Origin of the sequence: Chryseolinea sp. H1M3-3 (assembly GCF_029360725.1) — a bacterium.
Taxonomy (GTDB): Bacteria; Bacteroidota; Bacteroidia; order Cytophagales; family Cyclobacteriaceae; genus Chryseolinea.
Genome location: NZ_JARKMY010000009.1, coordinates 57,672 through 288,357, shown reverse-complemented (window position 1 = coordinate 288,357; position 230,686 = coordinate 57,672). Strand labels below are relative to the sequence as shown.

The following is a 230,686-nucleotide window of genomic DNA, read 5'->3' as shown; positions in this document are numbered from 1 at the left end:
TTACCAGAAACAAAGCACCACCTTTTTGAAGGTACCGTTTTATCGCATCTACTTCATCCGCATCATATTTCGACGATGGTAAATGAATGAACAACAAGTTACACGTTGCTAGGTCAGCGGACTTTATTTTTTCTTTTAAGTAACCCAGATCGGCGTTCACGGAAGAAGCTGTGCTGTTTAGTTCAGCGGTCATGTACTTAACTCTTTCGATTGAGTTTTGATCACCTTTCATAGTAGCTGGGTCGTTCCAAAATTTTTGGCCGTGGGCTATATCGATTAATATTCGATTCTTTGAAGCAGTAGTTTGCGCTAATAATTCATCTGCCGAAAATAATATACAGAACATCAGGAGACACGCACTGATATGTTGGTGAAGTTTTTTCATTTGTGAAGATTTTAGTAATCAATCCCAAAGAATTCAATGATGATGCCAATAAATACGGCAAGAACTACAGCAAAATTGCAAAGAGATAATTTTGTGATGTTCGCTTCCGCGAAATATTGCACGGGTATGAACGGTGTCTTATGAACTTTTGCAAAACTTGTCATCGGCATGCGTGCGGTTGCAGCGGGGCTGGTTCACGCAATCTCAGAATCAACGGAGAGATGTATTCGCTACTCCAATTTCATTCCTGTAATCAAAAAATAGTGTTGGGTGTTGTTACATGGAAACCTTGACAATCTGAATTTGAGGGTATCCTGCTGAAACGATGCTTCGACAAATCTGTGCGGACAAGTACCATCATCTACGATAGTATCTGCTAATATACCTCCCGGCGACACAGAGGTGAGAATCAAAGGAAAGTCATTTTGGTAATCAATAGCTATGCCGGTGGAAGAGCCTTTTTGTATTGACACATAACCACTCGAATAAGTGTAACCAAGGTCAAATGTATCGGGATTGTAAGGGTTTACTGTGTAAGCGAAATGATGGGACCGAAATTTATAGTATCCAACAAACGCTTTTCTATAGTCCTCCCCATCCTCTTCGTTATCACATCCGGAAATACAGATGCCTATGGCGATTACGCCTACCATAGTTGCTAAAATTATCGATTTCTTCATTTTAATATAAAATTAATGTACAACAGTTATCATCGAAGGCCTTACTTAAGCAGCAACATTCGTTACTACTTCACAAAGTATGGATTGCATAACCCGTATTCCAACTTGAATCCTTCTCTTGCTCCTAAGGCATCGCTAAAACAAAGTTGTATCTCATCCCTGGAAAAAGCGATAACATTGATCAAAAAATAAGGTGATTAATATCAGGACGCCAATGAAACAATTCTGTTGGTGGCTCCGCACAACTAAGAAGGGAAGGAGGAGATCGTTGTAATGGATTTACATACAAAATGAAATCTGCTTACAGCTTGCCATCCAACCAATGAATAATATTTAACAACAACTGAGCATTTTGTCTTGCGGTCGGTTGGTTCATTCCCATAGGGATTTTATGGGGACCTTGAAGCTGCGCTGTGAACATCGCTGCTTCTCCAAAAATCACTACCCGGCCTTTGCCATACTGAAGCATTGCCCCGTTGGCAAAGTGCCTCCCGGATAATTTTGGATTCTTGTCATTGAATTCCCACGCGACTGAACTTAACTCGATGACATACCGCTCATCCAGGCTTGAAATAACAACAGCTTCTGGAGGAGGGAGGAACGCAGATCCTGTAAACATTTGAATGCTATCTATTCTTTCGGTGATATCTCTTCCTTTTGTTATGACGTTGTCAGAGAGATTTTTTAAGGTTCTCGTAAACATTTCTGGTCCATCACTTCGTCTAAATGCAAAACCATTGATGAAGTTAAAACCAAACGCTTCAGCAAGATTCGCCGCAGCGCCGGCGCAAGGCATATGATCTGCAATAATAAACAAGCAACCGCCATCCTTTACCCATTGTTCTACCGCGATAACTTCTTCGTTTGTGAACGCCGGCCGCGTCGGCAGTTTCCACTCTCCAGTATCACCTAACGCATTGGCTATTACAAGAATCTTCGTTCCTCGAAGAAACGTTAACGTAAATTTTTCCTTGCCCGGTTTCAAAACATATCCATCATTGGCCAAAAGTTTTCCAAAAGAACTGTACCGCCCATCAAGGGTGTGGAAATTAAAATGCGATTCGTCCAACGTAACAACCGGGCCACCTGATTTCATATAAGCCGGCCTTTTGTTTTCATAGCTAAAACTCCTATCAGGAATTTGTTGTCCTTGTGCGATGGTCCATGTTATGTTAATGATGACAAACAAGATTGGTTTGAAAAGTTCCATGAGAAAACGTTATTTTAAATGTTATTCCAACTTCGATGCCATAAGCAAATTCTCGCTGAATTAATCTTAATAGCGTATTAGTTACGTGTCGTCGTGCGATAATGGAAATAATTGACCGCCATTGACCGGGACAAGCTATGAATGATTGACACAAATTATATTTATCAGACAACGCTGACCCACGCCGTTGTTGGTCTTGTGAGTAAGGATCGCGCGAGGCTGACCAACGACCGCACGCAAGTGGATAACAGATTTCGATGGTACTTAGGTTGCCGACATGACAAAAATTGAATTAAACAATAAACTGGCGTAGCGTCGAACTTTAAGCGGTACATTCCCAAGCCTGTCATCCAAATGCGTGCGGTTGTTGGTGGAGCTCACGCACTGGATTCCCGCAACACCAAGAACGGCGAGAGAAAATAATATTCATCAAACAGCGTGGATTTCATGCAACTGAATAAAATCAAATTCTCTTTTGCACCAGCCATTGATGACCAAAAGGATCGGTTACAACTCCCTGCCTATAGCCGTAATCATAACTCTGAACCGGATCCAAAAGTTTGCCGCCAGCAACGAGGGCACTATTAACGATAGCGTCAGGATCAGGAACAAAGATGCCTATTAAAGACGTCACTGCATTTACTGACTCTGGACTCAACTGGCTTTTTCCATTGACTTCCTCATGGATGTGAAATAAGGCGCCATTAATTGACATCTCGGCTACATGCACACTGTTATCAGGATTGCTCCATCTGCGTAGCTCCACAGCGCCAAATGCCTTTTGATAAAAGGCCATGGCAGCCAACACATTTTTGATTGCCAGGTGTGGTGCAAAAAAGGTATGGTGATTTTCGGTTACCTGACTCATTGGATATATCTAATTTATTTCATATAGAGCTTTTCATAGTACTCCTCCAACATCCGCTTTACGGCGAATGGCTTGTGCGTTGTAAGAACGCTTTGCTTCATCATTTCTATCCATTGTTTTTTATTCGAATAATATGTGGGCAGAACTTCGTTCAACAATACCTTATACAATGCTTTTTGATCGTGGGCATCCAATTTCTTTTCATTCTTGTTTTCATACCCATCACCGATCTGCCATCCATTAACGCCGTGGTCACATGCCTCAGGCCACCATCCATCAAGAATACTTAGATTCAATACACCATTCATGGCCGCCTTCATACCGGATGTACCACTTGCTTCTTGTGGTCTGCGGGGGTTATTGAGCCACACATCCGATCCTCGTACCAGCATAGAACCTATCGTCATATCATAGTTTTCAAGGAAGACTACAGATGTCGGATACTTTTTTGTAAGCGCTACGATGTTGGCGACAATTTGTTTTCCGCCATCGTCCAGCGGGTGAGCTTTTCCCGAAAAAACGATTTGAAGCTTACCACTTCTAAACAACCGGTCTACTTTTGAACGATCGCTAAAAATAAAATCACTTCGCTTATACGGTACAGCCCTGCGTGAGAATCCCAACAAAAGAGCGTCCTGTTTTAGTTTGACGCCAGTTCGCTCATGAATAAAACCAAGCAGTGCTTTCTTATTTTCCTGATGCAATTTCCAGATATCCCCGGAATCGTTTTTCGCGGCTTTGACGATTCTGTTATCTACCCAGGTAGGAAGGTGAATCGCATTGGTAATGCCGATGATTTCCGCTCGATCTTTTACGCCCTCCCACATTTTATTAGCGGTTACGGCATGGAGTTGCGCCACTGCATTTGCATTTCGCGAAAGGCGTAAAGCACCCACCGTCATGTTAAAAGGAGAGCCCCCCAGCTGTTTCAGTTGCTGTTTAGAGAAAACGCCATTGTCTGCCCCCATATAGAGAAGACGGTCGAGATAATGCGATTCGTTTCCCTGTACCACTGGTGTATGCGTTGTAAAAACAATTTGCTTGCGCGCAGCGGCAACAGCATCCTCGAAACGCTTGCCACCTTTAATTTTTTCTCGTACCAATTCAAAACCTGCGAAAAGGGCATGACCCTCGTTGAAATGATAAACGTCTACCGGTATTTTTAACGCGCGTAAAGCTTTTACCCCACCGATACCCAATACCATTTCCTGGGCGATACGTTCTTCCCCAAACCAACCATAAAGTTGTCCAGTGGTCCACGCATCTTCATTGCCCGGGACATCTGTGTCAAGAAGGTAGAGAGGGACGTTACCGAATTTATCGCAGAGCCACACTTTGCATTTCACCTCACGCTTGCGTATCATAACAGATACCATAACACCGGTATCTTTCAAAAAAGGATAATTGTAAATGGGATATGAATCAATTGCTTTTCCTTCGGGAGAAATTCGTTGATCTGTATAACCTTGTTTCCATTTAATACCCACACCTACGATAGGGAATTTGTGATCCTTTGCACCCTTTAGATAATCCCCGGCCAGGATACCCAAGCCTCCGGCATACATTTTAAAGTCGCTTTGTAAAGCATATTCCATACAGAAGTAGGCCACGCGGGGCAGAGAGGAAGATGGCATAGAAGAATTGGTTTATGACAATGAAATATCGGTCAATTAAATTGAAAAAGAAATATAGCTTACCATTATCTTCAAATGTCATATAATATTAACATAATCGAAAAATTACCTTGGGTGGTAATGCCACTAGGCCATAGTTTTGAAATGAACTTGAAGCAATACAATTTCACAGTAGTGACGCGTTGCAAGCTTAGGCTATACGTTGTCGTCAAGTAAAATTAGATTATGGCAAAGCAATTTTTTATGATATGTGATTCTCTAAAAAAAATGTATCATATGGAGAATTATGGAATATTGTAGCTTTGTTAAAATGTGAACCTTGAGTTTTTATAAAACCTATAAGCCGTCGTCTGTTGTTTGTTCATTTGTCCGTGAATTTGAGGTTTACCATGCCAATTGGAATATCGACACATTGCTACCCCAGCCATTCATAACTTGCCTCGCCAATACTACTCAGGGTCTATATTTCTATTTAAATGATATTGTAAAAGTTGTGCCTGCCGCGCAGCTAGAAATTCCGGCGCCGCCCATTGTGGTGACTGGCCCAAAGACCAAGCCGATCGGTTTGTTATTTGGGAGTGATCACCTGATGGTGAAAGCTACTTTTCAACCAACGGGTTTGTATCGTCTGCTTGGCATCGATATGCGAACGACCGCAAACAAGGGATTAGATGCCGTTACATTTTGGGGAGACGAGATAAAACATGTATCCGAAACGTTGCGATTAGTCAATGGTTATGATCAAATGAAAGAAACACTGTCAGCATTTCTTGAGACCAAAATCAGGTCTTCAGTTCGTGCAGAGGAGCCCATTGATCGTACAGCCATCAAAATGCTTGATCCTCAAATGCATCGATCACTTACTGAATGGGCAGATGACGCATGCCTAAGCCTTCGCCAGTTCGAACGAAATTTTACTATGCGGGTGGGTCTATCACCTAAACTATTCATTCGTATCGTGCGTTTTGAGAACGCAATGGCAATAAAGAATGCAGCGGCTGACAAGAGCTGGTCGCAGATTGCGCTGGAATGTGGTTACACCGACTCGTCTCACTTGCTCAGGGAGTTTAACGAGTTTGCGGAATTTCCACCCAGCAAATTCTACCTTCACCCTACCAGTGGCCATAGCGACTTTCCTACAGGATAAAATGTGTCGTTTTTTTACTAAGACAATTTGCAACTCCTGAATTAAGTTTGATCCATCATTCAAGATTCACGGGTTCTCCTGGAGAAACGATGATGGATGAAAAAAGATAATATCAAGTCTTCGCGTATGGAAAACAACAACATGCATTTAATTTCAAAAGACAATCCCGGTGTGTATCTACCCCCACCGTTAATTTATGTTTTATTTTTCTTTCTCTCTGTGTTATTACAAAGGAAATTACCTATACCATTTACATGGCATGACACGCTGCTGGCGGAAATTGTCGGGTGGGGGTTTATTGTACTCTATCTCATATTCTTTTTACCAGCCGTCCGGCAGTTTATACTTTCCAAAAACACCCTTGTTACCATCAGGCCGGCAAACGCGCTACAGAAGTCAGGAATATATTCGGTTTCTCGCAACCCGATGTACTTATCGCTTTTGTTTTTGTACAGCGGCATCGCCATGTTTAAGGGAAATCCTTGGACCATGATTGAAATACCATTGCTTATGGCCACTATTCAAGGATATGTGATAAAGAAAGAAGAGCAATATCTGCTTCGAAGGTTCAATGTGGAATTTGAGGAATACATGAAAAACGTAAGACGATGGATATAGCAAGGTCTGGCGGTATAATTTTTCGCACTTCTACCAGAGTCCTTGGTATCTCGAACCGGGCTCACTGTTTTCCGTGACAAAGGTTATTTACAGAGCAGCCTTTATTTAATTCTTATATTTTTTTCTGAGATTTCCATACCTGAAAAAGGTGAAGAACCTTTTTTTAATGAAGTCTTTGCCGCTTCTTTAGTGTCAATGCAGCTGTAAGCAAACTATTCCCCCCGTAACAAACAATCAGACAAGCTTAACGTCCGGAATAATTCATCTACCACAAACAACCTAAACCCAAACATAGGTAAACACGTAACAGCATTTTAATATAACTTTATGTCACTGCTTATCTATTGTTATGGAACCTACAAACGGTGTCGGCGACATGTTCCTGGAAAAACTTAAGAAGGAAGTTGATGACAACCTGACCAACGAACAGTATAGTGTTGAAGAGTTGGCCAAAAATATCGGAATGAGCCGATCACAGCTTCATCGCAAACTCAATAGTATTACTGGTCAATCCGTGAGTCAGTTTATCCGCGAATACAGGTTGCAACTTGGTATGGCTTTGCTAAAGGAGGGAGATCTTACTGCAGCTGAAGTGGCCGACCGCATTGGTTTCGGAAGTGCAACCTATTTTAACAAATGTTTTAATGAATACTATGGTTTTCCCCCAGGCGAAGTCAAAAATAAAAAGACAGAAATTCAGGATAAGCCAGTTCCAATCAATCCAATAATTTCTTCTCCATCAGGTTCGCGGCAGCATAGAAATTTTTCGGTGGCATTAATATTAAGCCTGATTGCTCTGCTGATCACAATTGCGGGGTGGCTGTACTTCAATTACTATGAGAACACAGTTCCGGTGACCAAGGATGACAAATCCATAGCAATACTGCCATTTAAAAATTTGAGTGAAGATCACCGCAATGAGTATTTCAGTGAAGGCGTTATCGAGGCCATCCGGACGGGCCTTTCGCAAGTTGGCGAACTTCGTGTTATTGCTAGAACATCTGTTGAGCAGTACCGCGAGAGCGCAAAATCAGCACGTGAAATTGCGAGTGAACTGGGTGTTGCTGCATTGCTGGAGGGAAGTATTCAGCGTGACAACAATAAAGTAAGAATTGAAGTACGTCTGGTCGATGGAGTGTCAGAACAACAAGTATGGGCTAAAAGTTACGATCGTGAACTAAAAGATGTATTTGCGATTCAAAGTGAGATTGCCCAGCAAGTAGCGAATGAGCTCAATGCCAAACTCTCTCCCGAGGAAAAGTCAAAACTTTCGAAGACCGATACTGATAATCCTAAAGCTTACGACCTCTATTTAAAGGCAATTTACGAATACAGGACTTATACAAATAAGGGAGCACATAATTCCATAGATCTGTTGACACAAGCCATTGCTCTTGATTCGAATTATGCCCGAGCCTATGCTTTTCTTGCCAATAGTTATATCGGATTAGCCGCCATATGGGGAGCTGAACTAAGTGCCTTAGATGCGCTGCAAAAAGGGAAACCTTTCATCGATAAGGCATTGGTATTAGATCCCAATCTCGACGAAGCGCACATGCTCATGGGCTTTTACAAATTATATAATGATTGGGATTTTGAAGGCGCAGAAGCGGAGTACAAACTTGCGATAGATTCAGATCATCCAGACGCGCTAGCTTTGTATATAGATTATCTGAACTTTGTTTTGCGCCACGACGAAGCGCTGTCATTCGCAGAACGCTTAAATGTTAAAGATCCGTACTACCCCAACAGCAGAATGATCTTGTCCTACATATACAATGGCCGCATGGACGAAGCACTTGAATTTTCTGAATCCAGATTGAAGTTATTTAACAACTACTACACGATGGATTCGCATGGTTTTCTGATGCTGAATATGAAGCGTTACAACGAAGCGATCGCGTATTTTAAAAAAGCCATTGCGTTAGAAGGAATCCGCTATCCCCGTATGCTGGGATGGATGGGAGCGGCGTATGCCAAATCTGGCAAGCGGCACGACGCCGTGAAAATTATAGATGAATTAAAGAGTCGTTTAGCAAAAAACGATAAGGCATCCATTGCTTTTTTTATAGCTGTCATCTATTCTGCATTAGATGAAAAACAATCAGCGCTGTTGTGGTTGAAGAATGCCTATGAGAGCCATGATATGGAAATGCCCTGGCTCATGACGGAACCTCAATTTTATAATCTGCACGATGAGCCAGAATTTCAGCAGCTCGCGAAGCAGATTGGATTTAAATCGCACACCGAATAGTTACACCTTGTTTACAGTAACGTTCGTGGTCGATAATACCCATGAGCGTCGGCTGTTTAAAGACCCCTCTTTCTGGATTTCGACCATGTCCCCGCAAGATATGCTATAGGGATGTACCAGCAATTAGATAAACTCACACCTATGGATACACTTTAGGCGTTTTGTGAGTCTCACAACATATTTTAAAGCTTGAAAAAAAAGTTTAAAGTCTTTGCAACATGTGTTGAAGCTGGATTTTTTTGAGCCCCGCCATCTTTACTGAAAATTTAAAAGTCCACCGTCGCCGTTTCGGAGTATTTGGAATTTATGTAACGCCAAACTCCACTGAAGGCGGCGAAATCATTTCAGTAAAAAACAAACAGACACCCGCTATGAAAAAAACCATTTTCCTTTTTTACGGCATTATTGCCTATGTCATTTTTTTTGCAACATTTTCCTATGCAGTAGGATTTGTTAGCTCGTTGCTCGTCCCCAAACACATTGATAGTGTTCCGCAGTCACCGTTGAGCTATGCCTTGCTGGTCAATGCAGGACTACTAACTTTGTTTGCGCTTCAACATAGTGTCATGGCGCGTCCGGCGTTCAAAAGGTGGTGGACAAATTTTGTCCCAGAGCCTATTGAAAGGAGCACCTATGTTTTATTATCAAGCTTGTGCCTGATCCTGCTCTTTCAGTATTGGCAGCCGATTGGCGGAGTGATATGGCAAGTTGAATCGCAGGCAGCACAAATCGTTCTCAAGTCGCTGTGCTTGCTGGGCTTTGGCATCGTCTTAGTAAGTACATTCCTCATCAATCATTTCGACCTCTTTGGCCTGCGGCAAGTATGGTTCTACTTCATTGGCAAAAAATATGAGTCGCTTCCTTTCAGGACACCATTTTTCTATAAATATGTCCGTCACCCCTTGTACCTGGGATTTATGATCGCATTCTGGTCAACGCCTACCATGACCGCCGCCCACTTATTTTTTGCTATCATGACAACACTGTACATGCTAACAGCGATTCAATTCGAAGAAAGGGATTTGATCACAACGTTTGGAACAAAATATCGGGATTATAAACGATCTGCGCCCATGCTGATTCCATTTACCAAAGCATCTAAAAATAAAACCCGGAGCCCACAACCTACCATCGACGGTAATTAGTCTGTCAACCAATGGTCCATGGCACACTGCTAGCTGTGGCTATGGACCATCATCTTGCCGGTCTCAACACATCGTTCGGCATTCAGCTTGGTACGATGGATATCTATTTCGCAATCTTTAAACTAAATGTAAATGAGGACCTCGTTGCTCATCCTGCTATTTTCATATCCACTCATCTGTTGCTTTAGCCAGGGATCAATTAAAGGAAAAATAACAGACGGGCAGCAAGATCTTTCTTCAGTGACTGTGCTTCTTCTGGATTCCGGCGCTGCGCTGGTGAAGGGGGTTACGACGGATAGTATAGGCGAATTTTTATTTGAAAACGTCGGCCAAGGTGTTTACGTTATTTCAGCCTCAATGATCGGATATGCAGATTTTATTTCGCCGCGTGTTTCAATATCGAACGACGCTCATGTTGCTATTCCCCAAATAGTTCTTAACGAAACATCTATCGAATTGAATGAAGTTATAATAAAGGCTGAAAAACCATTTTACGAACAGCGGATGGACAGACTCGTCATCAACGTCCAGGGTAGCATCACCTCAGCCGGTAACACAATTCTGGAGCTCCTTCAAAAATCTCCTGGTGTTGTGGTGAACAAGCAGAACAACAGCATATCAATGAACGGTAAATCAGGTGTACGCATTATGATCGACGGAAAACTCACGCAACTACCCACAGATGTTATTGTGCAGATGCTGGACGGAATGAATTCCTCGAATGTTGAAAAGATAGAGCTTATCACAACTCCTCCGGCAAAATATGATGCTGAAGGAAACGCCGGAATAATTCACATAGTTACAAAAGGAAACGCAGATTTCGGCACCAACGGAACAATAGGGATAACGTTGGGCGCGCACTGGGCGGAGACGCTGGGTGGAAATTTTAATCTCAACTCCAGAAATAAGAAGTTTGCCTACTCCTTAGATTATTCCGTTCTGAGAAATCACAACCTTCACATCATGAAAATGAACCGAAGATCGATTGACAAAGAATCTGTTCAAACTATCAATGGTAACAGCGACCGCGAAAATGTTACTCACCAACAAAACCTCACGGCCGGCTTCGAATGGAACATTAGTGATAAAACAATGCTAAACCTATTGTTAACAGGCTATCGGAGAGACTGGCGGTTAAAAGCTTTAGCAAATGAAATAAATAACGCTGCATGGGATTCCACTGTTATTGCCAAAACAAAGATCAATGAATCCAATATCTGGCAAAGTGTAACTGGGGCAATGGGCCTGCATACCAAACTCAATTCAAAAAATGAAATCAATTTTAACCTGGACTACCTATTTTATCACAATAGCAATCCGTCCGATTATAATTATGAATTGAGCTACTCTCAACGCAACGTCAAAGAAACATCGAAAATTGATTTAAAAAAAAACACGCCTATCCACTTTATTATCGGAAAGATGGATTACGTATATGCAATATCTCCTTACATCACCTTGGAGGCTGGCGTCAAAGCAGTAGTGTCAACACTTAGCAATGATATTTTGGTTAAACGAACGGCAAATGATACATGGGCAATCGATCCAGCGTTTACATCCAACTCAAATCTTCGGGAGTACATCAATGCAGCTTATGTTTCATCGAAATGGACGCCAGATGATCGGTGGCAGATTAGCACCGGCCTTCGGTATGAATACACGCATACATCGATTGGTACACCAACAGAAAAAAATCTTGTGGACAGAAAGTATGGTTATTTCTTTCCAAGCATTTCTTTGAAGAAAGATTTCGACCACGAACGGGATCTGCAATTCTCTTTTTCACGGAGAATTACACGACCCACCTATAATGACATGGCGCCTTTTGTATTCTTCTGGGGACCTAGCACCTTTTCAGGGGGAAACACAACGCTAAGGCCGGCGGTATCTAACGCTTTTAAAATCGGATACCACGTAAAGAATTGGTTGATTTCACTGCACTTTAATCATTCACTAAACGAGATCACTGTTTGGCAGCCTGAAATAGATAGCGAGACAAATGTTATATATCGGGCACAAAATCTAAAGTATTTAAAGACATTTGGAATAACCACTTTGTACAACATTGGGATAGCATCATATTGGGAGGTACAAAGCAATGTCACCGCACAATACCAAATTGCGCAGACCTCACAACATCAACATCACACCAGGTTGCACCAATATGGTATAAACTTTAACCTGATAAATATCGTGAAACTGCCACGAGACTTTACGATTGAAATTTCCGGAATGTATCAATCCAAAACGTTATCTGGAATAGCATGGTTTATGTCTGCCGGCTCCCTGAATGCTGGTATTCAAAAGCAATTTGGAAAAAAGGGAACGTTACGATTTTCAATTGACGACATCCTCAATACGAACAATTGGAGGATCAAGACAGATATGCCGGAGGAAAATTTGTATTCCTATTTTCACTACAATTTTAACAATCGGTTTGTAAGAGTCACCTTCACCCGGACGCTGGGAAACCATAAACCACGTGTAGTGAAATCAAAAACCGGATCCGATGAGGAAAGAGGACGTATAAGCAATTAGGGCCATCAAGTTTTCAGTGAAAAGGTTCGAATGGCATGGATTGCTTATTGCTTCTTATTCCCATACCTTTATTATATCGGTGAATTCCATTCCGACGATTTTCATTAACCTAAACTTGTATGAAATTTCACCTCCAAATATTATATGTTGCTTCCATTCTCCTGATCAGTTCCTGTCAGGAGAAAAGGGATCAAACCCAGTTGAGGAGTGAGCTGAAGTCGCTCAATCTGTTAAGTGGCGATATAGCGCTGTGCGGCGCTGAGCAAGCCAAGTTCGGTAAAGTGGACTTTGGCCAGTCATGCGCGCAAAAAGTGCAGGCAAACTTTAATCTAGCCACAGCGTTGCTTCATTCGTTTGAATACGCCGAAGCCGAAAAGGTTTTTGCGAAAGTCATCGATGAGGATCCCGAGTGCCTGATGGCATATTGGGGTGTAGCCATGAGCAACTTTCACCCTTTATGGGCTCCACCAACCAAAGATGAATTAGAGAAGGGGTCGAAGTCAATCTCGGTTGCGCGTTCATTAGGAGGTGGTGATAACCGCGAGTCCGAATATCTCGAAGCGGCTGCAACTTTATATGACGACTGGAGTAACGTTAGCCATGCCAGTCGCCTTCAAAAGTTTGAAAAAGCTGCCGAGAAGATTTATCAAAAGTATCCGGCAGATACGGAAGCCGCAATATTTTATGCATTAGCATTGCGCGCAGCATCGGATCCGACGGACAAAACATTTGTAAAACAACGCAAAGCTGGAGAAATATTGAATTCGATTTTCGCCAGTCAACCTGATCATCCAGGGATTGCACACTATCTCATTCATATTTACGATTACCCTGAACTTGCCGAAATGGGCTTGCCGGCAGCACGAAAGTATGCCTCAATTGCCTCGTCATCAGCCCATGCGTTGCATATGCCCTCTCATATTTTTACAAGGCTGGGTCTGTGGGAGGAGTCTGCGCAGTCCAACATCAACTCTATGACCGCAGCAAAATGTTACGCGGAGAATGCCGGCATGCAAGGTCATTGGGATGAAGAAATCCATGGACTGGACTACCTTGTTTATGCTTATCTGCAGGAAGGAAAGTATGATAAGGCAAAAGAACAATTGGATTACCTGCAGTCGATGCAGGTCGTTTTTCCTTTTAACAATAAGGTTGCGTATACCATGGCCGCAGCACCTACGCGTTATGCGCTGGAACGCAAAGACTGGCCGGCGGTATTAGCATTGGAATTAAAACCGCATGATTTTCCATGGAAGAATTATCCATGGGAGAGGTCACTGATTTTTTTTGGAAAACTTTTAGGTGCCGTCCATCTGCATCGGAATGAAGATGCAATTGCTGCTCTGGATAGTTTAAAAGCAAACCATGCCATGCTGGTTGAAAATAAAAAAACATACGAAGCAAACCAGGTACAAATCCAAATCAAAGCATCGGAAGCGTGGTTAGCATTTTCCCGGGGTGATCGTGATGAAGCCATTCGCCTGATGACAGAAGCAGCTGACATGGAAGATGCTACTGAGAAGCATCCCGTAACGCCAGGTGAAGTCGTTCCGGCCAGAGAACTTTTGGGAGATCTTTACATGGAGCTGAAAGATTATCGAAATGCGCTTGAAGCCTACGAGGCTGATTTAGAACGCCATGCTGGGCGCCTGAATGCGGTCAATGGGATCAAACAAGCCACTGCAAAGTTGAAGGGAGTCTGAAATTGATACCCACGCTCATTTCAATTTCTTAATGAATGTTTCACCGGCGAAGTATACGCACTGTATCCCACGCCGTTGTTGGTCTTGTGCGTAAGGCCGTGCGCGTCTGACCAACAACCGCACGCAAGCTGATAACAGGTTTCGACAGTATTCAGACGAATGTGATTGAAAATTAAATGGAAGAACAAATAGGCGTTGCGTCAAATTTTTGAACCGTACTACGTTAAAGTCTGTCATCCTAGTGTGTGCGGTTGTTGGTGGAGCTCACGCACCAGGCTCCGCACAACACCAACAACGGCGAAGACGAATGTGATTGAAAATTAAATGGAAGAACAAATAGGCATTGCGTCAAAATTTTTGAACCGTACTATGTTAAAGTCTGTCATCCTAGTGTGTGCGGTTGTTGGTGGAGCTCACGCACTAGGCTCCGCACAACACCAACAACGGCGAAGACGAATGTGATTGAAAATTAAATGGAAGAACAAATAGGTGTTGCGTCAAAATTTTTGAACCGTACTATGTTAAAGTCTGTCATCCGAGCGTGTGCGTTTGTTGGTGGAGCTCACGCACTGGCTCCGCACTACACCAACAACGGCGAAGACGAATGTGATTGAAAATTAAATGGAAGAACAAACAGGCGTTGCGTCAAATTTTTGAACCGTACTATATTAAAGTCTGTCATCCTAGTGTGTGCGGTTGTTGGTGGAGCTCATGCACCAGGCTCCGCACTACACCAACAACGGCGAAGACGAATGTGATTGAAAATTAATAGAAGAACAAACAGGCGTTGCGTCAAATTTTTGAACCGTACTACGTTAAAGTCTGTCATCCTAGTGTGTGCGGTTGTTGGTGGAGCTCACGCACCAGGCTCCGCACAACACCAACAACGGCGACGTTTTACTTACTTGCTGGCTTCCCCGACAACGTATACTTCACTGATCCATTGGCCTTGCGGGTAAGACTGTGAGCAGATCAACAACGGTGAAGTTTCAATAAACGCAAAGAAACCGGAACCAACGTAAAGTCACGGATTAAGAATAAGTCACCAATAATAAAAATCATCGTTTCGAATGCGACTAAGGTGAAATAAAAATAATACCGAGTCTTGTAAAGGGCGAAGGAATAGTCTGGTCATAAGATTCCTCAAGGTGGCGCTTAGTGCAGGGGTTGTTTTGTGGCTATCCATACTCGTGTTGTTTTGTCATGACAAAGGTGACACCTCAATTACGAATGATGCTTGAACAATTGTTACCAATCCCGGTATTGTCGTTGCAAAAACTTCATCGTGCATATTCAGTGGGGGAGACGCCATACTTTTTCCGGAAGCGTTTTGCAAAATATGATTGTTCATTAAACCCAACCGCATACCCGATCTGCGCAACGTTGTCAGCTTTTGCGCGGATCAATTTCGCAGCCCGTTGCAGGCGCAGGTCATGGATATATTCGCTTGGGGACGTGTTGATCAAAGCCTTAAGTTTACGAAACAGTTGTGCCCTGCTGAGATTCATTTCGGCAGCGAGCATTTCAACGCTAAAAAATGAATTGCCGATATTTGCTTCCACTATACTCCTAACTTTCGCAATAAATTTTTCATCTAGTGACGGCTCCTTTATGTCAGCAGTTGAGACCTGTTCATCTGCAAAATCTTGCTTTAACTTTATGGCCAGCCGTTTGCGTTGTTCGATGACATTATTTACCCTTACTTGAAGTTCCTCCATCAGGAAAGGCTTGGCCAGATATTCATCAGCACCGGTTTTTAATCCTTCCAGTTTTGATTGATCGTCCACCTTAGCAGTAAGCAGAACAACAGGTATATGACTCGTACGTTCATCTTTCCGGATTCGGCTTATAAGATCCAGACCGTTCATTCTTGGCATCATAACATCAGAAATGATTACATCAGGTATATGCTCCAGTGCCAAGGCAACGCCTTCTTCACCATCTACCGCTGATAAAATGGCAAACTGGTTTTCAAATCCCGATATAATGAAATTCCGCAGTTCGGTATTATCCTCCACGACCAGGATGGTGTTGTAGAGCTCAATTTCAGCAATCGTCGAGGGGACCGACGCTTCGGTTGGCTCAAACGCCTGTCGAACATCATGCTGTGAGTCTTTTTCTTCTATCGGGAATTCAACCGCATTCTCCATCGGAAAGAGAGGCAGCGTCACGACAATACAAGTACCTTTATTCACCTCACTTGTCAATTCAATTGTGCCCTCGTATAACTTAACCAATTCGTGAACCAATGATAGGCCCAATCCAGTCCCCGGATGATTTTCTTCTTCCGGCTTCAATTGATAAAATGGTGAGAATACGTTAGCGTGTTCTTCCGTTGGTATTCCTTTACCGGTGTCAGCTACCGTCATCACAACTTCATTCTCCTCGGCGAAGACATGCATTGAAAAAATCACCTGGCCTCCAGCCGGCGTAAACTTGAACGCATTGAAAAGGATATTGCTAACAATTTTCTCAATCTTATCTGCATCAAAGCCAACGGGTGTTTCGTACGTGGAAATATTTTTGATAAAATCGATCTGTTTATGCTCGGCAAGCGAATCAAATGATGAGATCAAAACATGAAGATATTTTGAAAGGTTACGATAATGGATGGAAAGCTCCATTTTGCCTGCTTCCAATTTGGAAAGATCGAGCAACTGATTCACCAAATCCAAAAGGCGGTGGGCATTCCGTTGTATCACGGTCAGTTTTTTCCGTTCAGATTCGGGCAAGCTGAAATTTCGGAGTTGTTCTTCTACGGGACTAAGAATCAATGTAAGGGGGGTACGAAATTCATGAGAAAGATTCGCAAAGAATTTCGATTTGAGTGCATCAGTTTCCTTTAATTTATTATTTAATGCCTGCTGGGCTTCCAGAAGCTGCCGGGATTTCGAGGATCGTAATTGCTGCAGCCGGTAAATTATTACGAGGGCAATTACGAGCAACATTGATCCTACGATCAGAACATTTTGCCACAGGCTTTGGATTCTTTTTTCCTGTTCAAGCAACTGAATTTTTTGCTCCTGCTTTTCCTTTTCGAAACGTGTTTCCAGTTCTACAATTTGTCTCGTCTTAGATCCATTGAGCAGGCTATCGCGTACATCATAATATGCCTGCATGTAATTTAAAGCGTCTGTTGTTTTACCTCCAGTTATTTTTAGGTCTGTAAGCGCAAGATAAACATGCCGGATTACACGTTTAAGGCCAAGGGTGCGTGCCAATACTAACGATTGATTTAAGTAACGTTCTGCTTCAGCATATTTCTTTAACCTAAGGAGCGCTCTGCCGACGTCTGCAAGTATTCCGGCTTCCGCTGAGCGATTCTGTGTTTCCTTCGCACTAGCCAAGGCGCGGTTAAAATAGCCGAGCGCTTTTTCCGGATCATTTCTTAAATAGACTTCACCCATATTCGATAGTGCCTGCGATACGTGAAAGGTTGTGATTGCATGCTCTGAAGTTACCTGCAAAGATTTATTATAATATATTAATGCACTGTCATATTGTGCGCGCGAATGCGCTATGACACCAGCAAGATTGAAGACCCTGGCCAGCAAGTCCCAATTTTTTTTTTGCGTAGCCAGCGCCTCGGCGTGTCGTATATAAGCGACAGCTTTCGCCAGTTCCTGCTGATCGCGATAACACATTGCTAAGGTTCTATAAGCTTCGCCGAGCACGTTGGTGAGTCCAGAACGTTCGGCAACAGCAACAGCATGCAACGCTTTTTCTATCGCCCGATCGCTGTCACCCAACGCCCAATAACAATGTGCCTGCCGGTTATAAGCTTGCGCGATACCCGACTCAAAGGATAACTGTTCCGCATACTTTAGTGCCTCCGTGGCATAGACAAGGGATTTATTGAAATCCTTCCATTGGTTCTGGTGACTCAATGCGTTCAGCAAATTAATATGGACGGTGTCAATTTCTGGATGATGTTCAAGTTGCTGCAGCAGGGTATCTTGGAGTTGGGCCTGCGCAAAAGCACTGGATAGGAACAGGTAACAAAGAAATACGAAACAGGTTTTAGTCATGCAACACGGTAAATCCATTAGTACGATATGTTTCGATAACAAGTTGTTTTTCCGGAGATTATGTTAACGTTTACTTTATGCTCATCAATTATTTAACCTTGAATAATTCGCAGGAGCCAAGGCCAAAGCACCTTTTCAAACCGCTTTCGAAAAATTCCAGTATGACCAACTTTGTGTTCGGTATACTGATCAACTTCAAGTTTAATAAGTCTCCAGGGTGCGTTCGGAAAGAATTGCACCATGAGCGGTGCAGTCTTGTCGTTAGCAATATAATCGTCGCTCGTATAAATCGCAGTGATCGGAATGGTGAAGTCATAGAACCGGTCTGATTTAATCTTGTTTTTTAGAAAATCCATGTAGTACGTTTTACTAAGGCACCAGGACCTCCATTCCAGGATTGCATTGCGTGGAAGATTTTCACCCCATCCGATTTTAGTCATCGTCCCATAGCCATAAACTTTAATGAGCAGAGGGCCTATGACATGCCACAGTAGCCACACTACCATTCTCATCGGATATGGGAAATATCCCCAATAGCCCACTGCAGCATTAATAGCAATTACTTTGCGTACATGATGCTTATTTTCAATTAATCCAACCAATTGGCCGCCGATACTGTGCCCCAGCCATATAATCCCCGAGTAACCTTGTTTGATCACGAGGTGATTGATAACCGCATTCATATCTTGCGTGCCCCATTCGTGCATGTAAATCGTGGAGGTTTTCATGTCGGCTGGCGCCGATTCCCCAATACCACGATAGTCATAGAGCAAGACCCGGTACCCCTGGGTTACAAGAAATTGCGCGAAGTTAATATAGAATTCCTTTCGTATTCCTGTTGCGGAACTAATGACGATTGTTCCCATCGGGTTTTTGTCAGGCTCACCAAACAATGCGCTTAGCGGATATCCGTCAGAGGCGTGGATAGTAATTTTTTTCATCTCAAGCCTTGTTTAAAAGCATCCATAGTCGGAAGGGAAAACTTCCATCCGTTAAAAAAAATCGCTAATTGATACTTGCGCAATGCATCACCTTCAGCTTTTGTCGAGGATTTGAACGTAAGAATTGGAAGAGACTACCTTTAATTTTGGCCGAATAATGTTGCAATAGCGGGTAAAATAGTTGCATAAGAAGGATGATGTCCCTGGAGCAATATTTTAAAACGCTAAATCTGTGACGTTTTCCTTTTGCAGGTCAGACTAAATGTTTGAAGTTCAGAAAAAGAGACCTAAGCAATGAAACCTCACATTCCGGTCTGTGGTGTCCCGGCGAACCTAAAAAACAACTAAACAATTTCTGACTTTCTTGTAAGTTTTCCGGCGCTGCGAAGACTAAAGCTTCGACTATTATGATATGGATCAACAGTTTATAGACATAGTCAATAATCAAAGTGGGCTTATCTACAAAGTGTGTAATCCAAATTGCCGGATCCCGAGGACAGGAAGGATTTCTTTCTAGGAATCGTCCTGCTGGTTCGAAAGTCCATTGGCTGAGAATCAATTCTCTTCTCATGCTTGACTAGCAAAAACTGTAATAGAAAGATTATATGCCATCCCTAACGGGATTTGTCTCGAATTTCTATTGATTTTCTAGCGATATATCATCCTGCCGGGACTTGTGTGGTGCATGTAGAATCAGCAGGGAAGTTTATTCACTATCTATTCTATCGCATCGCGCTTATCAATTTTCGCTGTAGCGTTTGATCAATTGAATGCATTTACGCGGCCGTTAGGCATTGAATATCGGTAGCACTCGATTGAAGATTTTATCGGAGTGCCGTAGGCATGATATAACATAGCAAAAGGCAATTGCTCCTATTTAATGGCAAATTATATATTGGTTCGAATGTCGGTTGATTTTCTAGCGATATATCGTCCATACCGGACTTGCGTGATGCATGAAGAAATCCAGCCGGGAAGTTTTATTCCATTATAACGTCAGCCCTATTCTACCTTAAATCAATGCTTTTTCCTTTTCTGGTTCCACCATCATTGAGTTAAATTCATCATCAATCAATTCTCTATTGACTGCAGCACCCGCCATCGACCCTGTAAATACTGCTGAAGCAACCGAACGCATTAACGTAGCATTATCTCCGCCGGCAAAGACTCCCGGAACCGAAGTTTTTTGCAGCATATCTACTTTTATAAGTCCGTGTTCCGTTAGCTCACAGCCTAGCGCTTTCGGTATGCCGCTATGTTGGATGAATGAAGGACGGGCATAAATGGCTTTGACGGAAATAGTCGATGTATCTTTAAATTGAATATTTTCGATCTGCCCATCATTATGACCGAAACTATGAATTTCGTTTTCATTAATTTCAACGTTCTTTCTGCTAATGATCTCGGATTGATCTTTTGTTAAAGTTGATTTTCCATTTGTAAAAACTGTTAAATTTTTAGTCCAATTGGAAATCAACTTGGCGAGTTCAAAAGCTGATTCTCCATTGGCAAGAATCCCTGTCTTTTCATTCCTGTATTCGTAACCGTGACAATAGGGACAATGGATCATGGATATTCCCCAACACTCCGCAGCGCCCTTGATCTCGGGAAGAATATCTTTAATACCAGTTGCAAGAATTATTTTCTTGCCTGTGAAAGTATCCCCTGACTGCGTTTTGACTTCAAATCCATTTGTCGTCTTTGTGCTGCTGATGGCAAGACCATCATAAAATGTTACCGTTTTATACGCTCCAACTTGCTGTTTGGCAAGTGAGGAAATTTCCTTTGGCGTTTTTCCATCCTGAGTGATGAAGTTGTGCGAGTGTGGCGTCTGGACGTTACAGGGTTTCCCACTATCAATAATTATTACTTTTCGTAATGCGCGACCCAGCGCCATGCCGGCTGATAATCCGGCGTAACTTCCGCCAATAATAATAACATCAAAGGTTTTTTCGTTGGTCATAACTTATGGGTTGAAATGTCGAACAGGTTGATCATTAAATGAAAACGTGAGCATCGTATCAACCGTGCACCTGTCTTTCTGAAGACGCTTCTAAACGTTTTCCTTAACCTTCTGGCAACATAAATTCGCGGTAAGAAGTTTTTTTAACCTATATTTTTTTGAAAAACACAGGGTTTACTGCTTCACCTTGCCTGTCACTCAGTTCGCAAGGAGCGAATAGGATTGGCCACTGCTGCAGTAATAGCCTGAAAACTAACGGTTAGCAAAGTAATTACAAGGGTCCCTACACTAACCATCGCAAACATCGTCCAGGAGATCGGCGCACGATACTCAAAATTTTGAAGCCAGTCATTCATGAATATAAATGAAATAGGAGTGGAGATGGCGCAGGCAATGATGACGAGCGCCACAAAATCTTTTGATAGCATTTTCCAAAGATTAAGTACCGATGCACCCAGGACTTTTCTGATACCGATTTCCTTTGTGCGCTGCTCTGCCACGTAAGAAGCCAAGCCAAATAAACCCAGGCATGAGATGAACACAGCAAGTACAGCAAAGGAGCCGGCGAGGCTGCCGATCTTTTGCTCATTGGAAAATTTTCTTTGATACTCAACATCTACAAAGCTGTATCCAAACGGTGCATCGGGATTATGTTTTTTGAATACCGGCTCAATCTTCGCCAGGGCTTCTCTCACCGGCATTGAAGAATTCAACCTCATGATAAATAAACCCTTCCATCCATCGGTGAAAAATATGGAAGGTTCATTCTTCCTGTAGGGAGATTGCGTTGCAATGTCTTCTACCACACCGACAATATTATAATTCTTATTCTGATATTGTATGACTTCCCCCAAAGGTTCCTGAAGGCCCATGATTTTTAACGCCGTTTCATTGATAATGACTGATGCAGAATCTCCAGCGGCGTTAGGGATAAAATCACGACCTTGGCTGATTTTCCAACCTAATGTCTTTCCAAACTCCGGTGTGACATCAACGTTTCTGAAATACACAGTTAACCCCGGATCTTTGCCCCGCCAGTCAATACCGTTGTTATTACTAAAGTGTGCCGGTGATTGAGAGGCTAGTGCCATATGTTCTACGGCGTTCGTTTGAAGTACCTCGTTTTGAATAGCTTCACGGTGTTTCTCCAGATCCGGGGTATTGAGCCACACAGTGATAAGTCCGTTACGTGAAAAACCAGGATTACGATTTTTAGCAAATTCGATCTGACGAAAAACGATCAGCGTTCCAATGATCAACGTAATGGATACTGTAAATTGAGTAACGACTAAAATCTTTCTTGGTAGAGAAGCAAACCTTCCTGCCTTGAAAGTACCTTTTAATACTTTGATAGGTTTGAATCCTGACAGGTAAAATGCAGGGTAGCTTCCGGAGATGATTCCGGTGAACAATGTAAAACTCAGTGCTAATAACCAGAACACAGGATGGTCTAACGGAAGGGATATTCTTTTATCCGCAAGCTGATTGAAAAATGAAAGCGAAAGTTGTGAGAGTATGATTGAAAATATAAAGGCTATCAATGCTACGACAATCGATTCACTAAGAAATTGACCAATGAGTTGGGCTCGCAGGGATCCTACCGTTTTTCTGATGCCCACTTCCTTGGATCGTTTTTCACTTCGCGCGGTAGAAAGGTTCATAAAATTAATACAGGCCAGGAACAATACGAATACACCAATAACGCCAATTAACCAAACAAGATCAATACGACCGCCGGCCGCTTTTGCGTTTTCAAACTCATCATACAGATGCAGCTTTTCCATTGGGTGTAGCATTACCTCTTCCTTAACGTCGGTTATAAAAGGGGTGGGCACATTCTTGATTTTTTCACTTGTCTCTTCCAAATTTGCCTTATCACCGAGTTGAACAAACAACTGACCGCAATGATTACTCCAACTCGTTTGGGAATTCCTCCAATTGTCTTTATGATCCCATGGCAGAAATATATTGGAACTGTAAAAGGTTGTATTGTGAGGCAAGTCTTCATAAACACCACCAATAATCATGTCTAACCTGTTATCTATGCGCAATGATTTGTTTAGCGGATCGCCATCACCAAATAGACTTTTTGCCAGGGATTGTGAAATCAACACCGTAGAAGGATCTTTTAGTACATGGCGGCTTCCCCGAATCATTGCTAGAGAAAACATCTCGGGAAAATCACGTTGCACCCACATACCCGAAGATGATACCGTCTTCTCACCAGTCGTAATCAAATGACCATCAATCCACGATGTTAGCGACACAGCCTTAAGATCCGCTCCGTACTTTGTTCGTAACGCATCCCCTAAAGGCATTGCAACAGTTCCTCCCGTGTACGTCTGGCCGCCAGTCGTTTGATTGACCATGACTTGAGCGAGTTGTCTATGGTTGTGAAAATAGGAATCAAATGAAAGTTCATCATAGACCCACAAACCAATCAGCATGGCGACGGTCATTCCGGCGGCAAGACCGCCGATGTTGATAATAGAGTAAGCTTGGTTTCGTACCAGTTTTCGCAAGGCGATTTTTATGTAACTCTTGATCATAGCGTTAGAGAAGGATATAAAAACCGGAACAATTCAACATGTATGCCATGGTCGAAAAAGCACTGAAATATGCCATTTAGCCGTATCGCTCCAGCGGCATGTGTTCGCCTTCGAATCACTCTGTGCGAATCCGGCCAAATTGAAAATTAAGTGTAAGAGAAATTTAGTGTAAGAGATGTCCTTTGAACGTGCCGCAAAAGTGCGTTAATCAAAACGCACAACAAGGAAACTTCCGTTGTCATGCCACGATATAAATCATTTACGAATGTCCTTGGTTGGCAGATTGCTGGTTCCCCGCAAATACTTTTTTCTGAACGCTAAAGTCATAAGCAATAGCCTTGCGTTATAACGGTAAGGCTAAATGTTGTAAGAGTCTGTACAGGCACAGGATCCAACGTCAGGGCGGGCTTTATTTGTGCTGTCCTTTTAATCTTTCGTATTCTCTTTCTGCTGCATCGCCAAATTTGAATACGCCGAGATAATTAAAAATCACACCGATACCCCAGCCTGCGGTCGGATAAATTGGCCAGGGATGGCTATGAATGCCGCCGGTAAAAAACCACACTACCCACAGTACGCCCATGGTGATGAGATAAACCGTCAAATGAATTTTAAAGTCGGCTCTTGCCTTTGCTTGCTGCCAGAGCTGAGGGTCTTTTTCTTCTTTCATAGTAGTAATGTATTTTTGTTTGAACGTTCTTGTATTTGAAACACGCAACAATAAAGGCAGTCCTGTTACGGCTGTCGATCATTTCAAACCAATATTACTCTGACCAATGTCTGGCAACAATGATTGATGACAGGAAATCAACTGAATTTTGTCAAACTGATTTATGAATTGTACAGATCAAATGGTAACTGTACATCTAATAGGTAGCTTAGGGAAGCAGTGTTCACGACAATCTTGTGCTATTCATTAACAGCAGGCTGCTCTTTTTCGACGTGTAACAATGTTAATCCGTTTGTAATGAGATTATGCAGGTGGGGTTTCTTTGCTCGTTTCGTCTCGAGATATTCGCGGATTTCGTGAGCGGATCGTTGATAGTCGCCTGAGCGTTCTAGTATTTCCAATATTTCCAGCGACAACAGCCAATCGTCTGGAAAATCATGAACAACGATTTTCCATAGTGACGGTAGCCGAGGAATCAGGTGCGTGTCTTGCCTTGTCTTTCGAACAATACGATATAAGTCATGAAGTTTCAAAACCTTCTCATCATAGTGGATCTTGTGCATCTTTTCGTGGGGCACAAAAGCGGTCGGTTGAAACGCCTCAACATCCGCTGGTCCGGCAAAAGCCGAAACAATATGTTGACCCACTGCCATGATATAGGAAGGGGCAACCAAAATTACATTGCCTCGGTGTTGAATAGTTGCATGCTCGAATTCTATCAGTATGATCTTACCAGCACGGCTTCTTAATATCTGGCGGACAATTCCTTCAACAACGATGTCATGCTCAAAATTTAGCAACGCTTGTTTATTTATTTCTATACCATTTCTTCGTAGTACCTCACCAATCATATCTTCCAATGGCATCGGGGATGTTGTAAGTTTTCCAACCGGTGAAGAAAATCCTGACGGAAAATATTCTTTGCCATACTTATTCAGTTGAACGTCGTTAACCGATAGGGCAGCGGGTCCCATGGTTTGAATAAAGATCGGAACACCGTCGGCTTCAATAACTTTTGCAACCGTTCCAGTTACCTGTAGACCCGAACTGTAGACTATGGTACCAATCTGTTCGGAAGCTATCGCTTTTTTAATTCCATCCAGCCAGCCCGTTGTCCAGGCCATGAGTTTCTTAAACTCGCTGAGTACGGTAGTAAGATGGGCAAAATCGGGAGTAACAAAAAGCTGCGGTTGTGGCTTGGTAATATCATAATTGCAGTGCATAGCCTCAAGCGTATAAGGAAGCTTCTTTACTTTTTCATTTAAACAACTCATACCTTCGCCTATCGACGAAAGCAGGCCCGCGCCATATAACTTAAACTTGTCCAACGTTCCGATCAAACCGTACTCAACGGTCCACCAATGCAGGTTACGGATCAGTGCCATTTCGGAAGGCGGCCCCATGTTGCTTTGTATCCTTTCGATCGCAAGTTCAGCCTCGTTGATCTCTGCCTGTTTGGTGTGAGGATCTTCCTTGATGATAGATAAATGACGAATGGCCTCGTAAAGCTCAACGTCCTTTACTGAAGAGAATGCTTTGCTTCCGGCTTCACCAATGTCCTTCAGGTATGCTGCAAATTCAGGAACGGCAATAATGGGAGCATGTCCGGCTGATTCATGGATGATGTCAGGTGCTGGTGTATATTCAATATGTTCCAGCGTACGTATATCCGCGGCAATGACCAGCACGTTGTACTTGGTGAACTCCATAAATGCACCAGGTGGTATAAATCCGTCTACAGCGACTGCTGCCCAGCCAATGCGTTGCAATATCCTGTTCATCCCATACATGGTCGGAATATTTTCAATTTCTACCCCGGCAAGTTTTAGACCCTCAACGTATGACTCATGGGCCACCTTTTGCAGGTGATGATAGTTTTGCCGCATGACATACCGCCATACCGCTTGATCTACAGGAGTGTATTCGTTGTACGGTTGATCTACGACGAATTGCAGCAAGTGCTTCGGAAGCCGTTTGGTTACTTCATTTAATTCCATAACTCTGTTTGATAACTAGCGCTCAATAACAGCAGCCACGCCTTTTTCACTTCACCACGGTCAAGCAGGAGTTGCGCATGATTGTGAATAGCATCAATTCGATTACCTCCGTTATTTCTCCAAAGGAGATTGTAGTCAAAGTTTTCGGCAAATGATTTTACCTCAGAAGGCATCGGAATTTTATCGATGCTGGCAAGCCGTCCGAGGTTATTGCCTGTCAGCACCGGGCTATTCCGAATGTGATCAGGAAGTTGGTCCACTCCTATACCAGCAACCGGCCTTGGCAATTCGAAAATATTATCGCCATTTATCCTGCAATAATAGTCGCCGCCCATACGGGCAACACTGTCAACTTTTCGCGGGTCAACTTTTCCTTTCTCATTATAAATAAATTCTTGCGTGTGTACCAGCAGAACTTCGCAGGTCACCAGGTTTCCTGAACCACCTTCCGTACCCAACGTTTTTATTTCCAGCACACGACATTCGAAAGAGGCCGGCGACTCTTTTACACGTGGTGGTTTTACACGTTCGGATTTTATTGGTGTAAGCCCTGATTTAACAAACTCATTGATTCCCTTAGGATACTCGGCACTTGCTAAAGAAATCTGTTCAACCATCGCGTAGTTGACGGTATTGATCACAACCTCTTTGATGTCCAGCATATTTTCAAGGGTATGCTTGGTTGTATTGTCGCGTTGACGACGTGATGGTGAAAAGACTAGTATTGGAGGACGTGAACTAAAGATATTGAAAAAACTAAACGGACTAAGATTAACATTTCCTTTTGCGTCAACGGTAGAGGCCAGCGCAATCGGCCTTGGCGCTATGGTACCGAGAAGCAGATCGTGAAAATCTTTGTGGTTTACAACGTTTGTTGGATCTATGATCATGGGTACGTTAAATCATTAGTTGGTGCGAGGCAGGGTCGCCTTGTTTTACTCTTATATTTCCGTCAATTTTTAACTTCAAAAGGAATCATGGTATCACTTTTCCCTCCACACTTCCGAAGCCTACACGTTTACCCTCCTTTACTGCAAACCCTTTCATGATCACAGTATCGCCATCTTCGAGAAACTTACGTGTGCTGCCATTTTTCAATGCAATTGGTTCCTGGCCATTGCGCGTTCGTTCAAGGAGACACCCAACACTGTCTGGCGTTGGGCCACTAATAGTACCCGATGCCATAATGTCGCCAATGTTTACGTTACACCCGTTTACCGTATGATGCGCCAACTGCTGGCAGATGTTCCAATACATGTGTTTGAAGTTTGTACGACTGATGCGTTCTGCTGAGCCGCCTTCAGGCTTTAGCTCTACCTCCAATTCAATATCATAGTTATGATTACCCTTTGACTGAAGGTAGGGCAATACCTGAACATCCTGCACCGGGCCTTGCGTCCTATACGGCGCCAGGGCTTCCATTGTAACAATCCAGGGTGACACCGACGACATGAAATTCTTGGATAAGAATGGTCCGAGGGGAACGTATTCCCAGCTTTGAATATCGCGTGCAGACCAGTCGTTAAACAGCAGAAAGCCAAAGATATAATCTTCAGCGTTATCAACGCTGACAGTTTCGCCCAGGTTGGAGTCTTTACCGATTACAAAAGCCAACTCCAGTTCGTAGTCCAGCGCCTGCGTCGGGCCAAACGTTGGCGTCGTGTCATCCTTATTCTTTTTAAACTGCCCTTGTGGCCGCTTAACCGGAGTACCTGACACAGCGATGGACGATGCTCGTCCATGATATGCCACTGGCAAATGTTTCCAGTTTGGTAACAATGCATTGTTGGGATCGCGGAGCATAGCGCCCAGGTTAGTCGCATGCTCCTTACTCGAGTAAAAATCCGTATAATTACCAACCTTCATTGGCAACATCATTGTTACCGAATCGCGCTTGTAGAGGACAAAAGGATGGAGATCTATATTATCCTGCAAATCGTGATGGTTAATGGAAAACAATTCTATCAGCCGATCACGTACGAGGCTGGTATAATCTTTTCCCATTGAAACAAAATAATTGAGGGAGTCTCTACGAAAGAGCAGGGGCGAGACCGGAATCGGATTGAAATAGCCGTGTTCGGCAAGTACGACAAGGTCAACCACATAATCGCCAATAGCGGTGCAGCACCTCGCCGGCACGGTGTCGGTTTTAAATACACCGAATGGAATATTATAGATACTAAAATCACTATCCTCTGATACGTCTACCCAGGAAGTGAGTGGGCTACTCTTCATGCTTACTCGTGTTATCACTGAAAGTAAATTTTATAATGTGCCTCTGATCTCTTGCTCGCGTTCAATAGCTTCAAACAGCGCTTTGAAATTTCCTTTGCCAAAGGACTTCGCCCCTTTACGCTGAATGATCTCGAAAAATAAAGTAGGCCGGTCTTCAACCGGCTTTGTAAAGATCTGAAGAAGGTATCCTTCCTCATCACGATCCACCAAAATATTCAAATCACGCAAGGGCTGTACGTCCTCGTCGATTTTACCTACACGCGCCAGCAAGGTATCATAATAATGATTAGGAATAGTCAGAAATTCGACACCCCTGCTTTTCATTTCGCTGACTGTATGTATAATATCATCAGTAGCAATGGCAATGTGCTGCACACCAGCCCCTTGGTAAAAATCCAAATATTCATCTATCTGCGAACGTTTCTTTCCAGCTGCTGGCTCATTAATAGGAAACTTAATAAACTCATTTTTGTTTGAGACAACTTTGGACATCAATGCAGTATATTCAGTAGAGATATCGTTGTCATCGAAGGTAATCAGTAATTTAAAACCCATGACATCTTCATAAAATTTCACCCACTTATTCATTTCGCCTAAGGCGACGTTGCCAACACAATGATCTATATATTTTAACCCGATGGACGTTGTCTTAAAACGGCTCGTCGTTTTGATATATCCAGGTAGAAATGGTCCTGTATAATTTTTACGTTCCACAAAAGTATGAATGGTGTCTCCATACGTCTTGATTGAGGAAGTGATGACTGTTCCAAAATTGTCTGTTAAGGTTTTTGGTTCAATAACAGAAACTGCTCCTCGTTTTATTGTTTCCGCATACGCCTTAGTGGCATCATCCACCCACAAGGCCAACACTTTCACGCCGTCTCCATGGCGGTAAACGTGTTCCGCAATTGGGCTGTTGTTATTAAGCGCAGTAGTAAGCACCAGCCGGATTTTTCCTTGTTGCAAAACGTAGGATGCATATTCACGCTGACCTGTCTCCGGCCCAGCATATGCAACCAGCTCAAATCCAAAAGCATGCTGATAATAGTGTGCGGATTGCTTCGCATTACCCACATAAAGTTCAATATGGTCGGTGCCATTCAGTGGCAGAAAATCTTCTGCAACATCTTTGTGCAAGTCGCTCAGTGTTGCCGGTGTATTTGTCGTCATATTTTACTCATTGTTTTCAGCAATTGATTTTCAAAATCGAACTTTCTTTTTAAAAGCCAGTCCCAGCATGTATCGAAATGTTTTTCAAAACGCTGTATTTTATTGAGAATCGTCCAACGGAGTCCCTGCTGGTTTGCTTTTAATGTTCTAACCAGGATTTGAAATACTTTCCATCATCAATCTTCATTGCGGCTTCCGTCACCATCAGCGGCTGAAAAGTGTCCACCATCACGGCAAGTTCGTCGGTTTTTGTCTTCCCGATGCTGCGCTCCATGGCGCCCGGATGGGGACCATGCGGAATTCCACCCGGATGTAAGGTCAGTTGCCCTTGCGCAATATCATTACGGCTCATAAAATCTCCATCGACATAATAAATCACTTCATCTGAATCAATATTGCTATGATTGTAAGGAGCTGGAATTGATCGTGGATGGTAGTCGTACAAACGCGGGCAAAATGAACAGACCACAAAGTTATGACCTTCAAAAGTCTGATGAACTGGCGGAGGCTGATGCAACCGTCCTGTGATCGGTTCAAAGTTATGAATTGAAAAACCCCAGGGATAATTGTATCCATCCCAGCCTACTACGTCGAATGGATGCGTGGCGTATGTGTAATGATAAAGGTTGTGTTGTTTCTTAATCTTGATCAGAAAATCTCCCCGCTCGTCATGCGTTTCAAGATCTACAGGCAGAATAATATCACGCTCGCAGTAAGGTGAATGCTCGAGCATTTGGCCAAATTCATTTCGATATCGCTTAGGCGTAACGATCGGGCTAAAGGACTCCACATAAAACAAACGATTATCCGTTGAATCGAAATGAATCTGATAAATCATACCTCGTGGAATGACCAAGTAATCACCGTACTTAAATTCTATCGTACCTAAAAGTGTTCTAAGTTTTCCAGATCCTTTGTGAATGAACAGAAGCTCGTCAGCACTGGCGTTTTTATAAAAGTACTCAACCATCGACTTGCGTGGTGCTGCTACACCAATGTGAACATCATGGTTCACGAGCAACGGTGTTCTGCTGTTAAGAAAGTCGTCGACAGGAGCTATGTCAAACCCAATCAACTTTCTCATGAACAGACTTTTCTGAAAAGCGATTTTAGGTGCTACATCAATAACTTCATTCACGGCTTTAACTTCAGTCGGCCGATGCGCATGATAGAGCAGTGATGCCATTCCATGAAATCCTTCCGTTCCAAAGAGTTGTTCATAGTAAAATCCACCATTTGGCTTTTCGAAAATGGTGTGACGCTTGGCAGGCCTTTTTCCTAAAGCATGATATACCGGCATGAATTATCGCTTTCGGTTAAAATCTATTATTATTAACAAAGATACGACTGCAATCGTTTTAATGACAGTAAAAAATGCGATTTAGCCCCTGTCATCGCCAACCTTTTAATCCGTTTTACTTAAAATATATGACCATTTCTGTCGGAGGGGGAAAAATTTGAGTAACATTTGGTATCCTTTGTCGTCTTTGGTTGATTGCTGCAAAAGTACCCCTTAAACCTGCCTCCAAGTTATGAAAGCCATTGTCTGTGAACGTTACGGCCCTCCGGATACAATGAGCTTACGGGATATCCATCAGCCGATGCCTCAACGCAAAGAAGTTTTGGTTAGGATTCATGCTGCAACTGTTACCACTGGTGATTGTGAAATACGGCGGTTCAATATTCCATTCTTATTTTGGATTCCATTGCGGCTAATCATGGGTATTACAAGACCGCGGCCCGGAATATTTGGACAAGAGTACGCCGGCAGGGTTGAAACTGTTGGAAGCGATGTCCAGGGTTTTAAAAAAGGTGATGCTGTATTTGGTCCTACAACGATGAGGCTAGGAGCATACGCGGAGTTCATCTGCCTGCCAGAATTTTACCTAACGCCATTTAACCCGGATCGTATGACCTTTGAGCAGGCCGCTACAATTCCTACCGGTGGTATTAACGGACTTCATTTGATACACAAGGCAAACATTCATCATGGAGACAAAGTCCTGATCAATGGCGCGGGTGGAAGTATCGGGACCTATGCGTTACAATTTGCCAAGTTGCTCGGTGCAGAGATAAGCTGTGTGGACAAGGGGCCAAAACTAGAGATGCTTCTTGCGCTCGGTGCAGATAAAGTCATCGATTATACAAAGGAAGATTTTACAAAAAACGGCGAGCAATATGATGTCATCGTTGACATTGCCGGCGAGAGTTCCTACTCCCGTTGCATTAAAATGCTAAAGAGAAAGGGTAGATATGTTCTTGGAAACCCAAGCGTGACTGGAATGTTTAGGGCGATATGGACTTCCTGGGTAACTGACAAGAAAGTATTCTTTCAGTTAGCCAAGTATACCCAGTCGAGCCGTATTTACATCAGAGACCAGATTGAAACCGGAACGATCGTTCCCTTCATTGACAAACGCTTTACGCTCGAGCAAGTTCCGGAAGCTCACCGCTACGTGGACACAGGTTTGAAAAGAGGAAATGTAACAATCATCGTGGTCCCTACACATAAAGTCTAATGAGAGCGATTGTTTATCAAAAATATGGGTTGACCAATGTTCTTCATCTAACCGAGCTTCCTCTCCCGGTTCCTAAGGCAAATGAAGTCCTGATTCGAATACATGCTGCATCGGTGAACTCATGGGACTGGGATCTGCTTCGTGGAAAGCCATTCATTGTGCGCCTTGCGGGCGGTGGTATTATCAAACCAAAGTTACCGGTGTTAGGCGCTGATGTCGCGGGGGTCGTGGAATCCGTAGGACAAAAAGTAAAACAATTTAAATGTGGAGATGCTGTATTTGGAGATCTCTCATCGGCGCGTTGGGGAGGCTTTGCTGAATTTGTTTCCGTTCCCGAAAACTTACTGACGCTCAAACCTCCTAATGTTTCCTTTGAACAAGCCGCCGCCTTGCCACAAGCGGGTGTTATGGCGTGGCAGGGCATTCATGATTTCAGGAAGTTACAAACTGGTCAAAAGGTTTTAATCAACGGTGCGGCTGGCGGTGTGGGTACCTACGCCGTCCAGCTAGCCAAAATGCTTGGTGCAGAAGTTACTGCGGTCGACCGTGGCGATAAACTTGAAATATTAAAATTGCTCGGCGCAGATCATGTCATCGACTACACAATGAAAGATTTCACCCAGACCGGTGATCAATATGACTTGGTGCTCGATGTAGTAGCTCGCCGCAGCCTTGCGGATTATAAACGTGCATTGCTACCTGGGGGAGTCTGCGTATTGATAGGTGGATCAACATCAACAATTTTACAATTCATGTTTTTTAGAACCCTGGCTTCCATGACTGACAGCCGGAAATTACGCATACTTATGCACCAACCAAATAAGGATTTAACGGTCCTGATGGATTTGCTTCGGGCCGGTAGAATAAAGTCAATTATTCATAAATGCTTCCCTTTGTCGCAAGTTCCTGAAGCTTTGCAGTGTATTGGAAATGGAGAGGCGATCGGAAAGATTATCGTCCAGGTGCCTTTGTAAGTAAAAAATAACACAAAATCTGCGCTTCAGAATAACCAATGCTCGACGAGCATAATTTTTAATGAAATTTGCTATTCTTGCCGGGACAGCGGTAACATGCTTTCTTGCAAAATCTTGCAAAAATACTGTAGATTATGGAAAGAATTTGTACTTGATTTTTCACTCAGTGTCCCATTATCAAAATCACAGCGGTTGACTATGCATTACCCAAGAAGAAGTTTTCTGCAAAAGTCAATAGCGGCCGGTACGGCAGGCATGCTATCATCTTTAAATTCTTTCTCAACTATGAACAACATGGAACTTGAAAACAGAATCGCAAAAAAGGAACAGCGCGAGAAATTATTTGCACTGTTGGGCGAAGTTCCATCGCGTCATTCGCCAAAACCCCCAAAACTTTTAAAGAAAGAGCAACATGATGGCTATACGCTGGAGTATCTTGAATTCGATTTTAACGGTCTCGAACGTGTTCCAGGCATCTTGCTTGTTCCGGCAAAAATTAAAGACAAAGCGCCATGCATGTTATATTGCCACGCACATTTCGGCACCTATGGCATTGGCAAAGATGAACTGCTCAATGGCCGCACAGTAATGCCGGCATATGCTCCCGTTTATGCTCAGAAAGGAATTCTGACACTTGCGATAGACAGCTGGTGTTTTGGTGAACGTAAAGCAAACACGGAGATGGATACGTTTAAAAAAATGCTGTGGGAAGGAAGAACACTTTTTGGTATGATGCTATACGATGAAATAAAAGCGTTGGACTACTTGTTAGCACGACCAGAGGCTGATTCTAAAAAGGTAGGGGTGTTCGGGCTTTCCATGGGTGCGACAAAGGCGTGGTGGCTCGCTGCTTTGGATACGCGAATTACGGTGTGTCTTGATTTATGTTGCATGACGGATTTTGAGGAGTTAATGAAAGCCAATAACCTGAAAGGACATGGAATCTATTACTATGTTCCTTCGCTGTTAAAATATTTCGACACGAAAACAATCAATGAATTAATTGTACCGCGACCGCACGTGAGTCTTAACGGGCGCTTTGATGATCTCACACCACCCAAAGGCGTTGAGAAAATTCGCGATTACCTCGTGCCGTTGTATCAGAAATTTGGAAAGGCTGAAGATTGCAGGATCGAACTGTTTGACTGTCCACACGAAGAATTGCCTGAAATGCGGGCGATCATTTTAAATTGGCTGGATAAGTATTTGGTGAATGGGTAAGGAACCCATGCCATAACGTTCTTGAATTGCTCACCCATGTTAAACGGATTCACCACAGCGCAACGTATTAAAGCTATGAATCGTCTCAATCATTTGATTTGATATATTCAAATCTGCAAATGCGATAACCTTCTCTAAGGGTTTTAAGAAAATAGCGGATAATAAATGAAGCCAATCCATCTTTTCCGTGTTGGACGGCATACAGTGGGACAGAGGTGCAACCCAGCATCGTATAACTGTTACCTAGAAAAATATCTTCCGGTTGCTCCACCAGGTCTTTGAAGCTTGCACCCAAGGAACGGATTTTCTCGTACAATTCTTTGCTATAGCGTTCAAAAAACGATTTGCGCATCAGGTCACAATACACAATTTGTCTTGGAAAAAGTTCTTGAAGTCCACTTACTAATTTCTGACGTTCCCCATGGGTTAAATACATTAACACACCTTCAATAATAATATGCGTAACCTCTTGTGAAGCATATGGCTGTAGTTTTTCTATCAAAGACTCTTTTGAAAACTCAATCGGTATTCGTGTTAGTGCATTCGGACATTTCAATGTTGGTAATTTGGCTTCTTTGTATTCAATAATTGATGGCTCATCCAATTCAATCCATTTTCCACCTTTAATGCGGTAAGCGCGCGTATCAAATCCGGCACCTATAATGACGACTCTGGAATCAGGGGCCTCACTAAATACGGAACGCAACTGATTATCGATGATGGCATGTCGGGCGGCGTTGCTCATATTTGGCCTTGACTGATCTTTAAATTCCTTCCAAACTTTTTGAGCATCGTCGTTCATAAAAATTTTCGCAAAAGAATCGCTGCATATGGGACTTGGGAGGGCTGCATCCCAGGCACGAACGCCCAGGGTATAATATGCGGTCTTAGAAATTGGATTCATCATTGGTCAACGGGTTCAGGAGATTAATACTGAAATAAAGATAGCCAATGAAATCGGACTTTCGACCAGGCCTCAGTGAGGTGAAAGAAAATATGGCTCAGACGTCACTGTAGCGCGCTGAAACCATTTGTAATTTCCAGTAAGCCAGGAGTAAATATTTTTTTAGGCATTCTTCTAACCAATTTACAGTTAATGTGTTTTAAAAAGTGACTAAATTATACTATGACGACAATTGAAATTGCGCGCCTACTGACTTTTTCGATTGGCTATATCATTATTTTCTTTTCTCTTCTTCCTCTGATCAAAAGCGACTACTGGGCCATCCGGGTTTTTGATTATCCACGGTCACAAAAATTCTGGCTCAATACAATTATCCTTGTGTTGTTTCTGTTTCTATCTGATTTCGGCCGAACGCATGATGTCTTTTTTATGATCGCCCTATTTTTGAATGAACTATACTTGCTTTCATTGATTTGGTCGTATACCCTCTTAGCATCCAATCAGATGAAGAAAAATCCACAAGGAGAAGTTCGGGCCACCATAAAAATATTGATTGCCAATGTTTTTCAAGACAACAAGAACGCTAGCTTATGCAATAACTTAATCACACAGTTTGCACCAGACATTGTCTTGCTGGTGGAAACTGATGAACGATGGGTTAAGGATGTTCAACCGTGTGTTGGCAAATACCCATACCGTGTCCTTCAACCTCAACCTAATACGTACGGAATGGTACTGTTTTCTAAACTTGAAATAATAAAGTATTCAGTGCGGTTTTTGGTAGAGGCTGATGTTCCTTCCATCACGGCCGACATTAAAACAAAAGATGGAAAAGTCTTTCGTTTATATTGTCTTCACCCGAAGCCACCCGTTCCTGGAGAATCAGAAAATTCAACTGAGCGTGATGCGGAGATACTCATCATTGGTAAAGAAGCAAAAAAATTAAGTCAACCGGTTATTGTCGCGGGTGACTTAAATGATGTAGCCTGGAGCTATACCACAAACCTTTTCCTTAAAGTGAGTGAGTTACTTGATCCACGCATAGGCCGCGGATTTTTCAGTACCTATAATGCAAAATATAAATTACTGCGATGGCCCCTTGACCATGTATTTTGTTCGTCGCATTTCTATTTGCATAATTTAAGACGTTTACCAACCATTGATTCTGATCACTTTCCGATTTTTATTGAAGTCTCATTGATGCCCTATGAAATAAAATCGAATGCCGAAGACAAAAAAGAAGCGGACCAAGAAGACCATGAATTGGCTGAGGAGAAAATTGACGCTGCCCTGTAAGATTTACTTCAGCTAAATTTGAAACCGCAAACGCCAGACGTATTTTAATTGCTGACAATAAAATGCTTGTTACAATTCCTTTTTAAAAAATTTTACATTTTTTACACGGCCGCTTGAAACTTTAAACCCGGTAATTTCCGACTTCTCATTTCTGGTGAATTCGATTTTACTCATGAACCATGCGTCTGTGGCAAATGAATCGTTCGCTACCGCTGTCATCTTTGCGGGTTCGTGGCGGATATGGTTTGCTATTAAAGTGTCACCGCTAAGTGCCAATGTGTAACTAGTCTGGAGTTCAGGACTGTAAAATGTCCCGGTAAACATCTTGAGATCTACGGATCTTACGTCAAAAGGCTTCATTCGCGGTGCAACTATGGTATGCCCTCCTTGATATAATGTGAACTGGTTTACAGTGTTATCAGATTCTTTGTTAAAGACAATTTTTAAATCCATTCCTTCAATTAGAAATTCAGTGTCAGAACTGGCCAGCAATGTGACTGGCAGCTGACCAGTAGCCTGAGCGATAAATTTACCGCCATCCAATTTAAAAGAGACAATCATTTCATTGTTGAGCTGATATTGTCCTTCATATAGTTTTAGTAATGCTTCGCTAACCTTCGACACAGAAGCTTGTGTCTTTTCTTCCTTCTTTATTGGTTCTTCTTTCAAATATCCCTTCAAATAAATATCTGCGATGTTGTTGGCCAGCTTAGCTGGGTTAAAAGAGGCAAGGTTACTCAAGACGACGATCGAATACTTTTGTTCAGGAAACCGCAGCAAATAGCTTCTGTAGCCTGCGTCACCACCTGAATGTGAAACGGTTTTAACGCCACGGTATTTTGAAATATCCTGACCGAAAGCGTAAGAGATAGTGTCACCTTTATTCAATATGCCACGGCCTTCCATTTGTTTCATCACCTTAGCATTGCCGACTTTCATTGTATAAAAATTATTCGACCATTTGGTCAAATCTTCAGCCGTCGTAAAAAGGCTGGTAGCTCCAGCGTTGGCGTAACTAAGTACACTCTTTTTTAAACCACCGGGTGACTCCTGAAACGAATACGCTCTTCCTTTTACAATTTTTTCATGATCATCATAGAACAATGTATTGTTCATTTGCAACGGTTTGAAAATATTTTCACTGCACCACTCCGAAAAGGTTTTTCCCGACACCCTGCTCACAATTTCACCCATCAGTGTATAACCAGTGTTACAGTATGAAAACTCGTCACCTGGTTTGAAGTTCAACTCCTCCTGATGACTTATTAGTCTTAAAACCTGATTTCGGGTAATAACGTCATCTAAACGCCAACCGGCCAGCGCGAGGAGGTTCCATTGATCACGAAGTCCGCTGGTATGATGAACGAGATGTCTAATAATGATCTTGTGACCAAAATCATGAAGTTCCGGAAGATATTTACGAATGTCGTCATCAAGCGAAATCTTACCCTGGTCTGCCAGCAATGCAATAGCAAAAGCTGTAAATTGTTTTGAAACCGAGGCTACGTGAAAAATAGTTTTTGGTGAACAGGCAATATCATACTCGGGATTTGCCGATCCATACCCTTTGCTGAAAAGGATTTTATCTTGCTTTGCCACCGCGATCGCGACTCCGCCATTTGCTGGTTGCAGCATTGCGGAAACAAGCTGGTCAATTTGCTTTTCAGGTGTCGCCTGGCCACACGCAACGCAAGTGATGAAAATGAGAGCAAGACCGACAAGGAAGGATTTTTTCATGGGTGCAGATTTAAATTCGGTAACATCTTTCGGATTAGTGGGGTAAACACAGATAACATTACAGTTATTTCAAAGATAAACTTTACAGAAGTTTTCAGAGGTTAATAAATATCCGAAGATTTCGTACCGTGTTGCCAATACCGAGCCAAACGGGAGGACCACAATTACAGGCTAATTGGAAATCATCATTGTTGGGAAGTGAACAAAACTATCCGATATCGAACGATACATGCTCAATATTTTCTTACGATACTCCATATTAGTACGGCAAGCGCCACGGCATTCGTGAGGGTTCTGATCATGTTGTATTTATTCCAGGGAATTTCAAATTCCTTCCTTTTGTTATTTAATTCCTGCAACGTTGCAGTGCTCATATCCCACTTATCCAGGGCTTCATTTAATGGAACATTGCCAAAAATCGTTACACCGAATACCCCCGCAACGTAGAGCATAGTCGCCGCCAGAAGCAGATAGAATGATAAGTCATATCCACCTGCTCTCGATGACATCCAGGTGCTTAAAGGCAACATTATCAGCGAACCCATGAAGCTCATAAAGAACCATGGATTTAGGATGGCCCGGTTGATACTTTGCATGGATCGTAAGTATTCCGCATCCGAGAGCTTGGCCAATCCAAGGTTTACAGAAATAGTATATGAATAGAAAGGCCGGCAATCAATGCCACCATGAACGTTGTAACGAACAATGAAATTTTAAATAGTAGCGCCATTTAGATCCGTTATTTTGCTTGCCAAAAGTACGGTGTCGCGCTGTTTAGAAATAGAAAAAAACCGACAAAAGCAAATGGATTTTATTTTTATCCGAGCCTTTAAAAACTCACCTGCATCACAAAGGAATTCCATGCAAATTGAGAAAAATAAGGCGTTGGCACTATAGAATTGACTTTGGCACTACACCTCGAAACCAAACTTTGGTTTTCTTTAGCCACCCTGCTTCTGAGTCAGGATTGTAAGATATCGTTGTGTTCCATGCATTCTCAGGTTTTATATCTTCCTGCATGGCATTGAACAAATCTTTGGCGATTTTTGGATCATAAATTATCGCCACACATTCGGTGTTCAGGTTTGCACTTCTTGGATCCAGATTAAAAGTACCAATAACGGCGATCTCATGATCAATTACAATCGACTTTGCATGCAGGCCGAAGATTGGTGTATAGTTTATTTTTTTTTGTAACGCTCCGGTCATTATCTTAAAGCGGCACGCCGCATCGGGTTTAAATTCATAAATATTAATACCAATATTTAGGAGTGTTTCCCTTTCCCTTCGATAACCACTGAAAGCTTCCAGATTATCTGTCGAGGATAAACTGTTCGTCAATATATTAACACGAACACCTCGCATCACTGCTTCGCGAAAAAGTTGTTGGCTTAATGCTGTGGTGATCAAATAAGGCGATTGAATGTCGATCGATGTCCTTGCTTTCTTTATAAGATTGATGAGTGAGTCGGTACAAACACCGCCACCTTGGAGTCCTTCATCGCCATTGTTTTTTCCCGGAAGGTCGGATACAAATGATATGTGATCCACCCAGACCAAGTCGCCTGATTCCACTATTTTTCGAAATGCAGCCGGCATCGCTTTTATCTTCTCACGTACCTGAGGCCAGAAGTTTTCCGAATTACAGGCGTATTGATGCAGGTAATCGTATTTTACTTCAGTGTTAAGATTGAAATCTTTCTCGTTGACAACCTGCGTAATTGGAACACTCAATTTGCTATCCCAGAATAGATTGAACGACTTTTGCACATCTCGTGATGTTTTTCCGATTAGCAAAACATCACGGTCTCTGAAATTATATTCGTGATCATAATCAAAATATTCATCTGCAATATTTCGCCCGCCGGTAATAACCACTTCGCCATCAACAATAAAGGTCTTATTATGCATGCGTTGATTAAATCCTGTAAAATTTGTCGTTAAGTTGTACAGCTTTTCCGAGAGGTTTTTCCCAATGTTAGCCGTGGGGTTATAGATTTTGATGGATAGGTTAGGGTGTGCGTCAAGAGCCAATAAATCGTCGGCATCAGCATCTACCATTACGTCATCAACGATGACACGTACATGAATGCCCCGGTCTGCCGCGCGGAGCAAATAGTCAGAAGCAATCAATCCAATGTTGTCCGCAGAAAATATGAAATATTGTATATCTAATGTTCTTTCAGCCGACTCGCACAACCATGCCCGCGAAATCATAGAAGCGTCACCTTCTTCCAATGTATAAACACCGGTCTTTGAAGACATCAATGTTGATAAGGATGCTAGTTGATGCGATAATGTTGAGGGAAGTTCAAGATGCATTTTAGCACAATAATCCTCTGAAATGGGAATGTATTTAGGCTGATCGGGAGAGCAACCAGAAACTATGAATATGATCCAAAGAATAGAAAAAGAAATCCCGATTACATTTCCGGAATATTTCGATAAAAAACTACGCATGTGCCAAATCTATTTTTCAATGGATTTAAGGTCTAAATATTCGCCAATTAAAATTGCTGCCGGGAAAAATATTTCTTCTTCAATAGCGGCATGGTCGTGAAGTTCTTCTTCAAATTTCAGAATCTCCGGATGATTCTCTTTTGCGCCCACTTGCTTTAAATCAGCCATGTAAGCTTTAATCATTTGATGCTCTGCATTCATATGTGTTAGTTGTGCTTTAAATTTCCGGATCAGGGGCAAAATGTCTTTGTGCTGTTCGTATGTATCCCCGCTAGCCAACAAAGGTAATAGCGACAAGGTAGGCAAAACGAAATCTTCCTCTTCGTCAAAATGATGTTGCAGAATTTCTTGAAGATTCCGTGCTACGATGCTGGTACTGTCGTCATACGAAGCGATCTCTTTAATCTGCGCGAGGAGATTGGTATGCTCTTTTTTGATAGCGGAGGGCACTTCCGGCTTTGATGGGAATTGGGTGATATAGTTCTCCTCCTTTTTCTGGCATTGGCTTATCCCGATAACAAACAGAAACGCGTATAAGAGGTGCTTCATTTCTTTTTAATTCAGAATGATAGTTATTCCTGTGGTACGGATATCCACGATCCTGTTAATTATGACGCGCCCCCGCCTAGTTCAATTCCTCAGGCTAGTCAGGTTTAGCACAACAACGGATTGGTAGTTGTATTGTAGTGCTAAAGAAATTATCCAGGCCTAGGCTATACGTTGTAATCTATTGGAAGCGATCTTTTCAGGGTTAGTGGCAGGCGTCAATTCTATTTCGCACATCAATCCTAAGAATCTTTCAACATCGTAGTACGCATTGTGCGCCGAAGGAGAGACCTTTGGCCAGATAAGATCAAATGCGTGATCTATCTGAGGCAACAGGTGCATTACGGTAGGAACACCCGCTTGCTTCAAAAGCGTTACGAAACGTAGACAAGCTTGTACAGGCGTGATCAAATCGTGTTCTCCCTGGATGAATAAAGTCGGCGGGCAGCCTGCATGCACATGGGTGACAGGAGAGAAGCGGAAATAGGGTTCAGGAAGTTCTTCCGGATGTCCTCCAAACATCGCTGCAAGCGTTCCTATCTCTGGAAAATCCTTGTCCATTCCCAATCGATGGGGGTCACCCAATATTTTCTGCACCCATTTGGGTATTGTGCCGGGTCCTTCCTTGTTTTTCTTACGCCTTACTGGTTTACGTGAAAGGAGGTGCTGGCCCGTATGATAATAAAGTGCTTTCAAATCAGGTGGCCCATACATTGCAATCACACTGTTTACACTCGTATCAATCTCTTCCAAATCACGCGGTGTGAATTCTTTATTTCGATGAGTATAAGCTGCAAGCAAAGCAATGTGGCCGCCGGCGGAACCTCCTCCAATTACAATCCGCGCGGGATTCACGCCATAGGCAGAGGCATTAGCTTTCATCCACGCAATAGCATGTTTCGCATCATGCACCATTCCCATCATATTGGTCTCCGGAAAAAGTCGATAAGCTACATCCATAATCACATGTCCTTGAGCAGCCAGGTGACGAAAGAATGTACGCGTGCCATAGTCCTTGTCGAGAAGATACCAGGCGCTGCCGTGAAGATAAACGAACGCCAAACCGGAACGACCGACAGTGTGGGAAGGCTCCCATACATCGCATAAAAGCTGACGCGTCGTACCTGGAATGGTATAAAATGGAATGTCTTTTTTTAAGAGTGGATCGACAACCACTGGAAGTCCAAAGCCCATTCTACTCATCAGAAAACTAGCCCGGCGCCCGCCATGGATGCGTGTTTCCCATCGGATACCAAAAGCTTGCGCGAAGCCTGTAACTACATCAGGAGATCGGGTAACTTTAATGATGTGAATGAAGAGCGTCAGCACACTGATACCACTCAATATACTGATCATCGGTGAACTGAAACTCACCCCGTATAAAAAACAGACCAATGCAGCAAACAATAAGATGGGGGATGGGGCGGTAACAAATACTTTCACAGCCCACCAAGCAGGCGTACTTGGTTGACGAATGCGAAAAAAGATTCGGAGACTCGCCAGTACTGTGATGACCGCCAACAACGTAATGAGAGGTTGCATGATGTGTTAAGAGTTTTTAATGCATATGGAATTTCACTATCAACAAAAACATCAGAGCATAGCGCGTGGGTTGTATGCCCGCCCTCACTGCCGGACATGACAAATTGTAAATCAAAGAGCTACCCTTTTGAGGCAGCTCTTCTTCTCTTCACCATTTACTGAAGCTCTCCCTTATCATTTGTTTTTATCCGCATGCGCTTGTCACCATTTTCCAGCATTAGCTTATACTGTTTCTTAGTTGACCAGCCTTTTTCATCATAATAACTTACTTTGTATACGTCCTTGGAGACGGACCAATTTGGAAATCTCTTTGCCACAGCTTCCATTACTTCTTTTGGTACAGCAACATTCTTATATCTTTCAGCCGTACGTAAAAGTTTCCCATCTTTGTTATAAGCCGCAAGAATTTTGCCTTCAGGAATATAAAAGGAGACTAAATAATTATCATACTCATCCTCGTAAAATTCAGCGCCTTTAATGTCATAAGCTGCAGCATACTGCTCGACCATATTTACAGGCTGGGCTGTTTCTTCCGGACTAATTGCATTGAGATACTTGTAGTTTGGAGCCGTTATTGTGATTTCGGGCAATACCTTTTGAGCGAAAGTCTGTAGTGTAGCAACCAAAACCGCTACGCTAACGAATGCGATTTTAAAAATAAAAGTTTTCATGTTATTTGAATTTTGGAGTTGTTATTTGATTTATGAAAGTAAAAGTGGTTAGCTCACGAGTAAAAAAAAATGACGTCCCTCAGTAAAAAACGACGATAGTTATCAGTTTTCAGAGCGACAATTTTCACTCTTTTAAAATAATAATCAGTTATGTCATTGCAAGATGAGGTTTAGCGGGAGCGATATAAACTGTAAAATTCAAGTGAGGGACACCAATTGGCTTGTAACATTCATCATGTGAATGGTGCAGACGCATGAAGAATGATTCCGATGTAAAGTTTTCTACTGTAACCTGTGTTAGAATCCAATTCTCATTATATTGAGCAGAAAGATATTTGGCATGAAGAAAACATACTTTCCATTGGCTTTGATAATTGTTGTAGTCGCGATGTTCGGATGTGATAAACTAAAAACAGCGCGTAAGACACTACCCCGAATTGCTATTGCCGGACTTGCTATTGAATCGAGTACCTTCTCTCCAGCACTTACTCATGAAGAAGCGTTTCATGCTAAGGTAGGTGACGATATTTTTTCTTCTTATGATTTTCTTGCAACTGACTCAATAGATTACAAACGGGCGAAATGGTTCCCCATTCTTATCGGCCGCGCATTACCGGGAGGTATTGTTACCCGTGAAGCTTATGAATCACTGATGAATAAAATGTTGGAAGGGCTAAAGAAAAATCTTCCTTACGACGGGTTGTTTTTTGACATTCATGGTGCGATGAGCGTTGTTGGGCTTGATGACCCGGAAGGCGACATGATCGTGCGGATACGCCAAGTAGTAGGTAAGGAAACTATCATCTCCACCTCCATGGATCTCCACGGAAATGTTTCATGGAGGTTAGCACAACACAGCGACCTTATCACTTGTTACCGCATGGCCCCTCATGAAGATGCGGTACAGTCGGACAAGCGTGCCGTGGATAATTTGTTGTCTCGCTTGGAAAGTGACAAAGGCAAACCTCCATACAAAGCGTATATTCCGGTACCCATCTTACTGCCCGGAGAAAAAACTAGTACCCGCGTAGATCCAGGAAAAAGTTTATATGCCAAGGTTGCCCCAGCAGCTGCGCAACCTGGTGTAATAGACGCAGCAATCTGGATTGGATATGCCTGGGCGGACGAACCGCGCAATCATGCGGTGGTAATGGTGACCGGCGATGACAAGGGTGCCGTAACGAATACCGCTGAAAAACTTGCCGAAAGTTTCTGGAATGTGCGAAATGACTTTGAATTTATTGCACCCGTTGCTCCGCTCAAAGAAAGTCTCGACATGGCTGTGGCCAGTAAGAAACATCCATTTATGATCAGCGATATGGGAGACAACCCCACGGCTGGAGGCGCGGGCGATGTTACGTATACATTGCAAGAGATATTGTCACGGCCCGAATTCAAGTCTGAAAAAGGTCCGTCGCTCATTTATGCATCTATCCCTGGCCCTGAGTTAGTTGAATCAGCGATTAAAGCAGGAGTGGGAGGAAAGGTCGATGAACATGCCGGGGCAGCAATTGACAATCGATACGCACCTCCTGTACGATTGGCAGGAGTTGTAAAATCAATCCAACATGGTGACGTTCATGCGGAAACGGAAGTAGTGGTTCAGATCGGTAGTGTACAGGTAATTGTAACGAAAAAGCGGAAGCCCTATCACAAAGAAATTGATTTTACCCGGTTGGGATTGAATCCGCGTAAAACAGATATCGTAGTCGTAAAACTTGGCTACCTGGTGCCTGAGTTGTATGACATGCGGGCGGACTGGGTTATGGCGCTGACACCAGGTGGCGTAGACCAGGATTTGCAACGCCTTCCCTTCAAACGTATTGTGCGACCAATGTTTCCTTTCGACAAAGAGATGGCGAACCCAGACCTGACGGCGAAGCTGGTACCTTCATCGGACGAATAGTTTTGGTAATTGACGGTGCTGTTTTAATTCATCGAATGGCTGATCAGTATTGGCGTTGATATTTGCAGATTCAACGTAAATGCACGTTCTGCATTTCTCACAAGCACCAATAGCAGTTTTTAAAATTTTACCAACGCTTTAACCTTGAGATATCGAATAAAACAAGTTGCAGGGACAAAATCAGACCCGTACACTGTATAAAAGTCTAGTGCATACTGCCTGCTAACTAAACCATTCAACGTATATGAAATCAAAATGCGTATGTATCTTTATCTTAATAACCTTACTATCAGGGCCAGCGACAGCTCAAAAATATTCGGAAGGAAAAATTGTGACTAACGATGGGGATACGGTTCACTGCAAGATAAAAATCGCGAAATGGGATATCAATCCCCGTAAGATTGTTACCATTCATAACGAGAAAACTAAAAGGTACTGGGCAACAGAAATCGCTTCGTTTGAAGCTGAAAACAGAACCTTCGTGAGTGCCAGAGTGAAGTTAGATGTTTCAAACCACCTTGATGGAACATTGGACTTGGAAGACTCTCAACCCAAGTTCGTCAATGACAGCATTTTTGCGGAGTTGATTATTCGGGGCACAAAGAATTTGTATCGATACAAATCGCCGGGTTTTAAGGAACATTTTCTAATTGCAGAAAATGATCAACCGCTTCAAGCCCTGATATATAAACGGTTTCATGTTTGGACAGTAGTTTCCGGAAAAATGTACAAGCAGGTCGTTTATAACGAAGAATATAAGAACCAACTCGAAACTTTTTTTTCCGACTGCCCAGCTTTTAAAGCAAAGATCGCGAGAACGGGGTACGAGATCGGACAATTGAGCAGCTTATTCGCACTTTATTATAATTGTTCGAAGTAATCTATCGGATGTAACAGATGTGTTTTAAAGCAAATGCAGAAAATATTTCATCAATCCACAGAATTATGTAGATACCTGCCTCCCCTTTGATGGCGAAATTTCCAAAGTGTCTCTTCATGGGAGAATTGATTTTCGGAAAATTATTCAAAGGTATCTTGGCAATCAGGTAAAAGCGTAGGCTAACGCTTACCTACAAGCGATTCTACCATAGGAACGTCAGGCTTTAATTGTGCGTCTACGATACCAAATGATCCAGCTTTGTAATTCCAGTTTGCATAAGCAATGCCGTTCTTTTCAAAAATAGCGACCATGTCATTGTACCAGGCCAGCTTATCTTTAACCGGACTCTTATTAATTACTCCAAATTCGCCGCAATACAACGGTAAGCCTAATGTTCTCGCAAGATGGATAGGCTTTTGCATCATATTTTCAAGGGTATCACGATTATAAATTCTTTGCTCTTCCTGCGTTTTACCACCCGCAACAATTTGGCCCGGATAATGAACCTCGCCTTGAAAATCTTTTAAATCTGTCCAGGATGCCTGGTAATGTGTCAGGTGAAATGGCTCGTAGAAATGAAAACTCAAGATAATATTTTTATCGCCTGCTGGAACCTTTAATTGGTCAAATGTATTTGCCGATTGCCAGCGGTTAGAGCCTATAACGAGTGTGCGTTCTGGTTCCCAAGCCCTGATGGAGTCTCTTACGCGACTGAGTAAACGGTTCCATTCTTCTGCGTCGTCTGCAACAGGTTCATTCATGAATTCATACGCTACCATAGCATTGGGCCATTCATCAACGGCACTTGAAAGATCTTTCCACAACGCAATTAATTTATCTTGTTCCAGGGGATCAGTCCATAATGGTTTTTCGTCTTCGTTAAAATGATGCGAACGCAAAATATGAAGGTCGAGCACTACACGAAGGCCGGCGTCACTACACCAGGTTAAACAATTTTTCAGGAGACTAAATGCATCGTCATTACGCTTTCCCGACTCGTCCCACAGTTGCTCTTCATCCACGGGCAACCGTATATGATCAAAGCCGGCTGAGTCTATAAATGCAATATCTTTCTGTGTAAAAAAAGCTGCTCGTTCTTCACCCCTTTTGTCGCTTTGAGACAGCCAGTGCGCAATGTTAGTTCCTCGTTGAATTTTGAAAGATTCGTCAGCATGGTTATCGTCCTCCAATTCTGTTGAATTTTTAGGACCACAAGACACCAGCGAAAGCATGAAAAGAATAAACAGTAGCTGGAATTTCATAATAGGATGTTTGAGATTCGACAATATACAGTCGTTAGCCAAAAAAAGAAATAGATATTATAAGTCGGTGTTTTTGGAAAGTGTCTTAAACAATTATCATTATAGACATTAGCTGTAATAACTATTTAAAGACGCGGCAAATAGGTCTATTAAATCCTTTCTATATACAGTAGTCTGCTGTGCGCTTTGCAGCTCAAGTCCATGATGTTCCTTCAACTTCGGAGATGAGGCTTTCGCCAAAATATTGAGCCGGCGTAAAATAACCTAGGCGTACAGGTGTAGAAATTATTTTACTCGCAATGAGCACGGAGGTTTTTGCGGTAAGAAGATAACCACTTATTGTTTTCAGCCTTGCTTCCTCGACGTTGCCCGAATTGTCGGATACGCGCCCCCATAAATAACTCTTTCCAGAATAGAGTTTCTGATCATCAGGACCAGCAGGTCTGGCATCCACTTTTTTTCGTAAATAGCTTTTGACCCAGGGCTTTCGCAAAAGCCAGGTAAACCACCTGCTCATTTTCGCAGCACGGATAGCGCTTTCTGGCTGGCCCGAATAAACTTCAATGTTTGGTATACCTGTACTTCTCCATGCAGTTGAAATATCGCCCCACGGGATACAGATCGCTTTCTTTTTGAAGTCTCCAAAGTCGATCTCCATTACCTTGTCGCCCAGGGCGACAGGAATAAGTTTACCGTGCTGCCGGATCATTCCGCCATCGCCCAATCCTTCGATCATCGTGCGTGCTGTGCCTCTGGAAATTCCACCTTTGGACATCGTAAAACCAAGTGTCAGATGAGTAGCCAAAGGCATCCGGGTCTTCAGGTGAACTGCAAGGCAATCGGAAGGCACAACATCAAAACCTGCACCAGGCATAACGAGTATGTTATGCGCTCGCGCCTGCGAATCGTATCCGGCGAGCAACTCAAATACTTTGTATTCACCGGTGATGTCGATGTAGTGCGTCCCTGTTTTCAAGCAGGCGTCGGCCATTTTTCTGGCTGTCATCTGAAAAGGGCCAGCACAATTAATTACCATTTTTCCTTTTCTCAAAAGATGCACTAAGGCCTCATCATCTTCAATATCAACATTCTCAAAAAGATAACCGGTAGCATCTGATTGTACCGTAAGTTTATTACTATTTCGGCCGGACAGCAATATGTTTAAACCTTTTGCCCTGCATTCGCCTACGATTAAGGTACCCGTGTACCCGTAGGAACCATAAATGATGATATCATACTGCCTCATGAAATAAATGTAAGGTGCGGGATGATGTAATGCAATCTGTTTGGTGAATAGATGATCTTATCACCCTGCCGCAGCGTATAGGTAAGCGATTGCTAAATGGAACTCGATAAAAATTAATGTAGAAGCGAAATCCGTTATCTAACTATAAAGTGCTTGAACTTATCATGTCGCCAGCTACCTGGCGACATGAAGGAAAATTGTGAAACAAAATTTATTACGATGTAACTATACGCAAATAACGCAGAGACGGCTGAATCAACCCGGCTAATGAAATTTACCTACGGTGCCTTTTGTGTTTTGGTACTGATATTCTTCACATTTGCCAACGTGACCGCATTATCCGCGCCATCCGCCTTGAGCTTTTCAATGACTTTTTTGGCCACATTATTTCCAAGTGTTAAGCCGGCATCATTGTCTGAACGAAAATGGATTCCTGCGTGAAAGCGTGATTCTGCTCCGTCGGCGGCAATCTTTTTAAACAACGCTTTTTCGGATGGGAAAAAGTAAGGAAATAGTTCGCCTATAACACCACTCATCATGGCATGTCCAGAGGGATACCCTGGGAACGGCGGACTTTGCATCAATGGTTTGTAAGTAGAATCATACTGATCTGGCCTTATTCCCCAATAAGCATACTTGGCGTCCCAACAGGCTGTAAAGGCGTCGTAGTATGCCACATTCGTCGCAGCATAAACTCTTGCAGCGCGTGGTGGATTCATGTGTAAATTATATTCGAAAATCTTTTTAGTTAGCAAATCTTCTCCTGTCGGTTGTGATGCATAGTGAAATGCATTCGCACGCGAATAGAATGTGTGTTTGAAATTCTTTAGCTCCTCCATTTCCTTAGCGAAATCAGGTGGCGGCCCCGGTCGAAATTGACTTGCACTATCGAGCACCACTGTTTTGTTAAACCCAGCGGTAGGTAACATTGGATCTTTACCATTCCATAGGCCCGGTTTCTGCGGAATTTTTCCATCAAATTTCTTTTTGGTAATGAAGTCTTTTGTTTGCGTGATTTCCATTGCGGCTATACGCTTACCAAGTTCAAACCCAGCGCGTGTATCGCTTGGAAAAGCCGTTCCGGCAGCAATCCGTGATGCCATCAACTGTTGGGCCATACGGTTGACCGAATCGGTCAGGGCGGGATAGAAGTGTGAAATCAGCGCGACCGCGACTCCCGCCGCGACGGAGTGCTCGCACGGATAGGAAGGGCTTTCGGGCCTTGCGCTATAAAGCTTTATGTTGCCGTGGGCAGCAAAGGGACGAGGGCGATTATACGCATACTTCGTATCCCACGCTGCAATGGTAGCATCGTAAATGGCTGTACCGATCAACATATTCGCCAACGCTCCGTTGCCAGTAATATCGGTCATCCATAATTTAAATACCATGTTGTACCACCAATACCCTGGAGCTCCTGCATTCCAGTGTACGACGCTTTGCATGCCGGCAGAATCCAGGGAGCGCTGTGCTAAAAGGACCTGCGCTATTTCATCTTTGTATGAAGGGGGTGGGGGCAACCGATACGTTTTACCGGGAGGGGTGAACCACGTTTTCCAACGGCCAGCACCAGGCTCTACTTGTGCCGATACATGAAGAGTGATCAATACCATGATCACAGGAATAAGTAAACTCTTTTTCATATACTTAGTATTTTTATACAAGCATACGGATGGAAGCAACACACACTAACGAGATGTCAACAAACAGCAAGGTCATGTCAACAAACAGCGGTTTTATGTCAACGCGTCATTGGTGCGGGATAGTCCAATCTGGTTATCTGAAATGATATGTGCTTTAATATTTTTTAATTGACATTTTCATGCGTTTCGTAGACCTCGATGCCAAGTCCGTATGGTGTATCATAAAACTGGGCATTATTTTAACGACATTTATGTACCAATAGCAGGATGAATATTCCCATCGACAGAGAGCGGTTTAAAGTTTACTTACGGATCGGAGCATTTTACTTAGGGCTGACGGTATTAGGAGATCTATTCCAAAGCCAGCCTTTTTTTGCAGTGATATTGAATAATAGTTGGCTGATCATTTATCTTATTGTCCTCAATTACATATTCTACGAACGTATCCTTCCCCTTATCAAGTTTACATGGAAAAAAATCCTGATTACCCCTTTGATAATATTTGTACTCCTGATGGCGTGGTCATTTGGATTTTATGGTTGGCGATCGTTGGGCGTCGCGTTCCACCTCTACACGCCTTTTAAGGATTATACATCGGTATCAAATGGAGTTGAGGCTTATGTTCCTATGAGCTTTTTTTCTGTTTTCTTTTTTGGGATTGGCATACACCGCCATGACTACCGGAAATTAAAATTGACTGCACAGCAACTGCGCATTGAAAAACAGGAAGCAGAATTAAATTATCTTAAATCGCAAACAAATCCCCATTTCTTATTCAATACGCTGAACAATATTTATTCGTTGGCCAGAGATAAGTCGGACCTTGCCCCGGAATCGATTTTGCGCCTTTCGAAAATATTAAGATTTATGTTGTATGAAGCTGGTGGAGAATACATCGCGATCGAACAGGAACTCAAAATTATGAATGACTACATCGCCTTGGAACAATTGCGTTATGATGAAACCTTACGGGTAAATTTCAACTATGACATTGAAGATATGAAACAAGCCATACCTCCCTTGTTGTTGATACCACTGGCAGAAAATGCTTTTAAGCATGGTGTTTCAGAAACAAGAAACAAACCCTTTGTTGATATTCATCTTTCCTTGAAGCACAGACAATTATTATTTGTTGTTAAAAATTCTGCCGAATCTTCTTCATCTGATCAGCGTGTGAAAGAGAACATCGGTTTGGCAAATCTTAGGCGTCAGCTTGAATTACTGTACACTGATTACAATTTATCGCTTCACCCTAGTGATGGCGTATTTACAGCTTCCTTAAAAATTAATCTGGCAAGCCATGTCTAGCATTACCTGTATTATCGTCGAAGATGAACCCTTGGCTGCAAAGGTCTTGACAGAATATATTGAGCAGGTTCCTTTCCTGGAATTGAAAGGAGCATTCAAAGATGCGCTGCTCGCAACGGATTACTTGCGAGACAATTCAGTGGACTTGATCTTCCTGGATATCCATCTACCGAAATTAAAAGGGATGGCTTTCCTGAAAACGCTTAGCCATCCACCCGCTGTTATCATTACCACCGCCTATCATCAATACGCTGTAGAAGGATTTAACCTGAATGTAACCGATTACCTATTAAAGCCATTTGAATTTGAACGGTTCCTGGTTGCCGTCAATAAAATTAAACCCGCATTGCTAAATCAGGCCGAGGACTCGACGACTAAGGTTGATGATGTGCGTGATTATCTTTTTCTGAACGTTCAGAAAAAGAAAGTAAGAATTTTATTTTCTGATATTCTTTACATCGAAAGTCAACGTGAGTATGTCAAGATCGTTACAATAAAAAAAGAATATCTGTCCAAGATCAGTACACATGAAATTGAGTCACTGTTACCTCTCAATCTCTTTAAGCGGATTCACCGGTCTTTTATTGTATCGATAAAAAAGATTGAATCGTATACCTCGGAAGAAGTAGAAGTCAATGGTGTCTGCATTCCTGTTGGCCGAGACTACCGACATGTTTTAGAGAAATTATAGTTTACGATTTTCATCCTGATATGTTCTAAAAAATATTTCCTGACTAATTTGTAGAACAAATACAGAAGCTTTCTATATTTCCTATGGAAATTGGAAGCTATGCTTGAAACACGTTTAGGAGATTTTGAGGAAGTAATCATGTTAATGATTGGTATCCTGGAAGCTGAAGATGCCTATTCATTTCGCATTGTACAGGAATTTAAATCACAAACCGGAAGGACCGTATCCATAGGTGCTGCTCACGCAACCCTGGATCGACTGGAAACAAAAGGCTTTTTACGTTCGGAGATCAGGGAAGGTTCTGCCACACGGGGCGGGCGCCGCAAAAGAATTTATGCAATTACAGCCCTGGGCAAACGAGTGCTGAAAGAATCTATGGAATTCAAGGTTACGCTGTGGAAACAGTACCCCGCTTTTGCCGGGAAATTTAACATGAGCTTTTAATGTGAAAAACACGGATTCACCTCCCAGACTGCCGCTTCGTATTCTCCGCATTTTCATCCGTACGGAACTGATGGATGAAGTGACCGGAGATTTGAAAGAATTGTATGACATGAGCCGCCTTACCCGGTCACGTTTTATTTGCCGGCTAATAATCTGGTACGAAGTCATTCACTATCTGCGACCGTTCGCTTTGCGAAAAACTAAATTCATTTTTGTAAATCCTTATTGTATGTATAAAAGCTATTTCAAAACGTCCCTCCGTGGCATGTTCAAAAACAAACTGCATACCTTCATTAACATTACGGGACTTTCAGTAGCTATGGCGACCGTTCTGATTATTGTAATGTGGGTTGGCAATGAGTTAGCTTACGAAAAGAATTTCAAAAATTATCAGCGTATTGGCCAAGTTCTCCAAAACGTTACAAATAATGGTTATGTGCAAACGTGGAATTCGATACCCTATCCGTTGGCTGATGAGGTCCGCAAGAATTATGGAAGCGACTTCGTTCATGTGGTACTTACCAGTGGAAAGTATCCGCACTTGCTCGCAAGTGAAACAAAGAAATTGAATAAATCCGGCCTCTATGCAGAGCCTGATTTTACGACAATGTTGACGCTAAGCATGCTTGCCGGTTCAGCCGATGCAATTAAAGATCCCTCGTCTGTTCTGCTATCGGCTTCTACTGCAAATGCCTACTTTGGTGAAGCTGATCCAATAGGACAGATCATGACCATTGATCGCGAGTTCACCGTAAAAGTTGCAGGAGTTTACGAAGACATTCCAACCAACTCCATTTTTTCGGATATGCATTTCATTGCTGCCTGGGATTTGCTCTTCAATGGTACGGGATGGATCAAGCACATGGAGGATCCATGGAGACCTAACGCATTTTCTCTTTACGTACAGTTGGCAGATCACGCAACGTTCGAGGAGGCATCAGCCAAGATCAAAGATGCTAAACTCAAAAAAGTAAGCGAAGCCCTTGCTAAAAAGAAGCCCGAATTGTTTATCCACCCGATGAGCCAATGGCATTTGTACGACAAATTTGAAAATGGAAAATTGGTGGGGGGCAGAATTCAGTATGTACGGCTTTTCGGAATTGTAGGTTCCTTCGTGTTGCTGATGGCTTGTATCAACTTTATGAACTTAAGCACTGCCCAATCGGAAAAACGTGCCAAGGAAGTTGGGATCCGCAAAGCGATTGGATCTATAAGAAGTCAGCTGGTAGCCCAATTTTTCAGTGAATCTATCCTCACAGCTTTTTTTTCTCTAGCCTTGGCGTTATTGCTGATGCAACTTATGATGCCCTTCTTCAACGCAGTGGCTGGTAAAAACATGTCGATGCAATGGAATAACGTTTTATGGTGGCTGATTGGCATAATTTTCACCATTGTCATTGGTCTCATCGCCGGCAGTTATCCTGCGCTTTATTTATCATCCATAAGTGCAGGCAAAGCGATTAAAGGGGTGCACAAAGGAGGGCATCATGCCATTCCGCGTAAAGTGTTGGTCACGGTGCAGTTTACCGTTTCGGTCGTGCTGATGGTTGGTACGGCAGTGGTGTTTCTGCAAATCAAGCATGCCAAGGATAGACCGGTTGGTTATTCTGCCAATGGTCTCATCGCGGTACCACCGATGTCACCTGATATCCACAAGCATTTTGACGTTGTAAAATCTGAATTGGTCAAGAGCGGTGCAATCGTGGCAATGGCGGAAGCTGTGTCGCCTACAACAGAACAGTGGTCGAGCAGTAGCCAGTTTGACTGGAAGGGTAAGGACCCGGATCTCTCTGTCGACTTTCCGACATACGGCGTTTCCCATGACTATGGGGAAACCATAGGGTGGGAAATTAAAGGGGGCCGGGATTTTTCACGAGACAGGTTGTCCGATTCTACAGCTTTAATTTTGAATGAGTCTGCCGTCGCATACATGGGTTTAAAAAACCCTATCGGGGAAACTATACGATGGGGTGGCCAGGCTTTTGAGGTTATCGGAGTGATCGGCGATATTGTTGTTAGGTCGCCTTACGAACCTGTAAGCCCTACCATTTATTTCCTGAGCACTTCCGAGGAGAATTTTCTCATCATGCGGATCAATCCTACATTCGCAACAACGGCAGCCTTAGATAAAATTGAGACAGTCTGTAAAAAATACAATGCAGATATCCCGTTCACCTACGAATTTACTGATGAAGCGTATGCCAGGAAATTCGGTAATGAAGAGCGCGTGGGTACACTGGCAACTATCTTTGCTACATTGGCGATTTTGATCAGCTGTCTGGGAATTTTTGGTCTATCATCCTTTATGGCCGAGCAGCGTACAAAAGAAATCGGTGTGCGCAAAGTACTGGGTGCATCACTGTTTGACCTATGGCGCCTGATGTCAAAGGATTTCGTCCTTCTCGTTTTAATATCATGCGTCATCGCAGTCCCCACAGCATATACGATACTCTCATCCTGGTTAGAAAATTTTCAATACCGACTAGGTATACCGTGGTGGACATTTCTTTTGGCAACATTTGGAACGTTGTTCATCACCATGCTTACAGTAAGCTGGCATACGATCAGTGTGGCGCGTGTTAACCCTGTGAAGAGTCTCCGGGCGGAGTAGGTTTATGTTGAGCCCTAACGCCAATCGATTGCTCGCACTGGTAACAGTTGTTAGATCTATGATTATTGACAACAGAGGCACAAAATTTTTAATGGATATTTATTTTTTATATTGGCGGTCTGTACCGTATACACCAAGTTGAAGATGAAAAATCAAGAACCAATTAACCGCCGCAGATTTATCCACAGCTCATGTGCAATAATGTCAGCTTCTCTTATAACACTTCCTGGTTTTAATTCCTCAGCAGCATCGAACAAGTATAAAATGGGTCTACAGCTGTTCACCGTGCGCGCAGCGATGGCCAGCGATCTCACTGGCACATTAAAACAGATTGCGTCGTTGGGATATGAAGATCTTGAAACTTATGGTTACAACGGTGACGAGAGGATGTACTACGGTTTAAAAGCATCCGCCTTCAAACAACTTCTTGACGATAACCACCTAACAACGTCCAGCGGTCACTACGATCTTTTTCGTTATTTGGATACACCAGCAGATGCATTGGAGCGATATGTGGATCAGTGTATCGAAGGTGCTCATGCTATCGGTCAACGATACATCACGTGGCCGTGGTTAATGCCCGAATCACGCACATTGGAAAAATTCAAATTGCTCACAAGCAAACTAAACAGCGTTGGTGAACAAGTCACGAAAGCAGGACTGGGATTTGCATATCACAATCATGATTTTGAATTCGCCGATCACGGCGGGCAGAATGGATACGATATTATTATGCAGGAAACAGATCCGGCACTTGTTAAATTACAAGTCGATCTTTACTGGGTAATGCATTCTTCAAAGCTCACCCCTGCGGAGTTGTTCAGCAAACAACCAGGACGCTTTGTTATGTGGCATATCAAAGATATGGATAAAGTGAGCAGGGATTACACAGAGCTGGGCAACGGTTCCATCGATTATACGGTAATCCTTCCCGAAGCTTCTCGTGCAGGGATGCAGTTGTATTTCCTGGAGCAAGGTGGAAACTTTGCCAAAGACCCGATTCAAAGTATTACCGATAGTGCGCATTTCTTCAAAAAGAATCTTGAGCGGTATTTGTAGGAAATGTCTTTAGCCCAAACCGTTAGGGGAAAGTTTATCGTCTAAACTTAACTTCGCGAGGCATAATAAAGGTGTAGGGGTGTTCTTTATTCAAGTTTTCATACATCGGAATAAAAAAATAAAATTCTTTATGGAATTTGGTCTTACGCTGCATCTTCCGTAAAAACATCACCAATGAAACACTTATCATTAAGCATTCCCCATGCATGCTCGGAAAATTGGAACAGCTTTACAGCGCGAGCTCAGGGTGGATTCTGCGCCTCCTGCAACAAAACGGTTATTGACTTTACCAATATGAACGATGAAGAAATATTTGGCTATTTTACCACCAATGCTACTCAAACCTGCGGGCGGTTCCGACCTCAACAACTAAAAGCATATCAACAACAGGTGCTGCCTAAAATTCGCCCGGGTCTTACCTTGCTTAAGGCCGGGGTGCTGAGCCTGTTGTTTGTTTTTGTCAGCAAGCAAGGATCTGCCAATCTTCCACCGGCAAAAACAAATACAGAGATACACTGTCAAGGCAAGCAATTCAATGAAAGCACACCAATAATTGCAGACGATTATACAATAAGAGGTGTGGTGACGGATCCATACGACAATCAACCGGTAGCAGGGGTTAACATTCTGTTGAAGGGAACCAACGTTGGAGCAACCACAGATATTAACGGTCAATTTGAGTTCCCTCAAAAGTTAAAAGAGGGAGACGTATTGATCTTTAGTTTTATCGGATACGATACACAAGAATATCGTGTGGTTAAGAGCGAGTCGAAGGTATTGGAAGTCAAGATAACACTTGAGTACGTTCACTTGATGGGTGAAGTAAATGTTGATAGCGCCTACACAGAAACTACTTCTGGCATTCTTCGATGGTGGAAAAAAGTTAAGAATCTCTTCTGATCATTTTATGGAGAAACAATTTAAGACTCCTTTACTGTTCTTAATTATCATCGCGTATTCATTCACGCTGAGTGCGCAAGTCCAGGATTTCAGTGAAGCAGATTTTAGCAAAGCCGACAGCATTGCAGCGTTGTATCCTCAGCATTCGCTTCAAGACCTCCCGCTGCTGGCCGACAAACTGACAAGAACACTTCCTACCGAGGTCGAAAAATTCAGGTCGATCTACTCCTGGATCTGCACGAATATTGACAATGACTATGGTCTATACGTAGAAAATAAGCGCGTCCGTGAAAAACTTAAAGATATTAAAGCGCTTGACGCATGGAATAGGAAGTTTGGGAAGCGGGTATTCCATACGTTAATGACGGATCGAAAGACCGTTTGTTCGGGATATGCCTACCTGGTTAAGGAATTAGCATTGCATGCCGGACTTAATTGTGAAGTCATCGATGGTTACGGAAGGACCGCACACGCTAATGTGCGGGGACAAGCTACCGCGAATCATACCTGGAATGCCATACAACTTGATGGCCACTGGTTTTTATGCGACGCAACATGGTCGAGCGGTTCGATTGATGCCACACTGAAGCGTTTTATTAAGAAGTACGACGACAGTTATTTTCTAGCAGATCCTTCCTTGTTTGTAAGAAGTCATTATCCGTTGGATTCATCGTGGCTGTTATTGGGTGAGAAACCCACAATACAAGCTTTCTTAAATGGGCCGCTTATTTACCGAGGCGCCTTTCGCTATAACATTAACCCACAATTTCCCGAAACATTCGACGTGGCTGGCAAAAAAGGGGAACCGATTTCATTTCGCTTTGCAAAGCAGGGTAATGATAAATTTGAAAATGTAACCTTACAGTTCATTCGCGCTGGTCAATCAAACGTGGTGGTTCCCACGGTATCCCATTCCGACGATGGCGTATACAACATCGATCATGTTTTCGCATCGAAGGGAACACACATCGTGCACCTGCTCCTGAATGATGAGTATATAGTTAGTTATTCGGTCAAGATTGAATAAGTAATTTTATCATGCGACCGGATTTCGTGTAATCCACTACCTCCCATACGATCTCCCCAACAGATGTACATCACATGTATCTGTTACACCTTTTAATCGTATGTTGACCGGCTCATTGGAGAACTCAGGATTCTTCAACATCTTAAAAATCTCCGATGACACAATGAAATTGTTGTTGAGCTCTTTCGTCGCTGCCTGTATCCTTGAAGCCACATTCACAGGATAGCCCATTACCACAAAATGATCCTTCGATCCAAGATGTAGGCTGCCGGTTGCAACTTTTCCAACATGTACACCAATCCCAATATCTATGCGTTGATGGAGGTTTTGTTCAAAAGATTCCGAGTTTAGTTTTTCGAGGGTCTTCAATATGGCCATGCCGGCGTTTACCGAATCATTCACTGCCCGGCTCACATCACTGTTAAAGCCAAAAGCAGCATAAAACCCATCACCGGAAGTTTCGATGATCTGACCATGATGCACCCGGATGATATTATGAAACGTTGAAAAAAGTTTTTTGACAAGGTGTATAACATCAAAAGCGTGGTGTTTCTCGGCAAGGGGTGTAAAATTACGGATGTCCAGGAAAAAAAGCGCCATCTCTTTTTCTGAATCTGCCTCTTGTATCCATAAATCCCATCGTGGAGCAGCGGAGGTAGCCGGCCGCACATTCTTCCGGCCGCGTTTACTAATATTTTTCCGTACGGAGCGAGACGTGTTATTGCTGAACAATGTAAGCTGTTGCATGGCTTTGTTGATTTTGATATGCTTCAAAGGAACAAACACTCGGTGACAACCCCCTGTCAGTAACAAAACGCAATGACCTGTTTTTTTTGTAAATTTTTGCTAAATCTCAAGGCTGTTCCAGGTTGGGCTTTCGTACCAAAATCCTCGTGAACAAACCCCGTTATGGATCGTTTTCCTTTAATAACCACTAAAATAAAAACACCATGGAAAAGCAAAGCAAAAACCAAAAAAGCAAATCCGTGAAGGCAGTTCCCGAGGGAATGCACACGGTTACTCCATTCCTGGTTGTGGATGGTGCCAATGAACTTATTCGGTTTATCGAGCAGTCATTTGATGGAAAAACAACAGCGATCATGAAAACACAAGACGGCAAGGTAATGCATGCCAGTATTCAGGTCGGTGATTCACAAATTATGGTCAGTGACGCTACCGAGAAATATCCCGCTGGAACCTGTAGACTATACTTGTATGTTGACAATGTTGACGACACATACAAGAAAGCCTTAAATGCCAATGGTACTTCGTTACGGGAGCCTGTTGACGAGTTTTACGGTGATCGTTCCTCCGGCGTCAAAGACAATTGGGGAAATGAATGGTGGATTGCAACTCACGTTGAAGATGTAGACGACGAAGAAATGGAAAAACGCGCAAGACAATTCAGAGAAGGTGTTACAGCTTAACAGCAATTCTCATAAATGAAAAGCCATCATTCCCGGTGGCTTTTTTAGTCACCTCGCTAAACTCAGTTATCATAATAGATTTATAACTCTTGGTCAGTTAGATCGAATGTCACCAGAGAACTGCCTCCTAAAACATGATCAAGTCGTTGATTGATTCAAAAATGATGATCATGTTTTTTGCTTTTTCTTTTTTGCTGAAGGAAACAATACGTTGTTCAATATAAGCCTGTATCCTGGTGAGTTCGGGTGTTGGTTGAGGTCCGTAGGTTCCCTCCAACGACCTGGAGTTCCTTCCGGGTCATGCCCGCTATAAAAAGTCCAGTGTCCCCGGCCCAATTCTCCATAGATGTATCTGACATTATTGAGCCGTCTGTTCTCCGCCAATACCAGTACAGCGGGTTTTACAACGTACTTGCTAAATGCTGTGGTTTGTCCGATAAACTCCCGGATGGCGTGCTCATGGTTCTGCGTTAGCAGGGACGGGATGATGTCCCACTTTGCGGAAAATTGGAAAAGGCTAAAAAAGTCGTTGCTGCGTTGCCAGTAATCTCCCCAGCCAGTATTGATATCAGAAAACCGCCGACTGTACCCGGGCTCCATTGTAAAATTCTCAAAGGCGAGTGTCTTCGAGAAGTCGAGTTTCGACTGGGCATCCGGATCCACCTCATCACCATCGTACATCGTCTCGCTGATATCTACGCCGTCTGCGGCCAATGCAATGTCAAACGTTTCGGCACCAGAGCACATTGCGAAAAGATAGCCACCGCCGGCGCAGAATCCTTTTATTTTTTTGGCTACGTCCAACTTCATCGCCGTTACATTAGCATACCCCAGTTTACTGGCAGTAATTTTTTGAAGGTCTGCTTCCAGCTGAGACTCCGGTCTAAGGTGCCGCCCTGCCTGGCCAGTAAAATCTTCATGATGCAAGTGAAGCCAGTCATATTTAACCAATTGTTCTCCAACAACTTCTTCGTCGTAAATAATGGTATAAGGTATCTCGGCATAATCCAGCACGGTAATAACTGCATCCGTTTCATCTTTCAGGAACTCGCCTTTGGGAGAATAAACAGCAATGCGCGGGGACTTTTCAAGCCGCACAACATTCATGTTTACTGCAGGAGATTCAATTTCTGTCAGGATAGCATTAACGGCTGCACTAGACAAAACTTCAAATGAAATACCCCGAACGACACACTCGGAGTGAATGTATTGCTCGTATGGAAAGAGAAAACTTCCGCCACGGTAATTCAACAGCCAATCTAGATAGCCACCCCGTTGCAGTGCGTCAAAAGCTAGGCCATACGATTTCAGATGATTCTTCTGAGCCTCGTCCATCGGAATAAGGATAGCGTTGGCAATACAAGCTTGGACCGAGGCCAGCAGAAAAACAGCAAGGAGAGACGCGCGGAACTTTTTCATACAGCACGGGGTAGGTCTTTACTAAAGATGCAAATCTTTTTAAGGAAATTCAACGAAAATGTGATGGGCGTTGCACGGTAACTGAATGAGGTAAGCCCGCATGACAGAAGGAAAAGTAACTACGGTGCGCCAAAAGAAAATGCGTAACGACGCGTGCGGATTCTCAGGTCCGTGCATCTCCTTCATTTCGAAATCCTCATCTCTGAACCCTTAAGCCTGGCTTATAATAATTTTTATAACCCAAAAGTCTCGCAGTCGGAGCAACCGTAAAGCGGATAGCGCGTTGCAAACCAATGGGTGGTCCAGCAATCCATGTATCCATGTCATTGCCGTATACCGACATCTGCAGCGTAAGCCTGAGCAAGCTGATATCTTTTCCCATCTCGTCAATTACAGGATACAGTTGCTTTAAATAGTAAGCGAACTTTGTCGGAAAACTTTTTCTACCATCCTGGTTTTCAACGATTACAATGTGATCGGATTCATTAAAGGGTTTATGCGCCGTTCCTTTTGGGATCAATACCGATTCACCAGCCCTGATCAACTTGTGTTCACCATTAATAAGAACGCTCAGCACGCCTTCCTTTACTGTGAATGTTTCATCAAACTCCGTATGAACATGTTCAGGCGGGCCAGGTGCATGGGGTTGAATCACCAGGCGTGAATCAAGCCATTCACCTTCCACTGATACAACTGTTTGATTAAAACCTTCCGCAACACTGTTTAATTGGTCCCCCGGTTTAAAATAACTTGCATAGTCAATTTTTTCCAAGGGGAATAAGTAATGATGAAGGACGATACTAATGGCCAGGTAGCCGGTAATGATAATGGCAGGGACGAGAAACATGGTTCTAGTTTTCATTTGTTTTGATTTTATGATGCAAAGAAATTATCGTGAGGTGAGTGTTGATTGGAAAAAATGAACATCGAAAAAAATTCTTTCAATGTTCTCAATGCTTTTTTGCATGACTAGTCTCTTGACTAAAAACTGATAAAAAATGAGCGCTGTTGGCAGACAACCTTTTAGAACGTAAATCCGTTTGCCACACGAAAGCTGGCCCGTATGGAAATAGCCTTCCAAAACATCTCACACCATTTACACCCATTTGTTGCTGCTGTTTGGGCTTCCCAAGGCCAAGAGGAAATACGCAGCGAAAGAATCGTGCCCGATGGTGGCAGTTGCTTGATTTTTAATTTTGGCGGTGCCGTTAGTATAACGCGTACAAATGGGGCTCTTGCTACTTGGAAAAATAATTTTTTCGCGGGCCCTGCAACTTCGTATTTGGATTTGAAGTACCACGGAAACTTCGAGCAGGTCGGTGTTATTTTCAAACCCTTTGGAGCATTTCACCTGATGAAGATTCCTATGTCTGAATTTATAGATTCCGAGTTTGAACTGGATGTTATTAACAAACAGAAATTTCAGAAAATCTCCGATGAAATGGCCAGCACCGAATGCCTTCATCGGCGATTAAGCATGTTATGCAATTGGCTAGAGGCCGCTTTTGCCCAAGCAAGTGAAGAATCGTGTATTCCAGCTGTTACCTCCTTATTACAACAACCAGATGAAATTTCAGTAAAAGAAATTGCAGGTCAAATAGGACGATCACAGCAACACATCGCCCGGTTATTCAATAAGCATGTGGGCGTCAGTCCTAAAAAGCTGCAGCGAATTTTTCGCTTTCAAAAAGTATTAAGATCATTAAGCAACCAGCCATGCGAGTTTCTTACGACGACAGCTTATCAATATAATTACTTTGACCAACCCCATTTTAACAATGAGATTCGATCGTTTTCAGGATTTACACCATCTCAGTTGACAAAACAAAATGTGCTAGGGAGCTTCAGGGTAATTCGGTGAGGACTATCGGATACGGAAGAGAAGGGAAATTTGCGAAGTGGCGATGCAGTTTTACCCAATAGCTTCAATTCTGCTAAAGCCTGCTTCAGCGCGTGTCTCGAAACTTGTTCAGCATTGAAGAAAGGCATTTGAGCTCATTCGAAGTTCGACATCCGATATTCCATGTTATTAGTCGAATCACAGAACAACGAACATCGAACATCGAAGCAGCGCAAAATTCTATGCATGTACGCCCTCGGCTAATTCTTCCAAAAGTTTTTTATTGAAGGCTTTCAGATCTTTTGGCGAGCGGCTTGTAACCAGACCATGATCTACAACGACCTCTTCATCTACCCAGTTGACACCCGCATTGATCAAATCTGTTTTAATGGCGGGGTAAGAAGTCATCTTTTTCCCTTCGATCATTTCCGTTTCAATCAATGTCTGAGGACCATGACAAATGGCTGCAACAGGTTTGCCATGCTCCAAAAAGTGTTTTACAAACGTAATTGCTTTCTGATTCGTCCTGAGTTTATCGGGATTGAGTACACCGCCCGGCAGCATTAATCCATCATAGCTTTCGGGATTTGCCTTATCGAGTGTAACATCTACCGGAACGGTAATACCCCAATTGTCCACATCCCATGCTTTCACCTCTTTTGACTGAGGAGACACTATCTCTACCTTTACCCCAGCCTTTTCCATTGCGTCTTTCGGGCTGGTCAATTCGGACTGCTCAAAGCCATTCTCTGTGAGAATAGCGACCTTCATGTTTTTTAAATCTGGCATAAATAGTTTGTTTAGTTTAAAGGTTAACAACTGGAAATGGGCAAGGTTAAAAGTATTTTTCAAATTAGATTATGTAGTTGCAAGGACAAGCTATCCAAGGTAAAATTTGACGCGATAAACGTAATTCCTGATTATTCAAACTTTATATTTAGGAAATTGACTACTGAAAGATTCCGTAGACGATATTCAAGCAGCGCATTATTCAACATTACATTCACATACAATGCGACCCAATGCCATACACAATACGATTGGCTGATGGTTCAAATATTAAACAATTAGCCAAGCTACCGTCCGGAAATAAATATTTTTATTAGGAAAAAAGCAGACCTGAATAAACCATGTTAATATGCATTCAAATGGGGACGAATATAAAAAAATGAAACAACCGCTACCTTGAAATGAGAAACGTAATTCTTTACTGATCATGAAAAACTTGATACCCCTAATCCTTGCCACATGGGTAACCCTATCGTCGTCAGCAATCGCTCAGAAACTGGCAGACCCCATTCTCTTGTGGCCGAACGGTGCGCCTGGTGCAACAGGCACCACAGACGAAGACAAACCAGCGATCATACCGTTTATTCCCGAGCCATCTAAACGCAACGGTGCGGCTATATTGGTCGTGCCTGGAGGAGGGTTCACCATCCGCGCCGTGGACCACGAAGGCGTTCTGGTAGCACAGTGGCTGAAAGATCATGGCATCACAGCATTTGTGCTGCGGTATAGGCTAAGACCACTTTATACGCGAACGGATTGGGTGAAAGACGGACAACGGGCAATGCAATACATACGCTCGAATGCGCGTGATTATAACATTTCTCCCGAGAGGGTAGGCGCGATTGGCTTTTCTGCTGGCGCTAATTTAATTGCTGACATGACATTGAATGCGATACCTGGTCAAGGTGGTACGACAGACCCCTTGGATCGCTTTTCAACAAGACCTGATTTCATGATCCTTGCATATGGAGCCCTGCAGATTCCTTCAAGTGTTGATTCAGCTACAGTTGCCAATTTACCGCCGACGTTCATGTATGGTACGGCCGAAGATAGGGGAGCAACAGCCGGTATGGTAGAATTGTATCACCGCATGTTCCGCGCCGGTGCACCTGTTGAAGCACACTTCTTCCGTAACGGCGTGCATGGATCAGGCTTTGCTATTGGTGATCCTGTTTTAGGAACATGGACAGCGCTACTGTACAACTGGATGGCTGCAGGCGGATACCTGACCGACAAACCGCAGATCGCCTTGTCAGGTGTAATTAAACTCGATGGCAAACCACTCATAAAAGGCATGGCCATTTTAACACCTGTCAATCGACCGGAAGCTCCACCCGTTGTAATCTACATGAACAATACCGGTACGGGTGAAATGGGAAGATTTACCATTCCTGCGAATCAAGGACCGGTGGAGGGGAAGTACCGCATCGAAGTGAGACAAGATGCTACGCGCTGGATAAGCAACTCACGACATCCATTCATGATTGAGATGATGGCCAAACAACGCGATGGCACCCTTACTGAACAAGACAAGCGCGCATGGGGAGAGTTCCTTCGAAAACGGGACCTATCGCCCAGCATTGATAATCAGCACGTATTCGCACGGCAACGTCCCAATGATAAAAGTGATTATGTCGTCGATATTAAAAAGGGAGAGGAGATGGTAATTGAGGTGTTTAGCAAGTAACAACTTCGGTTCCGTCATGCTGACTACAACTTTCAATTAACTAGTTCCCCAGGCTAGCTAACAACCGCGCAATAAAATTTTTCTCCTTAAGGAAATTTGTTTGTCCTATTGCCTCCGTCAAGAAAGTACGGGCTATTGCATCACGGCCTTCAAGATGGTGTAATTTTCCTAAAGTCAAATTGAATAAGTAATACCGGTTGAAAAATGAAAGACGCTGTAGTTCTTGCAGTGTTCTGAATGCGTCTTCCTTTCTGCCATCATAATAGAGCGCGACAGCGTAACTTAACCGGATAAATGGATTCGGATTGTTCTTCAGTAAGATAGCATACATTTGCGTGATGATTTTCCAATCTGTTGCTTCAAACGTAGGCGCCGTACTGTGGAGGTATGCAATATAGGCTTCGAGGTGATAACTCGATAATGTTTCACACTGTGATTCATTCAAATAATGATTTCCTAGTGAAATCAAGTTATGATTCCATAGCGTACGATCCTGGTTTTCCAATTCCACCAATTCACCATTCACGTCAAACCGAGATTTGAAACGGGCACTGTTAAATAACATTAGCGCATGAAGCGCAGCTGTTTCTTTGTTGCCCAGGCCGTTCTCCATCAATGCTCTGTTCAGCAGCAAAGCCTCCTCGCAAAGCTCTTCCCGTATCAGTTCGTTGCCCCACGATGACTTGTAACCTTCATTGAAAATGAGATAAATTATTTTGTGAACCGTTGGAAGTCGCCGCTTCAGTTCTGTCAACCGTGGTTCCTCCAACAATATTTTTTCATCTTTTATTTTCTGGCGTGCGCGGACGAGCAACTTATCCACACTGTCAAGCGTCATCGCCAGGCATTTGGCGATAGCTTCTACTTTCAGGTTTATCACATACTTCAACGTTGTAACGATCTGTATTTTAGGCGCAAGGTCCGGATGGGCAGCGGCAAACAGCAACGAGAGTGTGTGATCGTCAAGTACCGATTCAGTGAAACGAGACTCCACCGTCTGAATCGGCGTGCGCTCCGACAATCCTTCCATCCGACCTTTGCAGCGGAGCGTATTGAGTGCTTTGTTCCTGCACACTTTGAAAATCCACGCGGATGGGTGGAGTGGGATGCCGTTTTGTGCCCAATGAGAAAGTGCCACTGAAAACGAATCCTGTACAATATCTTCCGCGGTCGCCGGGTCAATGTCACGCGATGAGTAGAGCAAGGACGCAACAAGTTGCCCGAAACGTTCTTTGTACAATTTGTCAACGGCGCGCTGGAGGGTATCCATCGGAAACTTCAACTTTAGGAATTTTTGAAAAACTCATCTTGGTCTTGGAACAGAAATGGCCTGATTTCTATGATGGCAGCACCCGATGCAACTAGGGGATTGGTCTGAGCAATAGAAACAGCTTGCTCAAGGTTTTCCGCCAGGATGATATCAAAACCACTGATACCCTCTTTTGCTTCAATGAAAGGACCATCCGAAAGCACTTCATTTTTTGACACATACCGTCCTGTCACTGCCAAGGCCTCACCGGTAACATAGTTACCCGATTCAGCAAGGGAACGTAGCCATTCATGGGGAATTGGTACATTCGAAAGTCTTTCCTTATCGGTGAGTTTACCAATTTTTTTTAAGTCTTCACGAACAATGAACATAAATCGTTGCATAATGAAATCAAATTTAGTTTGATGAAATATTTATAAAATTATTAACATACCGAAATTCCATTTAAAGCCCGTCGTTGGAAAATCTGCCCATAGTGGTAAAACACCCTGGGTAAAAACGGTTAATGGAAGGTTGATGTGTTTAATGTCTAAGGCGCTGGCGGCAAAAAAACCATCGCTGTTACTATTGAAGTTGAAATAGAATAATTGAGGCTTTAGATTGAAGAAGATCTTTTCCCTGATGTGCACCGCAGTGAACTCCCCGTGTATATTAAAAAAATTTCCCGACAATGTTCCAGGATCACACCCGTTAATGTTCATAAACAAAAACCCCAGATTCCAGCCGTTAGATTTATACGTAACAGCAGCTTCAAACGTCAGGTTGCGTTGTGTACGAATAATCTTTTCACCTGAACCTAACGTTTCGTATTCGAAAAACAGGGAAGGATTCACGCCAAGATTAGCTTTCCATTTATTTCGGTCGAATACAGTAAACCTGAACCAGTTGTTGGTCATCCACGGTTTACCATTCATCCCCACCGCGACATCCGGTTCAAAGCTAAACGCTTGTTTTTTGACGGTTAAAAAACCAAAGACAATTGGACTATTAAACGAGAATGCAGGTACGGGTGCCAGTCCGACGTTGGACACCTGTAATTTAGCCGATACACGCACATTGGAAGTAGTATCGTGCAAAACATATCCATAACATGGAATGATGTTTGAAAGCGCGAAGACAAACAAAAAAAGAATTCTCATGCGGGTAAGACACGCTCATTTCAGAAATCCGGACATCGGTTCGAATTTATTTTTGCACAGACACTGTCGGCACATTATTATTAGTAAGCACAACCACCAAGATACTTTAGAAAGACGAGAGCGATAATGGGAATAATGGGGTGGGCTTAAACTAGAGGAATCCGGTAGAAGGGAAGCATCTCGTTTACTATCGGGTGGTGCTTTATTTAATGAATTTGCCCTTTTACTATTGATTGTTTATCGAATAACCTTTATCCTGCATCAATCTTTTTAGTGGGGAAGCTCCGTACGATGGATACTCGAGACATACCGTACAATAATCAGACGATCAACGATGAATCCGTTATCAGCTTGGAAAATATTGCTCAAGGCTATGGCGACAAACGGGTCTTAGCAGACATATCTTACAACTTTCAAAAAAATAAAATCACCGCTATTCTCGGCAAAAGCGGGAGCGGGAAAACAACATTGCTGCAAACCATCAACGGTATGGTGAAACCTAAGAGCGGCATTGTTAAACTGTTTGGGCAGCCGATCCGCTATGAATCCATTCATGCCACAAGACTGAAGATCGGCTATGTCGTACAGAACATTGGTCTGTTTCCACATCTTACAATACAAAAAAACATGAGTGTGTTAGCGCATATCGCCAAGGCGGAAACGAAGTCCATTGTGGCCCGAATAAATTACCTGATGGACTTAGTGCAACTTCCTTCCACATACTTAATGAAATATCCTCATCAGCTTTCGGGTGGAGAACAACAACGCGTAGGGCTGTGTCGCGCGATGTTTCTTAATCCCCCCGTGCTGCTGATGGATGAACCGTTTGCTTCGCTGGATGACGAAACCAAAGGTTCTATTTTTCAAGATATGTTAAAAAGTCAAAAAAATGAACCGCGTACCGTAGTGCTGATTACGCACAACAAGCAGGAAGCCTTAACACTTGCCGATTACTTCGTTTGGTTAAGGGAAGGAAAGATAGTCAGGCAGGGCGACAAGGAACAACTGAAGCAGTTACTTTCTGAAAACATCGATCTATGAGGCTTATATTCCTGTTATGCTGCATGCTCACTTTCCGGGTCTCGCTTGGTCAACAAACCATCCGGGTAGGAGCAAAGCATTTTAACGAAGGGTATATTTTAAGCGAAATGATCTCTCAAATACTCGAAGCGGGTGGCTATACCGTTGATCGAAAATTTAATCTGGGAGGAACAATGGTAAGCTTTGAAGCACTTCGCACCGGCGCGATTGACGTATATCCGGAGTACACTGGAACCATTGCTGCAGAAATACTCAAGTCCGAACGGTCTGCGCCTTGGGAAGTTCTCAGTGCGCAACTTCTCAATAAGTTCCAGTTGGAGATTTCTCCTCCTTATGGTTTTAATAATACGTATGCATTGGTAATGTCTGCTGAATTGTCGGAGCGATTAAACGTTGAAAACATTTCAGATCTTAAAAATCATCCCGGACTAAAAATCGGCGTAAGCTATGAATTTTTGGAACGAAATGACGGCTGGAAAAACCTTGCAGTTGCTTATGGGCTTCCTCAGCAGGCGATTGGCCTGGAACATGGTTTGGCCTATCAGGCAATAATTGAAAATAAGATCAACATCACGGATGCCTATGCGACCGACGGTGAAATCAATCATTACAAACTCGTGCTTCTGAAGGATGATAAAGAATTCTTTTCAGCGTACCAGGCCGTTTCGTTCTATTCAGCGAAACTTCCGGACCGTGCAAAAAAACTTTTGAATTCCTTGTCATCGAAAATCACCGAAGCAGAAATGCAGCAACTCAATGCGAAGGCTTTATTTGAAAAGAAGAGTCATTCGGAAATCGCTCGGAGTTTTCTAATTCTAAAAGGTATTCTAAATCAAGATAGCAAATCGCAGTCACGCGATAGCGCCCTCATTCTAAAAAAAACCGGAGAACATATTACTTTAACGCTCATTGCGCTGCTGGCTTCCATCAGCGTAGCGGTACCGTTGGGAATACTGCTATACAGGTTTCCAAGGTTATCAAAAGTAGCCTTGTATTTTGCGGGAATTCTCCAAACCATTCCTTCGATCGCGTTGCTTGCGTTGATGATTCCTCTGGTCGGAATCGGAAAACTCCCAGCCGTGATTGCACTGTTTTTCTATTCCTTACTTCCCATTTTACGCAATACAGTCGTCGGACTTCATACGGTAGATCCCGTATTAAAAAATGTAGCTTCTGGTATAGGACTTAATGCATGGCAAAAATTATGGCTAGTAGAGATACCGTTATCGAAACCCATGATTTTAACCGGTATCCGCACGGCTGCCGTCATCAATGTAGGCACGGCTACACTCGCTGCCTTTATTGGTGCCGGAGGATTAGGGGAATTCATCGTAACCGGGCTGGCGTTAAACAACATGAACATGATTTTAACCGGAGCAATTCCATCAGCAATTTTAGCAATCATTACTGAATTAGTATTCGAGTTCATTGAGTGGGTAGCCGTACCCCGTCATCTTCAGCGGCGTACCCTTTAATCGTTCATCTCGGCTTCACAAAAATTACATTCGTAAAATTGTGTTTTCCGTCCCAATACTGTTTGATAATTTGAAGCCCGCTTATTTCCGCAAGTTCCTCAAGCATGGGCTGATCGTACTTGAGGGAAACTTCCGTGTGGATATATTCCCAACGGGCGAAGTGTATGTTGCGGTTCAACGCGTCCACATAAACATCCTGTTCGCGCAGACTAACCAGGTAACTTTTAGCCTCTCCTGTTTCGGGATCATATGTAGCATAGTGATCAAACTGATCCAACATAAAATTCGCCCCCAGTTCCCGATTGAGTCTCGAAAGCAAATTCATATTGAACCGTTTTGTAATACCCGTTGCATCATCGTATGCGCGACGGATCACGCGCGGATCCTTTTTTAAGTCAACACCTAAGAAAAAGAGATCATCAACATGCATGGAAGCGCTAACGTGCTTGAGAAATTCCTTGGCACGTTTGAGCGTAAAGTTGCCGATGTTGGAACCGAGGAATAAAATCACTTTTCGTTGTTCCGAACTCAGGTTGAGCTTGCTGAGCGCATCGATGTATTCACCTTGCTGCGGATAATAACGCAACGCTGGCAGACTTTTCTGTAAACGTCGCTGCAACTGTTCCAATACGGACGATGATATATCAATCGGATGATAGGAGAAATCTGTCTTCTCGGCTACGAAATGCTTTAGTAAAATTTCAGTTTTCATACCGTCACCCGCCCCAAGTTCAACCAACTGAAATGGTCCATAACGATGAAAACGTTTTAAAATATCTCCCTTGTTCATCTGGAGAATTTCATATTCACATGCCGTGAGATAGTATTCAGGCATACGCATGATCTCCTGGAATATACGATCTCCATTTTCATCATAGAAAAGCCAACTTGGAAGTGACTTACGTTCACGGAGAAGACCTTTCTCCACGACGTGAATAATATCCGACGTTACCTCAATATTCATTGTTATGGTAGATTATTTTTTACAAAGGCGTATACCGGTAAATTGCCATTGCATGGGTGGCTGAAAAAAATTGCGATAGGTTTTTCGTGCATGTCCTGGAGGTGTAGCGATGGAAGCACCTCGCAGCACCATTTGGTTAACCATAAACTTCCCATTGTATTCGCCGAGTGCACCTTCCGGTTTTGAATAGCCTGGATAAGGTAGATAGGCGCTCGCGGTATGCTCCCAACGCTGCCCCCACTGGAAATGGTCGCAAGCAGCCTCCCATTCAAATTCAGTTGGCAGTCGCATCTTGCACCAGTCCGCGTAGGCCGCTGCTTCATAATAGCTGATGTGCGTTACCGGTTCATCCAACGGCAACTCCTGTAAGCCACTAAGCGAATACCGGTTCCATGCATTGTCTATAAAATGCCAGTACATAGGGCTATTGATGCCGGTCTCCTGCAGCCATGTCCACGCATCGCTGTGCCAGTACGTGGGATCCTGGTAACCGCCTGCGTCTATAAATTGTAGATATTCATAATTCGTTACAAGAGTCTGACGTATTTCAAACGCATTTAGATAAACCTGATGCTGACTGCCCTCATTGTCGAACGCAAATCCATCGCCGGCATGGCCGATGGTGTACATTCCATCTTCAATTTTCCTGAAATAATGATCCTTCTCAAGGGAGAAAACCTCTTTAAAATTTTTCTTGTATGGTGGAAAGAGTGGATTATGACCGAGGATGTATTTTATGTCCGTCAATAACAGTTCCTGATGCTGTTGTTCATGATGCAAAGCGATTTCAATCAGATCTAATACTTCATCGCTGGCTTTCGGTATCAGCGTGAGCATGTGTTCATCTACGTGCTGCCTATACGCAAGGATTTCATCGACTGTTGGCCTCGACATATTTCCACGTTGTGGTCTTAATACCCTATCGCCCAAACTATTGTAGTAGCTGTTGAAAAGAAAAGCGTAGCGCGGATGAAAACGTTGATAGTCCGGGGAATATTTTGCAAGGATCATTTCTTCCAGAAACCAGGTAGTGTGTGCCAGGTGCCATTTTGGTGGGCTGACATCTGCACTTGGCTGTACCACATAATCTTCGGTGTACAATGGCGTGCAAACCGAAATGGAATGCTGTCGCACTTTATTATATTGATCGATCCTCGAATAAATATCCACGGAAGAAGAGCGCGTGACGGGTGTCGGTGTAGCTAAATCATTCATAAAAGATTAACCAAAAATTATATAGGATAGTTTAACCAAAAACTCAGAACAATCGATATTGTTTTTTGATTGAGGGGTTAAAACCAATTCAATTTTTATCCTTTTTGCAGTAGTAATCTTTTTCTGTTATTATTATCGAAAATCCCCTTATCAATGGCCAAAGAGCTCTTTCAAACGTTGAAAGCCGTACCGGAATTTGCATCGGTCCCAGATCAGCAGATTCAATGGTTAGTCGACCATGGCACGACGCGAACGTATGCGGATGGAGAAAAAGTCTTTAGCCACGGTGATATGATCGACAGTTTTCAAATCGTGCTGGAAGGAGGCGTTACATTGTACATCAATCAGCCCAATGGCCGTCGGAACCTGGGAACCTACGAACCACTGGATATCTTAGGGCGCCTTCCGTACTCACGAATGAAATCGGCTGTGGCTGAGGGCATTTCGGAGGGGAAGTCAATTTTGTTTTCACTTCATCGAGACAACTTTCATGATCTTATCTGTCAATGTCACGATATCACCGAAGTGCTTGTCCATAACATGACTGATCGTGTGCGTAGTTTCACCAAACAACAGCTTCAAAATGATAAGATGATGGCGCTTGGCAAATTATCCGCAGGACTGGCGCATGAATTGAATAATCCGTCAGCCGCGGTAGTGCGAAGTGCGCAAGAATTAAAAAAACATTTGTCTAGTACTCCGGAAAATTTTAAACGCGTTATTAAAATCCAGGCTAATGATGAAACCGTTGACCAGGTTAATGACTGGGTCTTCTCAAAAATAAAGAGTCATGACGCGATACCACTTTCTTTAATACAGAAGACGGCGCTGGAAGATGAGTTAACAAGTTGGCTTGAAGCTGCCGGAATTTCAAATCCTTACGAGCTAACTGAAACGCTGACCGACTTTGCCGTTTCCGTTGATGATCTTGATCGTCTTAGAAGTTTGCTTCGGCCGCAAGACGTAGCACCAGTGATCGGTTGGATCAACCAGGTACTTACCACTGACAAATTAGTTTGTGACATTGAACATGCATCTAAACGCATCAACACGCTGGTAACATCCATAAAGGGCTATACGCACATGGATCAGTCTACGGAAAAGCAATTGGCCGATATCCATTCCGGCATCCGGAATACACTGACGATGCTTGGACATAAGCTGAAAAAAGACAGCGTTAAAGTCGTTGAGAACTTTCAGGTGGATTTACCGCGCGCTAGTATTTTCATCAGTGAAATGAATCAGGTCTGGACGAATCTCATTGACAACGCTATCGACGCCATGGAAGGAATTTCAAATCCGGTGCTGGAAATCAAAACATCAAAGGATCGCGAGTTTATAAATGTGTCCATCATTGATAATGGCCCGGGTATTCCAGCGGAAATCGAGGATAAAATATTCGATCCGTTTTTTACAACTAAACCGATGGGCAAAGGTACTGGATTGGGTCTCGAGGTTGTGCGCCAAATCATCAATCAGCATAATGGCAAAATTGAACTGCATTCAAAACCAGGCAGAACAGAATTTAGAATTTGTTTTCCGATTAAATAACTATGAATAAACCGATACTCTTAGCTGTGGATGACGACGCGCAAGTGCTGCGCGCCGTGTCTCGGGATTTGCGAAGTAAATATGGAAAAGAATTTCGCATCCTCAGCACTACATCGGCCACCGAAGCACTTGAATCGCTGAAAGATTTAAAGAATAAAAATGAAGTCGTCGCATTGTTCTTGTCTGATCAACGAATGCCAGAAATGCTGGGCGTAGATTTTTTGCAGCACGCAAAAGAACTTTATCCCGATGCACGTCGGATTTTACTTACAGCGTACTCAGATACCGATGCAGCTATCCGTGCGATCAACGATGTCCAGTTGGATTACTATCTTATGAAACCTTGGGATCCACCGGAAGAAAAATTATTTCCGGCGCTGGACGAACAATTGGAGGAATGGCAAAGTAATCACGTGCCACCGTTCCAGGGTATACGCATTGCCGGATATCAGTGGTCACCACGATCGCATCAAATAAAAGATTTCCTTTCCGGTAATTTAATTCCATATCAATGGCTTGATGTTGAAAGCAATGAAACAGGGCGCGAGTTGGTCGAGCTTAACAAAATTGACACGAAAGAATTGCCGGCAGTTTTTTTTGAAGATGGATCATTCCTGCTAAATCCAAACCTGCAGCTGGTAGGAGAGAAAACAGGCATGCGGTCGAAGGCATCGAAGACGTTGTACGACGTAACAATTATTGGCGCTGGACCTGCAGGATTAGCCGCTGCTGTATATGGTGGGTCGGAAGGTTTGAATACCTCAGTGGTCGAAAGACGTGCTCCCGGCGGACAAGCGGGCACCAGTTCACGAATTGAAAACTACCTGGGATTCCCTAATGGATTGAGCGGTGCTGAGCTTTCACGCCGCGCCATTTCGCAAGCCGTCCGTTTTGGTGTCGAGTTACTCACCCCACAGGAAGTGGTCGATATTTCTTTAAAAGATAAATATAAAATAATCACGCTTGTTGATGGTAGCGTAATCAATACGCGGAGTGTGATTATCACGACCGGTGTAGACTACCGTTCATTGGATGCAACGGACGTCGATAAATTTACCGGTGCTGGGATTTATTATGGTGCGTCGACCACCGAGGCGCATGCTTGTCGCGAGCGAGACGTTTACATCGTCGGTGGTGGAAATTCTGCGGGACAATCGGCAATGTACTTATCGAACTTCGCAAGGAATGTTTTCATTGTCATCCGCAAGAGGGATCTGTCGTCGACCATGTCACAATATCTCATTGATCAGATCAACAATACGCCCAACATTCATGTGCTGGGCGAAACGATCGTGGGGCAGGTATATGGCAATGAAAAATTAGAGGAGATCTGTTTGGAGAACATGGTCACAAAGTCACGGCGGCAGGAAAAAGCCTCTGCATTATTTATCTTCATAGGTGCCAAGCCAGTGACCGATTGGCTTAAATTGGACATTATAAAAGATGAAAAGGGATACATTGAGACCGGCCGCGATCTTTTCAAATACGAGTCGTTTAAGAAAGCATGGAAATTACAACGCGAACCCTATTTGCTGGAAACTTGTAGCCCAGGGATTTTTGCGGCCGGAGATGTGCGCGCAGGTGCAATGAATCGGGTGGCATCGGCCGTAGGGGAGGGTGCGATGGCTATTAAATTTGTGCATGAATATCTGGCCGAGAATTAACCGAATGTGGTGAAGCATCATTACAGAAATTATTGATGAGCACCTACCAATGGGAAGAATTTGTTGCCTTACATGATGAGTCCTGCAGTAGACAATTAAAGAACGCGTGTAAATTTGAACGTAAGAATTTAGTACGATAAGAAATGGAACCAACATGTGAACATCTCGAAAACTGGAAAGACATTAAGAAAGCCCGCATGCACGAGTGCGAAGAATGCGTAAAAACCGGATCGAGGTGGGTGCATCTGCGGACCTGTCAAACATGCGGCGTCACGTTGTGCTGTGATTCGTCGACCAGTCGTCATGCCTCCAAACATGCTGCCGCGTCCGGTCATCCTGTGGCCATCTCGGCGGAACCAGGTGAACGGTGGGCCTGGTGCTATGTTGATGAACAATTTATAGAATATTAAAAACCTGACCCTGTAAACAATGATTGTTTATGAACCTAATAAGAATTGGTTCCGGGATATAGGGAACCTGGCTAAGAGCTGGACCATGCAAAAAATTCTGCGCGGAGTTCTACTCATTGGTGTTGTCGCTACGGCTATTTGTATCATTATGTATCGTTACGGATTTATGCCGCATCTGCACTCCGGAATCTTTTCTTTGCTGGGGATTGTACTAAGCATTGTACTGGTCTTTCGCACCAACACCGCTTATGACCGTTGGTGGGAGGGCCGTAAGCAATGGGGAAGTTTAGTAAACAATACACGAACCCTAGCAACGTTGTTACATGCCTGTTTACCGGCAACCGATAAAGAGAATCGTTTCTATTTTGCCCGGCACATCTCTAATTTTGCCATTGCATTGAAAGAGCATCTACGCAAGGGCGTGAAAATGGACGAACTGGTACATCTGCAAGCGGAAGAAATTGAATCTTTAAATCGTAAGCAGCACAAGCCCAATTACATTGCTTTGCTGATATATAATAAAATACGCGTCGTCTATGGTGCCGGAGCATTAACAGATGCTGACCTAATCAACATCAAACCGCAATGTGAAGCTTTGATTGATATTCTGGGAGCTTGCGAGCGTATTAAGAAAACACCAATACCGTTCAGTTATTCTGTGTACATCAAGATATTCATTTCTTTATACGGATTAATTCTGCCATTTGGATTGTTCAGTGATTTTGGTTTTTACGCAATACCGCTGACCATGTTTATTTTCTTTGCCATGCTTGGCATCGAACTGATGGCCGAGGAAATCGAAGACCCTTTTGGTTTGGATTGCAACGATCTGCCTACCGGGGATATTGCGCTCACCATCAAGAAGAATGTCTTCGAAATATTGGAGCAGGAAGTGGTGAAGGAACCCGCAGCCGTTGAGATTTACACGAAGGTATTCTGAATCAGGTATTGGAGTTATCAGAATCAAAACAACGCAAGGTCATCATTATAAACTTTAGCATGCATCGCCGTTCACAATTTCTCCGTGTCCTCCTCGATGTAACGTCCATTAATTTTAAATTAGGATCTGACTAACAAGTAGCCCCATGATATTTAAACTTTCTGATCTTGAAGGTATAAAAGCAGGAAAAATTACACTTGCATTTCGAAAATGGAAGAAGCCTACAGTTCGCAAAGGGAGCCTGATACGGACTGAAATTGCAGTGGTCGAAATTTCTGATGTGTCCGAAATATCGTTGACCGGCATAACGGATAGAGATGCCGTTAGCGCAGGATTCGATAGCGCGGAAAGCCTGTTAAAATCACTTAACAAGGTAAATGAAGGAACGATTTATAAAATAAAAGTACACTACTATTCCGAAGACCCCCGCATTGCCTTGAGAGGGCAAACTACACTCACCGAAAACGACTTTCAACTACTGAAAAAGAAGTTGGAACGTCTGGACAGTCATGACAAAGCAGGTCCATGGACCCTGACCGTCTTGAAGACCATCCGCGACAACCCCAAATTAAGGGCCGCAGACTTGGCGGATAAATTAAATAGGAAAAAGGATGAATTAAAAATAAATATCCGGAAGCTAAAAAATCTCGGACTCACCACTAGCCATGAAGTTGGTTACACGATTTCCCCGCTTGGAGAGCATTTTCTTAACAGGCGCCATGGCTGAATTGTGGAAACGATAATGTAATTTTAGTAGTGCATCGAAACTACATTTCAATTATTTTTGCACCTTTTTCATTTTTGCCTGTTTGAACTGCATCACTTAACCAAACATCAAAAAAGTAAATCATGCAACAGGAATATATCCAGATCCGCGGCGCTCGCGAGAACAATCTCAGGGATGTTTCTCTTAAAATTCCAAAGCGAAAGATTACCATTTTTACAGGTGTATCCGGTTCGGGCAAATCCTCAATTGTTTTTGATACCATTGCGACGGAAGCTCAGCGACAGTTGTATGAGAACTTCAGCATGTTCGTCAGGAATTTTCTGCCGCGTTACGCGCCTCCACAAGCTGACGCAATCGAAAATTTAAGTATGCCTATCGTGGTAGACCAAAAAAGGCTGGGAGGTGGTTCAACATCCACGGTTGGGACTATTACTGATATTGCGCCGGTGTTGCGACTGCTGTATTCGCGTGTTGGAGACCCGCATGTTGGATATTCCAATGCTTTTTCGTTCAACGATCCACAAGGAATGTGTCCCGAATGCAACGGCCTTGGAAAAAAGATGGGTGTGATTGCTGACAACTTTCTGGATCTCAACAAGTCACTAAAAGAAGGTGCCATACAAGTACCCGTATTTGCTTCCTGGGAAAATGCGATGTATGCAAGCTCAGGGCTTTTTGACTTGAACAAAAAACTGCGCGACTATACAAGGGAAGAAATGGACCTGTTGCTGCACAGCGGACCTCGTAAGGTGAAGATGAATTTCGGTGGCGGAATCATCAACGTCACGTTTATGGGCATCGTTGAGAAGTTTACGAAAGCATACATAAAAAGAGACCTGAAAACACTTTCAGAACGCACACAAAAGAAAGTAGCTCCTTACATCGGAATGCAACCGTGTCCGTTATGCAAGGGAGCAAGGCTAAGTCAGGCAGCGCTGAATTGCAAGATCGAAGGACTAAACATTGCCGAACTTTCTGCGATGGAAATCACGGAACTGATTAATGTTCTGGAAAAAATAACAGCTCCCATAGCTGTACCGATGTTAGCTACATTGAAGGAGCGGCTGCAGCATCTTATCGATATTGGTCTTGATTACCTTAGCCTTGACCGGGAGACAAGTACGTTATCGGGTGGTGAATCACAACGCATCAAGATGGTGAAGCATCTCAGCAGCAGCCTTGTCGACGCCATGTATATTTTCGATGAACCCAGCGTTGGTCTACACCCGCGCGACGTGCATCGACTCAATGAGTTATTGCAGAAACTGCGCGACAAAGGTAATACGGTTATCGTCGTAGAGCATGATCCTGATGTGATCAAAGTTGCCGATCATGTCGTTGACGTAGGACCACGCGCCGGTAGCGGTGGTGGGAAGATTGTCTTCGAAGGCAGTTACAAAGAACTTCTAAAAGCTGATACACTTACGGGGAAACATATGAAACAGACTGCGCTGCTCAAAGATCGTTTCAGAAAATCTACCGGTGTTTTGTCAATCCGGCATGCGAAGGTTAATAATCTTCAAGACGTAAGTGTTGACATTCCTAAAGGTGTGTTCACGGTTGTGACAGGCGTGGCAGGTTCGGGAAAGAGCTCACTCATACATCAGGCGTTTTTAAAACAACATCCCGATGCAGTAGTGATAGACCAGTCGGCGGTGGGAACATCCTCGCGGTCGAATCCTGCAACCTATACTGGCATCATGGATGACATCAGGAAAGCCTTTGCTGCAGCCAACAAAGTTAGTGCTTCACTTTTTAGCTTTAATTCCGCAGGGGCGTGTGAAAAATGTCAGGGTGCCGGAGTAATGTATACTGATCTTGCTTTCCTCGATGGCATCAAAATGCCTTGCGATGTCTGCGAGGGCAAACGATTTAAGGAAGAGGTACTAGCCTATGGGTTGGACGGGAAGAATATCGCCGACGTCCTGGATTTAACCGTTCACGAAGCACTTGATTTTTTACAGCAAAAGGAAATACAAAAAAAGTTACATGCTATGCGTGATGTTGGACTCGATTACTTAACGCTTGGACAACCTTTGAGTACGTTGTCAGGCGGGGAGTGCCAACGCATCAAACTTGCCAGTGAATTGTATAAAAAAGGCAGTGTCTATGTACTGGATGAACCAACCACCGGCCTACACATGTCGGATATCAACCATTTGCTTTCAATTATCAATCGGTTGGTGGACGCCGGTAATACCGTCATTACCATTGAGCACAACATCAGCGTTATCAAAAATGCTGACTGGATCATTGATATGGGTCCGGAGGGTGGGCATAAAGGCGGCCGCGTGCTGTTTGAAGGAACTCCGAAAGATTTGAAGCAAGCAAAAGATTCCCTCACAAGTGCTTATTTGTGATCTGTACTGTAAGAGAATAGGCTTGAGATCGTTTGTCAGGCCAGATATTATGCCTGGAAACGCAAGTAATCTTTAATGCGATTAATACTTTACAAAATTAGGTGAGCGTAGGTGGAATGGAGTTTATGTGAACAGTTGACTTACTCTGACAAAAAAATGATAAGCAATAAAAAATGAATGTGATCATCGGCATGCTCACATTCATTAATTACATTATCTTCAAAATCAATTACTTGGCTTGGCTCCAGGGTGGGGTGATACCATTCATGCGCGCATAAGCTATCAATTGGCCGAGGTGTTCATTCGAGTGGCCAAGAGCGATCAGAACAGCCGTCATACTAGTAAATTCGCCTGGAAAGGGAAATTCTACTTTGTTTGAAAGAGACGCATCCTTGGTGTTTTTAATGGCACCAATAACCATTTCGTACGACCGTTTGAATTCAGCTTCAATCGCAGCTTTTGTTTTTAAATCTTTCTCGATGGTTTCCATTTTAACGCCCTCAGGTATTTTTCCGCCAAGCTTGGAGCCAAAGAAATAATTCGCTGAAATAATATGAGCGCAAACTTCAGCTATCGAACGCACTCCTGCTTGCGGCGCCCATGAATATTTGTCAGCGGGAATCGCTTGCGCAAGTTGCATTACCTGGCCTGATACATAAGTGAGCGATCCCGAAGTTTCTTTTTGAAACTGACCTTGACAAAAGCCCTGTAGCGAAACCAACAGGAAAGCAATAATTAACAATTTTTTCATAAGTGGTTGGGTTTATTTTAAATAGTTAGCATTGATCGAAAGTTAAAAAAAAAATCAGTGGACTTATCCTATTGAAAAAAATTCTACCGAAAAAGGTAGACACTAACTCTCTTCATTAATTTGCTGTGACGGATTGCAGCATAAGCAAGAGTTAGCAGCACAAGCCGACTAGAAATTCGAACGAATAGCTACTACACCAAAGACGGACGGTCAGTTAACAATTAGCAATTGTTCTTTTATCCACGAATACGCTTCCTCCTGGCTCGAGAAAACACCTAGATGCACGTTGTAATCCTGAAATTTTTGTTCGGCATCGCGCTTGAAATTTTCCATTGGATAATCTGCAAAGATGCTTTCTCCTAAAATAACTGCGTGGATTTTTACATGTGCTTTAGCAAATAGCAAGTCCTCCCATTCCTCTACCAACCAGGTTTCCATTTGTTCATCAAGTTCGCCAAGTTGTGTTGTATCGGCCAACCAGGCAAGGTTCTGAAAAGATTTTCTTAGCGCTTTGTATTCTTCCAACACTTTAAGCAATTTCAATTTGAATTGCTCACCTGGTGGCGCTTTCTTCCAATAGTGCCTTAGAACGGGTAATGAATCATCCAGTTCACATGAGAGAAACTCATTTTCAAATATGCTTATAACCATACGACAAATTTACAACATTGTCACCAGCGAGCCGGCTGCCGGCATACAAATTAGTGAAGAACAAATTAAGTGGCGTAAGCTGCTAACATGCAAACCAGCTTTGTTGTTATTTGCAAGTAAGAGAGGATGAAAGAGCCTGGGAGCGACAAATCAAAATTCATGCACAGATTTGCTTTTATCAACCAACCCACGGAAATTTTTATCGCAATTAGCTATTAAAGCATACCATTTAAATGTGTTACCGATGATTAAGAAGAAGAAGTTTAGATTGTTCATCTCAGGATTAGTTATACTGTGCCTTTCTTCACTTTGCCTGAGTGCGCAGAATCTCAGTGGTGCATGGAAACTGATGAACATCAATGGAAAACCTTTTGCGGAAGAGAGCATCAAAATTTACAGTGATGGGTATTTTATGGTTGGCGTATACACGGCAGAGGGTTCTTTTGTGAGAGCAGGCGGAGGTAGCTTCAAAACCAATGGCACAGAATATACTGAAGTGCCGGACTTCTATACCGACGATAGTACGCTGGTGCGCAAACCCTTGACTTATTCGTTCTCACTTAAAAAGGATGAACTCACCCTTTCGTCGGAAGGACAAAAAGAGACATGGAAGAAAGTGGACGATACATCCTCTCCAGTAAGTGGTGCCTGGCGTTTTGGTGCTCGTGTGAATGATGAAGGGGTAGCGGGCCAACGCCGCGGACAAGACTCACCACGCCAAACTATGAAAATTCTTTCCGGTAATTATTTTCAGTGGGCAGCCTTTAATTATGAAACAAAACAATTCTCCGGAACCGGTGGCGGCAGTTACAAGCTCCAAGGCAATCAGTATACAGAAACTATTCGCTTTTTTTCACGCGACAATTCCCGCGTAGGAATTTCACTTACGTTTGAATGTAGACTTGACGGAACGGACTGGTACCACAAGGGTAAAGGAACTACAGGAAATCCTGTAAGTGAGGTCTGGGAAAAAGTGAAGTAAAGTTAAATTTACGCTGCGGCCTATCGAGCTTCCGATATGTTGAACTCCACGCTTGATCGAAGTTTTACTAGCACCGAAAACATCTTACAAGTTGATCAACAACATCCACAAAGGAAGTCTCCGATTGTTGAGCCGTTCCCACTCTGACGTTGTGATGCGTCAACCCGCGCAACATTTCCGGGATCTGAGGCACGAACGTTCGACCATGCTGCACTTGTTGATTTGAAAGCTATTGATTTGATCATGCAGGCCTTCGCTGGCGGAGTCTTTGCAAATTAAGACCCTAACGCTCAATTCCGGCCGACAAAGTCGCCGTACCAAGATTCGATTTTATCCATTGAAGGGTAAGCTCCATCAACGATTACCACCTGATGTCTGAAAGTTACTGAGTCGCCTTTCTTTAGCTGAAAATTGAACTGCTCTTTTCCATCCGTGTAGACATTGCTGCCGAAGTGATTCACGCTGTATAATCCATAATCGCGCGCCATCCAATGCGGAGGATGGTTAAGATTATCCGGGTGATCAAAAATGCAGATAGAGATGCTGTCCGATTTGACCACGCCAGCAAGTTGCATCCACTTAGCACGCTTGCCCCACACGTCAGGGTAACCTTCCAGTCCGTTGCTATTGCGATAATGTCCGGAAACATTCCTTCTGTCTACAACAGCTATTTTATTAGGAGTATGGTTATCGTTTAAAATAATTGTCGAATCATCAGTCGGTATTTCGAGTTCACGTCTCACCCGCATGGCAAACATGCCTTCCTTGGAGTCCTCAAACAGCACGTCTACGTTTGGTGCCGAAAAGGTAGAAGCGTGCGTGATTATCCGCCGGTTTGCATCGCCGCTGAAAATGTATTGTGTTCGTTCATTGAGCAATAAATCGTTGGTGCTGCTTCGCCATTCCTTTTTTACTTCCAAGGTGCCGGTTTTTCCAGAAGCAATTCTCAGAAACTTCACATGATTGATTCTTCCATATCTCGGGTCATTATTTTTTCTCTCCACAGAACTATTCCAAAAATCAATGCCGTTGACATCACCATGATTAAACCACAATCCGTAATGATGCGGGTGGTCTACTCGCTCCCCAACATGAGGGACAAATGGATAGCCCCGGGTAATTCTTTCTTCGCTTGCTGTGTGTAGCGGAAATAGCACAGGTTTTCTCAACAGGGTATCTGCATATAGGTAAGAGGTGAAATATTTTCCATCTACAAAAACATCAAGTTTTTGCAGCGAATCATTTTCGATCAGCGAAACATATTCAGATGAATTTTTATCAACATTCTCCTTTTGCCTACAAGCTGATATCATCGACACCGTTAACAAAACAGAAAGGACAAATTTGATAACCCGTATAATCATAATCATTTTTTAGTGATGAATGCTTAAAATAGTGTACTGCATGAGACATTATAAAATTTAATCGGTAAGCAGACTGCAGCTTTAACGTAAAGTTCTGCTTCTTTCATTTCCATATCATTATAAAATACGAGCACGGCTCATTGCTGGCATTTCGAACGCCATGCATCAATTGAGAATTGATGAAGTAGAAATCTCCAGCCGTACCGTTATATTCGGTGTTATCAATAGTCATCTCTGTTTTACCCGATAAGACCATAACGATTTCTGTTTCTTCATGTGCGTGAGGTTCATGGCTCGGGCCTTTTGTGTTTAGCTCTGTCATATGCATTTCAAACCGGTCGCACATGGCTGTTGGCCTGTCAAAATAACGACGGACAACGCCACGCGAATTTGGCTTCAAGGTAAGGGAGTCCGCGTTCAACATCAACGATCCTCCGGCAGCCTCACCCCGTGCTATTTCCATTTGCTTTTTGGATTTATACCGCATGACATAGTAGGTAAGATTACTGTTGCCGGCATTTTCTACGGAATGCATTTGCTTGGGCATTAATAAAATTACACCACCGGCACCAAGTATCACGCTGCTGCCTTCAATAATAACCTTCATAGTTCCCTCTTTCACAATGATGCATTCTTCAATATCATCGTTCGCATGGGCGGTACTCGGCTTAGCGCCAGGAAATTGTGTAGTAGCATGCATTTCCAAATAGGCGAGATGCGTTGAAGTACCTTCCAATATTTTTCGGGATTCCCTGTCTTCACCAACCTGTACCGGGTGATCAGACCATTTATATACACCGGAGTTTACTGGTTTCAATTGCGCCATAGTTGTAAAAGTGAGAAAATATGAGACACAAAATACGGCAATTTTCATATGTAACGATGCTTGATAGAAAGTGCAGAAAACTTCATTAAGATTTTATAGGGAGCTTTTCTCAACAATATAATATTTTGGATACAGCTGGAAAATAACTTATTATTTGTGCGTCCACATTTGATCGAACCGCTTACGCTGGTAGAACGGGCGTTATGATGGTGAGGCTGCCATCGTCTGTATTCGAACAGTAATGTTCGAATGCGGGTGGTTAAAGAAATTGGCAGTCCGCAAAACAGCACGGCAGTCGTTCTTTATATGATGGCAATGTTATTGTGTATCGATTTTTAAAGCCGACAAGCCATGATGTTAAATTACATTAAGATTGCAAAACGCAATCTTGAGCGCCAAAAGTTATCAGCCTTCATCAATATAGTAGGCCTTTCTTTGGGATTAGCTTGTTTTAGTTTATTCCTGCTGTATGCAGTCAACGAATTTAACTATGACCAGTTCCACTTACAAGGACCAAATATCTACCGTGTATACGACTGGTGGAAATTTACAGATCGGGAAGGCGCTGAACCTTCTTCAGCAACGCCAATCGGACCTGCGATGAAAAATGACCTGGCAGATGTTAAAAATTTTGTCCGCATTCAAGGGGGCGGAGAAGTCCTTGTGCGGTCCGAAGGAAACATACAATCATCGAAACTTTTGTTTGCTGATCCTCAGATTCTGTCGGTTTTTTCATTCCCACTGATCGCTGGCGATACAACCCATGCCCTACAGGATCCGCATAACATTGTATTGACAAGGAGCAAGGCGATGCAGCTCTTTGGAAAAACGGACGTGGTCGGAAAACAAATTGAGATTAGAGAAGACGGGCAATACAAACCTTTCACGGTGACTGCGGTAACAGAAGACATTCCAGTAAACTCGACCATCACATTCGACATGCTGGGGAGCTTTGACCGTATACTGAATACGCCCATGGGACGGGCAAGCGCCGACAGCTGGACAATGACAATCGGAATCTCCGTATACGTGCTGCTACGTCCTGGCAGTAACCTGATGAACCAGCCCGCACAACTTGCCGCATTCCGAAAGAGGTATTTTCCCAATGAAGGTGCAGATTTAAAAAAAGAGGGATTGTGGAATGGTAGTGGTGATCTGCCTACGGGATACGGACTTCAACCACTGGAGGATGTACATACCAATGTTACGATTGACCGCGGAGCGTCAGATCCCAAACATATCTGGATGCTCATCAGTATAGCGGCCGGGGTGCTTGCAATTGCCTGCATTAACTTTATTATTTTATCAGTAGGGCGGTCAGCAGGAAGATCCAAGGAAGTTGGTGTTCGCAAAATTTCGGGAAGCCGTAGAAATCAACTGGTCTTTCAGTTTCTGACAGAGTCCATGGTTTTGACGTTTGTCTCAGCGCTATTAGCCGTTGTTATCGCACAAATGTTGCTGCCTGCGTTCAACGAATTGTCCGGACGAAACCTCATCTTTTCGTTTGGTAAGTACCCGGAATTAATAGCGTTCATGCTGATAACCATAATCGTTACCGGTTTACTTGCAGGAAGTTATCCCGCGCTTATTTTATCAAGACTAAAGCCTGACGAAGTATTGAAAAACAAGATCAGACTTGCCGGTTCAAATTTCTTCACGAGGTCATTGGTTACGTTTCAATTCATGCTTTCGGTGTTGCTCACTATCGCTACGGTGGTAATCCTGCAACAACTTTCATTTATGCGCACCAAAGATCTTGGATTTCAAAAAGATCAAGTAGTAATGGTGTCTGCGCAGACCACCGATACCTACAGACAGTTCCGGCAATCACTGGAATCTCATCATGCGATCGCCGGTGTTACAGGTTCTGTGATGGGTATGGGAGCGGACGAGGGGCAAATGGGAAGAGCTTATGATTTTGGCGGGAGAAAGGAAGTGGTGATAGAATATCCTGTTGATGCAAACTTTGTCGACGTGATGGGCATGACATTAATTGCTGGCCGCAATTTCAACTCTGAACTGACTTCCGATACTGTCACTTCGGTGATTGTGAATGAGTCTCTCGTAGCAAATGCATTGAACACGACACCCACGAAGGCACTGGGAATGCAAATCCAAAACGCGAGAAAAGATCAACCTCCTAAGACCATCATTGGCGTGGTAAAGGATTTTCATTATGAGGCTTTGACGCACAATGTACGGCCCCAGCTTTTCTTGCAGCCGGCGGACTTCAAACCATCCAGTTACTTTGTACATATGAAGCCAGGCTACCCGGAAGCGCTCCACCTGATACAATCAGCCTGGAAAAAAGTAGCGCCTGATTTGCCTTTCCGATACAGCTTTGTGGACGAGAAGTTTGATGCTTTCTACAAAACCGAGGAACGGTGGGCCAGCATCATCGGCTGGGCTGGTAACATTAGTATATTTCTGGCTTGCCTCGGTTTGCTCGGACTTGCTTCTTTAGCGGCCGTGAACCGGACGAAAGAGGTTGGCATCCGCAAAGTACTCGGCGCTTCGGTTGCGAGCATAGCCCGATTGTTGTGTCGCGATTTTGCTGCAATGGTGATGGTCGCCGTTGTTATAGCCTCTCCGTTGGCATGGTACGTCATGGATAAATGGCTTGCACAATTTTCCTACAAAATTGAACTGACAGGCTGGACGTTTGCGCTAACAGGACTGCTGGTTCTCACCATAGCGATTCTCACGGTAAGCTTTCAGGCCGTACGGGCTGCCCTGGCAAACCCAGTTAAATCCTTGCGAACTGAATAATCGTGATCTGACTTAATCTATTACAGCATTCAAATTAGAATTGGACACAACAAAAAAGGCGGCCTGTTTCCAGACCACCTTTCGAAACTAAATAATCAATATGTACTTTATTTTTTCAAGTCAAAGCGGTCAAGGTTCATCACCTTGTTCCATGCGGCCACAAAGTCACGCACAAACTTTTCTTGAGCGTCTGCGCATCCATAAACTTCAGCAACGGCTCTAAGTTCTGAATTAGACCCGAAGATGAGATCGACACGAGTACCGGTCCATTTCACTTCACCTGTCTTGCGATCACGGCCTTCGAACACGTTTTGAGAACCGGAAGTGGCACCCCACGTCGTTCCCAGATCAAGTAGGTTCACAAAGAAGTCGTTGGTGAGTGTCTCAGGTCGCTTTGTGAACACACCATGCTGTGCTTTATCAAAGTTGGTATTAAGAACACGCATACCACCAACAAGAACGGTCATTTCAGGTGCAGTTAACGTTAACAATTGTGCTTTGTCAATCAGCAATTCCTCTGCGGATGCTTTATGATGTGACTTCACGTAATTGCGGAAGCCATCTGCCGCCGGTTCCATCACCTCGAATGATTCCACATCAGTTTGTTCTTGCGACGCATCTGCACGTCCAGGGGTAAAAGGAACTTTAATATCATGGCCGGCATTCTTTGCTGCCTTCTCAATTCCCACACATCCACCCAACACAATCAGATCAGCCAGTGAAACCATTTTACCACCAGCCTGGGCGTTATTGAACTCTGTTTGAATTCCTTCTAGCTTGTTAAGCACCTCCGCCAACTCGTCTGGGTTATTTACTTCCCAATCCTTCTGCGGAGCGAGACGAATGCGAGCCCCATTGGCGCCGCCGCGTTTATCCGAGCCACGGAACGTCGAGGCTGACGCCCATGCGGTAGTTACCAACTGTGATACAGTCAAGCCAGAAGCAAGAATCAGAGTCTTCAGTGCAGCGATATCATTATTATCAATCAACGGATGTGTAACAGCCGGAATAGGGTCTTGCCAGATCAATTCTTCTGCGGGTACCTCAGGGCCAAGGTAGCGCGCAATTGGTCCCATATCCCGATGCGTCAGCTTGTACCATGCCCGTGCAAAAGCATCAGCAAATTCATCCGGATTCTCGAGGAAGCGTCTGGATATTTTCTCATAGACAGGATCAAATCTCAGGGCGAGGTCGGTGGTCAGCATCGTTGGCGCGTGCTTCTTAGATGGATCATGAGCGTCTGGCACTGTACCAGCCCCCATACCATGCTTCGGCTTCCATTGATTCGCGCCGGCCGGGCTCTTGGTCAATTCCCACTCGTATCCAAAGAGATTCCAAAAAAAGTTATTACTCCACTTAGTTGGTGTAGTAGTCCATGCACCTTCCAGTCCACTGGTAATTGTGTGAACGCCATTACCGGTGCCTAAGGTGTTTTTCCACCCAAGACTTTGTTCTTCTATACCGGCGGCTGCTGGCTCTGCAGCGACGTATTTGCTTGGATCGCCAGCTCCGTGAGTCTTACCAAAAGTATGTCCTCCGGCAATAAGCGCCACTGTTTCTTCATCATTCATCGCCATACGGCCAAACGTCTCACGGATATCGCGAGCCGCCGCCACTGGATCAGGTTTTCCGTTCGGTCCTTCCGGATTTACATATATGAGTCCCATCTGCACAGCTGCAAGCGGATTCTCCAGTTCGCGGTCGCCTGTGTAACGTTCATCTCCCAACCATTTGCTTTCAGAGCCCCAATAAACTTCTTCCTGTGGTTCCCATGTATCTACACGGCCGCCACCGAATCCAAAAGTTTTGAAGCCCATTGACTCAAGCGCACAATTCCCCGCAAGCACCATCAAGTCCGCCCAGGAAATTTTTTTGCCATATTTTTGTTTAATTGGCCAAAGCAGCAAACGTGCTTTGTCAAGGTTTGCATTGTCGGGCCAGCTATTCAGCGGAGCGAACCGCTGTTGCCCAGCGCCTGCGCCCCCACGACCATCGGAAACGCGGTAGGTACCTGCGCTGTGCCACGCCATTCGGATAAAGAAAGGCCCATAGTGACCGTAATCCGCTGGCCACCATTCTTGCGAAGTAGTCATCAACGCAAAAATATCTTGCTTAACAGCCTTTAAATCGAGCGACTTGAACTCTTTTGCATAGTCAAAGTCTTCGCCCATTGGATTAGAAAGGGAAGATTGTTGGCGAAGAATATTCAGCTTCAACTGGTTTGGCCACCAGTCACGGTTTCGCGTTCCACCACCGGCGGTTGTCTTTAGCGCGCCGCCATGAAACGGGCATTTTGCTTCGCTGTCATTAACCTTTAATGACTTTTGCTTAATAGGGGCACTGTTTTCCATTTTTAATTGATTGGTGATCTTATTGAATGAGTTTTTATAATCTGTGTACAACATTACGGCAGTTGTACTAATAAATCAAATTGATTATTTTTATAATCTTATAGCCATTCTCTATGACCATAACGCAGCTGGAATATATTGTTGCCTTAGACACCTGCCGGCATTTTGTGCTCGCATCCGAAAAATGCTTTGTCACTCAGCCTACCTTGAGCATGCAAATACAAAAGCTGGAAGAAGAGCTTGGTGTGAAAATTTTTGATCGCACAAAGCAACCTGTTATCCCTACCGAAATTGGCATTAGCATCATTGCGCAGGCGCGTACAATATTGCGTGAAGCCAACATGATCAAACAACTTATCAGTGACAAGAAAGATACCCTTACCGGTGAACTGCGCATTGGAATAATTCCCACACTAGCACCCTATCTGTTGCCTCCGCTCTATAAATACATGCGAGAGAAATACCCCCAGATAAATCTTATCATCCGGGAGGCCATCACCGAAGAAGTAATCCATGAACTCAAAAATAACCGGCTCGACTGCGGTATCGTGGTAACGCCATTAGAGGATGCTTCAATAAAGGAAGACATACTCTTTTATGAAGAACTTTTTGTTTATGTCTCGAAAAAGAATTCTTTGAGTGACAAAAAGTACATCCTGGCCAATGAAATTGATCCCAGCCAACTCTGGCTGTTGGAAGAAGGACACTGCTTTCGATCGCAGATATTAAACTTGTGCGAATTAAGAAAAAGCACTGATTTTCATTTCAAGTATGAAACTGGCAATATTGAAACGCTCAAACGCATGGTAGAAAAAAGCGATGGTATTACCATCTTACCAGAGTTGGCGGTTATGGAATTTAGCAAGCCGCAGTTGAAGCTCGTCAAACGATTAAAGGATCCAACTCCCGCACGGGAAGTTAGTCTTGTAACGCATCGTGATTATATTAAAAGCAGGCTCATTAAAACATTGAAGGAGGGAATTTTAAATATAGTTCCTGCCCAGATGCAAAAGCTGCACAATAAAAAGGTAGTGGAGATAAATTATTGACTGATAAGTTTACAACATTGGCAGGGTTATCATCTTTCACAATAGTCACCACGTTATAGGCTTCAGGCCATTTCCCATTGTGCAAAATGCGACACAGGTGTCGTAGCGATCGTACACCGGTATACTTCAAAAACACAATCGATCATGAAGTTACAATCTCATATATCCGCTAACAACGAATAGGTAACCTCAATGCTAAATACTGGCTATTCAGCGAATTGCCATTGCTAAAAATTACTATATTTCGAAATTATGCGATTTGCACCGTTGCTTTTATTGATCTTATTGTTGATCTCGTTTCATGCTATCAGTCAGAATAATCAAGGCCTCCGGTTTATTCAAAACAAAGGCCAATGGAATGAAGAAATTGATTTTCAAGCCCCATTACAAGGTGGACGCATAGGTGTTTCGGCAAATGGTTTTTCTATTCTACTGCTCGACATGGAGGAAATGGAGCAACGACATTTGACAAGTCATCATGCAGTTAATGAATCAAATGGACAACCGGATACCGAATCGATCAACGGACATTATTTCCAGATAAACCTTCTAGGATCGAATCAGCACGCAAAAGCAGTCGTGGAAACGCCGTTGGATGGACACTACAATTACTTCCTTGGCAATGACTCTTGCCGGTGGGCAACGAATGCGTTGGCTTTTGCATCAATTCTATACCAGGATGTTTATGATGGCATTGATTTTCGTGTATCGTCGGTCGGGAACAATCTGAAATACGATTTCATAGTAAAACCGGGAGCCGACCCAACACAAATTAAAATTGAATATTCCGGCGTAGACGGCATTGAAAAAACAGAGGACAATTTACAGATCGGAACCGCGATAGGATCACTCACGGAGCTAAAACCCTTTTCATATCAGGTCAATGGCTACCATAAACAAACCGTACCAAGCGAATACCTGCTTGACAATAACATTGTTTCTTTTTCTTTTCCAGCCGACTATGACGCGTGCCGTGAGTTGATCATTGACCCGCTGTTGATTTTTTCAACTTACTCCGGCTCAACAGCAGACAATTGGGGAAGTACCGCAACACCGGGTGAACATGGTACGCTTTATTCTGCCGGGGTAACACGTCAAGATCTTGGTGGCTCATTTCCTGCCACCGTTGGCGCATTTCAAACTGCCAATCATGGAAGTTTTGATATGGCTATTATTAAATATGATTCGGCAGGAACGAAATTTTTGTATGCAACGCATCTCGGCGGCGCTAATAACGACTCTCCGGAAAGTCTTGTAGTTGATAAAACTTCTGGTGATTTGGTAGTATTAGGTATTTCCAGTTCCCCAGATTTCCCTACAGGTTCAAATGCTTTCGACAATACATTTAATCTTGGCACCACTATATTTAATCGCGTACTCAACACCAACGACCAATGGGACATTGTGATCACAAGATTGTCTCCCAATGGAAATCAATTGGTGGGATCAACATTTCTTGGAGGATCAGGCAATGATGGCCTCAACTTGCCTAAACAATCCGGCGGTGCATTGGTGGTGAACTATGGTGATGAGATGCGTGGCGATGTGATTACCGACGAGAACGGCAATGTGTATATCAGCTCCGTGACGGGATCGAATGATGTACCAATCGTTAACGGCTTCGACGCAACCTTTAACGGTGGGACTACGGATGGGCTGGTGGCTAAACTGACGCCGGATCTATCATCCATGGTGTGGTCCAGCTACGTGGGGGGATCAGGTTTTGATGCTGCTTATTCTATAAAATTCGATAGGGATAAAAACATTGTTTTAGCCGGAGGAACTACCAGCGCTAACTTTCCGGCAACGTCTGGCGCTTATCAAACTGTCTTTAATGGTATCGTTGACGGTTGGATTGCCCGTCTGTCCGCCGATGGAACCACCCTCATGAATGCCACGTTTACAGGCACTACGTCGTTCGACCAGGTTTACTTTGTAGATCTCAATGCAAATGGAAATATATTTTGTTATGGTCAGACAGCTGGCCATATGCCCATAACATCCGGTGTTTACAGGAATATAAATAGTGGACAGTTCGTTCAAAAATTTTCTCCTGATCTGAGCACATTGGAATTCTCAACCGTTTTTGGTTCTAGCTCCGGAAGCGGACTGGTCATACCCAATATCTCACCAACGGCTTTTTTAGTGAACGACTGCGATAACATCTACATGGCGGGTTGGGGAGGCTTTGTCAATTCAAGTTCTGAAACAGGCTTCTGGCAGAGCACCACCAACGGTATGCCTATAACCAGCGATGCCTATCAGAAAACCACATCCGGTTCTGACTTCTATTTCATGGTCCTTAACGGAGACGCTACACAGCTTGTGTACTCCACTTACCTGGGTGGCAATTCCTCAAAAACACATGTGGACGGAGGAACATCGCGTTTTGATAAATACGGTATCGTGTATCATGCCGTGTGCTCCGGCTGCCAGTTTGGTAATACAACCGGCCAGGCATCATCTGATTTTCCAACCACTGCGCGTGCTAAATCGCGCTTAAACCGTAGTGCGAATTGTAACAACGCAGCATTCAAATTCGATTTGTCATCACTGCGGGCAAATTTTCAGACCAATTCTTTAGATCTAACGACACCAGGATTTAATAATGTTTGTTATCCTGATTCTATCGTATTCCAGAATCTCAGCACAGGAGGAAAAACTATTAGCTGGGATTTTGATGATGGCACCGTTCTCGTCCAACAGCACACCGACCTAAGATTGCCTATTCATCAATACAAACAAGCTGGCCAGTATCATGTGAAGCTTAAAATTACGGACCTGAGTACGTGTAGTCAGACCGATTCTATAACCAAAGTCATTAATTATTTTAAACCTAATATAACCGTGGGTGATGATGGAATGGTGTGTGAGGGTAGCAGTTTTCAACTCACAGCAGACGGTGGCGTTCACTACACCTGGACCAGTGAAGATGGAACATTCACGTCTTCTCAACAGTCTCCAACGGTTCAGCAGTCCAAGGCAACATCCTACTTTGTGACCGTGGTGGATGCCAATGGATGCTCGAAAAAAGATACGCTGTTCGTAGGCTTCACGCCAAATGTTCGCGCTTCTTTCCAAACCTATAATCCCGATCTTTCCATACCTGACTACAATAATGTCTGCTATCCTGACCCCATACGATTTAAAAACCTTAGCGCGAACGGTGTGTATTTTATCTGGGATTTTGGAGATGGAACAGTGCCTATTCAAATGAATGATTCAATTTCTATTATTCATGAATACCAACAGCCAGGTGTTTATCAGGTAAGGTTAAAAGCCATCAATCCCACCACTTGCAATCAGGAGGATATCGCTGTAAAAACGATCAACTACTTTAAGGATAAAATTCAGGTAGGCAACGATGGAGAAATCTGTGAAGGAGCTCAATTCCAATTAACGGCCACAGGAGGGAGAGTGTATTCATGGACCAGTGAAGATCATTCGTTTACTTCATCCAGTGCTTCTCCACTTGTGCAACCGCTCGTCTCCACACTGTATTTCGTTACCGTGACTGACGTGAACAATTGTATCAGGAAAGACACCGTTCAAGTAGCAGTGCTGGATAGTGTCGACTTAAAATGGGCACATCGTTTGGAAGGCAACTGTATCGATCGTCCTTCGCTGGCAGTTCAAAACCTGACAACCCTAGCAGATGACATAATGTTTCGCTTTGACTTTGGAGATGGAACAACGTCAAACGAAACCGAGGTCAAGCATGTGTATGAAAAAGATGGTTCGTATGCTTTGAGATTTATCGCGCAAAAAGAATTCTGCTTGTTTGAAGAGGTTGTACAACTTCCAGTCTATAAGCTATTAGTTCCTAATGTATTTACACCTGAGGGCTCGCCTGGCTATAACGATAATTTTGAGATCGGCTTCGGCACCGACATGATAGCGCCTGCCGATGCGGGATTACCCATACAACTAACTGTTGTCGACCGGTGGGGCAAGGAAGTCTTTGAATCGCAAGACTACAAAAATGATTGGAATGGGCATGACCTGGTAGGGGGCGTCTATTATGTACATATCAAGGTTGGAGATCTCGCGTCTTGTAAGAGCTGGTTGCATATAGTGAAATGATATGCTGTAGCAAACAAAACTTGGAGAATAACGAATTGCAAAAGTTAACGATAACTAATTTTGTGATACTAAGAGCAGTAGGATTTGCCTACAGAGAAGCAGGGGCGTAGAATTTTTTTTGTAGGTAAACACACATTTAAAGTCATAATTCCAATTTAATAAATAGTTGTCCAAATGCCCAGGCGAATTCTACTCTTCATTTTGTTTGGCTTTTCTGTCGGCCACATCATGGCACAACAAAGTTTGAGTGTAAATGCCAACACGCCAAGCTCAACTAATACGGGCGTCGATAAATTTTACTATGGTAACCGAAATGATCCGCCGCGCGCAATCGAGTTTAAGGAGAAAGCCGTTAGTGTCTCTTACTTCCTGACCAATATCAATCGATATTTTAATATACCGGCCGAATTCACTTTTATAGAAGTGGAATCGAATACCGATCACCTTGGTATGCGTCATCGCCTGTTGCAACTATTTTATAAAGGCATTTTAGTGGAAGGCATGGGCTACAGGGTTCATGAAAAGGATGGCTTTATCACCGCCGCTAACGGTAGAGCAGTACGCGATCTCATTCTGGATACACAAACTACTATCAGCGAAGAAACAGCATTCCAACTGGCCATCAACTATCTCCATACAAAAGATAGCGTTTTCAGGCACGGTAAAAAATTGATCGTCTCTAAAGGATTTACATTCGCACCCGAAAGTTTCTCCGTCGCCTTCCAATTCGATATCGATGTCTCGCTGATCGAACAATGGAGAATCTCTATTGATGCACGCAACGGGAGATTGATCAATAAGGTTAGTCTGGTAAACAGCTGCTTTAAAGACCCACTGCCACCGCTTCCCTACGGCACCGGAACTGGCCTGACAAGGTATTATGGAAATAAAACGATTCAAGTTGAGAAATATCAAAACGGTTCTTCGCGCCTGGTTGGTCGGACAAAAAGTGGAGGAGCCATTGAAACCTACGATTTTCATCATGCTAGTTATTTAGCGTGGGCTTTTGGCCTTAATGTTCCTGTGTATGACTTCTATTCCGCAAATAATATTTACAACAGCTCATATCAACAATCGGCAGTGTCGGTTCAATGGGCAGCCGAACATGCCTATGACTATTATTTAAAAAAGCATAACCGTAATAGCTTTGATAATAATGGCGCTGCAATTATATCTTATGTGCACGTCGATCAAAATTTTAATAACGCTTTTTGGTCGCGTAATAAATTACTTTTCGGAGACGGCAGCAACAACAATCCATTGGTTGAACTAGATATCGTGAGCCATGAACTTACTCATGGCGTAACGCAATTTGAAGCAGGCCTTCAGTACTATAACGAGTCAGGAGCACTCAACGAATCGTTTTCAGACATTTTTGCTAAAGCTGTTGAGTTCGAAACATTCGGTGATACTGCCACCTGGCAGTTGGGCAAATACTATCGCGATGGTGGGTTGCGGGATATGAGCAACCCCAATCGGCGTGATCAACCTGACACGTACGCTGGTGACATGTGGTATACGGGCTTTGAAGACAACGGCGGCGTGCATTACAACTCCGGTGTACAAAACTTTTGGTATTATCTTTTATGCGAAGGTGGCAGTGGCGTAAATGATCATCAGGTAAGTTACACAGTAAATGCGATCGGTATTGACGCCGCCACAAAAATCACTTATAGAAATTTAACGGAATATTTAAGTAATTCATCCGACTATCTTGATAGCCGCATTGGATCATTGTTGGCTACAGCCGATTTGTATGGTAAAAACTCCGCAGCTTATCAGCAAGTCGATAAGGCTTGGGATGCAGTGGGGGTGATAGATGAGCCGATTATTACCAGCCTGGAAGTATATGACATCACTGGCACGACCGTAAAGCTAAAAGGCAGCCTGCTGCCACGTGGCAATGTCGTTACATACCATTTTGAATATGGAACAACACCAGCCCTTGGAAGCTCATCCACGGAGTACAGTTATACCAATAACATCGAAGGTATGCTGACCGGATTGCAAAGCGAGACCAAATATTATCTAAAACTTGTGGCCACAAATGAGAACGGAAATACTTCTTATGCGTCCGGATTCACTACCATTTCGCTTGCGCCTTTGGTAAAGATAAAACAGACCGTTGACGTAACAACATCCACAGCAATTTTACATGGCGAAATAAATCCCAATAGTTTACAAACTTCATTTTACTTTGAGTATGGACCAACCGATGCGTTGGGTTTAGTAACGCCTACATACCCGCTTTCAAACGGCACGGAGTTTACGGACGTTTCGGCACCCGTGGCAAACCTTCTTCCGAAGCAAACTTATTACTATAGGTTGGTTGCCACTAACAGTTTTTCATCTTCCCACACCGAGTCGGTAAGTTTCTTTACGGCCGTAAAACCCGTAATCAGTTCTTTTACCCCTGTAACGGCACGCATAGACGCAGAAGTTACGATTACCGGACAGAACTTTAACGCAGTTTCGGAAAAGAATTTAATTTACTTCGGCGCCACCCGTGCCGTAGTATTATCTTCAAGTTCCACACAAATAAAAGTGAAAGTGCCGTCGGGCGCATCATTCGGTCCGATATCCCTGGTAGATGGTCAATCAGGCCTGGCCGCGGAATCAGGGCAGGAATTTGTACCAACGTTTGAAGGTGGATTTAAGAAAGGAAGTATGCATCTGAAGGTGGGCATCAACGACCCTGCCATTTGGAGACCTTTGGTGCACGATATGGATGGCGATAACAAACCAGATATCGTTACCATTCATTACCAGGGATTTTCGATTTTTCAAAATGTAAATCAGGGAGGTGATATCACAGAGGAATCCTTTATTAGAAATACATTTCCTGTCCCGGACTTTGAAACCAGTGCGGATTTTCAAGTAATTGATCTCGACGGCAATGGTCTCAAAGATGTAGTGGGGCGTTCTCCAAACGGGCTATGGATTTATCCGAATTTGTCTGTGCAAGGTTATATATTTTTCGGAACACCCGTGCATTTGTCCTTCAACAGTTATTTGAGTCAAATAACGTTCGGTGACTTCGATGTGGATGGCCGCATCGATTTTGCCGGTATCCATTCGCTGCCGGGTGGAAGTGGGCAGTTCACAATTTACAGGAATCAAAACCCAAAAGGAACATTAGCAGCCGATAACTTCCCACTTCAATACACGAAGGTTTTACCCTACTACATAGAATATCTAACAGCGGCTGATTTGAACAATGATGGCAAACCCGATTTAATGGTAGGTGTAAACTATAAAAAATTTGTGCCGATCCTAAAAAACAACAGCAATCCAGGAGCTTTTGAATTTGAGGAAGGTATTGTTCAGGATCCCAACAGGGGAGACCGATTTGTTCGATATTTTTCCCACGACGTAAACCAGGACGGCTGGCGGGACATTATAGCACACTCGCCATACCTGACTGAAGACATGACCATCATGGAAAACAAAGGGACTTCATCAACGATTTCGATGGAAACGCCAACTGTTGTCCTGGCCGATAAAGTCCAGTCGGCCGTTAAGCCTGCTGACATTAATGGAGATGGGAAAGTGGATTTTGCGGTCGGTTTTTATAATAGAGAACTTCTTTTTCTCGAAAACAAAATAGGAACGGGGCAGCACCTGTCAAATTCTTCTTTTGTCCCAAATGAAGTGTTCGGTCTGCCTGTACCAGGTACGGGAACTGCTGATATGAGAATGGCAGTTGGTGATTTAAATGGCGACGGCAGACCAGATATCGTTAATGCATATTCCTATAATTATGGCCCTCATGACGGATACCAAATGGAGATATGGCAGAACTCGTCAAATAATAATTGCGTCGACCCCTCGCTCATTACCGTTAGCGTATCAAACTCCACAGCAACGATAGTGCTTCCTCCTAATACAACGGTGGATCAATTCGAGATGGTGTATGGTTCTGCCAATGATACTCATCGGTGGACGGTTTCCTCGACCACGCTATACAACCTTTCGCCCGGCTGGTCTTACGAACTTAAGGTACGCGCCAAATGCTATCTTGGCTTTACCGGTTACCATTATATAAATTTTACAACGGATTGTGTAAATACAAATAATTTTTCGCTAACCGGTATCGGCGTTAATTCTATCACCATTGCGACATACGATTACAGTTCATACGAGATACAATATTCTCCAGCCGGAAAAGACCAATGGGAAACACAGCCTCGTTATGTAAACGTCATTTCAAATCTATTGCCAGGTACCACGTACGATATCAGGTACAGGGGCCATTGCAATACACCCGCTAATTTTAAGTATAAACAGTTCACAACCCTATGTCCTAAATTATCCACGCTCACCATCGCAGATATAAAGTACAACAGGGCCATGGCGAATTGGAAGAGCAACTATCAGGGAAATGCCATTCTTGAGTACAGCCCAGATAATGTTAACTGGACATTAATCGATGAATCAAGAACGATGGCCCAGCTTATCCCTGGGAAACAGTATTATGTGAGGGGAAAAATGGCATGTACAAATATCAATTCCGATTTTATCAACACTTCGTTCACGACGCCTTGTCCTACCGTTTCGTTAAAAGTTGAAAACGTTACACCTTTCAGCGCCAGGGTAAATTGGGTCGATGAATCACAAACCGGGAGCTACACGTTAACTTACTCGCTGACATCCGGCGGGCCAGTAAAGAAAGTGGAGACTAGTGCCACTTACTTTAATCTTGAGGGTTTAGCGCCAGGAACGCAGTATACCGTGTCCGTTGCGCCACAATGTTTGGCGACCAACGATTTTAAATCCATAACTTTCAGTACTGTTTGCTATGCGCCTTTTGATCTATTGGCGAGCGACATCACGCACACTTCAGTAGAATTATCGTGGCGTGATCATTTCGGTGGACTTCCGTATGCTGTCGATTATACAATCTCAGGTAATAATGTCTGGGAAACAAATAATACACCATTAACAAATATATCGCTTACTGACTTACGGCCTGGCACCCAATATGAGGTGAGGGTTCATATCACCTGTATAAGCGAAACAGCTCCATATGTTTCGATACGATTCGAAACCAGCCTTTATGAAGAAACGCGTCTTGCGCCAAATCCGACAGCGGATAAAATAACGATATACCCATCGAAAAATTTAATCGGAAATCATTTCATTATTCTCGACAACACCGGCAGGATAGTAACAGAAGGTGCCCTTCGAGATTACACCATCAACCTGTATAATTTTAACCCAGGTTTGTATACCCTGAAAATTGACGGAGAAACTCCGATGAAGATTGTGAAGCGGTAAAAGGGGACCAGGATTTTTGGTGGATTAAGAGATTGACAGGATTAAGAGATTTGAGGTACTATCTTTTGCAATTGAGCACCATGAGCAGCGATCTTTTCAGATGTGTGTTATTGCATGTTCGTACCTAGCGTTCAATCGGCATTCAGAGCAATTAACGCTGCGCATAGCCCCATCGGGGCGACATATCAATAGCGCGGGGTGGAGCCCGGCATATGGATTCGTGCAGTGTTAGCGCGCCACGGAAAACTCTAAATCGATCTTCTCATTCTCTGGCGCGCAACAGGTTCATTTCGATCGGGCGTAAATGTCTGAACTGTGATTTCTTGGATTAGAAGACTGTTAGAATTATGTTTTGCGATTGAGGCTCAATGATTTAAATCGATTCAGAGGGAATATTATATTTATTGCACCTCGTTCAATCGGCACACCATAAAATTAAGGCTGCGCATAGCCCCATCGGGGCGACATATCAATAGCGCCGGGTGAAGCCCGGCGTTAGGATTCGTGCAGTGGTAGCGCGCCACAGAAAAATCTAAATCGATCTTCTCATTCTCTGGCGCGCAACAGGTTCATTTCGATTGGGCGTAAATGTCTGAACTGTGATTTCTTGGATTAGAACACTGACAGGATTATGTTTTGCGATTGAGGCTCAATGATTTAAATCGATTCAGAGGGAATATTATATTTATTGCACCTCGTTCAATCGGCACACCATAAAATTAAGGCTGCGCATAGCCCCATCGGGGCGACATATCAATAGCGCCGGGTGAAGCCCGGCGTTAGGATTCGTGCAGTGGTAGCGCGCCACAGAAAAATCTAAATCGATCTTCTCATTCTCTGGCGCGCAACAGGTGCGTTTCAATCGGGCGTAAATGTCTCACCCAAAAATTTTAGGTTTAAAAGTTACGCCACGGCTAAACGTTAATCAAACGGGTTGATTACAATGTTGTTATCCACATTACACTCCGGTATATCACCGTCTGGAAAATCATAAAGCGTTATGATGAGATACGGATGGCTTGTGGTATTGCCCCCAACGATGCCACACGAGAAATTTGGGGTATCATATGATTGCCCTGGCGCCAATACTGGTCCGGAAAGGCTATAACCACCGGCGGCAACATCACTGCCACCATAGGCGTTATCTGCCGATGCATAATTTTGCATACCGATTTTTATCAGATTCGCATTTGCCGCACCTACGTTGGTTACTTTAAATGAAACGTTGTAACTAGAGGCACCACTGCTGTTGGCGATCGCAACATCACTGATCACCAATTCTGCTGAACCGCTGCAGATATTGAAGTTACCTGAACTAGTTGCAGTGCTGGTGCCGACTTTTACCGTTATGAGTCCGGTCGTTGCGCCTGACGGAACTGTCACCGTTAATTGATTGGAAGATGCTGCTGTAACGGTCGCTTCAACGCCATTGAATTTTACAATGTTATTAGATTTAGTCGATGAAAAATTCGTTCCGTTTATCGTGATTGAAATACCGGCAGCAGCAATGCCTGGAGAGTAATTGGTTATCGTAGGAGCAGGGACAGTAAAATTACTGGCCGACGTTGTTGTCTTGCTATGGATGGTGACAGTGATTTTTCCAGTAGTTGCATCTGCAGGGACTGTGATGGTAAGTTCCGTTGCCGTCGCTGCCGAGACTGTTGCTGACACACCGTTGATCTTTACGATATTATCTGCAAGCGTTGTGCTGAAATTTGTTCCTGTAATGGTCACGGTAGCTCCGTGCGTGCCAGAGGCGGGCGTAAAAGTCGTAATTGTAGTTGCCAGGACCGGGAAATCGGTTGAAGATGTAGCAGTTTTGCCGCCCAGCGTCACCGTGATTTTACCGCTTGTTGCCGTTTCCGGAACTGTCACCACCAATGCTGTTGAGGTCGCATTTGTCACCGTGGCTTCTGCACCATTGAACTTCACAATGTTTTCTGCTGGCGTCGTGCTAAAATTTGTACCGGATATCGTAACCGTGGTTCCCACCGTGCCAGATGCAGGGGAAAACGTGGCGACCGTGGTTTCTAAGATTGTAAAATCGGTGGCTGAAGTGATGACTTTACCACTCACGCCAATCGAAATTTTGCCTGTTGTTGCTGTTTCGGGAACTGTCACTACGAGTGTTGTCGCGGTGGCGTTTGTTACCACTGCCGCAACCCCATTGAACTTCACAACATTTTCAGAAAGTATAGTGCTAAAATTTGTCCCGGTAATGGTCACGGTAGTCCCGACCGTACCAGATGCAGGCGCAAATCCTGTAAGGTTTGTTTGCAAGACAGTAAAGTCTGTTGATGATGTTGCTGTCTGACCATTGACCTTGACAGTTATTTTTCCCGTTGTTGCCGTTGCAGGAACACTTACCACGAGCTGTGTTGCTGTCGCGGCTGATATTGTTGCTACGACACCATTGAATGCAACCTGATTGTTCGTAGCGGTGGTGCTGAAATTATTGCCCGAGATCGTTACACTCACACCAGGCAATGCGGAGGCTGGTGTAAAACTATTAATGACTGGTACGATCACTTCATTGTCGTCATCACAAGAAAATGTGATCACCGAAAAGCTTGCCACCAACAAAATAATTGATAGCGAACGGAAGGTATTAAAATGCTTCATAACGAAAATTAATGAGTTCAAAAAACGATAAAAATGACACTGCATGGAGTGCATTTTGGTGGCATATCATACATAGAAAGATGAAGTACATAAAACAGCAGTCAGGCTACCTAAAATGAAGTCATACCGCTAGTGAGGTGATCCATTGACGCCAAATGTCTGAACTAGAATTGTCTGGATTTGAAGATTGGTTGGATTATTTTTTTGATTGGTAAGTGCACCGCGTATCATTGGGAAATAGCAATTTACATTGCGCATAGCCCCCGTGGGCGACGTATTGGTAGCCCGGTGGCGCCATATCGATCTTCTCATTCGCTGGCGCACAACCGATGCGTTGCAGTCAGCGCATGTGCATTAAATTAGTTACGGATAAGTTCAAAATGACTTCATTAACACATCTAGTGGAAGATGATCGCCAACGAATTTTCCGTAGTGCGCTACTAGGATCTTTCCATATGGGTCGATCACGAACTCCGCCGGTATCCTATCGAGGTGACCATCCTGTCTCATTGGTTTTGCAAAGAGCTTATTCCCCGCCAATACTTTGCTGAGCAAGCCATTAAATAATCCATTAATTACTTTCAAGACTGAGCGCTCCACTCCATAAAGATGATATAATTTGTTTTGAGGATCGGCTATAAAGTGAAATGGATAGTTATTTTCCCCGAGGTAGGCTTTCATCATTTCTTCCCCAGATTCATAGACCATCAGAACAGTTATCCCCCGTGACTTGAAAAAGTTCGCGTGTTTCAAAAGCTCATGTGTCCTTAGGTTGCATACGGGGCAGCCAACGTTTCTTTCAAAGGTCAGATAAATTTTGTGGTTTCTGAGCTTTTGCAGGTCGGTTTGATTTCCAAAGACATCTTTAGTACTGAATGAAGGAGCAAATTGATTTACGTTTAATCTCATGACTGATATAGTTACAATGCTGGTTATAATACCAGTACGCTATCATCAATCACCCAACCTCCGTAAAACTTTTTTTCCTGGCCTGCTCCAGGCATTTGTATTTTTGATTGTCGAACGTGTGGGAATTCTTATATCCCATTTCCTCCATGAGTTGTTCGCGCGACGCACCGCTTAAAAATGTTTTCGTCAGGAAAATAACACAGTGCCGAGTAAGCCTTTCAAAAATGCGCTGCAACAAATTGCGTTCCGCCAGTTTTTCCTCTTTCTGTTCCCACTCGGTCAATGTCATGTCTTCCAACTCATACTTCAACTCAAACCTGGTTACTCGCCTGGTGTCGCGCAACCGTTTCAGCCAGATGTTATGTGCTATCGCGGTGATATACGTTCTTATGGAAGAAGTAAGTACGAAATCTTTTTTCGGAACTTTTTCTAATAAGACCATAATGGTTTCCTGGAACACGTCTTCAGCATCGGCAGGAGTTCCGTTATTTTGTTTTACAAACTTTTCGATACCAGCATAGTAAAAAGTATATAGCAGTTTGTAAGCCGCATTGTTACGGCTTTGAAGCGCGTTAAGCGTTCGGTCATCATCCATCATACGAAGTACAAATATCTGTTTATTCCTTTCAACATCAAGAAATCACCCGCAGGATTAGATTTATTTTTCCTTACGCGGGCTTCGATCACGCGTCCGCTCAACAACCCCACAACAATGAACTGAATCAAGTGAGCCCAAACCTACAAGCAAATCGTTGATCTCCGCGACAACAACGTGCTGGTTACGTATTTTCTCCAGCCATCTCCGACTGTTTTGTGCAGCCGATCTCATCTCCAATGGTAATCTTATGATAGGCGTGTTTGTCTAAGACCAGCAAATGGAAACATCTATTTTTGTAAAATCAATGCGTTTTGGAACCGCTGCCGCGCATGGGCCTGAATAAACAAGGCTAATTTTTATTTTTAATCAATGCCGCCTTCTAAATTACCGCCATTCTTATCCGCATCTTTTTTCCGATATTAGTCCACGGCGCTTTTTGCCGAATATATCACGATGTGCAGTTTGAAATAGATTGGAAGGAAAGGGTATTGACTTACATAAAAAGACTATCCAAAAATGATAACACAGTTTTCAAATTATTGGAATATACTTCTTCGGATCGGCTATCATTCAAAGATGGATTACGGACAGCAGATGCGGTTGTTTGCACTAAATGCCTTTCTTTTTATATCGATTGTACTAACACTCCTTTTCGTAATTACTTTTGCGTCATTAGGTTCCTATAGCGCCTTGCAAGGCTTATCCGTTATACCGGTCTTGGCACTCATTCTTTATCTTAACTCAAGAGGACGACTCAAACTTGCCGGCTTCCTGGTTATCTATGGTCTTCTAGGATTAATCTTGATACTTGCCCTTCTGGACAGGCGAACAGGAACGGAGTATGTGCTTATCGCGTTGGGCTGTTGCTCCGTTATGGTCTTTGACCGGCTTGTTTCCATTCTTACAGCTTTTATGTCTGCCTTTGCGTGCTACGCTTTCTATGTATGGTATGATGCCACCCATCCTTTTGTACCTGATCCGAATGTCCCTTATATCATCATTCAGAACTCACTCATGTTTCTGTCGGGATTCGGTGTGGTGGCGCAATCCCTTGCGTTTCGGGCATTGGTAAACAAATATGCAGACAGCCTGAGCGTTGCGAATCAGGAAATTAAGTCCGTAAATCAAGCGTTAAAAGCATCTAACGAGGAGCTGCTTACTTTTTCCGAGAACCTGGATTTGCTGGTGAAACAAAAAAGTGCTGAACTACAGGCTTATATGGATGCCATCAACGTTAATCTTTATTCTGCTACCACCGACTGGCAGGGTAACTTTATAAAGATGAATGCACCATTCGTTGAAGCTACAGGGTACGCTGTTGAGGAGTTAGCTGGTCAAAATTTTCTGATCCTGAATTCGGGCCATAGCCAAAGTGAAATCGACGCCTTTTTTGAAACAGTTCATTCTCATCGAACCTGGCGAGGTGAGGTGAAGTGGAAGATGAAGCATGGATCATTCCTATGGGTTGACATGGTGGTGATGCCGGTAAAAGCTCAAAATGAAGCGTCGCCTTACCTGTTAATTTTGGGTTTGTCTATTTCGGAACGGAAGGTGTTGGAAGAAAAAAATCGAAAAGCCGTTAGCGCATTGGAGTCAGTAGCCTTTCGTACATCGCATGAAATAAAAGGTCCGCTTGCCCGCATTATGGGACTCACGAATATATTAGACAGAGGTTTTTTCGATAATAGTGAGATGCCGTATATAACCAGACAATTGGCATATTCGTCCAGGGAGTTGGACATGGCCACTCACGCTTTGACGGTGTTTGTCAACCAATATCCTGGGTTTTCTGAGGACAAGAAGATTATTGATAACGGTCATCTCTGAAGAACGCTGGTACATATTGTCCTGTAAGACACAATCATCCACAAGGGCAACGCTAAATGTGATGTCATTGCGTAAATTGTACACCGAACAATGAACTATGAGAAGAGTAGAAAAAATATCGTCGGGCCGCTATGTTTGCAACCCCGGCATACTTGTAATTTTAATCGTTCTGTGCTCAAGCTTTATTTCCAGCTTTGCACAGACCAAACCTCGCATCATCATTACTGCAGATCCCGAACTAGATGATTCGAATTCACTGATCCGCTTTTTGCTTTATAGTACGGACTACAAGGTAGAGGGACTGATCTATGCCAGCAGCCAGTTTCATTGGACCGGTGATGGCAAGGGAACAAAGTTGTCGGTTCCAGGTCGTGAGTATACACGTTTCGGTTTAAATCTCTGCCCATGCGAATCGTACCGGTGGGCCAAAGATGAACGCTTCATTCACGAAGTCGTTGAGAACTATGAAAAGGTATATGAGAATCTGAAAGTTCACCATCCGAATTATCCGAGCCCCGGAGAGCTGAAATCCAAAATCCGGTTTGGGAACATCGAGTTTGACGGCGACTACTCCAAGGATACACCAGGATCGGATTTAATTAAGTCGCTGATGCTCGATGACAATAATGAACCCTTGTACATCACTGCCTGGGGTGGACAAAGCACCATTGCCCGTGCGCTCAAATCCATTCAGGATCAATATCAGAAAACACCACAGTGGTCATCCATCCGCAAAAAGATTTTGAACAAAGTGATTCTGCTTCCATCCGGAGACCAGGATGATACCTACGCGACATACATCAAACCAATTTGGCCGGAAATTGATTACCGGCAGATGGGCAAAGGTCCTAATTATAGTTATGGTGCGCAGTTACGAGCTACCCCCGAAAATGTCATCTACACAACCGCAGCGTGGATGACGGAACACGTTACCAGCCGGGGACCTCTTGGCGCGTATTATCGTGTTTGGGGCGATGGCAGGCAAATGGTGAAAGGAGATATTTTCGACTACTTTGGATTATCCGGTTATACGAATGAGGAATTGAAGAAGATGGGATACGTTGTGTGGATGCCTGTTCAGGAAAAAGGCTCGTGGTTAGGAGAGGGTGATAATCCTACTTTCATGAACATGCTCGACAATGGATTGCGCGCCTATGAAGATGGCGCATACGGTGGGTGGGGAGGAAAGCAAGTTACACCTGGTGTGGGTATGGGTTTCCCTGATCCATCGCAAAAGGAAACCGGCCCACCTTTTCCAAATTTCTGGCCCGCAGCCCAACGTGATTTCGCAGCCCGCATGAAATGGTCGGTCACACCACGCTATGAAGATGCCAACCATGAGCCTACTGTAAGCATTCAAGGACCGCTTAACATTACTGCGCGCGCAGGACAAAAGATCGGACTCAAAGGAGTTGTCTCCGATCCAGATGGCAATGCTGTGTCGGTGAAATGGTGGCAGTTTAAAGTAGGTACATATCCAGGTGATGTAACAATCACAAATTCTGCATCGCTTTCGGCTGAGGTTGTTGTCCCTGCGGATGCTAAAGTTGGGCAAACAATTCATTTGGTATTGGAAGGGACAGATGATGGCGTTTTGTCGCTGACACGATATCAGCGTATAATTCTAACTGTTGAGAAGTAGTAACATTTAATTCATTGGCGCGGCATGTCCGGGTTATGGCAAGTCGGGATGTTGCTATGCCGAGCGCGGTTATCTTGACGTGATCTTAACTAAGAATTCACTTATTTCTGGCACGCTAACATTGTACCCTTACAGCTACCACGCAACCAGTATTATTCTGTACTGAGCTTCATGCTCGAACGTAAGTCTTCTACTTCGTCCTTTACTTTTTTGTTAATATCAATTCTTGCCCCGGTGAATACAAAAATGACTGTTCCATATTCTCGTGCAAACGAATTTGTGACGGAATCAGCGGCAATCGCAGTTTTAAAAAATGGAGTTGTTTCCTTCAATTCATCTGCCCGTTCTGAACGTTCTTTTACGCGAATGAGATGCGTGTAAGGCGTGTCAAAATCAAACCAGTATAAATAATCGCCTCGGTTGAAACTGCGCGTATGCCTTTCGTTGTATAATAATTGATCGCTCCTGCCTGACCGTAATTATCACAAAGCACCAAAGTTTTTTGAGGGTCACCTATTCGTATATAGGCTTCGTCTACTTTTTTTGCAAGCTCTTTCCATCCTAGCATATCAGCGTAGTCCTGAGGAATTGCATGATCTTTTCCGTCTTCCCATCGAAGTAAACCGAGCCGTCGATATTGTTCTGCATCCTTGGCGATTTCGACAGGCCCTTTATTTGGGAATGCATACTTCCACATCGGAATAAAAAAAAGAACAGGCATGAAAACCAAAATCGGTAGTGCAATCTTCTGCCATCGCACGTTGAGTGCATTTGTCATTGCTGCCGATCCGAAAGCGATGTACAGCGGATAAAGGCCAATCGCGTAATAAGGTTTCGCCTTAAAATATACGAAAACAGTAAGCGTAAAAAAGAAAGACCAAAAGAAAAGCCGATACGGTCTGAATTTTTTGACCATTAATAAGGCAGCCAGCCCCGCGATGATGACGAACCATGAGCCGGTGAAGAATAGCAACTGAGTCTTCAAAAATCCTGATCGCTCCACGTGCACCAAATGTCTTCCCGCAAGTTCTTTCATATGATAAATAACCGGGAAATGATTTTGATATTGCCATATCAGATTAGGAAGAATCAACAGCAACGCCAGGGCTAGCGCAAGGTAAAACTCTTTCCGGGTCAGGATATTTCTATGTTCCGTCAGCAGAATAGCAGGTAAAAGGCCGATCACCAGAAATGCAATGTTATATTTGTTCAGGAATCCAATAGCAAAGACAATCGAACCAAAATAAAGCCATTTAGATTTCTCCGTCGAGATATATTTAATAATCGCAAAGTACAGGGCAGTCCAGCATAACACATCCAGTGAGTTAGGCTGATACAAGGTGTTTAGTCGCAACAGCGATGACAATAGTATACATGTAGCCCCTAAAATCTGCGCCCATATTGTTCCATCGAGCTCCTCAATGGTCTTCCACACAACGACTATCGTGAGTGCACCGAACAAAGCCGGAAAGAATTTGACCCAAATCACAGCATTGCCCAATAGCATTATCAGGTAAGAAATCCAGGAAGTTACAGGTGGAACTGAAAGATACCCCCAGGCTGGATGGTGCGCCTGGTCAAGGTGAAGATACTCATCCCGCTGCAGATCATATTCGGGACTTATCAAAAAAATCTGCAACAAGAACTTAATAAGAACAAAAGCGATTAAAGGCAGGATTCGTATTGCTTTCATCTAGAAATTGTATGGCTACAGTAATCTAATGTTAATTGGTCTTGAACTTAGAAAAGTTTCATATACAACCAGCTGAAAAAAATGACCAACAGCAGTATGAATGGATGATATATGATCACAAGAAATATCATACCGCTTTCTCCAGAACCATCAACATTTGCTATGGATGTATACGCAGATGTCAGTCCGCTGATAACCAAAATATAGGCTACCGAACAACCCAACGAATAAAGAAGATAAAGCCATTGGTGCCCTGCACTCCAAATAAAAATAGCGTTAGTGATAATGAAACAGATATAAAATAATCCAGCCATCGTCCACAATGGTTCTGCCTGTCGCGGACGTACAATGATTAGTACAAGAAGTGTAAGGGATAAAAACGTAGCGAGCTGGCCATAGGGTTTCTGAATAAATTCAATGAAAGTCATTTATATTAATTTTTTATAAATTAATGTCCAATCTCGCCGCTGAAACCTTGAAAATAGGAACATATACCTTATTCACAAAATAAGCGTCTGAAAGGAATTTGGATGATTAAGAGATGAGCATGATTGGCACATTGGCGCCTGGTTGCCTGCGATTGGGAAACCGAAGAACAGAATTTACATGCATTTACATTTCTTTTACAATTCATTTACAAGGAGAAGCAATGCAGTTGTGTAGGTTTGGGTAGGTGAATTTGGTGCTCTTAAATAACAAGAAATTACAAAACCAATAGTTAGCACGTTATCAAAAACAAAAATCAAATAATGATGAGTGATCTTAAAAGAACAATTATGAAGACTGTTTTCCTCGGTGTCTTTATAGTAGCAGGCATCGTCTCTTATGGACAAACCAAAGTCAATAGACTCGAGAAGTTAATAAGTACGTATGCCGAATACGGAAAATTTAATGGATCTGTTCTGGTCGCTGAAAAGGGTAAAGTAATTTACAAAAAAGGTTTTGGGTTAGCTGAAATGGAATGGAATATTCCTAACCAGCCTGACACTAAACATCGGCTAGGTTCTATCACGAAGCAATTTTCGTCCATGTTGATCATGCAATTGGTGGAACAAGGTAAATTGAAATTAGATGTACCCATCTCCACCTATCTTCCCGATTATCCTAAAAAAACAGGTGCTATAATTACTATACATCACCTGCTGACGCATACGTCCGGAATTCCGAACATGACTTCGTTTCCGGGTTTCCTTAAGAACGTCAGCATTAATGCATACACGCCAGAGCAGCTTGTAAATATGTCTGCCGACTCAACGCTGGAATTCAAACCAGGAGAGCGTTTTGCTTACAGCAATTCAGGCTATCTGCTATTGGGTTACATCATTGAAAAAGTAACAGGTAAATCTTATGAGCAGGTATTACGTGAAAATATTTTGACGCCGCTCAAGATGAATAATACCGGATATGATCATCATGAATTGCTGTTGAAAAACAGGGCTAGCGGCTATGAGAAAAATGGAAGGCAGTATGTCAATGCAAAGTTTCTTGACATGTCGGTCCCATATGCTGCCGGAGCAATGTATTCAACAGTCGAAGATCTGTATCTATGGGATCAGGCATTGTATACCAACCAATTGCTTCGGAAGGAAAATATGGAGCTATTGTTTGCCAAACATATTCCGTCGGGTGGGGGCCACTATGGTTATGGTTGGGGTATTGGTGAAATACCCTTAGGTAACACGGCAGCGAAAATTGAAACCGTCGGCCATGGAGGCGGCATAAATGGTTTTAACACTCAGATCACTCGAGTTTTATCGGACAAATCACTCATTGTATTATTGAATAACACCGGAGGAGCGCCTCTCAATGAAATGACGAATGCCATTGCTGCCATCCTTTATGATAAACCATACGACTTGCCGAAACGATCTGTTGCCTATTCGTTGGCAGACAAGATAGAGAAAGACGGAGTTCCAGTAGCGTTAGAATATTATAAAGGCGTCAAAGATGCCGCCGGATATTATCTCAATGAACACGAAATGAACAGAACAGGCTACGAATTTCTTCAGTCGGGGAAAATGAAAGAAGCCGCGGCAATTTTTAAACTCAATACAGAAGCATTTCCTAAATCATCGAATGTTTATGATAGTTATGCTGAAGCACTCATGGCCATGGGAAACAAAACGGAGGCCATTGAAAATTATAAGCAGTCTGTAAAGCTAAATCCAGGCAACGTAAATGGTGTAAAAATCTTAAAAGACAATGGCATCAACACAGATGATCTGATCAAAAAAGTACCTGTTGAATATTTGAAACTACTGGAAGGTGAATACATGAACGTTGACAACAAAGAATGGAAGATCAAGTTTGAGGTAACGGATGGGATATTGTATGGCAACGACAGGGGCTACAAATATAAAGTACTTCCGGTGGGAGGCGAGGGTGAATTTGTCAATCCCGATGATGGCGCATCATTGGTTTTCGATACCAAGGACAAGAAGGCAATAACGATGGTACTTTTTGGAAGGGTCAGGTTTAAGAAGGTTATGTGAGAGAAAAAGGAAATTTTCACATGGGCTAGGGAGGTCATTTTGAATAGGGTAGAAGCAAAAAATTTTTCTGTCTCTCCATTTAATTTTCACAGCAGGCACTTGTCGGGACATGTAACGATTTTATAAATCCTGCATCGGCCAACGAAAACGGTTGGGGCCAGGATTTAATTTTGTAAATTGTTGTATGTTGGAAATGAGGGGGCGTTTGGGACTAGGCTTTTTCTAAAATTATCCCTTACCGTATGTTGTATAAGAGTTTCCTTCCTGGACCGGCCTTACATGAGTTTGTAAGAAACTATACCCTGATCCATTTTCAATTCAATAATCATGAACCTATTCCGCGCAAACAACGATCCCCCAAGCCGGAAGAGAAATTAGTTTTCTATATACAAGGGGGAATCAAGTTATCCAACCTGAAAACCGGATGCACCGAAAAGCCGCCGGTAATTTCTATTTTCAGTCATCAACTCGACCCAAGAATTTTGCAGGTAACGCCCACGTTTTTTGCCTTCATCGTTTTCTTTCGACCCGGTGTTCTACACCGATTGATTCACTTGCCAGTATCAGAGATGTTCGATCAGTTTTGTGATGCCGAATTATTTTTCGGATCGGACATCAGCGTTGTGCGTGAACAACTTGCGGAAGCCGCTGGCCATGCTTCCATGATATCGATCGTGGAAAGATTTCTATTCTCAAAATGCAGAAGCATGAAGGAGAGGAATCCGGTAGATGATATTGCTAATTATTTGCTGGCGGATCCTACCGGTTTTTCATTGGATGCCTTAGCGGACCAGGCCTGCCTAAGTACAAAGCAATTCTACAGAAGGTTTAAGGAACGCATAGGCACAAGTCCCAAATTGTTTAGCAGACTATCGCGCTTCAATCATGCCTACCGATACAAGATTGTTTACCCGGATGTTCCGTGGTCATCCATTGCCCAACAATTCCAGTACACGGACTACCATCACCTCGAAAAGGAATTCAAAGAGTTTGCTGGTCAGACGCCAAAGGAATGGGTAGATACACACATGGCATCTCCGGAAAGAATTCTGAAGCTCCGGTAACAAGTTAGTAAAAAAGTCCATTTTTTACCCAATCTTCAATCTCCTCCGATAGAACTTTGATGACTGGAAAATGAAAGTCGAAGGCCATAAATAAGTGCCTTAACGTTCGTGTTTCAAACCATCATTAACCAATTATTTAATTTATGAAAACTGTACACATTATTATACTCATTGGTGTAAGCTTTACCAGAATGGCTTCCGCTCAAGATCCTAGAGAAGCGGAAATCAGGCGACTAGACAACTTGGAGCGGGTGTCAGTATTGAAAGGAGATTCAGCAGCACTGTTCGACAAAATTTGGTCGCCCACCATGATCATTAATACGCCTGCCAACGTGGTGGGAACGGTAGAAGGAACAAAAGCACACTTCAGGGCTGGCGGCCTTAACTATCTCTCCTTTGAACGGACCATAGAAAAAATTGTGATTCACGATAATGTAGCTGTCGTGATGGGTGGTGAAGTAATAAAACCTCAGGGTAAACAAGCCAATGCCGGCAAAACGGTTACCCGTAGGTTTACACATGTCTGGCTATTAAAGAATAATTCATGGAGCATTATAGGTCGGCAGGCAACCATTATAAAAGTCGAATGAATTTCACTTTAACGCAAATAAGGTAGCAAACATAATGCGCGTACAACCATCGCTAAGCGTATTGGTTTTAAGTCCTACAGTAGTCAAACGGTTGTAAGACATTTAGCGATGTAGCAGGCAACGTCAGTCACGAGAATGTCCTTACACCTAATCCTTTTTTGCTGGTATTCTTATTTTATATTTTTTCCCTTCTGTTAATACAAGCTTGTAGTCGGTGTTTTGAATCCAGGGATTATGTTCTTTTAATGTTTGGTAACTGACTCCTAACGATTTTGCGAACGTCGGTAGATCTTCAATGGATTTGTCTATAACGATAGTTTTATACGCAACCGGCTGGTAATAATCAGAAGGGGAAAGATTATAGCCATATTTTTCCGGAGCTTCAATAATCAGCTTTAGGGCAAGAATCCGAAATACATACCGAGCTGTTTCTTCGTTCAGGTAAAGCTGGTAATAGTTCTTGGTGTTTTGACCCTTTATCGCATTTTCAATTCCTTTAGATCCTCGATTAAAGGCTGCAGCTGCTAATGTCCACGAACCAAACTTTTTGTATGCACGTTTCAAAAACTCGGATGCGGCCCGGGTTGATTTTTCAGCATCTCTTCTTTCATCCACATAAGCCGAAATTTCAAGACTGTATTCTTTTGCAGTACTTTCCGTAAAGTGCCAAAATCCTGCAGCTCCTGCGCCTGAGCGAGACATAGGATCTAACTCACTCTCAATAACGGCCAGATAAAAGAATTCTTGGGGTACCATTGCGCTATCGAGCATTGCCTGAAGATAAGATTTCCATCGGCCACTTTCTTTTAATATAAGAATGGTGGAAGCGTGCTTATACATATTTATAATAAGTTCCTTTTCCAGTCTTTCCTTTATATACGGATCATCCAACGGAACAGGCTCACCGCAAAAAGTCAATTTGATTGGGATTTCCGGTAAGGATATTTGTGCGTTTACATATTGCATCAAAAAAGATAATACAACGACGATAACTGAAAATATTAGTTTGGATACCCTGTTTAGATAATGCATGCTTTAATTGATTGGATAAATTGAATCTATCAAAATTACAGGCGCTGCGCCGGGCAAGTTATATAATGTCGGCCGTGGTGAAATTTTTTTGAAGTTTTTGTGTGGTAGCTTTTCAAACTCAATCTCGTTGTTTACAACCAGTTTGCGCAACGATACTCTTTGCGCAGGCTTAGGCTGTGCGTTGCTGCTGTGAAGGATTATTACCAATTTTCAATTTGTAGAGTTTCAATACTATTAAAGTGCTTGTCCCGGGTCACTAGGGTCAATCCATGCTGGTGAGCGAGGGCACCGATCCAAATATCATTTTCCGGAATTGGCGTGCCCTTGGCTTTTAATTGACTTTTCATAGTGGATTGTTCTGCACCATAAAAAAGTTCTCCTAAAAAAATACTGGGAATAAAAATGCTGGAAGGCTGAGTTTTAATTTTTTCAATAATTGAGGATTCATTTGCGAAAAGGCCGATAACAATGTTGGTATCGAGCAGATAATTCTTACCACTCATTCTTATCTATGTTTTCACAACCAGCTTCGATAGCTTCGCTCATTTCCCGAATATCTTTAGGGTCAATGCTACCGGCTAATTGTAAAAGTTCCTGGTTGGTATTCTTAGTCCTTTTCAAGAGAGATTTAGCATAAGCCAAGACTTTGCTTTGTTGCTCTTTGCTGAGCAGCGTTAGATTTTTGAAAAATTCGTTTTCGAAGGCTTTGGACAGCATTTTATTTAAATAAGGCTCTTAAAGATACAATTTTAGCTCGAATTTGGTTCTCAAATAATCACTACAAATGAGGCTAGTAGGCGGTATTCGGATAAAAAGTGCGCTGCCAAGCGCGAGGGAAGTGTGCAGCTATACACTGGGTGTTGCTGCAGCACTGGCAAAGCAATAGGGGTAGAAGCGTAGCCACGCTGTCGCTGACCGCGTGCGCTAAAGTTACAGGCGGCGGCGCAAGCTTTCGCGTAAGCAACCAAAGTGCGCTGGCAGGAGCGAGGCCGGCTTGTAGCGGATAGCCCGGGCCGGAGGCGTTGCCCAAGCCAAAACACACTTTAGAATGGACGCTATGAAACGATCATCTTAAAGTCCATCGTTGATGGTCCATGGCAGTGAGTGCAACGCCGGCGAGAGCCTACAAAACGAGATGCCCTTCCTGACATCGCTTTTAATTTATTATGAGATCTACTTTAAATCCCCGACCTGCTCCCAGTTTTCAAGCTAGCGTTGCCAAATGTCGGCGTCCCACCACTGCTCAGGGCATCGGTTTTAAGTTTCAGCATAGTCAAACCGTTGTAAGATGTCTAACAGGGTAGCAGGCAAACATTGTCGGCACAATTGAGCCGCGCACTTTCCTACTCACAACAGGCTTTAGGAGGGAAGGAGGCGCGACTTGCAACGTGGCGATGCTTGGGAGTCCGATCAGAATTCTGGAGATGGGGGAACAAATATTAAATATGCATTCGGCAAGTCGAAATCTACCATCGTCCAACAAAACTATCTCAATGATTTTGAAACCATTTCACCACTTATCAAGTGTTTTTTTCGATGTAACGCGCGTACTAATTTTTGATATTTTTTTTGCCTTATATTTAGAACTTGTTCCTATTAGGCAGGAGCGCGATTACGGCAGCGCTCACACCTGACTGAATAAACAATCACTAGTAACTATGACTAAGAAACGAATATTTTTTACTGGAGGATCGGGAAAAGCAGGAAGACACGTGATACCTTACCTGCTCGACCAGGGACACCGCGTGATGAATGTAGACCTTGTGCCCTTGAATTACCCAGGCGTAAATAACCTGATCGCGGACATTACGGATTCCGGACAAATGTTTAATGCCATGAGCTCGTATGCCGGGTTAGGTGAGTTGGAGTCAGGCAATGGCGTACCCGCGTTCGATGCTGTCGTCCATTTTGCTGCCGTGCCCAGGATCCTGATCAGACCGGATAATGAAACGTTTCGGGTCAACACCATCGGCACCTACAATGTGATCGAAGCCGCTGTTAAACTTGGCATTAAGAAGATCATCATTGCTTCGTCTGAGACTACCTATGGTATCTGTTTTTCGGATGGCCAAACCAACCCTAAAGCGTTGCCGTTGGAAGAGGACTATGATGTTGATCCCATGGATAGCTATGGACTATCGAAAGTCGTCAATGAGAAAACGGCGCGGAGCTTCCAGCGACGGTCCGGCGTTGATATCTATGCCCTTCGAATCGGAAACGTGATTGAACCTCACGAATACAGCGAACTGTTTCCGCATTATTTCAAACATCCCGAAGTGCGCCGCAGGAATGCGTTTTGTTATATCGATGCGCGTGATCTTGGGCAGATCGTCGATCTATGCTTGAAAAAAGACGGCCTTGGCTACCAAGTCTTCAATGCTGGAAACAACACCAATGGCGCGATCATTCCCAGCAAAGACCTGGCGGAACAGTTTTTCCCTGGCGTTCCAGTGACCCGCGACTTGGAAGAGCATGAAGCCTTATTTTCCAATCGCAAAATCCGTGAAGTGTTAGGGTTCAGGGAGCAGCATAACTGGAGGAAGTATGTGAAAGAGAAGTGAGCAGGTGTTTGCGCCATCTCCTGAACGATCCGTTTTGCATTCAATCTGAATTTCAACATGAAAACTCCAGGCTGACTTTTGCCTGGTTCGAGTCTTCCAACGTGGGTAGCAGCGATGGCGTGACTCGGACCCAACATGCTTCGCGATTACGGGCCAGACATTGACTCGGCTTTATCATGTTCTCAGTTTAAAATTGACGTTACAAAATCCCACTGCATATTTCGAATTTACCCGGGCGATTTTTTTAAGCGGATACATTCTATGCTATTGTTTTTAGGCGGACAGTTAATCGGCAGGATTTCGCCAAGCCAGGACATATATAACCAACGCTAAGGGTATTGCTTTCCGATTCAGGATAGTCAAACCGTTGTAAGACATCTAACGCGTAGCAGTCAACGTCAGTCAAGAAGATCGTCAGAAGGGTGGGTACGGCCTGTCAAGGTTTTTCCGGATCGGACACTTTTAATGTATCAACCTGTATAGCTCCAGCCGGACTATTTCTTTAACTGTAAAGCCCTGGCCGGATTAACTTAGACTGTAAAGGTTTTCTGTACCAGACAAGCATTTAATAAGTATGCGTTGAGCTTCGGTCATCCTTCGGTCAACGTTCGGTCAACTATCGGAAAATCGGCTTTTTTCCGTAGCTACACCCTGTTTTCACCGGAATTACAGCGTTTCTCCGAGCTACCTCATCTAACCGACGCCTTACCCGATGCTTATGTAAAAGGCGTTTGTTTAACATTAAATGGAACTGCTAAATTTGTTTCTGATCAATTGCGAAAATAGTTGATCATCAGCAGCGCACTTTCCTACGCGTAGCGCCAGCACAGATAATTATGCAATCCAAAACGAAAGGCTGTATAAACCTGAGCCGCTGGACACAAGCATTTTTTTCCATATCTTAAAAGCATGAAATCCAAGCGTAATCTATGAAAGCAGTTCGTGTTCTTGCAGGCACCAAGAAAGGCGCATTTATCATAACTTCAAACGCCCAGCGTTCAAGCTGGACCGTCGACGGGCCTTTCTTTGGCGGATGGGAAATTTATCACATGAAAGGATCTCCCGTCGATCCAAACCGAATCTATGCCTCGCAAAGCAGTGGCTGGTTTGGGCAAATCATTCAGCGTTCCGACGACGGCGGCAAGACCTGGTTCCAGCCCGGATTCAAGGATGGCGAACCTACTACGGCGCCTGACGGTATGCCGGCAACAGAAAGTAATCGGTTTGCCTATGATACTTCTGACAAAAAAGGCAAGCCGCTGACCACGCACCAGTGGTATGATGGCACGCAGCATCCTTGGGAGTTCAAGCGCGTGTGGCATTTAGAGCCTTCGTTAACAGACCCGGACACAGTCTATGCCGGTGTCGAAGATGCTGCGCTTTTCAAGTCGACCGATGGTGGCAAGAGCTGGAAAGAATTATCAGCACTGCGCGGGCATCCAACAGGAGCGAAGTGGCAGCCAGGTGCCGGCGGTATGGCGGTACACACCATTATCCTGGACAAGGCAAATCCCGGAAGAATATATGTGGCAATATCTGCGGCCGGTGTATTTCGATCCGACGATGACGGCGAGACGTGGAAGCCAATCAACCAGGGATTGTCGTCGAACTATATTCCTGATCCACACGCTGAAGTTGGTCACTGTGTTCACCGCATCGCCATGCATCCGGCAAAGCCGGACGTATTGTTCATGCAAAAACATTGGGATGTGATGCGTACCGATAATGCCGGCGAATTATGGACGGAAGTCAGTGGCAATCTGCCATCCGATTTTGGCTTCGTCGTCGACGTGCATGCACAGGAGCCCAACACGGTGTACGTGATTCCGATCAAAAGCGACTCCGAGCATTTTCCGCCGGAAGGCAAATTGCGGGTATACCGCAGTCGCACGGGCGGCAATACCTGGGAAGCACTCACGCAGGGTCTCCCACAAGAAAATTGTTATGTAAATGTCTTGCGCGACGCCATGGCTGTCGACACGCTGAATCCATGTGGCATCTATTTCGGTACCACAGGCGGACAAATTTATGCGTCACCCGATGGAGGCGACAACTGGACGGCTATCGTTCAAAACCTTCCCGCAGTGTACTCGGTGGAGGTACAAGCCTTGCCATGATACGTGTAATACTTCCATATCATCTTCGTAACCTCGCCAGGGTGCAATCGGAAATTCAGGTTGACGTGCCCGAATCAGCGACTGTCGATGCATTACTCGATGCGGTCGAGGCGCGTTACCCAATGCTCAAAGGAACCATCCGCGAACACGACACTAAAAAGCGCCGGGCTTTTGTCCGGTTTTTTGCCTGCGGCGACGACTACTCGATGTCCGACAACAGCACGGTGCTTCCTGAAAAGGTTTTGAATGGGAGGGAACCGTTTTTGATTGTGGGGGCAATAGCAGGTGGGTAGATGCTGACAGTTAAGTGGTCCATAGCTGTCGCATTGTGTTTGGTTCGAAGTCTTCCAACATTGGTAGGAGCGGTGGCGAGACTCGGACTCATCATGTGCTCAGTTTTTCAAACCGGCGTTGCAAATTCCGGCAGCATTTCCGCCGGCCATGTCGCACATCCAATCACCGCTCTGGGCATCGGTTTCTAAATTTGAGGATAGTGAAACCGTTGTAAGATATCTAAGGATATAAGCCGGCAACGTCAAGCCTATGAGGCTGACGGCATGGTAGGCACAACTGAGGAGATAGTTTAATTATCGGGACATCATAAATATCAACGTTGAGCTTCATTGTTTTTAATTATTATTCAGAACAAAAGTGATTAATAATCATGATCATAACTATTTAATTATCACTATTATAATATCATTTACTTAAAATATTTAACGATTTAATAAAATTAAGAATTGATTAAATTATAATTTTATCTTTCGCGATGCGAACTGAAGGTATGAAAGAGTATTCCAATTTTACCGATAGCCTTGACGATTTCCTGAAATCATTTAAGTCAGGTAATAACGAAAGCTGGAGGTCCCAGGCATGTAAATTGGTTGATGGCTTAGCGTCCGAAGAATTAAGAAGGCTAGTAAGTATAGAAGCCAGGAGGGATTTTGGAGCATTCTTTACCGAAAGTGCGCTTGCAGAAAAAGTGCTAAGGCATTCTAAATTTAGGTTGAGCAGAGGTTCATTTTGTTATGATCCAGCCTGTGGGGCCGGAAATCTTCTAATCGCAATTGTCAATGTCATAAACCAAACTAAGTTTAAATTTTCTATTACAGATAAGGTATACGGAACAGATATTCATAACGAATTTGTAAATGCCACGCGTTTACGGTTGGCAATCAATCACCTGCTCAGAAACGATTCAGAATTCGACAACGCCCAACTCCACCGACAAATATGTGTTGCGGATGGATTAATCAACAATAAGTTTTATGAACAGGCTACACATGTTTTTGTGAATCCACCCTATAATGTCGCTGACGCGAATGAAAGCTTAACTTGGTCAAAGGGAAAGGTTTCTCAGGCAGCCGTTTTCATGGACAAGATTATAGAATTCATAAGTCCTGGAACTGCGATAACTGCGATTCTTCCAGATGTTCTTAGGAGCGGATCTCGATATGAAAAATGGCGCGCCATTGTAAATAAAACCTGCAGAATTGAAGGCTTAGAACTCCTAGGGCAATTTGATAAATACGCTGACGTGGATGTTTTCGCTATCAATCTTGTTAAAAGAAAAAAAGCATTAAGCTTGAGCGTCCCAACTCTGCTAGAGCAAGGTGCCAACGTTGAGCCCGAGATAATGGAATCATCTTTTGATGTTTGCGTTGGTCCTGTAGTTGACAACCGTGATCCTCGCAAGGGACAGTCGTTAGGGTATCTGGTGAGTAAAAAACTTAAAGACTGGAGTGAAATAAACTCGTTGAATCTTAAAAGGAGACATTCTGGAAGATCTTTTAAAAGCCCTTTCGTAGTTATAAAGCGAACATCAAGATTGGGGGACAGACATAGGGCTGCGGCTGTCATTGTCAATGTTCCAGATCCTATCTATGTGGATAATCACTTGATAGTTGTAAAACCAAAATCTGGAAGGTTGAATGACTGTAAGCAACTACTGAAAATTCTTAAAGATAACCGAACAAATAATTGGCTGAATCAGCAAATTAGGTGTCGACACTTAACTGTTAAAATTTTATCCAAATTACCCTTATGGCGGTAAAAGCAGGAACGACTGAGGCGCAAATTAGGTTTTCCACGCAAATCATCAGGCGGTTGGGCGAGGAACTCAATCCGAGTATAGATCAAAGCATACTTGAACTTGTTAAAAATTCTTATGACGCAGATGCAAAGTCGTGCACCGTTGAACTATATTCAATAACAGAAATTGGTGGGACAATTAAAATTAAAGATGATGGAAAAGGAATGGATGAGGGCGACATCATTAATGGTTGGCTTGTACTAGGTGAGTCATCTAAGTCTAATGTTGGAAGAACAGAATTAAACAGGATCCCAGCAGGCAACAAAGGTCTCGGGCGCCTAGCGGCTCTTAGAATGGGCCATGTAGCAGCTTTAGAAAGCGTCCCCAAAAATTTGCCAGAAGCTCGATATCAACTTGAAATTAATTGGGATGAATTTGATCGAGCAAAATTAGTCGAGGACGTTTTTCTTGACGTTACGCGCTCCCCAACGGGAAAAAAGATCCTACCTGGGACTACTATAACAATAAAAAATTTAAAGACTCGGATAGGTGAACGGGAGGCTAAGAAGATAGCTCGGGGTTTGATTCTGTTAGCGGATCCATTTGAAGATGATCCGAATGGTTTTAAACCAATACTAAAATCAAAGGAGTTCCAAGACATGGAGCGCTTGGTGTCAAGAAGGTACTTCGATGATGCTGAATATCATTTGTCTGCGACAGTAGACAATACTGGTTTCGCAAAGGCGGCTGTTTTGGATTATCGCGGACAGGTAATTTTTGAAGCACCACATAAAGAAATTGCAAGAAGAAGAAATGGTCAGAAGTATGGTTGCCCTGCAACCACCTTTGACTTATGGGTATTTCTTTTGAATTCAACTTCGTTTAGTGGAAGACACACATCAATTGGGGAGGTGAGGGAATGGCTAACTGAGTTTGGCGGAGTTCATCTTTACGAAAATGGTCTCAGGGTTAACCCTTATGGCAATGCAGGGAACGATTGGCTTGACATGAATCTATCAAGAGCCAAGAGTCCCGAAGAACGCCCTTCGACGAATACCTCTATTGGAGTTGTGAAAGTTAAAGATTCAAAGGGGTTGCTTTCGCAAAAAACCGACAGATCTGGTTTTATAGAAAATGACGTCTTTCATGAAATTAGAAGTTTTTGCCAGGATGCTTTAGACTGGATGGCAAAGCGGAGAATTGAGGTCGCCGAACAAAAACGAAGGAATACAAGAGAAACCGCTAATACCGCCGCTGGCAACACTAAGGTTACATTGCAACAAGCAATTAAAAAACTTTCACGGAAAAATAGGAAGGAGCTTGAAAAGGCTTTCGCTAAATTTGAAAAAGCGCAAGAAAACCAACTAACTTCTCTTCGCTCAGAGGTTCAATTATACCGTACGCTGAGCACAGCAGGCATCACAGCTGCAACTTTTTCACATGAATCGCGGGGGAATCCATTAAAGGCAATTACCCAAGCTATAAAATCAATTGAAAGACGAACGAAAGAACATCTGAAATCAAAATATGAGGAGCTTTTTGAAAAACCTGTTCAAAGCATTTTACGAGCTGTAAGCTCATTAGCTGTTCTCGGAAGTGCCACGTTAAAAATATTATCGCATGAAAAAAGAAGGGTAACAAGGGTAGAAATTCATGAAGTAATTTCTAATGTTCTAGAAACATTTCAACCATTTACTGATGGTCGCGACATCATATTAAAAACGGAACTAACTCCAGGCAAACCATACATGCGATCAAGTGAAGCAGCAATAGAATCAATATTGACAAATCTCCTTAACAACAGCTTGGTAGCACTTGAGAATTCAGTGAGTAAAAGTCGCGAGATATTGATACAGACTTTTGTAGAACAAAGCACTCTTTCATTAACAGTTGCAGATAACGGACCTGGGATTGTAGGAATAGATGTAAACGATATTTGGTTGCCAGGAGAAACCACTAACCCCAATGGGACTGGATTAGGTTTAACTATTGTAAGAGATGCTGTCCATGACCTCGGCGGAACTGTAAGTGCTATGGCGCATGGACAGTTGGGCGGGGCAGAAATAATCGTTGAATTACCAATCATTGGAAAATAATGGCAGTCACAATTGACAATGTTACTATTAGCAAAGTTTGTGTCATCGATGATGATGAAACAAGCAGGGAGACAATGCAATTGACTGTAGAGGACACAAAGCTTGTCCCAATTTCGCAGTCAGATTCTGTATTTGATCTAGAAGCATATCTTTCCCAACTAAGATCAAAAGCAGATGCTATCGTAACTGATCATCACCTGCGGAAAAGGAAAAATTACTTTCCAGTAAATGGAGCTAACTTTGTTTATAGATGCTATGATCAAAAGATTCCGTCAGTTCTTGTCACGCGATATGAACAAGCGGATATTGACGAAATAAGAAAATTTAGAAACAAAATCCCCACCATACTAACACCAGCTGAATTCACACCTGACTCCCTTTTGATGGGGCTAGAGACTTGCATTAGAGAATTCAATGGTGTTTTAACCCCAATCCGTAAATCCTGGAGAACCTTAGTTCGTGTTGATGATGTAAGTACAAAATCAAATTTTTTTGTTGTTATCCCGGCTTGGAATAAGAATGAAATGATTTCTTTAAATAAAAATGATTTACCAGAAGTGTTGAGAGAAATGATCAAACCAGATATGAGGTTGCATGCAAATGTAAACATTGGGGCTGAACATGCAAATGAATTATTTTTTACCGACTGGGAAGTAAAATAGCATGCAATATCCAGTTCCATATTTAGCGATATTAGATGTTGGTCACGGGAATAGTACAATTCTAAGGGATGGAGATTCTACTATTGTCGTCGATTGTGGATCACAAGGCTCCGCTTTGCTTGAGTTTCTTACTGCCGAAGGAATCAAATCAATTGATGCAGTATTTCTCTCACACGCTGATCAGGATCATATTGGCGGCCTTGTAGGTCTTTTGGCGTCCGATGCGTTTGAAATAAAGCGAATCTTGCTAAATGCTGACGCAACAAAAGGAAGTGATTTATGGAACGATTTAAGCTATGAAATAAGTCAACTAAATGAAAGAAAACAGATAGCGGTTACGGTGGGAATTACTCGAAGAATGGAAGATTTTAGCTGTGGCTTATTAAAATTAGAAATAACCGGACCAACACCTTATTTGGCAGCGAAAGGAGTGGGGGGACTAGATAGAAATAAGGATCAGATAACATCCAACTCTATTTCTGCGTCATTTCATGTTAAGTGGAAGGATAACGTTATTGCATATTTGGCTGGTGATATTGATCAAATTTCGTTGAATGACCTAGTAGATCATAAGATTCCATTAAGAGCTCCCTTGCTAGTTTTTCCCCATCATGGAGGTAAACCGGGACATTTAAAATCCAACATAATTTCTTTTACAGAAAAGATATGTGAGTTGATTCAACCTTCCACAATTCTTTTTTCCATTGGGAGAAAAAAACATGAGAATCCACGTACTGAAATAGTGTCCACTATTAGAAAAAAATTACCTAAAGTAAGAGTAGCATGCACACAGCTTTCAAAGCATTGTGCACATGCTCTGCCAGGCGCTTCGCCAAAACATTTAGTTTCCGTTTATGCCAAAGGAAGGCACGCCAGGGAATGTTGTGGCGGTACGTTTATAGTTGATCTAACAAAAGAACCTGAACTATTACCTGCGGCACCACCTCACGTTAACTTTATCACTAAAGAAGCTCCGACATCCATTTGTCTGAGTACACTAGACTGAGCACTCTCGGTTGGCGGATTGTAACTGCTGTACAGTGGGCACTAAACAATGACGAGCCACACCAGTACTGTGATTCAGTTAAGTTACATATTAGGATATATAATTTATATTATGTTAAATAGACTTGGGGCCGGATTACGTTAAACCCCGCCGAGTCCATTTACGTTTCGCTTTTGCAATACTTGCCCCCTAACCAGCAATGCAAATAACATTATTCGATTTGTTAGTGATCATAGGCATTTCTCAAGGCCTGTTTACAAGTTATTTGCTCTTGTTGTCGAAGGAATTTAAGCACAGAAACAGGCTGCTTGCACTAGTGGTCATCACTTTTATTCTGTTGAGTTGTAAAATCCTGTTGCATACGCTCGGCTTATGGAACACGCATACCTTCAGGTACTTTCCCTTGGCATTAGACCTCGCCATCCAACCCTTAGTCTATTTGTTTATTTATGCGTCTGTGAATCCGCATGCTCGCCTTCGACCGCAACAGCTTCTTCATTTCATTCCGATGCTTGTATTCCTGGTACACGCTACCATTGTCTACGGCAAGGTTCTGTCAACGCCAGTAATGTCTGAAAAGGATTTGATTGCCGACGCGCTACACTTTAATAACGTGAAATCAGTCGAAGATTTTTTGTCAGTCCTTTCGGCGTGGATCTACGGAATCCTAAGTTATGGGAGCATCAGAAATTATAGCAAATGGCTCAATAACAATATTGCCGACATGACGTATCCGACGTATTCATGGCTGAGAAATGTGCTTATCTTATTCGGTTTTCTTATGCTGACGTTGACCATCAACCTGGCACTTGATTCTTTTGGATTTGGCTTATACAACTTTTATCATTGGCAACTCTTCTACCTGATTATTGCCGTAATCATTTATTATGTCGGGATTCAAGGTTACTATAGTCGGCAAGCTGCTCCCCTCACCGTCCAAAAAAATGAAAGTATTGCACCCGCTAACATTTCTTACGAAGCGGAAAGTATCAATCAGGTCAAAGAAAAGATCCTTGATGCCTTAGAGAAAAAGAAACTTTATCGTGACCCCGAGATCAGCCTTGTGAAATTGTCCGAAAAAATCGGCACCTCTCCTGGTACAACCTCTTACGTAATCAATACTATCATTGGGAAGAATTTCAGGAACTTGATTAACGATTACAGGATTGATGAGGTAAAGGCTAAAATTTCGGATCCAAATTTCCGGCATTTATCTATTCTCGGCATCGCACTGGACTGCGGGTTCAATTCTGAAGCGAGCTTTTACCGGGTCTTCAAAAAAACAACGGGGATGTCACCCAAGGAATTCATTGACAATCGTAATGACAATTAAAATTTACTCTCAAAATATCTTTTGAGAACGCTCTCAAAACGTGATAACTCTCAAAACATATTTTGGGAAGCCTGACAAAAAAGTTTTCTCTCTTTTAGCGCAATAAAAAAGATGAACAATGAAAAAACAATTTCTACTCAGGCTGGCGATGTGCGTATTTGTCTGTAGTGTCAACGCTCAAAATACTGAAGTTAAGTTTTCCTACGAGGACAAGATTGCGAGTTGGTTAAGCGAAAGTCTTGTGCCTGCTGTCGGAATTGGCATCATTGAAAATGGCGAACTGAAACATACCAAGGTATTTGGCAAGCTTAAAGCGGACACCGATTCACCGGCACCCGAAAATACGGTTTTTAACGTTGCTTCCCTTACCAAACCTGTCACAGCCATGGTGACATTAAAATTAGTGTCTGCAGGCAAATGGAATCTAGATGAACCGTTGTCAACCTACTGGATCGATCCGGATATAAAACGTGACCCGCGACATGCGAAACTTACTACGCGGTTTGTTTTGAGTCATCAAACCGGTTTTCCAAATTGGAGATGGGACGACGGATCGAATATGCTTTCCTTTAAGTTTGATCCTGGTAGTCAATACGGTTATTCAGGCGAAGGTTTTGAATACCTGCGAAAGGCTATCGAAAAAAAGTTTGGCAACTCACTGGAAGAACTTGCGAGCGTGTATCTATTCCGCCCGTTGTCTATGAACAGCACGTGGTTTACCCGGAATACGTCAATCGCTTCGAGGTTTGCCCATTGGCATGACAAAGCAGGAAAAAACACGTACGAAACAAAGATGCGCACGGATGTTTCTGCTGCCGATGATCTGATGACCACGATTGAGGATTACGCAAAGTTTGCTGCCGATGTATTAAAGGGAGGAGGCTTATCCCACGGACTTTTTGCGGACATGGTACGTCCGCAGGTCCACGTGAAAAATCACATAGAATATGGGCTGGGATGGTTGATCGTGAACGATTTGCCCAACGATGAGTACGCGTTGGTACACACAGGATCGGATGTGGGCGTGAGAACCGCTGTCATTCTATTGCCAAAATCACTGCGGGGAATTGTCGTAATGACAAATAGCGACCGAGGTATGGAGGTGATAAGGAATGTCGTTATTGAATCTCTGGTTGAAGGTAGCCATATCGTTAGTTACATGCAGTAGCGTAACACATTTCCTAAGTTCCAGGCAAGTCAAAACTTTTAGAAACTATTAGAATATGAAATTCATGGTAACCCGAATTATTCTTGTACTATTTATTATTTCCGGTCACTCAACGCCTGAGAATCTACTCGCAAGGATGCCAAGTCGGGAAAAACAGAAAGGCAAGTCCCCTATCCTGCTTGCAATATTTGCTCACCCGGATGATGAACTCTTAACTGGAGCTGCACTGGCTCATTACGCGGCGAAGAATGCCAAGGTATATGTCGCGATTGCAACGGATGGCGCGCTCGGCACAACGGATTTTGCAAATATACCAGCAGGCTCAAGACTAGTTGCTGCCCGTCAAGAAGAAATGAAGTGTTCCGCGAAGGCACTTGGCCTGGAACCGCCAATTTTTATCGGGCTACCGGACCAGATGAATGCTGCAACTGGTGGACTACCAGCACAACTGGATACGCTCCGACGGGCGGTATCGTCCCTGCTCACCACATTAAAACCGGATGTAATCGTCACCTTTGGTGCAGAAGGATGGACCGGTCACCCTGACCATCTTCTTACGGGAACAATAGTGACGGAAGTTTTTGCATCCAGACAATGGCCTGGAAATCCCAAGTTGTATTTCTCGGCTTTACCAACCGGAAGCATCACAAAAACCAGCTGGGCGAAATACCGTACTGTTGATTCGTCCTACCTGACTATTAAAGTTTCTCTTGACGAAGCGGATTATTTAAAACTTCGGGCTGCGTTCAATTGTCATCAAAGTCAGTATCGCGAAACGGTAAGGCAAAAACTGCCGGTCTTTTTGGAGAACACGCAGAACCATGTCGCTATGTTCAGGCCGTTCCTGCATAATAAGGTAATCGGCAACTCACTTTTCGAGTAAATTTATCTGCCGCCTATGCGTCAAATCAAGTTGGATACTCCACCTTAGTGCCCGGCGCGCCCGAGTTCGGTTTCGGTCACATATCCAATTACACCTATCATCATCAACCAAGACTTTCGTCATTTTGGAACTTTGAGCAATCCCTTTATCTTGGTATTAAAATGTTAATTGTGCGCCATTAAAAACTTCTCTCAAAAACAATTTTTAACCAATAACGATAGAAACTATTCATTAAATTTTACCGCCGTTTTTTGAATGAGAACTTTTAGTACTGCACTGCTATGCCTGGTATTTGGCATGGCCGCAGCTCAGCAATCCCTGAAAAAAATCACTTCCGCCAGCGCAAGCGTCGCTGTGGGTAACAAAGTCTTTTATGCTGCCACAGGCGATTCTTATGGCGAAGAGTTGTGGGTTAGCAATGGCACACCTGAAGGTACTGTTATGGTAAAGGATATTAATCCCGGCTATAACAATGGCGCTCCACAAAATATGGTAAGCTTTAAAGGCCGGTTGTTCTTTACAGGCCATACCGGGCAACACGGCGGCGAACTATGGACCAGCGATGGTACGCCTGAAGGTACTTATATGGTCACTGAACTTAACGCGGGCCGGGATGGAAGCAATCCGCAATCGCTCGTGATCTTTAAAGACTATCTCTATTTCACCACCGAACAAGGCGGTCTTTACAAATCCGACGGCACTGCAGCCGGTACCATTCTACTCGAAAAAATAGACTACTACAGGCCTCGAATATTAGCTGTCGGAAACAATTATTTGTATTATTCCATACACGAGTCCGGCATGTTCAGACGCACTGATGGTACCACCGTAACTACTGTAAACCACCCTTTGCATGACCCCGATGATGGCACCAGTTTTGGTTCGTTGTACGCGGCAGGCGATCAGTTGTATGCCTTCAGAACCAGCAGTTATCAGCAAAAAATTAAGCTGTTTGTCTATGATGAAGCGCATGCGCAATGGCCGTTGCTGCTTTCAATTGTCGCTCCCATATACGGCAATCACGAGCTTGATAATTTTATAACGGTCGGCAACAAACTTTTCTTCAGCTTGCGGCAGGACTATGAGCAAAAAACGCCCGCGGATGAGCTGTGGGTATCTGATGGTACAGTAAGTGGAACACAGAAGCTTACTTCCTTTACATGGGATCCCCACCTTTATGCATCTGAAATGGACCACTTTGCAAAGTACCAGGATGCTGTTTATTTCCGAAGCAGCAAAGGTGGTTCGCATGCATTGTGGAAATCCGACGGTACGCCCTCAGGAACGATGAAGGTACATGATGTGATCATTACCAGAAGCAATTCGTATCTGCAAAACCGTCCTGTCGTTTCCAATGGACTACTCTGGTTCTGCGGCGCTATGGGCGAGTATGGAAGTGGTGAGCTTTGGCATACCGATGGCACTCCGGAAGGTACCAAACAATATGCTGACCTGGATCCGAAAGGTAGCGGTCTGCCCTATCTTCTCACGGATGCAGAAGGCGTAGTCTATTTTGCTACCGGTGACTCCTACAAGGGAACGGTGCTTTGGAACTCTTCAGCAGCGGGCGAAATCAATGTAACCACGCGTTACAATAGTCAGCTGCTCAGTGGAGAAACCCTTTTTTTGAATAACCTTCAAACGGCTATACCTTGTATTACAGTACCGCTCATCATACACAATAGTGGATACAAAGAATTGGCACTGTCCAATCTATTGGTAACAGGTGCAGAGTTTTTTGTCAAAGGCGAATTACCGGAGTTCCTTGAACCAAATGAGAAAGTAACAATAGATGTTTCCTTCATTCCGTTTTCGGCGGGTAAAAAAACAGGGGAAATTGTCATCTGTTCCAACGACCAGAATGAACCTCGCTTTACAATAAAATTACTTGGAGAGATCAAGGCATCTGGTGAGCAGAAAATCTGTGAAACTTTTGATGGAAAGCTGGTAAAGTCATTAAATGCCGTTTCGTCCGACAAGAAAATTACGCTTAGCAATACCGTTATAAATGAATTGCTTCCGTCTCCCACTCTTGTAGGCACACTTTCTTTACCTGGTTTTTCAGAACCTGTTACGTTTAGTCTGGCGACAGGTAAAGGCGATGAAGGCAACGCACATTTCTTTATTGATGGAACTCAATTAAAAGCGAGTCATGCATTTGACTACGCGGAAAAAAATATCTATGCCGTGCGGGTGCGGGCGTCCACCGCTGAATCTTCCATCGAAGAAGCATTTATTATTCGGATATCAAATGGACCAACACCAATAGGGTCCGAGCCCTGCGACGATGTCGTTGAAAACATGAACTATGGTTTCACGGATACGGAGTTCAACTCAGCCGGTGAATTATTTGCGTTGACGAATGACGGCAGGATCCTGCGCTCATCCAATGAAGGCGTGAATTGGGAGTTTTTGAATACCGGCCGCTGGGGCAGACTTTCACATATCGTCTTCAAAGGAAATACAGGATACATTACAGGTGACTTTGTGCTGCTTAAGTCAGACGATAATGGGGCTACGTGGTTTCAGCTTTATCTTCCGTTCGGCATGTCGTATGTCAATAGAATTACAGCATATTTTCTGGACGAGAAAAAAGGCTTCGTCGCGGGAGGTGACGGGTATCTGGTATACACCGAGGACGGTGGTAACAGTTGGGATATACGCAACACGGAATCCTTTGACGATATCAGGAATCCCTGGTTTTGGGATGAGAATAACGGATTGGCTTTTCGTGGCGGAACCATCCTCAGTAAAACGACAGATGGTGGACGTAGCTGGAATACCGTTAACGTAGGAACAAGTCCGCAATGGACCGGTATGTGGTTCCTCAATAATAAAGATGGATTTATCATTAGCGCATACAACACCTACCGGACAAAAGATGCAGGCAAGACGTGGATAGGTATTCCCAATGTCGCGGGCGAATATTTCAGGGGCATCGAATTCAAAGATGAAAAGAACGGGTACATCTATGGTGGCTATTATGGCTCACTGCTGTTTGTTACCAACGATGGTGGTGAATCATGGACACGGGCAAGCAATCCATCCGGTCCAGGAGCTATCATGGGTATGGCTCGTGCTAAGACTGGGAAGTTAATTTCTGTTCATTCAACAGATTATAACAGTTATGACGGATTGGGCAGGTCAATAAATTTTTCGGTGGATGAAGGATCAACGTGGGAATCGTTGCATTCCTTACCAACTGAAGATTTTTATAAAATTAATTTCGTCACTGAAAATGTGGGTTATCTGCTCAGCGAGGAAGGCCAGTACAAAACTGTTGATAAAGGAATGACCTGGAAAAAATTTGCCTGGTCAAAAGACATATACAGCTTCCATTACTTCGACGAAAACAACGCATTACTTTCTGATGGATTCATTATTTACAAGACAACGGATGGTGGTGTCACCTTAGAAGAGGTTCTTGTTACGACAAGTTCCCCAGATCCTTATTATGTTCCAGCCGGTCAGTTGTATGCAGTCAACGATGATGTTATTTTTTCTTATAGCGATTACGCCTTGTACCGAAGTTTGGATGGCGGAGATACCTGGGACTTGATGACATACGATTATGGTTTTTATGCGCGTGATATGCAATTTATTTCCGGGACGATTGGCTATCGCATGGAACTTTTCGGAAGTATTGTAAAAACAGAAGATGGCGGCACAACGTGGAACGAGTTATACACCCGGGATGGCCAGGATTCAAATCCTTATACCACCCTCTTCTTTGTCGACACGAATATCGGTTATAAAGCCGGAAGTAAATTCAGCAAGACTACCGATGGTGGTGTCACCTGGAATATTATTTACACCAACTTCAATGGTGATGTCTTTGATGTTTATTTTACCGATGCATTTCATGGTTATGTGGCTACGCGGCAACGATATCTGTATGAAACGTTTGATGGCGGCACCACGTGGAAGGAAATTCCAGTAGGTGGAAGTTCTTCCAATGGACTATATGGCATTCAGTATAAACATGGCAACATTTATCTAGTAGGACAAGAAGGCTATTTTTCGCAAATCAGCAACCCTGGAAAAGCACCAACGCAGCCGGGGTATGCCGTTGGTCCGGATATTGTCTGCGCCGGCGATTCGCATATCTATTACTTATCCGAAAACTATTCAGGCAGTTATCAATGGAACATTTCTGGTGGTGCAGTATTGAATGATGTGGGAACAAGCGCGTATGTTCAATTTCCCCTTGCAGGCGAGTATACAATGACGATCAACAATGTTAACCATTGCGGGGTCAGCACGTCACGTATTCAAACCATTACTGCGGTGGCATTACCTGCGCCAGAACTCACCGGCCCTGAACACATCGAGTCTCTTTCGTTACCAGCGCTTTATGAGGTGACCAATCTGGATGAAAATTTACTGTTCGCATGGGACGTCACTGGCGCAAAGAGTTTCACCAACGATAATTCTCAGCAGTCAACGGTCATGTGGGAGCTCGATGCAGACACGCCTCTGGTAAAAGTTTTGGTGACTGACGCTGTCTCCGGATGTCGCGTCCTTGAAACGCTTCCTGTCGTTGTGGATGTCCAGCTTGCCGTCGAAGAAGAAAGTAGCAACATTATTATGCTATACCCGAACCCTACACGAGCAGAAGTAAATATCAGACTTAATGAAAATGGGCCAAGGCTACTGAAACTGTACAGCAGTACGGGGAAAGCGTACTGGGAGAAAGAATTAGGTCCTGGTCAGGAAGCAACCCTCCAGCTACAGTATTTTCCCGCTGGGTTATACCTTATAGAAATATCAAATGGTGACGGGAAAAAAATAACAAAAAAAATTATCAAGTATTAGGTTTAAAACTGTTCAGGATATGCCCCTCGAGTTCACAAATGAAAGACATCCGATGAAGACATTCGCGTGTTTGCCGGAGGTTGCGTATTTTGATTATTATCCAACGGGGAAGCGTCTGAGCAAACTAACCGTCGTGGTATTATTGCTCATTACTGCGATACCTTTTCAGATACTGGCACAAACCTTCCAGGAGGAAGAGCCGGCGATCCCTACAAATTATTCCAGCCGGTATCACTGGGCGGATTTCGACGGCGATGGGGATACGGACGCCCTGGAGTTCGGCTATCAATACGGGGGCATTCTGCATACTCGTACAGGCAATTCTTTCTCTGCTGCATCAGTTGACGTACCCGGATCTTTCTTGACGGAGAGCGTTAATTTTAAGCTGAACGATTATGATCACGACCACGATCTCGACATACTTTTTGCCAGATACAACGACGTGGCTATAGCCGTCAACGCCGGGGACAATACTTTTACAATAGTCACCACCAACATCGCATACAATGACAATGAATACGGTCCCACCGATTGGCAGGATATTGATGGAGATCTCGACCTGGATGTTGTACATAACCGCAAGATATATCTGAACGACAATGGCACCTATCGTGAATCGTTATATAAACTTACCGAGGAAATTCGAACGATGGTCTGGGGTGACATCAACAACGATGGACTTATCGACATTCTTGCGACGGCAGGATATGACCAATGGTTTGGGAATCCACTGCAGATTTATCTCAACCAGGGTGGCGGAAATTTTCAACCATTGGAAAAGGAATTCGGAATGAAAGTTCGGGATCGTTCGGGATTGTTGTTATTTGACGCCAACAATGATGGCAAGCTTGATATTTTGGCGATGGACGTAACCAAGGGTAAGTGCTACGTCATAGCAAATACCTCAGGCAGCGAACAGCTTCAGTTTGCACTCCCCTATTCAATCGGATCCATTGCTGTAAATGATGCTACAACCGGGGACTTAAACGGAGATGGATTGGCGGACATCGTCGTTGCAGCCTATTCGTATACAGATAACGAATACCAGACGATGGTGTTTGTCAATGCAACAACCAGCAACCTCTCCTTCTCAAAAACAAATTCCTTCGAGGCAACTGAATTCGTCAACGCGCTTCATTTAATAGACTATGACAATGACAACGACCTGGATATCCACACGAAGTTTTATAATCAAAATCTTTCCGTTGAAACCAGCACGATGCTAATCAATACCGGCACCGCGGCGGGATCCCCTCCTGCCGTACCATCGAACCTTACAACGCTGGTCGGTACGCATGTTAATCTTTCCTGGAATGGTGCTACAAATAACGTCTACAATATTGAATTTAAAAAAAATGGTCAGACCATCCAGATCACACCGACGACGGCCTCGGGAAAATTGTTACTTACCGACAATTCAACATTGATTTCCTCGTCGGCCTACACTGTATACAACCTGCCATCAGGCAATTATGAATGGAGGGTGCAGGCCATAAACAAAAGCCGGCGCACTTCGGCATTTTCTTCTACCGGGACATTTGAAATCGGCGCTGCTCCATCTGCGTTAACGCTGACAGTAAATAGCAAAACTTCGATAGATCTTTGCTGGAGCTTTGCTGGAAATGCAAATTCTTTTATCGTTTTTCGAAGAGCGAATAATTCAGTGCTGGAGCAAATTGCAGACGTGCCTGGTACTACATTGTGCTATACGGACGGCTCGCTTCAAAAAAATCAATTCTACGAATATTACGTTAAGGCCGTGACGGCAGGTGCCCACTCTGCACCCAGCCAAACCGTTGGACATCATAGTTCGCAATTCATCCCCGTGTCTTTTGGAACTCACGAGCCTAATATTGTTACAGCTTCCGCGCACCCGGCGGATTACGACCTCGATGGGGACTATGATATCGAATTTATGGGGCGCATATCACACAACTACGGCAACGATTTAAACTTTAAAAATGATGGGACCGGAAATTTTACGCAAATGGTTTCCATTCTACCTACCCTCCCCGATGAATTTAAACTCAACAGGGTAGTCGATGCTGTGGATATGGATAATGATGGAGATACAGACTTCTGCGTCATTCTTGGAAACGACTATAGCCGGCAAAAGCTTGCAGTGCTTTTGAACGAAAATGGGACACTCGCCTTAGCCTATCAGGGCGACGCATATCTTGCCCTTTACCAGGCAGGCGTGGCGGATTTTAACAACGATGGCCGCAGAGATATTTTGTACCGTCACGCAGTGGGCAACGCGTCAGGTAATCCACATGTGTACGAATTATTGTTGCAGACACCAGATGGAAACTTTACAGACAGTAAATTCAAATTCACAGATGGTGACTATGGTGAACTTGGATCGTTTCACATTGCAGATCTGAATAATGACGGTTTTATGGATATCTGTTTCGTCGGGACAGAGTATGAGCCGCTTCGCTTTTTTGTGAACGCGGGTGGGATGGCCTTCATAAAGCATACCCCGAAACTCCCGACCACGCCTGTGTTTTTCATGGATATCGATGGCGACGGTATCACTGACTACATTGGTAGTTCAAGTGATGGGTATCGATGGTACAAAGGGTCCGGAAATTTTCAGTATGCCTGGCAACAACTGATGCATCAATCGTATGGTTCATATGCCATAGCTGGCAAGGCCGGCGACCTTGATCTTGACGGCCTTCCAGATATAATCTTTACCGATGGATACCGCTCTTCTATCGCGATCAATAAAGGTGGCGGAAGCTTTGAGGTCAGCAACGTCGAATTAGATGAACACTGGGATAGTTCCATTGCATTCACGGATATGGAGAACGATGGTGACCTTGATCTCGTAAAGCTCGGTAGCGACGACTGGCATCAGGGATATAACTATTTCTATTTGAATCAAGCTGAAAAGCTTGGAGCTACTAACACCAGCCCCTCCGTACCGACATCCCTGACAGCGAAGTTTTCATTCGGAAATCTCACTATAGGCTGGCAACCTTCAGCCGATGACAAAACGCCCGCAAATCTCTTAAGCTACAACCTCTGGATTACAGATGCGACTGGAAAGACGTGGCTGCACGGAGAGACCAATGCTTCAGGTCTTTTTAGAAACCGACTAGCCGTCGGCAATGCAGGAAACCGAACCAGCCATACCATCCGCGATCTGCCTGCAGGCGCATATAAGATCCGTGTACAAGCCCTCGACGCAGCGTTCGCTTCGTCGCCTTGGTCGGCTGAATTGCCGGTAACTATTGATCACGGTCCCACCAATCTAAACGTGGAACGCATCTTGCTAAATAAGATCAAACTGTCCTGGACAGGAAGTTCTTTTCAAGAACAACATGTTGTCATTGAAAGAAAGTTATCGGAAAGTCCCTTCGAAACGATAGCGGAATTGCCAGCGGGCAGCACAAGTTTTATCGATGAAAACCTCAGCTATAACAAGCAATACCAATACAGGGTTACTGAAGTATCCAACGGTACATCTACCTCTCCTTCGAATGTTGTAGAATGGAGTACAATGATGTGGACCGTAGAAGAAACAACACTTCCAAACATATATGGATCTCTGGATATTGCCGACTATACGCAGGACGGTAAAATGGATATTCTTTTAAACGGAGGAAGAATTTATAACAGCCAGTATGCAGAACTAACCCGAGCGGCTTTTGAAAATACTGGTTCTGGCTGGGTGAAACACGATATTACACCTTCTGAGTTGGGAACAACCGCTTCATTCAAGTTCTTTGATGTCAATGGGGATCATAAACCCGATCTTTATCAGCACGGTTATATTTGGAATGAAGGATACAAAACAGAGGTTTTCTTAAACAATGGAGACAAAACCTTCAGTCCGGCAATCAATACATTTACTCAGAACGCATATGGGATTCAATCCCGGTATGATGCTGATATGGATAATGATGTTGACCTGTCCGTTGTAGATCGCGCGAACGGTGACGTGAAAAAATTCATGCGAAACGATGGCGTTGGCAATTATACAACAGAAGATCCCAATTGCAGCGGCTGTGGTGGTGTAACAGCTACAGCCGACTTTGATGCCGATGGGGATGAAGATTTTATTATCTATGAAGGCAATTCTTTTGCTCTTTATCTGGCCAGCCCACAAGGCTTGATAAACTCGGGCATTACTTTTTCTACCTATGAAAACCAAATTGCCGTACTAGATTACAATGGCGATGGCCTGCCCGACATTGCACTGCTTACCAGCAGTCACTATACAAGCGGCAAACTTTATAAAAACCTGGGAATAAAAGACGGTGTCCTGACATTTGAAATGATTTCAAGCGATCTGCTGTCCGGTGAAAATACTTTTAACGTAGCCGATTTTGACCATGATGGTTACCAGGACATCGCATTAATATCTCCCTATGGAACATTCTATAGAAATACCGGCAATGGCGCTTTTGAAGTGTATCAAATGCCCTACTACACGTTTAGTTTAAACCAGTCGGGTATCATTGATTTTGATAACGACGGCGACCTGGACGTGTATGTCACAGGGTATATTAATTATCAACAAAATTCGTACGATCAACCGTTCAGCAGAATCTTCCTGAATCAAATAGTCAATGGCGGCAAAGGGATAAAGAATGCACCACCTGCAGCACCTTCTAATTTGTCGGCTGTCCAGGATTCTCTGGGAATTCATCTGGGCTGGCGGGATGAAACTGATGACCACACCACTGCCTCTGGAATGACTCATGACGTTGTCATCTATCGCAACGGAACGCCTATACTGAAGGGCCCCATTGACCCTGTAACCGGTGAACGGCAGCGGCTTGAGCCCGGAACGTTCACGGATAAGGCAATCTTAAACAACCTTACCGTTGGAGAATATACCTGGAAGGTGCAGGCAGTCGACCAATCTTACCTGGGATCAAAACTTTCAGCAGCGGGGACATTTATATTTTTACCGCCACCGCCACTAGTCAACGATACCGTTGTTTATCGATGCGACCGCAGTGTCACCATTAAAGCGAAAGGCATTGATATACGATGGTATCGGGACCGGCAGAAAAAAGATCTTATCGCCTCGGGCGACTTCCATCCGGAGAAATCACAAGTTGTGTATGTTACACAAAACGTCGATGGATATGAAGGCATTCCCCGAAGAATAGCGATAACAATTTATGACACCCCACCTGCGCCGGCGGCAAACACACTTGTAACATATTGCGAAAATTATTCGGGCAGTCTTTCATTATCTGCTTCAGGGCAAAACATCCGATGGTACGGGGCAAAAGACAAAACGCAATTGTTGAGCAACAACGCTTATTTTAGTGTTGAAGCGACAAAACGTTCTTATTATGTCACCCAGACCTTGGATGGATGTGAGAGCGAGCCCATAGCGGTGACGGTAACGCCAATTACGATTAATACAGAGATATACGGCTCGGAAAACACACTCGAGGTCGGCGAGAAAGATGGTGACTACTATGCTTGGTCTATGAATGGTTCGTATATTTTCAACTCGAACAGCGCCTCCATCCCGTACAACGGTGAAACTGGAACGTATAGGGTGTTCGTTATGAAAGGGGGTTGCTCCGAGTATTCTCGCTCGTACAACATGCCGGCCGATCTCATAACAGGTATAGAAGATATCACGGATGCCGGTTGGTCGGTTTACCCGAATCCAGCACGAAAGTATTTCTCAATTGATGTTGGATCGCTCCGGGGCATTGTAAAAATCTATGAAGTGACCGGCCGATTGGTGCATACAACCACTATTGACCATCCGTTAGGGGTGATTGAAACATATCCCATACAGCTTCCGGCGGGTGTGTACCTTATTATATTTGAAGATGGGATTGTAAATCGAAGCAAACGGGTCGTGGTGTATTAAGTTGGTCTTTTGCGGGAATTTACTTAAGCAGCAGGCGATTTTATTCCAATAATTATCAGTCCCCAATGGAAGCCTCCGACAGTTTGTATTTTCCTTACTGGCCACCTAACTCGTGTCGCATAACTTTCGCCAGCGCCTTGTCATTTGATTTTTCAACAACGATGCCTTCACATTGATTGAATTGGGCAAAACTTCTAACAGCATCACAAATTTTCATGATCGTTGGCTTGGTGAGTTTCGTCGGTTCGATGTGGATGTTGTGAATATTCAAGATTCCATTTTTTCGATCTGCTTTAGAATCCATCCGCGCCACAAATACGTCACCGACGAGAATTGGCAATGAAAAATATCCATACTTCCGTTTCTCCTTTGGTACGAAACATTCCACCTGGTAATCGAAATTGAAAAAATCTTTCAGGCGGTGTCTGAAAACATTCAGCACGTCGAAAGGTGAAAGGATAAATGCATCGCCGGATATGGTGACTTTCTTTTTAACATATTGAGGAAGCATGTAAAGAGGTCCTTTCAATCCATCAACTTCTACAGGATAGATTTCTCCGTCGTCCGCCATTCGCTTTATCGTTTCCCGCACACCATTATCTTTCACATAGCGAGCGCTCCATGCTATTTCCTTTACATAAGCGATGCCGAGTCTGTGCAATGAACGGTGCACAATATGTCTTGCAAATTCTTCGGCTGTTGGCAATGTCGTGTCTGTATCCGAGGGTACGGCATTGTACGAGAGGTCGTAGACTTTTTGAAAATTCTTTTTCCGCAATGTCATCAGGCTTCCTTCAAGATAAAGCCGTTCCAATGCGATCTTGGAAGGGCGCCAATCCCACCACCCTTTGCTTTTCACTACACGGTCGTTTTCAAAATCTTTTGCCATCAGCGGACCTTCACGGCTGATTCTGTCAAGTACTTTGTTCATCAAATTTATTTCTGTAACGGTCATGTTTTTCCTCCTGGCTTTGAAGGTTTCTTTTAGCGGCAACGAGAATCGAAAATCGTTGGTAGGCATGTATCCGGCATCGGAAGTCAGGAATTCGAAGATCCTTCCCTCCGACTGCAACTCTTCGAGCCATTCTGGTCTATAATTCGGCACCCTTGTAGCGAGCATGTGATGATGAGCACGCTCTACGACATATTGCGTGTCGAGCTGAAGAAATCCAAGATGGTTGATGACTTTGAATACAGCTTCTTTCCCCTTTCCAAACTGCGCTGGTTTTGACAATCCTGCCGCGTAAAGGACAATTTTTCTTGCTTCGGATGGTGTGAGAATGACTCGGCTCATCGATGATTTAACTTTTCCAAATCTAATGAGCGTCGGTCGTTGAAGCGTTAAGTTTTGACAAAATTATCTAATCATGAGGTTGGAATGCGGGTGTTGCGCGGAGTACCAACAAAAGCACGAACCCGGATGACAGGAATTGAAAGTGAACGACAAGTGCGCCATACCCGCCGTTGTTGGTGTTGCGCGGAGCCAGTGCGTGAGGTCCACCAACAACCGCACGAACTTTGATGACAGGGTTTGGAAGTTTACGGTTCAAACCTCAACGCTACTTCCGTTTGTTCTTCCATTTGAATTTTTCCATTCACAGGAGCCCGTGTGCTATCAAAATCTGATATTCCTCTTGCCTGCAGTCGTTGGTCACAACGCTCGGTCTCACCCACAACACCAACAACGGCGTCGGGACAAGCGCGCCATACCCGCCGTTGTTGGTGTTGCGCGGAGCTTGTGCGTGAGCTCCACCAACAACCGCACGAACTTGGATGACAGGATTTGGAAGTTTACGGTTCAAACCTCAACGCTACTTCCGTTTGTTCTTCCATTTGAATTTTTCCATTCACAGGAGCCCGTGTGCTATCAAAATCTGTTATTCCGGTTGCCTGCAGTCGTTGGTCACCAACGCTCGGTCTCACCCACAAGACCAACAACGGCGTCGGGACAAGTGCGCCATACCCGCCGTTGTTGGTGTTGCGCGGAGCTTGTGCGTGAGCTCCACCAACAACCGCACGAACTTGGATGACAGGATTTGGAAGTTTACGGTTCAAAGTTCAACGCTAATTCCGTTTGTTCTTTCACTTGAATTTTCCCATTCACGGTAGTCCGTGTGCTATCGAAATCTGTTATCCGACTGCCTGCGGTCGTTGGTCAGCAACGCGCGGTCTACCGCACAAGACCAACAACGGCGTCGGGACTAGTGCGCCATACCCGCCGTTGTTGGTGTTGCGCGGGGCCGGTGCGTGAGGTCCACCAACAACCGCACGAACTTGGATGACAGGTTTTGGAAGTGCGCGGTTCAAAGTTCAACGCTAATTCCGTTTGTTCTTCCATTTGAATTTTTCCATTCACAGGAGCCCGTGTGCTATCGAAATCTGTTATCCGATTGCCTGCGGTCGTTGGTCACCAACGCTCGGTCTCACCCACAAGACCAACAACGGCGTAGCGGGTCTATACTCCCCTACTCTATTACCACGCGAATAATCTCTACTCCTTTCGGGCCAACTACTTTGAGATAGTGAATGCCCCTTCCCAATCCCTTAACATCGAGTTGTTCAATTGATTCCTGACGTAAAGTACGATCCAACACAACGTTTCCGCTGAAGTCTAAAAGCGTAATGTGAGCCGTGGTATTTGCTTCGTTTTTGATATTGATGACATCCGATGAAGGTATAGGATATACCTCAACCTGCCTGTATGTTGCACCTCCTTTTATAACTGTAAAGGTGATGGCATGGGCACTCCCCTTGATACTACCGAAGTAAGGTACAGCAGTGAGGGTATAAGTACCCGGAAACATTTTAGCCCCGGTGTAGTCCGTGGAACCATTCTGTGTTACATCCCCGAATAAAGCATAAGGATAAACCCGCTCAGTACTCGCATAAGTAAAAGGACCTTGCAACGTGAGGTCTACCTTCTCCAGTTGAAGCGGGTCGCTATCAGCACGGACGGCGAGCTTATGGTCGTTCAATATCGATAGATCAATAACCTGGCCTTCAGCAAGTGCACCTATTGGTTGATCCAACGTTGCATCGATGAGCGTAAAGCCTGTGATGTTGAAGCCTTCGGTAACTGCAAACGAAACGGTAAGGCTAGCTGCTTTGCTATTGTTGATATAGGGCGTAACGGTGAGGGTATATGCGCCTGGTAATATATATCTACCGTTGAAGTTGCCTTGAAGGTCGCCAAACAAAGCATAAGGTGCTACGCGCTCTGTCTGCTGATGCGTAAGGGGGCCTTTTAGATGAAAATCTACCTGTGTTATATTAGCAGCAGGAATATCGGCCCGAACGTCTAGGAATCTGCCGGTTTCCGTTAGGCGGATAACATCGCCGTTTTTGAGTTGCTTGATTGGTTGCTCGGTGTAGGCATTTATTAGTGTGAGACTTGTCACAGCAGCTGGACCCGATTCCTGTAGCTTAACGATCCAAAAATCCGGATAAAATCGTTCGATTTCGGGAACGAAATCACTTTTGCTATCCGTAGTTTTATCTCCAGAGGCAGCTGAGTTGGAAGATCCCGCCAGCAGATAACCTTCGTCAGTTACAATCATACTTGCAATGGCCTCACCGTCATTGCCGCCTATAGTTTTATCCCATAATTTATTGCCAACGGCATCAATCTTAACTACCCAATAATCAGGGACATCAAAGAGGTCACTTCTATTATCTTCACTTTTATCTCCGGATGTATCTGACCTGGAATAGCCACCCAATAGATAATCTCCATCCGGAGTACGGGCGAAACTGGTAATGCTTTCATGTTCATTTCCTCCAAAAGTTCTATCCCAATGTTTGTTGCCGGAAGCATCGATTTTAACAACCCAAAAATCACCTACCCCTTGGCTATCCTCGCTTTTATCTCCCGATAAGTCGGAATTAGAATACCCTCCCATCAAATACCCACCATCATCCGTAGCAATGGCAGCCTCAAGTTCCTCGATATTATAACCGCCGATGGTTTTGTCCCATACCTTGTTGCCCTGATCGTCAATTTTCACCACCCAGTAATCCTTCAATCCTTTACTGTTCTCACTCTTATCGCCCGACAAATCCGAATAGGAAAATCCAAACAGCAATGAACCATCAATTGTAGCAATTATTGAATTAAGGTAATCCCGGTCTGAACCCCCAATCGTCTTATCCCAAATTTTATTGCCATGGCGATCAATTTTTACTATCCAGTAGTCGTAGCCGCCTTGGCCACCTTCCGTTTTATCTCCAGACAAATCAGACGACGAAAAGCCACCAAGTAGGTAACATCCATCAGGAGTTGTTGTGGCTATACGAAGCTGATCTTGGCCTGAGCCTCCAAAAGTTCTATCCCATTGCTTGTTTCCATACTTGTCAACTTTAACCACCCAATAATCATAGTCACCCCTGCTGTCTTCGCTTTTATCCGCCGATCGCCCAGACGTAGTATATCCTGCCAGAAGATAGCCTCCGTCAAACGCAGGTACGACACTCCAAAGCTCATCATATCCATCTCCTCCAATGGTTTTGTCCCATTCCTTATTGTACTCTGAATCGAGTTTAAGAATCCAATAATCTGCAGAACCCCTAGCATTTTCCGTTTTGTCACCTGACATATTAGAATCGGACGTTCCGGCCATCAAATAACCTCCGTCGTTAGTGGCAATCATTTTACCTTGATAGTCACTACCCTTGCCACCAAAAGTCTTGTCAAATACTACTACAGGAGGCGATGTGAGATTGCTGTCTATTACCCGGAAGAAGACTGTCCGCGAAATTCCCTTTCCGCCAGACGAGTATGGCGTCGCCGTCAACGTATAATCTCCCACCAATAACTGTTTACCATTGTAGCTACCAGGCGGATTATCCCCAAACAATGAATAAGGTGCAACGCGTTCTGTTTGTTTATGGTTGATTGGACCGGTAAGTTCAAATTCGATATGGTCTATAACGACACCGGATGGTTTGGCTTCAATACTAAATGTTTTACCTTTCCACGCGCTATATCGTATCACCATATTATTTTGCATGACCCGAATAGTGCTATCATTGTCCGCATCGATCAATCTAAAGTTTTCGATTGCAACATTTTTCTCCCCTGGAATCTTGACGCTCACAGGGGTGGAAACCGTCTCCGCCCCCGCGTCGTCTGTTAATTTCAACCTGATCAAATAATTACCTCCACTTTGATAAAGGTAATCCGTCACCATGTTGGTCGTCGGCGGCGTATCATATTGCCCATCGTTGTCAACATCCCACGCTGCCGTCAAAGAGAAAACCGACGATGATCGCGAGGCATCCAAGCGGACAGGCTGATTCAGGCCCGGAACAGGTGGCTCTATACGAATAAAGGGAATAGGAGCCTTGTTGTACCCTGCCGGAATGAAAAAATCCAATGGACCACTAAATGCTCTGTTGCCTTGCTTGTCATACACACTGAAATCAAACGGGTTAACTTCACCGGGTATAAAATATGGCACTCTAAACGCAGTGTCAACTGCATTGCCATCTAACACCAGTTCAGCCACAATTTCTCCGCGGTAGCCCAGATACGCCATTGCAAGGGAATCTTCATCCGTGGCCTGAAATTCAATTTTTACGTGTCCGTTTTCAGGCGTGATTGTGCCAGAGTTTGAGAATGATAAACCAGGCCCCGACGTCACGATCTTGTCGTTGTTAAAATAGTGACTACCATTTAAGATTAATGCAGACGAATATTCCAATCGCGTGTAGTCTTGGGGATACTTTTCCGGGAAAAGGCTACCTCTGGTACCTCGCAAGCCATTCCCCATAATGTTGCCGTGAAAATTTTCATCGTTTCTGAAGTCGTGAGGAAGAGCAGCGACAGCATGGCCCATCTCATGCCATAACGCCCCTAGCCACGTCGAGGCTAGGGAACTAAGCGTGGTTCCCTCAAACCACGAAAACGTGACGTCCTGTTTCATGGGGAAAGGTCCGAGGGCGGGCAATACTTTTCCATCATAGGACGTATCATCGGTCATAGCTCCCGGCCGAAATAAGGGTAACGCATTGCTTCCGATCATTGCAAGGCCCGGATTATCTCCTGAACCGAAACTTGCACCGCCGGCCATACCTCCCGTTACCGTCCCATCAGACAACATCAAATGGGCCTCTGGAATCACTACCCACACTTCGCCTGTAGCCCATAAACTAAGACCAGCGTTAATGGCTGCTGTCTGAGTTCTGCCCCAAATATCCCCGCGTAAATAATCATCTGTCTCTGCAACATGCACTACATGTACCAGGGGAGTTACTCCATCCGCTTCCGTTTCCACGGCAAATGTCTTTGGACCAAAGCCGAGTTGCTCCATTTGTTCTTTGAACCATTGTTGTCCGATTTTAATAGCATTTTGAAAATCCGCTACACCATCGGGCTGTGCAGTACGGTTGGAGGGAATTACATACGCTAAACGTATCTGGGCAGATGAACTCGCGGCTCGCTGTCCTAAGCGGATGCTGGTCGGTTGGGGAGAACGCAGACAAGAATCACCTTTCGGCAATAATGCAGTCGACTTCTGCGCGTACGAGGCAAAGAAAATAAGGGAAAATAGAAATCCTACCAACCATATTTTCTGTGACGCCTTCATAGCTGATAAAGTAATTGACCATGACTGCCATGCATTACTCATGAGCTTTTGAACAAGGCCTTTTGGGAAGTGGAGGGTAACTTTCATTTAATTGTTTGTTTAAGTTTTGACACAATGGAGTGGGAATAACTGGCGAATTTTGTGACTCATCACTCATAAAACCGCATGATAAGGTATCGCTTATGAATGGGCATGTTCAATGATTTTAAATGCTGAAATGCAATGATTGAAATCAGTTTTAGGAGCTAGCGTGCTTTGACGATTTAAAGAGAATGTTTGAACGTCTGCAAAAACGAGGGTTGGACTAAGCCACACCTTTCTTTTTTTTGATGGAGCAAAAGATGATGTGACCAAAAGAAAGCCTAAGAAGGTAAACGATTGGTCGTCTTTATCGCAATACCGATCGATCACCTCAATGGAGGACATCATTTCATTTTGTCGCATGCTACCCCGGACGATGGCGTTTTAACCACCGGTAATTTTTATTTGATGTGCTTACCTTTAACCTGGATAAATTAAGAAGTAGCGATGGCTAAAAAAATCAATAAAGCATTTACTGCGACACTTAAGAAGAGCACTGCCAAAGGCGGATGGACTTATGTAACCTGGCCGGAGTCAGTGACTTTCTTCGGAACGCGCGGCCTGGTAAAAGTGAGTGGCACGGTAGATGGCCATCCATTTCAGAGTTCATTCATGGCGCTGGGTGATGGCTCGCACAAACTCCCCATTAAAGCAGAAGTCAGAAAGGCTATTGGCAAGAACGCTGGTGATATGGTTACCGTACGGCTACACGCGAAACGCTGAACTTCAAACTATCATCGGTGCGCAGCGGTGCTAACAATCAAAAAAACATACGAAATAACTTCTAATAAATTGCGAGATTGCAGCCCTGTCGTTCGCCAATTTTTTAATCCTACATCCAATGATTATTCAAGAAAAAGCTATAAAACACTGGATCGATAATTTTTATGGCTACGGATCATGGCATGCAAAGCACTGGTTCATTGCGCACGAAGAGAGCGGCGGTGATTTACCTGAAGAAGAAGCAGAGAAGTTTAACTTTTTTTATAACAACTATACATCAAGTTCAAATGCCACGCTTTGCGATATTCGGGAACTCTATCGGCATGTAGCCGCCCGGTTGGACGGACCACGTGCAAATATATTTTCAAATTTTTACGACTACCGCTTTGGCCCTAGTGCCGTACAACATGGCCTCTGGAAAAATCTCATCGCTTTTGTGCATGGGTGCAGCGGCCAAAAACTGCCTGATCTGCTGGAGTATCAAAAGGTCTCGTTTCTGTCGCCATCAAGACACCATGAAGCGTTGATCCCGTTGTATCCGCTACCTACCCATAACCATGCTTGGTACTACAGCTGGCTTGATCTGCCACAATTTCCTTTCCTGAAAAGTCGTGCGTTATTTCAAGAACACGTATACCACAGTCGCATGGAAAAAATTTTACAAAACATCAAAACATACAAACCTGCAGTTGTATTGATGTACGGCATGGATAACATCAATGTGCTGAAAGAAACTGTTCAGGGATTTTTTCCAAAAGTGAAGTTCAAACAAATCAAAGCGATAAAACGGCAGATTCCCCAGCATCACCTGGCCGACCTTGCGGGGACGAAACTGATCATTACAACGCAGATACCGGCGCTGAGACACAATAGAATTGAAACAGGATTTGATTGGGAGGCGATGGGGAGGTCTTTGGGTGTTTAGGTGTTTACGTGTTTAGGTGTTTAGGTGTTTAGGTCTTCATGGGTTGCTAGCTTACGGTATTTGTGCCAAATGATGCAGGGCATGAAAAGGGAAAACTTTTATCATTGTCATTATTTAAACCCTCCGTGTAGCTTGCAGGATTGTTGTACATATGCGTATCGATACTTGGCTTATTGCGTTGATTCTGTTATTTTTAACTAGTTGTACCTTTAGTTCCGACGAAGAATATTTTAATACCGTTGATCCGCCAGACGTTTCGAAAGCTTCGATTTCATTGTCGGAAGCGAATGAAGGTGACACTATCCGAATTTATGAATCAACGAAATTCCATTACAACATTAATACGAATGGCGGCAGAATAAAATCGGTTCGCGCAAGCGTCGGTCGAGTCGCCTATGTCAGTGGATCGAATTCATCGATCGGAGAATTTAATGTTTACTCAACAAGCCAATCCGGAACATTTGAACTATTGATAGAATTTACATCCACTACCGGTACCGGCAGTCTTGCTGATGTACTCGGTGGCGAGGAGTTGAGCGGTTTCAAAAAATGGGTACTGGTTTGTGATTTTTCCAGGCCTGCTACCCCAACCGTTGACTTGCGAATAGAAAATGGACTTTTAAAAGTAACCTGGCCAAAATATTTAAAACCAAATTTCCAAAAGTATGTTGTCTACCGCTACGCGGATGGCATTTCATACGCTACAGAAATCAAAGATGCCAATCAAAATTCTTGGTTTGACGACGGCTACAGCGGCGGCCCCAAGTCCGTTAAATATGGTGTTTCCATTCATAGTGCCGTTGGGTCTTCTAATGCTGAACGAAATTATTCATACAACCCGCTCATCCAATTTACTTTCAATAAACAGGACACTTCAGCGACCCTCAAGTGGAATAAAAATCCATTCCATAAGGCATTCAAAGAATATGTAATTAGTAATCCTCCCAACATCGCAGTAACAATAACAGATATAAGTGATACAGTCAGAACTATCAAGCTGTCAAATTTATTTTTTGGCGATCAACAGGCGGTAACATTCGAGGTAAATGCTATTAAAAATGACATTGCATTTAACACCGTCCAACATGCGTTCATCTTAGGTGATTCAATTCCTGTAGCCAGATCGATCTACTATAGTCCGCATATTCACGCATACGTTTTAGCACAAGACTACCCTCATAAGATCCTGTTCATGAATAGTGATTTTAAAATAACACGTGAGCAAAATGCTGAATTGAGCACGTTTCCGTACCCTGGAAAGTACTACTATAATTTTCCAACAGATAGAATTAATCAGGTTGATATTGAAACAGGGACCATGAAAACGCGCGTTACGGGATCATCCGTTATCGGCTGGAATGTTGCTGGTAATGGGGTGATTATTGTAAAGGCCTTTTATAGAAATTTTGGAAAGTTTCATTACAACGCTTCCGTCTATGACCTTCAGAATGACAAGGCATTATTCTCCACGGGAATCTCCAGCACGCAGTTCGATGTAACCGCATTGCCAATGCGAATGGCTGACGATGGGAAGTATTTTATCACCCTATCAAACCATCAGGTGTACAAAGTTATTCCAGGTGATACAAGTACGCTGATCGGCTCCCTAAATCCTGCTGCGCAGTTTATCGGTTTCAGAACCGATAAATCCAATGAAGTGATGTTCAACAAGGGTTCATCTATGGCCCTGTATGACGCGAACACATTGTCATGGCTACGAGATGTGGGGCCACCCCAGAATGGTTTTCAATTCAGTTCCTACGATCATCAAACAAAGTATATGTTGTGGACTAGGCGAAACTCGAATGATGCATATTTAGTAAACATTGAGACGGGTGGCTATAAGCATATCAAGCTTACCGCACAGGCAGTGCTTTTAAATGGATTCCTCTTTATACCGGGCCGGGGCCTTTACATAGAAGTTTTGGAATGAAATATTTTTATATACTTCTTTTCCTCATTGCCCAACACGGGTTCGCGCAGCAAATCCAGTTTACAACAGGCATAGGTACCTATGCGATGAAAAGTATGAAGTACCATGGCGAAAATCTTCAACAAAGCTTTCCTGTCGATGCTAGATTCGTTGACAAATTTCCTCCATATCCGTTTTATACACTATCCATTCTTCAGCGAATAGGAAACTGTTATGTCGGGGGTAGCGGTAGCTATGGATCAACCGGGTCCAGGATCAATTATACCGATTATTCAGGTTCGATAAGTGCGGACCAGAATGTACGATATTTCGAATTTGGCGCCCCCTTCGCTGTGCTTTTAAATCGAAATGCCTCATTGGGATACTTAAAAATTACTGCTAAGCCTACCGTTGTGTTTGGCCGGTATGTTTTATTACTTACCACCCGGCTAGGCGAACCGCTAGAAAGCGAAAAAGTAAAATTTACCTCCGTAAACTTAGGGATTGAATCAGGGCTTTCTTATTCACGCAAGGTATTCAATGCGTTTGAGCTTGAACTTCAAGGCGGATATAATTTTAACTTCTATAAAGGTGAGCTCCTTTACAGTACCAATGATTCTTATTCTCTTGAAGATAAAGACGGGAAAAAGGTAACGTTGGACTGGTCTGGATTTCGGGTAGGGTTAGGAGTAGCTTATCATTTCAAAAGATAACTAGAGGCTAAAGAAACAACTTATGCATATGAAGAAAATAACGGTGGTCATCATGCTGTTCCTTGCAACATTAAATGCGCGTGCACAAAAATTATATAAAATTTCATTGGATGAATTTAAACTCGACATCCAAGGTATCAACTTAACAGTGGCTGAAATCATAGATGCTCGAAAGGATAAAAACAGTATTGGACTTATTCAAACGGGGTTAAATAACAAACCTGTATTCGCAACGTTTGAAAAACCAGGTCTTAAGGAAATAGAATCGCTGTTAGAAAACGCTGGATTGTATCCACAACCCAGCGGCTTATCTCTTAGAATTACCGCTTTAAAGATTTCAGAAAATACAACCTTGGTAAAAGAGACTGCAAAAGCAGAGCTCAGCATTGATTTTTTTCTTCGATATGAAAACCTTTATTATCATATAACGAGCATTTTTACCTCCGCAGAACCGAAAGGCTTAGATGTAACGTCTAAACAGGCTGCCAATATTGTTACAATCCTGGAAAAAGCACTTACCACTTTTAGTCAAAAGAAAAACGACGTTAAAACAGATCGTTCGTATACACTGGAAGAATTGTTGGATCCCATGGTCACCTTGCGGAATCCACTATCGATGCCTATTTTAAACGACACAGAATACAAAGACGGTTATTATACTTCGTTCGATGAGTTTGTTAACAACCAACCCTCTATTCCTTATGGATGTAAAGTGAAATTATCATCACCAATAAAGGTCTTGTGTGGCGAAGAGGAAACGGAGGTACCAGCACTGTATGCGTTTGCCAGTAACAATAAGTTGTACATTCTTTATCACCATCATTTTTTTGAGTTAAATAGACGAAACGGTACCTTTTATTTCAATGGGCCTTCCAAGATGTCTAAGACTGGTGCAAACGACGTAACACAAATGTATTTTGGAGCCTCATCGATTGCTACATCCTATGTCCTTCCGGGTGGAAGGTATTCGGCAACGTATGTGTTAGATATGGAAACGGGAGCGATTCGAAACATCACGGGATTTTAAAACTTGAGTTGACGGCCGTACTTTAAGACATTATTTTTAAATTTCGGAGATGAGCTTTTACCAAATATTGAAATTCATTCACGTTTTTGCGGTCATCATCGCCGTAGGTTTCAACTTTTCTTATATCATCTGGATGGTGAAAGGGAAAATGGAAAAAAATCACCTGATCTTTGCTCTGAAAGGAATCAGGTTCATGGACGGCAAGGTCGCAAATCCATGTTATGGCCTTATCCTTATCTCAGGTCTTACAATGGCATACATCGCTGATTACAATATCCTATCCGTTACCTGGATTCTTTACCCGCTCATCCTTTTCGGAATTATGGGCATTCTGGCATTCGCCGTGTATTCACCTACTTTGAAGAAACAAATTTCTATGCTAGAGAACGACACCATGGATACCCCCGAATACAAAGCCATTGAAAAAAAGCAAATGGGTATCGGTGCAATATTGTTTTTATTGGCTGTCACCATTGTTGGGATGATGGTGATCAAACCTTAAACTATCCTATAACAGGTAAGTAAAGTTCGAACGGTATCTCTATTGTTTAAATCCACTTCAACTTCAGTTTCAAAGTCATTTAGATTACTCCTAAAGATCGGCGGCATCTGTACAAAACAGGGCATCAATCTGTACAAATATGAACAATCCTGTTTTTAGCGCGTGATCTTTTGTGGCGAATACTGACTTTCTAACGTCGGCACGGGTGTTGCACCGGCCATCCAAATAACTTTACACAATGAAAATATTAACCGCCGTACTCATGTTGATGTGTTTCACTGCAAGCGCACAAACAGGTCCCAAAGATGATCTATTTCAAAAAATAAAATCGCTCGACAGTATCATGTTCGCGGTTGTCTACAAATGCAACGCTCAAAAAGTCGAATCGTTCTTCACTGAAGATCTCGAATTTTATCATGACAAGGGTGGGCTAACAAAATCGCGTGCAGCATTTATGCAAATGCAAAAAAACAATTTTTGTGGTGAACGTCCTTTTTACCTGAGACGAGAACCCGTGCCAGGAACAATGAAAGTTTTTCTAATGGACAAGTATGGGGCCGTACAAACGGGTGAACACGTTTTTTACGTTAAAGGTGAAGATGGAAAAGAGAAACTCGACGGCAAGGCAAAATATACACACCTCTGGAAGTACGAACAAGATCAATGGAAAATCGCCAGAGTGATCAGCTATGATCATGGGCCGGCAAATTAAAGCTCAGAAAAGTCTAACCATTACAAACACTAGTTGAGTGCCACCACGAAAATAAACCGGACTCCGTGGTGGCATTCATTAATAAATATGTTTATTCCGACCTGAGATTATTCGCCGGATTCGCCAATGCTGCACGTATCGATTGGTAACTCACAGTCAGCAATGCAATCAATACAGAAACTATTCCAGCAACAACAAACACTTGCCATCCAATCTCAATCTTGTATTCATAATCCTCCAGCCACCTTTGCATTACATACCAGGCAAGCGGAATAGAAAGCAGAAAGGAGATCAATACCAGTTTTATAAACTGATCGGTTAGCAGCCGGAATATATTTTGAAGTGAAGCACCCAATACCAAACGTATACTGATCTCTTTGTTTCGTTGTTCAACCATGAAGGCGGAAAGCGCGAATAATCCCAGGCATGCTACAATGATTGCAAGAATGGCGAAGCTGGCAAATATGTTTCCTGTCCGCCTTACGTCATCATACATGCGCGCATAGCTTTCATCCAAAAAAGTATAACGAATGGTCTGATGCGGAAGAAATTTTTTCCATACTTCCGTGATTGATTGTATGGCGTCCTCCATCTTGTGGGTTTTTAGTTTTATGGCTGCGATATTACCCCAGCCGCCGCGGACAAAACACAACGGCTCTATCTTGTCCTTCATATTTTCGAAATGAAAATCTTCCACAACACCAATTACCGTCCAGGTCCGCCAGTTCATGATCCGCTCACCCAGGGGTTGTTTGAACCCAAAGACCTTTACCATAGATTGGTTGATGATGATAGCACTGGAATCCGAAGCCAGATCTTTTTGAAAATTTCTTCCTGCAACAAGCTTCATTCCCATCGTGTTGATATAGTCCTCATCAACATACCATACCTGTGCGCCATTGCTTTTCTCTTCTTGTGATTTTCCGTCGCGCCAGAATTGATTCATATCGCGCTTTGTACCTGCCACGGGAAAATATTGTGTGAGGGTAACATTTTGAACGCTGGCAAGTCTTAGCAACTCATCCTTAAAAGTTCGTTGCTGATCGCCAAGCGTATTTACGCCCTGCACCATAATAACCTGCTCTTTGTCATAGCCAATTTTTTTGGTAAGGATATAATTCATTTGCTGGTAAATCACAAACGTACCAATGATCAATACAATGGATGTAGTGAACTGGAAAACCACCATTACGCTCCTGAGCCTTGAGTTCTTCATACCTCTTGCAACACTTCCTTTAAGTACGTCAATGGGCTTGAACGCAGACAGATAAAAAGATGGGTACAAGCCGGCGACAAGGCCAACAATGATGGATGCCCCGATGACACCCGGAAGAAACCACCATTCCTTCCACGGTACGTCAATGACTTTGCCCGCCAGCTGGTTGAAATAAGGAAGACCAATTGAGAGTATTCCGAGCGCTAATAGAAATGAAACGATGCTGTATAAAATCGACTCGCTTAGAAATTGATTAACCAGCGATGAACGATGGGAACCAACCACCTTTCTTAGCCCCACTTCTTTGGCGCGATTGGCTGACTTTGCTGTTGAAAGGTTAACGAAGTTAATACACGCCAACGCAAGAATGAAAATAGCAATACCGCCAAACATCCAAATGTATCTAATGTCACCGTGTGGGATAATATCACCAATGCCATCGGAGTATAAGTGAACGTCTTTGACGGGCTGAAGTCGAAAACCGTAGTATTTGCGCACGTCGTCGACAGATTGATTTTTTTCTTTAATTAGGTATTCGATGTATACCTTTTTGAGGGATAACATTTTCTTTTCAAATTCAACCGGATCTGTTCCTGCACGAAGCTTGATATAGGGATTATAATTCCAGCAACACCAGCTCGTTTGTTCGCCCTGCCAGAATTCTTTTCCGGAAAGTGTGATAAAAAAATCAAATTGTAAATGAGACGTCGGCTTAAAATCCTCCATGACACCGCCGATGGTCAGGCTGATTTTTTTATCATCATTCAACACAATAATCTTCCCAGTTGGGTCTTCTCCCGGAAAATATTTGTCGGCTTTCTTTTTAGATATAACGATGGTGCTCGGCTGACTCAAAGCACTCGATCGATTTCCATACACCATCGGGATCTCAAGTATCTCAAGCAATTCTGGATCGGCGTAAGCGAACCCCTCTTCATAGGTGTTTTCTACTTGATCATCTTTGCGCACCAGATTAGTGCCGGCATTGAACCATGAATAAGGAATCAGTCTTGCCGCTAACTCGACTTCAGGAAAACTTGATTTTAACAAAGGCACAAAAGGTGCGGGGAAGGCAGTCCATTTCCCAGCCTCAGGCGCAGTCTGTTCGTTGTACACCCGATAGATATCATTAACGTTTTTATAGTGATTATCATAACTTAATTCATGGCGGATGAAAAGCGCTATCACAATGCATGTAGCAAGTCCCAGTGCAAAGCCACCAATTTTGATGGCTGTATACATTTTTTGCGCAGACATATTTCTCAACGCAACTTTGAAATAGTTTTTATACATGGTGAGGTTATTCAAGTTTGACATATTTTTCTTTCGGAGTGCAAATGGCTGTATGAATTGAACCACATTCCAGACAAACAAAATATCTGCTTTCCATTTTCCCACTGTGTTGATTCTTCTATCGTACAGGTGGAGCAAGTCACCTAATACTGCTTCTGATAAATGATCATTGCAAAACCATTCGAAGAAACGGATTGCCCAACGAGGCGGTGTGTTATTTTCTAGCATATTATTTTACTTCCCAAACAATTTTAGGAACCTCTTTCCACATCTGGTTTCGTAGCTCTTTCATTTCTCGGAGCACACTTACTCCTGCGGGTGTAAGGGTGTAAAGTCGCTTGTCTCTGCCACCTCTTATGGTTGTTGCCCCACCCATTCGGGACTTGAGATAACCTTTTTCCTGAAGGCGGACTAAAGCTTTGTGCACCGAACTGATCATGATATTTCGTCCGGTTTTATTTTGCAATTCATCGACGATCGCCAGCCCATAGGCATCATCAAACAAAATGCCCACGGATAACAGCACTAATTCTTCAAATTCTCCTAATGAAGTTCCTTTCATAAAAAGGTTATTTGTTTCACCTTTGCCTAAGGTACCAAAGATTTCGAAAGAGGTTACAAATCCAATAAAAATATTTTCACATTTGAGTGACCTGTCAAAATTTATTTGGTAGTTCCCTTATTACAATTAAAATAAAACGATCTTGTCGCCGTCATTGATTCTATGTTCGGGTGTTACGCACATTGATGTTTTCTAAAAATGATTAAAAAAGGGATCAAACTATTTGGAATTGCGATAGCGGGTATGGTCATCATTGTTCTCGTCACGGCAACACTATTTATCAACCTCAGCCCGCAATTTGGCGGATCTCCTTCTAAGGCACAACAACAACAATACGCGCAGTCAGCACAGTTTAAGGATGGCATTTTTGTCAATGCAATTCCTACAACCCGTGACATCGGTTTCGTGAATACAATTCGTGTGCTCTATGACTTTTTATTTAAAGAACTCCCTGGTCTTGAGCCGGCGTCTCCTCTTCCTGTTCAGAAAATAGACTCTCTTCAAATCATCGGAAAGCCACCAGCTTTAAAGCGCCTTACCTGGTTCGGCCATTCAGCATGTCTGCTGGAAATGGAAGGAAAAAGAATTTTCTTTGATCCGATGTTAGGTAAATCTCCGTCTCCTCATCCCCTCTTAGGCCCAAAACGGTATAGCAAAGAACTTCCTATAAATATTGACAAGTTGCCCTTTATTGATGCCGTTGTGTTGTCTCATGATCATTATGATCACCTGGATTATGAGTCCATCATCAAACTCAAAGACAAAGTGGGAAGATTTTATGTTCCATTAGGTGTCGGCGTTCATTTGGAGAAATGGAATGTTCCTGCTGAAAAAATTATTGAGCTTGACTGGTGGCAGGAATCTAAAGAAAATGGCTTTACTTTTATTTGTACGCCTGCGCGCCACTTTTCTGGCAGAGGTTTGTTCAACGGCTTCACCACTTTATGGGCGTCATGGGTTGTGAAAACTGACAACAGCAACGTGTACTTCAGCGGCGACAGCGGATATGGTCCGCATTTTAAAGAGATTGGTAATAAGTATGGCCCTTTCGATTTTGTTATGCTGGAATGCGGGCAGTATAATGAACTCTGGAAGGATATTCACATGATGCCTGAGCAAACGGTAGAAGCGGCACTTGACTTGAAGGGTAAACTGATGATGCCTATACACTGGGGCGCCTTTACCCTGGCCATGCATACCTGGACGGACCCTATTAACCGGGTAACCACACGCGCCCATGAAAGACTCGTCCCGATTACGACGCCCAAGATCGGTGAAGCAGTTGTATTGCAGCAGCCTGAATTTCCTCATTCCACATGGTGGAAATAAAAAAACAGCAGCAAAACGGATATTAAGGAATTATACGAACCCGCTGGCATTGTTCCTGGATTGTTTATCTGAATTTTTTCCGGCTATCATATGCAAGACCAATTCCAACGCTTGACAATTTATTCTCATCTGCTACGGCAGCCTGGGGAAATAATTTCTTAAATGCCAATTGTACAAGAGGAACTTCAGTTGAGCCTCCGGTAAGAATTACAAGATCTATTTTATCAGCTTTAATACCGGATTTCAGCAGGCACTCCGTTGCAGCTTTGGATATTTTCCCGACCTCGTGTTGAATGGCATCTTCAAACTGTTTCCGGCTTATTGGAATTGCAAAATCCTTTTCCAGAAAATCGAATGAAGCAGTATGGTCGGCTCGAGTGGTTAGTGCGATTTTTGTATCCTCGGCAGTGCTTAAAAGACTGTGTCCTCGCTCCTGTTCTAAAAGTTTCAGCAATCTTCCAAACCTTCTTTTATCATGCGATTCGTGAAAAAATTGCCTTACCTGTGAAAGGACTTTTGGGGAGTACAGTAGATTCACCTTACTCCATTCCGCAAGATCATGGTAATATTTCAGTGGCACTTCCAAATTCTTCTTACCATACGTACTGAGATATCCTAACTCGGGCATAATGCTCGATAGTGCCAGGTCTTTGTCAAAATCATTGCCACCAACCCGTACACCGGTATTCGCTAATATATCCTCAGCACGATCCGCCTTGGCTGCGTATTGAGAAGACAATCGGATCACTGTAAAATCGGAAGTTCCTCCGCCGAGATCCGCAACAATGGCTAGCTTTTCACCTTTAATATTTACTTCATGCGCAAACGCAGCGGCGATGGGTTCAAATTGAAATTCAACATGCTTATATCCTATCCGTTGTGCAATGCTTGTTAACTCCTCCTGTGCCCGGTGATCCGCATCTTTGTCGTTGTCGACAAAATGAACCGGACGCCCCATCACCACATTTTCAATCTCTTCCTTTGCAAGAATGTTGGCCCGTTCTTTCAAATTCTGAATAAAAGATGCGATGATCTTTTCAAATTTCAGGGGCTTACCATTGACCTGAGTGCCATGTTTCATCAGCGGTGTTCCGAGAACACGTTTTAAACTTCGCATGAATCTTCCCTCCTGTCGATCGAAAAACATTTTGACGGCGGCGCGGCCATAAATAGGGTTGTAACCCTGCGGCGGAATAAAAATCGCGCTCGGTATAGTTATGTGCGTCTTCTCGACCGGTACCAGTATAACTTGATCATGCTGGGCAATGGCCACACTCGAATTAGAGGTACCGAAGTCGATTCCGCAGGAGATGGCCATAGTGGAGAAGTGTTTGGGTGTTTAGGTGTTTAGGTAATGCATCATCAAGGGTAACGTGGCCATAGCTAGACACTTAAACATTTTTCAAACTCCTGTTCGATATTCTTCATCTGTATTAAATGGCGCTGTGCATGTAAGGCTAGAAAATAAACGTATTGATAAACATCCAACTTTCCCAGGCTGTTCACCGACATTGTTGTATGGTGCAATATACCTTCGCCACGCTGAAGTAATTCAAGTGTGATTAAACATTGGTCAAGTTGATCTCGAATCTCCCGCCTGACGTCATGCAACGACTGACTTCCCGTGGGTTGATGATGCTCAGGGCGTTGCCATTCAAAAGCATTCGGGTCCCCGATCTGTAGCAAACCTGGGGTAGCCAGGACGTAGTCTTCAGGTACGATGAACTTGCCGTCGATATTTTCGCTTTTCTTCAGTGCCTTTAACGTTCCTTTTTCAATAACGATAAGCAAAAAATGATTGGTAAGCATAATATGTTCCAGCACTTCGCTAACACCCCATCCTCCGTCGGCGGGCTTATAACTACGTAACGTATGTGCTTTGTCGAACCATTCATCCACAACGGCAAACGTGCGTATGAGTTCGCGTTTTAAGTTAATAAGTGTATGTTCAAAAGGCATAAGATTCAAATCTGTTGTTAATAAAAAAAGCCCGGGCGTTTGACCCGGGCTTCTATATCGTTAGTAAGTTGTTTCATCTTACCGACATCGATAATTCCCGGGCATTGAAGTCATCTTCACGTTTTTGCGAAGCTGAATCATTGCGTCGATATGGAATACTGATGTGTTCATGATGTGACAAATGTAATAGTTTTTTTGAAAGTGGAAAACGATGCTGCAGAGTTTTGTTATTTAGATGTTTATTCCGATCTCTTTCGGGCTGTTGGAGAAACACTTATCTTGCACATATGCAAAAAAAATTAATCCTTTTAACAGTCGTTTTAATCAGTTGTCTTTTTATCCGGTCGCATTCCGTGGATACCAAAAGGGAAATTCGATTTCAAGAAAAGAAAATTTTGACTGGCGCCGACCAGGTTGATCAATACCTGCCATATCTAAAAAATAAACGTGTAGCTATTCTAGCCAACCTTACGTCCATCATTGGCGACACTCATCTAGTAGACAGTCTGAAAAGCTTGGGCGTCAACATCGTCAAAGTATTTGGTCCGGAACACGGTTTCCGAGGCAAGGCAAGTGCGGGTGTTCTAGTTTCGGATGAGACCGATGTTGCTACAGGTATTTCTATTATCTCTTTATACGGAAAGAAAAATAAACCTACGAAGGAAGATCTTGCTGATGTCGATATCCTGATTTATGATTTACAGGATGTAGGATGCCGGTTTTATACAAACATTAATGCCCTTGCGCGATTAATGGAGGCTTGCCACGAAAACGATAAAGAACTTTTAATCCTTGACCGGCCAAACCCCAACGGCTATTTAATAGACGGGCCCATACTGGATATGAAATTCACATCAGGCATCGGAATGTTTCCGTTACCAATAGCCCATGGGTTAACCGTAGGCGAGTTTGCGCAGATGGCCAACGGTGAGGGATGGCTCACCAATAAAGTGAAATGTAAGCTTCGGATTGTGAAGGTGGCCAATTATAATCATGATATGCCCTATACCCTACCCGTTAGCCCATCGCCGAATTTGAATACGCAACAAGCTGTAATGTTATATCCATCAACTTGTCTGTTTGAAGGAACATATCTCAATCATGGCCGGGGAACATATTATCCTTTTACCGTCTTAGGAAGTCCGGAATTAAAAGGGATTTATGAATTTTCTTATACGCCGGTGAGCATTAAGGGAATGGCAGAAACACCCTTGCACATGAACCAAGTGTGTTACGGATTAGATCTCAGAAAGTATGATATCGGCCTGCTTCGTCAGCGGCGGCAGATTAACTTGCAGTGGATGATCGAATTGTACAATTCATACCCTCATAAAGAAAAATTCTTTGATTCCAGTTTAAGCAGGGAAATGGGAACGATTGAAAGGCTGGTAGGCGTTGAAACTTTCCGTCAACAAATTCAGGACGGAAAATCGGAGAAGGAAATTCGGGCAAGCTGGGAGCCAGGACTCAGCAATTATAAAGAAATGAGGAAGAAGTATTTGCTGTACCCTTAATGGATGTAGTAAAAGGGTTGGTTATCGTACTAAATTTGAAAGAGTCACTAGCTAACGGGGAAGCTAACAATATTCAGTCTTCAATTAGTTTGCCATCAGCATCAAGATAAACAACTTTTTTGCTTTGCACAGTGTCCCCCTTCCCGACATTCATTTTGGACACTTTGTTCTCTTGCAAATTTTTTTCATTAGGACTTTCGCTCACTGCTCCGAAAATCATATATCCAAGCAGTACAATACCCAGTAAAATTTTCATAGATCAAATTTTTTTATGTATCAAATGTCGCTTGAAACGAAGCAGTTGTCACTGACTTTCAGAAGTTATTGAGCAAATACAAATCAGTCTTTGTTACTGACGTTTGACAGGAATTGTGTTTTTGAAGTAAGTGTTTAGGCGTTTGAATAATGGAACGTATCGTTCGCGTTATGCAAAAACCTAAACACTTTGTTACATTTAAACCTGGTTGATCTGTGGCGGTATCAGCTTGTAGACCACCGGCGTGACGATTCTGGAGAGAAGTGTAGAACTGATCAACCCACCGATCAATACGATCGCCAAAGGAGCAATCAATGGATTGGTAGAGAGCGCAATGGGTAATAATCCGCCAATGGCAGTCAATGACGTCAGGACGATAGGAAGAAAACGTACCTCTCCTGCTTCCCGTATTGCTTCATCCACGGATTTACCCTGGGCGCGCAATTGATTGGTAAAGTCGACCAATAGAATGGAATTCTTTACCTCCACCCCTGCCAATGCAATGAGTCCGATAATCGCGACAAACGACAACGGGTTTCCAGTGATAAGCAACGCTATGGCTGCACCAACAACTCCCAATGGTATTACACTTAAAACGATCAACATGCTTTTAAATGTCTTGAACATTAATATCAACACCGCGACAAACATGAATACCGTTACAATAATGATTGGCCCCAGGCCACCAAAAGATTCGTTGCTAGCCTCCACATCACCGCCCATCATAAAACTGTATCCATCAGGCAATTTCAGATGATTCATTTTCTCAACCACCGTGCTAATGACTTTGTCGTTTAAATAACCTTTTTGAACAAAGGCTGATACAGAAACCATTCTGATCTTGTTGTAATGATCTATTCTGAGTGGCGACGATTCTAATTTCAGTGTGGCAATCTGCTCTAACGGCACGGCCGAACCATGACTCGTATTTACAAAAAGGTTGTCAAGAGATGCCAGTGTAGCCCTTTCTTTTTTGGGGGTTGTTAAAAAAATATCGAAGTCCTCTCCATCCGCATCCGAGAAATTGCCCATATCCAAGCCCGCAATAGCAAGCCTTACTGTACGATCAATGTCTACGGTATTTATTCCACTCATACGCGCTTTGTCCTGGTTGATAACGACGCGCATATCACTTTTCAGATTACTCACAGGATTATTCACATAGATCGTTCCCTCGGTTTGAGCGAGCAACTTTTCAATGTGTGACGCATAGTGCCGAAGCGAGTCAAGATTGTCTCCAAATAACCTGACTTCTACCGGTGCAACAATTGGTGGACCTTGCTCAAAGTTTTTTACTTCAATTTTAGCGTCAGGGTATGTTTTAAATTCATCACGAAGCGCATTGATTATTCTGACCTTTTCCGCAGGTGATGTGTCATCGTTTAGTTGAACAAACACTTGTGCGAAATCAGTCCTCTCATTTTCCTGAACAACATTATAATAAATGCGTGGATTGCCTTTGCCGACATTTGTTGCATAATAAGACACCTGTGGTATTCGGCTAACAGCACGTTCAACAAATCTGGCAACCGAATCCGTACGATCGAGATTGGTTTGCAACGGGGTAATCGCATTGATAATGAATTGTGGCTTTTCGGAAGCTGGAAACAATGCAAAACCTATCACCGGAAACAACTGCAACGACCCAAAGAAGATGACGCCTGCCACAACCGTTGTGACAACAGGATGCTTTAATGCTTTATCCAACAGCCGGGAATAACTTCCATGAATCACCTTTTGAAGGGCCTGCATAAAAACGTTCCCTCCTGTATGACCATGATCTTTTAACAATCTGCTAGACAAAAATGGAATAACCGTTAGAGACACCAGCATCGATGCCAATACCGACATGATCACAGCAAGTGGCAAACCTCTGATGAAATCTCCGGCGCCTTCTGGCAAAAACACCAGAGGCATAAATGCAATGATCAACGTTGCTGTACAGCCTACTACCGCCAGGCCTATCTGTTTTGTTGCTTTGATAGTTGCTTCGAATCTGGAGTGGCCCTCGCGCATCCAACGTTCAATATTTTCTACTACAACAATACTATCGTCAACTAACAGGCCAAGCGCCACTACCAGACCTACAATACTCAACTGATTCAAACTAATCCCCAGCAAATTCAGCAGCACCAGACCAATTGCCAGGGATAATGGAATGGATATCATCACGATGGTGGCAGCACGAAATCCTAAGGGCAAAAGGGTTATGGAAACCAGAAAAATTGCAATGAGAAAATCTTTCCCTAAACCTGCCAGCCTGCCATTTACATTATCTGCCTGGTCAAAGTGATGTACCATATCAATGTTCGATGGCAGCTTTTTATCATAGGCTTCCAGCACGGGAGCGTATACCTTTTGAGTTTGGGTGATATTTAATCCGGGTTTTTGTGCCGCGATGACAAAAACACAACGATGACCGTTCAGACGTGTAATGTGTTTGGTTTCATCAAATGTTATGTACGCATCAGCGACATCCCGAAGTAAGATATTTTTTCCGTTCGCCGCATACACAATGGTGTTCTTAATTTCATCAAGACTGGTATAGTTACCACTGGTTTTTATACTGAATGTTTTTGAACCTGCCACGATACTACCGCCAGGGATATTTGCCATTTCACTTTGGAGTGTCCCGATTACAGCATCTAAAGGGATATGCATTTGAGCAATCTTTTCAAGGCGCAGTTCAATACGAACAACCTGTTCCGGCAGTCCTTGAATTTCAACATTTTTTAATGCAGAGATCTTCTCAAGCTCATCTTGCAATGCTTCTGCATAAAATTTCAGTTTAGTGCGAGAAGCATTTTCAGAAATCAATGCTATCTGTACGATGTTAACATCCGAGGGCTGAAACTTTTGAATTTCGATGCTAAAAATATCCTTTGGCAAATCCGGTCTAAGACTGTTTATTTCACGAACCAACTCCTGGTATTTTTCATCTGGATCACTTTCATATTTATACTCGACGCGAAACACGGCAAGCCCATCGCTGATCGTGGTTTTGATCCGCTTCATGTCTTCCAGTTCATTTATTTTTTCCTCCACTGGATCAACAACTAATTCTTCCATGTCTTTTGGACTAGTGCCAGGATATACAACTACAATGGCATACTGAGGCGCTTCAATATCAGGATCTTCACTTCGTGGCATATTAAATAAAGTAGTCACACCTAAGGCAACCGCCATCAAAAACATAATGAGTGTGAACTGATAGTTCTTTACAGCATATTCAGAAATTTTCATATGCGCTTATTTAATGATGGAGATGGGTGAGTTATCGGTAAGATAAGCGCTGCCGGAAACGATTAAGGCATTTGTGTTTTCCAAGCCTCGGCTGATTCTAATGGTTTTACCGTCAAACGACGCTATGACCACCGGCTGCTTCTGAGCTTTTTTATTATCATTGGTTATGAATACGAAACCATCATTGTCGTTCGCATCCAATACAGACTCATAAGGAACACTCCATGACGTTTGCTTAATTTTCGACGAAAGTTCAGCTGTCCCAAACATGCCATTGGCAAATCTTGCACGGCCCTGCTTAACTTCCAGCTCAATGGTAAACGCGCCGGTCTGTGGATCCGCACTTTCCCATTTACGCACAACTTTGGCTTCGAAAGTTCTGTCTGAAAAAGCATCGATTGTTACTGTTGAACTATCGCCAATATTGATATCCGACCATTGTTTGTCGCTAACACCAATTTTTAATATCCATTTTGCCGTACCGGCGCCGTTAGTCATTACGATCGGATCTCCAACGTCGACCACTTGGCCAGGGTTCACAAATTTTCGTAATACATAACCATTTCCTATTGCATAGATGGATGAAAAGTTCCGATTAAAGCCTGCAGCAGCGAGTTGTTCTTTTGCAACCGCTAGTCCCGTTTCTGCATCCTGCAACTGCTCTAAGGTAGCGACGCTGTCTTGGTACAAATTTTTAACGCGATCAAAATCTCGTTGGGCTTTTTCGTAACCAAAACGTGCCTGGGCGACGTGAGCATCAATTTCGCGTAGGTCAAGGGTTGCAAGCAGTTGACCTTTTTTGACAAAGTCACCTTCTTTAACAAGAATAGAGTTTACAATGCCACTGGTCTTGAAGCCAAGGATCGTCTCGTCATTTGTTGTGAGCTGTCCAGATGCCTTAATAATTTGATGTCCTACGGATTTTTGCAATTCAATTACTCGTACGGGAATAGGTTCTGAATTCTTTGGAATGGTTGCATTTCCTTTACTGTCAGTACAAGATTGCAAAACGACTGCTGAGGCAAGTGCACCGACAAATGTTAATGTGATAATGATATTCTTTTTCATAGAGCGTGGATAGTGGTTTAATTTTCGATCGCATAAGCAGCTGTTTCTCTTTCGAGATTCGCTTCTGCTGTCAGTACTTCAAGTTGACGTAGATTGAGTTGCAGTTCGGATGACGTAAGCTGGTTTCGTGCATCAAGGAATTCAATGAGCGAGTTGACACCTTCTTTGTATCCCTTTTCAACCAAATTGAAATAGCTCTTAGCAGACTTCAATTGTTCTTGCGCCGCATGGAAATTCTGAATAGACGTCTGCAATTGATTCTTTGAAATAGCCATAGCCATTTCTAATTGCTTACTTGTATATCTAAGATGCTGCTCCGTTTTTTGAATCTCAAGCTTATTTTGACGAATAGTTATATCGTTGCGAAAGCCTTGAAATACGGGGATAGAAAGTTGTACTCCGACAAGGTAGTAGCGCGAATCGTTGTTGTATTTCCAATCCTGTGCCTGGGTACCGAGATCCAGGAAGGCATTGACTTTAGGCAAACGGCTAAGCCTGCTCATTTGTAAGGAGGAGTTATTGATCTGCCGGACTGTTTTGATCATTTGAATTTCCTCCCTTTTATTAATCATATTGGAAGCTGTATCGGTTAGAACAATGCTTTCCAATAAAGATGTGGTGACCACCTCATGATTGAGATCTCTATTCAATAAAAAATTCAAATATTGGCGTGTGTTGCTTAATTGATTTCGAGCGTCGTTAACATCGGCCTTTACGCGTTCCAATTCACTTCTTGAACGCAATACATTTGCCGGTAGCGCTTTCCCATTTCGTAACAACGATTCATTAATCTCTACATTTTTTTGCACCAGGGTCAGCGCACTTTCATAAATTTTTATTGCCGATAATGCTGCGAGATGATTGTAGTAGCCAGTTTTAATGTCCAATACCAGTTGGCGTTTATAAACATCGAGCTCATATTGTCTCAACATGAGTTGCTGGCCTTGAATGGACCGGTTAATTAGGAGGTCGGTATTAACCAACGGTATGGATGTACGTATCTTTGCATCATAAAAATTCTTAGGGAAAAAGTTTTGGTTTACATTTTCCACTTGCGGAAATGCATCGCTTTGCGTCATTTCATTTAACGAGGCATATACCGGGTTTAATAAGTCCCCCACGGGAATGCCGATGCTCCGACCCCCTTCCCCTGATGTATAATCAGCTAAAACATTTACGGTAGGAAGGAAATAACTTTTAGCGATCCTTAAGGAATGCTGCGCCTGTTGAAGGGTGACGTTTTTCTGTTGCAGTACAAGATTGTTTTTCAAGCCTTCCTGCACATAGTCCTCTAAGGTTTGTGCTTCTGAAATGGTGGCAGCGAATAATACAAAGGTCCAGCACCATTGGAACGCTTTTTTGCTGATAGGTAGAGAGTTAATTAGCATTGATTATTTAGTTTACACTGTTAAGTCGTATCGCAAAAAAATTTATTTTATTTTTTGTGCATGCGATCTAATATTTCATTTACCATATCGCTTGCTTTAAGGGCCAGGTCTTTTTCATTTAAGTTTTCTACAACAGGGCAACGATTACGGATCTCAAGGGAAGCAATACCATGCACCATAGACCATACCGTAAAAGCCACTACTTCCACTTGCATATTTTTGAAATAGCCAGCATCTATACACTGCTGGACCGTATTCACCAGAAAACTAAACGCGCGTTTTCCTTCTTCCCAATCCGATTCATCTTTCTGAATCGACTTCATTGGGGAATTAATAATGAACATTAAGTCATACAATTCACCATTCTCCATGGCGAAACTGATGTATGCCTTATTAATGGCTTTCAACCTCTCATATGGATTTGAAACATGCGCGAGGGGGCGAAAGTATTGATTTAAAAGAGAAAATCCTTCCCTGTGAAGTTCACAAAAAATGTCATCCTTATCTTTAAAATATAGATAAATAGTGGTCGGAGAATATTCAATCTTCTCGGCAATATTGCGAATGGACGTGTCCTCAAATCCCTTTTGCATGAACAGTTCTTTGGCCGCCTGGAGAATTTTACCCTTTAGCTCTTCTTTCTGACGCTCTTTTCTCGTGCTTATAGTCATATCCGGAATCGGTAAGTTACTTAACGGTGTTAAGTTAGTTAGGTTGCGGAGATCTGCAAAATTTTTTGTCCATTTTCTTTATTCACAACATGGTGACTTGAGGGAAATTTGGCGGGATCGGCCCTTTACATTGCCGTAGTTACACCGTCCTGTCTACGCTAATGCCCATACTTTTGTAATTAAAGGGAAGGTATCTTTCTCAAGACATTTCTCGTCAATTCAATTTTGCACCAGCGATTAAAATAATGATGGAAAACCTGAGGCCTACTGAAAATCCGCTAACAGACACAATTTTGGAAACGCAAGGACTCCGCGCCGGAAGAAAGGAATGGATTGGTCTGGCAGTTATTGCTCTGCCTTGTGTACTCTATTCAATGGATCTTACCGTACTAAACCTGGCGATCCCGCATATTACAATAGATCTTGAACCTAGCAGTTCTCAATTATTATGGATCGTCGACATCTATGGATTTCTTGTTGCAGGTTTGCTGATGACGATGGGCACATTGGGTGATCGCATAGGACGCCGAAAATTATTGCTTATGGGTGCCGTTGCTTTCGGAGCAGCGTCTATTTTTGCCGCATCTTCTAAAACACCGGAGATGTTGATTCTTGCCAGGGCCGTGCTCGGAATTGCAGGCGCCACGTTAGCGCCATCAACGCTTTCACTCATCCGGAATATGTTCCTTGATCCTAAACAAAGAACGGTCGCTATCGGCGTATGGGTTGCCAGTTATTCTGCGGGCGGTGCGATCGGGCCGGTGGTCGGTGGCGCTATGCTGGAATATTATTCATGGGGATCAGTGTTCCTTATTGCAGTTCCTGTAATGATATTACTTCTTGGGCTCGGCCCTTTTTTATTGCCTGAGTTTAAAGACCCGGATGCAGGTAAGCTGGATTTTCTAAGTGCGTTGCTTTCCTTAACTGCTGTTCTCGCAATGATTTTTGGTTTGAAGAAAATCGCTGAAGGCGGCGTTGGGTGGGTGTCAATAGCATCGATCGCGGTAGGAATCTTCATTGGCAAAATCTTTTTACTGCGGCAACGGCGTTTAAAAGATCCTATGATTGACCTTAACTTATTCAAAGTTCCGGCCTTCAGTGCTGCACTCACGATATATACGCTGATAACGTTCATCGCTTTTGGCGGATTCATTTTTATATTTCAGTACATGCAGTTCATTCAAAAACTTTCACCAATGAAAGCTGGATTGTTGGCGCTTCCCTCCTTTGGTGGCTTTATTATCGGATCCGTTTTTGCACCCATGCTTGCACACCGTGTTCGCCCTGTTCATGTAATTACCGGTGGACTTGTTATCGCTGCCCTCGGCTTCGGGCTGATCACACAAGTCGATGTCGATAACGGAATGGGATATCTGGTTGTGGGTATGCTGATTTATTCATTAGGATTAGCGCCAGTGATTACATTGACCACTGACCTGATTGTTGGTGCGGCGCCACCTGAACGTGCAGGTGTTGCCTCGGCGCTTTCAGAAACCAGTTCTGAATTTGGTGGCGCACTTGGAATTGCAGTCCTGGGAAGTATAGGAACAGCTATATACCGAATACGAATAACGCGTGATATACCACCGATTTCAGCCAACCTAGCTGACGAAGCAACGGAGACCCTGGGCGGTGCAGCAAGCGTTGCAAGTAAATTGCCTCAGGAACATGGTATTCAACTTCTGGGTACAGCGAATGAAGCGTTTGTCACAGGTATGCAGGTTAATTCTGTGATCGGTGCTATTATCGCGGTCGGTTTAGCTTTATTGGCCGCAAAGTTTTTAAAGACAGTAAAACCCAGCGGACATTAAGTATTATTACTGGCGAGTGACCTCAATTGCTTTTTAATGGTATAAAGAGCACTGCATCGGCAATCACAATTCCATCTGCATTCTTTGTCGATATTTCGACTGTGCTATCTTTTCCTTTGCTGAAGTCATATTTCCCGGCAGCGATCCACTCGCCGGACGTCTGACCCTCTACCTTTATTTCATTGGGACGTAAAACGACCTCTTGTTCTTTTTTTCCAGTGTGAATAATGGTTGTTACGGTTGTCGAAGCGCCTTCCAACCGGGGAAAATAAATGAATACTTCATACTTACCGGCGCTCTTGACCAAAGGATTAAATCTCACACTTTGAATTGTTTTGTTGTTATCCATTGGAGACTTTAGAAACGAAAAGGCATAGCATCCCCTGCCATTCTTTTCATGGGTCCAATTGCCCGTGGTGGTTATCGATTCTTTGTCATCGTTGTCAATCAATATTTCAGGCGTGCTTCCATCCACGAGTGGATCTTCCATCAGCTTTTTCTGCAGCGTTTCAACATCGACTTCCTGAACACTTACGTTCCGGTCGATAGCCTGTACGGCGGCCGTTGCGGAAGACTGCGCCAGCACCATGAAGACAGGTTCCATGCGGATTGATCCGTAGGCAATGTGTGTTGCCGACAGGCATACTGGTACAAATAGATTTTTGCAGTCGCTTGCTTTTGGAATTAATGAACGATAGGAAATCGGATATGGTGGAAATCCTCCAACCTGTACATCGCCTTCATTTTTCACCATGCCGTTGATCACGATCCGACTGGTGTTATGTGAATCCATGGTATAAGCTGCCATGCCTACACCGTCGCTTACTTTCTCTTTGCCTTCACAATTTGCCTGGGTCATAACGTATGACCCTACCATACGTCTTGCCTCACGTACGTACATCTGTGGAGACCAGTGGCCATTATCAGTGTACTCGTCTTTGGGGTAACCCCATTTCAACATTTCTTCTCTCAACGGTTTAGGTATACGTCCGCTGTGCCCGATGAAGTACAAAAGTCCTTTGTTATAGTTTTCGTGTTCCTTAACAATCTTTGTGCGCTGATCATAGCTGGCTTCCGGATAATTGTAATTCATGCCAATCATGTCTGTGGAAAACGGACCGTTATTATTGATGTCCGTTTTTTCATTTGGCATCAGGTCGGGCTTCAGAATTAAATTGAAAGGTCGATTAGGTTCTTTCTCCAGCATTCTGATCAACAATTCATAACGCGTTGAATCGTAGTCATCTGGCTTTACAATCGGCATCAGATTCTTCGGATCACGGGAGAGACATATTCTAAAGTTGTAAGCCTGTACTTTCTTATCACCGGAACCTTCAGGTAATAAAGTTTCGTTGCTTATTCCCCACAGCAACCCACTTTCAGGTTTTCCGGGAGTTTTATAGGGATCAATGCCATCAACGAATTGATGCTTATCTTTTAATTGTACTCCGTTATAGGTTTCATTGTATAGATCGTTCGCTTCTCTTCCCACAAAATACGAAACCCCTGCCTTAGCCATTAAATCACCTTCGTAAGAGCAATCAATAAACATTTTTGCACGGATGATTTGGTTTGTTGATGCAACAGGGGTCGTTGAATTTTCAACCATAATTTCCTGGATGTATCCATCTTTTGTTCGAGCGTCAATTATGCGATGGCCAAACAGTATATTTACCTTCGCTTGCTTTACGTATTCCTTATAAATATTTTCTGCAACATGTGGTTCGAAGATCCATTGTTCAAACTTCCCATAATGATTTCCTATTCGGCGATAAAAATCACGGGCTAACCCGGAAACTGCGTACTTGTTACCGATGTCGGTAAAACCTAGCCCACCCGATGTAAGGCCACCGAGGTGTTTTCCAGGCTCAATAACGATCACAGATTTCCCTAGCTTTTTTGCCGTGTAAGCCGCGATGACCCCGGCGGAACTTCCTCCATAGACACAAATATCTACCGTGGTCGTTTTTTGAGACCAAGCTTGCGAGATAAGTAAAAATGCGAAGGCGTTGAACAGACAAATTCTTAAAAAAATTTTCATACCAATAAATAGCTTTTAAGTACTCCAGAAGATTGTCGTCGATGGCGGTATTAAACAAACCAACTTCAATTTGAAAACAATATATTGATAAATTGCCAATCAAGTTCTATGGTCGTCTGGCGTCAGCTGTAATACATGTATCGTTCTCATGCGATCCAATTCAAACTGCTTCCATTGTTAAAACATTCAAATCGAGTAAAAACTGGTAACGGTTTCCTACTCGCTTCTCCTCACTGTGTTCTATTCGACGACGGAATTTAATCACATGGAAGCGTCAACAATGGAGACCGCTATTTCATTTTGAAACTGATGAAGCGGTGAAGTTTAAACAAAAGAAAGGAAAGATGATGTACGGAAAGCTTATCAAACTGATCGAGATGCTACGGTCACAACAAAAATGAAGCGATTGTTTTTACGAGGCTGAAAGAATAAAAGAACATGTTGTCTTTCATTCTTTCACACTTCAATTATGTTAATGGAATTTCGAAAATTAATTCCGGTTCAAAGCATTCAACTCCTGAAATGCCTGGGCCAGGCGATTCTTGATAGAGACTTCACCTTCACGCAACCAAACCCGAGGATCATAGTACTTTTTGTTGGGAGCATCATCGCCGGTTGGATTGCCAAGTTGTCCCTGGAGAAAACCTTCATTTTTCTTGTAATAGGCACGGATACCGTCCCAGTATGCCCATTGAAGGTCAGTGTCAATATTCATTTTTACAACGCCATAGCTGATGGCTTCACGAATAGCAGATGGCTCAGAACCTGACCCGCCATGAAATACAAAGTTAACCGGATTGCTTTTCGTTTTAAATTTCTTTTGAATGTAGTCCTGAGAATTTTTCAGAATGGCTGGCTCAAGCTTAACGTTACCTGGTTTATAAACACCATGAACATTTCCGAAAGAAGCCGCAATTACAAAATTGTCACTTACTTTCATCAACTCTTCATAAGCGTACGCCACTTCCTCTGGTTGCGTGTATAACTTTGAACTTTCAACACCTGTATTGTCAACACCATCTTCTTCACCACCAGTTACGCCTAACTCGATTTCGAGATACATGTCCAGCTTCGTTAGTTTTTCAAGATACCTTTTGCTGATTTCAATATTTTCTTTTAGAGGCTCTTCTGATAAATCTAACATGTGAGACGTAAACAATGGCTTGCCATATTGCTTATAGAACTCCTCTCCTTTTTTAAGCATCCCGTCCACCCACGGCAAAAGTTTTTTTGCAGCATGGTCCGTGTTGATCAGAACCGGAATGCCGTATAAGTCACTTGCTTCATGCACGTATTTTGCACCAGATACAGCTCCAGCGATAGATGCGGCTTGCTCATTGTTCGAAACTGATTTTCCTACAAAGAAAGCAGCACCACTATTTGAAAACTGGATGATTATTGGAGAGTTTACACTTTTACCAGCTTCGAGGCTAGCATTGATTGTATTTGACGTAGTAACATTTACTGCAGGCAGTGCGAATTGCTCTGCTTTTGCTTTTTCAAATACTTTTTTAGCCTCGGAGTAATTTAAAACAAGTGACATAGGACTTATTGGTAAATGATTATTTTGTTTTTTATATAGCCTTAAAAAAAGAAGTGCAATGTTAGGCAATATGACGCAATTTTATGCAGGAGATTTGAATTTATTCCAAACATTCCAGAGCGCTGCCTCATCGCCAACGTTTCCGGGAAAGACTATATAGATCATTTCTGGAAATTTGCTCTCCAGGTCCAGTTTCCAGACCGGCACACCGGCAATCGCTTGTCCAAGTATTAACGCTGATTTAGACGATAGTCCCTTGGAAGCGACATCGCTGGATGTGATACCCCCTTTCGCGATGATGAAGGAAGGCCGTATTTTAATTCCCTCAACGATCGCTACGACAAATGTCGAAACGACACTATGTATCTTCAGACTGCTTTCAGTATCCGTTCCAACCTTTAATTCTCTGCTGGTGTAAATCACAACGTCCCTTCCATTTGAAAGCCATTGATCAGTTTGCTCGATCATACGGCGTAAATGCTGTGTGGAGTTTCCTTTTGTCAAAAGCTCGTCAACATCAATTTGAATCGTTTCATGTTTCTTCTGACCGAGCAGGAAGTTGAGCTGACCGGTTGTCTTAGGTACATAAGAACCAACAATAAGTAATGATCCATGTTTAGAACTGATGTCTTCCTTCGTTGGTAAAAAAATCTTTCCCGGCGCAATACCTGCGCGAATGGACACGAATGTAGCCGAGCTTCGATACAAGAATTGTTGGCCAGATCTTTCCGCAATAAGTATCGCCATGGCAAGAACCTCAAGATCTTTGTAAGCAGCGGCGTTAACAATTACAATTTTACCAGGTTTACAGTCCAGTAATTTTTTGGCAACCAATTCCGGACCGCCTCGTCGAATGTCTTCAATCGAAATTGACATGATATCTCCTAATCCAATTTTTCCATTACTTTTTTCCTGGATCCATTCTTTAAGATTGGAGTGGATATAACCGAATACACTGTCTTTAGCAAAGGGTGTATCAGCAACGGGCACCAGCTCGCCATGTTCCAAAATATAATGCACATCATCGATTGTATAACGGGCACCTTCTATAAATGCAGGAATCAAAAGCCATACGGCATGCTGGGTTTTTAACGCCTTGGCTATCGCATCAACTTCATCCGGAAAATGTCCACGCAACGTGGAGTCGCTGCGACTGATGACGATTACTTGTCGACCACTTTGTTCTACGGCTTCATTCAGGTTTCGCCCAATTTCCAGCGTGCGATCAACCGCTTTTTCCGTGCTAAGGCTTCTGGAGTTCGTAAGAATAAACAATATAGATGGTTTTTTTTTCAATTCAGCCAGCAACAAGGGCACCGTCCATGCTGTAAGAACGATTACGTCGTGACACGTTTGTGTGCCAGTGGGATCATCGTCAAACACGACGACAGTTTTTTCGCTCTGCAGAAATTCTTTTCGTATGGCTGGGAGCAAGTCGGCCTGATATTCGACGGGTAGGCGAGTCAGTACATCTTGTGCTTTTTTGTACATTCTTATGGGTAATCGTTTGGTTTAAAACTACAAATTTACAGCGGCTAAGTTAATGGCTAATAAATTTTGGCCAATCGGTTTTGAGTCACTCAAAATTACCAGCGATCCGAAAAGTAGTTTGAAATTTTAATAAATTATCTAACTAGCAGAAACGTTCTGTGTCGTACCACACTGAGGCGTACATTAACTTTAACTAATAACGGATAACGTTACGCTATGCAAATCATCATTACCGGTGGCGGAGGTTTTCTCGGCCAGCGTCTCGCCAAAGCGCTTTTAAATAGCACCATATCTTTTGATGAATTAACACTGGTTGACATCGTCATGCCAACCAATCCAGGTATGGATTCCCGGATTCACTGCAAGCAATTAGATCTTTCTGAGCAAGCGGCTGCTAAAACGCTGATAACTGCACAAACTAGTATCATATTTCATCTCGCAGCAATCGTGAGCAGTCATGCAGAAAAAGATTTCGATATTGGCTGGAAAGTAAATCTTGATATAACGCGGTACCTACTGGAAGCCTGTCGTTATACCAATCCACATATTCGTTTTGTTTTTTCAAGTTCCCTGGCAGTCTACGGCGGCGAGTTGCCTGCGATCGTAAACGACGCAACTGCCGTTACACCACGGAGTTCCTATGGTACGCAAAAGGCAATGGGAGAACTCCTGGTTAATGATTATTCTCGAAAGGGATTTGTCGATGGTGTCGTATTGAGACTGCCTACCATTTGTGTTAGACCAGGGAGACCTAACTTAGCCGCGTCCTCCTTTGTTAGCAGCATCATCCGTGAGCCGATAAAGGGTGAAGCTGCCATTTGCCCCGTCTCGCCCGACCTTCCTCTTTTCCTCTCCAGTCCTGAGACTGTTATTCAGAATTTGATTCATGCTGCCACACTCAAAACAGAATCTTTGAGCTGGCGAACCGTAAACCTTCCGGGAATAACGGTTACCGTGAAGCAAATGCTCGATAGTTTAAAACGCGTTACAGATGAAGCCACGATCGCCAGAGTACAATTCAAAGCTGATGAAGGCGTCAACAAAATCGTATCCAGCTGGCCGGGTGCCCTTGATACTAAACGGGCATTGGAATTGGGGTTTCGGGTCGACAGTAGCTTCGATAATTTTATACATCAACACATGGCCGAAAATAAACAAAGCGCGTGAGCCCCATGTTTCTGCCAATCATTGGCCTGGTGGTCGCGGTCGCAGTACTTATTCTCCTTGTCCTTCGAACCAAAGTCCCTCCGCTGATCGCAATGATACTCGCGGCTTGCATAGCGAGTATGAGCGGAGGAATGTCTTCTGAAAAAACAATTGATGTAATTATAAAGGGGTTCGGTTCTACATTAGGAAGTATAGGAATAGTCATTGGACTGGGTGTTATGATGGGCCGCATTCTGGAGGTCTCGGGCGCGGCTGAACAAATCGCTTTTTCTTTTATCAAATGGCTGGGGAAACGACGGGAAGAATGGGCGCTTGCTTTAACAGGCTATATTGTTAGTATTTCCATTTTTGTTGATTCGGCATTTGTCATCCTTTATCCTGTAACAAAGGCGTTAGCAAAAAAAGGGAATCGATCCGTGATCGCTCTGGGTGTAGCGTTGGCGGGTGGCCTGGTCGTTACACACACCATGGTACCGCCTACACCGGGTCCCCTCGGTGCAGCGGGAATTTTTGGTGTTGACATTGGTGCGATGATGCTTTTGGGAATGGCGCTTGCCATTCCGTGTGTGATCGGTATTGTGCTTTATGCGCAATGGCTTGAAAAAAGATATCCCATTGTTACAGCGCATGATGTATCCGACAAAGCGCTTCAGGTAATGCATGATACTTATCTAACTGCGAAGGCAGATCGCCCACTTCCGAATCTTACGTTGTCCCTTCTCCCTATTGTTGTTCCGATTGCTCTCATTTTCATTAAGGCGATTATTGGAATCTTCCCGAACAGCGGCGGAGATTCGTTCATTACCTCATCTTTCAATTTTATTGGAACACCCATCATTGCGCTTTCGATTAGCACGTTGCTGGCGGTGTACTTGCTTATTCCCTACATGGATCGTCAGTCAACTTCCGCACGGCTTGAAGAAGGTCTTCAATCTGCCGGAATTATTTTAATGGTGACAGGAGCTGGCGGAGCTTTGGGTGCAGTAGTACGCGATAGTACGGCTGGTGCAGCGTTAGCCGAGCGCGTTACAAGTTTGCCGCTGTCACCCATTATGATCCCTTTTGTCGTTGCAACGCTAATCAGGCTAATTCAAGGATCTGGAACCGTCGCGTGTGTGACCACCGCTTCTATCTGTGCGCCAATTCTTTCTCAAATACCTGATGTAAACATGTTGTTCGCGGCCCAAGCCACCGTAACGGGTGCCTTTTTCTTTAGTTATTTTAATGACAGTCTTTTTTGGGTAGTCAACCGAATGATGGGAATCATAGATGTAAAACAACAAATGGCGGTGTGGTCGGTGTCCACAACTATAGCCTGGGCAATAGGTGGAACTAGCATTGCATTGTTAAATTTATTTTGGGGTGCGCACGGCACTATTTTGGACCCGTTGCTTCCACTAGGTATACTCATTGTTGTCTTTATTGTGATGTGGAAATCATCTCGCGTGTAATCATACCGTGGTATTTATTCAATTTGACGTTTATGATTGCCAACAAAAACATGAATTCACCGGCCCAAAAGATATTCCATGCATAAGGTTTTGGTGTTAACATCGCCGCTTTAGCAACGAAGTCCGGATTTTGCATCAGGTTAGGATAATCTTTTACAAAATCATTTAAGGCGATCAATTGGGCATAATCCCTTGTAAATGTAAACAGAATCAGCAACGTACCTAAGACCAAGCACGTCCAAGTAGCTCTTGTCATAACTGACTTGTAAAGAAGAAGAAACACCGCTAGCACGATCATCGTCAGTGAACATATAATCGGCGCAGCAACGGGACCAATCCAGGTTATCGGAATCAAAAATAAAATATCCCAATCCAAAAATGAAGCAGGCCAATCGATAAAAACTTTTAGCCATCCATAGTAGAAGACATCCCACACGGCAAAACTTATTAGAAAATACGCCATACGTTCTCTAAAGTTATTACCAGCTATAAAACCGATTGAGGCCAGCATCGCCAGTGTTGCAATTTCCCGAACGATCTCAATCAGGAGAATATGCTGATCAATAATTTTAAACTGTACAGTGAATTCTTCCGGATAATAAAGTGCTCTCAAGTATACGACAACAGCACTTTCCAAAGCCGCCATGGCGATGCTGAAAACACTGACGGCAACTACGGTTCTCAATATTGGCTTCATGCATTTAATGATTTTATACTTTCTAATAGCTTTATCCTTATGTAACAACTCCAAAGAATCCAACCTCCAACAATGCCGAACATGCAATCGATAAAGCGCCAAAAGATCGGAATTCCCCGAACTGCACCTGCAATCAAAGCAAATGGAAAAATTGCAAGGCAAGCAATTAATCCGAATTCTATTATCCATCGGTTTTTAACCGGATCTTTTAACGGACCCAGAAATGCTATGGCGATTATAATGTGGGCAAATCCTAACCAATCACTCCCATAAGAGATAAATGGGTATGCGCTATTAGTCTCATGTACGCCCTGATAAACACAAGCGATCCATTTAGTAAACACATTATCCCATTCATTACGAGTGATCCATTGATGCGCAATGCGTAGCTCCCCTTCAATTGGAAAAGCTGTTACCCCGCTAAAGACCAGCCCCGCAATAAAAAGAACAATCCTGTTACTAATTTGATTTTGCAATTCACGAGTGTCTCTATAGTGCAACATCGCTATCCGCATTTTTTTTCATTAACCAGTGCTTTTCAAAAATCATTTCTATGTTAGTCATAAGTGTCCGTGGGTCTTTGGCCGTTACATTAATAACGGAGAATTTTTCTTCGCCTTTGAACATCCTGAGTCTCCAATTCCACTGATCAATTGTTACGATCTTCCCGTTTGAATACCACCATGCGGTAAACAATTTATCCTGGTCTTTCACGAGTTGTCCGGTATAAATTTCATTCCCGGCGACCTTGGTTTTAGTAACACGTTGAAATTTATATCCACTCCCTTGCCAGCATAACAAAGGCGTGTGCTCACTGGTAAAAAACTCTGGTATGGGTTTTACATATACTAAAATTTTCTGGTTGGACAATTTGGTTATTCCGGCATCCATCTTTACAACTTGAGCACCCGGAAGTTTTACTGAGGCATGAGAAATTGTCGGTGGTAATTTTCTTTGAAGATCGAGGCGGATGCCAATCATCATAACGATAATAGCGGTTGTTGTCCAAAGTGCTTTTGCGAATTTAGCAACTGGCCTTCTTTGCTCTAGTGCCTGAAATGATTTTCCAAACTTTGTAATCACCCAGACGCTGATAAAATAAATGGGTACCATTACATAAAGCAGTAAGCATGCGATTCCTACAAGTTCGTGCATCGGGTCTTCTGGAGGAACGCGAAATATCACGAGCAACATAATTCTAAATATATTTGAAATCACATTCAGTATAGCTACGAAACTGAAGAACGAAATGAGATGAATTAAATTCAATCGCAGTCCCGATATACGATACTGATGCGCTATCGCTGCGACGCCCATCAATAATGAAGTGGCAAGCATACTTAAACCCATGCAAGCTTCATCCACTTCAAAAACACTTCCATTCATCAACATGGTGTTTCCTTCAACCTGAACATTACACCCTGCAATGGCGAGCATACTTCCCGCCCACTGACTGAGTTGTAATCGTATGGGGAAACCCAAAATGACGGACACCTGGTGGAAAAACGGAGACATGAAAGCGAGCAGAAATAAGATGAGTGGATTCACTTTCCCAACAAACCTTTCCAGTAAAAGCAACAAATAAAACGCTAACATGAAGAAGTAAAACATACGAACGCTGTACACAAAAGCGAGTATGGCAAACAAAATCATCAGTCCCATGTAGGTATAGTTGATGCGCTGCTTCTCCTGGAAAAATATCGTGAAAGGAAGCAGGCAAAATCCTAACAGGACATTGGTGCCAGTGAGGAATGTACCGGTGAATGCAAACGCACCGCCGACGGCTACGATTATCAACAATACAATCAAAAGTAAATAACCCTTTGCTATCAGTTGCTGCATGCCAAATTTCAAAAGTGGATTCATAGAGCGGTGCAAAGTTTATAGCGACGAACTTTCAGGTAGCATATAAAACCAAGGAATAAAATTATCAGAGCCCATTCATGAGGTTCGGGTACGGCTCCTGTAGATTCTTTGGTCGCGTTATGCAAACTGTTCACCGACTCCTCTATCCCAAATCGATCATAATCTTTTTGCGTTTCAAGTACAATGAGGCTTGACACGGGCGAAACCACATAAGCGGAAGCAGCTTCATCCACTAATTCCTGGGAAATGAAATCATCGTTGAAATAATGCGCACCAACTTTCCGCATGATGTTGTTGTAGGCAAAGAGTCTCGCAAGGTGATCAGGTGCATTATTCTTTATTTTGCTTTCCCGGTTGATTTTGTTTTTTGTGATTTCAAGTTTCGAATCATGTAGGATGATGTTTCCATCAGATTCTTCGGGGCGCGGATATTTCTTTTGAATAAGCCAATCGTTGAGCTGATCAAATTTGCCTTGCGCATATTGCAAGCCTCTTAACTCACGGAGAGAACTGACATAGGTAGATGTGCCTCCCTCAAGATTGTATACCTTAACTTGCTTCCCGCTTTCAAAATAACGTCCAACGTCCTCGGCAAACTGACTATCTTTAAAATCACTTAAGTGAGGCGATAGTCCTTTTCCCTTCGTTACGATTAAACTATTTTCTAAATTATGTATTCGATGAAAAGGGAATATCGAAAAATTATACTGCCGCATTACACCTGTTAAGTCGTCCCAGTTTTCATCTGTCAATTGAACAAACCCATCATCGACCGTGGCATATATTTTATGGGTATCGAGAAGACTTTCTGCAGCCTTTACTTCTTTACGTGTCCAACTATTGTTGATGTCTAAAAAAATTTGACTAATGTTTGCCGGTTGAAGGGATGGTCGATGCGGACGCAAAGCGTATGTGTATCCGTCGAAAGTGAATTGATTGGAAGGCAGAGGCACCTTTTTGAAGGCAAACTGGAAATCAGGATTGTAACGCTGCTCAGTGATGTAATCACCCTTAGCATCTTTTTTAAAGTAATGAGGTAATACAACGTCTTGAGATTCTCCAATTAACCGAATGCGAACCGTTTCATTTGCATGATGTGCAAATGGTCCCCGGAAGGTGATGTTCTTAAAGATGATGTCGTCACCGTCGTCAACCAGGGGACACGTAATACCTATTTTAAATTTTCTTTCTTCCTCTGGCGTACATGGGAAGACACGGACTGTTACGGTATTGCCCTCCTGCCAATGGATAACAGATGGGTCTCGTTGCTCTACCCCTACGATGGTTTTGTATGCGGTTGTTGCTTTTTGTTTTGAAGTAAGTATGCCTTTTTCTTCTTTACCATTGATCCACAAAGAAAGCGCGGTCACCACCGAACCTTCCGGCAGTTGAAAAGTGTAGATCGCTTCCTGGGTCTGTTCTCTCCAACTGTTATCGGAAATATTATTTCTAACGCTTAGATACTTTTCAACATAAGCCAACCGCAGGGCTGGATAGATATCGACATCAGACACGATGTAGGACGTGGTGAGGTTATCGCCAGACCAAAGGCGCTCATTGCTCTGATGCCTGTCGGCAAAAATCGATTGGAGAATCTTTACCCGATCATCATAGGATATCGGACATCTTGATATTAAGCTGGAAATAAATACCAACGGATCATGTTTCCTCGGTTCGCCCCAGAATCTGTTGGCAGGAAAAAAGTCCCATTGAAAATCTTTGTTGTGTGTTGTATAAACAAGGTCCGATTTTAATATTTTTTCAGAAATCCAATCTTTTTCCAAATGCTGTGTAACCGCCACCCAAGTAGGCAAACCGTAGTTTTGCCGCAATACGGATTGATTGTTCATGGCTTCAATTTTGGAAATTCGGCTGTTCCATTCCCCCATGAATACCAATACGAATGCAAGCGTTAACATAGCACCGGCACTTGCCCAATAAATAGATGTTCTCTGCTGATCTGTTGCATAACGAATTAAGAATGCACACACCGCTGCCATGGTGAGCGGGACAAAAATATGTGTACCAATCCCGAAGAAAAGTATTCCTATAATCCCGATACCATAAATGTTAGCAACATATGCGGCCAGGTAAAAATGGAGAACAACGGCACTTCCTGCCACGAGAAGTTGCAGTCGGTTAATCCATACGTTCAATCTGTCAAAATATTGAAAGCTTAAAAGAAATAGACTTGTAATGATGAGATAGGCACTCAGCCAGGTTGTAGATTCTGCAAACACCGGTAGACTGCGATTCAAAGCAAATGCGCTTATTAAAAAGAGGCTTAATAAGATTACTGTTCTGTTGATGTTTTCCTTTCTCCAACTTTTTCTGATTCCGTAAGCGTCATTCCTCGCTAACACAATCGCATACACTACAGCGACAACATAATGCAGCACAAAAACAGTGAGCGAATCATCTCGCCTGTTTAAATCCAAATGTTCAAATAGAACAAAAAGAAAAAAAGAAACGGTTAAAAGTACATAGCCCAATCTGATGTTTTGGCTTGTTCTTTCATGTTCGGTATTTGCGACACCGGGATTAATCGAAGGAAGTGGTTCTGTGATCGTGTTCATGGTATAGATGAATATGTTTTCTATTCTAAAAGTACTTTGTAGTTCAAAGTTGAACGACAAATTTTTTAATGGGTTTGACTTTTTATTAAATTTTCTAATGATTTAAGATGCGCGTTGAATGCCTTCTTCCCTTCTTTGGAGGCGCTATAATTTGTATTGGGTTTGCGTCCGATGAACTGTTTATTGACGGTGACGTATTTCAATTCTTCTAATGCTTTAATATGGCTCGCCAAATTACCATCGGAAAGATTCAGCAAATCTTTAAGTGTGTTAAAGTCAGCCTCATCATTTACCATTAAGATGGACATGATACCTAATCGGACCCTACTTTCAAATGCCTTGTTAAAATCAACTAATATTTTCTTCACTTCTCGTATTTAAAATACATGTAAGTACCATAAACAATATGCAGCACACCAAAGCCCAGCACCCAAAAAAGCAATCCGTATCCTACGACGAATGATGCAATCAATCCCAACAACACTTCCGCGAAACCTAGTGTTCTTATATCGTTACGAGTATACTTACTGGCGTGCACCAATGCAAGTCCGTAAAATATCAACATTGCCGGAGCAACAAATATAAAAGCCCCGTGAAAATTAAGCGCTATGCAAAAGATTCCCCCGGCAATCAATGGAATAGCAAGATTGATAATTAACTTTTTCGCTGTCGCGTCGAAGATAGAATTTCCATCTTGTTTAGCTTTTCTTGTTGTAAGAAAAATTCCAGTGCCGATCGCTAAGACAAGAACAATCGCCGCATCTGCCATTAAAAACCCTAGTGTGTCTGCGCCCCTAAATGAACTGACAACCCGTTGTCCAGAGTAATAGCCCAATCCTTCTAACCCAAGATACCGATATGCGGCATAAGCGCCTGCCAATGCATAAAGCCCGGCAAATACCCCGGATAAACCACTTAAAGAAATAAATCTGGAAGACCGCTCCATTAACTGGCGAATTTCAGTGAGGGTCTCAAGTGGTGATGTTTTATCTTGCTTCATCTAAAAGTACTTTGTTGTTCAAAGTAAAGTTAAATAACTGTAAAATCCAAAAATTTTTAGGTTTGCCTGCAACTTCCTTTTGGTACGACGCATCTAACGGTTATTCCATTAATGATAAATGTGCCTCATCGCGCACTGTACATTTCCGTTCACTGGATGTTATTATAATGAACATTGTCTGCTTGGGAATGTCTTTTAAAGTGTTGATTTTCAGGTATGTGATATTTTGGAGAAAGATTAGCTAGCAGTATTCCTTTTTACCCCAACCCCTACAAATCCATGCTTAGAAATTACCTTCGTGTCGCATTCAGAAGCTTTCTAAAAAACAAAAGTTTCGTTGTTATTAATGCCCTTGGACTTGGTGTCTCGCTCGCATGTTGCATGGCAGCTTACTTGTTGTTAGCCTATAACATTGAGTTTGATAATTTCCACGACGATCAGAAAGTTGCACGGATTTTTCGCGTACAAACCATGTCAAGCGATAAAGACGGAAAGGTTAACAAGGACTGCCAGGCACCACTTGTCCTTCCGCCCATCGCCGCAGGTGAGATAGCAGGTATAGAACGTTACACCCGATTTCTTTACGGCGGCGGCACCTTGCGTTATGGCGACGAAAAGATTTTCAACGAAGGACTTGCCTTTGCCGACAGTACGTTTTTTGATTTATTTGATTACCCGTTGAAATCCGGCAGCCATAAATTTTTCAAGGATAAGAATAGCATTTTCCTAAGTGAAGAATTGGCAAAAAAATATTTCGGAGATGAAGATCCAGTTGGAAAGCTAATGGTGCTTTCATCTGTAAATGAATCTGTAATTGAATTGCTGGTTGGCGGTGTTGTGAAAAAGTTTCCCATCAACAATACTTTTAATTTTCAAGGATTAGTCCGAATTGAAAAATTCATTGACATACACAAACTGAAAGAAGACGACTGGGGCGATTGGCGCAACCCGAGTACATTCATGGAACTAGCATCTCCTCAAAATGCGGCGCAAATCGGTAACCAGTTTAGCAAATATATCCCCACCCGGAATGAGAAACGAACCGATATGGTCGTTGATTCGTATGTTCTTGAACCCTTTAAGACTTCCGACGACCAAGGTGATATTAGAAGTAGCTGGGTTTCATATAGAATAAGTCCTGAGCCACTCGTTATTTTTACATCAATGGCGTTAATTATTTTGTTGATCGCTTGCTTCAATCTTACCAACACATCCATTGCCATGACTGCAAAACGGCTAAAGGAAGTAGGCGTTAGAAAGGCAATCGGCGCCGCACGTAGCCAAATTATTTCACAATTTTTATTTGAGACACTAATAACCATTTCGCTGTCACTCGTTGTCGGTTTACTGTTAGCGCAGATAATCGTTCCTGCCTTTGCCGATATGTGGCAGTTCCCTTATGGATTGGAGGACATGAACGGTCTTAATTTATTTACGGCGTTAATCGTGCTTGTTTTTGCCGCTGCCTTAATTGCAGGCTTATACCCCGCGCTCCTAAGCAGTAAATTCAAGCCGACGCTGTTATTGAAAGGATCTGTAAGGATAAAGGGTACAAACATGTTAACCAGGACGTTGGTAGGTTTACAATTTGCTTTATCTGTTATTGTGTTAATAGGTGGTGTCGTATTTATCCAAAACACCCGGTTTCAGGACACGATAGAATTCGGATACGACAAGGATATGGTCATTACTGTGGGATTACAAGGTGAACGCGATTTTGAACTCATGGAAAAAGCGATTCTGACTAATCCGAAAATTTTAAGTGTTGGTGTAAGTGATGGAAATGTCGGCAGCAACAATTATGAAACACCGGTTACCATCGACACAGGCAAATACAACGTACAGGCCATGGGTGTTGGCAAGAATTATTTTGAGACGATGGGACTTCGAATTTCGGAGGGCCGTACATTCAATCTTGATAACTCCTCTGACCAAACTGAAGGTGTGATTGTCAATAAAGCATTTGTTCAAAAAACAGGTTTAAAAGATCCACTTGACAAGATTGTGACATTGCATGATAACAAACGCAGAATCCTTGGTGTCATAGAAAACCACGTGGATAATTTATACCGATCAAAAGACCCCGAGCCTTTTATCTTCTACCCGGCGGGAAAAAATCAATATGTGTTGATGCAAGTACGAACAGAACATGCAAACCTGGGAGAAGTTCAAAAGTATCTGGAAGCCACCTGGAAAGAATTATTCCCTGCAAGATATTTTGAAAGTAACTTCCAGGAGGATCTGGTGCTGAAAAACAGCAGGGAGACCAATGCAAATCTTGAACGGATATTTCTTTTCATAACTGTGTTAGGCGGTCTTCTTTCTGCCTCCGGTATTTTCGCGCTGGCTTCCCTTAACATTGCCAAGAGAACAAAAGAAATTGGAATCCGCAAAGCATTGGGAGCCTCTATACAAAATGTCGTGGGACTACTGAACAAAGAGTTTGTAATTATTCTGGCTGTAGCAGGATTAGCAGGTTCAGTCGGCGGGTACTATCTAACCAATGCCCTGCTGAAAGAGATCTACGCCTTTCACATTCCTGTAGGAATTGTTTCGGTCGTAGTCTGCACACTTTTCATCTTTGGCGTAGGAATATTTACAACCAGTACCACGATTTTCAAGGCTGCAAAAGCGAACCCTGTAGATACGCTTAGAAATGAGTGAGCAATAGCCCAAGCTATAATCTGCAGGGGCCAAGGAGCCGTATGCATTCAACGTAGCTTGGGCCAAGCTCGACCGTTTGCCTTTCATGGAATTACTTCCCTCCCATCACGCTATTTTTATACCTTCGCACCACTTACAAGAGAAGTTGGCAATAAATTAAGCGTACCTAACCTTTAACCTTCTAAAAGTAATGCCCCGGCTGGTATACCTGTTGTCATTTTTTTGCATTGCATTTTCTTCTGAAGCGCAAACCGTAAAAAATATTAAAGACATAATTTACGCCGAAACCGGCAGTCGCAAGTTGCTGCTTGATCTTTACATGCCCTCCAATCCTAATCCATACTTGATTGTATGGATCCACGGCGGTGCCTGGCATTCAGGGTCAAAAGAATCCCCTCCCGTCATTTTTTTATCGTCGGGTTATGCAATAGCGAGTGTAGATTACCGGCTCAGTATCGAGGCAAAGTTTCCAGCACAAATTCACGACATTAAAGCAGCTGTCCGCTATTTACGCGCGAATGCTACAAAGCATGGTTACCATGCTGATAAAATCATCATTGCAGGCTCATCTGCCGGAGGCCATCTTGCGACGCTTGTCGGTGTAACTAACAACGATCCCGCTTTAGAAGGAACCTTAGGTCTGTATACGCAAACAAGTTCATCGATCCAGGCTATCGTTGACTATTATGGTCCAAGTAATTTCACATCTATCATGAAACAATCTACACCGCATGGTGTCGGCGTTCGTGGTCCAGCCATAGCGTTGCTTTTAGGACATACCGTCGACAATGCTACCGATATGGCCAAGAAAGCCAGCCCCGTGATGCAGGTTGAAGCCAGTGATCCACCGCTGCTAATATTTCACGGTGATCAGGATATTCAGGTTCCTATAAATCAGTCACATGAACTAGTCGGCGTTTACAAAGCGAACGGCCTTAAAGTCCAACTGGAAGTTGTTCATGGAGCGGGGCATACTGAGAAGCCATATTTTGATCCTCAATATCAGCGCATTGTCGAAACATTCCTGGCCGATGTACTGAAGAATTGACCTCTCGTACAATCATAACTAATTGTTTAACTAATATTGATTTTACCTAACCAACCAAAGAGAAGCGACTATATGATGACCACAAAAAGTAATTTCCTTTTTATCCTTCTTTCGATTTTTTCACTCATCAGTTGCAATCAGGTAAAAGAAAAGAAAAGCAATGAATGGGTAACATTATTTAATGGTAAAGATCTTTCTAACTGGGAAGCAAATGAAAACCCCGGTTCATTTAAAGTGGTCGATGGTATGATCGTCGCTAATGGGGAACGTTCGCATCTCTTCTATGTGGGCGACAAAAAAGAACCTGCCAATTTCAAAAACTTTGAACTTAACCTGGATGTGATGACACATCACCTGGCGAACTCTGGCGTGTATTTCCATACGGCACATCAAAAAGAAGGTTGGCTTGATCAGGGATACGAAGTTCAGGTCAACAGCTCGCACCGCGGCGGTGACGGATATAAAGAAGTTAAAAAAGGAGGAAGTCTTTATGGGATACGCAACTTATACAAAGCATACACGAAGGACAGCGTATGGTATAACTTTAACATTCGTGTAGAAGGTAAGCACGTTCAAATAAAAATCAACGATCAACTCGTTGTGGATTATACAGAACCCACCCATCCAGCTCGCGCACAAACGAAAAAAGTTTTATCAAGTGGAACGTTTGCTTTGCAGGGGCACGATCCCGGAAGCACTGTATATTTTAAAAATATAAAAGTCAAAGATCTAGGTGATACACCTGCTCCATCAACCGCTATTTTAGACGATGATGTTGCACCGCGAATATTAGATTATCAGGCAAACCACTTAGCATTTATTGATTATCACATTCACACCGGGGAATCTTTTAATATTGATTCTGCTATGCAAGCCTTTTACAGAACGGGAATCAACCTAGGGCTTGTCGTTGACATAGACAAATTAGAGAAAGGTAAAGAAGATGCTACACTCAGCGCGCACGTTAACAAATACGGCAAACTTCCATTGTTTCTGGGTATTTTCAAGAACAACCTACAACCACTCGGGGGTGTTCAGAAAAAAACGATAGAGCAGTTTGATTATTTCATAGGCGATATTACGAGGTTCAAAAATGCGAAAGGTCAGGAAGTGGATGTTTTGAAGAATGAAAACATCGGTGATAAACAAGCCTTCATGGAAGATTACGTAAAAGCTATAACGACTGGGTTAGACAAAGGTGAGATAAACATATGGGCGACAGCCACCCTCCTGCCCGAATCTTTGTCCTCCGAGTATGACCAATTATGGACCCCAGAGAGAATGGCCAGTGTAATTGATGCGGCAAAACGTAACAACGTCGCAATTGAAGTTTACAACCCAAAAAGAATACCCAGTATTACCTTCTTAAAACTTGCAAAAGACAAAGGCTGTCTTTTCACAACGGGTGGCTTATTCAAAGAAAACAAAATTTCCGAACCGGATTATTTTTATGATGTGATTGATCAATGCAAATTAGAATATAAGGACATCTATATTCCAGGTAATCCAAACTAAAACAAAGCTTAGCACATTTCTTTTGATTCTGACGTCTCATCCATCAGATGGAGCCCAAAAGAATAAAAGATCTTACTGCTAATTAGTAAAAGCTTTAAGCGCCGTGTTGATCCGGTTTTCAATAAATTTTAAATGGTAAACCGTCATCGCCCCTTTGGTCCGCGGAAGCGCTCGTTTTATTCGTGCCTGAATCTCTGTTAATTTGTTTACAATGATAGGCGGAACATCCCGCAATGTTTTATCTGGTTTCGCAGGCTGTACGAGATCAATTAATTTATCAACATAAAGCTGTTGCAAATTTCGGCGATACATACTAATAGTGTCATAGGTTTTTAATTCCGCCCACATCGCATTGTCGAGATCATCTATAAAATTGATTAACGGGTATGCCTTCTTACCATAAACAAGTTGGGCATCCGACATCTTCGATAAATTGTTGGTACTCAGCAGGCTAGTTAGCACCATGTTTTGTGAGCGGTTAACGATTTGTGTTGGAGATTTCCCGGTCCGGGTGAGAATCGCCGTATCCAGCAGCCACGTCGGCGTTGTAAAGATATGCCGCGTCAGGAAGTCCATAGATTCCCATTGCAATTCTACCGGTACAACATCATATACTCGCCCTGGCTGATCAGACGATTTAACAGTTTCATACATGCCTCCCACGTATGCCAACGCATGCCCTAGATAATAATCGAATTGATTAATCGCAGCATTATACATCTGAGACAAGCTTCGGTAATTTTCATGTTCCTGATGTGTCCATTTAATTAAATTTGGAATCACCCGTTGAAGATTTCTTATGCCATACTCCCCTGCCTTCATGGCATTATCTCCAATATCTTCAGTTTGCGTGCGTGGGTCATCGGCGGTAAATTCGGAACCAAACCTTAATTTCTCATTTTGTAACTTTTCTACCACCCAGTTATTCATAACTGGAATTTCCGCCTCTGCACTTTTTGCTTCCGGAAACAATCTGTAACCCCATTCGATGGCCCAATGGTCATAAATGCCAATCCTGCTGATGAGTCCCCGCTCTCCCACGCTATCCTGGGGCTGCGCGACATAATTAAACCGTGCATAGTCCATGATGGAGGGCGTGTGACCGTTGGCTTCAAGCCATACCCGGTCACGGAGTTTTTCGACCGGCACCGACGAACTTGCGGCATAGTTGTGCGTGAGCCCTAAGGAATGCCCTACTTCGTGTGATGCGACGGAACGGATAAGTTGTCCCATCAATTTATCATCAAACTGCATTTTTTGAGCCCTAGGGTCAAGAGGTCCACATTGAATCATATACCACTCTCTGAGTATAGACATCAGGTTGTGATACCAGTTAATATGACTTTCAAGTATTTCTCCACTCCGCGGATCTGTAATTATCGGCCCTGCGGCATTCGCAAACGACGACGGTTTGTAAACAATTGCCGAGTGTCTCGAATCTTCCAGACTCCAATTTGGATTTTCTTGTTCTGTGGGGGCTTCTTTTGCTACAATAGCATTTTTAAAGCCGGCCTTTTCAAAAGCAGCCTGCCAATCGTTTACACCCTGGATTAAATAAGGAACCCATTTTTTAGGCGTGGCTGGATCAATATAATATACGATGGGTTTCTGAGGCTCCACCAATTCGCCACGCATATACTTGGGCATGTCGCCGGGTTTAGGTTCTAACCGCCATCGCTTGATATAACTTACAACCTTTACGCCTTGAGGATTAGCATCATAATCGGTATACCGTTCTGTAAAATAACCAATGCGACGATCCGCAAACCTTTTCTTCATTGGCCTTTTCGGTAACAATACCAGTGAAGTGTTTAATTCCAGCGTAAATGTGTTGTCTGTGACGGTATTCCTATACGTTTTGATGGTCCTTATTTCCACATTCAACGGAAACGAACTTATATCTTTGATATAACTCATGTTGTAGAGCAAGCCTCCCACACGCATCGTCTTTTTCGAGGCAGAGCTGAAAAAGAAAATATCGTTATCACCATTGATATAGTCAGTGATCTCAATAACACTACCCCTTCCGTTGGGGCTATATGCGCCAATACCGAATGCTGATACGAGCGGCTGAAGATTAGAACGGGTAACCGCACTGTACATGGCATCGGTACTATCACCCGCATTTTCTTCAAAAGTAATTCTGCGCAAAAACAATTTTGAGCCGGGGCCTTTTTCAAAACGTACAACGGTATTGCCGACTTGATCGCCTGCATATCCAGTATATTCAGGACGAATACCCGCAGCGCCTTGCGCGATTCTGCAAACGACGAGTATGTCTCGACCTAAAAGGCTGTCGGGTACCTCAAAATAATAATTGTCATCAACTTGGTGGACGATGAATAACCCCTTTCTTGTAATTGCATTTGAACGTATGAGGTTGTTGTAGTTGCGCGGTGCCGATAGCTGTGTATTTCCTGCAGGAACCGACGAGGGTGTTTCCTTTTTGGTAGTATCCAGCGGAACGGGGAGTGCTGCTGCAGGTCTAGTTTGGGTTTGAGCTACGGTGGTATAACTAAAAATAGATGCTAAAAAAATTAATCCGATATATCGCATTCGCTGTGTATATTCTGATAAATGGTTAATCAGAAAAATAACCAATTTTTAATAAAGTAGTTCCACAAGCGCCCTTAAAATCCCTGGTCTAACATATTCTTCTTCCAATGGCGGCGCGCTATCGGCATTCAGGGACTATTGGTGCAAGTTTCACAATCATGGACTTTTCTCTACAGAACCATAAGTTTTGATTCATAACGTTTGCTGATACCAAGGTATTTTACTTGTGGCATGATTTTCCTCTAATCGTTTAAGAATCAAACAAACAAAAAAATGAAAGACCTTAATAAAAGGAATGAGGAATCTATTGAAATCATCAATGACCTCATTAAGATAAATCATGACCGCATTAAAGGATATGAAAAAGCGATCGAAAATACAGAAACCACGGATGTAGAATTAAAAACACTTTATTCGCGTATGCGGGAGGAAAGTTATGATTATATCCGTGAACTTTCGGAATACGTAGCTACGCTGGGTGGCGACCCTGCCGGAGACACTACGGTTCCCGGAAAAATCTATCATGCCTGGATGGATGTGAAAGCAACCTTTTCCGGTAACGATACGAAATCGATGTTATCAGCTTGCGAATTTGGAGAAGATGCGGCGCAAAAAGCCTACGCGAAAGCACTTGAAAACGATGGCCCGCTTTCTTCGGATGCTTATGACTTAATTGCCCGTCAAAAAAGTTTGTTGAAGGGATCACACGATTTGGTTCGTCATTTCCGTGACCAATATGCGGAAGCATAATTCAAACTTGTACCGAAATGAAACCCGCAGGCCAATTTTTTCTTTTCTGTCTTTTTGTTTCTACGCTCATAAGCTGCGAGCAGTCGTCTCCGAGTAGCAGCAAAGCCCTCGCTGACGAGAAGAATAAAGAAACGTTTGAAACAAAAAAGGGAGAAAAGGAAGCGGAATTTATCGCCGATGCAGTACAACAAAAATTGGGAGAAATAAAATTAGCTGAACTTGCTAGTGCAAAATCCTCGAATAAGAAACTTCAGGATTTTGCACAGCGAATGGCAGCGGATCAGACGGAAAGTTTGTCCAGGTTTCAGGACTTGGCAAGAAAAAAAGGAATAACACTTCCCATTGAGGAAGGTGACGATGCGAAAGAAAAGGTTAACGAATTAAGTGAAGTAGAAGGCAGGCAGTTTGATGAAAAATGGAGCGATGAGATCATTTCGAAGCATGAAAAAACACTTCGCGATTTCAACAAAATGTCTAAAAAATTTGAGGATGCGCAACTGTCGGAAGTTTTGAGAAGTGCAACCAAGACTCTTGAAATGCAGCTTCAGGAGCTTCGTAACTTTCGTGAAAATATTAAATAATTGTTACTGCATTCCCGACGATTTTTGCATTCGCCCAAAATCGATTGCAGGAATTTTTAAATATCAGCGCTAATTCTTGGCATTATTTTTCACCTACATGCCTGACGTTGAACTGCGGTGACTTAAGGTACTGCAAAAAGGTGTAGGCCTCCGGTTAGAAGCGACATGGAGGATGCATACTATGAGTGGTCAACCTTTATATTGTAGAATTAATGCTACAGTGTGGAACGTTCCGGGCATGTTCAAATGAACTAACCAAAATTTCTTGTATGACTCCCGTACTAACGCAAAACCTGAATACGCCTGTACTTTTTTTAATTTTTAACAGGCCTGCTCAAACCCAACAAGTCTTTAACGCTATTCGTGAGGCAAGACCCAAGAAACTTTATATTGCTGCAGACGGACCGCGGCCTTCTAAAAAAGGTGAATTAGAAAATTGTCTTTCGGCGAGGAACATTGCCTTGGATGTGGATTGGGAGTGCGAGGTAAAAACAATGTTTCGGGATGAAAATCTCGGTTGTGGTAAAGGTGTTTCAACAGCTATCACCTGGTTTTTTGAACACGAGCCGGAAGGAATAATCTTGGAAGATGATTGTTTACCTTCTCCAGATTTTTTTCCCTTTTGCAGCGAATTGTTAGAACGCTACCGCGATGACAAAAGAATTATGGGAATTGGCGGTAGCAATCTTGTCCCCGAAAATTTTCGACCAAATGATTATTCATACTTCTTTTCAAATCATAATAACATTTGGGGATGGGCCAGCTGGAGACGTGCCTGGAACCTGTATGATTACGAAATGTCAGAATACAAAAAAATCAAGAAACTTGGGTACCTGAAAAATCATTTTGCTTCCCCATACGAATTTGATTATTTCCAGTGGGTTTTTGAACGAACCTTCTTATTCCCTTCTATAACGTGGGATTACCAATGGGAGTTTGTTCGAAGGATCAACTCAGGGTTAACAATTCTGCCTCATAAAAACCTTATTTCGAATCTTGGGTTCGGAGAAGATGCAACGCATACAACAAATCCGGTTGACAAGTCCAGTAAATTAAAATTGGAACGCCTGGATTTTCCGTTGTCGCATCCTGAGTATATCATTGTAGACCATGAAGCCGATAAAATGGCCTTCATTGAACATTATACGAATTTAACTTCGAGATTAAAGACGACTGTAAAGACCCTTTTACCTCCCAGTATCAGAACCAAATTATTTAACAAATCCATGGAACGCTTTATTCAATCGCAACTTCCACAAGAGGAACTTGAAAAGGATTACAATCATAATTCGCTACACCGAAAACGCCTTGAAGAGTATTCTACACCAAACTATAGATAGTAAAATAAGCTATGAACAAACGTGGCATGTTAGCTTACTCGATTAATTATTTATTCGCTTTATTGATTTGTCTGGTAAGCTTCCAAAGTTGTAACAGAAAACAAAACAACGTTCCGGCGCGTGACTCGCTGTCGATACAGTCGTCACATGATTCGCTTCCTGCTCCCTACGCAACTAAATCGGTAAAAAACTATAGTAAAGTGGTTGGATGGCCGGCTGGGAAATTGCCGCAAGCTCCGACCGGTTTCCAGGTTATAAAATTTGCAGATGGTTTACAAAATCCCAGGTGGATTTATGTAACCCCTAACGGAGATATCTTGGTATCCGAAGCGAATACCGAAACGAAAGGGCTCAAAAAAGTTGCCGAGAAAATTTCGGGAAAAGCAGAATCACAAAATACCGGCGAAAGCGCAAACCGAATCACTTTACTGCGTGACAAAGACAATGATGGCAAACCTGAGTTGAAGCAAGTATTGTTATTTGGTTTGACTCAACCGTTCGGAATGTTGGTACTTGGCAATTCTCTTTATGTAGCCAATACAGATGGACTCGTTCAATATCCTTACCAGGCCGGACAAACTCAAATTAAGTCAGAAGGAAAAAAGATCTTGGAATTGCCTGCGGGTGGCTATAACAATCATTGGACGCGCAACATCATCGCGAATCAAACTCAGACGAAAATTTACATATCTGTTGGTTCCGGAAGTAATATCGGCGAACACGGCATGGAAAATGAAATTAGAAGGGCAAATATTCTTGAAGTAAATCCGGACGGGACTGGCGAGCGCGTTTTCGCAAGCGGCTTGCGCAACCCAGTGGGTATGGGCATATCCCCCGGCACGAACGAGCTTTGGACCGTAGTAAACGAAAGAGATGAACTTGGCGACGATTTAGTCCCTGATTTTTTGACAAAGGTGAAGGAAGGCGGTTTCTATGGATGGCCTTACGCGTATTTTGGACCAAATGAAGATCCCCGGCTTAGGGGCCAGAAACCAGAACTCGTAAAGCAAACATTAAAACCCGATGTCTCTTTAGGCGCGCACACTGCTTCACTAGGTTTTGTATTTTATAATAAAAATTCTTTTCCAGCCAAATACCATGGCGGCGCCTTTATCGGTCAGCATGGATCCTGGAATCGATCACAGCTCAGTGGATATAAGGTAGTTTTTGTTCCCTTTAAAAATGGCAAGCCCTCGGGCCCTCCAGAAGACTTTCTCACAGGCTTCATTGCTGATGCTGCAAAAAGTGAGGTGTACGGGAGGCCTGTCGGAATCGCTGTACTGCCCGACGGTGCAATGTTGGTTGCTGACGATGCGAGTGGTATCATTTGGAAAATAGTGCAAGGTGATCACTGAAGAATAAATCCAAATACACTTAATTTAGTGTCCTTAAAAAAAACGCTTATGGAAACTGTCCATTACGTCCCTAAAGGGCTTCTCGCCCTAACACCCATGTTGGCAATAAGAAATGCAGATCAAGCAATCGCCTGGTACGAAAAAGTATTCCACGCCAAAGAGGTGTATCGACTGACGGAGCCCAATGGTAAGATTGCCCATGCAGAAGTCCGTATTAACGATTGCCTTTTAATGATTGCTGAAGAGCATCCCGACTATAACAAAAGTCCCGAAACTTTAGGCGGTACGTCAATTATTATGAATTTGTACGTGCCCGATGTAGATGAAACAGTAGCGAAAGCGTTGGACGAGGGTGCTACGATGATCTTTCCTGTCAAGGATCAGTTTTACGGCGATCGCGCGGGTCGGATCAAGGATCCTTTTGGGCATATGTGGATTATTTCAAAACATATTAAGGACGTCGAGGTAGAAGAATTGCAGAGACAAGTGAATGAAATATCGAATTGAAGGCTAATGACGTCCTATGAACAAGAAGCGATGGAAGAAGCTTCTCAATGGCAACAAGAAATGAAACTATCCCCATCCCTTTTTGGGGGGCTGGCAAAGCGACTTCAAAATCGCATTAATAAGATAATCCCTGAGAAAATTCATGTTGCTTTTACGGTCGCTATTAAGCAAATGACGCGGGCTGTTCTCTTGGGTTCTGAATTTACAACGTCTAGGCCACTCGCCGAAGGCACCCTCGAGGAGCGCGAGTTAAAAATCAAACAGCGAATTAGATTTTATAAAAATACCGCTGCCACAGAGGGCGCTATTACTGGTGCTGGCGGAATATTGCTAGGCCTGGCGGATTTCCCGATCTGGTTAACACTGAAAATGAAAATGCTTCACGAGATCGCTGCGTTGTACGGTTACGATGTTAAAGATTACAAGGAGCGTATTTACATTTTGTATATTTTTCAGATAACATTTTCAAGCCAAAAGCAACGAAACAAAGCAATTCTTTTAATTGAAAACTGGCATCAAACATTGAATGAATTACCACCCTCTATTAATGAATTTGATTGGCGAACTTTCCAATTAGAATACCGCGATTACATTGACGTTGCAAAATTGCTTCAGCTTGTACCTGGTATCGGCGCGCCCATTGGCGCATATGTGAACCATCGGTTAACACAAAAGTTGGGTAAAGCAGCGATGAATGCTTATCGATTGCGTTGGAAAACTAAGAAGATGTTATCGTAGGAAGCATTTTATATTACTAACACAAGACAATTACAATGGATCTTGTATATTGAAACATGGCTTCAAAAGCACAGCTCTCCGGTTCTAAGTTAAGGTTGTATGAGATAGTTTTCGAATCCGACACGCCCGAAGGAAAAACTTATGACATCGTATTACTCTTTTGCATCGTTGCCAGTGTTATCGTGGTGGCTCTAGAAAGTGTCCATACACTCCCTAAATATTTTGACAAATGGCTTGTAGGGCTGGAGTGGTTTTTCACCATCATCTTCACCATTGATTACATCAGCAGAATTTGGATTGTGCCCAGCAAAAAGAAATACGTTACGAGTTTCTTTGGCGTAATTGATCTGCTTTCCATTTTACCTACATACCTCGGATTATTTTTTGTTGGCGCACAATCTCTGATGGTTATTCGAAGCATACGGCTCCTAAGAATATTCAGAATATTTAAACTCACCAGGTATGTGGGCGAAGGTCAAAATCTTGCGCGCGCCCTTAAATCAAGCCGTCATAAGATCACCGTTTTCCTGGTTACCATTCTTACGTCTGTTATCATCGCCGGTACCATGATGTATCTTATTGAAGGGCCCTCACATGGTTTTACCAGCATACCAAAAAGTATTTACTGGGCGATCGTTACGATGACAACGGTCGGTTATGGTGACATTGCCCCTCAAACAGCAGTAGGCCAGACGTTAGCATCATTAATTATGATTTTAGGATATGGTATCATCGCTGTCCCTACCGGAATCGTATCTGCCGAAATGGTTTTTCAACGCAATAAAGAAATTATTACGACACAAGTTTGTCCACACTGCCTAAAAGAAGGACATGATGTAGATGCAATCCATTGCAAGTATTGTGGGGGAAAGCTGAACTGATGTCAGCGCGTAAGTGAGAAGCAATTTGATGGTTGACCCACAATCATCCAACACTATTGACAAGAAGAGAACAACTGACTACGAGTTTCATAGCTCGCAACCAAAAGAAAAAAAAAGCCCACTGGATTTGGTGAGGTGTTTCTGAACCCCATAAAAGACAAGTTTTGAGCTGCTGTCATCCGCAATCTTCTTCTGTTAACCTGCTTTTTGGGCGAGGTCACGCCAAATGGCGTGATGAGGCCTGATTTTGCATGAAAGCTTCACTCGGTATTGTTTATAATTGTTAGGTTCAGCAAACGTGTCCCAAACCCGAGTGGGATTTGCATGCAACTTAGGTAAAACACTTTTAAAGCGCACCATTGACTAATTTGTATTTTTTACCTAGCGATGTAATGTCCCAGCAAATTGTCAAAAAGTTGCCGTCATAATATACGCCGTCGTACACAACAGCTCTGTTAACTATTAACTTTTTAATTACATTTGTCCCCCGTTATGAATCCTAAAATTAATTTCACGCCAGGTCCTTCTCAACTTTATTTTACCGTCGAAGATCATGTTCGAACTGCCTTTCGCGACGGTGTACCTACGTTATCGCATCGCAGTAAGAAATTTGAGAGCTATTATAAGGACACCGTAGAGGGGCTGCGCGAATTGTTAAAACTTCCCGCTGATTATCACATCTACTTCACAGGCTCAGCTACAGAAATTTGGGAACGACTCATCCAAAATCTGGTGGAAGAAAAATCCTTTCACCTTGTTAACGGATCCTTCTCAAAACGCTTTTTTGAAATCGCTCAGCAGCTTGGTAAGATTCCCTCCAAAAATGAAGTAAGCAACGGAAAGGGTTTTGAGGATTCACTCTCAATCCCGACCGATACTGAATTAATCGCAGTCACCCACAACGAAACGAGTACGGGCGTTTCAGTTCCCCTGGATTATATTTATAACCTCAGATCTAAAAATCCTGGTGCATTGATAGCCGTGGATGCTGTCTCATCCCTCCCATTTCCCGATTTCAATTATTCCAAACTTGATTCTGTTTTCTTTTCCGTACAGAAAGGATTCGGGCTGCCAGCAGGGCTCGGTGTGTGGATGGTAAACGATCAGTGTCTGGCAAAAGCGGATGCACTTTTATCTAAAGGTATATCCATCGGATCATACCACAATCTGCCAAGCCTGAAAGCACATGCAGTTAAAAATCAGACTCCCGAGACTCCCAACGTGTTGAGCATATATGTTCTGAGCAAAGTAATCGGCGACATGATACGCCGCGGAATTTCCAACATACGAAAGGAGACCGAATACAAGGCAACTTTGTTGTATCAAACGCTCGACAGCCATCCGCATTTGAAACCATTTGTGGCAGATAAAACCTTTCGGTCTAAAACTGTCATTGTTGCCGATTGTGGAGAATACACTGAAAAAATCACAAGCAAATTACTGGAAAATGGGATGCAGCCAGGCGATGGTTACGGCGCCGCAAAAAAGAGCCAGTTGCGTTTCGCCAACTTTCCAACGCACTCCAAAGAACAATTTGAGTTGTTGGCAGACAGTCTTGCATAACTACTTTTTATAGAGCTCCTTACCGATTATCTTAACAGCTTTTAAACCTTTGTTTCAAGGGTTAGTCTAACTTCCATTACGCCATTTTTTCTTGGAAGACAAGGAACTGTTAAGTAAGCTAAGAAATCCTGAGACCCGGAACTATGGGTTCAATTTACTGGTACGAGAGTATCAAAAGCGGGTGTATTGGCATGTTCGTAAAATGGTTGTTGACCATGATGACGCTGATGATCTTACACAGGAGATATTTATAAAAATACACCGGCACATTGACAGGTTTCGCGAAGACGCCCAGTTATTTACATGGATATATCGCATAGCAACCAATGAATGCCTTAGCTTTTTGCAGCGAAAAAAGCGCAGATTTTTTCTTCCTATTGGAGACGTTGAAGCAGAACTGAGCGACAAGCTTCAAAACACGCCGGGATTATCTGGGGATGAAATTCAGCTTAAACTTCAAAAAGCGCTCTTAAAACTTCCTGACAAACAACGATTGGTTTTCAATATGAAATACTTTGATGATATGCCCTATGAGCAAATTTCGGAGATTACCGATACAAGCGTGGGTGCGCTCAAGGCAAGCTATCATCACGCAGTAAAAAAAATAGAAGATTTTTTAACGAATGATTAAACTTTCAACAATTTACCTTGTCAAATCGGCATGAAGAAACTGGAGGACATACCTAAAAAGCAGCTTTTTGAAGTCCCGGAAGGGTACTTTGAGAAGCTTCCGGGGATTATCCAATCCAGGGTAGCGCAACATCATGAAGAGAAAAGCTGGTGGTTGAATTATCGCGTGAGTCTCCGATTTGCAGTACCGGCAGTGATCCTTATTACCGTGGGAATTTTTTGGTTCAATCGCCCACAATCCGATCTCAGTGCGGAGGGCATATTGGCTTCCATACAGACAGAAGATCTAATATCCTATCTGAACGAAACCGACTTGACGACAGATGAATTGCTCGACCAAGTCGAATTGGACGCGGAAGATGCAACGATTATCGAAGAATCAGTTTATGCACTCCCGCTTAACGATTCTGACTATGAAGAAATACTAAATGAAATTGAATAATAGCCTAAGACAATGAAAGCTATCGCAAAAATAATATTCCTCAGCTTAATGACGATCTCTGCTTTTGCTCAGGATGATGATGATTTACCGCCGCCACAGGACAAAAAAGTTCGCGATAAAATTGAGGCCGCAAGAATCGCTTACATTACCGATCAGTTGCAACTTACGCCGCAAGAAGCAGAAAAATTTTGGCCGATCTACCGGGAGTTCGCGGAAAGACGCAGGGAAATCAGGCAACAACTTCGCGATGCATCAAAGAATCCAACACCAGGTCAGTCTGATCAGGAAGCTGTCGAACAACAATTTAAAGCCAAACAAAAGGAACTGGATCTTGAAAAGGATTATTCCGGCAGATTGCTTAAAGTTATCTCAGCACAAAAATTAAGATCCCTCCCACAGGCAGAACGCCGTTTCAGACAAATGATATTGGATCAGGTACAACGCAGGCAAATGCAGCAAGAACGACAACAAAATCTCAGAGAACGAACGCAACAACAACTTCAAAAGCGCAACAATTAAATTAATTAAGATCGGCTATTGATGAATTGTTGCAGACGTCTTTTATTCAGCTTACTGCTGTCAGCATCCTTTGCAGCTTTTGCTCAGGATGCTGACTCTTTAATTCTGTCCGATGTCGAAACGGATCTGACATTTGAGGATTCCCTTTCAATTTTCAATTTAATTGATAGCTTACTTCAGCAAGGCGACTTGGATGCCTCGCAACTCGCGCTCAGGCTAAGTTACAATAGTAACGTGATGTCTACTGGAAGGACCTTAGGCATAGAAAATTTTGGAATTGCTCCGGGAATATCGTACTACCACAAGTCCGGATTCTTTGGCGATGTGTCTGGCTATTGGAGTAAAGATTTTGATCCCTCCTATTACCTCACCGTTGTCTCGGTCGGATATATGCACGATTTCTCCAAATATTTTTCAATGGCTGCCGGATATGACCGGTATTTTTATGTCGTCGGTGAAGACAGCTACGTCCCCTATACAAACGCCTTGTCTGCGACTCCAACCTTGGAATACAAGCCCTTCGCTTTAAGTGCAACCTATTCTTTTTACTTCGGGGAAGCCAATGCACACCGTATAATGCCCGGTATCAGTATCATTTTTGAAAAAAAGAAATTTCTTAACATCGATCGGGTAGCAATTTCTCCCGCATTCTTCCTGTTGCTTGGAAATGAAACGTTAATCGAATTTGAACAGGTAGATCCCAAAAATTTAGCGGAAGCATTACAAAACCGCATGAAATATGGAACGCGATATAAGTGGGTACAGCACGAAAGAAAGGTCTTTGGTTTAATGAATTATGCTATCAGTGTCCCGTTGAGCATTAGTCATAAAAATTGGGGTTTTTCCTTCTCTTACAGTTATAACATTCCTAAAGCCCTGCCCGGGGAACCTTTGACAATGTCGGAAAGCAGTTATTTGTCTGGCAGCCTTACCTACTTTATCAGCATGAAACGGAATAAATTGTCTTTGTAAAATAAAGCCCTTTCAATATTTTGCATGTGCAACGAAAACTGTGGGCATGCTAAAACTACATATTGTCTCTTTATTTCTTTTTACACTTGTTCTATCTTCTTTTTCGCAGGATTTCCGGTGGCAACAACGTGTTGAATACAACATGGATGTGCGGCTCGATGTCACAACGCATAAAGTAACAGGCATTCAAAAACTCACTTACTACAATAACTCCAGAGACACTTTAACAAAAGTATTTTATCATTTGTACTGGAACGCATTTCAACCTGGTTCCATGATGGATGTTCGTTCCATCAATATTACAGATCCGGATGCGCGGGTCGGTGATCGTATTTCTAAGTTAAAAGATGATGAGATCGGCTACCAGCATATTCAAAGTCTTAAACAAGACGGAAAAGATGTTAGCTATAAGGTTGACGGGACTGTATTGGAAGTAATCTTATCCAAGCCAATCCTTCCCAATGGCAAAACCATCTTCGATATGAAATTTGAATCACAAGTGCCGGTTCAAATCAGAAGGTCAGGTAGGAATAACAAGGAAGGTATTGCCTATTCAATGACGCAATGGTATCCCAAGATGGCGGAATATGATTTTCAGGGATGGCATGCCTATCAATATGTGGGACGGGAGTTTCACAGTGTATGGGGAGACTTCGACGTTAAGATCACCATTGACCCCACGCACGTTATCGGGGGAACAGGCATGCTTCAAAACGCCGATAAAATTGGGCATGGTTATGAAAAACAAGGAAGCACGGTAAAACAACCTTCTGGTGATTTAACCTGGCATTTTATCGCAAAGAATGTAATCGACTTTGCTTGGGCCTCAGATCCTGACTTTGCGCACGACCGCCTTAAAGTTCCAGATGGGCCTGAACTTCATTTCTTTTATCAAAAGAATGAAAAGACGACACCCAATTGGAAAAAAATGCAAGAATATGCAGTAAAGCATTTCCAATTCATGAACAAAACTTTTGGCAAATATCCTTACGAAAGTTATTCGATCGTTCAGGGTGGCGATGGTGGCATGGAATATCCAATGTGTACATTAATCATGGGAGAAGGTTCGCTAACAGGTCTTGTAGGACTTATGGCACACGAAGTTTCACACAGTTGGTATCAGGCTGTCCTGGCTTCTAACGAAGCCCTCTACCCGTGGATGGATGAGGGATTTACTGATTTCGCACGACAGGAATCTATGGCCTCCATGTTTGACTCGCCCATTCAATCGTCGCATCAGAGTAGCTATGCCTCTTATTTTGGATTACTTTCCAGAGGACTTCAGGAACCAATCAGCCAACACGCTGACCATTATACAACTAACCTGGCTTACAAGGTTGCAGCCTATGCAATGGGAGCAATATTTCTTGAGCAGCTCAAATACATCGTTGGCGAGGAGAATTTTTATAAAGGCATGCGCAAATATTATTACAGCTGGAAGTTTAAACATCCTGAGCCGAATGACTTTAGGAGAGTGATGGAAAAAACCTCGGGGATGGACCTGGGATGGTATATGTCTTACTGGATCAATACCAATAAGACAATTGATTATGGAATCAAGAATGTTGTTGAATCGGAAGGCTCGACTTTTATTTCATTAGAGCGCGTAGGTGAATTTCCTATGCCGGTGGACCTTGTTATCACTTACAAAGATGGATCGAAGGAAATGTATTACATACCTACCAACGAAACTTTGGGCAACAAACCGGTAGAGGATAAAACGATCCAACGCGTTGACCTGGATGCATGGCCATGGGTATATCCGACTTATACGCTGAACATTCAGCGCAAATCCGAAGCAATAGCTTCCATCGAAATAGATCCATCTCAACGCATGGCCGATGTAGAAAGAAAAAATAATGTTGTGGATTTTTCTAAAGACCTCAAGCCTTACAGTGACAATACAAAATAAATTTCAATCTCCGGAGGGAAAGACTTTACGTTAATTTTTTTGCTTTCCGCGTTTACTTTTTAGATTTATGCTCACATGACTCCGCAGGAAGCAAAAAAAGAAATTGAGCAATTAACTGAGAAGATCAATTACCATAATGATCTATATTATCAACAGAACCGCACACAGATAAGCGATTTTGAGTTCGACCAACTGTTAGAGAAACTCATTAAGCTCGAAATTGAATTTCCGCAGTTCAAGGATCCCAACTCCCCCACACAGCGCGTGGGCGGCACTATCACAAAAGAGTTTGCAACGGTATATCATAAATACCCAATGCTCTCGCTGAGCAATACATACAGCGAAAAAGAGTTGTTGGACTTTGATGCCCGCGTTGCCAAAGGGTTAGAGGGTGAGCCGTATGAATATTTTTGCGAATTGAAAATTGATGGTGTTTCTATCAGTCTTACATATGAGAATGGTTTATTAACGCGAGGTGTAACAAGGGGTGACGGTGTCCGCGGCGACGACGTTACGGCTAACGTGAAGACCATACGAAACATCCCTTTGTTGGTGAAAGGAAAAAAGGTCCCTCCTGTTTTCGAAGTGCGCGGCGAAGTTTTTTTATCAAAAGAGGTTTTTATCCAACTGAATAAAGAGCGCGAAGATATTGGAGAAGAGCGGTATGCCAATGCCCGGAATACCGCTTCTGGTACCATGAAAATGCAAGACTCCTCAGAAGTAGCCCGCCGAAAACTGGATTGTTTTGTCTATTATTTATTGGGTGATGAAACGGGCCTGGAGACTCATGAAGAAAGTATTCAGAAACTGGAAGCGTGGAGATTCAATGTTTCTCCAACTTATAAAAAATGTAAAACCATTAAGGAAGTTTTGTATTATATCAATCACTGGGAAACGAAGCGACACGAACTTCCGGTTGAAACGGATGGTGTCGTTATTAAAATCAATAACCTTGAACAACAGCAACTCTTAGGGTATACGGCGAAAAGCCCGCGGTGGGCGATTGCCTATAAGTATAAAGCTCAGAATATGAGTACCCGCCTCAATGGTGTAACCTACCAGGTAGGACGAACGGGCGCAGTGACACCAGTGGCGGAGTTAGAACCTATATTCCTGGCAGGTACAACGGTCAAACGTGCATCACTTCACAACGCCAATGAGATAGCACGGCTCGATTTGCACATCGGCGATTACGTTTTTGTTGAAAAGGGTGGTGAAATTATTCCTAAAGTCACCGGTGTCGACGAGGAAAAACGCACGGATGAGTGCAAGCCGATAATTTATGTTACTAAATGTCCTGAGTGTGGCTCTAAATTAGTTCGTGTCGAAGGTGAAGCAGCATTTTACTGTCCGAATATTAACGGTTGCCCTCCTCAGATTAAAGGCCGCATCGAGCATTTCATTCAGCGGAAAGCAATGGATATAAATTCCATCGGTGAAAGAACCATTCACCAGTTGTACGAGCTTGGCCTGGTAAAAAGCCCTGCCGATTTATACGACCTTAAACGCGAGGATATTCTTAGACTGGAAGGTTTTAAAGAAAAGTCAGCTAAAAATATATTAGATGGAATCGAGGCATCTAAGTCTGTGCCTTTTGAAAGTGTTTTATTTGCTGTCGGCATTCGTTATGTCGGGAAAACGGTGGCAGAAAAACTTGCCCGCTATTTTAAATCCATTGATAAAATTGCCAATGCATCTGTTGAAGAGTTGTTACAGGCGCCAGAAGTTGGCGGAAAAATAGCACATAGTATTCATGAGTTCTTTCGGAATGCGGAAAATAAACGTGAGATTGAGCGTCTGAAGGCAGCAGGACTGCAATTTCAGAGCGATGCTAAAGAACCGGAGAAAGAAAGCGACGTTTTGGGAGGTAAGTCATTTGTGATATCGGGCACATTCGAACATTATGAACGTGACGAACTGCAGGACATCATCTTAAAAAATGGTGGGCGTATATTGTCCGGCGTTTCCGGGAAGTTGGATTATCTGGTAGCCGGCGACAACATGGGACCTTCCAAGCTTGCGAAAGCAGAAAAACTTGGCGTGAAAATTATCTCTGAAAAAGATTTCGAAAAATTATTAAACAGCTAGCGCAACGTTCAACAAATGAGGCAGAAACTTTTGAAGGTTAGAACAGATTGGGAACTTAAAAAAAACAAAGTTCTCCATGGTACCGTGCCTTACAAAGAAGCCTTAAACGTTGGTGTGATCTTTACTGTTGAGGACAAACAAAAACATGAGGCGATCAAAGAGTTTATAAAAAAACTTGAGCATGATGGAAAGAAAGTCCAGGTCATTGAATTTCTTCCCAAGGACAAGGAGAATTATGAATTCAAATTTGATTTTTTTTCCGAAAATGATTTGTCATTCTGGGGTCAGGTAACAGCAGAGAATGCAATCCGTTTTTCAGATGCCCCATTTGATTATCTGTTTTATATAGATATTACGCCGAATCCCTTCATTTTGTATTTGCTGGCCCGGGGAAAAGCCCGTTGCCGCGTAGGCAGATCGTGGCCAGAAACCCGCCCTTATTTTGAGTTCATGATCGAATCCATCAACAGCAATCAATCATTGATTGAGGGTATGTATAAGTATACTTCACAACTGCGGTAATTTAGAATCGCGCTGTGAGTTTCGAACGGTCTGACGGTTTTTCCTGCGATCCCCTAGGAGGTATCTATAAAAAATTTCCTTAGGTAACGAAAATTTGCACTTCTTCAAATGCAAATGTCTTACATTCAATTTGTAGCTTGCGCCCCGAATTGCTGACGCTTTCTTCAACAATTCGAACTACAACGCTTCAACACTTTAAAAACATGAAAAAATTGTACGGAACAGGGGTAGCCCTGATTACTCCGTTTACCGAGTCATTAGAAGTTGATTTCAAAGGCTTAAAAAAACTTCTTCAACATACTGCAAAGGGTGTTGACTACTATGTTGTAATGGGTACCACTGGCGAAGCCGCCACATGTTCAGAGGAAGAAAAGAAAGCGGTACTGGAGTTCATCAAAAAAAACAATTCGTCCAAGTTGCCAATTGTGTATGGCATTGGAGGAAATAATACGCATCACGTAATTGAATCCATTCGGTCAACGGATTTCACCGATGTTAGTGCCTTGCTTTCGGTTAGCCCCTATTATAGTAAACCTTCGCAAGAGGGAATTATTAAACATTTTCAGACTATTGCTGATCAGTGCCCCGTACCTGTCATGCTATATAATATTCCTGGAAGGACCGCCAGCAATTTGACTGCGGATACCACACTCCGCCTTTCGGAGCATAAAAATATCATCGGTACAAAGGAAGCTTCGGGAAATCTTGAGCAGTGCATGAAAATAGCGAAGTACATGCCGAAGGATTTTCTATTGTTATCTGGTGATGACATGCAAACGGTAGCAATGTATTCGATCGGTGCTAAAGGAGTAATTTCCGTTTTAGCAAATGCGTTTCCCCAAATCTTTAAGAAAACAAAGGAATATGCTTTTGCCGGCGCGTTTGACAAAGCAAGTCAACAGCTTTTCAAATTATTGGAAATCAATGGGCCAATGTACGAGGAAGGAAATCCGGTGGGTGTAAAATATCTATTGGAAACGATGGGCATTTGCAATGCAAACGTCCGCTTGCCGCTGGTGGAAGCTTCAGAGGACTTACAACGGAAAATACAGGGGCTGGCTTCAGGTATAAAAAAATAAGGGATAATCTTGTTATCCCTTATTTTGAACTCAAATATCCAAGGTTTAAGCCTTGTTCTTAATCTCTTGAACCTCTGCACGAATAGCTTGAGCGAGATTCTTAAGGTCTTGCATACCCTTTCTTACGCGGGTACCGGCAGCGCTATTGCCCTTATTATAAAACTTGTCAGCATCTCCTTCAAGTGAAGCTATGAGACTTTTGAGCTCTTCAAATTTTTGCATTTTTATTAGATTTTAAAGATTGAAAATTTAGTTTCTTACGCCAATTTAAATAAATACCTTTAAAAACAACCCAAAAAGCGGTTTTTTTTAAACTCCCTTGGTTACAGACACTAAAACTTCCTCCTTATAAAAGCCACTATCAAGCTTCTCTTTCAGCTTCGAAAATGCGTTTAACGTAAGCTCTACATCCTCTAATGAGTGAGCTGCCGTAGGAATAATCCTAAACATGATAACATCCTTAGGCACAACAGGATAGATGACAACTGAGCAGAATATATTGAAGTTCTCGCGCAGGTCCATTGACATGTTTGCAGCTTCACCTACGCCACCTTTAAACAATACCGGTGTAACAGGTGAATTGGTACTTCCAATGTTAAAACCTCTTTCTCGTAAGCCGTTTTGCATGGCGCCTACGATTTTCCACAAATTGTCCTTCAGGTGCTTCTCGGTTTTAAGAAGTTCCAAACGTTTCATACCCCCAACTACCAGGGCCATGGGCAGGCTCTTCGCATAAATTTGGGAGCGAACACTGTAGCGCAGGTATTTTAATATTTTCTTGGAGCCGGCAACGAATGCCCCAATGCTTGCCATAGATTTCGCAAAAGTTGAAAAATACAGGTCGATCTGTTCTTGAACACCCTGCTCCTCGCCTGTTCCTGCACCCGTTTTGCCCATGGTGCCGAAACCATGCGCATCATCGACAAACAATCGGAAGTTATATTTCTTTTTAAGCTCAACAACGCCTTTTAGATCCCCTTGCTTTCCGGACATGCCGAAGACACCTTCGGTGATTACCAGAATACCTCCACCCGTTTCATCGGCAAGTTTAGTAGCACGTTGAAGTTGTTTTTCCAAACTCTCCATGTCGTTATGCAGGTAGACAAATCGTTTACCCATATGTAAGCGAACGCCGTCGATGATACAGGCGTGTGACTCGGCATCGTACACAATAACATCCTTGCGATCAACCAATGCATCGATAATAGAAACTACACCCTGATAACCGAAGTTGAGAAGCATCACATCTTCCTTCTTGACAAATTCGGCAAGCTGACGTTCAAATTCCAGGTGATTCAATGAATTACCGGACATCATGCGCGCGCCCATCGGCAACCCCAATCCATATTGCGCTGCAGCATCCGCATCTGCTTTTCTGACAGCGGGATGATTGGCAAGACCCAAGTAATTATTTAAGCTCCAATTCAACACTTCGCGGCCATTGAATTTCATGCGCGGGCCGATGTCTCCTTCCAGTTTCGGAAAGAAAAAATAGTCATCTGGAAGGTGCGAATATTTGGCAAGTGGCCCGGCTTCCATTCTCAGCTTTTCAAATAAATCTACCATGGTGTAGTATTGGTTTTATAATTCCTGCAAAAATAAGGAAAAAACCTTAATTTGAAGATTTTGGGGTTTATTCAATTCACGCTAAGTCTGTCAAAAGACAGTTTTATTATCAATTGTTATTATGTCAAAGATCAGGAAGATATTGGTTGCTAACCGCGGTGAAATTGCCTTACGAATTATGCGGACCGCACGAGAGATGGGCATCAGCACCGTGGCGGTTTATAGCGAGGCTGACCGGCGGGCGTTGCATGTACAATATGCCGATGAAGCTGTATTGATTGGCCCACCGGCTTCATCAGAATCCTATTTAAAGATAGATAACATTATTGCCGCGGCAAAAAAAACGGACGCGGACGCAATTCATCCTGGATACGGTTTTCTCTCGGAGAATGAAATGTTTGCACAGCGCGTGGAAGATGAAGGATTGGTCTTTATCGGTCCCTCTCCAAAAGCGATTAATATCATGGGAAGTAAATTGGCAGCTAAGGCAGCCGTTGCGAAATTTAATGTACCGCTGGTACCCGGAACGTCGGAGCCAATTACTGATATTAACAAGGCGAAAAAAGTTGCCTCAACTATTGGTTATCCCATCCTGATAAAGGCAAGTGCTGGCGGTGGTGGAAAAGGTATGCGCATCGTTGAGGATGAAGCCAGTTTTGATGAACAAATGGCACGGGCGGTCGGTGAGGCGACCTCTGCTTTTGGTGATGGATCTGTTTTCATTGAAAAATACATTACCAAGCCAAGACATATTGAATTTCAGATTTTCGGAGATAAGCATGGAAACGTGGTTCATTTATTTGAACGCGAATGTTCCATACAACGACGACACCAGAAGGTCGTGGAAGAAGCACCTTCATCAATAGTAACGCCAGCCATACGCGCAGCAATGGGTGAAGCGGCCATTAATGTTGCGAAATCGTGCGGGTATTATAATGCAGGAACGGTGGAGTTCATCATGGATGATCAGCTTAACTTTTACTTTCTTGAAATGAACACCCGTTTACAAGTAGAACATCCGGTAACCGAAGAAATAACGGGACTCGATTTAGTTAAGCTGCAGATCAAAATTGCCGAAGGGGAAAAACTTCCGTTTCAGCAAGACGAGCTTTCCATTCACGGACATGCCATCGAAATCAGGGTTTACGCAGAAGATCCGGCCAATAATTTTCTACCCGATATTGGCACACTCAATACCTATAAGAGGCCTCAAGGCCATGGAATAAGAGTTGATGACGGCTTCGAACAGGGCATGGACATTCCGTTTTATTATGATCCGATGATCGCCAAACTAATTTGCAGGGCTGACAATCGCGAAGCTGCTATCCAAAAGATGATTCGTGCTATAGATGAATACGAAATCACGGGACTCGAAACGACACTCGGTTTTTGTCGCTTTGTGATGAAGCATGAGGCGTTTCGTTCGGGGAATTTTGATACCCGTTTTGTCGAAAATTATTTCACTCCCGCGGCGCTGCAAAAATCAGATGCGACAGACGACTGGGTTGCCGCCGCACTAGCCATCACGTTGGAGAATGGAAAAAAAGTATCTCCAAAAATTGAAACACCAACGATGCAACCTTCGGAAAACAACTGGCGAAAAAGGAAATTTGATTCTTAAGGTTTGTCTACGATTACCTGGGTGATATTCAAGGGCGCCGGACTAAAACATATCACAAATATGATCAGTGATAACCAACCGATAATAATTCGCTTGGTATCTAACGGCTCCTCTATCTCTGAAGGTGGATGCTGAATGCCGATAAACCTGCCGATGAGAAAGCCAAACAAAAGCCATCCGGAATAACCTTGCAGCGTTGGATAAACCCACGATAAAACAAACAACGCCGCGAACATCAATACGGCATACATCATCGTGTCCCTTTTTGGCAGTCCTAAACCTGATAAGGCAAGGTATAAAAAAGCAATTCCGCCGGGAACCCAAAACAATAAGTCATCAGGACTATCCCGTGGCGTTACAACGCCGATGCCAGCATAAAAGAGCAACGCCACAAACACAATACTGGCGATGATCCTGTGTGTTTTAAAACCGAATAAGCCGTACACTACATGTCCGCCGTCCAATTGACCAATTGGCAGTAGGTTTAAAAAAGTAAAAACCAGTGAAAGAAATCCTGCGAATATTACCGGATAATGCATGATCTCATGCGGATTAGGCATGCGACTGGGATCTGCAACATAGGTTTCAAAAAACAGAAATAAGAGATTCTTTCCGATGGTAATATCGATGATACTTTCTTTCTGATTTTCGTAAACATGATCTGCATAGTTCAATCCGTATTGTTCATATTCAGGGTGAATTTGAAAAATATACTGCGGGTCAGGTAAGGTTGAGAATCCATAATACAATACGATCAAAGCTGTAATAAATCCCGCCAGCGGGCCAGCAATTCCAATGTCAAAATTTTGTTTTTTTGAAAATATTTTTTCCCGCAGCCGTATCACAGCACCCATCGTCCCGATAGAAAACGGTAGTGGCGGAATTGGAATGTAATATGGAAGGGTTACAGATATTTTATGATACTTGGCAACGAAGTAGTGTCCAAACTCATGTACTGTTAAAATTAATAGGAACGGGATGGAGAATTCGAAACCGCTGAGAAAATCTGCCCACTTATAATCCGGGGCAAATACGGAACGGCCATACGTCCATTCCGCACCAGCAATCGTCGTGGTGATAAGTGTTACTATAAATAAACCGAGTTGTAATAAAACTCTTTTTTGATCACTGCTCATTAAAATAGTCGAAGATCATGTCTGGATTCACCACGTGCACCGTCTTGATGCCGAGTTTTCCGGCCCCTTTTATATTGTCTGAATTATCGTCCAAAAACAACGTCTCCTCTGGCCTGAAATTTCCTTCCTCCAATACTTGTTGAAAAATCTCGGCATCCGGTTTTCTTTTCTTCATCTGATGCGAATAATATGAACGATGAAAAAAATCATCCAACGAGTTACATTCTATTCTAGGGAGCAAAGTATTGTTGATATAGTGCACGTGGATATTGTTTGTATTGCTTAACAAATAAACATTGTACTTTGTCTTCAATGTTTGCAATAGTTCCAGTTTCTTAATAGGAATATTCGCCAACATGGCATTCCAGCATGCATCCAGCTTTTCATTTGACGTCGAAATGTTGTAGAGCCGTTTAACAAAATCCCGGAATTCATCATCAGAGATTTCACCTTTTTCATAGGCCTCAAATCCTTTCGAAGTCACGAAAAGTTTTTTGACCGTCGCTGTGTCAATACCCGAAAGATCAGCAAATGAACGGAGCGTAGTTTCGACAGATAGATCAAGAATAACGCCACCAAGGTCAAAGATTAGATTTTTAATGGAACGATCAGTCGCCACGCAGTCAATTTTTGTGTATTCAAACCCAAATATGTAACATTGCGGCTCGTTTGCAAAACGGAGACGGTTATCAGTTAATACTTAAAGGATTAAAGTTACAGAAGGTCCGTGCAAAGAGATTCTTGTGTTGAAACAGGTTGTGTTTTAACATTAAATATGTAAAATTGCCCCTCAATATTTTAGGGCCCATAGCTCAGCTGGTTAGAGCACTTGACTCATAATCAAGGGGTCGCTGGATCGTGCCCAGCTGGGCCCACTTAATAATAAGGCAGTTGCAATGGTGGACTGCCTTTTTAATTTCTCTTCCATAGCCTACAAACCCGGTTAGTTAGCTCGCAAAAATATACTTATGCCGTTAACAGGTGGCTCAGTTTCTACTCCTACGATTTCGCAATCCTGCGTTTCATTAGAAGGCATTATTACCAGATAAAATATACCGAGAGAATATCAATCGCAGAAGATGAAGCAGCACAATAACGTCAATACTAGTAAAGATCCCTCTGGACAATGTCTGCAAGAAAATTCGTAAATTGAAGAAAATTCCAAAAATGAAAAGGGATAAAGCGTTAGAGACGATAAAGGAATTCCCCCAAGAATTTGAGCTGGAGGAACTGATCGAGAGACTTATTTTTGTAGAAAAAGTTGAAAAAGGACTTCAGCAACTTGACAATGGAAAAACAATTCCTCATGATCAAGTAAAAGAGATAGCAAAGAAATGGTGAAGATAATTTGGACGGAGTCTGCGATTGAAGACCTCCGATCAATTCACGAATATATCTCAAAGGACTCAAAGGTGTATGCCGACAAGTTTATTGAAAAATTGATTTCCAGAGTTGACCAACTCGAAAACAATCCTCACTCTGGCCGAATTGTCCCGGAAATTAATACTGAACCTCAGAGAATTAATAGAGGTTAATTACAGAATTATTTATAAAATAAATTCGAGTGTCGTCGGAATAGTTCGTGTACATCATTCCGCGCGACAACTAAAAAGCATATAGAATTCATCGCGCCCGCGCGATTCCATCCATGTAAGCGGATATCAAATTTTTTTAAACTCTCTACCGTTGAAGGCTTTCAGAAAGTGGCATTATCTTGCATCAGTTACCCTTCAAGCTTGCGAGTGGCACCATTTCCCAATTCCTCTTCATTTTAATTCAACACTAAAGACGATCCGTTGTTTTAACATTGAATCAATCACCCTTTAGTTTACAATGCGCTTGTTTCACAGTGACAAGGAATCCCTAATATCATAGCATGAAAGTTTTTTATTTTTTATTCATTGCTGTATGCAGCACGGTAGATGTGTATCCTCAATCCAAAGCGATCTTTATTCGGCGCGATTCATTGCTAAAAGCAGAGACTACGTCATTTCATCCAAAAAATTCTAACCCATTTGCATTGGTAGCCGGAGGAAGTAAAGGAATTGGTTATGCTATTGCCGAGGCATTGGCTCTACGGCAATATAATTTGATCTTGGTTGCGCGACACCATACACCGCTTTTGGAGGCAAAGGAAAAGCTTGAGAATAAGTACAATATCCAAGTGGAGATTATGAGCTATGATTTAAGCAAAAGAACGTCGGCGGCCGAAATCTCAAAATGGTGTATAAAAAATGATATTCCACTAAAAATGCTTTGTAATGTAGCTGGATTGGGCGGTACCAACGATTATCTGAAAGTGCCGCTGGATACGCTTTACTATATGGTGAATCTGAACATCGAATCCTGTATGTCCCTCAGTTTGCAATTACTTCCCTTGCTGGAAAAAAATGCGCCCTCCTTTATTTTAAATGTTAGCAGCATGGCAGGCTTCGCTCCCATCCCATCGAAGAATATGTATTCAGCAACAAAATCAGCCGTTACATTTTTTAGCTATAACCTCAGACATCAACTTAAAAAAAGAAATATCAGTGTTAGCTGCTTACACCCCGGGCCTGTGTTTACAAAGCCAAGTATTAAAGCAGATACCAAACGGCGGCTTGGTTTCATCGGCATGCAAATGGCCGTACCCCCTTCACGTGTCGGCGAGACTGCCGTAAGAGAAACACTGAATGGTAAAATGATTATCGTGCCAGGTACTTTGGCGAAGATCACATCCGGTTTCACCAGAATAATGCCGCGCGGTATGCTTGCCTCCATCTATGGCAGTCTCGGCGAAGAATAGAATCCATAAAGCACAAAAAACTGAATGGCGACCTTCAACACCTCGAACCCCAACACCGCATCACTTATTTAAAATCACAGAACTTCAACACTTCGAACTTCAACACCTCAACACTACTGAAATCCTAACACGGTCTTAGCAGTCTGCGCTTCAGGAGCCGACATAAATAAATCCCATAACAATCCAGTTCGATAATTTTCAATCATCACAATAGTCGGTCCCTGGTCGATGGCCAAATATGAGTTTGCCGTCCATCCTTCAGTAACATTAATTGCATCATAAAATCCATACTCACCCCACAGCCGGTCACCGAGGGTGTAATAAAAAAACTTAAGTGCCTTCATCGACTCCGTTGGTGTATAAGGAAAAGATGATAAGGCGGCCGTTGGTGCGATCACACCCAGGTCATTTGTTGGTGAGTGCGCCGCGTATCCGTTTTGGTTATCACTCGATGTAAGTCCCCAAAAGGAATCACTGTAACCGACGTAATTTTTCGGGTTGTCGATACAATAAGCCTGGTTGATCAATGTTGCATTCACATTCTGGTCCCAATAATTCGCGAAGTCGTCCGTGAAATGTGGATCTAATCCGAGGTACGAGTAATGCACCCAAAACAACGGGCTCGGACTTTCGAGAGGAAGTGTGTAATCATAAAATGTATTTCCTTTTTTAATCGCGCCATTTTTTCCATAACCATTGGTATATACGCTTTTTGGTATTGAATGCGATGGCGAGGCAGCAGCCAGTACATAGGTGATTTGTTCTTCGAAGTATCCGTACAATGGAAAATTCATTGCCCAATCAAATTCCGGCGACCAATGCCAATACAAAACCTGCTCATTATTTTTTCGGTACCAATCCCACTCAACCGTTTTCCACATCTCGTTAATGCGTTTAATTAAATTGTTTCCCACGGTATCTGCAGGCTGCAGATATTGGCGAAATGTGAGAAGGCCCTGAATCAAAAAAGAAGTTTCAACAAGGTCGCCGCCATCATCCTTTGCACTGAAGGGAACAACTTGGCCGGTGTTTCCATCAATCCAATGTGACCAGGCTCCGTGAAAGCGATCAGCATTTTCCAGGAAAGTAACAATCTTATCTAATCGTTCTACCCCCTGGTTGCGGGAAATAAAGTTTCTTTCCATACCAACAATGATGGCCATAATTCCAAACCCAGTACCTCCGCTGGTGACTATATTTCCAGAAGAATTTCGCTCGCGGGCCATACCACTGGCCGGATGGGCAAAATCCCAGAAGTATTTAAAAGTCTGCTGTTGAACCAACGTCAACAATGCCTCATCTGCGATGACCGGAAAATCTGGTGTAGGGTCTGGTGCCGTATAAAAAAACTTAGAGAATTGCTGCAGGCTCTCCTGCTTATTACCCTTCACCTTATCGGTAATCAGTAACTGGTATCGTGTTAAGTCACGAAATTTCTGATTAACTGAAATCGAAACTTTTTTATCTTCCTGTGATAACGCGATGGATATGGGCAGTACAATATTATTACCCGATACTTTGAAGTTATCGGGCGTTACTGTCGAGGGATCCAGTGCCTCATCGAATGTAACTTCCAAAACAGCGCCTTCACAAGGAACATCGGTAATGCGACCAGCCTGCAAACCATCAACGCCACCCAAGGTAAGCGATACAACTTTCAAGGATTTAGGAGTGGTCTCAAATTCAATGGAATATCCTGAAAATGTTTCGCCAGCGGCCCCCCTCAAGTCGCTTGACAGTGTCAAATCGTATTGTTCGCCTTCAGCCAGCGGCTGATCTGGCAAAGCTGAAAAAGTTGCGTTGTTATTCAGGAACGAAAAAGAAAGCGCAATATCAGTACCTGTTGAAGTTTGCGTTAGCCGAACGTTTTGTTGTAGTGTCGCAATTTCCAGTGGTACCGAAAATGTAGCAACGATCGGCTCGTTAACAGGTGCTAACGTATTATTTCCAAAATTATTCAAATCAAGATTATAGTCCCCAACTTTAACACTCGATAACTGCATTAACGCGCCCTCTTTCCCGTCATCTTCGCTACAGGAAATCTGAAAAACAACGAGCAGTATCGACCAGAAGAAAATCTTTCTTGAATTCATATGAGGAAACAAAATAGAAAGGTTCCTGGAAAATCCAGAAACCTTTCCAAAGTTTAGGTTAATAATTTCTTTTAGGGTTTTTCAGCATTGAATAAAGCCTGTACCTCACTTTCAGTAAGTGCAGTATCGAACATTCTGAAATCGTCCATAGCTCCTTTATAGGTATTAGTTGCCGTAGAATAATTCATCCAATCAGGATTGGTATTTGCCTTGCTGGCACCGAATCCCAGGGCTAGTTTTGCATCAACGCCGGTTAATGCGGTATTCGAATCATCTTTATCAGCCAATGCCATCTCCTTCAAAAGCCATTCTGTTGTATTCAAATCAATGTCAGCTTGCATAATTTTGACACCGTCAATAAAGAACGTCTTTAGTGATGTAGTCGCATCATAGGTTAGCGCCATTTGGTGCCATTCACCATCTGCTACGAGCGAAGAAATTGCACCAGAATAATTAAAAAGCAACTGTCCGGCTACGGGTGATCCGCCATTGATGAAATCGGTCCAAGCGGTGCCATAGTTATGATCAGGTGTACCAGCCTCAGCTACTTTGTGATTGGTCGGGAATTTCATCCAATCGACGCCACCTGAGCCAACCTCAAAGAAATACCCATGCAGCGCACCTAATCCAAACATTACGCGACTGCCATTAGGATCATCATAATCTGCTGCGTCGATCTTAAACCATACGCTAAACGTAGCGTTAGGATTGATCAGCGCATCGCCGGAAAGTTCAACAATGTCACCATTTCCTGCGGCCGTTGCGCCTCGGAAGTTTGCGGCGCTATTTGCGTTCCCAAAGCGGTCATCGGTATATCCAACTTGCTCAGATACCGTAGTAGCATTCGCCGTTGCATCTTCAATCGTTCCGTTAAATTGAAGATAAAGAACCTGATCGGACGACTTAGGCGCAGTACCAATTCCAATCCCGGGTGTGGCGAAGGTTCGCGTAACTGCTGACATTGGTTTGCCCGCAGTTGATTGTAGTCCTATGTTGAAAGCGACATTATATTGATCGCCGGCAAACAGATCGTCATTCGGTGTAATCGTAACGGTATTCCCCGAAACAGCAATGGTCTTTTCTACTTCTGAATCATCAAACTCTCGCGACAATACTATGTTCGCATCTGTAGCTGTTGCAGCATCAATATTATCGGAGAAAGTCGCCGTGATGACGGCATCAACAGGAACATCGGTTGGGCTGGTAGCGCCATTTAAATCAGAAGTGCCGGCAGTCAATGCAGTCAGCGTAAGATCAACGGGATCATCATCATCACTACAGCTTACAATTACTGCAGTGGCCAGGGATAAAAAAGCCATAGTCAACAGCACATTCAAAAACAATTTCACTTTTTTCATCATTCTTCAATTAAAGGTTTAACATTCTATTTACTTTTTCCTATTGATTCCATCCAGGATTTTGTTCCCAGGTGTTATTGGTTAAATCCATTTCAGACTGCGGGATCGGCAACAATTCATGCTTACCGGCAATGAACCCTAGTGGTCCCAGGACTTCCTGCGCTTTTCCCGTCCTGAGAAGATCCCAGAAACGATGGCCTTCTAATGCCAGTTCATGTCGACGTTCTTCCTGTATGATATCGCGAAGCAGCGTCTTGTCGGTTGATGTGATCTCCGGAAGAACGGAGACATTGCCTTCACGCGCTCTTTCTCTTACTTCATTCAAATACAGCAAAGCTTCCCCAGGCTTTCCATTTTCGTTCAAGGCTTCGGCTGCCATTAACAATACATCTGCATAGCGAAGTATCCGCTTGTTGTGATCATGTTGTGTAGGAACGTCTGAACCTGGCGTCCACACTTTTTGATTGTAACATTCGATCTCGAGAAGGTTGTTATTGGCATCCCGAAGTTCATCAGGTGTTCCGCCATCACCGCCGATGGTTATACCATCCAGCACTTCACCAAGAAAAATGATCGTTGCCTCTTTCCGTGGGTCCCCGGTCTCAAAAGAATTTTGCAGATCAAGCGACGGGCGGTTAAAGCCCCATCCGCGATTTGGCGTACCACGTACGCCCTGCACGTTGGCGTATTGATTGCCACCATTTCCTAATCCTTCAAAGGGCAAGGCGCCGATTTCAAAAACCGATTCATCACCAAATTCACCAGCTTTGCTATTGGCATCTTCAAAAGACGACATAAGGTCGTATTCGCCTGAATTAATTACTTCCAGGGCATATCGTTCAGCGTTTAAAAAATCATTTTCAAATAAATATACTTTTGCGAGCAGACCTTTCGCTGCCCCTTTCGTTGCCCGGCCTGCATCTGCCGAACCATACTGGGATTTTTCCGGAAGGGCGTCAATAGCAAGTAAAAGATCCTGTTCAATAAAATCATAAATTTCACCGGCGGGTGTGCGTTCCATGCCCCGCTCTGGTGTTACCGTTGTAACAAGCGGCACATCACCCCATGCCCTCACCAGGTCAAAATAAATCAGCGCACGGATGAAATGAGCTTCTCCGATATATCGCGCTTTCAGTGCGGCATCCATTTCGATCAATGGAACCTTTTCAATAACAACATTGGCGCGCTTTACGCCCTCATACAATGTACTCCACCATGTATTGAGGCTCGATTCTGTTGGGATGTGGGTGAAATTATCGTAAGTACCTACCGTAGAAGCGCCATCACCAGGATTACTTCCTTTACGAGCATCATCCGACATAATATCAAGTATCGGAAACAGTCCCTGGTGGAAGCCGGAACTCCGCAGCATGTTGTACATCGCATTCGTCGCAAGTAACGCATCGTTTTCTGTCCTCGGAAAAGTTTCCTGCGTCAACTCACCTTGCAAAGGTTTTTCTAAAAAATCACTGCAACTTGTAAGCAGGAGCAAAACATAAAGGAATCTTTTGTTCATAACTTACTGTTAAAATGTGACGTTTAAACCAACGGAATAGATAGCGGACACCGGATAGGTGCTGATGTCAATACCACTGTCGATAGGATTTCCACCTGTCGTACGGTTTACGGTATTTCCTCCTGCGACCTCAGGAGAATAGCCTGTAAAGTCAGTCAACGTGAAAAGGTTGGTGCCTCTTACATATACCCGCGCCGAACGCATTTTAATTGTCTGGGCCAACGTCTCAGGAAGCGTATACCCTAACGTAATACTCCGAAGCCGAACAAAGGATCCATCTTGAATGAACCGGCTTGAAGGCAACCAATTGTAGCCGCCGGCTGTGGGACGCGGTTCAGTGTTGGTGCTCCCTTCACCTGTCCAACGGTCGTATACGTGTTGCTCAAAATTATACAAATCGGGCCGTATCGTTTCTTTGGCGTTGTAAATCTTGTTACCAGTTTGTCCTTGAAAATCAGCTGAAAGGTCAAATCCCTTATAGCCCACCTCAAGGTTTAATCCGTAAACAAATGTTGGAATCGGCGAGCCCAGGTATGTTCTGTCGGCATCGGTTATTGCGCCGTCACCATTGACATCCACAAATCTCAAATCACCTACACCAGCGTCCGAGCGATGGGGATAAGCATCAAGTTCGCCCTGATTTTGAAAAACACCATCAGCTTGATAACCATAAAATGCCCCTAACGGAAGCCCTGGACGTGAGGCTGTGGTCTGTGCCTCGTTAAATAATCTGTCTCCCGCCCCGCCAGTACCCATTACTTTAACAGCGCGGTTATGAATGGTGGTACCTACCGTTCCAATTCGATAAGTGAAATTATCGGTTTGACTGGTCCAAGCCAGATTATATTCAAATCCTCTGTTAAGAACTTCTGCCGCATTGTAGGTTATGGTAGCGCCGGTGCCATTGCCGAGGTATCCAGGAACTGCTAAAGCAATCAGAATGTCTTCGGTGGTTTTGCTATAGTAATCAAGTTCAGCTGTCAACTGATTTTCAAAGAATCCCAATTCCAGTCCAATATCAGTTTGATAAGTACTTTCCCATTTCAGATTTTCGTTGCCGCTTACCCCAAAAGTGGATCCGGGATACAACGTTTCATTGTTGCCAAAAACACCGCCAATGGAGTTGAGTACACGCGAATATCTTTTGTTGTAATCAATTTTTTCATTTCCAATAATTCCCCAGCTCGCCCGTAGTTTTAAATTAGTGATGAATGGATGATCCGCCATAAATCCTTCATTGATCACATTCCACCCCAGCGCTACTGATGGAAAATCTCCATACCGGTTTTGTTTGCTGAATTTGGAAGAACCATCCCGACGATACGTTGCTGTTATTAAATACCTATCATTGAATGAATAGTTGACGCGAAAAAGAAATGACGCAAGACTATAGTTCAAGTCCGCCTCTACGCCGTTCGGCGTAGCAATACCTGTTTCATTGATGTTGTCGGAAGTGAAATACCAAAAATCCTCTCCTTCACGGATCAGGTTCTGACCCTGCAATTCCAAAAATTCCGAAGATGCCTCCTGCAATGTGTAACCAGTTACAGCACTGATACGATGACTCCCTATTTCCTTGTTATAACTCAATGTATTCTCCCATAACCAGGTAAGTTGATCGCTATTTTTTTTGGTTAAAGTGCTGATCGAATTCTGTTGCTGCGGTGAAACAAAAAATACCGGTGTAAAACTTTTATTCTTTCTATACGCCATATCAACTCCAAAACTTGACCTGAACGTAAAACCTTCCAGGAAATCGATCTCTGTAAATACATTGTTTACGGAACGAATTCCACGATCAGCGTTATTGTTGTATTCAAGGCTCGCCAGAATGTTACCTACACCAGGAACGGGAGAGTAGCTTCCATCGTTCTGATACGGTGTGACTACTGGCTGCGCACGATAGACAATAAATGGTGCGGAAGCGTTAGTGTTTTGCTGTCGATACGGTGTGAAGCTAAGACTGCCGCCTAAACGAACTGCATCCGACAAATGATATGTGTTATTAAACTTTATGGTAACACGTTCATAATTAGATTTAGGAATTATTCCATCCTGTTTAAAGTATCCGAACCCCGCATAGTATTGATTCTTCGAAGACCCCCCGGAGGCTGAGAATTGATAATTTTGTATAGGGGCTGTCTGAAAGATCAAATCCTGCCAATCGGTACTTGGAACAGCGTTCACATTATTGTAAGTACCTGGATTAATTTCATTAACGATGGTGGCAAACTCAGGCCCATTCAACAAATCAATTTTCTTTTGAAGTTTCTGAATGCTGTATTCGCCGGAGAAGTTGATGACCGGAGTTTCTTGTCCGGCCTTCCCCCCTTTTGTAGTGACTATAATTACACCGTTAGCTCCCCGGGATCCATAAATGGCGGTGGCGGAAGCATCTTTTAATACTTCCATAGATTGTATATCAGCTGAATTTAAATAATCGATGTTGTCCAGGATCATGCCATCCACGACATAAATCGGATTGGAGTTATTAAACGTTCCCGTACCGCGAATACGAACTACCGGCGATGACCCCGGTGCACCGGAGGGGCTAGTGATCTGAACGCCGGCTACTTTCCCTTGCAGCGACTGCATCGGTGATACAGCCGGAATACGCGTTAAATCCTCTCCACGAATAGATGAAACCGAACCTGTGAGGTCCGACTTCCGGACAACTCCATATCCGATCACTACAACTTCATCCAAGGTCTTGGTGTCAGGCTCCAACACAACGTTAAGGGTAGATTCACTTCCCAATGCAATGGTTTTTGTGGCATACCCTACAAAAGTAAAATTCAATACACTTTCCTGTGGAGCCAGGTCAATTGAATAATTCCCTTCTATATCTGTTACTGTTCCCTTGGTCGTGCCTTGGACAACAACATTCACGCCCGGGAGAGGCTGACCGTCTTCAGACGAAGTTACTTTTCCGGAAAGCGCTCTGTTTTGTGCATGAGTGCTTATAGCTAGTAGTAAAACAGCAATGATTGATAAAAGTCTTTTCATATTCAATTTCTCCAACGCGTGCAAAAAAGGCAACACTAAATGATGCTCAGTTACTTAAGCAATAGAAAGTCATTTTGTTTTTTATAAACCGGAAAAATATTTTTAATAACGCACGGGATATTTGGCCTTTCATGATGAACAATTGATCTTCTCAAACGTTAGCGTGTGCGCATGGAGAAAACTTTTCTTGCTGGCAAAGGAATTACTCTCTGAATGACTATCTTTGCAGGTTTGGAAGGGAACGGAGGGAGCTAAATGGTCGTCTCTTGCTTGCTCACACAGATTTAGAAATTAAGATCGCTAATGGAATTTGAATTAAAAACACCAATACTTTTTTTAGTCTTCAACCGTCCCTCTACTACCAAAGTAGTTTTCGAGGCCATCCGGCAGGCTCGTCCCTCAAAACTTTACATTGCAGCAGATGGCCCAAGAAAAGACAAAAACGGCGAAGTTGAACTATGCAATGAAGTACGTGCGATTGCTACAAATGTCGATTGGGAATGCGAAGTAAAAACTTTATTCAGAGAAGAGAATCTGGGTTGTGGGAAAGGCGTTTCAGAGGGAATCACATGGTTTTTTAAAAACGAACCGGAGGGAATAATTTTGGAAGATGACTGTCTTCCGAATGCCACCTTCTTTCGCTATTGCGCCGAGCTTTTAGAACGTTATCGCCATGATACGAGGATTATGGAGGTAAGTGGAAATAATATTCGCCCTGAAAAATATTGTAACAGTCCTTATTCATATTCTTTTTCAGATCATAATGGAATTTGGGGATGGGCTTCCTGGCGAAGAGCTTGGAATCTCTACGACTATGAAATGAAATATTATAAAAAAATTAAAGAGCGGGGATATTTCAGGAAACATTTTAGCTCTGTCTATGAGGAACATTATTTCCAATGGGTTTTTGAGCGCACTTATTTATTTCCTCACATTACATGGGATTATCAATGGGAATTTGTGAAGCGAATTAATTCTGGTTTAACGATCGTGCCTCAAAAAAATATGGTAGTTAACTTAGGATTCGGTGCGGATGCAACCAGTACTACCAATTCAAATACACCATCAAGCAACTTAAAAGCGGCACTATTGGAGTTTCCGCTCAAGCATCCGAAGTATGTGATTGCAGATAAAGAGGCAGATAAACATGCATTCATTACACACATGACGACAAAAACTTCCAGGCTAAAGTCACGAATTAAGAATGCATTGCCCTACAGCATCCAAAATAAAATATTTCATTTTACCATGAGCAGGTTTATTGAATCTCAGGTAAAGGATCAGGAGACACTGAAGAAATTAAAGGAAAAAAGTACGTTAAAGATCTTCTCCTTTACAAGTCTATTCATGTACTCATTAAAACTTGAGCCGGAGATAATGGTCTTGGCAATGTTATAAACTTATTGCCCCTGTATCGCAGGTGGTATAACGGCGTGTAAGCTTTCATTTCACAAGATGAATCCAGCTCTTGCAGGTGGCATGGTCGTCTACAGAAACTTCGTAATAGTAAACACCAGCCTCAACGTTATCCCCGTCCCAATCATATTGGTAATCCTGCGATTCAAAAACTTTTCCACCCCATCGATTGAAGATCGTAACCGATGTTTTAAAGCCATAGTCTGCCGGCGTTAGTCCTTTTTCATCCCCAAGTTGAATGGTAAACGTATCGTTAGCCTCATCTTTTATCTTGGGTGTAATGACATTAGGAATTAACAATCGAAAAACCGGCATTGGAATTATTTTTTCTGTTACACAAAACTCGCGTACGCCTACAAGCTTCACATTAAAAAGCCCATCTTGTTTGAACTCATGTTCTGCCTCCTCTTCGTCCAACGTTAACCCATCACCAAAATCAAAAAACATTCTATCTCCCACTCGTAGGCTATCCGTTAGATTACTAACCGTGATCTTTGGCCTGTTAAAGCATTCCGCGCTTCGGTCAATTTCAAATGCTGGCTCTATAGTTGGTATGACTACAAGATCTACGGTATCTTTTCTGACACATCCAGATGCTTCGGTCATGGTTATAAAATAACGAGTGGTGTCTTCCGGCTGTACCACCGGGCTGGGAAGATCTGATTGAAAGCTTCCATCTTCACTTACCCATGCATATTGCTGGGCACCGCTGGCTTTCAACTGGTACGATGTACCGAGACAAAGGGCATCATCCTCCTGTACCTTACCCTGTGCCAGGAAAATATCTACTTTCGTAGAGACGGAGTCTTTCACTTTGCACGTGCCCGGGTCAATCGCTTTGAGAGAAACTGTATAACGCCCGGTCGCTTTATATTGATGGGGCACCATAGAAGTATCAGTTTTTACCAAGCGTGTTCCGTCGCCGAAATCCCATTCAAAAATTTCTCCACCGGTACTCAGATTTTGGAATACAATTGTATCCGGCATACACACCTTGTTTAAACCCGGCATATTGAGCTTAACGGAATTTGATTGTAAGCGAGCTTTGAGCGATGATAAGTCAAACTTGAAAGCTGCATTATTGCAATTGCCACTTCGATTTGTCCTGGACCAAGCCCCTGCACTCGTCGGAAAATCCGAAGTCGAATGCCCGGTGGCATTATACGCTGCACATCCGGCGCAAACCGCATGATACACTACGCCACTTTTATCAAATCTACTTGTGCCGCCATCCACATGGGTGGTAGATTGACCCCCACCAAGGTATGTACCATATAGAAATTCGGATGCGTCATCCGTCATTACCATGAAATAGAAGTCTGAACCCGACGTCGTAGATTGAAATGCGTCACCCGTAATCGGCATACCACGCGTGTTGCTTTGCCAATGAAAGGTTTGAATATTTACAACGCCACCCCAACCCGACATATAGAGATTGTTACATTCATTAACCAGGAATGCCGTGGGCGAAATGTCCGGCGTACCCCTGCCCGAACCAAACACCGTAGAAAATACCAATGTAGATAAGGATCTATCAAATTTTTGAACAAACTGACCGCTGTTGGGATTGTTATATACGCCAGGGGTAATCGGAAAAGCACCGCTAGTTTGACCATAGACATATACTTCTTCAGCCTGGTTGATATCTACAAAGTAAATCTGGTCGAAAGAAGGTGTGCCAGTATACGTAGCGTTATAAATGGTGTCTCCGTTGTTACCTATGTGGGCAATCCATCCATCGGCATCTCCTTTATGCACGCTTTGATAAGCCGTTGCTTTTACAGGAAAGTCGGGACTCGTAGTGCCACCGGCCATAAAAATGGCATTGTCCTTATCGAGCTTCAGGGTATGCGAAGCATCCGCACCGCTCCCGCCTATGAATGTCGACCACAAAATTTCCGACAAGGTTGCGTTTAACTTGATAAGTAATGCGTCGGTAGCGCCACCGTTATAGGTAATATCCAACCCTTTGCCAACTGGAAAATCAGACGATGCTGTAACCGTGCTGATATAAACGTTGCTTTGATTATCAGTAATTACATCTCCCCGAAGTTCGTCGCCATAGTTTTTTGTTAAAGCACCAAAAGTTGCATTCAATCCATCATTTTGGGCTCCCCCTAAAAATGTCGATCCTAACAATTGGGAACCGTCCTTACTAAACCTGGACACAACGATGTCAGATCCATTGGTGTACTCAACAACATGTGAAACTCCGGTGCCGCCGTTGAAGGTTCGATCGATAGCACTCACGGAGGTGGGGAAATTGTGCGAACTGGTAGTTCCTAATAGAATAAGTTCTTCATTTGCATTCATCACCAGGCTATGTGGTGATTCTGAATTTACACCACCCAAGTAAGTCGCATACAAAAGTTGCTTTCCTGCGGAATCGTATTTTAAAATCGCGATATCATAGAGTCCGGCATACGTAGTCTGAAAAGCACCTGGCGTTGCGGGAAAACTTCCGCCGGCGTTTACGTGACTTGTGACACCCGCAGAATAAAGATTCCCGTTCTCGCCAGGCGTCGCGGTGCTGCCCCAATTGTCTGCAGTCGATCCAGAATAGGTTGAGAAAATGAGCAAAGGGTCAATGGTGAGCTCATAACAGGGGTCGTATCCTTGCGGAAAGCAAAAGGACAGGCGATTCCCTATGAGTTGATATTCACAGGGCACTGTCACTTTCTGACCTTCAATCCATTGATAAGCGATTGGTTTTTGTTCAATAATGTCGCCGACTGATGTCTTCACCGTCAACTGCTGGCCACTCAATGTTAACTTTTCCGCGCCGGCATATTCTAAAATTATTTGCGATGGATCAGCGTAAGGTGCGAGGATAAAATCATACTTAACTTGTTTATCCAAAGCGTAAACCTTAAGATCGATCTTATCATAAAGGGAGGGATAAACAAATCCATCATAACCAAATGCTTTCGATGCCCAGTGGTTATGATCATTTCCAATAAAGTAATTATAATATTCAGATGACTGCCCAAACGGAAAAGGGACGGACGCCCTATTCGCGCCAAGGAAACTTACGCTGATAGAATGTCCATTGATCATTTCGCCAAGCTCACCGCGACCGCTTGATTCCACGACATCGTGATGGCCTCGCTCGTGCAGCTCATGCATACGATTTTCATCCAGCAAATAGTATTGAAACGTGCCCGGCCGAATAACCATGGTGCCTCCAGGAATCTTTGCCGCATAGTGGACGGAAGAAGGCCATTGATTTTTATTTTCAATAAATTTTATACCAGGCGTAGCGTTGGCCGATGCTAAAATCTCCGAAAAAATAAGCCCGATAACCAGGAAGGGGAATCTGTAATTCCTGAACATCCACACCATATCAAAAAATTAAGTAACGGCTCTGAACAGGCAAGATAAGCATAATCAACCGAATTAAGCAGCGTAATTCCACAAGCAGCGTTAGATTGATGACTCTTATTAACAGACTGATTAATAATGAATTACTTACTTGCGCGGGAAGTAATGCACGAGCTGGTGTAACGAGAATGGCTAAAACATAAATCCCATCCTGACATAGGCAAGTGTTCCTTCATCCGAGTGTCCAGCCTCTACAGAAAGAACGGTCAGATTGAAAGGTGTAAACCAAATGCCTCCACCCCATCCCTTATGCCACGCATTTGATTTCCCAGTGACAGCGGTCGGATCAATTCCATTCTGATCTTTATACCAGACTCTTCCTAAGTCGTGAAATCCCAGAATACCCAGGCTCGCAGGGAATAAATAAGTCCTGATGCTTAGCAACTTGATTCGCATTTCAAGGTTGGTATAAAATTTTCGATCGCCATAAAATCTTGTCTTCCGAAACCCGCGTAGTTCCGTTTTTCCGTCCAGAACCTGCGCCTGATAAAATTCATAATTGCCGGCGTTCAACCCACCACCTATACGTGCGGCGAAGACAACCCTTGCCGGTACACGAAAGGATTGGTAAAGGGAGATGGAACTTTCATAAGAAGAAAAGTTATGCGCGCCGGCGTCAGCACCGGCCATATTTCTGCCCGTTAGATTGAACACGACACCGCGCGAAGGCATTTGAGCGTGGTTCTTTTTATCAACGGTAAAGTTCCAACCAACCCCCAGGTAATTATTGTATTCGGTATAAAGATCATAAGGCAATCCGTTGGCAAACTCATCGATAAACCGGTTTTCGTCGGGCTCCTCGATTTCAATTCGCTGGAGTGCTGGTCCTATTTTTAGCGCTGCAAATCCTCCAAACTTCCTGGTCAAAGAAGTTTCAAGCCTGATCTCTTCAAATCTGAACCGGTAATAATCTATGGCTCGATCTAAGTCATATTGAGGATCTTCATCGATCTCTTTGTTGAAGACACTTTCATTTCCCAGCCCGAAAAAGTTATTTACATAGTTTGGGGCTTTGATGTCTGCATTAATTTCCAGCCCCCATTTACCAATAACATCTGTGAAATCACCGCGGTAAAGAAAATTGTATGAATTGGTTCTGGGGGCCACACTAGCCAGAACGATATGGCGACTCTTAAAAGGGTCTTTACGAAAGCCTTCAGTTTGATAATAAAATCCACCCCCGACAAAAAGTCCATCATCAGGATTGAAATTTCCAAAAACCAGTGGCGCTAGCCGGTCATATTTGAATGCTTTCCGGTCATAGACATTTACTGCTGGATCAGCGGATAATTTGTTGCCCGTCTCGCCCCGAGAGATTAGTTGACTTGTGGAATCTTTGGTGTCATAAAAAATCGTACGATGTCCCAGCCCTCCCACATGTGAATTATCAACAAGTGAATCTCCTCCACCACCTCCAATAACTCTCACCAAAATGCTTTTATCTGATGTGCCGTCCACGGCAACCTTATCGTCGCCACCCATGCCATATATGCGAATTGAGCGCGTCTCTGAATTTTTAAACAAGCGCTCGTAGAGCTTATTGCCTTGCTCCCCTTCTTTGGTGATCTTAAGCATTTTCACCATTACATTACCGTCTGGCAAACGCTTAACGTCAATGTGTTCGCGTTTATTAGAGCCTACAATATCTACATCCTTTGCCAGGAATTTGTAATGTGCGACGGCGTTCGCGACCAGTTCTGATCTTCTCGCTTTTAGCTTCCTGATGATGTCGTGTCCGTGAAGTTTGTAAATTTCATCCGGCCATTCACGAATAGCATTCTCAATGACTTCATCTGTTAACCGACGCTGGAGATCCAGCGCCGTATTGATCCACGTTTCTTCATCCGGCTCGGTTAAAAAAGACCGATCGAAGTAACGTGCATTAAAAGAAAGACCCGAGGGCCAGTTGATTTCTTCATCGAAACCCTCAAACTTCGGTAGTGCCCAACGCCTGCTCCATACTTTAGGAATCACTCCTTCATTGACAAAAAACGCCTGATCCCGATCACGTGGTATCGGTCTGAATAGATCACCTTTTTTACTTTCAAAGGTTGCCCATCGCCATTGGTCGTCGTGTCGGTCCCAGTCACCAATCCACATATCAAATAGCCTTGAGCGAAGTACAAAATTCTGATCCACTTGGTTGTCGTTGTCTTTTTCGAGCTTCCGCAAAACTTTACTCGTGTTAACAATGTCACTGGAATTGCCAAAAAACGGCTTATCTGACCAGTCTCCAGCCGGACGCTCTTCGTATAGGGCAAGGGTGTTGGCGAACTCTTTTCTGTAAATTCCCAGCCTCGGATCGTCGGGTATGAATACAATTTTTGGATTTGTGTGATAAATTCCAGCAGCCTCAGCGAGTGACGGGATAACGGTTGCGGCATACGGATGTGCCGCAGATATCTGATCCTGGACTAAATTCTGGAGAAATGTTTTTCGAAACATTTCCGGCACTGCCTTCTCAGGAAATTTTTCAATGGATCGCAAAACATACTCGCGTCCTGCAGCATTTTCCAAGCGCAATGAAAGGGTCTGCATCCCTCCGCCTTTTTGAAGAATTTTAAAACCGCCGTCCTGACCTAAGTCAAAAACCGGCACCTCAATTTCTTGTTGCCAGGCCAACCTATAATTGGACCCTAGAATTCTTTTTTTGCTTTTGCCAGCTGCATATTGGTCACTGGCTTTAACACGAACGACTTTGTTTTTAAAACTCAGTGTGTCATCCTCGGTTGCCGTGAGAAGTGAAGTTGAAGCACCAGGGATTGAATCTTTATAAATCACGCGACCCTTAGGGTATTCAGCATCCACCTGAAAATAAGTCAGCCGCACTTTTCCACCTTTCATAATATCAGCTTTTACAAAGCCAGTAGTACTTGCAGCAAACGTTGAATAACCCTTCTGCTTGACGCCTGTAGTTTTTATCCCTGACCCGCTACCAACGAAATAGACGCTATCCTTTTCTATTGCCTGAAGCGAATGCTCGTGACCGGCGGCATAAATTGTTCCCGGATACTGAGTCATTACAGACGTGAGACTGTGTATCAGTTCTTTATAAAGAGGATGTGCGGTGTCCTGAATGTCGCCGAACCATTTCCGGTAAAAAGGATAAAAAGATCCGACAACCGGAAAAGGAATGTACAATCTTGAATGCAACGCAGTTAAAGGAAAGATATGATCCTTTAATGTAAAGACGCCGCCATGATCTCCATAGGTGATCATCGGATGATGGCCGGCCACAATCATTCTTTTTCCTGCATTGCGCGCAAAAATATCGTTTACCATCAGCAACGCTTCCGCTGGTGTTTTCGCATCACAGTTACTTTCTTCGCCAGGCTTATCCCAGGGGTGTAAAAACCATTGGGTGTCAAGTATCACCAGGGTTGCGTCGCTGCTCAATGAAATTTCAACTGGCCCAGGGCAACCTTCTCTCGGGTAAATATTTACACGGTTGTCATTTAACGAGTCAAGCCATTCTTGTGCATTTGTTAGTTGCTGCCACCCTTGCCGCCTGCCTCGCATCCAATCGTGGTTGCCGGGGATAAAAACGATTCTTGCATCTACATCTTTTAGCCAATCTACTTGAGTCTTTAATATTCTTTCGGCGACATCTCGGTATCTGTCGTATATGCCGGGCATTCCCTTAGGGTAAATATTATCCCCGAGAAAAAGTACTGTAACGTCTGCGTCCGACGTTTTAATAGCTTCGCGAAGGACATTTCCCAAAGTACTGTGTTCATTATAAGGTTCACCAGCATCCCCAATAAAATACAACGAATGAGTTATTGCATCCTCAACAGATTGTGCGCTAGCGCAATACGACAAAAGAAAGAAAGTGTAAATCAGTATAGATCTTATCATGCCCGGCCCATCGAGGTAAATTCAATAATACGCTTCCGATACCTTGAAAGTTTACAATCCTTTCAAAAAGCAAGTCGGAAGGAAGGCAAAAATATTTTTACCTTTAGCAATTAACAACATCATGGATTCAGAATTCATACGGCAAGCAAAGAATTTAGCCGAGCAGGTTTTTAAGAAAAGGGCTTTTGAGAAACATTTATTTCATAATTACCAACACACCCAGGATGTTGTCGATGCTGTCCAGATTATAGGTCAGCATACAAACTTAAACGCCGATGAAATGGAGTCAGCTTTGGTTGCTGCATGGCTGCATGATATTGGCTATGAGCATGGATCAAAAAACCATGAGCACGTTTCCGCCCAGAAAG

Annotated in this window: 168 protein-coding genes and 1 tRNA gene (2 of these 169 only partly in view); 90 read left to right on the top strand and 79 right to left on the bottom strand. The window is 43.2% G+C overall.

What is annotated here, in order from left to right; translation table 11 throughout:
* From P2W71_RS15875 to glgP, 5 genes are all read right to left on the bottom strand, one after another.
* Positions 1-385: the 5' portion of a hypothetical protein gene (locus tag P2W71_RS15875; RefSeq protein ID WP_276372262.1), read on the bottom strand. The gene continues 371 nt to the left of window position 1, outside the view; only the first 385 of its 756 coding nucleotides appear in the window; its start codon is at positions 383-385; the stop codon falls past the left edge of the window.
* A gap of 230 nt (positions 386-615) precedes the next feature.
* Positions 616-1,065: a hypothetical protein gene (locus P2W71_RS15870; protein ID WP_276372261.1), complete on the bottom strand. Its 450-nt coding sequence runs from the start codon at positions 1,063-1,065 to the stop codon at positions 616-618.
* A 301-nt stretch (positions 1,066-1,366) separates the two neighbouring features.
* Positions 1,367-2,275 (bottom strand): hypothetical protein, encoded by a 909-nt coding sequence (locus P2W71_RS15865; protein ID WP_276372260.1) that lies wholly within the window; start codon positions 2,273-2,275, stop codon positions 1,367-1,369.
* 463 nt (positions 2,276-2,738) lie between these two features.
* Entirely contained in the window at positions 2,739-3,143 is a 405-nt protein-coding gene (locus P2W71_RS15860) for a VOC family protein (protein ID WP_276372259.1), read from the bottom strand.
* 14 nt (positions 3,144-3,157) lie between these two features.
* Complete coding sequence (gene glgP, locus P2W71_RS15855) at positions 3,158-4,777, bottom strand: alpha-glucan family phosphorylase (RefSeq protein ID WP_276372258.1); 1,620 nt, start codon at positions 4,775-4,777, stop codon at positions 3,158-3,160.
* A 319-nt stretch (positions 4,778-5,096) separates the two neighbouring features.
* On the opposite strand from glgP, the gene P2W71_RS15850 reads away from it, so the two are divergent.
* The 6 genes from P2W71_RS15850 to P2W71_RS15825 all read left to right on the top strand — a co-directional run bounded on the left by P2W71_RS15850 (position 5,097) and on the right by P2W71_RS15825 (position 14,182).
* A complete protein-coding gene (locus P2W71_RS15850; protein ID WP_276372257.1) occupies positions 5,097-5,924 on the top strand; it encodes a helix-turn-helix domain-containing protein in 828 nt (275 codons plus the stop codon).
* Positions 5,925-6,020: 96 nt separating this feature from the next.
* The gene (locus P2W71_RS15845; RefSeq protein ID WP_276372256.1) at positions 6,021-6,542 is read left to right on the top strand and encodes an isoprenylcysteine carboxylmethyltransferase family protein; all 522 of its coding nucleotides are present in this window, start codon (positions 6,021-6,023) and stop codon (positions 6,540-6,542) included.
* Positions 6,543-6,891: 349 nt separating this feature from the next.
* On the top strand, positions 6,892-8,796 hold the full coding sequence (locus tag P2W71_RS15840) for a helix-turn-helix domain-containing protein (protein ID WP_276372255.1): 1,905 nt from the start codon (positions 6,892-6,894) through the stop codon (positions 8,794-8,796).
* A 371-nt stretch (positions 8,797-9,167) separates the two neighbouring features.
* Entirely contained in the window at positions 9,168-9,941 is a 774-nt protein-coding gene (gene mddA, locus P2W71_RS15835) for a methanethiol S-methyltransferase (protein WP_276372253.1), read from the top strand.
* Positions 9,942-10,073: 132 nt separating this feature from the next.
* On the top strand, positions 10,074-12,479 hold the full coding sequence (locus P2W71_RS15830; protein WP_276372252.1) for a TonB-dependent receptor: 2,406 nt from the start codon (positions 10,074-10,076) through the stop codon (positions 12,477-12,479).
* Positions 12,480-12,598: 119 nt separating this feature from the next.
* Complete coding sequence (locus P2W71_RS15825; RefSeq protein ID WP_276372251.1) at positions 12,599-14,182, top strand: hypothetical protein; 1,584 nt, start codon at positions 12,599-12,601, stop codon at positions 14,180-14,182.
* Positions 14,183-15,462: 1,280 nt separating this feature from the next.
* Here the strand turns inward: P2W71_RS15825 and P2W71_RS15820 are convergent.
* The 10 genes from P2W71_RS15820 to P2W71_RS15775 form a co-directional block, all read right to left on the bottom strand.
* Positions 15,463-18,210 carry an ATP-binding protein gene (locus P2W71_RS15820; RefSeq protein ID WP_276372250.1) on the bottom strand — a complete coding sequence of 916 codons (2,748 nt, stop codon included), beginning with the start codon at positions 18,208-18,210 and terminating at the stop codon, positions 15,463-15,465.
* Between the two features lie 92 nt (positions 18,211-18,302).
* Positions 18,303-19,151, bottom strand: a complete 849-nt coding sequence (locus tag P2W71_RS15815) for an alpha/beta fold hydrolase (RefSeq protein WP_276372249.1) — start codon at positions 19,149-19,151, stop codon at positions 18,303-18,305.
* Positions 19,152-20,163: 1,012 nt separating this feature from the next.
* Positions 20,164-21,114: an NAD(P)/FAD-dependent oxidoreductase gene (locus tag P2W71_RS15810; protein ID WP_276372248.1), complete on the bottom strand. Its 951-nt coding sequence runs from the start codon at positions 21,112-21,114 to the stop codon at positions 20,164-20,166.
* 194 nt (positions 21,115-21,308) lie between these two features.
* Positions 21,309-23,663: an ABC transporter permease gene (locus P2W71_RS15805; protein WP_276372247.1), complete on the bottom strand. Its 2,355-nt coding sequence runs from the start codon at positions 23,661-23,663 to the stop codon at positions 21,309-21,311.
* A gap of 409 nt (positions 23,664-24,072) precedes the next feature.
* Positions 24,073-24,333 carry a 2TM domain-containing protein gene (locus P2W71_RS15800; RefSeq protein WP_276372246.1) on the bottom strand — a complete coding sequence of 87 codons (261 nt, stop codon included), beginning with the start codon at positions 24,331-24,333 and terminating at the stop codon, positions 24,073-24,075.
* 239 nt (positions 24,334-24,572) lie between these two features.
* Positions 24,573-26,330, bottom strand: a complete 1,758-nt coding sequence (locus tag P2W71_RS15795) for an aromatic amino acid hydroxylase (RefSeq protein ID WP_276372245.1) — start codon at positions 26,328-26,330, stop codon at positions 24,573-24,575.
* On the bottom strand, positions 26,321-27,220 hold the full coding sequence (locus tag P2W71_RS15790; protein WP_276372244.1) for a flavin reductase family protein: 900 nt from the start codon (positions 27,218-27,220) through the stop codon (positions 26,321-26,323). The genes P2W71_RS15795 and P2W71_RS15790 overlap by 10 nt, the downstream gene beginning before the upstream one ends.
* A gap of 85 nt (positions 27,221-27,305) precedes the next feature.
* Positions 27,306-28,565 (bottom strand): fumarylacetoacetase, encoded by a 1,260-nt coding sequence (gene fahA / locus P2W71_RS15785; protein WP_276372243.1) that lies wholly within the window; start codon positions 28,563-28,565, stop codon positions 27,306-27,308.
* Between the two features lie 30 nt (positions 28,566-28,595).
* A complete protein-coding gene (gene hppD, locus P2W71_RS15780) occupies positions 28,596-29,735 on the bottom strand; it encodes a 4-hydroxyphenylpyruvate dioxygenase (protein WP_276372242.1) in 1,140 nt (379 codons plus the stop codon).
* A gap of 139 nt (positions 29,736-29,874) precedes the next feature.
* Complete coding sequence (locus P2W71_RS15775) at positions 29,875-31,035, bottom strand: homogentisate 1,2-dioxygenase (RefSeq protein WP_276372241.1); 1,161 nt, start codon at positions 31,033-31,035, stop codon at positions 29,875-29,877.
* Positions 31,036-31,267: 232 nt separating this feature from the next.
* On the opposite strand from P2W71_RS15775, the gene P2W71_RS15770 reads away from it, so the two are divergent.
* The 3 genes from P2W71_RS15770 to P2W71_RS15760 all read left to right on the top strand — a co-directional run bounded on the left by P2W71_RS15770 (position 31,268) and on the right by P2W71_RS15760 (position 34,449).
* Complete coding sequence (locus tag P2W71_RS15770) at positions 31,268-32,254, top strand: NAD(P)-dependent alcohol dehydrogenase (protein WP_276372239.1); 987 nt, start codon at positions 31,268-31,270, stop codon at positions 32,252-32,254.
* Complete coding sequence (locus P2W71_RS15765) at positions 32,254-33,228, top strand: NAD(P)-dependent alcohol dehydrogenase (RefSeq protein ID WP_276372238.1); 975 nt, start codon at positions 32,254-32,256, stop codon at positions 33,226-33,228. The genes P2W71_RS15770 and P2W71_RS15765 overlap by 1 nt, the downstream gene beginning before the upstream one ends.
* 285 nt (positions 33,229-33,513) lie before the next feature.
* Entirely contained in the window at positions 33,514-34,449 is a 936-nt protein-coding gene (locus P2W71_RS15760) for an alpha/beta hydrolase family protein (RefSeq protein ID WP_276372237.1), read from the top strand.
* Between the two features lie 85 nt (positions 34,450-34,534).
* On the opposite strand, the gene P2W71_RS15755 is transcribed toward P2W71_RS15760, so the two are convergent.
* Positions 34,535-35,356, bottom strand: coding sequence for a class I SAM-dependent methyltransferase (locus P2W71_RS15755; protein WP_276372236.1), 822 nt, complete (start codon positions 35,354-35,356; stop codon positions 34,535-34,537).
* Between the two features lie 219 nt (positions 35,357-35,575).
* Here P2W71_RS15755 and P2W71_RS15750 point away from each other — a divergent pair, with 219 nt between their 5' ends.
* Positions 35,576-36,649: an endonuclease/exonuclease/phosphatase family protein gene (locus P2W71_RS15750; protein ID WP_276372235.1), complete on the top strand. Its 1,074-nt coding sequence runs from the start codon at positions 35,576-35,578 to the stop codon at positions 36,647-36,649.
* A gap of 69 nt (positions 36,650-36,718) precedes the next feature.
* On the opposite strand, the gene P2W71_RS15745 is transcribed toward P2W71_RS15750, so the two are convergent.
* The 6 genes from P2W71_RS15745 to P2W71_RS15720 all read right to left on the bottom strand — a co-directional run bounded on the left by P2W71_RS15745 (position 36,719) and on the right by P2W71_RS15720 (position 43,605).
* Positions 36,719-38,386 (bottom strand): serine hydrolase domain-containing protein, encoded by a 1,668-nt coding sequence (locus P2W71_RS15745; protein ID WP_276372234.1) that lies wholly within the window; start codon positions 38,384-38,386, stop codon positions 36,719-36,721.
* Between the two features lie 233 nt (positions 38,387-38,619).
* Positions 38,620-38,982 carry a DUF1772 domain-containing protein gene (locus P2W71_RS15740; protein WP_346659963.1) on the bottom strand — a complete coding sequence of 121 codons (363 nt, stop codon included), beginning with the start codon at positions 38,980-38,982 and terminating at the stop codon, positions 38,620-38,622.
* Between the two features lie 295 nt (positions 38,983-39,277).
* Positions 39,278-40,846, bottom strand: coding sequence for a phospholipase D family protein (locus P2W71_RS15735; protein WP_276372233.1), 1,569 nt, complete (start codon positions 40,844-40,846; stop codon positions 39,278-39,280).
* A gap of 9 nt (positions 40,847-40,855) precedes the next feature.
* Positions 40,856-41,395, bottom strand: coding sequence for a hemerythrin domain-containing protein (locus P2W71_RS15730; protein ID WP_276372232.1), 540 nt, complete (start codon positions 41,393-41,395; stop codon positions 40,856-40,858).
* Between the two features lie 159 nt (positions 41,396-41,554).
* Positions 41,555-42,934, bottom strand: a complete 1,380-nt coding sequence (locus P2W71_RS15725; RefSeq protein ID WP_276372231.1) for an alpha/beta hydrolase — start codon at positions 42,932-42,934, stop codon at positions 41,555-41,557.
* Between the two features lie 155 nt (positions 42,935-43,089).
* Positions 43,090-43,605, bottom strand: a complete 516-nt coding sequence (locus tag P2W71_RS15720; RefSeq protein ID WP_276372229.1) for a nicotinate-nucleotide adenylyltransferase — start codon at positions 43,603-43,605, stop codon at positions 43,090-43,092.
* Positions 43,606-43,993: 388 nt separating this feature from the next.
* On the opposite strand from P2W71_RS15720, the gene P2W71_RS15715 reads away from it, so the two are divergent.
* Positions 43,994-45,511 carry a M81 family metallopeptidase gene (locus P2W71_RS15715; RefSeq protein WP_276372466.1) on the top strand — a complete coding sequence of 506 codons (1,518 nt, stop codon included), beginning with the start codon at positions 43,994-43,996 and terminating at the stop codon, positions 45,509-45,511.
* Between the two features lie 244 nt (positions 45,512-45,755).
* On the top strand, positions 45,756-46,391 hold the full coding sequence (locus P2W71_RS15710) for a hypothetical protein (RefSeq protein WP_276372228.1): 636 nt from the start codon (positions 45,756-45,758) through the stop codon (positions 46,389-46,391).
* 179 nt (positions 46,392-46,570) lie between these two features.
* Here P2W71_RS15710 and P2W71_RS15705 read toward each other — a convergent pair whose 3' ends face one another.
* The 3 genes from P2W71_RS15705 to P2W71_RS15695 form a co-directional block, all read right to left on the bottom strand.
* Complete coding sequence (locus P2W71_RS15705) at positions 46,571-47,653, bottom strand: glycoside hydrolase family 5 protein (protein ID WP_276372227.1); 1,083 nt, start codon at positions 47,651-47,653, stop codon at positions 46,571-46,573.
* A gap of 193 nt (positions 47,654-47,846) precedes the next feature.
* Positions 47,847-48,899, bottom strand: coding sequence for a saccharopine dehydrogenase NADP-binding domain-containing protein (locus P2W71_RS15700; protein WP_276372226.1), 1,053 nt, complete (start codon positions 48,897-48,899; stop codon positions 47,847-47,849).
* 278 nt (positions 48,900-49,177) lie between these two features.
* Entirely contained in the window at positions 49,178-50,542 is a 1,365-nt protein-coding gene (locus P2W71_RS15695) for a phosphatase PAP2 family protein (RefSeq protein ID WP_276372225.1), read from the bottom strand.
* Positions 50,543-50,809: 267 nt separating this feature from the next.
* Here P2W71_RS15695 and P2W71_RS15690 point away from each other — a divergent pair, with 267 nt between their 5' ends.
* The 7 genes from P2W71_RS15690 to P2W71_RS15660 all read left to right on the top strand — a co-directional run bounded on the left by P2W71_RS15690 (position 50,810) and on the right by P2W71_RS15660 (position 58,582).
* The gene (locus P2W71_RS15690) at positions 50,810-51,850 is read left to right on the top strand and encodes a histidine kinase (protein WP_276372224.1); all 1,041 of its coding nucleotides are present in this window, start codon (positions 50,810-50,812) and stop codon (positions 51,848-51,850) included.
* The gene (locus tag P2W71_RS15685; RefSeq protein WP_276372222.1) at positions 51,843-52,541 is read left to right on the top strand and encodes a LytTR family DNA-binding domain-containing protein; all 699 of its coding nucleotides are present in this window, start codon (positions 51,843-51,845) and stop codon (positions 52,539-52,541) included. Before P2W71_RS15690 ends, P2W71_RS15685 begins: the two co-directional genes overlap by 8 nt.
* 99 nt (positions 52,542-52,640) lie before the next feature.
* On the top strand, positions 52,641-52,985 hold the full coding sequence (locus tag P2W71_RS15680) for a helix-turn-helix transcriptional regulator (RefSeq protein ID WP_276372221.1): 345 nt from the start codon (positions 52,641-52,643) through the stop codon (positions 52,983-52,985).
* Between the two features lies 1 nt (position 52,986).
* On the top strand, positions 52,987-55,596 hold the full coding sequence (locus P2W71_RS15675) for an ABC transporter permease (RefSeq protein WP_276372220.1): 2,610 nt from the start codon (positions 52,987-52,989) through the stop codon (positions 55,594-55,596).
* 144 nt (positions 55,597-55,740) lie between these two features.
* On the top strand, positions 55,741-56,655 hold the full coding sequence (locus tag P2W71_RS15670; protein ID WP_276372219.1) for a sugar phosphate isomerase/epimerase: 915 nt from the start codon (positions 55,741-55,743) through the stop codon (positions 56,653-56,655).
* Between the two features lie 174 nt (positions 56,656-56,829).
* The gene (locus P2W71_RS15665; RefSeq protein ID WP_276372218.1) at positions 56,830-57,555 is read left to right on the top strand and encodes a carboxypeptidase-like regulatory domain-containing protein; all 726 of its coding nucleotides are present in this window, start codon (positions 56,830-56,832) and stop codon (positions 57,553-57,555) included.
* Between the two features lie 7 nt (positions 57,556-57,562).
* A complete protein-coding gene (locus tag P2W71_RS15660; RefSeq protein WP_276372217.1) occupies positions 57,563-58,582 on the top strand; it encodes a transglutaminase domain-containing protein in 1,020 nt (339 codons plus the stop codon).
* A 36-nt stretch (positions 58,583-58,618) separates the two neighbouring features.
* On the opposite strand, the gene P2W71_RS15655 is transcribed toward P2W71_RS15660, so the two are convergent.
* On the bottom strand, positions 58,619-59,329 hold the full coding sequence (locus P2W71_RS15655; protein ID WP_276372216.1) for an adenylate/guanylate cyclase domain-containing protein: 711 nt from the start codon (positions 59,327-59,329) through the stop codon (positions 58,619-58,621).
* A gap of 203 nt (positions 59,330-59,532) precedes the next feature.
* On the opposite strand from P2W71_RS15655, the gene P2W71_RS15650 reads away from it, so the two are divergent.
* Positions 59,533-60,009 (top strand): VOC family protein, encoded by a 477-nt coding sequence (locus P2W71_RS15650; protein ID WP_276372215.1) that lies wholly within the window; start codon positions 59,533-59,535, stop codon positions 60,007-60,009.
* A 168-nt stretch (positions 60,010-60,177) separates the two neighbouring features.
* Here the strand turns inward: P2W71_RS15650 and P2W71_RS15645 are convergent, their stop codons facing one another.
* Positions 60,178-61,428, bottom strand: coding sequence for an asparagine synthetase B (locus P2W71_RS15645; RefSeq protein WP_276372214.1), 1,251 nt, complete (start codon positions 61,426-61,428; stop codon positions 60,178-60,180).
* Between the two features lie 196 nt (positions 61,429-61,624).
* Positions 61,625-62,290, bottom strand: a complete 666-nt coding sequence (locus P2W71_RS15640) for a cupin domain-containing protein (RefSeq protein WP_276372213.1) — start codon at positions 62,288-62,290, stop codon at positions 61,625-61,627.
* Between the two features lie 201 nt (positions 62,291-62,491).
* Between P2W71_RS15640 and P2W71_RS15635 the strand changes: the two genes are divergently transcribed.
* The gene (locus tag P2W71_RS15635) at positions 62,492-63,289 is read left to right on the top strand and encodes a DUF6597 domain-containing transcriptional factor (RefSeq protein WP_276372212.1); all 798 of its coding nucleotides are present in this window, start codon (positions 62,492-62,494) and stop codon (positions 63,287-63,289) included.
* Positions 63,290-63,508: 219 nt separating this feature from the next.
* On the opposite strand, the gene P2W71_RS15630 is transcribed toward P2W71_RS15635, so the two are convergent.
* Entirely contained in the window at positions 63,509-64,057 is a 549-nt protein-coding gene (locus P2W71_RS15630; protein ID WP_276372211.1) for a type 1 glutamine amidotransferase domain-containing protein, read from the bottom strand.
* 427 nt (positions 64,058-64,484) lie between these two features.
* Here P2W71_RS15630 and P2W71_RS15625 point away from each other — a divergent pair, with 427 nt between their 5' ends.
* A complete protein-coding gene (locus tag P2W71_RS15625) occupies positions 64,485-65,744 on the top strand; it encodes an alpha/beta hydrolase (protein ID WP_276372210.1) in 1,260 nt (419 codons plus the stop codon).
* A gap of 40 nt (positions 65,745-65,784) precedes the next feature.
* Here P2W71_RS15625 and P2W71_RS15620 read toward each other — a convergent pair whose 3' ends face one another.
* The 3 genes from P2W71_RS15620 to P2W71_RS15610 are packed head-to-tail and all read right to left on the bottom strand — an operon-like array spanning position 65,785 to position 68,153.
* Entirely contained in the window at positions 65,785-67,014 is a 1,230-nt protein-coding gene (locus tag P2W71_RS15620; protein WP_276372209.1) for a DUF6596 domain-containing protein, read from the bottom strand.
* A 14-nt stretch (positions 67,015-67,028) separates the two neighbouring features.
* Positions 67,029-67,397: a YciI family protein gene (locus P2W71_RS15615; RefSeq protein WP_276372208.1), complete on the bottom strand. Its 369-nt coding sequence runs from the start codon at positions 67,395-67,397 to the stop codon at positions 67,029-67,031.
* A 30-nt stretch (positions 67,398-67,427) separates the two neighbouring features.
* Positions 67,428-68,153, bottom strand: coding sequence for a hypothetical protein (locus P2W71_RS15610; RefSeq protein WP_276372207.1), 726 nt, complete (start codon positions 68,151-68,153; stop codon positions 67,428-67,430).
* Between the two features lie 291 nt (positions 68,154-68,444).
* Between P2W71_RS15610 and P2W71_RS15605 the strand changes: the two genes are divergently transcribed.
* Both P2W71_RS15605 and P2W71_RS15600 read left to right on the top strand, forming a co-directional pair.
* On the top strand, positions 68,445-69,194 hold the full coding sequence (locus P2W71_RS15605; protein ID WP_276372206.1) for an ATP-binding cassette domain-containing protein: 750 nt from the start codon (positions 68,445-68,447) through the stop codon (positions 69,192-69,194).
* Positions 69,191-70,669, top strand: coding sequence for a glycine betaine ABC transporter substrate-binding protein (locus P2W71_RS15600; protein ID WP_276372205.1), 1,479 nt, complete (start codon positions 69,191-69,193; stop codon positions 70,667-70,669). The genes P2W71_RS15605 and P2W71_RS15600 overlap by 4 nt, the downstream gene beginning before the upstream one ends.
* A gap of 4 nt (positions 70,670-70,673) precedes the next feature.
* On the opposite strand, the gene P2W71_RS15595 is transcribed toward P2W71_RS15600, so the two are convergent.
* A complete protein-coding gene (locus tag P2W71_RS15595) occupies positions 70,674-71,633 on the bottom strand; it encodes an L-histidine N(alpha)-methyltransferase (protein WP_276372204.1) in 960 nt (319 codons plus the stop codon).
* A gap of 12 nt (positions 71,634-71,645) precedes the next feature.
* On the bottom strand, positions 71,646-72,848 hold the full coding sequence (egtB, locus tag P2W71_RS15590) for an ergothioneine biosynthesis protein EgtB (RefSeq protein WP_276372203.1): 1,203 nt from the start codon (positions 72,846-72,848) through the stop codon (positions 71,646-71,648).
* 153 nt (positions 72,849-73,001) lie between these two features.
* Here egtB and P2W71_RS15585 point away from each other — a divergent pair, with 153 nt between their 5' ends.
* The 6 genes from P2W71_RS15585 to P2W71_RS15560 all read left to right on the top strand — a co-directional run bounded on the left by P2W71_RS15585 (position 73,002) and on the right by P2W71_RS15560 (position 80,500).
* Positions 73,002-74,399: an ATP-binding protein gene (locus P2W71_RS15585; protein WP_276372202.1), complete on the top strand. Its 1,398-nt coding sequence runs from the start codon at positions 73,002-73,004 to the stop codon at positions 74,397-74,399.
* A 2-nt stretch (positions 74,400-74,401) separates the two neighbouring features.
* Positions 74,402-76,063, top strand: a complete 1,662-nt coding sequence (locus tag P2W71_RS15580; RefSeq protein WP_276372201.1) for a response regulator — start codon at positions 74,402-74,404, stop codon at positions 76,061-76,063.
* 143 nt (positions 76,064-76,206) lie between these two features.
* Positions 76,207-76,473 (top strand): UBP-type zinc finger domain-containing protein, encoded by a 267-nt coding sequence (locus P2W71_RS15575; protein ID WP_346659962.1) that lies wholly within the window; start codon positions 76,207-76,209, stop codon positions 76,471-76,473.
* A 19-nt stretch (positions 76,474-76,492) separates the two neighbouring features.
* On the top strand, positions 76,493-77,413 hold the full coding sequence (locus P2W71_RS15570) for a bestrophin family ion channel (RefSeq protein ID WP_276372200.1): 921 nt from the start codon (positions 76,493-76,495) through the stop codon (positions 77,411-77,413).
* A 145-nt stretch (positions 77,414-77,558) separates the two neighbouring features.
* A complete protein-coding gene (locus tag P2W71_RS15565) occupies positions 77,559-78,140 on the top strand; it encodes a hypothetical protein (protein WP_276372199.1) in 582 nt (193 codons plus the stop codon).
* Positions 78,141-78,262: 122 nt separating this feature from the next.
* Positions 78,263-80,500: an excinuclease ABC subunit UvrA gene (locus tag P2W71_RS15560; RefSeq protein ID WP_276372198.1), complete on the top strand. Its 2,238-nt coding sequence runs from the start codon at positions 78,263-78,265 to the stop codon at positions 80,498-80,500.
* Positions 80,501-80,729: 229 nt separating this feature from the next.
* Here the strand turns inward: P2W71_RS15560 and P2W71_RS15555 are convergent, their stop codons facing one another.
* Positions 80,730-81,251, bottom strand: coding sequence for a DinB family protein (locus P2W71_RS15555; RefSeq protein ID WP_276372197.1), 522 nt, complete (start codon positions 81,249-81,251; stop codon positions 80,730-80,732).
* A 210-nt stretch (positions 81,252-81,461) separates the two neighbouring features.
* Positions 81,462-81,902 (bottom strand): hypothetical protein, encoded by a 441-nt coding sequence (locus P2W71_RS15550; protein WP_276372196.1) that lies wholly within the window; start codon positions 81,900-81,902, stop codon positions 81,462-81,464.
* Positions 81,903-82,146: 244 nt separating this feature from the next.
* Here P2W71_RS15550 and P2W71_RS15545 point away from each other — a divergent pair, with 244 nt between their 5' ends.
* Positions 82,147-82,884 carry a hypothetical protein gene (locus P2W71_RS15545; protein ID WP_276372195.1) on the top strand — a complete coding sequence of 246 codons (738 nt, stop codon included), beginning with the start codon at positions 82,147-82,149 and terminating at the stop codon, positions 82,882-82,884.
* A 290-nt stretch (positions 82,885-83,174) separates the two neighbouring features.
* On the opposite strand, the gene P2W71_RS15540 is transcribed toward P2W71_RS15545, so the two are convergent.
* Positions 83,175-84,248 carry a PmoA family protein gene (locus P2W71_RS15540; RefSeq protein ID WP_276372194.1) on the bottom strand — a complete coding sequence of 358 codons (1,074 nt, stop codon included), beginning with the start codon at positions 84,246-84,248 and terminating at the stop codon, positions 83,175-83,177.
* A 103-nt stretch (positions 84,249-84,351) separates the two neighbouring features.
* Complete coding sequence (locus P2W71_RS15535; RefSeq protein WP_276372193.1) at positions 84,352-85,122, bottom strand: cupin domain-containing protein; 771 nt, start codon at positions 85,120-85,122, stop codon at positions 84,352-84,354.
* A gap of 303 nt (positions 85,123-85,425) precedes the next feature.
* On the opposite strand from P2W71_RS15535, the gene P2W71_RS15530 reads away from it, so the two are divergent.
* Entirely contained in the window at positions 85,426-87,843 is a 2,418-nt protein-coding gene (locus P2W71_RS15530) for an ABC transporter permease (protein WP_276372192.1), read from the top strand.
* A 107-nt stretch (positions 87,844-87,950) separates the two neighbouring features.
* On the opposite strand, the gene katG is transcribed toward P2W71_RS15530, so the two are convergent.
* A complete protein-coding gene (gene katG, locus P2W71_RS15525) occupies positions 87,951-90,194 on the bottom strand; it encodes a catalase/peroxidase HPI (protein WP_276372191.1) in 2,244 nt (747 codons plus the stop codon).
* A 113-nt stretch (positions 90,195-90,307) separates the two neighbouring features.
* On the opposite strand from katG, the gene P2W71_RS15520 reads away from it, so the two are divergent.
* The 3 genes from P2W71_RS15520 to P2W71_RS15510 all read left to right on the top strand — a co-directional run bounded on the left by P2W71_RS15520 (position 90,308) and on the right by P2W71_RS15510 (position 100,603).
* On the top strand, positions 90,308-91,243 hold the full coding sequence (locus P2W71_RS15520; RefSeq protein WP_276372190.1) for a LysR substrate-binding domain-containing protein: 936 nt from the start codon (positions 90,308-90,310) through the stop codon (positions 91,241-91,243).
* Between the two features lie 252 nt (positions 91,244-91,495).
* Positions 91,496-95,326: a PKD domain-containing protein gene (locus tag P2W71_RS15515; RefSeq protein WP_276372189.1), complete on the top strand. Its 3,831-nt coding sequence runs from the start codon at positions 91,496-91,498 to the stop codon at positions 95,324-95,326.
* A 174-nt stretch (positions 95,327-95,500) separates the two neighbouring features.
* Positions 95,501-100,603 carry a M4 family metallopeptidase gene (locus P2W71_RS15510; RefSeq protein ID WP_276372188.1) on the top strand — a complete coding sequence of 1,701 codons (5,103 nt, stop codon included), beginning with the start codon at positions 95,501-95,503 and terminating at the stop codon, positions 100,601-100,603.
* Between the two features lie 921 nt (positions 100,604-101,524).
* Here P2W71_RS15510 and P2W71_RS15505 read toward each other — a convergent pair.
* From P2W71_RS15505 to P2W71_RS15495, 3 genes are all read right to left on the bottom strand, one after another.
* A complete protein-coding gene (locus P2W71_RS15505) occupies positions 101,525-103,225 on the bottom strand; it encodes an IPT/TIG domain-containing protein (protein ID WP_276372187.1) in 1,701 nt (566 codons plus the stop codon).
* A 375-nt stretch (positions 103,226-103,600) separates the two neighbouring features.
* Positions 103,601-104,134: a peroxiredoxin-like family protein gene (locus tag P2W71_RS15500; RefSeq protein WP_276372186.1), complete on the bottom strand. Its 534-nt coding sequence runs from the start codon at positions 104,132-104,134 to the stop codon at positions 103,601-103,603.
* Between the two features lie 49 nt (positions 104,135-104,183).
* Entirely contained in the window at positions 104,184-104,732 is a 549-nt protein-coding gene (locus tag P2W71_RS15495; protein ID WP_276372185.1) for a sigma-70 family RNA polymerase sigma factor, read from the bottom strand.
* A 516-nt stretch (positions 104,733-105,248) separates the two neighbouring features.
* Between P2W71_RS15495 and P2W71_RS15490 the strand changes: the two genes are divergently transcribed.
* Positions 105,249-106,559 carry a PAS domain S-box protein gene (locus P2W71_RS15490; RefSeq protein ID WP_276372184.1) on the top strand — a complete coding sequence of 437 codons (1,311 nt, stop codon included), beginning with the start codon at positions 105,249-105,251 and terminating at the stop codon, positions 106,557-106,559.
* 97 nt (positions 106,560-106,656) lie between these two features.
* Positions 106,657-108,201: a nucleoside hydrolase-like domain-containing protein gene (locus P2W71_RS15485; RefSeq protein ID WP_276372183.1), complete on the top strand. Its 1,545-nt coding sequence runs from the start codon at positions 106,657-106,659 to the stop codon at positions 108,199-108,201.
* A gap of 358 nt (positions 108,202-108,559) precedes the next feature.
* Here the strand turns inward: P2W71_RS15485 and P2W71_RS15480 are convergent, their stop codons facing one another.
* Together P2W71_RS15480 and P2W71_RS15475 are read right to left on the bottom strand one after the other, a co-directional pair.
* Positions 108,560-109,894: a glycosyltransferase family 39 protein gene (locus P2W71_RS15480; RefSeq protein ID WP_276372182.1), complete on the bottom strand. Its 1,335-nt coding sequence runs from the start codon at positions 109,892-109,894 to the stop codon at positions 108,560-108,562.
* Between the two features lie 47 nt (positions 109,895-109,941).
* Positions 109,942-110,322: a hypothetical protein gene (locus P2W71_RS15475; RefSeq protein ID WP_276372181.1), complete on the bottom strand. Its 381-nt coding sequence runs from the start codon at positions 110,320-110,322 to the stop codon at positions 109,942-109,944.
* A gap of 348 nt (positions 110,323-110,670) precedes the next feature.
* Between P2W71_RS15475 and P2W71_RS15470 the strand changes: the two genes are divergently transcribed.
* The 3 genes from P2W71_RS15470 (at position 110,671) to P2W71_RS15460 (ending at position 114,040) form a co-directional block, all read left to right on the top strand.
* Positions 110,671-112,386, top strand: a complete 1,716-nt coding sequence (locus tag P2W71_RS15470; RefSeq protein WP_276372180.1) for a serine hydrolase — start codon at positions 110,671-110,673, stop codon at positions 112,384-112,386.
* A 242-nt stretch (positions 112,387-112,628) separates the two neighbouring features.
* Positions 112,629-113,450 carry a helix-turn-helix domain-containing protein gene (locus tag P2W71_RS15465; RefSeq protein WP_276372179.1) on the top strand — a complete coding sequence of 274 codons (822 nt, stop codon included), beginning with the start codon at positions 112,629-112,631 and terminating at the stop codon, positions 113,448-113,450.
* Between the two features lie 143 nt (positions 113,451-113,593).
* The gene (locus P2W71_RS15460) at positions 113,594-114,040 is read left to right on the top strand and encodes a nuclear transport factor 2 family protein (RefSeq protein WP_276372178.1); all 447 of its coding nucleotides are present in this window, start codon (positions 113,594-113,596) and stop codon (positions 114,038-114,040) included.
* A 147-nt stretch (positions 114,041-114,187) separates the two neighbouring features.
* On the opposite strand, the gene P2W71_RS15455 is transcribed toward P2W71_RS15460, so the two are convergent.
* From P2W71_RS15455 to P2W71_RS15445, 3 genes are all read right to left on the bottom strand, one after another.
* Positions 114,188-115,072, bottom strand: a complete 885-nt coding sequence (locus P2W71_RS15455) for a lytic transglycosylase domain-containing protein (RefSeq protein WP_276372177.1) — start codon at positions 115,070-115,072, stop codon at positions 114,188-114,190.
* 200 nt (positions 115,073-115,272) lie between these two features.
* A complete protein-coding gene (locus tag P2W71_RS15450; protein ID WP_276372175.1) occupies positions 115,273-115,575 on the bottom strand; it encodes a PIN domain-containing protein in 303 nt (100 codons plus the stop codon).
* A complete protein-coding gene (locus tag P2W71_RS15445; RefSeq protein ID WP_276372174.1) occupies positions 115,565-115,789 on the bottom strand; it encodes a hypothetical protein in 225 nt (74 codons plus the stop codon). Before P2W71_RS15445 ends, P2W71_RS15450 begins: the two co-directional genes overlap by 11 nt.
* A gap of 941 nt (positions 115,790-116,730) precedes the next feature.
* Here P2W71_RS15445 and P2W71_RS15440 point away from each other — a divergent pair.
* From P2W71_RS15440 to P2W71_RS15385, 12 genes are all read left to right on the top strand, one after another.
* Positions 116,731-117,633 carry an NAD(P)-dependent oxidoreductase gene (locus tag P2W71_RS15440; RefSeq protein WP_276372173.1) on the top strand — a complete coding sequence of 301 codons (903 nt, stop codon included), beginning with the start codon at positions 116,731-116,733 and terminating at the stop codon, positions 117,631-117,633.
* Positions 117,634-118,562: 929 nt separating this feature from the next.
* The gene (locus P2W71_RS15435; RefSeq protein WP_276372172.1) at positions 118,563-119,750 is read left to right on the top strand and encodes a sialidase family protein; all 1,188 of its coding nucleotides are present in this window, start codon (positions 118,563-118,565) and stop codon (positions 119,748-119,750) included.
* Complete coding sequence (locus tag P2W71_RS15430; protein WP_276372171.1) at positions 119,747-120,043, top strand: MoaD/ThiS family protein; 297 nt, start codon at positions 119,747-119,749, stop codon at positions 120,041-120,043. Before P2W71_RS15435 ends, P2W71_RS15430 begins: the two co-directional genes overlap by 4 nt.
* A gap of 491 nt (positions 120,044-120,534) precedes the next feature.
* A complete protein-coding gene (locus tag P2W71_RS15425; protein ID WP_276372170.1) occupies positions 120,535-121,803 on the top strand; it encodes an N-6 DNA methylase in 1,269 nt (422 codons plus the stop codon).
* Entirely contained in the window at positions 121,794-123,878 is a 2,085-nt protein-coding gene (locus tag P2W71_RS15420; protein ID WP_276372169.1) for a sensor histidine kinase, read from the top strand. The genes P2W71_RS15425 and P2W71_RS15420 overlap by 10 nt, the downstream gene beginning before the upstream one ends.
* Entirely contained in the window at positions 123,878-124,540 is a 663-nt protein-coding gene (locus P2W71_RS15415) for a hypothetical protein (RefSeq protein ID WP_276372168.1), read from the top strand. Before P2W71_RS15420 ends, P2W71_RS15415 begins: the two co-directional genes overlap by 1 nt.
* Before the next feature lies 1 nt (position 124,541).
* Positions 124,542-125,546 carry an MBL fold metallo-hydrolase gene (locus tag P2W71_RS15410; protein ID WP_276372167.1) on the top strand — a complete coding sequence of 335 codons (1,005 nt, stop codon included), beginning with the start codon at positions 124,542-124,544 and terminating at the stop codon, positions 125,544-125,546.
* A 199-nt stretch (positions 125,547-125,745) separates the two neighbouring features.
* Entirely contained in the window at positions 125,746-126,879 is a 1,134-nt protein-coding gene (locus P2W71_RS15405) for a helix-turn-helix transcriptional regulator (protein WP_276372166.1), read from the top strand.
* 118 nt (positions 126,880-126,997) lie between these two features.
* Positions 126,998-128,047, top strand: coding sequence for a serine hydrolase domain-containing protein (locus tag P2W71_RS15400; RefSeq protein WP_276372165.1), 1,050 nt, complete (start codon positions 126,998-127,000; stop codon positions 128,045-128,047).
* Between the two features lie 55 nt (positions 128,048-128,102).
* Complete coding sequence (locus P2W71_RS15395; RefSeq protein ID WP_276372164.1) at positions 128,103-128,930, top strand: PIG-L deacetylase family protein; 828 nt, start codon at positions 128,103-128,105, stop codon at positions 128,928-128,930.
* A 255-nt stretch (positions 128,931-129,185) separates the two neighbouring features.
* Positions 129,186-133,745: a YCF48-related protein gene (locus P2W71_RS15390; protein ID WP_276372163.1), complete on the top strand. Its 4,560-nt coding sequence runs from the start codon at positions 129,186-129,188 to the stop codon at positions 133,743-133,745.
* Positions 133,746-133,764: 19 nt separating this feature from the next.
* Positions 133,765-139,599 (top strand): FG-GAP-like repeat-containing protein, encoded by a 5,835-nt coding sequence (locus P2W71_RS15385; RefSeq protein WP_276372162.1) that lies wholly within the window; start codon positions 133,765-133,767, stop codon positions 139,597-139,599.
* A gap of 94 nt (positions 139,600-139,693) precedes the next feature.
* On the opposite strand, the gene P2W71_RS15380 is transcribed toward P2W71_RS15385, so the two are convergent.
* The 3 genes from P2W71_RS15380 to P2W71_RS15370 all read right to left on the bottom strand — a co-directional run bounded on the left by P2W71_RS15380 (position 139,694) and on the right by P2W71_RS15370 (position 146,270).
* On the bottom strand, positions 139,694-140,893 hold the full coding sequence (locus tag P2W71_RS15380) for a crosslink repair DNA glycosylase YcaQ family protein (protein ID WP_276372161.1): 1,200 nt from the start codon (positions 140,891-140,893) through the stop codon (positions 139,694-139,696).
* 497 nt (positions 140,894-141,390) lie between these two features.
* Complete coding sequence (locus tag P2W71_RS15375; protein WP_276372160.1) at positions 141,391-141,654, bottom strand: hypothetical protein; 264 nt, start codon at positions 141,652-141,654, stop codon at positions 141,391-141,393.
* A gap of 410 nt (positions 141,655-142,064) precedes the next feature.
* Complete coding sequence (locus P2W71_RS15370; protein WP_276372159.1) at positions 142,065-146,270, bottom strand: T9SS type A sorting domain-containing protein; 4,206 nt, start codon at positions 146,268-146,270, stop codon at positions 142,065-142,067.
* A 441-nt stretch (positions 146,271-146,711) separates the two neighbouring features.
* Between P2W71_RS15370 and P2W71_RS15365 the strand changes: the two genes are divergently transcribed.
* The 7 genes from P2W71_RS15365 to P2W71_RS15335 all read left to right on the top strand — a co-directional run bounded on the left by P2W71_RS15365 (position 146,712) and on the right by P2W71_RS15335 (position 152,778).
* A complete protein-coding gene (locus tag P2W71_RS15365; protein WP_276372158.1) occupies positions 146,712-146,987 on the top strand; it encodes a DUF1905 domain-containing protein in 276 nt (91 codons plus the stop codon).
* Positions 146,988-147,105: 118 nt separating this feature from the next.
* Positions 147,106-147,912 carry a hypothetical protein gene (locus P2W71_RS15360; protein WP_276372157.1) on the top strand — a complete coding sequence of 269 codons (807 nt, stop codon included), beginning with the start codon at positions 147,106-147,108 and terminating at the stop codon, positions 147,910-147,912.
* 151 nt (positions 147,913-148,063) lie between these two features.
* Complete coding sequence (locus tag P2W71_RS15355; RefSeq protein WP_276372156.1) at positions 148,064-149,845, top strand: hypothetical protein; 1,782 nt, start codon at positions 148,064-148,066, stop codon at positions 149,843-149,845.
* Entirely contained in the window at positions 149,842-150,537 is a 696-nt protein-coding gene (locus P2W71_RS15350; protein ID WP_276372154.1) for a hypothetical protein, read from the top strand. Before P2W71_RS15355 ends, P2W71_RS15350 begins: the two co-directional genes overlap by 4 nt.
* 28 nt (positions 150,538-150,565) lie before the next feature.
* Complete coding sequence (locus tag P2W71_RS15345) at positions 150,566-151,564, top strand: hypothetical protein (RefSeq protein WP_276372153.1); 999 nt, start codon at positions 150,566-150,568, stop codon at positions 151,562-151,564.
* Positions 151,565-151,613: 49 nt separating this feature from the next.
* Positions 151,614-152,066, top strand: a complete 453-nt coding sequence (locus P2W71_RS15340) for a DUF2269 family protein (protein WP_276372152.1) — start codon at positions 151,614-151,616, stop codon at positions 152,064-152,066.
* A gap of 238 nt (positions 152,067-152,304) precedes the next feature.
* A complete protein-coding gene (locus tag P2W71_RS15335; RefSeq protein WP_276372151.1) occupies positions 152,305-152,778 on the top strand; it encodes a nuclear transport factor 2 family protein in 474 nt (157 codons plus the stop codon).
* A gap of 91 nt (positions 152,779-152,869) precedes the next feature.
* Here P2W71_RS15335 and P2W71_RS15330 read toward each other — a convergent pair whose 3' ends face one another.
* Entirely contained in the window at positions 152,870-155,515 is a 2,646-nt protein-coding gene (locus P2W71_RS15330; RefSeq protein ID WP_276372150.1) for an ABC transporter permease, read from the bottom strand.
* Position 155,516: 1 nt separating this feature from the next.
* Positions 155,517-155,849, bottom strand: a complete 333-nt coding sequence (locus tag P2W71_RS15325) for a PadR family transcriptional regulator (RefSeq protein WP_276372149.1) — start codon at positions 155,847-155,849, stop codon at positions 155,517-155,519.
* Positions 155,850-156,047: 198 nt separating this feature from the next.
* Here P2W71_RS15325 and P2W71_RS15320 point away from each other — a divergent pair, with 198 nt between their 5' ends.
* Positions 156,048-157,178 carry an MBL fold metallo-hydrolase gene (locus tag P2W71_RS15320; RefSeq protein ID WP_276372148.1) on the top strand — a complete coding sequence of 377 codons (1,131 nt, stop codon included), beginning with the start codon at positions 156,048-156,050 and terminating at the stop codon, positions 157,176-157,178.
* Positions 157,179-157,242: 64 nt separating this feature from the next.
* Here P2W71_RS15320 and P2W71_RS15315 read toward each other — a convergent pair whose 3' ends face one another.
* Positions 157,243-158,496 (bottom strand): Hsp70 family protein, encoded by a 1,254-nt coding sequence (locus P2W71_RS15315; RefSeq protein WP_276372147.1) that lies wholly within the window; start codon positions 158,494-158,496, stop codon positions 157,243-157,245.
* A 65-nt stretch (positions 158,497-158,561) separates the two neighbouring features.
* The gene (locus P2W71_RS15310) at positions 158,562-159,137 is read right to left on the bottom strand and encodes a DinB family protein (protein WP_276372146.1); all 576 of its coding nucleotides are present in this window, start codon (positions 159,135-159,137) and stop codon (positions 158,562-158,564) included.
* A 287-nt stretch (positions 159,138-159,424) separates the two neighbouring features.
* Between P2W71_RS15310 and P2W71_RS15305 the strand changes: the two genes are divergently transcribed.
* Positions 159,425-160,651 carry a DUF1343 domain-containing protein gene (locus P2W71_RS15305; RefSeq protein WP_276372145.1) on the top strand — a complete coding sequence of 409 codons (1,227 nt, stop codon included), beginning with the start codon at positions 159,425-159,427 and terminating at the stop codon, positions 160,649-160,651.
* 73 nt (positions 160,652-160,724) lie between these two features.
* On the opposite strand, the gene P2W71_RS15300 is transcribed toward P2W71_RS15305, so the two are convergent.
* The 5 genes from P2W71_RS15300 to P2W71_RS15280 all read right to left on the bottom strand — a co-directional run bounded on the left by P2W71_RS15300 (position 160,725) and on the right by P2W71_RS15280 (position 167,277).
* A complete protein-coding gene (locus P2W71_RS15300; RefSeq protein ID WP_276372144.1) occupies positions 160,725-160,907 on the bottom strand; it encodes a hypothetical protein in 183 nt (60 codons plus the stop codon).
* 198 nt (positions 160,908-161,105) lie between these two features.
* Positions 161,106-164,150 carry an efflux RND transporter permease subunit gene (locus tag P2W71_RS15295; RefSeq protein ID WP_276372143.1) on the bottom strand — a complete coding sequence of 1,015 codons (3,045 nt, stop codon included), beginning with the start codon at positions 164,148-164,150 and terminating at the stop codon, positions 161,106-161,108.
* 6 nt (positions 164,151-164,156) lie between these two features.
* Positions 164,157-165,218, bottom strand: coding sequence for an efflux RND transporter periplasmic adaptor subunit (locus P2W71_RS15290; protein WP_276372142.1), 1,062 nt, complete (start codon positions 165,216-165,218; stop codon positions 164,157-164,159).
* A gap of 17 nt (positions 165,219-165,235) precedes the next feature.
* The gene (locus P2W71_RS15285) at positions 165,236-166,606 is read right to left on the bottom strand and encodes a TolC family protein (protein ID WP_276372141.1); all 1,371 of its coding nucleotides are present in this window, start codon (positions 166,604-166,606) and stop codon (positions 165,236-165,238) included.
* Positions 166,607-166,653: 47 nt separating this feature from the next.
* On the bottom strand, positions 166,654-167,277 hold the full coding sequence (locus P2W71_RS15280; RefSeq protein WP_276372140.1) for a TetR/AcrR family transcriptional regulator: 624 nt from the start codon (positions 167,275-167,277) through the stop codon (positions 166,654-166,656).
* A gap of 245 nt (positions 167,278-167,522) precedes the next feature.
* On the opposite strand from P2W71_RS15280, the gene P2W71_RS15275 reads away from it, so the two are divergent.
* Positions 167,523-169,088, top strand: a complete 1,566-nt coding sequence (locus tag P2W71_RS15275; RefSeq protein WP_276372139.1) for an MFS transporter — start codon at positions 167,523-167,525, stop codon at positions 169,086-169,088.
* Positions 169,089-169,110: 22 nt separating this feature from the next.
* Here the strand turns inward: P2W71_RS15275 and P2W71_RS15270 are convergent, their stop codons facing one another.
* The 3 genes from P2W71_RS15270 to P2W71_RS15260 all read right to left on the bottom strand — a co-directional run bounded on the left by P2W71_RS15270 (position 169,111) and on the right by P2W71_RS15260 (position 174,163).
* Positions 169,111-171,129: an FAD-dependent oxidoreductase gene (locus tag P2W71_RS15270; RefSeq protein ID WP_276372138.1), complete on the bottom strand. Its 2,019-nt coding sequence runs from the start codon at positions 171,127-171,129 to the stop codon at positions 169,111-169,113.
* Positions 171,130-171,619: 490 nt separating this feature from the next.
* Complete coding sequence (fbaA, locus tag P2W71_RS15265; RefSeq protein WP_276372137.1) at positions 171,620-172,672, bottom strand: class II fructose-bisphosphate aldolase; 1,053 nt, start codon at positions 172,670-172,672, stop codon at positions 171,620-171,622.
* Positions 172,673-172,753: 81 nt separating this feature from the next.
* A complete protein-coding gene (locus tag P2W71_RS15260) occupies positions 172,754-174,163 on the bottom strand; it encodes a four-carbon acid sugar kinase family protein (RefSeq protein WP_276372136.1) in 1,410 nt (469 codons plus the stop codon).
* Between the two features lie 216 nt (positions 174,164-174,379).
* Between P2W71_RS15260 and denD the strand changes: the two genes are divergently transcribed.
* Positions 174,380-175,330, top strand: a complete 951-nt coding sequence (gene denD, locus P2W71_RS15255; RefSeq protein WP_276372135.1) for a D-erythronate dehydrogenase — start codon at positions 174,380-174,382, stop codon at positions 175,328-175,330.
* A 5-nt stretch (positions 175,331-175,335) separates the two neighbouring features.
* Positions 175,336-176,781 (top strand): gluconate:H+ symporter, encoded by a 1,446-nt coding sequence (locus P2W71_RS15250; protein ID WP_276372464.1) that lies wholly within the window; start codon positions 175,336-175,338, stop codon positions 176,779-176,781.
* On the opposite strand, the gene P2W71_RS15245 is transcribed toward P2W71_RS15250, so the two are convergent.
* The 6 genes from P2W71_RS15245 to P2W71_RS15220 form a co-directional block, all read right to left on the bottom strand.
* Entirely contained in the window at positions 176,750-177,478 is a 729-nt protein-coding gene (locus P2W71_RS15245) for a hypothetical protein (RefSeq protein WP_276372134.1), read from the bottom strand. The two genes, P2W71_RS15250 and P2W71_RS15245, sit on opposite strands and share 32 nt — an antisense overlap.
* Complete coding sequence (locus P2W71_RS15240; RefSeq protein ID WP_276372133.1) at positions 177,475-177,981, bottom strand: hypothetical protein; 507 nt, start codon at positions 177,979-177,981, stop codon at positions 177,475-177,477. The genes P2W71_RS15245 and P2W71_RS15240 overlap by 4 nt, the downstream gene beginning before the upstream one ends.
* Positions 177,968-179,344: an exosortase N gene (gene xrtN / locus P2W71_RS15235; RefSeq protein ID WP_276372132.1), complete on the bottom strand. Its 1,377-nt coding sequence runs from the start codon at positions 179,342-179,344 to the stop codon at positions 177,968-177,970. The genes P2W71_RS15240 and xrtN overlap by 14 nt, the downstream gene beginning before the upstream one ends.
* A complete protein-coding gene (locus tag P2W71_RS15230; protein ID WP_276372131.1) occupies positions 179,341-181,920 on the bottom strand; it encodes an XrtN system VIT domain-containing protein in 2,580 nt (859 codons plus the stop codon). The genes xrtN and P2W71_RS15230 overlap by 4 nt, the downstream gene beginning before the upstream one ends.
* A 65-nt stretch (positions 181,921-181,985) precedes the next feature.
* Positions 181,986-182,288 carry a transcriptional regulator gene (locus P2W71_RS15225; RefSeq protein WP_276372130.1) on the bottom strand — a complete coding sequence of 101 codons (303 nt, stop codon included), beginning with the start codon at positions 182,286-182,288 and terminating at the stop codon, positions 181,986-181,988.
* The gene (locus tag P2W71_RS15220) at positions 182,285-182,920 is read right to left on the bottom strand and encodes a hypothetical protein (protein ID WP_276372129.1); all 636 of its coding nucleotides are present in this window, start codon (positions 182,918-182,920) and stop codon (positions 182,285-182,287) included. The genes P2W71_RS15225 and P2W71_RS15220 overlap by 4 nt, the downstream gene beginning before the upstream one ends.
* Positions 182,921-183,199: 279 nt before the next feature.
* Between P2W71_RS15220 and P2W71_RS15215 the strand changes: the two genes are divergently transcribed.
* The 3 genes from P2W71_RS15215 to P2W71_RS15205 all read left to right on the top strand — a co-directional run bounded on the left by P2W71_RS15215 (position 183,200) and on the right by P2W71_RS15205 (position 188,147).
* Positions 183,200-185,584, top strand: a complete 2,385-nt coding sequence (locus P2W71_RS15215; protein ID WP_276372128.1) for an FtsX-like permease family protein — start codon at positions 183,200-183,202, stop codon at positions 185,582-185,584.
* 190 nt (positions 185,585-185,774) lie between these two features.
* A complete protein-coding gene (locus P2W71_RS15210; protein WP_276372127.1) occupies positions 185,775-186,632 on the top strand; it encodes an alpha/beta hydrolase in 858 nt (285 codons plus the stop codon).
* A 72-nt stretch (positions 186,633-186,704) separates the two neighbouring features.
* A complete protein-coding gene (locus tag P2W71_RS15205) occupies positions 186,705-188,147 on the top strand; it encodes a family 16 glycoside hydrolase (protein ID WP_276372126.1) in 1,443 nt (480 codons plus the stop codon).
* Between the two features lie 78 nt (positions 188,148-188,225).
* Here the strand turns inward: P2W71_RS15205 and P2W71_RS15200 are convergent, their stop codons facing one another.
* Positions 188,226-190,703 carry a zinc-dependent metalloprotease gene (locus tag P2W71_RS15200; protein ID WP_276372125.1) on the bottom strand — a complete coding sequence of 826 codons (2,478 nt, stop codon included), beginning with the start codon at positions 190,701-190,703 and terminating at the stop codon, positions 188,226-188,228.
* Positions 190,704-190,976: 273 nt separating this feature from the next.
* On the opposite strand from P2W71_RS15200, the gene P2W71_RS15195 reads away from it, so the two are divergent.
* The 16 genes from P2W71_RS15195 to dapA all read left to right on the top strand — a co-directional run bounded on the left by P2W71_RS15195 (position 190,977) and on the right by dapA (position 206,582).
* Positions 190,977-191,453 carry a PA2169 family four-helix-bundle protein gene (locus P2W71_RS15195; protein ID WP_276372124.1) on the top strand — a complete coding sequence of 159 codons (477 nt, stop codon included), beginning with the start codon at positions 190,977-190,979 and terminating at the stop codon, positions 191,451-191,453.
* Between the two features lie 17 nt (positions 191,454-191,470).
* Positions 191,471-192,034, top strand: coding sequence for a DUF4142 domain-containing protein (locus tag P2W71_RS15190; RefSeq protein ID WP_276372123.1), 564 nt, complete (start codon positions 191,471-191,473; stop codon positions 192,032-192,034).
* A gap of 269 nt (positions 192,035-192,303) precedes the next feature.
* Entirely contained in the window at positions 192,304-193,374 is a 1,071-nt protein-coding gene (locus tag P2W71_RS15185) for a nucleotide-diphospho-sugar transferase (protein WP_276372121.1), read from the top strand.
* 11 nt (positions 193,375-193,385) lie between these two features.
* Complete coding sequence (locus P2W71_RS15180; protein ID WP_276372120.1) at positions 193,386-194,729, top strand: sorbosone dehydrogenase family protein; 1,344 nt, start codon at positions 193,386-193,388, stop codon at positions 194,727-194,729.
* Positions 194,730-194,777: 48 nt separating this feature from the next.
* On the top strand, positions 194,778-195,236 hold the full coding sequence (locus P2W71_RS15175; protein WP_276372119.1) for a VOC family protein: 459 nt from the start codon (positions 194,778-194,780) through the stop codon (positions 195,234-195,236).
* Between the two features lie 6 nt (positions 195,237-195,242).
* Positions 195,243-195,974 (top strand): EcsC family protein, encoded by a 732-nt coding sequence (locus tag P2W71_RS15170; protein WP_276372118.1) that lies wholly within the window; start codon positions 195,243-195,245, stop codon positions 195,972-195,974.
* 56 nt (positions 195,975-196,030) lie between these two features.
* On the top strand, positions 196,031-196,855 hold the full coding sequence (locus P2W71_RS15165; RefSeq protein ID WP_276372117.1) for an ion transporter: 825 nt from the start codon (positions 196,031-196,033) through the stop codon (positions 196,853-196,855).
* Between the two features lie 492 nt (positions 196,856-197,347).
* A complete protein-coding gene (locus P2W71_RS15160) occupies positions 197,348-198,418 on the top strand; it encodes an aminotransferase class V-fold PLP-dependent enzyme (protein ID WP_276372116.1) in 1,071 nt (356 codons plus the stop codon).
* A gap of 91 nt (positions 198,419-198,509) precedes the next feature.
* Positions 198,510-199,049 carry an RNA polymerase sigma factor gene (locus tag P2W71_RS15155; protein WP_276372115.1) on the top strand — a complete coding sequence of 180 codons (540 nt, stop codon included), beginning with the start codon at positions 198,510-198,512 and terminating at the stop codon, positions 199,047-199,049.
* A 30-nt stretch (positions 199,050-199,079) separates the two neighbouring features.
* On the top strand, positions 199,080-199,490 hold the full coding sequence (locus tag P2W71_RS15150) for a hypothetical protein (RefSeq protein WP_276372114.1): 411 nt from the start codon (positions 199,080-199,082) through the stop codon (positions 199,488-199,490).
* A 12-nt stretch (positions 199,491-199,502) separates the two neighbouring features.
* Positions 199,503-200,009 (top strand): hypothetical protein, encoded by a 507-nt coding sequence (locus P2W71_RS15145; protein WP_276372113.1) that lies wholly within the window; start codon positions 199,503-199,505, stop codon positions 200,007-200,009.
* Between the two features lie 21 nt (positions 200,010-200,030).
* Positions 200,031-200,981 (top strand): hypothetical protein, encoded by a 951-nt coding sequence (locus tag P2W71_RS15140; RefSeq protein ID WP_276372112.1) that lies wholly within the window; start codon positions 200,031-200,033, stop codon positions 200,979-200,981.
* Positions 200,982-201,027: 46 nt separating this feature from the next.
* The gene (locus P2W71_RS15135; RefSeq protein WP_276372111.1) at positions 201,028-202,893 is read left to right on the top strand and encodes a M1 family metallopeptidase; all 1,866 of its coding nucleotides are present in this window, start codon (positions 201,028-201,030) and stop codon (positions 202,891-202,893) included.
* A 75-nt stretch (positions 202,894-202,968) separates the two neighbouring features.
* Positions 202,969-204,981 (top strand): NAD-dependent DNA ligase LigA, encoded by a 2,013-nt coding sequence (gene ligA, locus P2W71_RS15130; protein WP_276372110.1) that lies wholly within the window; start codon positions 202,969-202,971, stop codon positions 204,979-204,981.
* A 15-nt stretch (positions 204,982-204,996) separates the two neighbouring features.
* Positions 204,997-205,503 carry a hypothetical protein gene (locus P2W71_RS15125; protein ID WP_276372109.1) on the top strand — a complete coding sequence of 169 codons (507 nt, stop codon included), beginning with the start codon at positions 204,997-204,999 and terminating at the stop codon, positions 205,501-205,503.
* Positions 205,504-205,706: 203 nt separating this feature from the next.
* Positions 205,707-206,582 (top strand): 4-hydroxy-tetrahydrodipicolinate synthase, encoded by an 876-nt coding sequence (gene dapA / locus P2W71_RS15120; protein ID WP_276372108.1) that lies wholly within the window; start codon positions 205,707-205,709, stop codon positions 206,580-206,582.
* Positions 206,583-206,627: 45 nt separating this feature from the next.
* On the opposite strand, the gene P2W71_RS15115 is transcribed toward dapA, so the two are convergent.
* The gene (locus P2W71_RS15115; protein WP_276372107.1) at positions 206,628-206,804 is read right to left on the bottom strand and encodes a histone H1; all 177 of its coding nucleotides are present in this window, start codon (positions 206,802-206,804) and stop codon (positions 206,628-206,630) included.
* A gap of 87 nt (positions 206,805-206,891) precedes the next feature.
* A complete protein-coding gene (locus tag P2W71_RS15110) occupies positions 206,892-208,148 on the bottom strand; it encodes an aminotransferase class I/II-fold pyridoxal phosphate-dependent enzyme (RefSeq protein WP_276372106.1) in 1,257 nt (418 codons plus the stop codon).
* A gap of 121 nt (positions 208,149-208,269) precedes the next feature.
* On the opposite strand from P2W71_RS15110, the gene accC reads away from it, so the two are divergent.
* Positions 208,270-209,769, top strand: a complete 1,500-nt coding sequence (gene accC / locus P2W71_RS15105; RefSeq protein WP_276372105.1) for an acetyl-CoA carboxylase biotin carboxylase subunit — start codon at positions 208,270-208,272, stop codon at positions 209,767-209,769.
* On the opposite strand, the gene P2W71_RS15100 is transcribed toward accC, so the two are convergent.
* The gene (locus P2W71_RS15100; protein ID WP_276372104.1) at positions 209,766-210,905 is read right to left on the bottom strand and encodes a site-2 protease family protein; all 1,140 of its coding nucleotides are present in this window, start codon (positions 210,903-210,905) and stop codon (positions 209,766-209,768) included. The genes accC and P2W71_RS15100 overlap by 4 nt on opposite strands.
* Positions 210,895-211,524, bottom strand: a complete 630-nt coding sequence (locus P2W71_RS15095; protein ID WP_276372103.1) for an HAD family phosphatase — start codon at positions 211,522-211,524, stop codon at positions 210,895-210,897. Before P2W71_RS15095 ends, P2W71_RS15100 begins: the two co-directional genes overlap by 11 nt.
* Positions 211,525-211,706: 182 nt before the next feature.
* Between P2W71_RS15095 and P2W71_RS15090 the strand changes: the two genes are divergently transcribed.
* From P2W71_RS15090 to P2W71_RS15075, 4 genes are all read left to right on the top strand, one after another.
* Positions 211,707-211,780 (top strand) — tRNA-Ile (locus tag P2W71_RS15090).
* A gap of 292 nt (positions 211,781-212,072) precedes the next feature.
* On the top strand, positions 212,073-212,246 hold the full coding sequence (locus P2W71_RS15085; protein ID WP_276372102.1) for a hypothetical protein: 174 nt from the start codon (positions 212,073-212,075) through the stop codon (positions 212,244-212,246).
* Positions 212,240-212,440 (top strand): type II toxin-antitoxin system RelE/ParE family toxin, encoded by a 201-nt coding sequence (locus P2W71_RS15080; protein WP_276372101.1) that lies wholly within the window; start codon positions 212,240-212,242, stop codon positions 212,438-212,440. Before P2W71_RS15085 ends, P2W71_RS15080 begins: the two co-directional genes overlap by 7 nt.
* A 341-nt stretch (positions 212,441-212,781) precedes the next feature.
* A complete protein-coding gene (locus tag P2W71_RS15075) occupies positions 212,782-213,690 on the top strand; it encodes an SDR family NAD(P)-dependent oxidoreductase (protein WP_276372100.1) in 909 nt (302 codons plus the stop codon).
* Between the two features lie 113 nt (positions 213,691-213,803).
* Here the strand turns inward: P2W71_RS15075 and P2W71_RS15070 are convergent, their stop codons facing one another.
* The 4 genes from P2W71_RS15070 to P2W71_RS15055 form a co-directional block, all read right to left on the bottom strand.
* Positions 213,804-215,783, bottom strand: coding sequence for a glucoamylase family protein (locus P2W71_RS15070; protein ID WP_276372099.1), 1,980 nt, complete (start codon positions 215,781-215,783; stop codon positions 213,804-213,806).
* A gap of 71 nt (positions 215,784-215,854) precedes the next feature.
* Positions 215,855-217,144, bottom strand: a complete 1,290-nt coding sequence (locus P2W71_RS15065; RefSeq protein WP_276372098.1) for an Ig-like domain-containing protein — start codon at positions 217,142-217,144, stop codon at positions 215,855-215,857.
* Between the two features lie 37 nt (positions 217,145-217,181).
* Positions 217,182-218,657, bottom strand: coding sequence for a RagB/SusD family nutrient uptake outer membrane protein (locus P2W71_RS15060; RefSeq protein WP_276372097.1), 1,476 nt, complete (start codon positions 218,655-218,657; stop codon positions 217,182-217,184).
* 9 nt (positions 218,658-218,666) lie between these two features.
* Positions 218,667-221,663: a TonB-dependent receptor gene (locus tag P2W71_RS15055; protein WP_276372096.1), complete on the bottom strand. Its 2,997-nt coding sequence runs from the start codon at positions 221,661-221,663 to the stop codon at positions 218,667-218,669.
* A 303-nt stretch (positions 221,664-221,966) separates the two neighbouring features.
* Between P2W71_RS15055 and P2W71_RS15050 the strand changes: the two genes are divergently transcribed.
* Positions 221,967-223,061 (top strand): nucleotide-diphospho-sugar transferase, encoded by a 1,095-nt coding sequence (locus tag P2W71_RS15050; RefSeq protein WP_276372095.1) that lies wholly within the window; start codon positions 221,967-221,969, stop codon positions 223,059-223,061.
* A 45-nt stretch (positions 223,062-223,106) separates the two neighbouring features.
* Here the strand turns inward: P2W71_RS15050 and P2W71_RS15045 are convergent, their stop codons facing one another.
* The gene (locus P2W71_RS15045) at positions 223,107-226,412 is read right to left on the bottom strand and encodes a PKD domain-containing protein (protein WP_276372094.1); all 3,306 of its coding nucleotides are present in this window, start codon (positions 226,410-226,412) and stop codon (positions 223,107-223,109) included.
* 180 nt (positions 226,413-226,592) lie between these two features.
* Positions 226,593-230,318 carry a BamA/TamA family outer membrane protein gene (locus P2W71_RS15040; protein ID WP_276372093.1) on the bottom strand — a complete coding sequence of 1,242 codons (3,726 nt, stop codon included), beginning with the start codon at positions 230,316-230,318 and terminating at the stop codon, positions 226,593-226,595.
* Between the two features lie 121 nt (positions 230,319-230,439).
* Between P2W71_RS15040 and P2W71_RS15035 the strand changes: the two genes are divergently transcribed.
* Positions 230,440-230,686, top strand: the start of a protein-coding gene (locus tag P2W71_RS15035) for a Pycsar system effector family protein (RefSeq protein ID WP_276372092.1). 965 nt of this gene lie beyond the right edge of the window; 247 of the gene's 1,212 nt are visible here — the first part of the coding sequence; the start codon lies at positions 230,440-230,442; the stop codon falls past the right edge of the window.

Bases quoted from the DNA above. Each gene is read 5' to 3' on its own strand.
- P2W71_RS15050 (WP_276372095.1), top strand. From the start codon at position 221,967: ATGGAATTTGAATTAAAAACACCAATACTTTTTTTAGTCTTCAACCGT.
- P2W71_RS15575 (WP_346659962.1), top strand. From the start codon at position 76,207: ATGGAACCAACATGTGAACATCTCGAAAACTGGAAAGACATTAAGAAA.
- P2W71_RS15380 (WP_276372161.1), bottom strand. From the start codon at position 140,893: ATGAGCCGAGTCATTCTCACACCATCCGAAGCAAGAAAAATTGTCCTT.
- P2W71_RS15870 (WP_276372261.1), bottom strand. From the start codon at position 1,065: ATGAAGAAATCGATAATTTTAGCAACTATGGTAGGCGTAATCGCCATA.
- P2W71_RS15390 (WP_276372163.1), top strand. From the start codon at position 129,186: ATGAGAACTTTTAGTACTGCACTGCTATGCCTGGTATTTGGCATGGCC.
- P2W71_RS15250 (WP_276372464.1), top strand. From the start codon at position 175,336: ATGTTTCTGCCAATCATTGGCCTGGTGGTCGCGGTCGCAGTACTTATT.
- P2W71_RS15635 (WP_276372212.1), top strand. From the start codon at position 62,492: ATGGAAATAGCCTTCCAAAACATCTCACACCATTTACACCCATTTGTT.
- P2W71_RS15755 (WP_276372236.1), bottom strand. From the start codon at position 35,356: ATGATGAATCCAATTTCTAAGACCGCATATTATACCCTGGGCGTTCGT.
- P2W71_RS15115 (WP_276372107.1), bottom strand. From the start codon at position 206,804: ATGCAAAAATTTGAAGAGCTCAAAAGTCTCATAGCTTCACTTGAAGGA.
- P2W71_RS15725 (WP_276372231.1), bottom strand. From the start codon at position 42,934: ATGCAACCTCTCATTACGTTGTTGGCGGTCATCACAGTACTGGCGAGT.
- P2W71_RS15185 (WP_276372121.1), top strand. From the start codon at position 192,304: ATGACTCCCGTACTAACGCAAAACCTGAATACGCCTGTACTTTTTTTA.
- hppD (WP_276372242.1), bottom strand. From the start codon at position 29,735: ATGACGACAAATACACCGGCAACACTGAGCGACTTGCACAAAGATGTT.
- P2W71_RS15230 (WP_276372131.1), bottom strand. From the start codon at position 181,920: ATGAACACGATCACAGAACCACTTCCTTCGATTAATCCCGGTGTCGCA.
- P2W71_RS15275 (WP_276372139.1), top strand. From the start codon at position 167,523: ATGATGGAAAACCTGAGGCCTACTGAAAATCCGCTAACAGACACAATT.
- P2W71_RS15720 (WP_276372229.1), bottom strand. From the start codon at position 43,605: ATGAAAACTTTTATTTTTAAAATCGCATTCGTTAGCGTAGCGGTTTTG.
- P2W71_RS15190 (WP_276372123.1), top strand. From the start codon at position 191,471: ATGAAACCCGCAGGCCAATTTTTTCTTTTCTGTCTTTTTGTTTCTACG.
- P2W71_RS15440 (WP_276372173.1), top strand. From the start codon at position 116,731: ATGACTAAGAAACGAATATTTTTTACTGGAGGATCGGGAAAAGCAGGA.
- P2W71_RS15550 (WP_276372196.1), bottom strand. From the start codon at position 81,902: ATGGTTATAAGCATATTTGAAAATGAGTTTCTCTCATGTGAACTGGAT.
- P2W71_RS15495 (WP_276372185.1), bottom strand. From the start codon at position 104,732: ATGATGGATGATGACCGAACGCTTAACGCGCTTCAAAGCCGTAACAAT.
- P2W71_RS15180 (WP_276372120.1), top strand. From the start codon at position 193,386: ATGAACAAACGTGGCATGTTAGCTTACTCGATTAATTATTTATTCGCT.
- P2W71_RS15300 (WP_276372144.1), bottom strand. From the start codon at position 160,907: ATGAAAATTTTACTGGGTATTGTACTGCTTGGATATATGATTTTCGGA.
- P2W71_RS15170 (WP_276372118.1), top strand. From the start codon at position 195,243: ATGACGTCCTATGAACAAGAAGCGATGGAAGAAGCTTCTCAATGGCAA.
- P2W71_RS15215 (WP_276372128.1), top strand. From the start codon at position 183,200: ATGCTTAGAAATTACCTTCGTGTCGCATTCAGAAGCTTTCTAAAAAAC.
- P2W71_RS15735 (WP_276372233.1), bottom strand. From the start codon at position 40,846: ATGCGTAGTTTTTTATCGAAATATTCCGGAAATGTAATCGGGATTTCT.
- P2W71_RS15865 (WP_276372260.1), bottom strand. From the start codon at position 2,275: ATGGAACTTTTCAAACCAATCTTGTTTGTCATCATTAACATAACATGG.
- P2W71_RS15455 (WP_276372177.1), bottom strand. From the start codon at position 115,072: ATGCATTATCTAAACAGGGTATCCAAACTAATATTTTCAGTTATCGTC.
- P2W71_RS15305 (WP_276372145.1), top strand. From the start codon at position 159,425: ATGCAAAAAAAATTAATCCTTTTAACAGTCGTTTTAATCAGTTGTCTT.
- P2W71_RS15595 (WP_276372204.1), bottom strand. From the start codon at position 71,633: ATGAATATTGAGGTAACGTCGGATATTATTCACGTCGTGGAGAAAGGT.
- P2W71_RS15065 (WP_276372098.1), bottom strand. From the start codon at position 217,144: ATGATGAAAAAAGTGAAATTGTTTTTGAATGTGCTGTTGACTATGGCT.
- P2W71_RS15610 (WP_276372207.1), bottom strand. From the start codon at position 68,153: ATGAGAATTCTTTTTTTGTTTGTCTTCGCGCTTTCAAACATCATTCCA.
- P2W71_RS15350 (WP_276372154.1), top strand. From the start codon at position 149,842: ATGAAATATTTTTATATACTTCTTTTCCTCATTGCCCAACACGGGTTC.
- P2W71_RS15385 (WP_276372162.1), top strand. From the start codon at position 133,765: ATGCCCCTCGAGTTCACAAATGAAAGACATCCGATGAAGACATTCGCG.
- P2W71_RS15815 (WP_276372249.1), bottom strand. From the start codon at position 19,151: ATGAAAAAAATTACTATCCACGCCTCTGACGGATATCCGCTAAGCGCA.
- P2W71_RS15295 (WP_276372143.1), bottom strand. From the start codon at position 164,150: ATGAAAATTTCTGAATATGCTGTAAAGAACTATCAGTTCACACTCATT.
- P2W71_RS15445 (WP_276372174.1), bottom strand. From the start codon at position 115,789: ATGCTGTCCAAAGCCTTCGAAAACGAATTTTTCAAAAATCTAACGCTG.
- P2W71_RS15625 (WP_276372210.1), top strand. From the start codon at position 64,485: ATGAAAAACTTGATACCCCTAATCCTTGCCACATGGGTAACCCTATCG.
- P2W71_RS15690 (WP_276372224.1), top strand. From the start codon at position 50,810: ATGAATATTCCCATCGACAGAGAGCGGTTTAAAGTTTACTTACGGATC.
- P2W71_RS15465 (WP_276372179.1), top strand. From the start codon at position 112,629: ATGTTGTATAAGAGTTTCCTTCCTGGACCGGCCTTACATGAGTTTGTA.
- P2W71_RS15165 (WP_276372117.1), top strand. From the start codon at position 196,031: ATGGCTTCAAAAGCACAGCTCTCCGGTTCTAAGTTAAGGTTGTATGAG.
- mddA (WP_276372253.1), top strand. From the start codon at position 9,168: ATGAAAAAAACCATTTTCCTTTTTTACGGCATTATTGCCTATGTCATT.
- P2W71_RS15320 (WP_276372148.1), top strand. From the start codon at position 156,048: ATGATTAAAAAAGGGATCAAACTATTTGGAATTGCGATAGCGGGTATG.
- P2W71_RS15730 (WP_276372232.1), bottom strand. From the start codon at position 41,395: ATGAAGCACCTCTTATACGCGTTTCTGTTTGTTATCGGGATAAGCCAA.
- P2W71_RS15040 (WP_276372093.1), bottom strand. From the start codon at position 230,318: ATGATAAGATCTATACTGATTTACACTTTCTTTCTTTTGTCGTATTGC.
- P2W71_RS15585 (WP_276372202.1), top strand. From the start codon at position 73,002: ATGGCCAAAGAGCTCTTTCAAACGTTGAAAGCCGTACCGGAATTTGCA.
- P2W71_RS15605 (WP_276372206.1), top strand. From the start codon at position 68,445: ATGGATACTCGAGACATACCGTACAATAATCAGACGATCAACGATGAA.
- P2W71_RS15810 (WP_276372248.1), bottom strand. From the start codon at position 21,114: ATGACCAACGAAAAAACCTTTGATGTTATTATTATTGGCGGAAGTTAC.
- denD (WP_276372135.1), top strand. From the start codon at position 174,380: ATGCAAATCATCATTACCGGTGGCGGAGGTTTTCTCGGCCAGCGTCTC.
- P2W71_RS15240 (WP_276372133.1), bottom strand. From the start codon at position 177,981: ATGTTGCACTATAGAGACACTCGTGAATTGCAAAATCAAATTAGTAAC.
- P2W71_RS15845 (WP_276372256.1), top strand. From the start codon at position 6,021: ATGAAAAAAGATAATATCAAGTCTTCGCGTATGGAAAACAACAACATG.
- P2W71_RS15310 (WP_276372146.1), bottom strand. From the start codon at position 159,137: ATGCCTTTTGAACATACACTTATTAACTTAAAACGCGAACTCATACGC.
- P2W71_RS15260 (WP_276372136.1), bottom strand. From the start codon at position 174,163: ATGTACAAAAAAGCACAAGATGTACTGACTCGCCTACCCGTCGAATAT.
- P2W71_RS15220 (WP_276372129.1), bottom strand. From the start codon at position 182,920: ATGAAGCAAGATAAAACATCACCACTTGAGACCCTCACTGAAATTCGC.
- P2W71_RS15545 (WP_276372195.1), top strand. From the start codon at position 82,147: ATGATTAAGAAGAAGAAGTTTAGATTGTTCATCTCAGGATTAGTTATA.
- P2W71_RS15175 (WP_276372119.1), top strand. From the start codon at position 194,778: ATGGAAACTGTCCATTACGTCCCTAAAGGGCTTCTCGCCCTAACACCC.
- P2W71_RS15100 (WP_276372104.1), bottom strand. From the start codon at position 210,905: ATGAGCAGTGATCAAAAAAGAGTTTTATTACAACTCGGTTTATTTATA.
- P2W71_RS15830 (WP_276372252.1), top strand. From the start codon at position 10,074: ATGAGGACCTCGTTGCTCATCCTGCTATTTTCATATCCACTCATCTGT.
- P2W71_RS15510 (WP_276372188.1), top strand. From the start codon at position 95,501: ATGCCCAGGCGAATTCTACTCTTCATTTTGTTTGGCTTTTCTGTCGGC.
- P2W71_RS15470 (WP_276372180.1), top strand. From the start codon at position 110,671: ATGAAGACTGTTTTCCTCGGTGTCTTTATAGTAGCAGGCATCGTCTCT.
- P2W71_RS15565 (WP_276372199.1), top strand. From the start codon at position 77,559: ATGATATTTAAACTTTCTGATCTTGAAGGTATAAAAGCAGGAAAAATT.
- P2W71_RS15195 (WP_276372124.1), top strand. From the start codon at position 190,977: ATGAAAGACCTTAATAAAAGGAATGAGGAATCTATTGAAATCATCAAT.
- P2W71_RS15370 (WP_276372159.1), bottom strand. From the start codon at position 146,270: ATGAAAGTTACCCTCCACTTCCCAAAAGGCCTTGTTCAAAAGCTCATG.
- P2W71_RS15410 (WP_276372167.1), top strand. From the start codon at position 124,542: ATGCAATATCCAGTTCCATATTTAGCGATATTAGATGTTGGTCACGGG.
- P2W71_RS15570 (WP_276372200.1), top strand. From the start codon at position 76,493: ATGATTGTTTATGAACCTAATAAGAATTGGTTCCGGGATATAGGGAAC.
- P2W71_RS15800 (WP_276372246.1), bottom strand. From the start codon at position 24,333: ATGAAAGAAGAAAAAGACCCTCAGCTCTGGCAGCAAGCAAAGGCAAGA.
- P2W71_RS15490 (WP_276372184.1), top strand. From the start codon at position 105,249: ATGATAACACAGTTTTCAAATTATTGGAATATACTTCTTCGGATCGGC.
- P2W71_RS15485 (WP_276372183.1), top strand. From the start codon at position 106,657: ATGAGAAGAGTAGAAAAAATATCGTCGGGCCGCTATGTTTGCAACCCC.
- P2W71_RS15140 (WP_276372112.1), top strand. From the start codon at position 200,031: ATGAATTGTTGCAGACGTCTTTTATTCAGCTTACTGCTGTCAGCATCC.
- P2W71_RS15395 (WP_276372164.1), top strand. From the start codon at position 128,103: ATGAAATTCATGGTAACCCGAATTATTCTTGTACTATTTATTATTTCC.
- P2W71_RS15620 (WP_276372209.1), bottom strand. From the start codon at position 67,014: ATGGATACCCTCCAGCGCGCCGTTGACAAATTGTACAAAGAACGTTTC.
- P2W71_RS15285 (WP_276372141.1), bottom strand. From the start codon at position 166,606: ATGCTAATTAACTCTCTACCTATCAGCAAAAAAGCGTTCCAATGGTGC.
- P2W71_RS15160 (WP_276372116.1), top strand. From the start codon at position 197,348: ATGAATCCTAAAATTAATTTCACGCCAGGTCCTTCTCAACTTTATTTT.
- P2W71_RS15600 (WP_276372205.1), top strand. From the start codon at position 69,191: ATGAGGCTTATATTCCTGTTATGCTGCATGCTCACTTTCCGGGTCTCG.
- P2W71_RS15770 (WP_276372239.1), top strand. From the start codon at position 31,268: ATGAAAGCCATTGTCTGTGAACGTTACGGCCCTCCGGATACAATGAGC.
- P2W71_RS15430 (WP_276372171.1), top strand. From the start codon at position 119,747: ATGATACGTGTAATACTTCCATATCATCTTCGTAACCTCGCCAGGGTG.
- P2W71_RS15520 (WP_276372190.1), top strand. From the start codon at position 90,308: ATGACCATAACGCAGCTGGAATATATTGTTGCCTTAGACACCTGCCGG.
- P2W71_RS15480 (WP_276372182.1), bottom strand. From the start codon at position 109,894: ATGAAAGCAATACGAATCCTGCCTTTAATCGCTTTTGTTCTTATTAAG.
- P2W71_RS15245 (WP_276372134.1), bottom strand. From the start codon at position 177,478: ATGAAGCCAATATTGAGAACCGTAGTTGCCGTCAGTGTTTTCAGCATC.
- dapA (WP_276372108.1), top strand. From the start codon at position 205,707: ATGAAAAAATTGTACGGAACAGGGGTAGCCCTGATTACTCCGTTTACC.
- P2W71_RS15270 (WP_276372138.1), bottom strand. From the start codon at position 171,129: ATGAAAATTTTTTTAAGAATTTGTCTGTTCAACGCCTTCGCATTTTTA.
- P2W71_RS15580 (WP_276372201.1), top strand. From the start codon at position 74,402: ATGAATAAACCGATACTCTTAGCTGTGGATGACGACGCGCAAGTGCTG.
- P2W71_RS15435 (WP_276372172.1), top strand. From the start codon at position 118,563: ATGAAAGCAGTTCGTGTTCTTGCAGGCACCAAGAAAGGCGCATTTATC.
- P2W71_RS15860 (WP_276372259.1), bottom strand. From the start codon at position 3,143: ATGAGTCAGGTAACCGAAAATCACCATACCTTTTTTGCACCACACCTG.
- P2W71_RS15405 (WP_276372166.1), top strand. From the start codon at position 125,746: ATGCAAATAACATTATTCGATTTGTTAGTGATCATAGGCATTTCTCAA.
- P2W71_RS15840 (WP_276372255.1), top strand. From the start codon at position 6,892: ATGGAACCTACAAACGGTGTCGGCGACATGTTCCTGGAAAAACTTAAG.
- P2W71_RS15045 (WP_276372094.1), bottom strand. From the start codon at position 226,412: ATGTTCAGGAATTACAGATTCCCCTTCCTGGTTATCGGGCTTATTTTT.
- P2W71_RS15715 (WP_276372466.1), top strand. From the start codon at position 43,994: ATGTTCGGATGTGATAAACTAAAAACAGCGCGTAAGACACTACCCCGA.
- P2W71_RS15135 (WP_276372111.1), top strand. From the start codon at position 201,028: ATGCTAAAACTACATATTGTCTCTTTATTTCTTTTTACACTTGTTCTA.
- P2W71_RS15315 (WP_276372147.1), bottom strand. From the start codon at position 158,496: ATGGCCATCTCCTGCGGAATCGACTTCGGTACCTCTAATTCGAGTGTG.
- P2W71_RS15795 (WP_276372245.1), bottom strand. From the start codon at position 26,330: ATGGAATTAAATGAAGTAACCAAACGGCTTCCGAAGCACTTGCTGCAA.
- P2W71_RS15055 (WP_276372096.1), bottom strand. From the start codon at position 221,663: ATGAAAAGACTTTTATCAATCATTGCTGTTTTACTACTAGCTATAAGC.
- egtB (WP_276372203.1), bottom strand. From the start codon at position 72,848: ATGAATGATTTAGCTACACCGACACCCGTCACGCGCTCTTCTTCCGTG.
- P2W71_RS15820 (WP_276372250.1), bottom strand. From the start codon at position 18,210: ATGACTAAAACCTGTTTCGTATTTCTTTGTTACCTGTTCCTATCCAGT.
- P2W71_RS15460 (WP_276372178.1), top strand. From the start codon at position 113,594: ATGAAAACTGTACACATTATTATACTCATTGGTGTAAGCTTTACCAGA.
- P2W71_RS15360 (WP_276372157.1), top strand. From the start codon at position 147,106: ATGATTATTCAAGAAAAAGCTATAAAACACTGGATCGATAATTTTTAT.
- P2W71_RS15540 (WP_276372194.1), bottom strand. From the start codon at position 84,248: ATGATTATACGGGTTATCAAATTTGTCCTTTCTGTTTTGTTAACGGTG.
- P2W71_RS15500 (WP_276372186.1), bottom strand. From the start codon at position 104,134: ATGAGATTAAACGTAAATCAATTTGCTCCTTCATTCAGTACTAAAGAT.
- P2W71_RS15760 (WP_276372237.1), top strand. From the start codon at position 33,514: ATGAACAACATGGAACTTGAAAACAGAATCGCAAAAAAGGAACAGCGC.
- P2W71_RS15805 (WP_276372247.1), bottom strand. From the start codon at position 23,663: ATGATCAAGAGTTACATAAAAATCGCCTTGCGAAAACTGGTACGAAAC.
- P2W71_RS15745 (WP_276372234.1), bottom strand. From the start codon at position 38,386: ATGAAAAAATCCTTCCTTGTCGGTCTTGCTCTCATTTTCATCACTTGC.
- P2W71_RS15335 (WP_276372151.1), top strand. From the start codon at position 152,305: ATGAAAATATTAACCGCCGTACTCATGTTGATGTGTTTCACTGCAAGC.
- xrtN (WP_276372132.1), bottom strand. From the start codon at position 179,344: ATGAATCCACTTTTGAAATTTGGCATGCAGCAACTGATAGCAAAGGGT.
- P2W71_RS15355 (WP_276372156.1), top strand. From the start codon at position 148,064: ATGCGTATCGATACTTGGCTTATTGCGTTGATTCTGTTATTTTTAACT.
- P2W71_RS15705 (WP_276372227.1), bottom strand. From the start codon at position 47,653: ATGAAATTCCAGCTACTGTTTATTCTTTTCATGCTTTCGCTGGTGTCT.
- P2W71_RS15740 (WP_346659963.1), bottom strand. From the start codon at position 38,982: ATGCAAAGTATCAACCGGGCCATCCTAAATCCATGGTTCTTTATGAGC.
- P2W71_RS15280 (WP_276372140.1), bottom strand. From the start codon at position 167,277: ATGACTATAAGCACGAGAAAAGAGCGTCAGAAAGAAGAGCTAAAGGGT.
- P2W71_RS15475 (WP_276372181.1), bottom strand. From the start codon at position 110,322: ATGACTTTCATTGAATTTATTCAGAAACCCTATGGCCAGCTCGCTACG.
- ligA (WP_276372110.1), top strand. From the start codon at position 202,969: ATGACTCCGCAGGAAGCAAAAAAAGAAATTGAGCAATTAACTGAGAAG.
- P2W71_RS15670 (WP_276372219.1), top strand. From the start codon at position 55,741: ATGAAAAATCAAGAACCAATTAACCGCCGCAGATTTATCCACAGCTCA.
- P2W71_RS15205 (WP_276372126.1), top strand. From the start codon at position 186,705: ATGATGACCACAAAAAGTAATTTCCTTTTTATCCTTCTTTCGATTTTT.
- P2W71_RS15070 (WP_276372099.1), bottom strand. From the start codon at position 215,783: ATGAATTCAAGAAAGATTTTCTTCTGGTCGATACTGCTCGTTGTTTTT.
- P2W71_RS15825 (WP_276372251.1), top strand. From the start codon at position 12,599: ATGAAATTTCACCTCCAAATATTATATGTTGCTTCCATTCTCCTGATC.
- P2W71_RS15535 (WP_276372193.1), bottom strand. From the start codon at position 85,122: ATGAAAATTGCCGTATTTTGTGTCTCATATTTTCTCACTTTTACAACT.
- P2W71_RS15150 (WP_276372114.1), top strand. From the start codon at position 199,080: ATGAAGAAACTGGAGGACATACCTAAAAAGCAGCTTTTTGAAGTCCCG.
- P2W71_RS15450 (WP_276372175.1), bottom strand. From the start codon at position 115,575: ATGAGTGGTAAGAATTATCTGCTCGATACCAACATTGTTATCGGCCTT.
- P2W71_RS15290 (WP_276372142.1), bottom strand. From the start codon at position 165,218: ATGAAAAAGAATATCATTATCACATTAACATTTGTCGGTGCACTTGCC.
- P2W71_RS15775 (WP_276372241.1), bottom strand. From the start codon at position 31,035: ATGCCGGTATATCATGCTTTAGGAAAAAGGCCTGCCAAGCGTCACACC.
- P2W71_RS15700 (WP_276372226.1), bottom strand. From the start codon at position 48,899: ATGAGGCAGTATGATATCATCATTTATGGTTCCTACGGGTACACGGGT.
- P2W71_RS15365 (WP_276372158.1), top strand. From the start codon at position 146,712: ATGGCTAAAAAAATCAATAAAGCATTTACTGCGACACTTAAGAAGAGC.
- P2W71_RS15075 (WP_276372100.1), top strand. From the start codon at position 212,782: ATGAAAGTTTTTTATTTTTTATTCATTGCTGTATGCAGCACGGTAGAT.
- P2W71_RS15400 (WP_276372165.1), top strand. From the start codon at position 126,998: ATGAAAAAACAATTTCTACTCAGGCTGGCGATGTGCGTATTTGTCTGT.
- P2W71_RS15200 (WP_276372125.1), bottom strand. From the start codon at position 190,703: ATGCGATATATCGGATTAATTTTTTTAGCATCTATTTTTAGTTATACC.
- P2W71_RS15615 (WP_276372208.1), bottom strand. From the start codon at position 67,397: ATGCAACGATTTATGTTCATTGTTCGTGAAGACTTAAAAAAAATTGGT.
- P2W71_RS15655 (WP_276372216.1), bottom strand. From the start codon at position 59,329: ATGCAACAGCTTACATTGTTCAGCAATAACACGTCTCGCTCCGTACGG.
- fahA (WP_276372243.1), bottom strand. From the start codon at position 28,565: ATGAAGAGTAGCCCACTCACTTCCTGGGTAGACGTATCAGAGGATAGT.
- P2W71_RS15415 (WP_276372168.1), top strand. From the start codon at position 123,878: ATGGCAGTCACAATTGACAATGTTACTATTAGCAAAGTTTGTGTCATC.
- P2W71_RS15060 (WP_276372097.1), bottom strand. From the start codon at position 218,657: ATGAACAAAAGATTCCTTTATGTTTTGCTCCTGCTTACAAGTTGCAGT.
- P2W71_RS15710 (WP_276372228.1), top strand. From the start codon at position 45,756: ATGAAATCAAAATGCGTATGTATCTTTATCTTAATAACCTTACTATCA.
- P2W71_RS15085 (WP_276372102.1), top strand. From the start codon at position 212,073: ATGAAAAGGGATAAAGCGTTAGAGACGATAAAGGAATTCCCCCAAGAA.
- katG (WP_276372191.1), bottom strand. From the start codon at position 90,194: ATGGAAAACAGTGCCCCTATTAAGCAAAAGTCATTAAAGGTTAATGAC.
- P2W71_RS15110 (WP_276372106.1), bottom strand. From the start codon at position 208,148: ATGGTAGATTTATTTGAAAAGCTGAGAATGGAAGCCGGGCCACTTGCC.
- P2W71_RS15210 (WP_276372127.1), top strand. From the start codon at position 185,775: ATGCCCCGGCTGGTATACCTGTTGTCATTTTTTTGCATTGCATTTTCT.
- P2W71_RS15695 (WP_276372225.1), bottom strand. From the start codon at position 50,542: ATGAAAAAGAGTTTACTTATTCCTGTGATCATGGTATTGATCACTCTT.
- accC (WP_276372105.1), top strand. From the start codon at position 208,270: ATGTCAAAGATCAGGAAGATATTGGTTGCTAACCGCGGTGAAATTGCC.
- P2W71_RS15425 (WP_276372170.1), top strand. From the start codon at position 120,535: ATGAAAGAGTATTCCAATTTTACCGATAGCCTTGACGATTTCCTGAAA.
- P2W71_RS15660 (WP_276372217.1), top strand. From the start codon at position 57,563: ATGGAGAAACAATTTAAGACTCCTTTACTGTTCTTAATTATCATCGCG.
- P2W71_RS15530 (WP_276372192.1), top strand. From the start codon at position 85,426: ATGATGTTAAATTACATTAAGATTGCAAAACGCAATCTTGAGCGCCAA.
- P2W71_RS15790 (WP_276372244.1), bottom strand. From the start codon at position 27,220: ATGATCATAGATCCAACAAACGTTGTAAACCACAAAGATTTTCACGAT.
- P2W71_RS15650 (WP_276372215.1), top strand. From the start codon at position 59,533: ATGGAAAAGCAAAGCAAAAACCAAAAAAGCAAATCCGTGAAGGCAGTT.
- P2W71_RS15630 (WP_276372211.1), bottom strand. From the start codon at position 64,057: ATGCCAGATTTAAAAAACATGAAGGTCGCTATTCTCACAGAGAATGGC.
- P2W71_RS15560 (WP_276372198.1), top strand. From the start codon at position 78,263: ATGCAACAGGAATATATCCAGATCCGCGGCGCTCGCGAGAACAATCTC.
- P2W71_RS15640 (WP_276372213.1), bottom strand. From the start codon at position 62,290: ATGAAAACTAGAACCATGTTTCTCGTCCCTGCCATTATCATTACCGGC.
- P2W71_RS15420 (WP_276372169.1), top strand. From the start codon at position 121,794: ATGGCGGTAAAAGCAGGAACGACTGAGGCGCAAATTAGGTTTTCCACG.
- P2W71_RS15325 (WP_276372149.1), bottom strand. From the start codon at position 155,849: ATGAAAGGAACTTCATTAGGAGAATTTGAAGAATTAGTGCTGTTATCC.
- P2W71_RS15685 (WP_276372222.1), top strand. From the start codon at position 51,843: ATGTCTAGCATTACCTGTATTATCGTCGAAGATGAACCCTTGGCTGCA.
- P2W71_RS15515 (WP_276372189.1), top strand. From the start codon at position 91,496: ATGCGATTTGCACCGTTGCTTTTATTGATCTTATTGTTGATCTCGTTT.
- P2W71_RS15145 (WP_276372113.1), top strand. From the start codon at position 199,503: ATGAAAGCTATCGCAAAAATAATATTCCTCAGCTTAATGACGATCTCT.
- fbaA (WP_276372137.1), bottom strand. From the start codon at position 172,672: ATGTCACTTGTTTTAAATTACTCCGAGGCTAAAAAAGTATTTGAAAAA.
- P2W71_RS15555 (WP_276372197.1), bottom strand. From the start codon at position 81,251: ATGAAAAAATTGTTAATTATTGCTTTCCTGTTGGTTTCGCTACAGGGC.
- P2W71_RS15505 (WP_276372187.1), bottom strand. From the start codon at position 103,225: ATGAAGCATTTTAATACCTTCCGTTCGCTATCAATTATTTTGTTGGTG.
- P2W71_RS15645 (WP_276372214.1), bottom strand. From the start codon at position 61,428: ATGAAAAAGTTCCGCGCGTCTCTCCTTGCTGTTTTTCTGCTGGCCTCG.
- glgP (WP_276372258.1), bottom strand. From the start codon at position 4,777: ATGCCATCTTCCTCTCTGCCCCGCGTGGCCTACTTCTGTATGGAATAT.
- P2W71_RS15750 (WP_276372235.1), top strand. From the start codon at position 35,576: ATGACGACAATTGAAATTGCGCGCCTACTGACTTTTTCGATTGGCTAT.
- P2W71_RS15665 (WP_276372218.1), top strand. From the start codon at position 56,830: ATGAAACACTTATCATTAAGCATTCCCCATGCATGCTCGGAAAATTGG.
- P2W71_RS15345 (WP_276372153.1), top strand. From the start codon at position 150,566: ATGAAGAAAATAACGGTGGTCATCATGCTGTTCCTTGCAACATTAAAT.
- P2W71_RS15330 (WP_276372150.1), bottom strand. From the start codon at position 155,515: ATGCTAGAAAATAACACACCGCCTCGTTGGGCAATCCGTTTCTTCGAA.
- P2W71_RS15765 (WP_276372238.1), top strand. From the start codon at position 32,254: ATGAGAGCGATTGTTTATCAAAAATATGGGTTGACCAATGTTCTTCAT.
- P2W71_RS15125 (WP_276372109.1), top strand. From the start codon at position 204,997: ATGAGGCAGAAACTTTTGAAGGTTAGAACAGATTGGGAACTTAAAAAA.
- P2W71_RS15080 (WP_276372101.1), top strand. From the start codon at position 212,240: ATGGTGAAGATAATTTGGACGGAGTCTGCGATTGAAGACCTCCGATCA.
- P2W71_RS15680 (WP_276372221.1), top strand. From the start codon at position 52,641: ATGCTTGAAACACGTTTAGGAGATTTTGAGGAAGTAATCATGTTAATG.
- P2W71_RS15340 (WP_276372152.1), top strand. From the start codon at position 151,614: ATGAGCTTTTACCAAATATTGAAATTCATTCACGTTTTTGCGGTCATC.